The sequence below is a fragment of the Paenibacillus amylolyticus genome, assembly GCF_050990605.1.
In the GTDB taxonomy this organism is placed as follows: Bacteria; Bacillota; Bacilli; order Paenibacillales; family Paenibacillaceae; genus Paenibacillus; species Paenibacillus amylolyticus_H.
The window spans coordinates 5,532,217-5,762,902 of record NZ_CP158832.1 but is presented as its reverse complement, the minus strand read 5'-3'; the positions used below and the strand labels follow the sequence as shown (position 1 = coordinate 5,762,902).

Annotated in this window: 165 protein-coding genes, 14 tRNA genes, 7 rRNA genes, 1 pseudogene, 1 riboswitch and 1 other annotated feature (2 of these 189 running past the window's edge); of the genes and pseudogenes, 161 read left to right on the top strand and 26 right to left on the bottom strand. The window is 47.2% G+C overall.

All coding sequences use genetic code 11. The annotated features are described in order from the left end of the window. Both ABTV53_RS25360 and ABTV53_RS25355 read left to right on the top strand, forming a co-directional pair. Positions 1–811, top strand: the 3' portion of a protein-coding gene (locus ABTV53_RS25360; RefSeq protein ID WP_433747712.1) for an ABC transporter permease. 386 nt of this gene lie to the left of the window's left edge; 811 of the gene's 1,197 nt are visible here — the last part of the coding sequence; the start codon falls outside the window, past its left edge; it ends in the stop codon at positions 809–811. Then, positions 804–1,982, top strand: a complete 1,179-nt coding sequence (locus ABTV53_RS25355) for an ABC transporter permease (RefSeq protein ID WP_433747709.1) — start codon at positions 804–806, stop codon at positions 1,980–1,982. The genes ABTV53_RS25360 and ABTV53_RS25355 overlap by 8 nt, the downstream gene beginning before the upstream one ends. A gap of 153 nt (positions 1,983–2,135) precedes the next feature. Here the strand turns inward: ABTV53_RS25355 and ABTV53_RS25350 are convergent, their stop codons facing one another. Continuing rightward, a complete protein-coding gene (locus tag ABTV53_RS25350) occupies positions 2,136–2,978 on the bottom strand; it encodes a flagellar motor protein MotB (protein WP_433747706.1) in 843 nt (280 codons plus the stop codon). After that, entirely contained in the window at positions 2,962–3,759 is a 798-nt protein-coding gene (locus tag ABTV53_RS25345; protein WP_315937686.1) for a flagellar motor protein, read from the bottom strand. The genes ABTV53_RS25350 and ABTV53_RS25345 overlap by 17 nt, the downstream gene beginning before the upstream one ends. A 169-nt stretch (positions 3,760–3,928) precedes the next feature. On the opposite strand from ABTV53_RS25345, the gene uvrB reads away from it, so the two are divergent. The 8 genes from uvrB to galU all read left to right on the top strand — a co-directional run bounded on the left by uvrB (position 3,929) and on the right by galU (position 20,822). Beyond that, on the top strand, positions 3,929–5,920 hold the full coding sequence (gene uvrB / locus ABTV53_RS25340) for an excinuclease ABC subunit UvrB (RefSeq protein ID WP_091013102.1): 1,992 nt from the start codon (positions 3,929–3,931) through the stop codon (positions 5,918–5,920). A 489-nt stretch (positions 5,921–6,409) separates the two neighbouring features. Then, complete coding sequence (uvrA, locus tag ABTV53_RS25335; RefSeq protein WP_433747702.1) at positions 6,410–9,268, top strand: excinuclease ABC subunit UvrA; 2,859 nt, start codon at positions 6,410–6,412, stop codon at positions 9,266–9,268. 338 nt (positions 9,269–9,606) lie between these two features. After that, positions 9,607–9,819, top strand: a complete 213-nt coding sequence (locus tag ABTV53_RS25330) for a hypothetical protein (RefSeq protein WP_433747700.1) — start codon at positions 9,607–9,609, stop codon at positions 9,817–9,819. A 340-nt stretch (positions 9,820–10,159) separates the two neighbouring features. Then, positions 10,160–11,329: a S1C family serine protease gene (locus ABTV53_RS25325; RefSeq protein ID WP_433747699.1), complete on the top strand. Its 1,170-nt coding sequence runs from the start codon at positions 10,160–10,162 to the stop codon at positions 11,327–11,329. Positions 11,330–11,372: 43 nt separating this feature from the next. Further along, entirely contained in the window at positions 11,373–13,268 is a 1,896-nt protein-coding gene (locus ABTV53_RS25320) for a stalk domain-containing protein (RefSeq protein ID WP_433747696.1), read from the top strand. A 324-nt stretch (positions 13,269–13,592) separates the two neighbouring features. Beyond that, complete coding sequence (locus ABTV53_RS25315) at positions 13,593–16,106, top strand: U32 family peptidase (protein ID WP_017692029.1); 2,514 nt, start codon at positions 13,593–13,595, stop codon at positions 16,104–16,106. 111 nt (positions 16,107–16,217) lie between these two features. Continuing rightward, entirely contained in the window at positions 16,218–19,868 is a 3,651-nt protein-coding gene (locus tag ABTV53_RS25310; protein ID WP_433747693.1) for an SNF2 helicase associated domain-containing protein, read from the top strand. Between the two features lie 75 nt (positions 19,869–19,943). After that, the gene (gene galU / locus ABTV53_RS25305; protein WP_433747691.1) at positions 19,944–20,822 is read left to right on the top strand and encodes a UTP--glucose-1-phosphate uridylyltransferase GalU; all 879 of its coding nucleotides are present in this window, start codon (positions 19,944–19,946) and stop codon (positions 20,820–20,822) included. A 101-nt stretch (positions 20,823–20,923) separates the two neighbouring features. Here galU and ABTV53_RS25300 read toward each other — a convergent pair whose 3' ends face one another. Next, complete coding sequence (locus tag ABTV53_RS25300; protein ID WP_433747688.1) at positions 20,924–23,389, bottom strand: O-antigen ligase family protein; 2,466 nt, start codon at positions 23,387–23,389, stop codon at positions 20,924–20,926. Between the two features lie 140 nt (positions 23,390–23,529). Between ABTV53_RS25300 and ABTV53_RS25295 the strand changes: the two genes are divergently transcribed. From ABTV53_RS25295 to ligA, 21 genes are all read left to right on the top strand, one after another. Beyond that, a complete protein-coding gene (locus tag ABTV53_RS25295; protein WP_433747685.1) occupies positions 23,530–24,306 on the top strand; it encodes an ABC transporter permease in 777 nt (258 codons plus the stop codon). A 14-nt stretch (positions 24,307–24,320) separates the two neighbouring features. Beyond that, positions 24,321–25,985, top strand: a complete 1,665-nt coding sequence (locus ABTV53_RS25290; protein WP_433747682.1) for an ABC transporter ATP-binding protein — start codon at positions 24,321–24,323, stop codon at positions 25,983–25,985. 38 nt (positions 25,986–26,023) lie between these two features. After that, positions 26,024–31,069: a glycoside hydrolase family 99-like domain-containing protein gene (locus ABTV53_RS25285; RefSeq protein ID WP_433747679.1), complete on the top strand. Its 5,046-nt coding sequence runs from the start codon at positions 26,024–26,026 to the stop codon at positions 31,067–31,069. An 87-nt stretch (positions 31,070–31,156) separates the two neighbouring features. Beyond that, entirely contained in the window at positions 31,157–33,160 is a 2,004-nt protein-coding gene (locus ABTV53_RS25280) for a glucosyltransferase domain-containing protein (protein WP_433747676.1), read from the top strand. A 131-nt stretch (positions 33,161–33,291) separates the two neighbouring features. Further along, entirely contained in the window at positions 33,292–34,647 is a 1,356-nt protein-coding gene (locus ABTV53_RS25275; protein ID WP_433747674.1) for a hypothetical protein, read from the top strand. 92 nt (positions 34,648–34,739) lie between these two features. Continuing rightward, positions 34,740–35,147, top strand: coding sequence for a sugar 3,4-ketoisomerase (locus ABTV53_RS25270; RefSeq protein WP_433747671.1), 408 nt, complete (start codon positions 34,740–34,742; stop codon positions 35,145–35,147). After that, a complete protein-coding gene (locus ABTV53_RS25265) occupies positions 35,144–35,698 on the top strand; it encodes an acyltransferase (protein WP_433747668.1) in 555 nt (184 codons plus the stop codon). Before ABTV53_RS25270 ends, ABTV53_RS25265 begins: the two co-directional genes overlap by 4 nt. 27 nt (positions 35,699–35,725) lie before the next feature. Next, on the top strand, positions 35,726–36,823 hold the full coding sequence (locus ABTV53_RS25260) for a DegT/DnrJ/EryC1/StrS family aminotransferase (RefSeq protein WP_433747666.1): 1,098 nt from the start codon (positions 35,726–35,728) through the stop codon (positions 36,821–36,823). After that, positions 36,804–37,739 carry a glycosyltransferase family 2 protein gene (locus ABTV53_RS25255; RefSeq protein WP_433747663.1) on the top strand — a complete coding sequence of 312 codons (936 nt, stop codon included), beginning with the start codon at positions 36,804–36,806 and terminating at the stop codon, positions 37,737–37,739. Before ABTV53_RS25260 ends, ABTV53_RS25255 begins: the two co-directional genes overlap by 20 nt. After that, positions 37,690–38,094, top strand: a complete 405-nt coding sequence (locus ABTV53_RS25250) for a GtrA family protein (RefSeq protein WP_433747661.1) — start codon at positions 37,690–37,692, stop codon at positions 38,092–38,094. Before ABTV53_RS25255 ends, ABTV53_RS25250 begins: the two co-directional genes overlap by 50 nt. Positions 38,095–38,108: 14 nt before the next feature. Further along, positions 38,109–38,852, top strand: a complete 744-nt coding sequence (locus ABTV53_RS25245) for a sugar phosphate nucleotidyltransferase (RefSeq protein WP_433747658.1) — start codon at positions 38,109–38,111, stop codon at positions 38,850–38,852. A gap of 17 nt (positions 38,853–38,869) precedes the next feature. Next, positions 38,870–39,430 carry a dTDP-4-dehydrorhamnose 3,5-epimerase gene (rfbC, locus tag ABTV53_RS25240; RefSeq protein WP_433747656.1) on the top strand — a complete coding sequence of 187 codons (561 nt, stop codon included), beginning with the start codon at positions 38,870–38,872 and terminating at the stop codon, positions 39,428–39,430. 18 nt (positions 39,431–39,448) lie between these two features. Beyond that, positions 39,449–40,474: a dTDP-glucose 4,6-dehydratase gene (gene rfbB / locus ABTV53_RS25235; RefSeq protein ID WP_433747654.1), complete on the top strand. Its 1,026-nt coding sequence runs from the start codon at positions 39,449–39,451 to the stop codon at positions 40,472–40,474. Next, positions 40,471–41,343, top strand: coding sequence for a dTDP-4-dehydrorhamnose reductase (gene rfbD / locus ABTV53_RS25230; RefSeq protein ID WP_433747652.1), 873 nt, complete (start codon positions 40,471–40,473; stop codon positions 41,341–41,343). The genes rfbB and rfbD overlap by 4 nt, the downstream gene beginning before the upstream one ends. A 105-nt stretch (positions 41,344–41,448) precedes the next feature. Then, on the top strand, positions 41,449–42,387 hold the full coding sequence (locus ABTV53_RS25225; protein ID WP_433747650.1) for a glycosyltransferase family 2 protein: 939 nt from the start codon (positions 41,449–41,451) through the stop codon (positions 42,385–42,387). Between the two features lie 216 nt (positions 42,388–42,603). Next, complete coding sequence (locus ABTV53_RS25220) at positions 42,604–43,536, top strand: glycosyltransferase family 2 protein (protein ID WP_433754342.1); 933 nt, start codon at positions 42,604–42,606, stop codon at positions 43,534–43,536. Continuing rightward, on the top strand, positions 43,533–44,933 hold the full coding sequence (locus ABTV53_RS25215; protein WP_433747648.1) for an undecaprenyl-phosphate glucose phosphotransferase: 1,401 nt from the start codon (positions 43,533–43,535) through the stop codon (positions 44,931–44,933). Before ABTV53_RS25220 ends, ABTV53_RS25215 begins: the two co-directional genes overlap by 4 nt. A gap of 131 nt (positions 44,934–45,064) precedes the next feature. Beyond that, positions 45,065–45,940, top strand: coding sequence for a phosphatidylinositol-specific phospholipase C/glycerophosphodiester phosphodiesterase family protein (locus tag ABTV53_RS25210; protein ID WP_433747645.1), 876 nt, complete (start codon positions 45,065–45,067; stop codon positions 45,938–45,940). Positions 45,941–46,055: 115 nt separating this feature from the next. Then, positions 46,056–46,751 (top strand): heptaprenylglyceryl phosphate synthase, encoded by a 696-nt coding sequence (locus tag ABTV53_RS25205; protein ID WP_340964602.1) that lies wholly within the window; start codon positions 46,056–46,058, stop codon positions 46,749–46,751. 381 nt (positions 46,752–47,132) lie between these two features. Next, positions 47,133–49,487, top strand: a complete 2,355-nt coding sequence (gene pcrA, locus ABTV53_RS25200) for a DNA helicase PcrA (RefSeq protein ID WP_124116470.1) — start codon at positions 47,133–47,135, stop codon at positions 49,485–49,487. 417 nt (positions 49,488–49,904) lie between these two features. Then, complete coding sequence (ligA, locus tag ABTV53_RS25195) at positions 49,905–51,920, top strand: NAD-dependent DNA ligase LigA (protein WP_433747641.1); 2,016 nt, start codon at positions 49,905–49,907, stop codon at positions 51,918–51,920. A 128-nt stretch (positions 51,921–52,048) separates the two neighbouring features. Here ligA and ABTV53_RS25190 read toward each other — a convergent pair whose 3' ends face one another. Continuing rightward, positions 52,049–53,422, bottom strand: a complete 1,374-nt coding sequence (locus ABTV53_RS25190) for a molybdopterin-dependent oxidoreductase (RefSeq protein ID WP_433747638.1) — start codon at positions 53,420–53,422, stop codon at positions 52,049–52,051. A gap of 719 nt (positions 53,423–54,141) precedes the next feature. Between ABTV53_RS25190 and ABTV53_RS25185 the strand changes: the two genes are divergently transcribed. From ABTV53_RS25185 to pssA, 12 genes are all read left to right on the top strand, one after another. Then, a 16S ribosomal RNA gene (locus ABTV53_RS25185) occupies positions 54,142–55,694 on the top strand. A 108-nt stretch (positions 55,695–55,802) separates the two neighbouring features. Next, positions 55,803–55,878: transfer RNA gene (locus ABTV53_RS25180), tRNA-Ala, on the top strand. Positions 55,879–56,094: 216 nt separating this feature from the next. After that, a 23S ribosomal RNA gene (locus ABTV53_RS25175) occupies positions 56,095–59,145 on the top strand. A 71-nt stretch (positions 59,146–59,216) separates the two neighbouring features. After that, positions 59,217–59,333, top strand: a 5S ribosomal RNA gene (rrf, locus tag ABTV53_RS25170). The 16S, 23S and 5S rRNA genes sit together here with 1 tRNA gene alongside, the layout of an rRNA operon. 179 nt (positions 59,334–59,512) lie before the next feature. Next, positions 59,513–60,688: a GNAT family N-acetyltransferase gene (locus ABTV53_RS25165; protein WP_433747635.1), complete on the top strand. Its 1,176-nt coding sequence runs from the start codon at positions 59,513–59,515 to the stop codon at positions 60,686–60,688. A gap of 462 nt (positions 60,689–61,150) precedes the next feature. After that, a complete protein-coding gene (locus tag ABTV53_RS25160; RefSeq protein WP_215077832.1) occupies positions 61,151–61,612 on the top strand; it encodes a CtsR family transcriptional regulator in 462 nt (153 codons plus the stop codon). 31 nt (positions 61,613–61,643) lie between these two features. Next, positions 61,644–62,168, top strand: a complete 525-nt coding sequence (locus ABTV53_RS25155; RefSeq protein WP_413407088.1) for a UvrB/UvrC motif-containing protein — start codon at positions 61,644–61,646, stop codon at positions 62,166–62,168. 28 nt (positions 62,169–62,196) lie between these two features. Continuing rightward, positions 62,197–63,267, top strand: coding sequence for a protein arginine kinase (locus ABTV53_RS25150; RefSeq protein ID WP_340912547.1), 1,071 nt, complete (start codon positions 62,197–62,199; stop codon positions 63,265–63,267). A 183-nt stretch (positions 63,268–63,450) separates the two neighbouring features. Beyond that, complete coding sequence (locus ABTV53_RS25145; protein WP_433747630.1) at positions 63,451–65,913, top strand: ATP-dependent Clp protease ATP-binding subunit; 2,463 nt, start codon at positions 63,451–63,453, stop codon at positions 65,911–65,913. A 258-nt stretch (positions 65,914–66,171) separates the two neighbouring features. Then, the gene (radA, locus tag ABTV53_RS25140; RefSeq protein ID WP_036671578.1) at positions 66,172–67,539 is read left to right on the top strand and encodes a DNA repair protein RadA; all 1,368 of its coding nucleotides are present in this window, start codon (positions 66,172–66,174) and stop codon (positions 67,537–67,539) included. 13 nt (positions 67,540–67,552) lie between these two features. Continuing rightward, positions 67,553–68,629: a DNA integrity scanning diadenylate cyclase DisA gene (gene disA / locus ABTV53_RS25135; RefSeq protein ID WP_062836168.1), complete on the top strand. Its 1,077-nt coding sequence runs from the start codon at positions 67,553–67,555 to the stop codon at positions 68,627–68,629. 45 nt (positions 68,630–68,674) lie between these two features. Further along, the gene (gene pssA, locus ABTV53_RS25130; RefSeq protein ID WP_017692048.1) at positions 68,675–69,406 is read left to right on the top strand and encodes a CDP-diacylglycerol--serine O-phosphatidyltransferase; all 732 of its coding nucleotides are present in this window, start codon (positions 68,675–68,677) and stop codon (positions 69,404–69,406) included. A gap of 129 nt (positions 69,407–69,535) precedes the next feature. On the opposite strand, the gene ABTV53_RS25125 is transcribed toward pssA, so the two are convergent. Then, positions 69,536–69,931, bottom strand: a complete 396-nt coding sequence (locus ABTV53_RS25125) for a hypothetical protein (protein WP_017692049.1) — start codon at positions 69,929–69,931, stop codon at positions 69,536–69,538. Positions 69,932–70,105: 174 nt separating this feature from the next. Between ABTV53_RS25125 and ABTV53_RS25120 the strand changes: the two genes are divergently transcribed. The 63 genes and pseudogenes from ABTV53_RS25120 to ABTV53_RS24810 all read left to right on the top strand — a co-directional run bounded on the left by ABTV53_RS25120 (position 70,106) and on the right by ABTV53_RS24810 (position 118,098). Continuing rightward, positions 70,106–71,191, top strand: coding sequence for a PIN/TRAM domain-containing protein (locus ABTV53_RS25120; RefSeq protein WP_047841132.1), 1,086 nt, complete (start codon positions 70,106–70,108; stop codon positions 71,189–71,191). An 82-nt stretch (positions 71,192–71,273) separates the two neighbouring features. Continuing rightward, complete coding sequence (gene ispD / locus ABTV53_RS25115) at positions 71,274–71,969, top strand: 2-C-methyl-D-erythritol 4-phosphate cytidylyltransferase (RefSeq protein WP_433747626.1); 696 nt, start codon at positions 71,274–71,276, stop codon at positions 71,967–71,969. Further along, positions 71,966–72,442 carry a 2-C-methyl-D-erythritol 2,4-cyclodiphosphate synthase gene (gene ispF, locus ABTV53_RS25110; protein WP_076254730.1) on the top strand — a complete coding sequence of 159 codons (477 nt, stop codon included), beginning with the start codon at positions 71,966–71,968 and terminating at the stop codon, positions 72,440–72,442. Before ispD ends, ispF begins: the two co-directional genes overlap by 4 nt. Positions 72,443–72,475: 33 nt before the next feature. After that, on the top strand, positions 72,476–73,933 hold the full coding sequence (gene gltX / locus ABTV53_RS25105) for a glutamate--tRNA ligase (protein ID WP_433747623.1): 1,458 nt from the start codon (positions 72,476–72,478) through the stop codon (positions 73,931–73,933). Between the two features lie 528 nt (positions 73,934–74,461). Then, positions 74,462–75,121: a serine O-acetyltransferase gene (gene cysE, locus ABTV53_RS25100; protein ID WP_433747620.1), complete on the top strand. Its 660-nt coding sequence runs from the start codon at positions 74,462–74,464 to the stop codon at positions 75,119–75,121. Positions 75,122–75,163: 42 nt separating this feature from the next. Further along, on the top strand, positions 75,164–76,564 hold the full coding sequence (cysS, locus tag ABTV53_RS25095; protein ID WP_433747618.1) for a cysteine--tRNA ligase: 1,401 nt from the start codon (positions 75,164–75,166) through the stop codon (positions 76,562–76,564). Next, complete coding sequence (locus tag ABTV53_RS25090) at positions 76,561–77,040, top strand: Mini-ribonuclease 3 (RefSeq protein WP_433747616.1); 480 nt, start codon at positions 76,561–76,563, stop codon at positions 77,038–77,040. Before cysS ends, ABTV53_RS25090 begins: the two co-directional genes overlap by 4 nt. Before the next feature lie 43 nt (positions 77,041–77,083). After that, positions 77,084–77,830 carry a 23S rRNA (guanosine(2251)-2'-O)-methyltransferase RlmB gene (gene rlmB / locus ABTV53_RS25085; protein ID WP_433747613.1) on the top strand — a complete coding sequence of 249 codons (747 nt, stop codon included), beginning with the start codon at positions 77,084–77,086 and terminating at the stop codon, positions 77,828–77,830. A 5-nt stretch (positions 77,831–77,835) separates the two neighbouring features. Further along, entirely contained in the window at positions 77,836–78,357 is a 522-nt protein-coding gene (locus tag ABTV53_RS25080; protein WP_036607162.1) for an NYN domain-containing protein, read from the top strand. A 171-nt stretch (positions 78,358–78,528) separates the two neighbouring features. Continuing rightward, positions 78,529–79,173, top strand: a complete 645-nt coding sequence (gene sigH, locus ABTV53_RS25075; protein ID WP_017692059.1) for an RNA polymerase sporulation sigma factor SigH — start codon at positions 78,529–78,531, stop codon at positions 79,171–79,173. Between the two features lie 304 nt (positions 79,174–79,477). After that, positions 79,478–79,627: a 50S ribosomal protein L33 gene (gene rpmG / locus ABTV53_RS25070; protein ID WP_072735843.1), complete on the top strand. Its 150-nt coding sequence runs from the start codon at positions 79,478–79,480 to the stop codon at positions 79,625–79,627. 17 nt (positions 79,628–79,644) lie between these two features. Beyond that, positions 79,645–79,836 carry a preprotein translocase subunit SecE gene (gene secE, locus ABTV53_RS25065; protein WP_017692060.1) on the top strand — a complete coding sequence of 64 codons (192 nt, stop codon included), beginning with the start codon at positions 79,645–79,647 and terminating at the stop codon, positions 79,834–79,836. Between the two features lie 21 nt (positions 79,837–79,857). Further along, positions 79,858–80,391 carry a transcription termination/antitermination protein NusG gene (gene nusG, locus ABTV53_RS25060; RefSeq protein ID WP_024633599.1) on the top strand — a complete coding sequence of 178 codons (534 nt, stop codon included), beginning with the start codon at positions 79,858–79,860 and terminating at the stop codon, positions 80,389–80,391. A 68-nt stretch (positions 80,392–80,459) separates the two neighbouring features. Next, complete coding sequence (rplK, locus tag ABTV53_RS25055) at positions 80,460–80,885, top strand: 50S ribosomal protein L11 (RefSeq protein ID WP_017692062.1); 426 nt, start codon at positions 80,460–80,462, stop codon at positions 80,883–80,885. A gap of 94 nt (positions 80,886–80,979) precedes the next feature. Continuing rightward, a complete protein-coding gene (gene rplA / locus ABTV53_RS25050; protein ID WP_017692063.1) occupies positions 80,980–81,672 on the top strand; it encodes a 50S ribosomal protein L1 in 693 nt (230 codons plus the stop codon). A 68-nt stretch (positions 81,673–81,740) separates the two neighbouring features. Beyond that, positions 81,741–81,887 (top strand) — a sequence feature (ribosomal protein L10 leader region). 24 nt (positions 81,888–81,911) lie between these two features. Then, positions 81,912–82,415, top strand: coding sequence for a 50S ribosomal protein L10 (gene rplJ, locus ABTV53_RS25045; RefSeq protein ID WP_433747610.1), 504 nt, complete (start codon positions 81,912–81,914; stop codon positions 82,413–82,415). Positions 82,416–82,487: 72 nt separating this feature from the next. Beyond that, positions 82,488–82,850: a 50S ribosomal protein L7/L12 gene (gene rplL / locus ABTV53_RS25040; RefSeq protein WP_278298116.1), complete on the top strand. Its 363-nt coding sequence runs from the start codon at positions 82,488–82,490 to the stop codon at positions 82,848–82,850. A 96-nt stretch (positions 82,851–82,946) separates the two neighbouring features. Next, the gene (locus ABTV53_RS25035) at positions 82,947–83,567 is read left to right on the top strand and encodes a class I SAM-dependent methyltransferase (protein WP_124118844.1); all 621 of its coding nucleotides are present in this window, start codon (positions 82,947–82,949) and stop codon (positions 83,565–83,567) included. A gap of 394 nt (positions 83,568–83,961) precedes the next feature. Continuing rightward, the gene (rpoB, locus tag ABTV53_RS25030; protein ID WP_091039164.1) at positions 83,962–87,507 is read left to right on the top strand and encodes a DNA-directed RNA polymerase subunit beta; all 3,546 of its coding nucleotides are present in this window, start codon (positions 83,962–83,964) and stop codon (positions 87,505–87,507) included. A 113-nt stretch (positions 87,508–87,620) separates the two neighbouring features. Then, the gene (gene rpoC / locus ABTV53_RS25025; RefSeq protein WP_433747605.1) at positions 87,621–91,235 is read left to right on the top strand and encodes a DNA-directed RNA polymerase subunit beta'; all 3,615 of its coding nucleotides are present in this window, start codon (positions 87,621–87,623) and stop codon (positions 91,233–91,235) included. Between the two features lie 205 nt (positions 91,236–91,440). Then, a complete protein-coding gene (locus ABTV53_RS25020; protein ID WP_433747603.1) occupies positions 91,441–91,689 on the top strand; it encodes a ribosomal L7Ae/L30e/S12e/Gadd45 family protein in 249 nt (82 codons plus the stop codon). A gap of 153 nt (positions 91,690–91,842) precedes the next feature. After that, positions 91,843–92,265 (top strand): 30S ribosomal protein S12, encoded by a 423-nt coding sequence (gene rpsL, locus ABTV53_RS25015; RefSeq protein WP_017692070.1) that lies wholly within the window; start codon positions 91,843–91,845, stop codon positions 92,263–92,265. A gap of 87 nt (positions 92,266–92,352) precedes the next feature. After that, the gene (gene rpsG / locus ABTV53_RS25010) at positions 92,353–92,823 is read left to right on the top strand and encodes a 30S ribosomal protein S7 (protein ID WP_018753997.1); all 471 of its coding nucleotides are present in this window, start codon (positions 92,353–92,355) and stop codon (positions 92,821–92,823) included. A gap of 49 nt (positions 92,824–92,872) precedes the next feature. After that, complete coding sequence (gene fusA / locus ABTV53_RS25005) at positions 92,873–94,951, top strand: elongation factor G (protein WP_253441175.1); 2,079 nt, start codon at positions 92,873–92,875, stop codon at positions 94,949–94,951. Between the two features lie 95 nt (positions 94,952–95,046). Further along, entirely contained in the window at positions 95,047–96,237 is a 1,191-nt protein-coding gene (gene tuf, locus ABTV53_RS25000) for an elongation factor Tu (protein WP_062836181.1), read from the top strand. Between the two features lie 437 nt (positions 96,238–96,674). Continuing rightward, positions 96,675–96,983: a 30S ribosomal protein S10 gene (rpsJ, locus tag ABTV53_RS24995; RefSeq protein WP_017692074.1), complete on the top strand. Its 309-nt coding sequence runs from the start codon at positions 96,675–96,677 to the stop codon at positions 96,981–96,983. A 45-nt stretch (positions 96,984–97,028) separates the two neighbouring features. Then, positions 97,029–97,652, top strand: a complete 624-nt coding sequence (gene rplC / locus ABTV53_RS24990) for a 50S ribosomal protein L3 (RefSeq protein WP_053779208.1) — start codon at positions 97,029–97,031, stop codon at positions 97,650–97,652. A gap of 25 nt (positions 97,653–97,677) precedes the next feature. Further along, positions 97,678–98,301, top strand: coding sequence for a 50S ribosomal protein L4 (gene rplD, locus ABTV53_RS24985; RefSeq protein WP_017692076.1), 624 nt, complete (start codon positions 97,678–97,680; stop codon positions 98,299–98,301). Continuing rightward, the gene (rplW, locus tag ABTV53_RS24980) at positions 98,301–98,591 is read left to right on the top strand and encodes a 50S ribosomal protein L23 (RefSeq protein WP_017692077.1); all 291 of its coding nucleotides are present in this window, start codon (positions 98,301–98,303) and stop codon (positions 98,589–98,591) included. The genes rplD and rplW overlap by 1 nt, the downstream gene beginning before the upstream one ends. Before the next feature lie 30 nt (positions 98,592–98,621). After that, positions 98,622–99,452, top strand: coding sequence for a 50S ribosomal protein L2 (gene rplB, locus ABTV53_RS24975; RefSeq protein WP_017692078.1), 831 nt, complete (start codon positions 98,622–98,624; stop codon positions 99,450–99,452). 71 nt (positions 99,453–99,523) lie between these two features. Beyond that, the gene (gene rpsS, locus ABTV53_RS24970; RefSeq protein ID WP_062836183.1) at positions 99,524–99,802 is read left to right on the top strand and encodes a 30S ribosomal protein S19; all 279 of its coding nucleotides are present in this window, start codon (positions 99,524–99,526) and stop codon (positions 99,800–99,802) included. A gap of 35 nt (positions 99,803–99,837) precedes the next feature. Continuing rightward, entirely contained in the window at positions 99,838–100,170 is a 333-nt protein-coding gene (gene rplV, locus ABTV53_RS24965) for a 50S ribosomal protein L22 (protein WP_024633583.1), read from the top strand. 15 nt (positions 100,171–100,185) lie between these two features. After that, entirely contained in the window at positions 100,186–100,851 is a 666-nt protein-coding gene (gene rpsC, locus ABTV53_RS24960; protein WP_076334122.1) for a 30S ribosomal protein S3, read from the top strand. 2 nt (positions 100,852–100,853) lie between these two features. Beyond that, a complete protein-coding gene (rplP, locus tag ABTV53_RS24955) occupies positions 100,854–101,288 on the top strand; it encodes a 50S ribosomal protein L16 (RefSeq protein ID WP_017692082.1) in 435 nt (144 codons plus the stop codon). Further along, positions 101,278–101,475: a 50S ribosomal protein L29 gene (gene rpmC / locus ABTV53_RS24950; protein WP_017692083.1), complete on the top strand. Its 198-nt coding sequence runs from the start codon at positions 101,278–101,280 to the stop codon at positions 101,473–101,475. The genes rplP and rpmC overlap by 11 nt, the downstream gene beginning before the upstream one ends. Positions 101,476–101,522: 47 nt before the next feature. Next, positions 101,523–101,789: a 30S ribosomal protein S17 gene (gene rpsQ / locus ABTV53_RS24945; RefSeq protein WP_017692084.1), complete on the top strand. Its 267-nt coding sequence runs from the start codon at positions 101,523–101,525 to the stop codon at positions 101,787–101,789. A gap of 34 nt (positions 101,790–101,823) precedes the next feature. Then, positions 101,824–102,192 carry a 50S ribosomal protein L14 gene (rplN, locus tag ABTV53_RS24940; protein ID WP_017692085.1) on the top strand — a complete coding sequence of 123 codons (369 nt, stop codon included), beginning with the start codon at positions 101,824–101,826 and terminating at the stop codon, positions 102,190–102,192. Positions 102,193–102,231: 39 nt separating this feature from the next. Then, entirely contained in the window at positions 102,232–102,585 is a 354-nt protein-coding gene (gene rplX / locus ABTV53_RS24935) for a 50S ribosomal protein L24 (protein WP_017692086.1), read from the top strand. A 32-nt stretch (positions 102,586–102,617) separates the two neighbouring features. Then, entirely contained in the window at positions 102,618–103,160 is a 543-nt protein-coding gene (gene rplE / locus ABTV53_RS24930; protein WP_062836185.1) for a 50S ribosomal protein L5, read from the top strand. A gap of 73 nt (positions 103,161–103,233) precedes the next feature. Beyond that, on the top strand, positions 103,234–103,419 hold the full coding sequence (locus ABTV53_RS24925; protein ID WP_013312154.1) for a type Z 30S ribosomal protein S14: 186 nt from the start codon (positions 103,234–103,236) through the stop codon (positions 103,417–103,419). Between the two features lie 32 nt (positions 103,420–103,451). Next, positions 103,452–103,850: a 30S ribosomal protein S8 gene (gene rpsH, locus ABTV53_RS24920; protein ID WP_017692088.1), complete on the top strand. Its 399-nt coding sequence runs from the start codon at positions 103,452–103,454 to the stop codon at positions 103,848–103,850. A 30-nt stretch (positions 103,851–103,880) separates the two neighbouring features. Continuing rightward, positions 103,881–104,423, top strand: coding sequence for a 50S ribosomal protein L6 (gene rplF, locus ABTV53_RS24915; protein ID WP_017692089.1), 543 nt, complete (start codon positions 103,881–103,883; stop codon positions 104,421–104,423). Between the two features lie 117 nt (positions 104,424–104,540). Continuing rightward, positions 104,541–104,909, top strand: a complete 369-nt coding sequence (gene rplR, locus ABTV53_RS24910) for a 50S ribosomal protein L18 (RefSeq protein WP_017692090.1) — start codon at positions 104,541–104,543, stop codon at positions 104,907–104,909. A 27-nt stretch (positions 104,910–104,936) separates the two neighbouring features. After that, positions 104,937–105,434 (top strand): 30S ribosomal protein S5, encoded by a 498-nt coding sequence (rpsE, locus tag ABTV53_RS24905; RefSeq protein WP_017692091.1) that lies wholly within the window; start codon positions 104,937–104,939, stop codon positions 105,432–105,434. A gap of 13 nt (positions 105,435–105,447) precedes the next feature. Further along, on the top strand, positions 105,448–105,633 hold the full coding sequence (rpmD, locus tag ABTV53_RS24900; RefSeq protein WP_017692092.1) for a 50S ribosomal protein L30: 186 nt from the start codon (positions 105,448–105,450) through the stop codon (positions 105,631–105,633). Positions 105,634–105,676: 43 nt separating this feature from the next. Next, complete coding sequence (gene rplO, locus ABTV53_RS24895) at positions 105,677–106,117, top strand: 50S ribosomal protein L15 (protein WP_091020538.1); 441 nt, start codon at positions 105,677–105,679, stop codon at positions 106,115–106,117. After that, the gene (gene secY, locus ABTV53_RS24890; RefSeq protein ID WP_433747598.1) at positions 106,117–107,415 is read left to right on the top strand and encodes a preprotein translocase subunit SecY; all 1,299 of its coding nucleotides are present in this window, start codon (positions 106,117–106,119) and stop codon (positions 107,413–107,415) included. Before rplO ends, secY begins: the two co-directional genes overlap by 1 nt. A 90-nt stretch (positions 107,416–107,505) precedes the next feature. Further along, the gene (locus tag ABTV53_RS24885; protein ID WP_253441165.1) at positions 107,506–108,150 is read left to right on the top strand and encodes an adenylate kinase; all 645 of its coding nucleotides are present in this window, start codon (positions 107,506–107,508) and stop codon (positions 108,148–108,150) included. A gap of 3 nt (positions 108,151–108,153) precedes the next feature. Beyond that, on the top strand, positions 108,154–108,906 hold the full coding sequence (gene map / locus ABTV53_RS24880) for a type I methionyl aminopeptidase (RefSeq protein ID WP_036607191.1): 753 nt from the start codon (positions 108,154–108,156) through the stop codon (positions 108,904–108,906). Between the two features lie 10 nt (positions 108,907–108,916). Further along, on the top strand, positions 108,917–109,225 hold the full coding sequence (locus ABTV53_RS24875; RefSeq protein WP_433747594.1) for a hypothetical protein: 309 nt from the start codon (positions 108,917–108,919) through the stop codon (positions 109,223–109,225). Between the two features lie 3 nt (positions 109,226–109,228). Next, positions 109,229–109,444 (top strand): translation initiation factor IF-1, encoded by a 216-nt coding sequence (infA, locus tag ABTV53_RS24870; RefSeq protein ID WP_017692098.1) that lies wholly within the window; start codon positions 109,229–109,231, stop codon positions 109,442–109,444. Between the two features lie 152 nt (positions 109,445–109,596). After that, the gene (gene rpmJ / locus ABTV53_RS24865) at positions 109,597–109,710 is read left to right on the top strand and encodes a 50S ribosomal protein L36 (protein WP_003333770.1); all 114 of its coding nucleotides are present in this window, start codon (positions 109,597–109,599) and stop codon (positions 109,708–109,710) included. Positions 109,711–109,730: 20 nt separating this feature from the next. Beyond that, complete coding sequence (rpsM, locus tag ABTV53_RS24860) at positions 109,731–110,099, top strand: 30S ribosomal protein S13 (RefSeq protein ID WP_062329455.1); 369 nt, start codon at positions 109,731–109,733, stop codon at positions 110,097–110,099. Positions 110,100–110,118: 19 nt separating this feature from the next. Then, on the top strand, positions 110,119–110,514 hold the full coding sequence (gene rpsK, locus ABTV53_RS24855; protein ID WP_017692100.1) for a 30S ribosomal protein S11: 396 nt from the start codon (positions 110,119–110,121) through the stop codon (positions 110,512–110,514). A gap of 136 nt (positions 110,515–110,650) precedes the next feature. Beyond that, positions 110,651–111,595, top strand: a complete 945-nt coding sequence (locus ABTV53_RS24850) for a DNA-directed RNA polymerase subunit alpha (RefSeq protein WP_017692101.1) — start codon at positions 110,651–110,653, stop codon at positions 111,593–111,595. Positions 111,596–111,629: 34 nt separating this feature from the next. Beyond that, on the top strand, positions 111,630–111,995 hold the full coding sequence (gene rplQ, locus ABTV53_RS24845; protein WP_017692102.1) for a 50S ribosomal protein L17: 366 nt from the start codon (positions 111,630–111,632) through the stop codon (positions 111,993–111,995). 159 nt (positions 111,996–112,154) lie between these two features. Then, a complete protein-coding gene (gene truA, locus ABTV53_RS24840; protein ID WP_076216861.1) occupies positions 112,155–112,928 on the top strand; it encodes a tRNA pseudouridine(38-40) synthase TruA in 774 nt (257 codons plus the stop codon). A gap of 205 nt (positions 112,929–113,133) precedes the next feature. Next, positions 113,134–113,571: a 50S ribosomal protein L13 gene (gene rplM, locus ABTV53_RS24835; protein WP_024633564.1), complete on the top strand. Its 438-nt coding sequence runs from the start codon at positions 113,134–113,136 to the stop codon at positions 113,569–113,571. Positions 113,572–113,590: 19 nt separating this feature from the next. Further along, the gene (gene rpsI / locus ABTV53_RS24830; protein WP_017692105.1) at positions 113,591–113,983 is read left to right on the top strand and encodes a 30S ribosomal protein S9; all 393 of its coding nucleotides are present in this window, start codon (positions 113,591–113,593) and stop codon (positions 113,981–113,983) included. A gap of 805 nt (positions 113,984–114,788) precedes the next feature. After that, positions 114,789–115,481 (top strand): phosphoadenylyl-sulfate reductase, encoded by a 693-nt coding sequence (locus ABTV53_RS24825; RefSeq protein ID WP_124118836.1) that lies wholly within the window; start codon positions 114,789–114,791, stop codon positions 115,479–115,481. A 23-nt stretch (positions 115,482–115,504) separates the two neighbouring features. Further along, positions 115,505–116,093: pseudogene (locus tag ABTV53_RS24820) on the top strand (hypothetical protein). 68 nt (positions 116,094–116,161) lie between these two features. Beyond that, positions 116,162–116,917, top strand: coding sequence for an N-acetylmuramoyl-L-alanine amidase CwlD (gene cwlD / locus ABTV53_RS24815; protein WP_433747590.1), 756 nt, complete (start codon positions 116,162–116,164; stop codon positions 116,915–116,917). An 80-nt stretch (positions 116,918–116,997) separates the two neighbouring features. Next, a complete protein-coding gene (locus ABTV53_RS24810) occupies positions 116,998–118,098 on the top strand; it encodes a P-loop NTPase (RefSeq protein ID WP_433747588.1) in 1,101 nt (366 codons plus the stop codon). A gap of 88 nt (positions 118,099–118,186) precedes the next feature. Here the strand turns inward: ABTV53_RS24810 and gerD are convergent, their stop codons facing one another. Next, positions 118,187–118,945 carry a spore germination lipoprotein GerD gene (gerD, locus tag ABTV53_RS24805; RefSeq protein WP_433747585.1) on the bottom strand — a complete coding sequence of 253 codons (759 nt, stop codon included), beginning with the start codon at positions 118,943–118,945 and terminating at the stop codon, positions 118,187–118,189. A gap of 125 nt (positions 118,946–119,070) precedes the next feature. Between gerD and ABTV53_RS24800 the strand changes: the two genes are divergently transcribed. Further along, complete coding sequence (locus tag ABTV53_RS24800) at positions 119,071–119,697, top strand: KinB-signaling pathway activation protein (RefSeq protein ID WP_433747582.1); 627 nt, start codon at positions 119,071–119,073, stop codon at positions 119,695–119,697. A 106-nt stretch (positions 119,698–119,803) separates the two neighbouring features. On the opposite strand, the gene pdaB is transcribed toward ABTV53_RS24800, so the two are convergent. Continuing rightward, entirely contained in the window at positions 119,804–120,580 is a 777-nt protein-coding gene (gene pdaB / locus ABTV53_RS24795) for a polysaccharide deacetylase family sporulation protein PdaB (protein WP_433747580.1), read from the bottom strand. A gap of 121 nt (positions 120,581–120,701) precedes the next feature. Here pdaB and ABTV53_RS24790 point away from each other — a divergent pair, with 121 nt between their 5' ends. The 19 genes from ABTV53_RS24790 to ABTV53_RS24700 all read left to right on the top strand — a co-directional run bounded on the left by ABTV53_RS24790 (position 120,702) and on the right by ABTV53_RS24700 (position 128,667). Then, positions 120,702–121,319 carry a stage II sporulation protein M gene (locus ABTV53_RS24790; RefSeq protein WP_433747577.1) on the top strand — a complete coding sequence of 206 codons (618 nt, stop codon included), beginning with the start codon at positions 120,702–120,704 and terminating at the stop codon, positions 121,317–121,319. A 154-nt stretch (positions 121,320–121,473) separates the two neighbouring features. Then, complete coding sequence (locus tag ABTV53_RS24785; RefSeq protein WP_433747574.1) at positions 121,474–121,704, top strand: hypothetical protein; 231 nt, start codon at positions 121,474–121,476, stop codon at positions 121,702–121,704. A 477-nt stretch (positions 121,705–122,181) separates the two neighbouring features. Next, positions 122,182–123,734: ribosomal RNA gene (locus tag ABTV53_RS24780) — 16S ribosomal RNA — on the top strand. A 158-nt stretch (positions 123,735–123,892) separates the two neighbouring features. Beyond that, positions 123,893–124,009: ribosomal RNA gene (rrf, locus tag ABTV53_RS24775) — 5S ribosomal RNA — on the top strand. Positions 124,010–124,045: 36 nt separating this feature from the next. Beyond that, a tRNA-Ile gene (locus ABTV53_RS24770) sits at positions 124,046–124,122 on the top strand. 22 nt (positions 124,123–124,144) lie between these two features. Further along, positions 124,145–124,220 (top strand) — tRNA-Ala (locus ABTV53_RS24765). Between the two features lie 207 nt (positions 124,221–124,427). Next, positions 124,428–127,477 (top strand): 23S ribosomal RNA (locus ABTV53_RS24760). Positions 127,478–127,551: 74 nt separating this feature from the next. After that, positions 127,552–127,668: ribosomal RNA gene (rrf, locus tag ABTV53_RS24755) — 5S ribosomal RNA — on the top strand. A gap of 84 nt (positions 127,669–127,752) precedes the next feature. Next, positions 127,753–127,828 (top strand) — tRNA-Asn (locus ABTV53_RS24750). Between the two features lie 3 nt (positions 127,829–127,831). Next, positions 127,832–127,904 (top strand) — tRNA-Thr (locus ABTV53_RS24745). Positions 127,905–127,914: 10 nt separating this feature from the next. After that, positions 127,915–127,986 (top strand) — tRNA-Glu (locus ABTV53_RS24740). 7 nt (positions 127,987–127,993) lie between these two features. After that, positions 127,994–128,069 (top strand) — tRNA-Val (locus tag ABTV53_RS24735). Positions 128,070–128,079: 10 nt separating this feature from the next. Continuing rightward, positions 128,080–128,154 (top strand) — tRNA-Gln (locus ABTV53_RS24730). A gap of 9 nt (positions 128,155–128,163) precedes the next feature. Then, positions 128,164–128,239 (top strand) — tRNA-Lys (locus ABTV53_RS24725). Positions 128,240–128,245: 6 nt separating this feature from the next. After that, positions 128,246–128,326, top strand: a tRNA-Leu gene (locus ABTV53_RS24720). A gap of 10 nt (positions 128,327–128,336) precedes the next feature. After that, a tRNA-Gly gene (locus ABTV53_RS24715) sits at positions 128,337–128,411 on the top strand. A gap of 6 nt (positions 128,412–128,417) precedes the next feature. Continuing rightward, positions 128,418–128,494, top strand: a tRNA-Arg gene (locus tag ABTV53_RS24710). A gap of 15 nt (positions 128,495–128,509) precedes the next feature. Next, a tRNA-Pro gene (locus ABTV53_RS24705) sits at positions 128,510–128,583 on the top strand. Between the two features lie 13 nt (positions 128,584–128,596). After that, positions 128,597–128,667 (top strand) — tRNA-Gly (locus ABTV53_RS24700). A gap of 221 nt (positions 128,668–128,888) precedes the next feature. Here ABTV53_RS24700 and ABTV53_RS24695 read toward each other — a convergent pair. Next, positions 128,889–129,227, bottom strand: a complete 339-nt coding sequence (locus ABTV53_RS24695) for a WGxxGxxG family protein (protein WP_433747571.1) — start codon at positions 129,225–129,227, stop codon at positions 128,889–128,891. Between the two features lie 579 nt (positions 129,228–129,806). Here ABTV53_RS24695 and ppc point away from each other — a divergent pair. From ppc to ABTV53_RS24625, 14 genes are all read left to right on the top strand, one after another. Next, positions 129,807–132,599 (top strand): phosphoenolpyruvate carboxylase, encoded by a 2,793-nt coding sequence (ppc, locus tag ABTV53_RS24690; RefSeq protein WP_433747568.1) that lies wholly within the window; start codon positions 129,807–129,809, stop codon positions 132,597–132,599. Between the two features lie 260 nt (positions 132,600–132,859). Continuing rightward, a complete protein-coding gene (gene sigW / locus ABTV53_RS24685) occupies positions 132,860–133,426 on the top strand; it encodes an RNA polymerase sigma factor SigW (RefSeq protein WP_017692117.1) in 567 nt (188 codons plus the stop codon). Positions 133,427–133,561: 135 nt separating this feature from the next. After that, complete coding sequence (locus tag ABTV53_RS24680) at positions 133,562–134,176, top strand: zf-HC2 domain-containing protein (protein WP_017692118.1); 615 nt, start codon at positions 133,562–133,564, stop codon at positions 134,174–134,176. 314 nt (positions 134,177–134,490) lie between these two features. Beyond that, entirely contained in the window at positions 134,491–135,327 is an 837-nt protein-coding gene (gene cdaA, locus ABTV53_RS24675) for a diadenylate cyclase CdaA (RefSeq protein ID WP_433747565.1), read from the top strand. Beyond that, positions 135,320–136,813 (top strand): CdaR family protein, encoded by a 1,494-nt coding sequence (locus ABTV53_RS24670; RefSeq protein ID WP_433747562.1) that lies wholly within the window; start codon positions 135,320–135,322, stop codon positions 136,811–136,813. The genes cdaA and ABTV53_RS24670 overlap by 8 nt, the downstream gene beginning before the upstream one ends. Before the next feature lie 72 nt (positions 136,814–136,885). Next, on the top strand, positions 136,886–138,226 hold the full coding sequence (glmM, locus tag ABTV53_RS24665; RefSeq protein WP_433747560.1) for a phosphoglucosamine mutase: 1,341 nt from the start codon (positions 136,886–136,888) through the stop codon (positions 138,224–138,226). Between the two features lie 662 nt (positions 138,227–138,888). Next, complete coding sequence (gene glmS / locus ABTV53_RS24660; RefSeq protein ID WP_433747557.1) at positions 138,889–140,721, top strand: glutamine--fructose-6-phosphate transaminase (isomerizing); 1,833 nt, start codon at positions 138,889–138,891, stop codon at positions 140,719–140,721. Positions 140,722–142,161: 1,440 nt separating this feature from the next. After that, on the top strand, positions 142,162–143,445 hold the full coding sequence (gene ectB / locus ABTV53_RS24655; protein ID WP_433747555.1) for a diaminobutyrate--2-oxoglutarate transaminase: 1,284 nt from the start codon (positions 142,162–142,164) through the stop codon (positions 143,443–143,445). 388 nt (positions 143,446–143,833) lie between these two features. Continuing rightward, complete coding sequence (locus tag ABTV53_RS24650; protein WP_433747552.1) at positions 143,834–144,079, top strand: hypothetical protein; 246 nt, start codon at positions 143,834–143,836, stop codon at positions 144,077–144,079. 20 nt (positions 144,080–144,099) lie between these two features. Then, on the top strand, positions 144,100–159,048 hold the full coding sequence (locus tag ABTV53_RS24645; RefSeq protein ID WP_433747548.1) for an amino acid adenylation domain-containing protein: 14,949 nt from the start codon (positions 144,100–144,102) through the stop codon (positions 159,046–159,048). A 167-nt stretch (positions 159,049–159,215) separates the two neighbouring features. Beyond that, positions 159,216–162,524: a non-ribosomal peptide synthetase gene (locus ABTV53_RS24640; RefSeq protein WP_433747545.1), complete on the top strand. Its 3,309-nt coding sequence runs from the start codon at positions 159,216–159,218 to the stop codon at positions 162,522–162,524. Beyond that, positions 162,514–164,340: an ABC transporter ATP-binding protein gene (locus tag ABTV53_RS24635; protein ID WP_433747543.1), complete on the top strand. Its 1,827-nt coding sequence runs from the start codon at positions 162,514–162,516 to the stop codon at positions 164,338–164,340. The genes ABTV53_RS24640 and ABTV53_RS24635 overlap by 11 nt, the downstream gene beginning before the upstream one ends. After that, positions 164,337–166,070 (top strand): ABC transporter ATP-binding protein, encoded by a 1,734-nt coding sequence (locus tag ABTV53_RS24630; RefSeq protein WP_433747540.1) that lies wholly within the window; start codon positions 164,337–164,339, stop codon positions 166,068–166,070. The genes ABTV53_RS24635 and ABTV53_RS24630 overlap by 4 nt, the downstream gene beginning before the upstream one ends. A gap of 85 nt (positions 166,071–166,155) precedes the next feature. Beyond that, a complete protein-coding gene (locus tag ABTV53_RS24625) occupies positions 166,156–185,154 on the top strand; it encodes a non-ribosomal peptide synthase/polyketide synthase (protein WP_433747538.1) in 18,999 nt (6,332 codons plus the stop codon). A 157-nt stretch (positions 185,155–185,311) separates the two neighbouring features. On the opposite strand, the gene ABTV53_RS24620 is transcribed toward ABTV53_RS24625, so the two are convergent. Continuing rightward, complete coding sequence (locus ABTV53_RS24620) at positions 185,312–185,986, bottom strand: VOC family protein (protein ID WP_433747535.1); 675 nt, start codon at positions 185,984–185,986, stop codon at positions 185,312–185,314. A 21-nt stretch (positions 185,987–186,007) separates the two neighbouring features. Continuing rightward, entirely contained in the window at positions 186,008–186,874 is an 867-nt protein-coding gene (locus tag ABTV53_RS24615; protein ID WP_433747532.1) for a LysR family transcriptional regulator, read from the bottom strand. Between the two features lie 183 nt (positions 186,875–187,057). Between ABTV53_RS24615 and ABTV53_RS24610 the strand changes: the two genes are divergently transcribed. Continuing rightward, positions 187,058–188,242: a CynX/NimT family MFS transporter gene (locus tag ABTV53_RS24610; protein WP_433747529.1), complete on the top strand. Its 1,185-nt coding sequence runs from the start codon at positions 187,058–187,060 to the stop codon at positions 188,240–188,242. A 39-nt stretch (positions 188,243–188,281) separates the two neighbouring features. Here ABTV53_RS24610 and ABTV53_RS24605 read toward each other — a convergent pair whose 3' ends face one another. Then, the gene (locus ABTV53_RS24605) at positions 188,282–189,268 is read right to left on the bottom strand and encodes a helix-turn-helix transcriptional regulator (RefSeq protein ID WP_433747526.1); all 987 of its coding nucleotides are present in this window, start codon (positions 189,266–189,268) and stop codon (positions 188,282–188,284) included. A gap of 87 nt (positions 189,269–189,355) precedes the next feature. On the opposite strand from ABTV53_RS24605, the gene ABTV53_RS24600 reads away from it, so the two are divergent. Next, positions 189,356–189,799, top strand: coding sequence for a VOC family protein (locus ABTV53_RS24600; protein WP_339305479.1), 444 nt, complete (start codon positions 189,356–189,358; stop codon positions 189,797–189,799). A 189-nt stretch (positions 189,800–189,988) separates the two neighbouring features. Here ABTV53_RS24600 and ABTV53_RS24595 read toward each other — a convergent pair whose 3' ends face one another. Genes ABTV53_RS24595 through ABTV53_RS24580 form a run of 4 tightly spaced genes read right to left on the bottom strand, consistent with a single transcriptional unit; the run spans position 189,989 to position 194,420 of the window. Next, positions 189,989–190,768 carry a PHP domain-containing protein gene (locus tag ABTV53_RS24595; RefSeq protein ID WP_433747522.1) on the bottom strand — a complete coding sequence of 260 codons (780 nt, stop codon included), beginning with the start codon at positions 190,766–190,768 and terminating at the stop codon, positions 189,989–189,991. A 41-nt stretch (positions 190,769–190,809) separates the two neighbouring features. Beyond that, positions 190,810–191,637 carry an energy-coupling factor transporter transmembrane component T family protein gene (locus tag ABTV53_RS24590; RefSeq protein ID WP_339310927.1) on the bottom strand — a complete coding sequence of 276 codons (828 nt, stop codon included), beginning with the start codon at positions 191,635–191,637 and terminating at the stop codon, positions 190,810–190,812. Further along, entirely contained in the window at positions 191,612–193,540 is a 1,929-nt protein-coding gene (locus ABTV53_RS24585) for an ABC transporter ATP-binding protein (protein ID WP_433747519.1), read from the bottom strand. The genes ABTV53_RS24590 and ABTV53_RS24585 overlap by 26 nt, the downstream gene beginning before the upstream one ends. After that, positions 193,533–194,420, bottom strand: coding sequence for a cell division protein FtsQ (locus ABTV53_RS24580; RefSeq protein ID WP_433747516.1), 888 nt, complete (start codon positions 194,418–194,420; stop codon positions 193,533–193,535). Before ABTV53_RS24580 ends, ABTV53_RS24585 begins: the two co-directional genes overlap by 8 nt. 201 nt (positions 194,421–194,621) lie before the next feature. Here ABTV53_RS24580 and ABTV53_RS24575 point away from each other — a divergent pair, with 201 nt between their 5' ends. The 7 genes from ABTV53_RS24575 (at position 194,622) to mmuM (ending at position 203,731) form a co-directional block, all read left to right on the top strand. Continuing rightward, positions 194,622–195,455, top strand: a complete 834-nt coding sequence (locus tag ABTV53_RS24575) for a MurR/RpiR family transcriptional regulator (RefSeq protein WP_433747514.1) — start codon at positions 194,622–194,624, stop codon at positions 195,453–195,455. A gap of 433 nt (positions 195,456–195,888) precedes the next feature. Beyond that, positions 195,889–196,809, top strand: a complete 921-nt coding sequence (locus ABTV53_RS24570) for a methyl-accepting chemotaxis protein (protein ID WP_433747511.1) — start codon at positions 195,889–195,891, stop codon at positions 196,807–196,809. Positions 196,810–196,956: 147 nt separating this feature from the next. Beyond that, positions 196,957–198,669, top strand: a complete 1,713-nt coding sequence (locus ABTV53_RS24565; protein ID WP_433747508.1) for a spore germination protein — start codon at positions 196,957–196,959, stop codon at positions 198,667–198,669. A gap of 40 nt (positions 198,670–198,709) precedes the next feature. Then, on the top strand, positions 198,710–199,810 hold the full coding sequence (locus ABTV53_RS24560; RefSeq protein ID WP_433747506.1) for a spore germination protein: 1,101 nt from the start codon (positions 198,710–198,712) through the stop codon (positions 199,808–199,810). Next, positions 199,807–201,009, top strand: coding sequence for a Ger(x)C family spore germination protein (locus tag ABTV53_RS24555; RefSeq protein ID WP_433747504.1), 1,203 nt, complete (start codon positions 199,807–199,809; stop codon positions 201,007–201,009). Before ABTV53_RS24560 ends, ABTV53_RS24555 begins: the two co-directional genes overlap by 4 nt. Positions 201,010–201,082: 73 nt before the next feature. After that, positions 201,083–201,184: riboswitch (SAM riboswitch) on the top strand. Positions 201,185–201,276: 92 nt separating this feature from the next. Further along, the gene (gene mmuP, locus ABTV53_RS24550; RefSeq protein ID WP_433747501.1) at positions 201,277–202,689 is read left to right on the top strand and encodes an S-methylmethionine permease; all 1,413 of its coding nucleotides are present in this window, start codon (positions 201,277–201,279) and stop codon (positions 202,687–202,689) included. Then, entirely contained in the window at positions 202,667–203,731 is a 1,065-nt protein-coding gene (gene mmuM, locus ABTV53_RS24545; protein WP_433747498.1) for a homocysteine S-methyltransferase, read from the top strand. Before mmuP ends, mmuM begins: the two co-directional genes overlap by 23 nt. An 85-nt stretch (positions 203,732–203,816) precedes the next feature. Here the strand turns inward: mmuM and ABTV53_RS24540 are convergent, their stop codons facing one another. The 5 genes from ABTV53_RS24540 to ABTV53_RS24520 all read right to left on the bottom strand — a co-directional run bounded on the left by ABTV53_RS24540 (position 203,817) and on the right by ABTV53_RS24520 (position 210,314). After that, positions 203,817–206,219 (bottom strand): ABC transporter permease, encoded by a 2,403-nt coding sequence (locus ABTV53_RS24540; RefSeq protein ID WP_433747495.1) that lies wholly within the window; start codon positions 206,217–206,219, stop codon positions 203,817–203,819. Positions 206,220–206,221: 2 nt separating this feature from the next. Beyond that, on the bottom strand, positions 206,222–206,980 hold the full coding sequence (locus tag ABTV53_RS24535; protein WP_433747492.1) for an ABC transporter ATP-binding protein: 759 nt from the start codon (positions 206,978–206,980) through the stop codon (positions 206,222–206,224). Between the two features lie 103 nt (positions 206,981–207,083). Continuing rightward, a complete protein-coding gene (locus ABTV53_RS24530) occupies positions 207,084–208,529 on the bottom strand; it encodes a sensor histidine kinase (protein WP_433747489.1) in 1,446 nt (481 codons plus the stop codon). Positions 208,530–208,549: 20 nt separating this feature from the next. Next, positions 208,550–209,251, bottom strand: a complete 702-nt coding sequence (locus ABTV53_RS24525) for a response regulator transcription factor (RefSeq protein ID WP_433747487.1) — start codon at positions 209,249–209,251, stop codon at positions 208,550–208,552. Positions 209,252–209,483: 232 nt separating this feature from the next. Then, a complete protein-coding gene (locus ABTV53_RS24520) occupies positions 209,484–210,314 on the bottom strand; it encodes a helix-turn-helix domain-containing protein (protein WP_433747484.1) in 831 nt (276 codons plus the stop codon). Between the two features lie 413 nt (positions 210,315–210,727). Here ABTV53_RS24520 and ABTV53_RS24515 point away from each other — a divergent pair, with 413 nt between their 5' ends. Then, on the top strand, positions 210,728–211,504 hold the full coding sequence (locus ABTV53_RS24515) for a sugar phosphate isomerase/epimerase family protein (RefSeq protein ID WP_433747482.1): 777 nt from the start codon (positions 210,728–210,730) through the stop codon (positions 211,502–211,504). Between the two features lie 57 nt (positions 211,505–211,561). Further along, complete coding sequence (locus tag ABTV53_RS24510; RefSeq protein WP_433747480.1) at positions 211,562–212,581, top strand: Gfo/Idh/MocA family protein; 1,020 nt, start codon at positions 211,562–211,564, stop codon at positions 212,579–212,581. A 202-nt stretch (positions 212,582–212,783) separates the two neighbouring features. On the opposite strand, the gene ABTV53_RS24505 is transcribed toward ABTV53_RS24510, so the two are convergent. From ABTV53_RS24505 to ABTV53_RS24495, 3 genes are all read right to left on the bottom strand, one after another. Next, positions 212,784–216,290 (bottom strand): S-layer homology domain-containing protein, encoded by a 3,507-nt coding sequence (locus ABTV53_RS24505; protein WP_433747477.1) that lies wholly within the window; start codon positions 216,288–216,290, stop codon positions 212,784–212,786. 451 nt (positions 216,291–216,741) lie between these two features. After that, entirely contained in the window at positions 216,742–217,692 is a 951-nt protein-coding gene (locus ABTV53_RS24500; protein WP_433747474.1) for an aldo/keto reductase, read from the bottom strand. A gap of 20 nt (positions 217,693–217,712) precedes the next feature. Further along, entirely contained in the window at positions 217,713–218,717 is a 1,005-nt protein-coding gene (locus ABTV53_RS24495) for a Gfo/Idh/MocA family protein (protein WP_433747472.1), read from the bottom strand. A 118-nt stretch (positions 218,718–218,835) separates the two neighbouring features. Here ABTV53_RS24495 and ABTV53_RS24490 point away from each other — a divergent pair, with 118 nt between their 5' ends. From ABTV53_RS24490 to ABTV53_RS24480, 3 genes are all read left to right on the top strand, one after another. Beyond that, complete coding sequence (locus tag ABTV53_RS24490; protein WP_433747469.1) at positions 218,836–219,675, top strand: helix-turn-helix domain-containing protein; 840 nt, start codon at positions 218,836–218,838, stop codon at positions 219,673–219,675. A 106-nt stretch (positions 219,676–219,781) separates the two neighbouring features. Then, positions 219,782–220,192: an RrF2 family transcriptional regulator gene (locus ABTV53_RS24485; protein WP_433747466.1), complete on the top strand. Its 411-nt coding sequence runs from the start codon at positions 219,782–219,784 to the stop codon at positions 220,190–220,192. Between the two features lie 209 nt (positions 220,193–220,401). Continuing rightward, positions 220,402–220,851: a nuclear transport factor 2 family protein gene (locus ABTV53_RS24480; protein ID WP_433747463.1), complete on the top strand. Its 450-nt coding sequence runs from the start codon at positions 220,402–220,404 to the stop codon at positions 220,849–220,851. A 188-nt stretch (positions 220,852–221,039) separates the two neighbouring features. On the opposite strand, the gene ABTV53_RS24475 is transcribed toward ABTV53_RS24480, so the two are convergent. After that, positions 221,040–222,419, bottom strand: a complete 1,380-nt coding sequence (locus ABTV53_RS24475) for an MFS transporter (protein WP_433747460.1) — start codon at positions 222,417–222,419, stop codon at positions 221,040–221,042. Between the two features lie 205 nt (positions 222,420–222,624). On the opposite strand from ABTV53_RS24475, the gene ABTV53_RS24470 reads away from it, so the two are divergent. From ABTV53_RS24470 to ABTV53_RS24445, 6 genes are all read left to right on the top strand, one after another. Further along, positions 222,625–222,948, top strand: coding sequence for an ArsR/SmtB family transcription factor (locus ABTV53_RS24470; RefSeq protein ID WP_433747457.1), 324 nt, complete (start codon positions 222,625–222,627; stop codon positions 222,946–222,948). 147 nt (positions 222,949–223,095) lie between these two features. Further along, a complete protein-coding gene (locus ABTV53_RS24465; protein WP_076253532.1) occupies positions 223,096–223,284 on the top strand; it encodes a hypothetical protein in 189 nt (62 codons plus the stop codon). Positions 223,285–223,367: 83 nt separating this feature from the next. Continuing rightward, positions 223,368–224,273, top strand: coding sequence for a helix-turn-helix transcriptional regulator (locus ABTV53_RS24460; RefSeq protein WP_433747453.1), 906 nt, complete (start codon positions 223,368–223,370; stop codon positions 224,271–224,273). Positions 224,274–224,366: 93 nt separating this feature from the next. After that, complete coding sequence (locus ABTV53_RS24455) at positions 224,367–225,365, top strand: hypothetical protein (protein WP_433747450.1); 999 nt, start codon at positions 224,367–224,369, stop codon at positions 225,363–225,365. A 24-nt stretch (positions 225,366–225,389) separates the two neighbouring features. Then, on the top strand, positions 225,390–226,412 hold the full coding sequence (locus ABTV53_RS24450) for a hypothetical protein (RefSeq protein WP_433747447.1): 1,023 nt from the start codon (positions 225,390–225,392) through the stop codon (positions 226,410–226,412). 248 nt (positions 226,413–226,660) lie between these two features. Next, positions 226,661–226,852: a Spo0E family sporulation regulatory protein-aspartic acid phosphatase gene (locus tag ABTV53_RS24445; protein WP_433747445.1), complete on the top strand. Its 192-nt coding sequence runs from the start codon at positions 226,661–226,663 to the stop codon at positions 226,850–226,852. A gap of 67 nt (positions 226,853–226,919) precedes the next feature. Here the strand turns inward: ABTV53_RS24445 and ABTV53_RS24440 are convergent, their stop codons facing one another. Both ABTV53_RS24440 and ABTV53_RS24435 read right to left on the bottom strand, forming a co-directional pair. Then, positions 226,920–227,798 (bottom strand): carbohydrate ABC transporter permease, encoded by an 879-nt coding sequence (locus tag ABTV53_RS24440; protein ID WP_017692164.1) that lies wholly within the window; start codon positions 227,796–227,798, stop codon positions 226,920–226,922. 33 nt (positions 227,799–227,831) lie between these two features. After that, complete coding sequence (locus ABTV53_RS24435) at positions 227,832–228,752, bottom strand: ABC transporter permease (RefSeq protein WP_036668173.1); 921 nt, start codon at positions 228,750–228,752, stop codon at positions 227,832–227,834. Positions 228,753–229,070: 318 nt separating this feature from the next. Here ABTV53_RS24435 and ABTV53_RS24430 point away from each other — a divergent pair, with 318 nt between their 5' ends. Beyond that, positions 229,071–230,686, top strand: partial view of a sensor histidine kinase gene (locus ABTV53_RS24430; protein WP_433747442.1) — the 5' portion only. Its footprint extends 145 nt past the window's final position; 1,616 of the gene's 1,761 nt are visible here — the first part of the coding sequence; its start codon is at positions 229,071–229,073; the stop codon falls past the right edge of the window.

Below are 230,686 nucleotides of genomic sequence, written 5' to 3'. Positions count from 1 at the left end.
TCGGTTAAAATGGATACGTGGGAAGGACAGCACGCTTAATACCTTGGGCGAAACCGTGTTCACACGTTTTACGGATGAATGGAATCGACAGATGGCGATTACCAAAGTACTGGGTCCGGAAGTGACTGCTGCCATGACCTCTGGCCTGGATTCTAATGGAGCGGACTCGACTTTCGTTACTGTCAGTAATCCCGGAAAAACAGGTACGTCCTATAGCGCCTCCCAATACTATGCAGCATCCATGCTGGCGATGTTCATGTTGTACTCGGGTATGACAACAAGTACCAGCCTTTTTGGAGAGCGTGATAACCGAACGCTGATCCGCCTTCAGGCTGCGCCGATAGGTAACGGAGTGATCTTTGCTGGCAAAATTGCAGGAAATAGTCTGCTCGCTTTTTTACAAGCAACAACGATTATACTAATGACGTATTGGTTCTACGGTGTAGATTGGGGAACGCATCCTTGGTATATTGTGCTGACTTGTGTAGGAATCACATTGGCGTCCATGACCCTTGGTGTAATCGTGGCAATGGTATGCAAAAGTACGGCATCGGCCAGTGCAGCCCTTCAAGGTATCATCGTTGCCATGACATTTATCAGCGGAGGTTTCATGCCTATTCCGATTGATTTTGTACAACGACTTAGCCAATTTACGGTTAACCACTGGGCGCTCCAGAGTTTTCTGCGAATGATGCTGGATGCACCTGTAAGCGAGATTGTATATAGCATTCTGATGTTAGGCGTGGTATGTGCTGTATTACTGGCTATCTCAGGATTAATCTATAGAAAGGCAGGATACCGGTATGAATAGTCTACACATCGCCTGGTTGATGATTAGACGTACACTTGGCCGTAAAATGGGCTTCATTACGTTTCTACTTCTGCCTTGCCTGGTGGTCACAGGGGCGGTTGCTCTTTTTGGAAACGAGCAGAGTGCACGTACTATTATTCCCTATGTCAATGAAGATGGAGGGGCAGCAGGAGCATGGATGATTCAAGAACTTGCTGGCAAAGAGGAGTATCTGCTCAAGCCGATGACTAACGAAGCAGAAGTGAAGGAAGCCATCGCTCAGCAAAAAGGCACTTCAGGCATCATTATTCCGGAGGGCTATACGGAAGATCTGTTACAAGGCAAGGCAGCCGACATTCAACTGGTGGAGCTGCGGATCAGCGAAGCATCCTACACACTGCGAGCAGCAGTTGAAGGTTTGACGAGCGGATTGCATCAGTCTGCTTCAGCTGTTAAGGTGGCGGCAGGGCCTGTCTCAAGTGAGACTGATAAACTATCGAGTATACAGAAGCGATTTGAACAGCTTTTACAGGAAATAGGAAAGCATCAGGTAGCGGGTGAAGTCACCGCTCTGCAGATCTATCCCAAGACAGGCCTGAGCAATGTGACTGGATTTACGATCATGTTTATGATGGGTCTGCTGACCAGTGCAGTGGCGGTGATCATGGAAGATCGCAGGAAACGTACCATGGCCAGAGTATATACGGCACCTGTCCGTGCCTATGAGATTGCGCTTGGTAATTTCCTGGGCAGCTTTGTCATTGGTATGATTCAGATTGTAATCGTACTGGGAGTCAGCAGGTGGCTGATTCATTATGATGCCGGTATTCCTTTTGGTATTCATTTCATCATCTTGGCAGCATTCATGCTGGTCTCCATGGGGCTCGCAAGTACCGTGGCAGGGTTAATCCGTAATCCGAAAAATGCGAATATGCTCAATTCACTTGTCATTATGCCAACCTGCATGATAGGGGGTTGTTTCTGGCCGATCTCATTAATGCCTGATTATATGCAAAAGCTTGCCAACTTTGTTCCGCAGAAATGGGCGATTCAGGCGGTGGAGACAATCTCGGCTGGCGGTACGTTATCAGATATTACACTGCCATTATTAATTTTGTTTGGCATGGCTGCCATTTTGCTGACTGTAGGCTCTGCAATTCTGCGTCCTAGCCAGCCAGGAGTAGAGGCATAAGCTATAGATCAAGAGAAGTTTTGGAGTGCTAGTCTCACTCTAAAAGGGTAATAAAAAGCACGTACTACCTGAGTTTGATTCAGGAAGTACGTGCTTTTTGTTTAAAATGAAGAATGAAAAGTGTTAATGATGCATTACGCGAGATATTGCTGATTAGGGTTGGAGTTGACGCAGGACCGTTATTTCCACCCGACGGTTCTTTTGTCTTCCGGCTGCTGTGGTGTTGTCACCCGTTGGGCGAGTATCCGCATATCCGGCATACTGGAATCCGTCCGGGTTAAGCTTCTCTGTATCGAGAAAGAATCGCAATACAGACAGTGCACGTTCCCCGGAAAGCTGCCAGTTATCGGTATAGGCGGAGTTTGCTCCGACAGGAACGTTATCGGTATGACCCTCAATGCTGACAACGGTATTCAGATCACGGAACAGGCTGGCAAGTTTACTGAGTGTTGGCGCTGCACCGTCCTTTAGAGCGGCCTGTCCCTGATCAAACAGGAAGCGGTCACTAAGTGTAATGGATAGGCCTTGCGGCTTGTCCGCAACAAAAATCTGATTTTCCAGTTTATTATCCTCGATATATTGGGTAATCACATTGAACAGATTTTGCAATTCCTGTTCCTGTGATCTGAATTGTTCTTCCCGTTCCGTGAGGGGCTTGTCATCATCGTCTGGCGTTGCAGTTCCGGAATCGGAAGGGTTTCCTTCACCTTTTGAAGAATCTTCACCTTGAATTCCGGATGGCGGAGTCTCTGTAATCGTTTGACCAGGCTTCTCACCAAGTCCCTTACCCAGCTCAAGGATCGAGTCGGATGAATTAAATGTATTTTGTAACGATTGCGTAACGACGTCATATTTACCAGAATCCAGATTGCTCATGGCATACATGATGACAAAAAAGATCAGAAGCAAAGTGATGAGATCAGCATAAGTAATCATCCAGCGATCCCGATGATCGATCGTTTCACGTTTTCCGCGCCGTTTACTGCGCCGACTCATCCAATCCCTCCTTTGCTAGGGGGCGTATATGCTGACGATGCGTGAGGGTGAAAGATTCCAGCCTTTTGCGTACAAGCTGGGGATTCTCACCGTTCTGAATGGCAAGTACACCTTCGAGAAGCATCTCCATCGTCTGCACTTCATCAGCACCTCTGGATTTGATCTTGGAGGCAATGGGCAAAAAGATAAGATTGGCACTGGCGACCCCATACAGGGTTGCAGTAAAGGCAACAGCGATGGCAGGTCCGAGTCCGGTGGGATCGGTCAAACTGCCGAGGACCTGAATAAGTCCCATCACGGTCCCGATGATTCCCATGGTTGGGGCATAACCACCAGCAGATTCGAAAATTTTGGCATAGCCCTCATGTTTTTGTTCAATAGAGTCAATCTCCATCTCCAGGATCTGGCGAACCACATCCTGATCGGTACCATCAACAACCATCTGAATACCGTCTTGTAAAAATGGATGCGGATGATCCATAACTTTGCGTTCCAGTGCTAGCACACCTGAGCGGCGTGCGATCGAAGACATCTCGACCAATTCTTCAACCCACAAGCCTGATTCATTATTGTGACGTCCAAAAGCCATACGCAGGGCAGCTGGAATCGTACGAAGGCGATGCGCCGGGAAACTGGCAACCACAGCAGCAATTGTTCCACCGAATACAATTAAAGCAGCCGTTTTTTGCAGGAGACCGGACAATTGGCCGCCTTCCCACAAAAAACCGCTAATGACTGCGGCAATTCCGGCAATAATACCGATAAGTGTCGCAATATCCATAAATTAACCCACTCCTATCTTCATTTCACGTTTGCATCACTAAAACGAACGAGGTATAATTAAACGGGAACAAATATTCCTATTACTATAAGTTTTCCCATATGAAAATTCGGGGAACTTCGACAATATATAGTGACTATTATTTTAGACGATAGGGTGAGATACGGCAATGAGCGATATTATAATGAGCGACAAAACGTTCGAAATCGAATCAGAGTTTTCTCCCCAAGGTGATCAGCCTGCAGCCATTAAAGAATTGGTGAAGGGTGTTCAGGAGGGGAAGAGGTATCAGACACTGCTGGGTGCGACGGGTACGGGTAAGACGTTTACGATAGCCCAGACGATAGCCCAATTGCAACGTCCAACGCTGATTATTGCACACAACAAGACGTTGGCAGCGCAGCTTGCAAGTGAGTTCAAAGATTTTTTTCCTAATAACATGGTTGAGTATTTCGTCAGTTATTACGATTATTTTCAGCCAGAAGCATATATTCCGTCCTCCGATACGTATATCGAGAAGGATTCAAGTATTAATGAAGAGATCGACAAACTGCGGCACGCAGCGACAAGTTCGTTGTTTGAGCGCAGGGACGTCATTATTGTAGCGAGTGTATCCTGCATTTATGGTTTGGGTTCGCCACACTCGTATTCAAGCATGTTGCTGTCCCTTCGGGTAGGCATGGAGAAACCGCGCAATCAGATTTTGTCCCGTCTGGTAGAGATCCAGTATCAGCGGAACGATATTAACTTTGTGCGGGGGACGTTCCGTGTTCGCGGGGATGTTGTTGAGATTTTCCCTGCTTCCAAGGGCGAACATGCAATTCGGGTTGAATTGTTCGGTGATGAGATCGAGAAAATTACGGAGATTGATGTGTTAACCGGAGAACTGATTGGCGAACGTGAACATATTGCTATCTTCCCGGCATCTCACTTCGTAACGCAAGAAGAGACGATGAAGGTTGCGCTGGTGAACATTGAGCGTGAACTGGAGGAACGTCTTGAAGTGCTGCGTGAACAAGGGAAACTGCTGGAGGCTCAGCGACTGGAGCAGCGCACACGTTACGATATCGAGATGATGAAGGAAGTTGGATTCTGTTCGGGGATTGAGAACTATTCCGGTCCGTTGACTTTCCGCGAACGCGGTGATACCCCATACACACTGATGGATTACTTCCCGGATGACATGTTGATCGTGGTCGATGAATCTCACGTGACTTTGCCACAGATCCGTGCGATGTACAATGGTGACCAAGCGCGGAAGACGGTATTGGTTGAACATGGTTTCCGCCTGCCGTCAGCACTGGATAATCGTCCGCTCAAATTCGAAGAGTTCGAAGGCAAGATGGATCAGATTATCTATGTCTCAGCCACACCGGGTCCGTATGAGATTGAGCATACCGACACGATGGTGCAACAGATTATCCGTCCAACCGGTCTGCTTGATCCAATTATTGAACTGCGTCCAACGAAGGGACAGATCGATGACTTGATCGGTGAGATTAACGACCGGATTGCCAAAGATGAGCGTGTGTTGATTACAACATTAACGAAGAAGATGTCCGAGGACCTGACGGATTATCTGAAGGAAGTTGGAATTAAGGTTCGTTATCTGCACTCCGAGATCAAAACGTTGGAACGGATGGCGATTTTACGTGATCTAAGGTTGGGAGTTTTCCATGTGCTAATCGGAATCAACTTGCTCCGGGAAGGTCTCGATCTGCCCGAAGTATCCCTCGTAGCTATACTGGATGCCGATAAGGAAGGATTCCTGCGTTCCGAACGCTCACTGATCCAAACGATTGGTCGTGCAGCACGGAACAGTGAGGGTCGCGTTATTCTATATGGTGACAAAGTGACCGATTCGATGGATAAGGCGATAAAGGAAACCGAGCGTCGCCGTGCAATCCAGATCGAGTACAACGAGAAGCATGGAATTACACCACAGACGATTCGCAAAAAAGTGCGTGATGTAATTGAGGCAACCAAAGTTGCCGAATCCAAGAAAGACTATCTCACAGGCGCTGCCGAGAAGATGTCGAAGAAGGATCGCCAGGCGCTTATTCAGCGCCTAGAGGTAGAGATGAAAGATGCAGCGAAAAACCTGCAGTTTGAGCGTGCTGCCGAGCTTCGCGATGCGTTGTTGGAACTTCGCGCTGAATAAGATACAGCTCATTCATATGCTCCAGTTAAGATGGATCTGTAACAAGAGAACGGCCAATTGGCCGTTCTCTTGTTGAGTAAGGAAATCGTCCATATCTACCGATAATAAGTGATGTTGAAATCTTGAAATCAGGTCTACACTGATAGAAATGTTGAAATTGGTTAAAAGGTTTATAGGAAAGCAATTGGGAGTCGTGTCCCCAGGGAGCCAAGCGAAGGCAATGGCGACCTTGCCGCGAACGTGGCGAAGCCGAGAGCGTCACCTCGCATTAGAGCGGTCCCATAAGGTTCCGGCAATAGGCCGGAATCTTATGGGAAACAGCGGGCACACGACAACCCTTCACATAGCAAGACCCGACCCCTCACCGTTGCACCGCTTGTTTCGGGTGTCCAGAGGGCTGCGCCCTCTGGGGCCCTCCCTTGGAAGGGAGGGTTTGGGAGGGATCAAAAAGCAAGGTTTGGATTAGTAAATTTGAGAGGATGAATACTATTGGCGAGTGATAACATTGTCATTAAAGGCGCACGAGCGCATAACCTGAAAAATATCGACATTACCATCCCGCGTGACCGCTTTGTTGTATTGACCGGCCTGAGTGGCTCAGGCAAGTCCTCGCTGGCTTTTGACACCATCTATGCCGAAGGACAGCGACGGTATGTCGAATCATTGTCAGCTTACGCACGCCAGTTTCTGGGACAGATGGAGAAACCGGATGTTGATTCCATCGAAGGATTGTCTCCTGCCATTTCAATTGATCAGAAAACAACAAGCCGTAACCCGCGTTCCACAGTGGGAACCGTAACCGAAATTTATGATTACCTGCGTCTGTTATTTGCACGTGTGGGCCATCCACATTGTCCGGACCATGGCGTGGAGATCAGCTCCCAAACGGTAGAACAAATGGTTGACCGTATTATGCAATATCCGGAGCGGACCCGGTTGCAGATTTTGGCACCCATTATTTCGGGTCGTAAGGGTGAGCACAAAAGTGTGTTTTCCGATGTGTCCAAACAGGGTTTTGTCCGTGTACGGGTGAATGGGGAATTGCGTGACCTGTCAGAAGATATTCAATTGGAGAAAAACAAAAAGCATACCATTGAAGTCGTTGTTGACCGGATCGTCGTTAAAGATGATGTACAGGCGCGTCTGGCCGACTCTATTGAAACAGCACTTAATTTGTCCGGTGGACAACTCCTGGTGGACATTATGGGTGAAGAAGAACTGCGCTTCAGTTCCAACTTTGCCTGCCCGGTGTGTGGATTCAGTATTGAAGAGCTTGCACCACGGATGTTCTCATTTAACAGCCCTTTCGGGGCTTGCCCGGATTGTGATGGATTAGGTGTCAAGATGATCGTTGACCCTGACCTGCTCGTACCTGACCGGACTAAGACCATCGAAGATGGAGCTTTTGATGCCTGGACAGGTGGAACATCCACCTATTATCCGCAGTTCCTGAAGTCAGTATGTGAGCACTTCAACATTCCGCAAAATGTACCTGTCGAAGATCTGCCCGCCGAGCAGATGAACAAGTTGTTGCAGGGAACAGGTACGGAGAAAATCCGCTTCCGTTATGAGAATGATTTTGGACAACGGAAGGAAGCGCTGGTTACCTTTGAAGGTATCGTGAATAATCTGGAGCGTCGTTATCGTGATACAGCATCTGAAGGTATCCGTGAATTTATTGAGGGTTACATGAGTGCGAAGCCTTGTGGTACATGTAAAGGTCAGCGTCTGAAACGCGAGAGTCTTGCGGTTACGATTAATGATCACAACATGGCCTATGTGACTAGTTTGTCCATTGGTGAAGCTGGCCGATTCTTCGATACATTGGAATTGACGGAGAAAGAGCAGACGATTGCCAAACTGATTTTAAAAGAAATCAACAGCCGTCTCGGCTTCCTAGTGAACGTTGGTCTGGATTACCTTACACTGAGTCGTGCTGCCGGAACATTGTCCGGTGGGGAAGCTCAGCGGATCAGATTGGCTACACAGATCGGTTCCAGCCTGATGGGTGTGCTGTATATTCTGGATGAGCCGAGTATCGGTCTGCATCAACGGGATAATGACCGTCTGATCTCAACGCTTGCACATATGCGCGACATTGGTAATACGTTGATCGTGGTTGAACATGATGAGGATACGATGATGGCTGCCGACTATATTATCGATATTGGTCCTGGTGCAGGTATCCACGGAGGTACCATCATGTCACAAGGTACGCCGGAAGAGATCATGAACGATGAGAACTCCTTAACCGGTCAATATCTGAGTGGTCGCAAATTCATTCCAATTCGTACAGAGCGCCGTAGTGTAGGAGACCGCTGGTTGGAAGTGCGCGGAGCCAAAGAAAATAACCTTAAGAATCTGAACGTGAAGATTCCAGTGGGTGTATTTACTGCGGTAACGGGTGTATCTGGCTCAGGTAAATCCACATTGATCAATGAGATCCTGTACAAAACACTGGCACGTGATTTGAACCGTGCTAAGGTACGTCCGGGTCAGCATAAAGAGATTCGTGGTCTGGAGCATATTGATAAAGTTATCGATATTGACCAGTCGCCAATTGGGCGGACACCACGTTCCAACCCGGCTACGTATACAGGAGTCTTTGATGATATCCGGGATCTGTTTGCTCAGACGAATGAAGCCAAGGTACGTGGATACAAGAAAGGCCGATTCAGCTTTAATATCAAAGGCGGACGCTGTGAAGCCTGCCGTGGAGACGGCATTATCAAGATCGAGATGCACTTCTTGCCGGACGTTTATGTCCCTTGTGAAGTCTGCAAAGGCAAACGATACAATCGGGAAACGCTTGAAGTGAAATATAAAAACAGAAATATTTCCGATGTGCTGGAAATGACGGTTGAAGATGCAACCCAGTTCTTCGAGAACATTCCGAAGATCCATCGCAAAATGCAGACACTAATGGATGTGGGTCTGGGTTATATCAATCTGGGACAACCTGCAACAACTTTGTCTGGTGGCGAAGCGCAACGGGTGAAGCTGGCTTCCGAGCTGTATCGCCGCAGTACAGGGAAAACCATCTACATCCTCGATGAACCGACGACCGGTTTACATGTCGATGATATCGACCGTTTGCTGAACGTATTGCACCGTCTGGTTGATTCAGGGGAATCAGTCTTGGTGATTGAGCATAACCTGGATGTAATCAAAACGGCAGACTATGTTGTTGATCTGGGTCCGGAAGGCGGTAGCGGTGGAGGAACCATTGTTGCAACGGGAACCCCTGAGGATATCATTAAAGTGGAAGCTTCCTATACTGGAAAGTACTTGAAGCCGGTTCTGGAGCGGGATACCGAGCGGAGCAAGGCACTGCAATTGGTGGACTAAGGTCCTCTAACCCGTAGTTATATCAATATGAAGTGGCAGTATTGGCCCTTCTTTTCGAAAAGGTTGAGACGTTGGATTACGATCTGATGTGCGCTGCTTCCGAGAAGAAGGGCTTTTCCTTTTGAGTTATGCACAGTGTTTCCTTCGGACTAAGGTTGTTTCGTGAAAGTGTTTACATATGCATGATGACGAGCATTACAGGAATATTCAGCCAAATTGTCTTTTTTTCATTTTTATGGATGATAGGGCTTGCATTACAAGCAGGGTACAGATAACATAGAGGAAGATATTAGGGTATGCGTTAGCTATTCAACTATGGTAAGGAGGTCTGTCTATCCATGCTGTTTGCAGAAGCTGCCACGGCGAGTACATCGAATTTTAATGCATTTGATATTTTTGTCCTCCTATTTACGATCCTGATCTTCATCGGAGTCGTTCGGCTTCTTCGGGCACCGAAGAAGAATCTGTTTGCGATCGGATTTGCAGTAGTCAGCCTACTGGTATTTCTGATGACGGACTATGCGATGATAACCGGTTGGTTTGCTCAGTAGGAAGCGCTTATTTCGGCTGAATTCCAACTTCGATGCTGATGATGCCACTAGGCATGATTCGTAATCAAAAGCGGACTTTTTGAACAACCTCTAATAGAAGAGGTATGAAGGAACACTTTCCAGGGGAGACATGGAGGGTGTTTTTTCGTTTATATCGAACGATTGAACAAGATTCTACCTTCTCTACTAAAATAGGACTTAAAACAATTGTATATCCAGATTTTGTATGATACATTGAAGGATACCGGAATTGCAGATGAGAGAAAGAGAGAATAGATTCAGCGATGAATCCGATGTCGAGTCGCGCAAGAAGGATGTATAGAGAGGGTCAGGTGAGAATATGAGCGTGTTGGGTAAAAAGGGAATAGCCATACTGATGGCTGCTGTACTCTCGATTAGTGTAGCGGCAACGGCCGGTGCAGCTGAATCCAAAGCGGCGATGCAAGCGAAAGTGGTAGACGGTCAAGTCTATGTGAACACCAAGGATCTGCTCAAGGCGGTTGGTGGAAGTGGACAATATGATGCCAAATCTGGAACGTACACGTACAAGGGAAGTGAAGCCATCCCCAAAGTGATCGAAAAGGTATCTCCTTCGGTTGTAGGCATTATTGGGAAATCTACCGAACTGCAGGAAGGCGCATCATCAGACGACCGCTATAATCTTGCACATGGTACAGGTCTCATTATTCGGTCCAATGGATGGATCGTAACAAATGCTCACGTTGTGGATGGATTAATAAACCCGGTGGTCGTAACAACGGATGGAAATACATACAAAATTACGAAAACATACAGTGATGCACTCAGTGATCTGGCGTTAATCAAAATCAATGCCAAATCACTCAAACCGGCGAACTTCGCCAAAGCTTCACAAACCACTGTTGGAGAAACGGTGATTGCCTTGGGTACGCCGATTTCCTTTTCTTTGCGCAACTCGGCAACGGTAGGCGTAATTAGCGGATTGAATCGTGGTGTTGAGGCGACCTACCGGTTGATTCAGACCGACACGGCCATTAACCCAGGAAATAGCGGAGGACCGCTGGTCAACCTGAAGGGTGAAGTCGTTGGTATCAATTCTATGAAATTTTCTGCGGTTGGCATAGAGAGTTTGGGATTTTCGATTCCGGTGGATACCGTTCAATATATCATCGATCAGTTTTTTAAATATGGCAAAATAAAACGTGCAAGTCTGGGGCTGCAGCTGGAAGAAAGCTGGTCTGCGATTGTGGCCCTGCCTACAGATGATCCATTAACGATTACGGGCGTGCTATCTCCTGAAGCGAAGAAAGCCAAAATCAAAGAGGGCGACTTCATCTATAGTGTGGCAGGTACACGAGTCTCCTCCGTAGTAGATATCAATGAGCTGCTCAAAACGTATCTGCCTGGGCAAAAGGTAAAGCTGTTGATGCAAACGGATGGTGATATCGTCACCCGCACGTTAGTGCTTGCTGATCGCGCAGACATCGTAGACGAGGAAGATGAAGCGTTCTTTGCAGATGAAGAAAAATAAAGCCCGGCGATCAGCCCGGATGGAGAGAGGACGAAAGAGCGGAATGAAAAAGTCATGGATACGTGTGCTAAGTACAGGTGTATTAACTGGAATGCTGACCATTGGCGTGGCATTGCCTGTATGGGCATCTGATCTGACGACAAGTGAACTGCGTGTCAAAGCGGGTAGCACGAGCGCCTACATTAACGGCGATAAGCAGGCCATAGCCAAACCATACAAGGTCAAGGGTGTAACGATGGTACCTGTTGGTGTATTCAAGAAAGCATTTGGCAGTGAAATCCGGCTGGAGAAAAATGATGTTGTCAAAATCAAGGAAGGTCCGCACACGGTCACCCTAACGATTGGCAGTTCAATTGCCTGGGTGGACGGTGTGAAACATGAGATGGGTGCCGCTCCCAAGATGGTGAATGGCGTACTTATGGTTCCACTTCGTCCGGTTGCTGCCGGTATCGGAGCGACATTAGCTCCAACCAGCTCCGGAGAAATGGTCATTCGTCTGTTGCAAACCGATGATTTGGTAGACGATGAGGGTGGCCTTCATCCGGATGAAGGCAAAACCAGAATCGGCAACAGCTTTTACGGCTGGTCCATTAACTATCCGGCTGACCTTATGGTTTTCCAGACCGGTGAGCAGGAGCGCATGATGACCTTTGGCGCTGCGGACAACAGTTATTATCTCGAAGTATATGTCAGCGATCAGGATGTGGCTCTGGATGCGGATGATCTGTTGCAGCAACTTGTCCAGGAGGCCAAACAATCTGGAGATACCGTGCTGGATCGCGAAGCAGTGTCGAAAGGCAAAACGCCTTATGCCCGGATTATCGTGAAAGATGTCGACGGCATGTTGTGGGAGATGCGTCAGTATCTGAGCGAAGGTCGTCAATATGATGTGTACCTCGCGGATTACGAAGCTCTGAATTATAAGGATCTGGGCAAACGTGCGGCGCTGCTCAATTCATTCCAGCCAACCTTTGCGGAATCGGATCGAACGATCAAGGATCTGTCCACCGTAGATAATGGCATGCGCTCCGCATGGAATGATGATTATGGTATTGAATTGAAGATTCCTGCCGGCTGGTCAATGGACAACAATCAAATGATCTATGAAGCCAAGGATGGTGCCTATCTGCAATGGCGTGTCACGTCGGCGAAGGCAGGTACTACGGTAAAAGACTGGAGCGGCCAACTGGATAAATGGATGCGCGAGACATTTATACCAGAGAGTTACGAGCCCATTGGTTCATATACGATGGATATCTCGGGAGAGACTGCCGAGGTGAATGAATTCCGTTATAACTTTGGCGGGGGCTGGCAGACCGAGTTCGATGTTCTTTTGCAGAAGAATGGGTATCGATATTATGCAGAGTATACGTACCCTGAGGATCAGGTTGCAGATCGGGCATGGTTTGAACGGATCATGAAAAGTGTGGAGATTGATTTTGATACGGTTGCCGATAATTTCGGTCAGCTGGATGAAGATCCTTATTTGACAGACAAAACGAAGACACTTACACGTACGTCCAAACGTTATAAATACAGTGTAGATATTCCGCGTTACTGGACACCTTACAGTGATCGATTCGAATATTCACCTGTGGTGTACACCTTCACGGGCGGAGAATTCTCCATTGCGGCGAGCGAAGACAAGTCGATCGAGATGACGGTCAGTCAACTGAGAGAAGCTTATGCCGAAGCCACCAAAACGCGTAAAAACTTCCAGCTGCTGCGCAGTGAGGAGCTGACGTTTGCGGGTGTGCCTGCATTTTCCTTTACGTATCATGAACTGGACAAAGGCGTGCCATATGCGGGTCGGCAAATCGTCTTTGAAAAGGACGGAACAACCTATACGATTACAAGTGGCCTGAATGATGCCAACAAGACAGAAGTTCAGGCGGCAGCCTTGGAAAAAGCAGTGAACTCATTTACTTTTATTAAATAAAATTGTAGTGAAGCCGGAGGGTCTAGAGACCTTTCGGTTTTTCGTCGTGCTGGAAATGAAAATGGTAAACGGTTTTTTCAGGAAAACGTAGAAGAGTCGGTGCAGAAGTGGTACACTATACTAGTTCAGGAGTTATGACTGCTGATCGGATGATTATGAATGACTGTAAGCTTGGATTTCAGGCAATACAACATAATAAATAGATATGTAATACGTTGACAATGCAGGTGTACCCGATAAGGTGCAGTCTTAGGCTTGGTATGTTCAGGCGTTTAAGGATATAGGGATGAAATCCGGCGTAAGCCGGCTATGGGGAGGATCTACATGAAAACAGCAACAATACGAAGAGAAGACGTTGAACTTCTGGCACCCGCGGGTGACTGGGATTGTATGCGTTCGGCGGTAGCCAATGGCGCAGATGCAATTTTCTTCGGAGTCGAAAAGTTTAATGCGCGGGCACGGGCGAACAATTTCCGCATGGACGAGCTGCCGGAGATTATGGCGTTTTTGCACAGTTATGGCGTAAAAGGTTTTTTGACCTTTAATATATTGATTTTTGAAAATGAATTGACGGATGCCAAAGAACTCATTGATGCATGTGTCGATGCAGGTGTGGACGCTGTAATTGTTCAGGATTTGGGTCTGGTGAAGATGATCCGCGAGATCTCGCCAGATTTCCCAATTCACGGTTCCACACAGATGACGATTACATCACCGGAAGCGGTTGAGTTCACAAAGCCGTTTGATATGGAACGTGTCGTTCTGGGACGGGAGAACAACCTGAAGCAGATCCAGAAGATCGGTGAGCAGGCAAAACTTCCAATGGAAGTATTTGTTCACGGTGCATTGTGTGTATCCTACTCCGGGCAGTGTCTAACTTCCGAAATGTGGGGAGGACGTTCCGCGAACCGTGGGGAGTGTGCGCAAGCTTGTCGTCTGCCGTATGACTTGATGGTGGATGGGGTGCACAAGCCGATGGGTGATGTGGCTTATCTGTTGTCTCCGAAGGATCTGGCAGCGATTGATCTGATGCCTGAACTGATCGAAGCAGGGGTAACTTCTTTCAAAATTGAAGGACGTCTCAAAACGCCGGAATACGTAGCAAACGTAGTAAGCAAATATCGTAAAGCGATTGACCGTTATTTTGATGGAGATAACACACCGCCAAGCAAGGAAGAAGTTCGCGAATTGCAGCAAAGCTTCTCCCGTGGATTCACGCATGGTTTCCTGAGCGGTACAAACAACAAAGAACTGGTGGATGGAACGTTCCCGAAAAGCCGTGGTGTCTACCTCGGTCGTGTAGATCAAGTGTTGCGTGATGGTGTGGTCCTGAAGCTGGATGCACCCGTGAAACGGGGAGATGGAATTGTATTTGACGCTGGAGACCCGACTCAGAAGGAAGAGGGCGGACGGGTATACGATGTACGTCGCAAAGGCGTAAAACTCGAAGGCGAAGCCGAAGAGGGCTGGATCGTTGACGTTGTGCCAGGCCGCAGTGACGTAGATCTGCGCCGCGTAAAAGTTGGCGACAAAGTGTGGAAAACGAATGACCCGGCGCTGGACAAACGTCTGCGTCAAAGCTTCGAGACAGAGAAGCCGTACCGAGTATTCCCGGTAAAGGTGAAAGTCATCGGCAGCCCGGGGCAGCCGCTTAGCACATGGTGGACAGACGTGCAGAAAGGCACGACCGTTCGGATTGATTCCGAGATGGAACTGGACATTGCCCAGAAGCGTCCAATGACACATGAATTGCTCGAAGAGCAGTTCGGACGTCTGGGAGGCACCGTGTTCCAGCTTGAAGGAATGGACGTTAACTTGCACGGTGACGTCATCATCCCGATGCGCGAGTTGAATAACATTCGCCGTCAGGCGGTTGAGCAACTCGCGGGCGAGCGTCCGAAACCACCCGTCTACGTGAAACGGGCAGTGGATGTGTACGGCGATTCGGTTAAACCGGCATCGCCAGTCGCTCGCGGTCAAGCCGAACTGACCGCGCTCTGCCGCAGCCTGCCACAAGTGGAGGCAGCGATTGAAGCAGGTATCGGCATGATCTACGCCGACTTCGAGTTCATCAAGCAGTTCCCGGCAGCCGTGGAAGCTGTGCACGCCGCAGGTCGCAAGATCGCGCTGGCAACACCGCGTATTCACATGCCTGGGGAGAACGGATATCATAACAATATCTTGCGTCTGAAGCCAGATGCAGTATTGGTTCGTAATACAGGCGCACTGTACTTCTACCTGCGCCACCGGATGGAAAACCCGGATGCGAAGCACCCGGAACTGATCGGCGACTTCTCATTGAACATCGCCAATCACAAAGCCGTTGAATTGTTCCTGGAAGCCGGATGTGACTGGATTACCCCATCCTATGACCTGAACATTCAACAAATGGTTGATTTGCTGGGCCACTCCCGTACAAGTCAGACTGAAGTGGTTATCCATCAGCATCTGCCGATGTTCCACACGGAGCACTGTGTATATTGTACGTTTATGAGTGAAGGAACGGACTTCACGAACTGTGGCCGTCCTTGTGAGGAACAGCGTGCATCCCTGCAAGACCGGATCGGCATGTCTCACCCGGTACGTGTGGACGAAGGCTGCCGTAATACGGTATACAATGCAGTGGAGCAGTCAGGTGCCGAGTATCTGACCAACTTTATGGATCTGGGTGTATCCCGTTACCGTGTGGAATTCCTGGAAGAGACACCGGAGCAGGTACGTGAAGTTATTGATCTGTACAACCGTGCACTGCGCGGCGAAATCAGTGGTACACAAGTGTGGAAAACACTCAAAGCAACGAACCAACTGGGCGTTACACGTGGTCAATTGGTGAAATAAACGGATTGTATGTTACATCAACATTTACAAGCAAGCATGAAGCAACCCCAAACTCTGCTTTACGGAGCTCTTGGGGTTTTTTTTACATCATGACACAGGAGGCGAAGAAGCGTGGCGCCATTCACAATCATGGATATCAAATTGCTGTGCGGGGTCACGGCATTCAAGCGCGGAGAAGATTATAACCAATCTGGCAGGGTGACCAACTTGGTGGTCAGTAAGGATCGGCTTCACTATGAAGCACAGGTACGTGGAACGGAGCGCTATCAGGTGACGGTGGATGTGGATGGAACGGGCGAGATTGTGGCAGGCTGCAGTTGTCCGGGTGACGGCAGGCATTATGACTACTGCAAGCACGTCGCTGCTGTCCTGTTGGCTATTCATGAATGGGGTGAGCAGCAGGAGCGGAATGCCACAATTGCCTCTGGGAAGCCTGCTCAACCCGCTACAGGCCAAGGAGCCAATACCAGTTCTAACTTAGGTTCCAAGTCCAAGGTCGGGACGCTGGTCGAAGAGAGCGTGTGGGAGCGCCCACAGTCTGCTTCACAACGAGAGCAACGGAATGCTGCTCCAGAGCGTCCACCGGTTCATTCTGCTCAGGCAGGTCGTCCAAGCTCAGCTTCGGGGTGGGGGCGCTCGGCAGATAAACCTTCTTACCGTACGGCGGATCAGATTCTGTCCATGTTTGCCAAGGATCGGAGACCGTTGCATGGAAATGACCGTAAATACACTGCTCCTGTCAACCGATCCTCCCTGCGGGAAGAGTTGCAGGTCCAGTTTATATGTAAGCTGATACAGGTTCATAAGGGCGGAGGGAAACTCGCTCTTGAACTAAAAGTGGGTAACAAACGTCTGTATGTGGTGCAAAAAGTGAAGCAATTCCTGAACTGCATCGAGAAAGGCGAACCGATGTCATTCACCAAGTTGTTCCACTATGATCCACTGATACATGTGTTCACTCCGCAGGATCAGGCCATTCTCTCGATGCTTATCCGAATGAGACAGAGCGAAGAAGCATATCGCCAATCCATTTCCGGTTATCTGGGAGCTTCCGATGGAAGGGACATACTGATTGCTCCATTCGTATGGAAGCCATTGCTGGAATTGCTGCTACAGGCCAACAGTCGGATGGAGGGTACAGGATTTGCCAATGGACCACTCACGCTCGGTGAGGGTGTACTTCCTTTATTTTACCGGATCGCCCAGGGAGCGAATGAAGGATATCAGCTTGAAATTTCCGGACTGCGTGAGCTGATTCTTCTCCCTGCTTATGATGCCGCTGTGGTGGAAGGGCAGTTGCACATGTTGGAGCCGATGCAGATGCGAAGTCTGGAGGACTTGAGTGGTGCACTCACTTCATATGGAATCAAGGAAAGCATCGATATTTCGACTCAGCAGGTGGATGAGTTTGTGCAACATGTCGTGCCAGAACTGCGCACGCTCGGACATCTGTCCATTGATTCGCAAGTGCGTGAACAGATCGCGGAACCGGAACTTTCACCGAAGTTATACATTGACTTCTATCGTGAACGCATTACAGCACGTCTGGAATTCGACTATGAGGTCATGGTAATTAATCCGCTGGCGGAGTACTTGATCGATGAAGAAGAGAAAAAGGTTATTTTGGTGCGTGATCGATACAAAGAGCGGAATCTGATTGAACGGCTTGATCGATCTTTTCTCGAAAGGGATGGCAGTGTATGGGCGAGCGAACGGGAAGATGCCATCTATGATGTCATGTATCATCTGTTGCCTGAGCTTGAGAAACAGGCAGACATCTATATGCCAAACGCCGTGAAGGCAATGGTGCAATCCTATCCAACACCGCCGAAAGTACGAGCAGATTTGGGAAGAGGATTGGACTGGCTGGAGATTTCATTCGAGATGGAGGGTGTGGACGAGCAGGAGCTTCAGGAACTCATGCGCCGCATTGTGGAAAAGAAACCGTATTTCCGTCTCAAGAGCGGTGTCTTTCTCTCGCTTGAAAATGAAGGTGCAGACAGCTTCGCTCACATGGCCGATTCACTCGGACTGGGAGCAGATGACATCAAGAGCAGCCATATCCGGCTGCCAGCTGTTCGGGCGTTACAATTGCCGGGCAGGGATGAGGTTTCCGGTCATGTGAAGTGGGGAGGCTCCCTGAAACGTTTCCTTGATGATCTACGCGATCCTGAACGGATGGATTTTGCATTGCCGGGATCTCTGACCCCCATTCTGCGGGATTATCAGAACAGCGGATACCAGTGGCTGCGTACCCTTGCTTATTATCGTTTTGGCGGTATTCTGGCGGATGATATGGGACTTGGCAAAACGTTGCAAAGCATCGCCTATATCACAGCAGTGCTTCAGGAGAAACCTGAGTACAACATCGACCATACGGGCGTTGATAAGTACCGGGAGAGCGGATCATTACGGGGCGGTGAAACGCTGGTGACTTCCGACATCGATCCCGAAACTGGGCTCCCATTGGATAAGATGACTTCAGAGAATACGGATGGTTCATGGTCTACGATGCAGCAGGATGGATTGACGGTCCGAACGAAGGTCATACATCCTCCGGTACTTGTCGTGGCGCCTGCTTCGCTGACCTATAACTGGGCTAATGAGTTTGCGAGGTTTGCCCCGCACCTGAAAGTCCTGATCGCAGCCGGGCAAAAAGAAGAGCGAGCCAGCATGCTCTCAGGTATGGATGAGGCAGATGTGATTGTGACATCGTATCCTTTGTTGCGACGGGATTTGGATACCTACCTGGGCCGAACCTTCCATACGCTCATTCTGGATGAAGCTCAGGCGATTAAAAATGCTTCCTCCCAGACTGCACAGGCAGTGAAACAAATTCAGGCACCGCGCCGTTTTGCACTCACAGGTACACCTGTGGAGAACTCGCTGGATGAATTGTGGTCCATTTTTGAAGCCGTATTCCCTGGACTGTTTCCAAGCTACAGAAGATTCCGCGACCTTCCTCCGGAACGGATCTCGCGGATGGTACGTCCGTTTATTCTGCGTCGCCTGAAGAAGGATGTGCTGGAAGAATTGCCGGATCGAATTGAAACGGTACAGCGGTCAGAGCTTACGGTTGAACAGAAGAAACTGTACGCCGCATACCTTTCCCAGCTTCAGGATGAAGCAACGAAGGATATGGAGGATAACGGATTCCAGAAGAATCGTATCAAAATTTTGGCTGGCATCACGCGTTTGCGTCAGTTGTGCTGTCATCCGGCCCTCTTTGTCGAAGGCTATCAAGGCGATTCCGGAAAAATGGAACAGTTGCTTGAAACGGTCGAAGATTGTTTGGCGGCAGGCAAACGCATTCTCATCTTCTCCCAATTTGCGAGCATGTTGAACCTGATTCGCCAGACGCTCGCGGCACAGGGAAGAAACCTGTTTTACCTTGATGGTCAGACTCCTGCGCAGAGTCGTGTCGAGATGTGCCACAGATTTAACGAGGGTGAAGCTGAACTGTTCTTAATCTCCCTGAAGGCTGGAGGAACAGGGCTAAACTTAACTGGGGCAGATACCGTTATATTATATGATCTGTGGTGGAATCCCGCGGTGGAAGAACAGGCAATTGGCCGTGCCCATCGTATGGGACAGAAACAAGTGGTGCAAGTCATTCGTTTAGTTACCGAAGGTACAATCGAAGAGAAGATTTTGGAACTTCAGCAGCGGAAGAAGGACTTAATTGCCGAAGTGATCGAACCGGGAGACCGAGGATCAACGACTTTATCCGAACAGGATATCAGGGAATTGTTGATGGTATAATGAAGTCCAAGCATCCTAGCAATAAGAATCATTAAATATATTAAAATATGTATCTAGCAAAAGGAGTGGGTTCGTGTGCGTATTCGCAAAGCGATTATTCCAGCCGCAGGGCTGGGTACCCGGTTTCTGCCTGCCACCAAGGCGATGCCTAAGGAAATGCTGCCCATCGTGGACAAGCCAACGATCCAGTACATTATTGAAGAAGCCGTAGCTTCAGGCATTGAAGATATCATTATTGTGACGGGTAAAGGAAAACGGGCCATTGAAGATCACTTCGACTATTCGTTTGAGCTGGAGCAGAATCTGGCGGACAAACAGAAGTGGGACTTGCTGAACGAAGTACGCAAACCCTCCGAGATGGCAGATATCCATTATATCCGTCAAAAGGAACCGAAGGGACTTGGTCACGCCATCTGGTGCGCCCGCAAGTTTATCGGCAATGAACCTTTCGCCGTCCTGTTAGGGGACGACATTGTGGAAGCGGACCATCCCTGCCTGAAGCAGATGATCGAAGTCTACGATGAGCTGCAGTCTCCAATCGTTGGTGTACAGCCTGTTGATTGGAACGAGGTATCTCGCTATGGGATTGTAGACGGAGAGTTGCTGACCCCTACCGATGATCGTGTCTTTCGCGCCCGCCGCTTAATTGAGAAACCAAAGACCGAAGATTCTCCCTCTAACCTTGCTATTATGGGACGTTATATTCTTACTCCGGATATCTTTGAGATACTAGGTCAGCAATCTGCTGGCGTGGGGGGCGAAATCCAACTAACGGATGCCTTGTCCCGATTGAATGAGCAACGGCAGATTCTCGCCTATCACTTTGATGGATTGCGTCATGATGTCGGTGAGAAGTTGGGTTTTATTGAGACATCGATTCATTATGCGTTGCAGCGCCCGGATTTGCGGGAAGATTTGTTGGCGTACCTGAAGAAGATAGTGGCGTCGAACTAATATATTTCTAATGAATTAGATCACAAAAAAGGTTTGCCCTTTGATGAGGGCAAACCTTTTTTGTGTGTGGAATTGTTGAGGACCACTAGTGCATTTTGTTATTAGAAATTCAGTTCTGCTATCTGTTTAATCTCGTCTGCTTCATTAGGTGCGACAGCGATAAGTTTATCATATATAGCTTGATCTTGTTGCCCATCCTTCGTTAGAGCGGCAAGGTACCAACGAGCAATTTCACGGTTGGTAGCATCGGTCAGATCCTCTGCAATCCCACCCTTAAGGATAGTAGCTGCTCCAGCAGAATCGTTTAACATGTATTTTATTTTCCCCGCGTTCAGAATCATTGTTGGGGTCAGCTCGAACGGCTGTCCTTGAAGCTGTCCTTCAGGGAGAGTCTTTAGATGTTCTACTCCATCAACAACATGCTGATAGGCTTCCAGACCTGAAGTGAAATAAGATTCCTTCTTAGCTGTATCGCCTTGTCCAAGTGCTTGATATCCTAGATCGAACGAACGGCTGATCAGTGTCTCATACCAAGCCATATCCCAGACGTAATTGGAGGCATATTCTTTTTGGAGCGCATAAGCCTGGTCAAATTCACCCTTCAATTCGTCTAAACTTATGAGTTGCTTAACCATACCTTTATTAAAGGGCTCTGCTTCAAGACCACGCTGGAGCAACTGTGCTGAGGCTGTATAGAACTGATCATCTTTTGTTTGCTCATAGCCTTGTTGATACAGGGAAGCCAGCATCAGCAAGGAGTCTGAATGTGTGCTGCGAATCGAAAGATCTTTCTCCAGTGGAGCTTTGATCATCTGGAAGTCTTGGCTCGTTTGAGCTACCTCTTTAGCCTCGTAGGCATATTGATTCGCTTGCAGGAAACGAATAGACATAATGAGTAGAACGATTACAGCTACTCCCGAAATCGAACTGTAGATTCCGCGTGCGGTGGAGTCGCTCATCTTCAATCGATACATCGGCTTGGGGTCCATGGCAGCAATCATACCGCCGAGTCCAAGGAATACCAAGATTCCAATAAAGACATAACTCATATTGAAATCGAGAAGGCTCAATACCAGAATGGACATTGATAGAATGAAGTACACAAAATGCGATTCGCGTTCTTCCTCACTCCGTTTTAAATAAGCACGCACATATTGATAGAATACAAAGAGAATAAATGCCATAAATACAACAAAGCCTATGATCCCGACCTCAACCAGATATTGCATGAAGAAGTTGTGAGCCTGGGCGCTAATATAAGGATTGTTCTGGTACTTCTCATACAAGACGGTCCAAGCGCCACCGCCCGCACCAATGACTGGGTAGTCTGCAAATAATTTTGTAGCATCTTTATAAAATGTAATCCGCTCCAGCACACTGTGCTGTTGGAAATTGATATTCTCAAGCCGTGTGCTGATGCTATGCGGCAAAATGTTTCGTACACTCGTTCCCAACAGAAGCACGGCAACAATGACGGTAAGAACAACAGAACCTAGTGGAATCCACAAACTTGATCCTTTTCGAGTGGACCAGGATTGAAGCTTGCCCTGAATGCGAGGTGCAACCCAGCGCTGGATAACCCAACATAACAATGCAACAACGATGGACGCTGCAACCAGAACCATCCAACTCTTGGTTGCAAGAGAACCTGAAAATTGTTTCTGTAATTCAAGCCCAACTGTATTTATGGGGTTCAGAACAATCAGTGTACCTATCGCTGCAACTCCACTATAGATGAACCATAGAATTTGCTTGGCGGGTTTCAATAGCAATAACAGGATGACAAATACAATAGGCAGCATCACAAGTCCTGTCCGGGAGAGCGTCAGCAGCAGCGACAGGACGATCGGTACAAGCATGAATCCATGCAGTAGCTGTGTGTACACTCTTTTGGAACGAATCATGCTGAAAATGGAAATAAACAGAAATGCCATTAGGAATGCGGCGTATGTATTGGGATACTGAAACACCGATGCAAGCCGTGGACCGTTCGAATCATTCCATATCGCTTGATTATAGACTCCATTCACGACACCGGCTGAAAACCACCCAACAAGCTTGCCCGCGAAACTGAAGGCTCCCAGCCAGTTTAACAAACCAAATCCGACAATAACATATGCAATTCCTATTAAGGAGGATTGTATGATATGATTGGTTTTGTTGTTTTGCAGCAGGTACATAGCCATTACAAAGATCATGGCATATATGCATTGAATTAGGATCATGTTAACTGCCAAATATTCAGATGCTGCACTGATGAGTGACAGGACATAGGTGAGTGGTAGCAATATCGCCGCGATCTTAAGCCAATCTTGCTGAGTTTCTAACTTCATCTGTTTGAAGTAAACAGCAACCCACATCACGAACAGGAGGGTTGTTAGGGCTACCGCCCAATAAATGGGTCCTTCAAATTGAAGCAATTGTCCATTGAATAGCGCAACTTGGAAAGAGGACCAGAGTAGAAATAAGATGAGTCCTATGGTCAGGGTCCATAGTAGCGGAGAAGTTGAGCTAGTACTGTCTTTGCTCGACGCCTTCTTTTGTTTCCCGTATACTGGATTCGACAAGATATGAGTCTCCTTTGCTTGTAGATACGACAATATTTTAGCACAGAATTGAATTTGTTAAAACGTTGAGACTAGAGGCAGGATGGGAATGTTCGTATATATTCTTTAATTTAGAGATGATAGGGTGTGGGATTTGTATTATGTTAATGAAATTATTGGGGGTAGGTAACTACGGTTTTTTACTCTCTCAACTGGTGGAGCGTGACTTTAAAAATAAATATAGGAGATCGGCTTTGGGGGTTCTCTGGAGTTTATTTAATCCTCTTCTTATAATGTCTGTACAATTTATGGTGTTTTCTACGATATTCCGCTTTGATATACCAAATTATGCAGTTTATCTTTTAAGCGGAATCGTTATGTTTAACTATATGTCTGAAGCTACATCGCAATCCATGACTTGTATTATTCAGAACTCTTCTCTGATTAACAAAGTATATGTGCCCAAATATATTTATCCTTTTTCTCGCGTGTTGTCTAGCGGGGTTAATTTTCTGTTTTCGTTATTAGCCCTTTATATAGTAATTATTTTTAGTGGAATGGATATTACTTATCATCACGTGGCTCTTTTATATGGATTTGTTTGTATGTTTTTATTTACGTATGGTGTTTCCTTATTTCTTGCTTCTGTCATGGTCTTTTTTAGAGATACACAATTTTTGTATGGTGTAATTCTAACTGTCTGGACATATTTAACTCCCATTTTTTATCCAGAGAGTATTTTACCTTCGTATATTACATCAGTCATTGAATTTAATCCTATGTACCATTTTATAAGATTTGTTCGAGTAATTATTCTAAACAATGGTTTTCCGGATCCTAGAGCGTGGCTTTTGTGTGCAGTCTTTTCTGGTATAAGTCTTTTAATAGGTGCGTTTGTTTTCAGGAAAACACAGAACAAATTTATTCATTACTTATAAGGTGAGGGTTTATTTTGATAAAAGTTGAGAATGTAACTATGAAATTTCGAATGGCAAATGACAGGATTAATAGTCTTAAAGAATTTGTAGTGAAAAAAACATTAGGAAAGATAACATATAAAGAATTTACAGCACTGAAAAATGTTTCGTTCTCTATTCAAAAGGGTGAGGTAGTTGGAATAATAGGAAATAATGGCGCTGGTAAAAGTACGCTTCTAAAGGTCATATCGGGAATTATGGAACCAACAACAGGTTCTGTTAAGGTCCAAGGATCCATTGCTCCAATGTTGGAGTTAGGCGCTGGTTTTGATGTTGACTTAACAGCTAGAGAAAATATTTTTCTTAATGGGGCTGTACTGGGCTATTCTAAAAAATACCTAACAGAAAGATATGATGATATTGTTGAATTTTCAGAATTAGCTGATTTTATGGACGTGCCTATTCGGAATTTTTCTTCAGGGATGACCATGCGTCTTGCTTTTTCAATAGCAACACTTGTTGATCCTGATATTCTCATTGTAGATGAGATTTTATCCGTCGGAGATGGAAGTTTCCAGAAAAAAAGTGCGAAACGAATGAGAGAACTGATGAGCGGAGGAACAACAGTAATACTAGTTTCTCATAGTATTGAGCAAATTAGGGAAATGTGTTCAAAGGTTATATGGCTTGAGGATGGTTTAGTGCAGATGGTAGGAGATACACGGGATGTATGCAGGGCTTACAACGATAAAATGAAAAACGATTATCTAATAAATGAACAGAAAACTATGAGTAAAAAGGAAGATAACACAAACTGGAAAACGAAATTGTATACACCAACATCAATTGAAAAAATAGGTGAACTATATTTTATTGTGGACTGTTGGCATCATCGTGTTATATATAACAGTAATTTAACAGATCCTATTGAGAATTGGAAAACTCTATCGAATAATATAGGTGATCCGCATTCTATAGTTAGTGACGGAATATTCTATCTTGTTGAAGATGGACAACTTAATGAAGTCAAAGTGTTCAAGAAAGAAAACAATATTTTCAGGCAAATACAAATTATAGAACAATTGGGACGAAGACCAAACAGATTGATATATGATAGTGATAACAAGAAATATTATGGCATTTCTGCAATGTCACAACATGTATTTGTATTAAGTAATGAAGAAGATGAGACGATAATTTGTGAAAAAGTTATAAGGCTGGGCTATTTAAAAGAAGGCTCATATATAAGATCTATTAGTCTAATTGACAAAGAATTGTATTTCGTTTCGGGCCCGGGGAAAATAATAGTTGCTAACTATATGAATTCATCTTTTGATAAGCTACGTGAGTATAAAGTTCCATTTGAACTACAAGGTATGAATGATATCACTAAGATCGGCTCGTATTATTATATTAGCGTTTATCAAAATGGAGCAGGTGAGATTGCTCCTAGATTAGTAAGGGTAAAAGACTTGGATGATTTGGCTGAGTCCAAGTATGAAGACATTTATGCGGAATTAGGATTAGAAGGGGTACCATATAACTTTTCATTTATTGAAGATCGGGTTTTCTTAACTGAGATTGATTCTTATTCTAGCATAATCTCCTTCAAAGTGGATGGAGACAAAATAATAGATGTTTGTTCATATTACGAGGCCGGTCCTGCCACTGATTCTTCTTTATGGAGACGCAATTCCTAGTGATATCACGGTAGAGAAATCTAATCGAGGGAGAAAATATGGCTAATTTAAATATGGAATTTTATAAAGGTGAAAATGAATATACAGATGGGATTTCTGTTGAAAATGAAATTTTAGAAATTGTCCGTAATCAAGGTCATGTGAATCTTGAGGTGTTAAAAAATGTTAGTTGGCCGATTTTCTATCATCTTTCTCCTTTGAGGGAGAATATTTTGAACTGGTATCCTTTTAAAGAGGGCTGTTCCATCTTAGAAGTTGGATCCGGATGTGGTGCCCTTACTGGGTTACTATGTGAGAAAGCAGATTATGTTGCTTCAGTAGAACTCACCAAAACGAGAGCGACCATTAATTATGAGCGACATAAACATTTTGATAATCTGGATATTTTCGTTGGGAATTTAGAAAATATAACATTTGAAGATCGTTTCGACTATATCATTGTAAATGGAGTTTTGGAGTACGCGGGATCTTTTATTTCAGGTACCAGTCCCTATGAAACATTTCTTGGAAGATTATCAGCCTATTTAAATGATGATGGAAGTATTCTAGTGGGAATTGAGAATCGTTTAGGACTGAAATATTTTTCGGGCGCCAAGGAAGATCATACAGGAGAATTATTTGAGGGTTTAGACGGATACAAGACGGCGGACCGATCTGTAAAAACTTTTTCCAAGAATGAAATTATAAATTTGATGGATAGATCAGGGTTAAAAGTTGACCAATTTTACTATCCTTTTCCAGACTACAAATTTCCGGATTTTATTTATACGGATGATGGATTTGATAAAATTCCTTTATCTTATGATACTCATAGTTATGATGAAGATAGATATATGTTTTTTGAAGAAGTTCAAATGCAAAACCAACTTATAAATGAGAATGCAAAAGGTATATTCGCTAATTCGTTTTTAATTGCAGCAAGTAAGAGTTCGGCCGTAATGAAAGATGAAAACAATATACTTTTTGTTAAAGTCAATTCAAATAGAGACGATGCTTATAAAATTTGTACTGTACTGTATACTGATGGTGATACACTTAAAGTAAAGAAAAAGCCACTCACTATAGAAGCGATCACGCATCTCAAAAATATGGAAAGTCACCACAAACAAATGGATGGACTCAAAAACATGACTTTACTGCCTGTGGAGATCATTGATAAAGATTTGGTCTATGATTTTGTGCAGTTCCCTACGGTAGAAGTTGTCCTTCTGGAAAAGAAAGCTGTGAATGATGTTGCAGGCTTTAAAACATTGTTAACTCAATTTAATCAGATGATAGATTCCGCAACCCATAAGGAAATCAATGCTTACTCTAAGGAATTCCATTCAACCTTTGGTCTGCATAGAGTAGAAGAGGATTTGGAATTTACCAATTTCAAAAATATTGATGTGTTGTTTGATAATGTTTTTTATGATGAGCAGCAGCATTTTAAAATTTTCGATTATGAGTGGATCCTCGAATGTAAGTTGCCAGTAAAGTTTATATTTTGGCGCTCAGTTAAAGATTTTTTTGAGAAGTATGGTGAGCAAAAGTGGAGTGTAAGTGACATAGAAGTTTACGATTTTTTTGGAATTTCTAATGAAATGATTGACGTCTTTTACAAATGGGAGGCTCATTTTTCAGAGAATTATGTAAAGATGTTCAACAAAATCCCTTTCCAAAAAAATACAATAAAATTCCACAAAGAGACTGAAGTATTTAATGTTAATCATTGTAGTGCCAATTTATATTTGGATACTGGAAGTGGTTTTAATGATAATGAAAAAGAGCATGCGATTTATGATGCTACTTCTGAACGAGTAGTCCTGACATTTGATTTGGCTGCCTACTCTAATATAAAGAATATAAGATTCGATCCTGTAGAGGGAAAGTTAAGCGTTTGTGACATTATAAGTGCTAAAGTCAGTGGACAACCTGTTGAGGCAACAGCTTACAATAAGTATCCTTTTCATGCCAATGGGGATTTGTTCCTAACCACGGATCCGATGTATTTATTTACGTGCCCTCAATCAGAAAGCGTAGTTTTTGAGATCGAATTTGCAATTCGTTTTTTGGTTGCTAGTCAAATTAATGATGAAATTGAGAACAGCCTTGAAGTGGAAAAATCTTTGAACAATCAGTTAGAAATTTTCCAAGATGAAAATGAGAACTTGAAGCAAGTTAATCACAATCTAATAAACGAGACCGAGTCTCTGCATACCCAAGTTAGTGATCTTTTGACTCAACAGGTGGTAAAGGATTCAAAGTTTGAGGCCATAACACTTGAAAAAAATCAGTTGGCGGAGGAGTATCATACTCTAATTAATTCAACAACGTGGAAGATAACCAAACCAGTTAGGTTGACCATTGATAAACTAAAGAAGTTCAAAACTAAAACGATAAACCTTAATAGAGAAAGTCTAAAACTATTGAGGAAAACGAAACAAAATATCAAGAGTTATGGATGGAAGAAAACAGTGCACAAGATTCGAACAAAAGGACATGAGTCACTTTCTAATGTTAAAAAATCCAACGAAATAGCGGAGAATATATCCAATGATTCAACATGGAAAGTAATTGAAAAGTGGATTAATGAAACGCCGCATGAATTCATTGACATTTTCCATGTTCCGATGGGATGGAACACACCGTTGTTCCAGAGATTCCAACATTTGTCGATACAAGCTGGGAACGTAGGGGGGATCTCCTTTTACGGAGCACACCCTTTAGTGGACAAGGATATTGAAGTATTCAAATTTATATCGCCAACCTTATGTATAGTAAATCTTGATAACTACGAAATAAAGAAGGGCTTATTTGAATTGTTGGATAGACAGAACTGCATGAGAATAATAAGGCTCCAATCCATTGATTTAGCAACCACAATTGAGGAACTGGAAGTATATCTCAGTAAAGGTTATCACATCGTTTATGAGTACATCGACGAAATTACTCCTCAAATCACGGGTGATATACCTAAGTTTGTAATGGAACGACATCAATATGTTTTGGCGAATGAACAGATAACTGTAGTCGCGACCTCAGATAAATTATATGGTCAAATAGAGCCCTATCGTAATACCAACATGGAAATGATCACAAATGGGGTGGATTACGAGCATTGGAATATTGATGGGGGGGATATCCCTTGCCCTGCTGACATTCAGTATATTTTGGATAAGAAAAAAATCATTGTCGGCTATCACGGTGCACTTGCACAGTGGATAGATTATAAGTTGTTAAACAGGATAGCTGACGATAAAAGGTTTGAGTTATTACTAATAGGATATGAGCACGATGATTCACTTAAAGAAAGTAGAATACTTCTAAAAGATAACGTTCACTTTATAGGATCGAAACCCTATAGTGAACTTAGCAAATATAGTGCCTTTTATGATGTAGCCATTTTACCATTTGTGATGAATGATTTAACCAAATCCGTCTCACCAGTAAAAATATTTGAATATATGGCACAGAATAAACCGATCGTAACTTATGCGTTGCCAGAATGTCTAAAGTATAAATCTTGTATTATTTCGTATTCCGAGGATGAGTTTGTAAAAAATTTAAACAAGGCGTTATCTTTACGTTTTGATGAATCATATCTTTCCCTAATGAAAAATGAAGCCTTGGAAAATACTTGGAAATCAATCATGGAGAGAACTATAGCATTGGTTAATTCTAACCATGTCCCATTAGTTAATGTTGAACAAGACGTTGCAGTATATCAAAGTGCGCCTAACTATGTACAGGAGACTGAATGGTATCAGAACATGAAGAAAGTTTTCTGGAAGACACCTTTTATGTCTAATAGTCTGAAAAGCAAATTCATTTATCGAGTCAAGAGAAAATTCAAGCCTGAATTGTTAAACTATGAGGCGGCCAACAAAGATAGTACTGAGAAAATTGAAATAAGAATGACGGCAACACCTGAGAATGCATTCCAGTCAGATTATATTTCTCAGATTTTAGGTCTCCCTGAATCAGGAAAGGATTCATATGTTCCGATAACTGACGAATCCTATCAATTTAAAAAAGGTGATCCTAAAATTATTGCGTACTACCTGACACAGTTTCATCCGGATAAACATAATGAGGAATGGTGGGGGAAAGGGGTAACAGAATGGAATAATGTTTGTAGAGCTGTTCCTCAGTTTGTTGGACATTACCAACCTAGATTGCCAGGAGAACTTGGTTTCTATGATTTAAGGATAAAAGAGAATATGTTAAGACAGATTGAATTAGCGAAAATGTATGGTGTACACGGGTTTTCATTTTACTATTACTGGTTCGATGGCGAACGATTACTCGAAAAGCCAATTGAAATGTTCCTCTCGAATCGGAGTATGAATTTTCCTTTTTCCATTTGTTGGGCTAATGAAAATTGGACTAGGCGTTTTGATGGGACAAACACAGATATTCTTATGGAACAGCCGAAAACTGTAGAAAGTTATCAAGAAGTTATGCATGATATGATACGTTTTCTAAAAGATGACCGCTATATTACTGTAGAAAACAAAAAGGTTATTACAGTATATAGGCCTTCCCTTATACCTGAACCAAAAAAAGTCATTCAATACTGGAGAAAGTATTGTGCAGACAATGGTGCGGGAGAGCTATACATTATAGGAGTAAAAGAAAATATGGTTGAGATGGATCTTCTAGAAATAGGGTTTGATGCCATATCGGAATTCCATCCAGGAACAGTGTATCAGAACTCGAAAAATATTACGGAAGAGATAAATTATATAAGAAAAGATTTTTCAGGACAGGTGTTTGATTATAGGGACCTAGTAGAGAACCAGAGATACTTTGAGTACAATCTCCCTAAACTCTATCGGGCTGTTATGCCTATGTGGGACAATACTGCCAGGAGAAATAATAAAGGCATGATTTATCATGGCGCAACACCAGACTTATATAAAAGATGGCTCAAAGATGTTATAAATGAAGGCGCCAATAGAACTGACATCGAAGACCGAATGGTGTTCATCAACGCTTGGAATGAATGGGGAGAAGGGGCATACCTTGAGCCGGACAAAAAATATGGATACGCCTATTTACAGGCCACGAAGGAAGCGGTGGAGGAAACCAGAGGAGAATAAATCTCCTTTGGCTTCCTGTGTATCTACTAAATCCATCGGAATGTGAAAATATTTATAGAATTGAATTGACAACGTTAGGAGTATGCTATGTTTGACTTGAAAGAGTTTAAAGCAGAGTTTGCATTGGATCTTAAATGCTTCAAAGAATATGTTAAACAAAATTATTTTTTATTTATTATTGGCTTAATTCTAATTGGTATAGCGTATGGTATTCCTTTAACCCAATATACACTATCTATTGATGAAGAAAAGGCAATGTTCTCGACAACTGTAGATAAAGACTGGGGAGAACAAGGTAGATTTGGAATTGTACTGTTAAAGATGATATTTTTTAATTGGCACTCTAATTCAATAACAAGTACATTCCTTGCAATCGTATGTTTATTTTTTAGTAGTATTTTAGGTGCATTTATTTTTAGCTTTTTCTCTAATGAAACCCGAATTAATGGGAAAAATAGTTTGGGTTATATTTTTATATTTTTGTTTATAACGTTTCCGTTTCATTCTGAAAATATTGGCTTCGCAATGATGAGTTTTGAGCTGTATGTTGGATGGATCTTAGTTTTACTTTCTTTTTTCTTTATTTGTTCAACAATCCTATTGAGAAAGAGTAGTTTATATTTTGTCTTGGGTGTTGTGTTGTTGACTTTTTCCATTTCAATTTATCAGTCATTTTTGTTTGTTTATGTGGGCGGAGTTTTTAGTGCAACATTTTTGTTTTTACTGAGTAGTGAGATGAATGCAATTAAACAGACTAATTTATATTACGTATACTTGAAATATTTCTTTGGTGTAGTATTGGCGTATGGTCTTTACTTCTTTATAAATTTTATAGTGGAGTTATATTATCCTTCTACGGGTTATGTAGACAATTTTATGGTTTGGGGTAAGTCTGATTTCAAAGAGATCGTTGGAAATTTATTGGCATACTTTTCAGGGATTTTCCTTGGAAGATCGGCTCATGGTGGCATTATCATCACGATTTCGTATTGTATTGGTCTGATTTCTTGCATGTTACTTTTGATATCTTTATTACGCAAAAGATATATGATTCGTACTTTTATTACTTTTATCGGAGTCCTTTTTACACCACTTCTCATGCCTATACTTCTTGGAAGTGCAGTTCCAATACGTACAAGTTTAACGTGGGCATTAGTTATACCTGTGATATGGATGGGATTAAATATTCTCATAAAGAGCAAATACTTAAAAGTTATAGTTTTTCTGGTTTTGATTATATTTGCCGTATCTCAAGCGCTGGCACTTTCTAGGCTTTTTTATGGCGATTATATGCGTTATCAAAATGACGTTAGACTGGCGAATCAAATTGGAGCAGTAATATCCAATCTAAATCAAGGAGAAGACCCCTCGTTACCCGTGCTTTTTGTAGGTAAGTATCCGCAAAAACAAGATGAGAATGTTATTAAGCAGGAGGTTCTAGGATACTCATTTTATGAATGGGACGGTTCTGAAACAAAAAGAATCCGTTTGTTTATGAAATCCCTAGGCTATGATTATATTTCACCAACAGAACAACAGAGAAAGATTGGTAACGAAGCTGCTGTAAATATGCCTGCTTGGCCCTATAAAGGGTCTGTAGCCATAAAAAACGATATTATTATCGTAAACCTCTCAGAAAATCAAGAAAAATATAAATTAAGTATAATTCAAGAAAGTGACAAAGTTAGATCTGCAGTAGCTGGATCTCAAGTTAGTTATGATTTATTAAGGGATAGAAAAGAAGTTGGCGTATTTGATATGAATGTTTTACATGAGGATACCAATTCTGTAACTTACAAGGCGGGTTCATATGATCCTCAAGTATCGTTTGTTTTAAGCCAGCCAATGAAATCAAATGATTATAAATTTATAGAGATGGAATTTATAAGCGATGTTGATGGTGAGGGGTATCTATTCTTCGCACAAGAAAATGAACAATATTCAGGAAAATTTAGCACTAATATGATGGTTAAAAAAGGATTAAATAGAATTGTTGTAAAAAAACAAGTTTTAATGAATAACATTGGTTCTTTACGAATCGATCCACCTAACAATGCTAACTTTACTATTGAAAAAATTCATTTTTATTAATTGATTCTTTAGTGATGTGAATACACCCTTTCTTTTTTTCTCCGAATATTGAAGTAGAAAACTTGAAGATAGATACTAGTTTGTATTTTCATTTAATATAATAATTGAGTCGTGGAAAAGAGTTGAAAGTAATGTTTGTGAAACAGTGGAAAAATATAACGATATTCTTTTTATCGATATTAATGTTTTTTTATTACTTAAGGACAAATTACAATGTTTCTTATTATGATGAAGCTGGCTATATGAACTTGAGTAAAGCCATACTTGAAAATGGATTATTCAGTTTGATTAGTGATTTAAGGACTTATCTCTATCCTCTAGTTATCTCAATAATCAGTATTTTCACTGATGGAGACCCTTTTGTAATTAAAGTAGTTGTCAGTATTTTTCAGTATGTAATTTATTCATATACAATTCTTAAATTAGCGAAGTATTTCGGAAACTATCATAATAACAACTTAGCATACTACTCGGTTTTATGTTTTGGTTTATTAAATCCATATTTTATTCATGCAACTACGTTGCTCTTAACAGATATGCTTGCTTCATGCTTTATTTTATTAGCACTATCTTCGTTGATGTTTGGTGATTTCGGAAAGAAAATTACCTATTTTCAAATTTTTGGATACATTAATGCTAGTGTTATGATTCGGCCTTCATCATTAATTTTCATCCCAATAGTTTTATTATTGCTATTTGTTAGAAATTATATGTTTAAAGACGTCCGTATTTGGACAAGCATCTTAAGCTTTTTAGCCTTATCAGTGCTGTTTTTTCCTCAGCTATTTAACAATGTAAAATACTATAATGATTGGAATCCACTACTGCATGCAAATCTATATGAATTTCAAAGTAATCTTGCTGCTTCGAATTTAAAGTATGGAACTGTAGTTATTCCTGGGGAACATCCAAAACTTTTTTATGCTTCACCGTTCGTAGAAAGCATGGAAGCTGAAAGCATCTATAGTTTGATATTTACTGATTTCTTTGCTTTCTTGATTACGTATCTCTCACATTTATTCGGAGTTCTGGATTGGGGATACATTCAGATATATATATCGAATTTTTATCCACCTAGCAGAATATTAGGTTCATTGTTTTTATACGTTTTTTGGATAGTTAGTTTTTACGGTCTAGCTTCATTTTTGAAAAGCTGCAAAGAGAAAAAAGAGCAAAAGATTGGAGTATTCATTGCCTTAACCTTAAGTACCTCTTTTATACTCTACTGGGCCTTCCTGGGGACAACAATTATTGAATCCAGATTTGGCTACCCATTATACTTATTGATGTTGTTTTATTTCGCATATGGGGTCAAAAGAATAGTGGAATATATTCAGATTCACCAAAGAAACGCTACTATAAGTATGCTTAAATTATCAATATCGATACTATTTAGTATAGGGCTGGTCTTGGTTATATTCTATTTGTCGTTCCTAATGGACTATCAAACAGGAAGAATCAACTGGATCAACTGGCTTGGATTATAATTACCAAATGGATTTTTTCCTATGGCTGCTTTAGTTAACTTTAGTACCCGGTTGCGGTTTGTTCATTATAATAAAGTTCGGAGTGGATAAGTATGTTAGTTAGCAGTAGTAAAATTGTTGAAATAGGTGAACTAGGCGATGAGAGGGGGTATTTGGCTGTCCTGGAGCAGAATAAATTGTTACCTTTCGAAATTAATCGAGTTTTTTACATTTACAAAACCTCTCCAGGTGTCCGTAGAGGGTTTCACGCTCACTACAAGACAAGACAGGCATTGGTGTGTGTGTCTGGAGCATGTAAGGTGTATCTGGACAATACATTAAGAAAAACAGACGTATTGCTAGACTCTCCTACGAAAGTCCTTATTCTTGAACCGAGTGATTGGCATGAAATGTATGATTTTTCACCTGATTGCGTATTGCTGGTCCTTGCTTCACATTTATACGACCCGGAAGATTACATTCGTGATTATGATCAATTTTTGGAGGTGTATGGTGGGTGAAAAGTTATTTTGTGCATCCCCAAGCCATTGTCGAAACCAACGATATTGGTGACGATTCACGGATTTGGGCATTTGCTCACGTTCTGCCTAAAGCTAAGATTGGCTCAAATTGTAATATTAACGACCATACTTTTATTGAAAATGAAGTAATTATAGGAAATAATGTAACGGTAAAATCAGGAGTCTATATTTGGGATGGAGTCACTATACAGGACAACGTTTTTATAGGACCTAATGTAACTTTCACCAATGACCTTAGACCACGATCTAAACAGTACCCGCCCGAATTTCTTCAAACAATTCTAGAGGAATGGGCATCTATAGGAGCAAACTCTACTATAGTAGCTGGAAATACTGTTGGTAAGTATGCTATGGTTGGAGCCGGCTCTGTTGTTACCAAAAATATTCCTAATAATACTTTATGGTATGGAAATCCAGCGGAGTTCAGAAGTTATATTTGCAATTGTGGAGTAAAATTAAACGAAATGTTGCAATGTTCAGAATGCCACAAGCAGTACTTTTTGGAAGGCGGCTTCATTGTAGAAGATTAAAACTTCATGGAAAATAGGTGAGCAAAGGTGATTCCTTTTTTAGATCTTAAAAAAATTAATCTGCGCCATGAACAGGCTATTTTGGACGGAGTACATAAAGTCCTTCATTCAGGTTGGTACGTCTTGGGTAATAGCGTAAAAGTTTTTGAAAATGAATTTGCTGCATATTGTGGTACACACTATTGTGTGGGTGTTGCCAATGGCTTGGATGCTCTTGAACTTATTATTCATGCTTACAACATTGGACCAGGTGATGAGGTTATCGTGCCTTCTAATACCTACATCGCTTCGATATTGTCGATTTCTGCCAACGGTGCTACTCCCATTTTAGTGGAGCCTGACTTGCTATCATACAATCTGGATCCTTCTAAAATAGAAAAACATATCACTCCGAATACAAAAGCAATTTTAGTAGTTCATTTGTATGGACAATCCTGTGATATGAATCCTATTCGAGAAATTGCAAATCGTTATGATTTGAAGATTATAGAAGACTGCGCCCAGGCACACGGAGCAATGTATGGAGATCAAAGGGTTGGAAATCTTGGAGATGCAGCTGCCTTCAGTTTTTATCCAGGCAAAAATTTGGGCGCGCTTGGGGATGGCGGAGCAGTCACAACAAATGATGAGACTTTGTTTAATAAACTATGCGCTCTTCGAAATTATGGTTCTCATAAAAAGTATGAAAATTTATATAAGGGATACAACAGTAGACTGGATGAGATTCAAGCTCCCATCTTGAGTGAAAAATTAAAGTGGCTTGATCATGATAATGAACGTAGGAGAGAAATTTCTTTATATTACCTAAATAATATTACTAACTCAAGCGTTGCTCTACCTAATGTACAGTCTGGTCCTGAATCTCATGTGTGGCATCTTTTTGTAATTCGCGTAGAACATCGGAATCACTTTATAGAATACATGAACAGGAATAACGTACAGACTATGATTCATTATCCGATTCCTCCTCATAAGCAGGAAGCCTATAAGGAATGGAATGATCTTGTATTTCCTATATCTGAGAAAATACATGCTGAAGTGGTTAGTCTTCCCATCAGTCCAGTTATGGAAATAGAGGATATCAAGAGAGTTGTGGAGGTTGTAAATGAGTACAGAACGAATTAAATTCTCTATTGTTGTGCCCATTTACTACAATGAGTTAAATATTCCCCTCACTATACCGCGACTGCAAAAACTGCAAAATCTTATGCCTGAGTGTGATTTAGAATTTGTTTTTGTTGATGATGGGTCAAAAGATAAATCTTTGGAGTTACTGCTTGAAGCGAGGAATCAAGATTCAAGAATTAAAGTGATAAAACTTAGTCGTAACTTTGGCTCCATGTCCGCTATTCAAGCCGGACTAAAATATACAACTGGAGAATGTGTTGGGGTTATTGCGGCTGATTTGCAAGATCCACCTGAGATGTTTAGAGAGATGCTGGATTACTGGAAAACGGGTAAAAAGATTGTGCTTGGAACTAGAGCGGATCGGGAAGAATCGTTTTCCCAGAAGTTATTTTCAAATACGTACTATTACTTTCTGGAGAAACTTGCCTTAAAGGATTATCCGAAAGGTGGATTTGATTTTTTATTAATTGATCGGCAGGTTGTTCAGGAAATTCTTCACATTGAAGAGAAAAACACAAATGTGATGAGCCTGATTTTCTGGCTGGGGCATGATCAAGCTCAAATTCCCTATATTAGACAAGAGCGGAAATTAGGTAAATCAAGATGGACGCTTGCGAAAAAAGTGAAGTTATTTGTAGACTCATTTGTAAGCTTTTCATATGCGCCTATCCGCTTTATGTCCATGATAGGATTTTCTACGGCCATACTTAGCATATTATATGGTGTTTTTGTAGTAATAAGTACGTTTTTTGGAATCATTGAATTACAAGGATGGACCACAATTATTGCATTAATCACTTTTTTGCTAGGTATCATAATGGTAATGCTGGGGATTATTGGAGAATATCTTTGGAGGATTCTGGATGAGAGCAGGAAACGGCCTTCCTATGTTATTGACGAAACATTTGAATAAGGAATTTCTGAAATTTGTGATCAGTGGAGGAATAAATACGTTGGTCACATACCTGATGTATTTACTTTTGCTTCTGTTCTTTAATTATTCCTTATCTTACTCCGTATCTTATGTAATAGGCATATTTCTATCCTATTATCTGAACTCGGTATTTGTTTTTAAAGAAAAAGTATCATTTATTAAATTCCTTAAATTCCCAATTGTTTATTTGGTACAATACCTAGTCAATTTACTGCTTCTCTATATTTTAGTTGAGTACTTACAATTATATGTTCAAATCGTGCCTTTAGTTGCCATGATAATTACAGTTCCGATCACCTTTCTCTTAACCAAAACGATTATAAAAAGCAAATAATGGAGGCTATACTTATGAAAGGTATAATTCTAGCAGGAGGTACAGGCTCACGTTTGTATCCCTTGACTAAAGTTACCAATAAACATCTTCTCCCTGTAGGGAAGTATCCTATGATCTTCCATTCAGTATACAAGCTTAAGCGAGCAGGTATAAAAGATATCCTTATCGTAACAGGGAAAGAACATATGGGAGATGTAGTCAACTTGCTTGGAAGTGGAAGTGACATGGGTGTTACTTTCACATATAAGGTTCAGGACGAGGCGGGTGGGATCGCACAAGCTCTTGATCTTGCTGAACATTTTGTAGGTGACGATCAAATGGTGGTCATTTTGGGGGATAACGTATTTTCTGATGATATTGCCCCCTATGTTGAGAATTTTCGAATTCAAGGGACAGGGGCCAAAATACTAATTCAAAAAGTATCCGATCCCCAACGATTTGGAGTTCCCGAGATCGAAGGTTCAAGTATTATATCTATCGAAGAGAAGCCGCAACAGCCTAAAAGCAATTATGCTGTAACTGGCATATATATGTTTGATAGCCAGGTATTTGACATTATTAAAACATTGAGACCATCGGCACGAGGAGAACTTGAAATAACAGATGTGAACAATGCATATATTCAAAATGGGCAGCTGACTTTTGATATATTGCAAGGCTGGTGGACAGATGCAGGGACTCATGCTTCTCTCGCCAGAGCAAACGAGTTATCTCAAGAGATTCTTTTTGGAGAAGAGTTTGGAAAATTAAAACTATAATAAAGGGGAGCTCAGTGATGAAAGTGACTTCCTTAAAGTTACAGGGGGCTGTTCTGCTCGAACCGGTGGTTCACGGAGATCACCGGGGTTTTTTTATGGAAAGCTATAACGACCAGCTTATGAAGCAGCACGGACTCCATTATCATTTCATTCAGGATAACCAATCTTTGTCTGCGCAGCCTGGCGTATTGCGAGGATTGCATTATCAGCTCAGCCCTAAATCGCAAACGAAGCTGATTCGTGTCATATCCGGTGCAATCTACGATGTGATTGTGGACATTCGCCAAGGGTCGCCAACCTTTGGTCAGTGGGAAGGATTTATCCTGGGTGAGCAGAACCACCGTCAACTATTGGTACCCAAAGGATTTGCCCATGGCTTCTGTACCCTAGTGCCAAACACCCAAGTCTTGTACAAAGTAGACGAATACTATTCCCCGGAGAAGGACCGAGGCATACTATGGAGTGACCCGGCACTTGGAATTGATTGGCCCACATCAAATCCGACCTTATCAGATAAGGACAAAAGGCACCCATTGCTGAAGGACGCAGAAATCAATTTCAATTTCGAAGTGAAGTAATTAGGAGGTTTCAACCATATGAAACTGCTTGTTACCGGCGGTGCCGGATTTATTGGAAGTAACTTTGTCATGTATATGCTCCAACAATACCCAGACTATGAGATCATCAACGTAGATACACTCACATATGCGGGCAATCTGGAGAATTTGAAATCACTTGAAGGCAACAAGCGGCATACTTTCGTCAAAGCAGATATCACTGATGCCAAGGAGATGGACCACCTGATCGGTCAGGGCGTGGATGTGGTGGTTAACTTTGCTGCCGAATCTCATGTGGATCGCAGTATCTTAGAACCGGATGTGTTTGTAAGGACAAACGTAAATGGTACTCAGGTATTACTGGATGCCGCCAAAAAACACAATGTCACCAGGTTTGTCCAAGTTTCAACCGATGAAGTCTACGGTTCTCTCGGACCTACAGGATTGTTCACGGAAGAGACGCCACTTCAGCCCAATAGTCCATACTCTGCCTCCAAGGCTGGAGGAGATTTATTGGTACGTGCTTATCACGAGACCTTTGGTCTTCCTGTAAATATTACGCGCTGTTCCAACAACTACGGACCATTCCAGTTCCCTGAGAAACTCATTCCACTCATGATCTCGCGTGCGTTGAATGATGAAGCTCTTCCTGTCTACGGAGACGGGTTAAACATTCGAGACTGGCTGTACGTTGAGGATCACTGCAGTGCCATCGATCTAGTCATTCACCAGGGACGCAATGGTGAGGTATACAACATTGGTGGCAATAACGAGCGGACTAACGTGCACATCGTGAAAACCATTCTTGAGCAGCTTGGCAAGCCCGAGTCGCTAATCAAATATGTGCAGGATCGCCCTGGTCATGATCGCAGATATGGTATTGACCCGACCAAAACGATGAATGAACTCGGCTGGAAGCCAAAATATAATTTTGAGACAGGAATTAAAGAAACCATCCAGTGGTATCTCGATAACAAAGAATGGTGGACGCGTATTCAGTCTGGTGCCTATCAGGATTACTATGTGAAGCAGTACGGTTCTCGTTTGGGAGACGCCAAGGCATGAAGGTGCTTTTGACTGGAGCCAATGGACAATTGGGACAGGATATGGTGCTTCTTTTGGAAAAAGAGGGGCATGACGTTCTGGCTTGTGATCGCGAACAATTGGATATTACAGACCAGCTTCAATGCAACGATGTTATATCGACTTATCATCCAGAGGTGGTCATTCATTGTGCGGCTTATACTGCGGTGGATGCCGCCGAGACGGATGTAGATGGAGCCTATCTAGTCAACGCCACAGGAACCCGAAATATTGCGGTAGCTGCTGAGCGTATTGGAGCAAAGCTCATTTATATCAGTACGGATTATGTATTTGACGGTACCTCCGATGCGCCTTACCAAGAATATGATAACACGAATCCCCAGAGCGTCTACGGTAAGTCTAAGCGTGCTGGAGAGCTGTTGGTGCAATCCTTATCTTCCCGATGGTTTATTGTCCGCACTTCGTGGGTGTATGGCGTTTACGGAAATAATTTTGTGAAAACCATGTTGAAACTTGGTCAGGAGAAGCCGAAGCTTCAAGTCGTAAACGACCAAAAAGGATCACCCACGTATACGGTTGATCTAGCCTACTTCTTGCATGATTTAATGAGTACTGAAAAATACGGCCTCTACCACGCTTCCAACAGTGGGGCATGTACATGGTACGAATTCACTCAAGCAATTTTTGAGGAGGCTCAGTTATTATCTGGTTTCCACATTCAAGCTGAAGTTTATCCTTGTGGTACAGAGCAGTTTCCTCGTCCTGCCCCGCGCCCGCGAAATTCGGTGCTGGAGCATCTGTCGATTCGAACCAATGGTTTTAATGATCTTAGACCTTGGCGTGAAGGACTACGCGATTTTTTGAAAGAAATACACATAGAGCAGAATTGAGTCATTTAAACCTCCCGCCCAGTAACTTATGAGCGGGAGATTTCGTTTATAATAGAGTAATCTCTACAGGAGAATGTCTAACGTTATCTGATAATGAGGTGCGATGTGAAACAACCCAAGGTATTAATTATGATGTCCACCTACAATGGTGAGCGCTATATCAATGAACAGATGGATAGCCTGATGGCCCAAATAAATGTGGAGACTCAAATCTATATAAGAGACGATGGATCTACAGACAGTACAATAGAGAAGTTGAGACTATATGTTGAAGCATATCCGGATCGGATCCATTTTCGTTCAGAGGACAATCTGGGGGTTATTCGTAGTTTCTTCGAGTTAATGAGGTTTTCTCTACCTACGTTTGACTATTATGCTTTTTGTGATCAGGATGATGTATGGGAACAAGATAAGCTTATTCGAGCAGTTACATTGCTACAGACCAGGAGCGCAGCAATTCCTTTGCTCTATTGTTCTTCAACTCAGATGGTAGATCAGCACTTAAACGCTATTGGTGTATGGCCTAAGGTTCCCCAAAAGTCACTTGAACTACACAATGCATTAGTGGAAAATTCGTGTGTCGGGTGCACGATGGTTATGAATGATATTACATTTAATCAAGTTAGAAGCAACCTCCCTTCTGAATTAAGTAAAGTGATTATGCACGATTGGTGGATTTTTCTGTACGTCACTACTTTCGGGGAGGTGATTTTTGATGAGCAACCCAGTATACAGTATCGGCAGCATGAAGGTAATGTACTTGGTGGGGGGCGTGATGGATGGGTTCAGAAATGGCGCAAGCGTGTGAATCGATTTGTGAACGGGAACAACCATTATGTTTTAAGCAAACAGGCTAAATTATTTCTTGATATGTATAAAGATTCCCTAACCCATGCACAAATTGAAGAAATAAGAAACTTGCTTCACTGCTTAGAAAAAAATGTTATTGATAGAACTTGGTACGCGTTTAAGACACCTTTTTACAGACAGTCTTTTCTGGATAATATTGTTCTGAAATTAGTTATTATTGCAGGTAAACTCTAATAAATGTATGCATTGCTTTCTGCTTCTGCTATTCAAAATATGCTATACTCACGTTAAGTGTATAAAAGCCATGCTAGTATTGGGTTTACATCATAATCTATTTTATTTTCATGATCGTGTTTTTATATAAAGCACCACAAGTCAGGAGTTTTACAAATGACCCAAGTATCAGAAGCCGCCCATCCGGTCGGTTTACAATTAACAGAGGCATCTCAAATGTTCGACACCAGCATCATCATCGTCAACTACAACACCCGTCAGTTGACGCTGGATTGTCTGGACTCTGTCTATGCCTCCAATACCTCTTACAGCTACGAGGTCATCGTCGTGGACAATGCCTCGCGGGATGATTCTGTACAAGCGATCCGAGAGGCATATCCTCAAGTTCATCTTATAGCTAATCAGAACAACACAGGTTTCGCCGTAGCCAATAATCAAGGAATGGAAGTAGCCAAAGGACGCTATATCCTCCTCCTCAATTCTGACACGGTCGTTCAGCCAGACACGCTACATACCATGATCTATTTCATGGATCGTCATCCAGAGATAGGGGCTTCAGGCTGCAAAGTCATTCTGCCGGATGGCTCGTTGGACAAAGCATGCAAGCGTGGATTTCCTACACCATCGGCTTCATTTTATTATGCATTCGGTATTTCTCGTCTTTTCCCAGATCGGCCCAAGTTTAATCAATATCAACTGGGACATTTGAGCCCGGATGATGAATATCCGGTGGACTGTCTTGTCGGTGCGTTCATGCTAGTGCGGCGTGAGACGATTGACCAGGTTGGCGGGTTGGATGAGACGTTCTTTATGTATGGAGAAGATATTGACTGGTGTTATCGCATCAAAGAGGCGGGATGGGGCATTTTTTATTATCCGCGTACATATATTGTGCACTACAAGGGTGGTAGTGCCCGTCGCAAACCTTTGAAAATAACGTATGAGTTTCATAGAGCGATGTGGGTGTTCCACCGCAAACACTACGCGAAGAAGTACAATCTACTCACGAATACGGCAGTGTGTGTGGGCATCTCGCTCAAATTTACTTTGTCCCTGCTGCGCAGCAAATTGTCCCCTCCTTCTCGACAAGGGCAGACTGCAACCCGCATGAGAGCGGAGAATGAGACATCTTCCGAGGTGAACCCATGATTCGGCGTAATCAACGATTTCTAACCCAATTGTATATTGCGGCTGATTTTGGCGTGATTCAGCTTTCATTCTTGCTAGCCTGGTGGCTGAAATTTGAGAGTGACCTGTTAACGAACCAAAATCCACTACCTATAGAGAAATATATGATGTGGAGCTTGGTTTACGCAGTTCTTGCCATCATCACAGGACTGATGTCCTCTCTGTATATAGCCAAGCGAAAAAAACGATTTGTAGACGAACTTTGGAAAATCGTTCAGTCTCATGGCATAGCCTTCTTCATGTTGCTGAGCCTGATGTTCTTTTTCAAAGAAGTAAACATCTCACGTGCATATCTCGCCATGTATATGATAGGCAATGTATCATTCACACTGTTTTATCGCTATATAGTGAAAGTGCAACTGAAACGCTTGCGCAAAAAAGGCTTCAACCGTCAGTTTGTGCTCATCCTTGGTGCTGGATCACTAGGCAAGCGTTTCTATGACAACCTTAGAAATTATCCCGAACTTGGATATGAAGTGACTGGATTCCTGGATGATTATCGTCACTGGGATCAGAGTGAACAGAAAAGATACAAACCCATTCTTGGCCGAATCGATGAACTGGAAGAGTTCTTGTCTACGCATCTTGTTGATGAAGTCATTCTGGCATTACCTCTGGATGCTCATGATAAGTATTCGCATATTATCAATGTGTGTGAGAAGGCAGGAGTACGAACTCTAATCATTCCTGATTTCTTTGACTACTTGCCAGCACGACCGCATTTCGATAACTTTGCGGGTATGCCCATGATTAACGTTCGCGACATTCCACTGGATATTGCGGTGAACCGATTGATGAAGCGGGCATTTGACGTTGTGTTTTCTCTAACCGCAATCGTATTGACTTCTCCAGTTATGCTTGTTGTTGCTCTAGGTGTCCGACTGACATCATCTGGTCCGATCATCTTCAAACAAGAGCGAGTAGGACTTAACCGACGCAACTTCATGATGTTCAAATTCCGCTCGATGAAAGTCATTCCTGAGGGGACAATGGACACAGGGTGGTCCACCAAGAATGATCCGCGACGAACGGCTTTTGGCACTTTTATAAGACGCACAAGTCTAGATGAGTTACCTCAATTTTTCAACGTTTTGCTTGGTCATATGAGTGTAGTTGGCCCTAGGCCAGAACGTCCTTACTACGTGAATCAATTCCGAGATGAAATACCGAAATATATGATCAAACACCATGTCCGCCCAGGAATCACAGGGTTGGCACAGAGCAAGGGATTACGAGGAGATACCTCAATCGAGGATCGAATTGAACAAGATATCTTTTATATTGAAAACTGGTCTTTATTATTCGATATCAAAATCATATGGGAAACCATTCGAAATGGTCTCAAGAATGCATATTAGGATTACCTGAAGGTATTGATTTACAATTTCATCCCACCATTTAACAGCCGCCTCCGGGCGGCTGTTTTGTTTTGCACCTCCTCAATTCGGGTAGTTAGCTATCAAAAAGGTACTGAGGATGTGAATGCCATATGAAACGCATTGCCGCCGTGTTAATACTACTGATCGTCACCGTGGGCACACTCTTTTTCGCCTATGAAAGTGAGAGTGAGGAACAACGGGACGGATTTACCGCTTATAGATTAATCGCCCACGCCATGGGCAGCATTCGTGATCAACCATATACCAACGCCTATGAAGCGATGATCGCCAATTACGAGAAAGGCACACGTGTTTTTGAGATCGACTTTATGCTGACATCGGATCGCAAAGCCGTAGCCAGACATGAGTGGACCGCTAATATGAGTAAAATGCTAGGACAGGACCAAGAGCTTCCCGAGGAAAAACAGGCCGGAGCGTTGACACATGATGAATTCATGGATACGCCAATCTTGGGCATGTACCAACCCATGGATGCCGATGGCATTATAGATGTACTGGCTCAGTACCCGGATATGTATATCGTAACCGACACCAAGGAACAGAAGGATGAGGATATACAGCAGGTGTTAAGATCCCTCGTGGATGCAGCCAAAGAACATGATCCATCCGTGCTGGATCGAGTGGTTGTACAGATCTATAACGAACCGATGCTTGAAACGGTGAAAGAAGTCTATGCATTCCCTTCCATTATCTATACGTTATATGCCACACAGGATACAGAAGATCAGGTTGTTGATTTTGTACAAAAAAATGATATTGATGCCGTGACTATGCCGGAATATAAAGTAAACCAGAATTTCGTCGCCAAGCTGAATAGTGCAGGCTCAGTCACCTACGTGCATACTATCAATGACACTGAACAGGTGGCTAACTATGAGAAATGGGGCGTGTACGGGGTGTACTCGGACGTGCTGACGGAGCAGAAGTTGGATGAGATGAATACACGTTTTGCCTGGAAACCGTAAAAATTCATGTTTTTCTGTTCCCCTTTTTATACGAACATTGACACTCACTGTCTGCTGACTTAGACTTAGTTTACAAGCTTTCTAGGATGCAGAAGAACCTCTGGAGGAATGTTCGTTGATAGACATGATTAAGCAGTGGAGACATGTATTTAAGCTTGACCCGGACAGGGAGATTACGGACGAAGAACTTGATCTGGTCTGCATGTCGGGGACCGATGCGATTATCGTCGGCGGATCTTCCGGAATTACTTATGATAATACGGTAGACCTGATGTCCCGTGTGCGTCGTTATGAGTTGCCATGTGTGCTTGAAGTATCTGATCTGGAGGCTGTTGTTCCCGGCTTTGATGGATATTTGATCCCTATGGTCCTGAATGCAACGGACAGCAAATGGATGATTGGGCACCACCAGCAAGCCATAGAGCGTTATGGTTATCTTATCCCTTGGGATCTGCTGATTGCCGAGGGTTATATTGTGCTTAATGCAAACTCCACGGTAGCGCGGTTGACTGGTGCAGATACGGATCTGACGACAGGAGCTGCCGTGGCATATGCCCAGGCAGCGGAGCGTCTGCTCAATCTTCCAATCGTATACATGGAGTACAGTGGAACGTTCGGAGATATGGAGCTTGTTGGTGAGACACACAGACAATTGGAGCGGGCACACCTTATCTACGGCGGTGGAATTGATGATCCGGAGAAAGCCTCGCAAGCTGCCCAGGTGGCAGATACCATCGTGGTAGGCAACATTGTGTACAGCGATTTGAATAAGGCACTTGAGACGGTGTTGGCTGTAAAAGGTACCATTTAATCGGTTTAGTTTACCATTCCCCCATTTTCCCCTTATGATCTGTTAAAATAGAACTTTGCCCTTACCGATTAACGATTCGTACACAGGCTATTTTTACACGGAAACGGAGAGTGCAGAAGCAATCTGAAGAAACGAAGTGTTCTCTCTTGTATTTTTACTACCTTTAAATATAAGCTAAACTATTTTTTACACGATAACGTAGAGGACAGAAATAAGCTGGAGAAGCGGAGCGTTCGCCTTTATTACCGGATTTTTACCTTTGAAAAAGTAGATCGAAAAATCCGGGAATAACAGCGATCGGAAGATTATTCTGTCATCGGAGTGGCGAGTGTAACCTATTAATTTTGCTTTATAGACCACCAACGAAAGGAGCATGCATGCATGCAACCTGTAAATATACATGATGCCGTTGCACGACTTAACACCCCTCAACGGCAAGCCGTCGAGGCAACGGATGGCCCGCTGCTGATTATGGCCGGAGCGGGCTCCGGCAAAACCCGGGTGCTGACACACCGGATTGCCTACCTTATTGCAACACGGAAAGCACCCCCGTGGGGCATTTTAGCGATTACCTTTACGAATAAAGCCGCTCGTGAGATGCAGGACCGGGTTTCCCAACTCGTAGGTGGCTCCCAGGGCCGCGACATTTGGGTATCCACATTCCACTCCATGTGTGTGCGTATTTTGCGCCGAGATATTGAACGTATCGGTTTTACTTCCAACTTCAGTATTTTGGATTCATCCGACCAATTGTCTGTTATTCGCAGCTGTATGAAAGACCAGAATATCGATACGAAGAAATTCGAACCCAAAGCAGTTCAATCGATGATGAGCACGGCCAAGAATGAACTGATCAGTCCGGAGCAATATGAGAAGCAGGCAGGAGACTATTTCGAGGGTATTGTAGCGAAGATATATAAGATGTACCAGAAACGGTTAAGAGCCAACAATTCACTGGATTTCGACGATCTTATTATGCAGACTATTCAACTGTTCAAAGAAGTGCCGGAAGTCCTCGACTTTTACCAAAAGAAATTCCAGTACATTCACGTGGACGAGTATCAGGATACGAACCGTGCACAGTACATGCTGTGCCGAATGCTTGCTGACAGCCACCACCGCATCTGCGTTGTAGGGGATAGTGACCAATCAATCTATCGCTGGCGCGGGGCGGATATCAGCAATATCCTGAATTTTGAGAAAGACTACCCGGAAGCAAATACCATTTTGCTGGAGCAGAACTACCGTTCTACTTCCAATATCCTGAATGCAGCGAATGAAGTGATCGGCCTGAATACGGGGCGTAAACCGAAGAAACTGTGGACAGACAAAGAGGGTGGTTCGAAGATCAAGGTATACCGTGCGGATTCCGAACATGATGAAGGGTATTTTGTTACTTCCGAGATTAGTAAAAATGTGAAGAACGGCAAATCCTATCAGAACCATGCCATTTTGTACCGTACCAATGCCCAGTCCCGGGTTATAGAGGAAATTCTGATCAAGTCTGATATTCCGTATCAGATTGTCGGCGGCATCAAGTTCTATGATCGTAAAGAGATCAAGGACATTCTGGCGTATCTGCGCCTGTTATCCAACCCTGACGATGATATCAGTCTCACCCGGATCATTAATGTACCGAAGCGTAGCATCGGGGATACAACGGTAGCGAAGCTGGCGGCTGCGGCAGGAGAGCGTGGAATTTCCATTTTCCGAGTACTGCAGGTCGTGGATGATCTTGGTTTTGCTGGCCGTACGCGTAATGCGCTCGTGGAGTTCTATGACATGATCGCTGCGTTGCATCAGATGGTAGAATATCTGTCTGTAACTGAATTAACCGAGAAGATTCTGGAGATGAGCCAATATCGTCTTGAGATGCAAAATGAAAACACACTCGAATCTCGTGCACGGCTCGAGAACATCGATGAGTTCCTGTCCGTTACCATGGAATTTGAGAAAAATAATGAAGACAAAACGCTCGTATCGTTCCTCACCGATCTTGCATTGATTGCTGACATCGACAGCATGAACGATGATGAAGAGGATCAGAGCGACGCTGTTACCCTGATGACCATGCACAGTGCCAAAGGTCTGGAGTTCCCGGTTGTCTTTATCGTGGGTATGGAGGAAGGAGTTTTCCCGCACAGCCGTGCCTTTATGGATAATGAAGAGCTGGAGGAAGAACGCCGACTTGCTTATGTGGGGATTACTCGTGCAGAAGAGCAACTTTTCCTGTCGTGTGCCCAGATGCGTACCTTGTTTGGTCGTACCACAGCGAATCCACCTTCCCGCTTCCTGGACGAAATTCCGGATGAGCTGAAGGAAGACACTTCCATGGCTCGTGATCGTTACCGTCGTGGCAGTAGCGGAGGCGGCTCATATGGTGGACGTGGACTAGGTTCCAGTGGGGGAAGTAACTTCGGTGGTGGTACCAAGCTCTTTGATCACCAAAGCAAGAGCGGGTCATCTGCTACCTCATCCACGCCAACTTCGCGTGTGACCACAAGTACCTCACGTCCAACATACTCTACGCCATCTTCTGCTTCCAAGCCAGTAGCTTCTAATGGTGAAGCAGGATTCAAGGCAGGAGATAAAGTGCAGCATGGCAAGTGGGGGACAGGCACGATTGTTGCAGTTAAAGGGACAGGGAATGATACTGAACTGCAAATTGCCTTCCCTGCTCCGGTTGGCGTGAAACGTTTGCTTGCCGGTTTTGCCCCGATTACCAAAGTAGAATAAGAACGAAACTTCCTTTTGCACGATTACCGAGAGAACAGAAATAACTTTTCTAAGGAAAACTGCTTCTTAAGCATCTTCATCGTTTTTGTCACGTCATTTCTAAGCTTGACTGATATGATTAGAAATCTGTATAAATTCAATGTAACATCGGCACGGTAACGGAGAGAACAGAAATAACTTGAAGAAGCTAAGCGTTCGCCTTTATCCCCTGATTTCTACCTTTTAACATGAATTAAAATAAATCAGGGGATAACAGCGATCGGAAAGTTGTTCTGTTATCGGAGTGTCAGTGTGGATAATCATTAATTGAAATTATATAGTGATATCAGTGATTGAAAAGTTATTCTGTTATCGTCGTTCAAGTGCAATAGGAGTGTTCGTTCTACATAGATCAAATTAACGGAGGGATGGCCCTGTATGGACCCAATGCACCGGATGGAGCAACTCGTTACCGAGCTGAACCAGCATAATTATCAGTACTACACGATGGATCAGCCACAGATTAGCGATAAGGAGTATGATCTTCTGTACGATGAACTGGTTACGCTGGAACAGGAAAGCGGCATGGTTCTGCCTGATTCTCCAACCCAGCGTGTGGGCGGCGAATTGCTCAAGGGGTTTACGCCACATCGCCACTTATCCTCATTATGGAGTCTGGACAAAGCACAGAATATTGAGCAGCTGCGTAGCTGGAATACCCGTGTACTGAAACTGATTAATGACTATAACAGTAAAAATCCCGATACGCCTTTACCGGAACCAGGATATGTCATTGAGTTGAAGTTTGACGGATTGACGCTGAACTTGACGTACACCAACGGTGAGTTGGTGCAAGCCTCTACACGAGGGAACGGTACCGTAGGCGAAGGGATTTTGGCACAGGTGAAAACGATCCGATCCGTTCCACTCAAAATTCCATACACAACTGGTACGATTGAAGTACAGGGTGAAGGTATCATGAACTTGTCTGTCCTGGATCGATACAATGAGACCGCGGCAGAACCGCTCAAAAATGCGCGGAATGCAGCAGCGGGAGCACTGCGTAACCTTAATCCAAAGGCGACGGCTGAGCGTCGGCTGAATGCTTATTTTTATAACGTAGGTTATTCGGATGACATTCAGTTTACCAATCATCAGCAGATGATGGACTTCCTGCGTGAGAACCGCTTCAAAGTTAATCCATCGATTACTTATTTCCATGAGTTTGATGATGTGATGGAACAATTGGCTGCGATACAGGAGAACCGGGGTCAACTGGACTATCTGATCGATGGAGCTGTTATCAAAATTACGGACATGCGCACACGCGAGGTGCTAGGGTATACCGATAAGTTCCCTCGCTGGGCGGTAGCATATAAATTCGAGGCAGAAGAGACCACGACGGTTCTGAATGCTGTGGTATGGAATGTGGGTCGTACTGGCAAAGTAACTCCGCTGGCACGCGTAGAACCCGTTGAACTGGCCGGGGTAACGGTACAGAACTGTACGCTGAATAATGTCGGCGACATTGAGCGCAAAAATCTGAAGTTCGCTCTGGGTACACGGGTCTTTATCCGTCGCTCCAACGACGTCATTCCTGAAATTCTGGGCAAAGTGACGGAGGAGAGTGATGGTGAGGAGATCGTCTTTCCTGAGCAGTGTCCGGCATGCGGATTCCCGCTGGAGCAACGTGGAGCACACCTGTTCTGTAACAACAGACTGGCATGCAAACCGCAGACGGTGGCACGTATTTCCCATTTTGCTTCCCGTGATGCCATGGACATCGAGACGTTCAGTGAGAAAACAGCGATTCAGCTGTATGATGAATTGAACGTACGTGAGCCTGCCGACCTGTATACGTTACAGTTTGATGATCTGGTAAAGCTGGAGCGGTTTGGGGAAAAGAAAGCGAACAACCTTATCGCTGCGCTGGAGCACAGTAAGGATCGAGATCTGGCTTCGTTCCTATACTCACTGGGTATTCCGAACACAGGTAAATCCACCACGCGTATGCTTGCGGATCATTACCGAGATCTGCACGCCATTATGAATGCAACCGTAGAAGAATTGGTTGAACTACCTGACGTCGGTGGCATTGTGGCGGAGAGTATTGTAACTTTCTTTGCAGATCCGTTTACTCAGGCTGCAATTGAGAAAATGCTCAACTTGGGTGTGAAAGCTCAGGCACCTGAGGCATCAGAAGTTGTGGTTGTGGAAGATTCCTTCTTCAGTGGCAAAACCGTCGTCCTGACCGGAACGCTGCACCAACTGACGCGGGAAGAGGCAACGCAAAGACTGGAAGCGCTCGGAGCGAAGGTGACAGGCAGTGTGTCGAAAAAGACAGATCTGGTGATTGCCGGAGAGAAGGCAGGTAGCAAGTTGACCAAAGCTCATGATCTCGGTATTCCAACGATTGAGGATGAGGACGAACTTGTACGTCTTTTGAACCCATAGGGTTAGAGGATAAGTGTACAAAAGAGTTCATATTAGAAAGCCCCCGAAGACACGGATACGTGATCGGGGGCTTTTGCTGTTTATTGAATGATTAATACAACAAAGGAGCACTCACCAGTCTTAACTGATCATGATCCACTTATATTGTTAGGGATGCGCTGAGATGCGCCTGTAAGCCATGCATCCTTATCATATCCTCGTTCTTCCCAGTAACCGATATGTTCGCTGTCGATGAGTTCAATGCGATTCAACCATTTTACCGATTTATAGGCATACATCTGAGGAATGACGAGCCTTACAGGACCACCAAGATCAGCCGGGATGGGTTTGCCATCATGCATGACAGCGACCATGATATCCTCCATTTGTGCTTGATCCATCGTAATGGCATCTGTATACACACCATCACCGGAATAAAACTTCACACTATGAGCTTCTGGTTTGACCCCGGCTTGCTTCAAAAGCTGTGCAAGTGAAATGCCTTCCCAGGTATTCTTATATACAGACCATCCCGTTACACAGTGGAAATCACTAACCTGTACGGTGCGCGCGAGCTTCACGAACTGTTCCCAATTCCAAACCTGTGCTCGTTCAACCAGTCCGTCAATTCGGAAAGACCAGCTAGCATTGGAAAAGGACGGTATGGGCGTAACCGTATATACGCGGAAATGACCTTCAGCTCCGCCGCCAATGGGAGGAGAGGAAGCCGTCAGCGGTTGTGGCAAAGGAACCATACGGTTAGGGTCGTTTTCCAGCATACTATCAATACTGTTATCAATCTTGAGATTTCGTCCTACCCAGGATATAAATGTAGGTCCCAGCGTGACGGCGAGCCCAACACCTACAGCAGAACGGATGAAAGCTCGGCGTGTATACACAGGTTCAGGTCGCTCAGGCTGCTTGAGGGAATCTCTGTCGGATCTGCGATCAATATGGGAAGAAGATATAGCAACCGGAGTTTCATTTTCATCCGATATTGAATCAGATGGCTGAGCTGCATTTTGAGTTTGTGTTGAAGTTGTGGTGGTTTTAACCGCACGACGTGCAGGGTCCTTTAACCATTTGGTCCGAGTTATGGAGTGATAGATGATATAAGGTAAGCCCACCCAAGTCAGCAGGTCATGGATCAAAAGCGCAGCATTCGACCATCGAGGTCCAGCTAGCTTGAACTGCCATAATACAATACCCGAGAGTAACCATCCGACCAGCAGCGCAAGAACAAAGATGGTATTCACCCTTTGCCAAGGTCTATTACGAAGCTGCTTCCAGTGCTTTCCGGCCAAAATCAAGTAATATACCACGGGTGCCAGCATAGCTAGCCCCACGACGATATGTAGCCATTTTAACCAGACACGACCAATTCCGAGTATCTCTCGCCAAAAGCCGCCTACCAGCATAAGACCTGATATAGCAAGAATCACAACAATCCAGGCATTCCAAGCATGGATGGAAACCAACTTTTTGCCGTATCCTTTACGTACATTCTTTAACCATTGTTTCAAGTACGATCACCCCACATAAGTTGGTAATGAGTTTATTCAGAACTTTGATATGTAATAGCCAGTTGTGAATGGAGTGCGTGTTATCTGAGTATCGATTTAGGCAGGCGTAATGGTTAAACAATAGTTGATAGACTACTTATAAAAGTAGAACACTTGATTACTTAGCCTTATCCCTATATCTATATACCTTATTATAGAGTTTTTGGATCACTTTCTTCAAACCAACAGGAGGGCAAGGGTGTTATACCGATCGGGGCTCTAGCTAATCTTTATTTAGATCCTTATTATTTATGGTTATAGAAGTATACAATGTATATAGAAATGATCGTTTCATTGATATAGCGAAGCCTTTATAAGGTTTCCATCTTTGTTTCAGATATTGTGTTAATGTGTCGTATATAGGTTGAAGGCAAGGTACTGTTGATGAAGACTTATATGATATCAAATGGTTGATTAAAAATGCTTGCTAAATAAATCATGACATGTTATATTATTTCTTGTCGCTTCAAACGAATGATTGTCATAATCACTTGAAAGGTGACAAAAACAAACTGTTGACAGTAAGTTAGTTAACATGATATGATATTATTCCTGTCCGGTTGACAAACATCAACAAAAACGGACATGCAAGTTCCTTGAAAACTGAACAAATGGATAGTAACTTTTGATTCACAATGAATCGTCAGATTCAAAATGAGCTTATCGCTCTTTTCAATACTTTATTGGAGAGTTTGATCCTGGCTCAGGACGAACGCTGGCGGCATGCCTAATACATGCAAGTCGAGCGGAGTTGATAGGAAGCTTGCTTCCTTGATGCTTAGCGGCGGACGGGTGAGTAACACGTAGGCAACCTGCCCTCAAGTTTGGGACAACTACCGGAAACGGTAGCTAATACCGAATAATTGTTTTCTTCACCTGAAGGGAACTGGAAAGACGGAGCAATCTGTCACTTGGGGATGGGCCTGCGGCGCATTAGCTAGTTGGTGGGGTAACGGCTCACCAAGGCGACGATGCGTAGCCGACCTGAGAGGGTGATCGGCCACACTGGGACTGAGACACGGCCCAGACTCCTACGGGAGGCAGCAGTAGGGAATCTTCCGCAATGGGCGAAAGCCTGACGGAGCAATGCCGCGTGAGTGATGAAGGTTTTCGGATCGTAAAGCTCTGTTGCCAGGGAAGAACGCTTGGGAGAGTAACTGCTCTCAAGGTGACGGTACCTGAGAAGAAAGCCCCGGCTAACTACGTGCCAGCAGCCGCGGTAATACGTAGGGGGCAAGCGTTGTCCGGAATTATTGGGCGTAAAGCGCGCGCAGGCGGTCATTTAAGTCTGGTGTTTAATCCCGGGGCTCAACCCCGGATCGCACTGGAAACTGGGTGACTTGAGTGCAGAAGAGGAGAGTGGAATTCCACGTGTAGCGGTGAAATGCGTAGATATGTGGAGGAACACCAGTGGCGAAGGCGACTCTCTGGGCTGTAACTGACGCTGAGGCGCGAAAGCGTGGGGAGCAAACAGGATTAGATACCCTGGTAGTCCACGCCGTAAACGATGAGTGCTAGGTGTTAGGGGTTTCGATACCCTTGGTGCCGAAGTTAACACATTAAGCACTCCGCCTGGGGAGTACGGTCGCAAGACTGAAACTCAAAGGAATTGACGGGGACCCGCACAAGCAGTGGAGTATGTGGTTTAATTCGAAGCAACGCGAAGAACCTTACCAGGTCTTGACATCCCTCTGACCGATACAGAGATGTATCTTTCCTTCGGGACAGAGGAGACAGGTGGTGCATGGTTGTCGTCAGCTCGTGTCGTGAGATGTTGGGTTAAGTCCCGCAACGAGCGCAACCCTTATATTTAGTTGCCAGCACTTCGGGTGGGCACTCTAGATAGACTGCCGGTGACAAACCGGAGGAAGGTGGGGATGACGTCAAATCATCATGCCCCTTATGACCTGGGCTACACACGTACTACAATGGCCGGTACAACGGGCTGCGAAATCGCGAGATGGAGCCAATCCCAACAAAGCCGGTCTCAGTTCGGATTGCAGGCTGCAACTCGCCTGCATGAAGTCGGAATTGCTAGTAATCGCGGATCAGCATGCCGCGGTGAATACGTTCCCGGGTCTTGTACACACCGCCCGTCACACCACGAGAGTTTATAACACCCGAAGTCGGTGGGGTAACCGCAAGGAGCCAGCCGCCGAAGGTGGGATAGATGATTGGGGTGAAGTCGTAACAAGGTAGCCGTATCGGAAGGTGCGGCTGGATCACCTCCTTTCTATGGAGAATCGTTTCCCGTAGCGGAAACATTCAAATACACAGGTTCTTAGAACCTGCAACAGCAACACAGTTACTTATCCATTTGTTCAGTTTTGATGGAATTTGAGGGGCCATAGCTCAGCTGGGAGAGCGCCTGCCTTGCAAGCAGGAGGTCAGCGGTTCGATCCCGCTTGGCTCCACCAAACAATTTCATCTATTTGGCTTGTTCTTTGAAAACTAGATATCGAAACGAAACAAACGCGAATTAGAACATTCCTTTTTAGCTGAACTTGTGTTAAAACAAGTTTCAATAAAAACGGTAGTTAAATTGCTGTTGCGATGGTATCGGGTGGGAGCGACTTTTGGCTTTGGACGCAGTCCAAAACAAGGGAAGCGAGCGGTCGAAACCGGAGCAATTTGGTTAAGCTACTAAGAGCACACGGAGGATGCCTAGGCGCTAGGAGCCGATGAAGGACGTGGCGAACAACGAAACTGCCTCGGGGAGCTGTAAGCAAGCTTTGATCCGGGGGTGTCCGAATGGGGAAACCCAGCTGGGGTAATTTCCAGTTACACCTAACTGAATACATAGGTTAGTGTGAGGCATACCAGGGGAACTGAAACATCTAAGTACCCTGAGGAAGAGAAAACAATAGTGATTCCGTCAGTAGCGGCGAGCGAACGCGGAGAAGCCCAAACCAGAGAGCTTGCTCTTTGGGGTTGTGGGACGTCTCACATGGAGTTACAAAGGAACCGGTTAAGTGAAGAGGTCTGGAAAGGCCCGCCAAAGAAGGTAAAAGCCCTGTAGTTGAAAGTTGGTTCCCTCCGAGACGGATCCCGAGTAGTGCGGGGCACGTGAAACCCCGTATGAATCCGGCAGGACCATCTGCCAAGGCTAAATACTTCCTAGCGACCGATAGTGAAGCAGTACCGTGAGGGAAAGGTGAAAAGCACCCCGGAAGGGGAGTGAAATAGAACCTGAAACCGTGTGCTTACAAAAAGTCAGAGCCCGTTTTAGGGGTGATGGCGTGCCTTTTGTAGAATGAACCGGCGAGTTACGTTCCCGTGCAAGGTTAAGGTGAAGAGCCGGAGCCGCAGCGAAAGCGAGTCTGAATAGGGCGAGTTAGTACGTGGACGTAGACCCGAAACCGGGTGATCTACCCCTGTCCAGGGTGAAGGTGCGGTAACACGCACTGGAGGCCCGAACCCACGCATGTTGAAAAATGCGGGGATGAGGTGGGGGTAGCGGAGAAATTCCAATCGAACTCGGAGATAGCTGGTTCTCCCCGAAATAGCTTTAGGGCTAGCCTCGGAAAACAGAGTCGTGGAGGTAGAGCACTGATTGGGTGCGGGGCCCGCAAGGGTTACCAAGCTCAGTCAAACTCCGAATGCCATAGACTTACTTCCGGGAGTCAGACAGTGAGTGCTAAGATCCATTGTCAAAAGGGAAACAGCCCAGACCATCAGCTAAGGTCCCCAAGTGTGTGTTAAGTGGGAAAGGATGTGGAGTTGCACAGACAACCAGGATGTTGGCTTAGAAGCAGCCACCATTGAAAGAGTGCGTAATAGCTCACTGGTCGAGTGACTCTGCGCCGAAAATGTAACGGGGCTAAACACACCACCGAAGCTATGGCTTGGATCGACTTCACTGCTTCTTTGAGGCGTGTTGTCCACAAGGACATTTTTGTCTGACAAGAGATTCTATTCTTGGATGACCAAATGCTTCCCAGGGGATAAACACAGGGCTTCGAAGCTGGAGTGAAGTCGATCCAGGGGTAGGGGAGCGTTGTATAAGGGTTGAAGGTGTACCGTAAGGAGCGCTGGACATTATACAAGTGAGAATGCCGGTATGAGTAACGAAAAGATCAGTGAGAATCTGATCCGCCGAAAGCCTAAGGGTTCCTGAGGAAGGCTCGTCCGCTCAGGGTAAGTCGGGACCTAAGGCGAGGCCGAAAGGCGTAGTCGAAGGACAACAGGTCGAAATTCCTGTACCACCGTAAGCCGTTATGAGCAATGGGGGGACGCAGTAGGGTAGTGACGCGGACTGATGGATGTCCGTCTAAGCAGTGAGGCTGATGTGTAGGCAAATCCGCACATCATGAAGGCTGAGCTGTGATGGGGAGCGAAAATTATAGTAGCGAAGGTCATGATCTCACACTGCCAAGAAAAGCCTCTAGCCAGGTGAAGGTGCCCGTACCGCAAACCGACACAGGTAGGCGAGAAGAGTATTCTAAGGCGCGCGGAAGAACTCTCGTTAAGGAACTCGGCAAAATGACCCCGTAACTTCGGGAGAAGGGGTGCCCCGGTAGTGTGAATAGCACGAGGGGGCCGCAGTGAAAAGGCCCAAGCGACTGTTTAGCAAAAACACAGGTCTGTGCGAAGCCGTAAGGCGAAGTATACGGGCTGACGCCTGCCCGGTGCTGGAAGGTTAAGGGGAGTGGTTAGGGAGCAATCCCGAAGCTGTGAACCGAAGCCCCAGTAAACGGCGGCCGTAACTATAACGGTCCTAAGGTAGCGAAATTCCTTGTCAGGTAAATTCTGACCCGCACGAATGGCGTAACGACTTGGGCGCTGTCTCAACGAGAGATCCGGTGAAATTTTAATACCTGTGAAGATGCAGGTTACCCGCGACAAGACGGAAAGACCCCATGGAGCTTTACTGCAGCTTGATATTGAATTTGGGTACGATCTGTACAGGATAGGTGGGAGCCTGAGAGACATGAGCGCCAGCTTGTGTGGAGGCAACGTTGGGATACCACCCTGATCGTATCTAGGTTCTAACCTGGTACCGTAATCCGGTGCGGGGACAGTGTCAGGTGGGCAGTTTGACTGGGGCGGTCGCCTCCTAAAGAGTAACGGAGGCGCCCAAAGGTTCCCTCAGAATGGTTGGAAATCATTCGAAGAGTGCAAAGGCATAAGGGAGCTTGACTGCGAGACCTACAAGTCGAGCAGGGACGAAAGTCGGGCTTAGTGATCCGGTGGTACCGCATGGAAGGGCCATCGCTCAACGGATAAAAGCTACCCTGGGGATAACAGGCTTATCTCCCCCAAGAGTCCACATCGACGGGGAGGTTTGGCACCTCGATGTCGGCTCATCGCATCCTGGGGCTGAAGTAGGTCCCAAGGGTTGGGCTGTTCGCCCATTAAAGCGGTACGCGAGCTGGGTTCAGAACGTCGTGAGACAGTTCGGTCCCTATCTGTCGTGGGCGTAGGAAATTTGAGAGGAGCTGTCCTTAGTACGAGAGGACCGGGATGGACGTACCGCTGGTGTACCAGTTGTTCCGCCAGGAGCACCGCTGGGTAGCTATGTACGGACGGGATAAACGCTGAAAGCATCTAAGCGTGAAGCCCCCCTCAAGATGAGATTTCCCAGTATGTAAGACCCCTTGAAGACGACGAGGTAGATAGGCTGGGGGTGGAAGTGCAGCAATGCATGGAGCTGACCAGTACTAATCGGTCGAGGGCTTATCCAATAGCAAGTAATTCGCATGTTTCGTTTCGAATCTAGTTTTCAGAGAACGATCTCTGAGATGTAAGCACCGCGTTTGGTGGCGATGGCGGAGGGGTTCCACACGTACCCATCCCGAACACGACCGTTAAGCCCTCTAGCGCCGATGGTACTTGGACCGCAGGGTCCTGGGAGAGTAGGACGCCGCCAAGCGAAGAACCACTGCCGATGTTATTCGGTGGTGGTTTTTATTTGTTTATTTAAGGGGATGCGAAAGCATCTCTTATTTGACTTTGTAGGAATCCTCTGACACACTCTAAGGGGTACATATATCAGATATCAGGCCATGACCTGGATTGATAATAACTCTAGCGAATGGGGTGTAGGACGACATGGAAATTCAAAAATTGACGGTAGATGATTTTGAGCCTGCGATGGCACTCTCCGAATATGCTTTTCAAGTAGTAATGAGTGATGAACAAAAAGAAAAGCGACGGAGTCAATTTTCGTCACAGGATATATGGGGTGTATATGAGGACGGGCAGCTAGGAGCCAAGCTTCACATTATCCCTTTTCAAACCTATATTCATGGCAGATCGTTCGAGATGGGCGGTATTGCGGGTGTAGCGACCTGGCCAGAATATAGACGCAAAGGCTGGGTAGCGGGTCTGCTGAAGCATGCGTTGGAAGAAATGAATCGTAACAAACAAAGTATATCGTTCTTGCATCCATTTTCATTTGGCTTCTATCGGAAGTATGGATGGGAGACTTATGTTGAATTTAAACGTTATAAAGTGCCTACAGCTCATTTGCCTTCGAAAAAAGCGACACCTGGAACGATTCGGCGTGGGAATCCGGGCCTCAGCATATTAAAGGAAGTTTACAGTGCTTATGCTGAGCGTTATAACGGAACCTTGGTCCGGGATGATGCGAGATGGGAGAACTCCGTTCTTGTTCATGGGACCAGCCAGAAGGCGGTATATTACGATGAGGCTGATGCAGCACAAGGTTATCTTTTATATGAGGTTAAGGAAAATAAATTTACCATTAAAGAGATCATCCATCTTAATGAAGAGGCTAGGCAAGGGCTGTGGACCTTCATTGCTAACCACGATTCCATGATTCAGGAAGTTACTTTGCAGGCGCCTGCCAGTGATACGCTTGCTTTCCAGTTGGATAACCCACGCATTCAGCAGGAGATTGTACCTTATTTTATGGCACGCATCGTTAGTGTAGAGCAGTTTATATCCCAGTATCCATTTGCAAGCCAGGACTCACCGGTGCAGATTGTTCTAGAGGTAGAGGATACCCACGCTCCGTGGAATGAAGGGGTATGGCAATTAAACGTAGCAATGAACGGAACGGCATCCATATGGAAAACTTCGGAGCCAATTACTGGTGATCAGACCATTAAGGTAGATATTCAAGCTCTCACTGCGGTGCTGATGGGATATCGCAGACCAACGGAAATGGCACAAATCGGAAGAATTCACGGACCGAACACAGTAATCCAGGCTTTGGAACAAGCGATTCCTGAACGGGAAACCTATTTACTCGATTTCTTCTGATACCTATTCACCATTGCTCCATTTAACTGGATGAGCCTATATAGAAATACGACGTAATTGAAAGACAAATGGACTTCTCCAGCAATTTCGGAGAGGTTTTTTTGTGTCTGGGGAATATTTCGTGTAAAATCGTAAAAAATGAATAGTGAGCCCACTTGGCAAACCTACAAAATATGCTATAATGTATATAAAGTCAAAGAAAGTCAAAGTCAACTAAAGGTTTGATACTGAAGTAACTTTCTTTCTACAATCTGATGCATGATCGCCAATATACGGGATTCATCTCATCGGAGGATCAAGGGAATATTAAAGGACCTTCGTGCTTCCTTCGCTCTCCTTATGACACCTGTGGAAGCAAGATTCGCTGTTTCCCTGATTGGTTAAATGGGTAGAGAAGGTGTACTCTGTGGGGGCGTGTGGGTCCTTATTGACTTAACGTTTCAGACAGTGGAGGATGATTGGATGCGTAATATCTCTGATATTATCGAACGATATCTGAAGAGTATTTTGCATGAAAGTCCCGAAGGAATGGTTGAAATTCAGCGTAATGATCTGGCAGATCAATTCTCATGTGTACCTTCCCAGATCAATTATGTCATCAGCACACGTTTTACACTCGAGAAGGGATACCTGGTTGAGAGTAAACGTGGCGGTGGTGGTTATGTTCGCATACAGCGCATTGAATTACCGGCCCAATCGGCTCTGCATAACCATTTGCACCATAGTATTGGTGATGAGATTGGGCAGACAGCTGCCGAAGGTCTGATCTATCAACTGGAAGAAGCGCGTTTCTTGAGCAAACGTGAAGCCGGGTTGATGCGAGCTGCTGTATCTAGAGAGGTTATTATGGTCAAACTTCCTTACCGGGATCAAATTCGTGCCAGAATGTTAAAGGCGATGTTAATATCTTTGCTCGGTAAATGAAAACTATCGGGGTCAAAGGAGGTACATCAATATGCTGTGCCAAGAATGCAATAAACGTCCGGCGACACTTCATTTTACGAAGATTGTAAATGGAGAGAAGACGGAATTCCATATTTGTGAGTCATGTGCCCGTGAAAAAGGGGAAATGATCCCTGGAACAGCAGGCGGGTTTTCCATTCACAACTTGTTGTCAGGGCTACTTGATTTTGATCCAGCCGGCAAAAGTGGATCGGCAGGGACACCACCTGCAAAAGCACTTCAGTGTGAAGAGTGCGGTATGACGTACTCACAATTCAGCAAGATAGGCCGTTTTGGCTGCAGTTCATGTTATAAATATTTTGACAGCCGTCTGGATCCTTTGTTCAAGCGGGTTCATGGTAATACGTCCCATGTAGGCAAAGTGCCTGCACGAGCTGGTGGTCGCATCAAGGTGAAACGGCAAATCGCTGATCTGAAGCGTGAGCTCCAGGAGAGCATCGCCCAAGAGGAATTTGAAGAGGCGGCTCAGATCCGTGACCAGATCAGAGGGCTTGAAAAAGGAATAGCTCAGGAGTAAAGTTTGTCATGAGTAGGAGGAATGCGTAATGCCTAATCTGCGCTTTACAGAGAAGGCGCTCAGCGACTGGATGCGCAGTGATGCGGCTGATTCCGAAATTGTCATTAGCAGCCGTGTACGGATTGCGCGCAACCTTCAGCATGTTCCGTTTCCGATGCTGGCTTCCAATGAGCAATCGGAAGAGGTGCTGAATAAGCTGAGCGAAGTACTTCAATACGATGACGTTCATGCCTTTGGGGATTTCCACACGTTGGATTTAATCGATATTGACGAGCTCGACAAACGGGTGCTGGTGGAGAAACATCTCATCAGTCCAAGTCTTGCGAATGAATCCAGGAATGGTGCGGTTATTCTCAGTGAGGATGAGTCTGTCAGTATTATGATTAACGAAGAGGATCATCTTCGTATCCAGTGCCTCTATCCGGGGTTCCAGGTGAAAGAAGCCTGGGAGAAGGCTTCCGCAATAGATGATGCTTTTGAAGCGCACGTGGATTATGCTTTTGATGATCGCAGAGGATACTTAACCAGCTGTCCTACCAATGTAGGTACAGGTGTTAGAGCATCGGTTATGATGCACCTGCCTGCCCTGGTGATGACACAGCAGATTGGCCGTATTTTAACCGCAGTTTCCCAAGTGGGATTGACTGTAAGGGGGATATACGGTGAAGGCAGTGAGGCGATGGGGAACCTGTTTCAGATCTCGAACCAGATTACACTGGGACAGACCGAACAGGAAGTCATCGAGAACCTGCACGGTGTTGTGTTACAGATGATTGGTCATGAACGTACTGCCAGAGAACGGTTAATGAGCGACTCCAGACTTCGAATTACGGATCGTGTCATGCGTTCTTACGGCATATTGTCTCATGCAGCTATTGTGGATTCAAAGGAAGCTGCACAGCGCTTATCGGATGTACGTCTTGGCGTGGATCTCGGTTTGTTGGATGGACTGTCCATCACGGTAATGAATGAGTTGAATGTGATGACACAGCCGGGATTCCTGCAGAAAACATTCGGGGAAGATATGCGCACAGATGAGCGTGACATCTATCGTGCTCAGTTGATTCGTGATACGATCAATGCAGCGAAGCAGTCCTAGCTTAGCCTGATATTGTATTGAATTATGGTTTCATGCCGCATTGCGGCTTTTATATAATAAGGCATGTACAAATGCCAAATGACTTTATTCGCAGCACGGCTGCAAACAAAAATGATATGAAGAATACAACGGGGATTGTTTGAAACCCCTCGTTTTATCCAAAACCATGGAGGTGCAGGAGATATGATGTTTGGAAGATTTACGGAACGGGCCCAAAAGGTGCTCGCACTCGCGCAGGAAGAAGCTGTCCGTCTCGGTCATAATAACATCGGTACTGAACATATTTTGCTCGGCCTCATTCGTGAAGGTGAAGGCATCGCAGCCAAAGCACTGATCGGCCTGGGACTCGGATTGGAAAAAATTCAGGATGAAGTAGAAACGCTGATTGGCCGTGGCCAAGAGCAACCTACCAACATTGCATATACGCCACGTGCGAAAAAAGTAATTGAACTGTCTATGGATGAAGCTCGTAAATTGGGCCATACCTATGTAGGCACAGAGCATATCCTGCTCGGATTGATTCGTGAAGGCGAGGGTGTTGCAGCACGTGTGCTCAATAACCTGGGAATTAGCTTGAACAAAGCACGTCAACAAGTACTGCAGTTGCTTGGCAGCAGTGAAGCTGTATCCAGCCATAATGGGACACCTGCCAATGTCAGCACCCCAACGCTGGACAGTCTGGCACGCGACCTCACGGCTTACGCCAGAGAGAATAACCTTGACCCGGTCATTGGACGTAGCAAAGAAATTGAACGTGTCATTCAGGTGCTCAGCCGTCGTACCAAGAACAACCCGGTATTGATTGGTGAGCCAGGTGTAGGTAAAACAGCGATTGCTGAAGGACTTGCACAGAAAATCATTGCGAATGAGATTCCCGAAACATTGCGTGACAAACGTGTAATGACCCTGGATATGGGTTCAGTCGTTGCTGGAACCAAATATCGTGGTGAGTTCGAAGATCGTCTGAAAAAAATCATGGATGAGATTCGCCAAGCAGGTAACATTGTCCTGTTTATCGACGAATTGCATACCTTGATTGGTGCAGGCGGAGCTGAAGGTGCCATCGATGCTTCTAACATTTTGAAACCGGCTCTGGCCCGTGGAGAATTGCAATGTATCGGTGCGACAACACTGGATGAATATCGCAAATACATCGAGAAGGATGCAGCGCTTGAGCGTCGTTTCCAACCGATTACTGTAGATCAGCCTTCTCCGGAAGAAGCGATTCAAATCTTGCACGGCTTGCGTGACCGTTATGAAGCGCATCACCGCGTGAAAATTACGGATGAAGCGATTGTACAGGCGGTTAAACTGTCTGACCGTTACATCACAGACCGTTTCCTGCCAGACAAAGCGATCGACCTGATTGATGAAGCGGGTTCCAAAGTAAGATTGAACTCTTACACGATCCCACCAAACCTGAAACAACTGGAAAGCCGTCTGGAAGATATCCGCAAGGAAAAAGACGCTGCAGTTCAAAGCCAGGAGTTCGAAAAAGCAGCCGCTCTGCGTGATACGGAACAAAAAATCCGTGAAGAGCTGGATGTAACGAAGAATCAATGGAAAGAAAAACAAGGTCGCACGGATTCCGAAGTAACACCTGAGGATATCGCACAAGTGGTAGCCAACTGGACAGGAATTCCGGTGAACAAGCTGAAAGAAGAAGAGACACAGCGCCTGATGAATCTGGAATCGATTCTGCATGAACGTGTCATCGGCCAGGATGAGGCTGTGAAGTCCGTCAGCCGTGCGGTTCGTCGTGCTCGGGCTGGACTTAAAGATCCAAAACGTCCGATGGGTTCATTTATTTTCCTCGGTCCTACAGGGGTAGGTAAAACAGAACTTGCTCGTGCTCTGGCTGAAGCGATGTTTGGCGATGAAAATGCAGTGATCCGGATCGATATGTCCGAGTATGGTGAGAAGCATTCAACTTCCCGACTCGTCGGAGCGCCTCCAGGATATGTTGGATATGAAGAAGGCGGTCAGCTGACAGAGAAAGTTCGTCGCAAACCATATTCCGTTGTCCTGCTCGATGAAATCGAGAAAGCACATCCGGAAGTATTTAATATCTTGCTGCAAGTGCTTGAGGATGGTCGTCTGACGGATTCCAAAGGTCGCGTGGTTGACTTCCGGAATACGCTGATTATCCTGACATCCAACGTGGGTGCTGAAGCGATCAAACGTAACTCTACACTTGGCTTCACAGCAGTTGTGGATGCAGGTGCGGATTACGATAACATGAAGGGTAAAGTCATGGATGAGCTGAAGAAAAGCTTCCGTCCAGAGTTCCTTAACCGGATTGATGAAATTATCGTATTCCACTCTCTGGAACAGAAACACATTGCAGAGATTGTTACACTCATGAGTGAGGAGCTTCGCAAACGTCTGCGTGAATACGAGGTTGACTTCGAACTCACCGACAATGCCAAGGATTTCCTTGCCAAAGCCGGCTTTGATCCAGCTTACGGTGCACGTCCGCTTCGTCGGGCAATCCAGAAGCATATCGAGGACAAATTGTCTGAAGAGTTGCTTACAGGTAACGTAACCAAAGGGGATTCATTGCTTATCGACGAAGAGAACGGTGCACTGTCTGTGACGAAAAAAGACGTGATTATTCCTTCTAACGAGGAAATCGAAACCAAATAATATGTAACAAGCTATGGAGTTGAACTCCAGCTTGTATTGTTCTTAATCCTTCTCGGCTTCGGTCGGGGAGGTTTTTTTACATTTTGGACAGAAGACGGACATGATTATGTCAGGAACATGTGTAAAGTTTGCGATAATCCTTTACGAAAAATCTCAAACAATGGTAAACTTTTAGTAACCCTGCACGTCAGGGAGTTTGGGCAAAATTCGTCGAATAATGCAAAATGCTGTTATAAAACTAATTATAGGAGTGCTGAAGTGGCCAAAGTTAAAACCAAGTTTCAATGTACGGAATGCGGCTATGAAGCCCCCAAGTGGTACGGTAAGTGTCCGGGTTGTCAGTCATGGAATTCGATGGTGGAAGAGACAGAGACGGTGGTCAAAACACAAGGGAGAAATTCTCCTCTGTTTGACAGTAAAGATAAACCGCTTCCTATCATAGATATAGATAGCGGTCAGGAACCGCGCGTACAGACTGGAATCGGAGAGTTGAACCGGGTATTGGGTGGCGGAATCGTTCCGGGTTCACTCGTTCTGGTGGGCGGAGATCCGGGTATCGGTAAATCAACGTTGATGTTGCAGACGTCCCATGCGTTGACGCATTCGGGTCTACGTGTGTTATATGTTTCCGGTGAGGAATCAGTCAAGCAAACCAAATTGCGGGCAGATCGTCTCGGGGCACTCTCTGCCGAGTTGTATGTGCTGTGTGAAACCAATATGGAACGTGTAGAGGAAGCGGTGGATCAGATCCAGCCGCATTTTCTTGTCATCGACTCCATTCAGACGGTATATCTTCCCGAAGTTACCAGTGCGCCGGGTAGTGTAGCCCAGGTAAGGGAATGTACGTCAAGGTTCATGCGGATTGCGAAAGGCAGAGGCATTGCAACGGTTCTTGTGGGGCATGTTACCAAAGAAGGTGCCATTGCCGGTCCACGTATGTTAGAACATATGGTGGATTGCGTGCTTTATTTTGAAGGAGAACGCCATCATACGTATCGACTGCTGCGTGCGGTGAAGAACCGTTTTGGTTCAACCAATGAGATAGGCATTTTTGAAATGGGCGAGGATGGACTTCGTGAGGTGGGCAACCCGTCTGAACTGTTTCTATCGGAGCGACCACTGGGTGTAGCGGGTTCTACGGTAGTTGCCAGCATGGAGGGTACACGTCCTCTGCTCGTGGAATTGCAGGCGTTGATCTCGACCACCCATTTCCCTTCTCCCCGTCGCATGGCAACAGGGGTAGACCTGCATCGATTAAATCTGATCATTGCCGTGCTGGAGAAACGGATGGGCATGTTTTTACAAACCCAGGATGCATATCTTAACGTGGCTGGTGGAGTAAGGCTGGATGAACCCGCGGTAGATTTGGCGGTTGCGGTCAGCATTGCCTCCAGTTTGAGAGATGTACCGACCAAGCCGGATGACGTCATCTTTGGCGAGATCGGTCTCACAGGTGAGGTTCGAGCCGTATCACGAGCCGAACAACGAGTGAAGGAAGCCGCGAAGCTGGGCTTCAAGCGTGTCATTTTACCAGAAAAAAGCTTAAAGGGCTGGAAACATCCTCGCGGGATACAACTGATCGGTGTGAATACCGTGGCAGATGCACTAGCGGTTGCTTTAGATTAGGGGGCATAACAAGATGAAAGATTCGAGCCAACTGGATAATATGAATGAATTGTTAAGGCTGATCGCACCAGGTACACCTTTCCGCGAAGGTCTGGAAAATGTGCTGCGCGCCAAGACGGGCGCACTGCTTGTTGTAGGATACAGCCCTGAAGTCATGGAAGTGGTGGATGGGGGATTCTCGATTAACTGTGATTTCTCCCCGAACTATCTGTACGAACTCGCCAAGATGGATGGTGCCATCATTCTTAGCGAAGATTTGAAGCGTATTCTTTACGCCAATACCCAGTTAATACCTGACTCCTCCATCTCTTCATCAGAGACGGGGATTCGTCACCGGACGGCAGAGCGTGTAGCGAAGCAAACGGGTAAATTGGTCGTATCCATATCACAGCGCCGGAATATCATTACCTTGTATCAAGGAACACTTCGGTATTCCCTCAAGGAAATCGGGGTTATTTTGACCAAAGCGAATCAAGCGATTCAAACCTTGGAGAAATACAAAGCTGTATTAACACAGTCCCTTACGAATCTGAGTGCCTCTGAATTTGAGGAACTGGTGACGATTCCTGAAGTGGTTAATGTGATTCAGCGTACCGAAATGGTGATGCGGATCAAAACGGAGATCAAACGATACATTCATGAACTCGGGAATGAGGGACGACTCATTTCCATGCAAATGGAAGAGCTTGTGGGTACAACGGAAGAAGAAGCCTGGTTATTGTATAAGGACTATGCCCGTGATGACAGTGATGACAAAATCCGTGAAATTATCGTGGGACTGAAAAGATTGTCGGACGATGAATTGCTGGATGCACACCATATTGTCCGTCTGCTCGGCTATCCTTCATCAGCGGCTACTTCAGAGGATTCGGTTGCACCTCGTGGATTCAGGGTATTAAATAAGATCCCCCGCCTGCCCAATGTCATTATCCATAATCTGGTGGATCAATTCGAACAATTGCCTCATGTGATTATGGCTACAATTGAAGAGCTGGACGAAGTGGACGGTATCGGTGAAGTTCGTGCCCGAACCATTAAGGAAGGCCTCAAACGTTTGCAGGAGCAGATGTTTATCGACAGACAGATGTAAGGGTTTGCCTATATAAAGGCTTGAAATGGATGAGGTGAAACAACAATGCTAACCAGATTCATTCCGAATCTCTTTACCCTGGGTAATCTGTTTCTTGGAATGATGGCAATTTTGCTTGCGATTGATGGAAATTACAGTTTGGCTGCCATTATGGTCATTGTAGCGATGCTGCTGGATGGTCTGGATGGCCGAGTGGCACGTGCACTCAATGCGCAAAGCGAATTCGGCAAAGAACTGGATTCCTTGTCAGACATGGTTTCCTTTGGTGCAGCACCTGCCCTGATCATATTTATGGTGTCGTTTCAAGATTCGATGCCGATTCTCGCTTGGATCGCAACAGCGGCTTTTCCAATCTGTGGAGCCATTCGTCTTGCTCGGTTTAATGTTCGTCCGGGAATCCCCGGGTACTTCACAGGTTTGCCGATACCGGCAGCCGGCGGAGTGCTGGCTACATTGTCCTTGTTCAATAAGGATATTGGCCCGGTCAGCATGATGATCGCTACGTTGCTGTTATCATATCTGATGGTGAGCTCACTTAAATATCCCAATTTCAAAAAGGTGGGTTTGCCGCGTAAGGCAATCTGGATCGCACCATGGGTTGTGTTATTTGCTATAGCCGTAGCTGTTATTTTCCCGGAGCAGTTATCCAAATTGATCTTTATTCCGCTGGTGTTATACGCCTTGTATGGAATGAAGCATAATGTGCGAACAGCGGCCTCGCGTAGTCGGGCGAAAAAGCGCAAGGATGAAAAGTCTTCCCGTCCTTCTGATCGTTAAGTAGCCTGGGGGACGGACACGATACAAAGAAAGCACGTACTCTCCTGAACTGGAGAATGCGTGCTTTTTGTTTATTCAGATCTATTTACGGTAAAAGAAACCCTTGCGAACGACGACATACATATCTTCTTACGACAGATTAAACATCCCTAACGTTGAACACTTCTGTGATTCGTGATTTACGACCTCTTCCATGTTAATGTCCAGCAGATTGCAGAGAGCCGACATGTAGAACAGGTTTCGCCCTAGCTCAGAGCTGATGACCTCTCTGCAGTTCTCACACAACTCACCTTCCACATGCGTTTCCAGCAGGCCCTTGGTTTGAGCGATATCGCTCTCCGGGGCATATTTCTGCTTGGTGGCGTGCAGCTCGATGCAGCCGCATTCGGTAATGGCTTTGGACACGGCACGGTTAACAGACGCTCCGGCTTGTCCCGTTTTGGACAGTACATCAATCAGACTGCGATGACGCAGCAACAGTTCAGAAACTTGATCCTGGAAAGCCTGTAAACTTAGCGTACTCATTTTTGCCACTCACCTCGGGATATGAATTGAATTCATTATATGCCAATAATTTACCTACTTTCAACTGACGATTGCAACATTTCCAAAAAGTTCTTGCGGATGGGATTAGCAATTCAGGAATTGGATCATACTGGATATCAAGATCAAGATACATTGAAGGAGGTGCAGGGACTAATGTGGAAAAAAGGCATTTTAACTTTTACAGGATTGTGCGGTGCATGGTTCGGCTACACGGCATATCATCTGGCAGGAAAATCGGTCCCATGGATGGCTGAGTGGATTCAGTCAGCAGGATTACTGGGAGCTGGTATATCGACGCTGCTGGGAGCTGTAATGTTTATGGCTGTATGTAATATTGGTGGAACATTGATGGCAGACAGACTGCATAGTGGAATCGATTCATTGGCAAAAGTACCTATGAATGAACTGGCTGCAGGTGCCGCAGGTACCGTTGCTGGCTTACTGGTGGCTTTGTTGCTCTACCCTGTTGTGGGATGGATGGGAACGGCAGGAGAAGTGCTGCAAGTGGCGCTGACGGTGATAAGTGCTTATTCCGGCTACACCCTTGCCATGGCGAAGAAAGACGATCTGGGAGCCTTCTGGATGTCAGGGCGATGGGGTCATCCCGAGGTGGACGAGGATAGACGGATGGAAGAACATAAAATTCTGGATACCAGTGTTATTATCGATGGGCGTATCGCTGATATATGCAAAACCGGATTTATTGAAGGCACGATCGTCATTCCGGAATTTGTTCTGGAGGAGCTGCAGCATATTGCCGATTCATCGGATCTGCTCAAGCGGAACAGAGGACGGCGTGGACTGGACATTTTGAACAAAATCCAGAAGGAACTTGATGTAAAAGTCCTGATCTACGAGGGGGATTTCGAGGAAATTTCCGAAGTGGACAGCAAACTGGTTAAACTGGCTAAAGTGCTTCAGGGCAAAGTGGTTACCAATGACTTTAACCTGAACAAAGTGTGCGAACTCCAGGGGGTATCCGTGTTGAACATTAATGATCTCGCCAATGCGGTGAAGCCGGTTGTTCTGCCAGGTGAGGAGATCATGGTACAGATTATCAAGGATGGCAAGGAGCATGGTCAAGGTGTGGCCTATCTGGATGATGGCACAATGATCGTGGTGGAGGGCGGACGCGAGTATATCGGCATGATGATGGAAGTGCTGGTGACCAGTGTGTTGCAGACTTCAGCAGGACGAATGATTTTTGCCAAGCCGAAACTGTTGGAAAAAGCCCAATAAAGCGGTATGATGGGTAGTGTATCGTTGAATGATATTGTATATCTTTGGACGATAAACTGACAGACAAGGCAGGGATTGCGGCATGGATAAAGGGTGGGGCGTTGTCATTGTGGCAGCAGGTCGCGGAACCCGGATGGGGACGACCGAGAGCAAACAGTTTCTGTTGCTGCAGGACAAGCCCGTTTTCATACATACGCTTGAGGTATTTGCTGCGCTGGACGAGATCCGCGAGATGGTGCTGGTCACAGGAGCCGCAGATGTTGAACGCTGCCAGGATTGGGTAAAAGAATACCAACTGGATTCACGTGTCCGTGTTATCCCCGGAGGGAAAGAGAGACAACATTCTGTCCATAAAGGCCTGGAGGCACTTGAGACGGATTGGGTTCTCGTTCACGACGGGGTACGTCCTTTTGTGAACCATGAGCAGATCAAGGGATGCATGGCGGCTGCCACATCCGGTGGTGGAGCAGCTGTACTGGCAGTTCCCGTGAAGGATACGATCAAACAAGTGAATGCGGAAGGAGTCGTTACGGCGACGCCAGACCGCAGCAGTCTGTGGAGCATTCAAACCCCGCAGGCTTTTCGTCTTTCTTCCCTGCTCTCCGCCTACGCATCAGCCGAGCAGGACGGATTTCTGGGGACAGATGATGCCATGCTGGCTGAACGTCAGGGAATGTCGGTCAAGGTTGTGGAAGGCAATTATACCAATATCAAATTAACGACGCCGGAAGATTTGCAATACGCCGCGTTTTTGCTGGGGGGAGAGAAGAAGCGATGATACGTGTAGGACAGGGATTTGATGTACATCAGCTGGTAGAGGGACGCCCGTGCATTATTGGCGGAGTAACAATTCCTTATGAAAAAGGACTGCTGGGTCACTCGGACGCAGACGTGCTGTTGCACGCGATTAGTGATGCCATTTTGGGTGCGCTGGCACTTGGGGATATCGGCAAGCACTTCCCGGATACCGATCCGGAATTCAAGGATGCCGACAGCCTGAAATTGCTGGAGCATGTATGGCAGCTTGTGAAGGATCGCGGATATCGGTTAGGGAATATCGATTCAACGATTATTGCCCAGAAGCCGAAGATGGCTCCTTACATCCCGCAGATGGCTGAGGTTATTGCCAAAGCACTGGAAGCGGATGTAACACAGGTGAACGTGAAAGCAACAACGACAGAGCAACTGGGATTCCCGGGACGGGGAGAGGGTATTGCCGCTCAATCCGTTGTTTGCCTGGTTCGTGTGTGATATCATCAATTAATTCATGACGGAGGGGATCATATGAGCACGGAAATTCGTGTGCGTTACGCGCCGAGCCCAACAGGACATCTGCATATCGGGAATGCCCGTACGGCGCTGTTTAACTATCTATATGCCAAACATAATAACGGTAAATTCATTATTCGTATTGAAGATACGGACGTAAAACGGAATATTGCCGGTGGTGAAGAAAGCCAGCTGAAATACCTGAAATGGCTCGGAATCGAGTGGGATGAAAGTATTGATGTGGGCGGAGAATACGGACCATACCGTCAAACGGAACGTCTGGACCTCTATCGTAAATATACGCAGGAATTGCTGGATAAAGGTCTGGCTTACCGATGCTTCTGCACGGAAGAAGAATTGGAGCAAGAGCGTGAGGAGCAGTCAGCACGTGGAGAAACGCCGCGTTATTCAGGCAAACACCGTGACCTGACTCCAGAGCAGATTAGTGCATTTGAAGCGGAAGGTCGCGTAGCGAGTATTCGTTTCCGTGTGCCGGAAGAGCGCGTATACACGTTTGACGACATGGTTAAAGGTACAATCTCGTTCAACAGCAAGGAATCCGGTGACTTCGTCATTGTGAAAAAAGATGGCATTCCCACGTACAACTATGCCGTTGCTGTGGATGATCACTTGATGAAGATTTCCCACGTCCTGCGTGGGGAAGATCACATCTCGAACACGCCGCGTCAACTGATGATCTATGAAGCGCTCGGCTGGGAGCCGCCGCAATTCGGTCACATGACGCTGATCGTGAATGAAAATCACAAGAAGCTGAGTAAACGGGATGAGTCCGTCATTCAGTTTATTGAGCAGTATGATCAGCTCGGCTATTTACCTGAAGCGATGTTTAACTTCATTTCCCTGCTTGGCTGGTCGCCGGAAGGGGAGGAAGAGATCTTCTCGCAAGAGCAGCTGATCTCCATCTTTGATACGAAACGTCTGTCCAAGAGCCCGGCTGTATTTGATACACACAAGCTGGCTCACTTGAACAACCACTATATCAAACATGCTGACCCGGAACGTATTGCTGAGATGGCCATTCCGCATCTGCAAAAAGCAGGACGTCTTCCTGGGGATCTGTCCGCTGAGCAAAAAGAGTGGGCGCATACCCTCGTACATCTCTATCAGGAGCAGATGAACGCGGCATCCGATATCGTAGAATTGTCGGAAGTGTTCTTCCGTTCGGAGATTGAGCTGGAAAGTGAAGGTGCCGCGGTTCTCGCTGAAGAGCAAGTGCCGACCGTGCTGAAGGCATTTGCGGATAAAGTGCAGACAAGTGAAGAGTTCACACCAAGCAAAATGGCTGCATTAATCAAGGAAGTACAGAAAGAAACCGGCTTTAAGGGCAAACAGCTCTTTATGCCAATTCGTGTAGCCTTGACTGGACAGACGCATGGACGGGATCTGAACCAAACGATCGTGCTTCTGGGCCGTGATACGGTGATCGAACGCTTGCTTGCACAAGTAAAATAAGCTTATTCGATCATATTTGGGATCTGAACACAGTCATATGATGTACGGATTACGTAGTCGGCTGTTGTCAGTCTGGGGCCTTTTCGCTATAATAACAACACAACGAATAATTGATATGATTTATCTAATAGAACAGCAAAGATCGGGAGAAGTAGACTGACCCGGACAGATTCAGAGAGGATGGTCCCGCAGCAAAGAAAGATTTCTTTGATTGCGGTGGCTGTGAGCCATCCACTGTCCATCAGTCGAAATGCACCCGTGAGCTGCACAGCCGAATCCAGCCCCGCCTTTGTCGGTTATGACATGGGAAAACGCTAGGATAGGTTGTGACGATTGGTTTCCGTTACCAAACCGCTTGAGGGCTCATTCTATTTGAGAATGAACCGAGCAGAGTGGGACCGCGATAAACGCCTCTGCAGCTAAATGCTGCAGGGGCGTTTTTTGTTTAGGCGAGTGTGCAGTACACTACCAAGGAACGCGCCGTCCGGTAAGCCGGAGGACGGGAACCTGAACAAGAGGGGAACGAGCATGTTCAAGAAGATCAGATCAGATATCCAGGCGGTGTTTGAGAACGATCCGGCAGCCCGGGGATGGTTTGAAGTGGTATTTACCTACTCAGGGCTGCACGCGATATGGGCACACCGGATGGCACATTTTTTATACAAACGAAGATGGTTCTCGTTCGCCAGGTTCATTTCACAGGTAAGCCGATTCATGACAGGAATTGAGATACATCCTGGAGCTACGATCGGGAATCGGTTGTTTATTGACCATGGAATGGGCGTCGTTATTGGGGAAACATGTGAGATTGGCGATGATGTTGTTATCTATCAGGGGGTTACCCTCGGCGGAACAGGGAAAGAAAAAGGAAAGAGACATCCGACCATTGGCAATAATGTGGTTATCTCATCGGGAGCCAAAGTGCTGGGTTCATTTAGCGTGGGGGATCAATGCAACATTGGTGCAAATTCCGTTGTGCTTAAGGAGGTCCCTTCCAATAGTACTGTGGTAGGTATACCGGGCAGAATTGTTAAACAGGATGGCCGACGGGTAGATCGCCTCAGTCAACAATTGCCCGATCCGGTCGTTGACTCTTTGCGGAGTATGCAACAAGAACTCGAACGATTGCAGGAAGAAGTACGTACACTGCAGAATGCCCGTGAAAATGAGACTGTGCGTGATACGTGATACAATAACTAAAGGCAGTATAGGATGAAAGGATAAGTGACCATGACGCTTCAGATTTATAATACGATGAGTCGTACCAAAGAGGAGTTTGTTCCCCAAGAACCAGGGAAAGTAAAAATGTATGTCTGTGGACCAACGGTATATGACTACATTCACATTGGGAATGCACGTCCTGTTATCTTTTTCGACACGGTTCGTGGATACCTGGAACAGACAGGACATGATGTAAACTATGTGGTGAACTTCACGGATGTGGATGATAAGCTGATTCGCAAAGCAGAACAACTTGGAACAGATGTTCCTCATGTCGCGGAAAAGTTTATTGCGGCCTATTATGAAGACCTTGAGGGATTGGGTATTCCCAAGGCAAGCAGCAACCCGAGAGTAACGGAAAACATGCCGCTGATCATTGATTTTATCCGTGAGCTGGTTGAAAAAGGATTTGCGTATGAAAATGGCGGTGACGTTTATTATCGTACAGGCAAATTCAGCGAGTATGGCAAACTTTCGAAACAAAACTTGCAGGAGCTGCAATTCGGAATCCGTGTGGGTGTGGACGAGCGCAAAGAGCATCCCGAAGATTTTGTGCTCTGGAAGGCTGCTAAACCAGGTGAGATCTATTGGTCCAGTCCTTGGGGCGATGGCCGACCAGGCTGGCATATTGAGTGCTCCGCCATGGCTAGGGAGTACCTTGGGGATACACTGGATATTCACGGGGGTGGACAGGATCTGCAGTTCCCGCACCATGAGTGCGAATGCGCCCAATCCGAAGTATTAACAGGTAAACCACTTGCGAACTATTGGATGCATAATGGATTCATCCGGATTGATAATGAGAAGATGTCGAAATCACTCGGTAACGGTGTTCTTGTTAAAGATTTACGGAATCAATATAAACGCGAAGCGATTCGTTACTTTATGTTGTCTACCCACTATCGTAACCCGTTGAATTTCACGGATGATACGATGGAGCAGGCACAGAACAGTGTGGACCGGATTGCGAATGCGGTAGGTAACCTGAACCATCGTCTGAATGCGGTAACTGTTGATCAGGATATCACAGCAGCGTTTGCGGCAAGACTCGACCAAATTCGTCAGCAGTATCACGAGAAGATGCAGGATGATTTCAATACTCCTGATGCGATTACTGCTATGTTTGAGTGGGCAGGGGAAGCCAACCAACTGTTGCAGCAAGAAGTAGTTAATGCGGCAGATATTCGCGCGCTCCTCGAGTTGTTCAGTGAATTGAATGCTGTGCTGCGCATTTATACTGACGCAGAGCCAGAACTTCTGGATGAGGAAGTAGAACGTCTGATTGAAGAGCGTGTAGAAGCGCGCAAGTCCAAAAACTGGGCAAGAGCGGATGAAATTCGTGATGAATTGTCTGCACGTGGCATTCTGCTTGAAGATACGGCGCAGGGCATGAGATGGCGGCGCAAATGAGCGAAGGACATCCAAATACACCAAAACAACAAGAGCAGGTTACAGAGGGAGGATGGTTCCCGTATCCTTCTTCCAGACCTGCGAGGTTGATTCCACCTATTGCACTGGCCTATATTGGTGATGCGGTATATGAGGTGGCTGTTCGTCAATATCTGTTGTCGAAGGCCAACATGCGTCCCAACCATCTGCATCGTAGTGCAACCGGGTTGGTATCAGCGAAGGCACAGAGCCGCATACTTAAAACGATTGAGGCTGAACTGACAGAGGAAGAACGTGATATCGTCCGGCAAGGGCGGAATGCCAAGTCGGGTAGTGTACCCAAAAATGCAGATGTGTTGGAGTACAGACATGCCACGGCGTTTGAATGTCTCATTGGTTACCTCTACAGCAGTGGTCATCATGATCGCATGATTGAACTGATTGGTCTTGGCATTGAGCACGCGGAACAACAATCGCCATCACCGACAAAAAAATAGAAATTTCAACAAAACAACGCATTACAGAGAGGATCGAACAACGATGGAAGAAGAATGGATTGCCGGTAAACACTCCGTAACGGAGGCGCTGCGTTCAGGCCGGACCATTAATAAAATATGGATTGCCGATACAGCACAGAAACATTTGACTCAACCTATTATCACGGAAGCTAAAAAACTAGGTATTGTTATTCAACACGTGGACAAGCGTAAGCTGGATCAAACGGTACCAGGCATTCAGCATCAGGGGGTAGTGGCACAAGCTGCACCTTACGCTTATGTGGAGGTAGAAGACATTCTTGCCGCAGCAAAAGCGAAGAATGAGCATCCTTTCCTGATTTTGCTGGATGAGATCGAAGATCCTCATAACCTGGGGTCGATTTTGCGGACAGCAGACTGCACGGGTGCGCATGGCGTCATTGTACCCAAACGTCGCTCGGCAGCGGTAACGGTAACAGTGTCCAAAACGTCAGCAGGTGCCGTGGAGTATGTGCCAGTGGCTCGTGTAAGTAATCTTGCCCAGACCATCGATCGCCTTAAAGAGGAAGGTGTATGGGTTGTAGGGACAGATGTCACGGCTCATGAAGGTGTCTTTGGTAACGGCGTCTTTACTGGTCCTGTGGCATTGGTTATCGGCAATGAAAATAAAGGAATGGGACGACTCATTCGTGAGAAATGCGACGTACTGATCAAATTACCGATGCAAGGTCAGATTAACTCCTTGAATGCTTCCGTGGCAGCGGGTGTTGTCATGTATGAAGTGCTTCGCTCGCGTCAAGCGCAGGAATAGAAGGTATGGCTGATTCCCGTGATGTGCTTCTTGTAGACGGGTACAACATGATTGGCGACTGGCCGGAATTAACTAAACTGGCGGAAAGTGGGCTCGAGGAGGCGCGCAACAGGCTTCTCTTTCGTCTTGCCGACTATCAGGCTTTTTCCGGCCGGCGAGTCATTGTTGTGTTTGACGCCTACCTCGTGCCTGGACTCGGTAAATCCTTTACACAGAGCAAAGTGCAGATCTATTTTACAAAGGAAAAAGAGACGGCAGACGAATGCATTGAGAGACTCGTTCGGGAACTAAGCATGAGAAGACGCCAAATCTATGTGGCTACGAGCGATATGGTAGAGCAACATGTTATTTTTGGACAGGGAGCGCTACGCGTATCTGCAAGGGAATTGCTTATTGAAGTTGAGCAGAACGAAAAAGAATTAAAGAAACGACTGGAAGAAGATCAGGCGAAGACCACACGTAATACACTTGGGGGCAAGTTAAGTCCGGATGTATTGAAAGAGTTTGAGCGATGGCGCCGTGAATAACAGCGCGTTTTTACAAAATTTAGAATATTGTAACTCTTGACATTTATGTTATTGATGTTCTTTTTTAGGCAGAGCGTGGTTGACGGTGTAAGGTACCATCATATATACTGATCCTATATTTCATAGAGTAGAGTAACGGGGTACCTTGCGTTGCAGCCGGAGGGATTGTCTGTGAGTGTCGACCTCAAAGATATCATGTTATCCAAGTATGATTACCAAAGTGACGAAGACATTGTAGAAGCTTTCCGAGAAGGCGAAAGCGAAGCGTTAGAGTTTTTGATTAACAAATATCGTAACTTTGTACGCGCCAAGGCAAGATCTTATTTTCTGATTGGGGCAGACCGGGAAGATATTATTCAAGAAGGAATGATTGGCCTCTACAAATCCATTCGAGATTTCAAAGGGGACAAGCTGGCTTCGTTCAAGGCTTTTGCCGAACTGTGCATTACAAGACAGATCATCACGGCGATTAAGACAGCAACACGTCAGAAACATATTCCACTTAATTCTTATGTATCTCTGGACAAGCCTATTTATGACGAAGAGTCTGATCGTACGTTACTCGATGTGATTTGTGGAACCCAGGTCAGTGATCCGGAAGAATTGATCATTAATCAGGAAGAGTTTGTGGGCCTGGAAGATAAAATGTCCGAGATTCTGAGTGATCTGGAACGTAAAGTATTGATGTTGTATCTGGACGGGAGATCTTATCAAGAGATTGCAGTTGATTTGGACAGACATGTGAAGTCCATTGATAATGCACTTCAGCGCGTCAAGCGCAAACTTGAAAAGTACCTGGAAGTTCGAGATAATTAAACACATGTTGTCGTTGACGGAAAAGGCTCGGTGTTTGAGTCTTTTTTTAGTGTCTCAAGTTTATAAAATCTAAGAATGTTCATACTAGTAATCGCTCGGTCCATGCAGGAGAAGAGAAAAACAGAGATGAGAAACGAATGTGCGTTGTACGGAAGTAATACCCAATGAATGAAAGGCTATTCTTTCATTGACATGGTTATACCCTTGTGATAAAGTGTTTTAGGTAGGCCTAAATTTATGGCTTTTTTTCAGGATCAATTTAGAGACTCTGCTTGAATGTGGAAGTCTTCGGGAGGTGTACATCATGCGGGTAATTATTACTTTGGCTTGTACTAACTGCAAACAAAGAAATTACACTACGACAAAAAACAAGCGTAATCACCCCGACCGCATGGAGATGAAGAAATTTTGCAAGTTTTGTAACGAGCAGACTTCTCATCGCGAAACCAGATAGTTTTTGGAGGTGTCGGCGTGAAACGAAGTTTCAAATCTCTGATTTCCTTTTTCTCAGAAAGCTGGGCTGAACTTAAAAAAGTTCGCTGGCCTAATCGTAAAGAGCTGACCAACTACACATTGATCGTACTTGGTACTGTTGTGGTTATGACGCTGTTTTTTTGGGTCATTGACATTGGCATCTCCTTTGTGATCGAAGCGATTATTTAAGAAGGGTTCCGGTGGCTTGATATGGAAAAAAGATGGTACGTCGTTCATACCTATTCAGGGTATGAGAACAAGGTCAAGGCCAATTTGGAAAAACGCGTCGAGTCTATGGGCATGGAAGACAAGATATTCCGCGTTCTTGTTCCTATGGAAGAAGAAGTGGTAAACAAAGACGGTAAGAAAAAAACCGTTATGCGTAAAGTTTACCCTGGTTATGTCTTGGTGGAAATGGTACAGACGGATGACTCTTGGTACGTTGTGCGCAACACACCAGGTGTTACAGGATTTGTCGGTTCGACAGGTTCTGGGTCCAAACCAACTGCTTTGTTGCCTGAAGAAGTGGAACAAATTCTGAAGCACATGGGCATGGTTGAACCTAAGCCGAAAATTGAGTTCGATATTAAGGAATCCGTACGTATTAAAGTCGGCCCTTTTGCGAATTTCGTAGGCTCCGTGGAAGAAATTTTGGTAGACAAAAGCAAGTTGAAAGTGCACGTGAACATGTTTGGACGGGAAACACCGCTTGAGTTGGAATATACACAAGTGGAGAAGATATAGTTTCTTCAAGTTTCTTGTGGGAGGGCTGTAAGGCCCGTTAACCACTATTTTGCAAGGAGGTGTCAATCATGGCGAAAAAAGTTATTAAAATGGTAAAACTGCAGATTCCAGCAGGTAAAGCAAACCCAGCACCACCAGTAGGTCCAGCTTTGGGTCAAGCAGGTGTCAACATCATGGCATTCTGTAAAGAATTCAACGCTCGTACAGCTGATCAAGCGGGATTGATTATTCCAGTTGAAATTTCTGTATTCGAGGACCGTTCCTTTACTTTCATCACTAAAACTCCACCAGCAGCAGTTCTGTTGAAAGTGGCAGCTAAAGTTGAAAAAGGATCCGGCGAACCGAACAAGAAAAAAGTTGCTACTGTTAAACGTGATGCGGTTCGTCAAATCGCAGAAACAAAAATGCCTGACCTGAATGCAGCAGACGTTGAGTCCGCTATGCGTATGGTCGAAGGTACTGCCCGCAGCATGGGTATCACCATCGAAGACTAATTTTCATAAGAAACATGGCTTCGTAAAACCGGTCGATTCGCGACCGGTTGATGTGGGAGGTATATCCGCTAACACCACAAAGGAGGAATAAAACATGGCTAAACACGGTAAAAAGTACCTGGAAGCTGCTAAGCTGATTGACAGCGAAGCAACTTACGAGCCTTCAGAAGCTGTAGAGCTTGTGAAAAAGGCAGCTACTGCAAAATTCGATGAAACAATCGAAGCAGCAGTTCGTTTGGGTGTAGACCCTCGTAAGCAAGACCAGGCTGTACGTGGTGTTGTTGTCTTGCCACACGGCACAGGTAAAACACAACGCGTATTGGTATTTGCAAAAGGTGACAAAGCGAAAGAAGCGGAAGCGGCTGGCGCGGACTATGTTGGTGATGCAGACATGATCAACAAAATCCAACAAGGCTGGTTCGAATTCGACGTCTGCGTAGCGACACCAGATATGATGAGTGAAGTAGGTAAATTGGGCCGACTGCTCGGCGGTAAAGGTCTGATGCCTAACCCTAAAGCCGGAACGGTAACTTTCGATGTAACTAAGGCTGTTCAAGAAATTAAAGCCGGTAAAATCGAATATCGTCTGGATCGTGCAGGTCAAATTCATGCACCGATTGGTAAAGCTTCTTTCTCTTCTGAGCAACTTAATGAGAACTTCAAAGCTCTCATGGAAGCTCTGAATCGTGCTAAACCAGCGGCAGCAAAAGGTGTTTATCTGAAGAATGTTAGTCTTTCTTCCACGATGGGCCCTGGCGCACGCGTGAACGCAGCAGCTTTTAGATAATATCTCTTGACAGGCTGGTCCTGTCCTTGATAAGATATAAAAGTTGTGAGTCCGAGTGACTGACCGTTGACATTTGAATATGCTTGCCGTAGACAGTAGGTGCCATTTGGCTTAATTTCCTGCCGAGGTGTGATTATAGAACTTAGAACGATGTAAATCGATGATGAGTATATATCAAGCCTTCGTGATTCTACGGAGGCTTTTCTTAATGGGATAAATTTGATCAGGAGGTGTACAGATTGGCAAACGCAAAAGTGATTCAAGCAAAACAAGAGTCCGTTGATGCAGTAACAGCAAAATTGCGCGAGAGCGTGACAACTGTTGTTGTTGACTATCGCGGATTGAACGTTGCCCAAGTAACTGAGTTGCGTAAGCAACTTCGTGAAGCAGGGATCGAATTCCAAGTGCTGAAAAACTCGTTGCTTCGCCGTGCAGCTGCAGCAGCAGAACTGACAGAACTCGATAGTGTTCTCACAGGTCCTACTGCAATTGCATTCAGCGTAGATGACGTTGTGGCTCCAGCTAAAATTCTGAACGACTTCGCGAAAAAGAACGATGCTCTGGAATTGAAAGGTGCAGTCGTAGAAGGTCGCGTAATCGGAGTAGACGAAGTTAAGGCATTGGCAGAACTGCCATCCCGCGATGGACTCCTCTCCATGCTCCTCAGCGTGCTTCAAGCGCCAGTGCGCAACTTCGCGCTTGCGGTTAAAGCAGTTGCAGAAAAAGAAGAACAAGGCGCGTAAGCAACTTGATCTGAACGCTGCTTAGGCGGCAAATGAATTAAAAAAAATAATATTATATATGGAGGTTCACTCATGAGTAAAGAGCAAATCTTGGAAGCAATCAAAGGCATGACTGTACTGGAACTGAACGATCTTGTTAAAGCAATCGAAGAAGAATTCGGCGTAACTGCTGCAGCTCCAGTAGCTGCTGCAGGTGCGGGCGCTGCTTCTGCTGAAGCTGAGCAATCCGAGTTCGACGTAATCTTGACTAACGCTGGTGCTTCCAAAATCAACGTTATCAAAGCAGTTCGCGAAATCACAGGTCTTGGCCTGAAAGAAGCAAAAGAACTGGTTGACAACGCTCCAAAAGCATTGAAAGAAAAAGTTGCTAAAGAAGAAGCAGAAGCGGTTAAAGCTAAGCTTGAAGAAGCTGGCGCTACAATCGAAGTTAAATAATTTAGCTTTTATAAGCTAGATGAACAAAACAACAAACCCCTTGACTTATATCAAGGGGTTTGTTGCTGTAATTGTAAATGGAAAGTGAGTGAGGGCATGTCCAATCATTATTATTCGGACAAACCGCAAGTAGCGCATGATCGCAGAGCAACTGAAGCGGTTCTTCGCGGATTCAGTCTGCGATTCGTGACGGACGCCGGTGTGTTTTCCAAAAACGGAATCGATTATGGCAGCAGAGTATTGATTGATGCGATAGAGTTGCCATCAGGGGCTCATGTTCTCGATGTGGGTTGTGGATACGGACCGATGGGTCTTACAGCAGCCAAACTTGTACCGGATGGGCATGTCACCATGATCGATATCAACGAGAGAGCCGTTGAACTTTCCAGGGAGAATGCAAAAGCGAACGGAATTAACAATGTTACGGTATTGCAGAGTAATCTACTGGCTGAAGTAAAAAAGCAAGATTTTGACGTTATCTTAACCAATCCGCCTATACGGGCTGGGAAAGAGACGGTTCATACTATTTTCGAACAGGCACATCGTCATCTGAAGGTAGGCGGTTCGTTGTGGATTGTCATTCAGAAGAAACAAGGGGCTCCATCAGCAAAAGCGAAGTTGGAATCTTTGTTTGGAAGAGTGGAGGAAGTGACGAAGGATAAAGGCTACCGGATTTTCAAAGCGATGAAATCGGAAGAGGGTTCTACTAAAAGCTGAATCCGAGTTTGTAAAGTAAGCAGGGGATCATTTTTTTTGCAATAGGACTATTGACTTGAAATTCAGGCCGTGGTATTATTGTAAAATGTCAGTATTAAGATGCCCTACTTGGCTTTAGCTAACTAAAAATGTCAACCTTTTTTTACGCCGAACGGGCTTATTATGCCTACGTTTGGCGTATAATATGTACATTTTGGGCAAACTGGGGATAAGAATGTTTTGGAAAGACATCCGCCGATCAAAGTTGCTCTTTTTTCGAACGACATTTCGAGTAAGGGCTTTTCTTTATTTGTGGATGCATTGCTTTGCTCTGTATGTGTACCATTATAAGGTTACAAACAGAGGTTCGCAACGAAATTTTTAAAGTGAGTAGACATTGAGGGGTGAGTTTAAGTTGGCAGGACATCTTGTTCAATATGGTCGACGCACTCGGCGCAGTTATGCACGAATTAACGAGATACTCGAAGTTCCTAACCTGATTGAAATCCAACAAAAATCATATGATTGGTTTTTGGAGGAAGGGTTGCGCGAAATGTTCCAGGATATCTCGCCGATTCAGGATTTCACAGGCAACTTGATTTTGGAATTTATCGATTACAGTCTCGGTGAACCGAAGTATACAGTAGACGACGCGAAAGAGCGTGACGTTACTTATGCAGCACCGCTTCGGGTCAAAGTCCGGCTCATTAATAAGGAAACCGGCGAAGTCAAAGAGCAGGAAGTATTCATGGGAGATTTCCCGCTGATGACCAACACGGGCACATTTATTATTAATGGTGCGGAACGGGTTATTGTCAGCCAGTTGGTTCGCTCTCCTAGCGTTTACTTCAGTACCAAAGTAGATAAAAACGCCAAAAAAACGTATACCGCTACAGTTATTCCTAACCGCGGCGCTTGGTTGGAACTGGAGATGGACGCGAAGGATGTTGTTTACGTCCGGATCGACCGTACACGTAAAATACCGGTTACGGTTCTCCTGCGTTCACTTGGTTTTGGCACAGATGCTGAGATTCTGGATCTGCTCGGTAATGACGAATATATCCGCAACACACTGGACAAAGACAACACGGATTCCACGGAGAAAGCACTCATTGAGATCTATGAGCGTCTTCGTCCGGGTGAGCCTCCAACGTTGGATAATGCGAAAAGCTTGCTCGTAGCGCGTTTCTTTGATCCAAAACGTTATGACCTGGCTAATGTAGGTCGTTACAAAATGAATAAAAAACTTCATATCAAAAACCGTTTGTTTAACCAACGTTTGGCTGAGTCACTTGTTGACGCTGAAACAGGTGAAATCATTGCCGAAGCAGGTCAAATGGTTGATCGTCGTTTGTTGGATGAAATCATGCCGTATCTGGAGAAGAGCGTTGGATTCCGCACGTATCACGTGGGTAACGGTGTTCTGGATGCCAATGATATCCCTATGCAAACGATTGATGTGTTCTCGCCAACTGAAGATGGTAAAGTGGTCAAACTGATTGCCAATGCAAACATTGACAAGTCCGTTAAAAACGTGACTCCGGCGGATATCATTTCGTCCATCAGTTATTTCCTTAACCTTCTGCAGGGAATTGGTAGCACGGATGATATCGATCATCTGGGTAACCGTCGTTTGCGTTCAGTGGGTGAACTCCTGCAGAACCAGTTCCGTATCGGTTTGTCCCGTATGGAGCGTGTGGTTCGTGAGAGAATGTCCATTCAGGATGCTAACGTCATTACACCGCAGGCATTGATCAATATACGTCCTGTTATTGCATCTATTAAAGAGTTCTTTGGTAGCTCTCAGTTGTCACAGTTTATGGATCAAACGAACCCGTTGGGTGAGTTGACACATAAACGTCGTTTGTCCGCACTCGGACCCGGTGGTTTGACGCGTGAGCGTGCAGGTATGGAAGTGCGTGACGTCCATCCATCCCACTATGGCCGTATGTGTCCAATCGAGACTCCAGAGGGACCAAACATCGGTTTGATCAACTCCTTGTCAACGTTCGCCCGTGTGAATGAATATGGCTTCATTGAAGCTCCATATCGTTGGGTTGATCCGAAGACAGGTATTGTGACCGAGCAAATTGATTACCTGACAGCGGACGAAGAGGACAACTATGTCATCGCGCAAGCGAATGCGAAGTTGAACGAAGACGGTACATTTGAAGAAGAAGCGATCATTGTACGTTACAACAAACAGTCGGATAACATCCTTACGATGCCGAGTGAGCGAGTTGACTACATGGACGTATCTCCTAAACAAGTCGTATCCGTCGCTACAGCGCTGATCCCGTTCCTTGAGAACGATGACTCCAACCGTGCACTCATGGGATCTAACATGCAGCGGCAGGCGGTTCCACTCTTGATTCCTAAAGCACCACTTGTAGGAACAGGTATGGAGCACAAAGCTGCAAAAGACTCTGGTGTATGTATTGTCTCCGATTATGACGGAATTATTGAACGTTCTTCTGCGAACGAGATTTGGCTCCGTCGTGTTGAAGAAGTGGACGGTCAGGAAGTTAAAGGCGATATCGTTAAATATAAATTACACAAATTTATGCGTTCGAACCAAGGAACATGCATTAACCAGCGTCCGATTGTCAAAAGAGGTGCTGCTGTCAAAGCTGGCGATATCCTCGCTGACGGTCCTTCAACGGAAATGGGTGAATTGGCTCTGGGACGTAACGTTGTTGTTGCCTTCATGACTTGGGAAGGTTACAACTACGAGGATGCGATCTTGCTCAGTGAAAAACTCGTTAAGGAAGATGTATACACATCCATCCATATCGAGGAGTATGAGTCAGAAGCACGCGATACCAAGCTCGGACCTGAAGAGATCACACGTGACATCCCTAACGTTGGGGAAGAAGCGTTGCGTAACTTGGATGAGCGCGGTATTATCCGCATCGGTGCTGAGATTAGCGCTGGCGACATTCTGGTTGGTAAAGTAACACCTAAGGGTGTAACAGAGCTGACTGCAGAAGAACGTCTCTTGCATGCGATCTTTGGTGAGAAAGCACGTGAAGTACGTGATACTTCCTTGCGTGTACCACATGGTACCGACGGTATCGTAGTAGACGTGAAAGTATTTACCCGTGAAAACGGTGATGAGCTGCCTCCAGGTGTTAACCAACTCGTTCGTGTATATATCGCTCAAAAACGGAAAATTTCCGAGGGTGATAAAATGGCCGGACGTCACGGTAACAAAGGGGTCGTGGCCCGCATCTTGCCGGAAGAAGATATGCCTTTCCTGCCAGACGGTACACCGGTTCAGATCGTTCTTAACCCACTGGGCGTACCTTCCCGGATGAATATCGGTCAAGTACTCGAGGTTCACTTGGGTATGGCGGCGATGCAACTAGGTATTCACGTAGCAACTCCTGTATTCGACGGAGCGAAGGAGTATGACGTCTTCGATACGATGGAAGAGGCAGGCATGCAACGTAATGGTAAAACTGTCCTGTATGATGGTCGTACAGGTGAAGAGTTTGAACGTGAAGTTACCGTAGGTGTCATGCACATGATCAAATTGGCACACATGGTTGATGATAAAATCCATGCCCGTTCCACGGGTCCTTACTCACTTGTTACGCAACAGCCATTGGGTGGTAAAGCCCAATTTGGTGGACAGCGTTTCGGGGAGATGGAAGTATGGGCGCTTGAGGCATACGGTGCTGCTTATACACTGCAAGAAATCTTGACTGTTAAATCCGATGACGTTGTTGGTCGGGTTAAAACATATGAATCCATCGTCAAAGGCGAGAACGTTCCGGAACCAGGTGTTCCTGAATCATTCAAAGTATTGATCAAAGAGCTGCAAAGCTTGGGTATGGACGTAAAGATTTTGAGTGAAGATGAGCAAGAGATTGAAATGAGAGAAATGGACGATGAAGATGACGCTGCGAGCGATAAGCTCAGCCTCAACCTTGAGGGTACAGAGGTCGGAGCGGAATAAACCGCTTCGAGCGCATGATGACCGGCGTTTTTCATCAGGCTCGCGTCTTGCTCCGGCTTCGGCCGGAGAGGGCGTAACCTAGAATACAGGAATTGGTTAAGGAGGGTTGCTCCTTGTTGGACGTCAACAATTTCGAATACATGAAGATCGGGCTTGCTTCCCCAGAGAAAATTCGTTCTTGGTCCCGCGGAGAAGTGAAAAAACCGGAAACGATCAACTATCGTACGTTGAAACCGGAAAAAGAAGGGCTGTTCTGCGAAAAGATTTTTGGCCCTACAAAGGACTGGGAATGTCATTGCGGTAAATACAAACGCGTCCGTTATAAAGGCGTTGTCTGTGATCGTTGTGGCGTTGAAGTAACACGTGCGAAAGTACGCCGCGAACGGATGGGTCATATTGAGCTCGCTGCTCCGGTATCGCATATCTGGTACTTCAAAGGTATTCCGAGCCGTATGGGTCTTGCTCTGGATATGTCTCCAAGATCTCTTGAAGAGATTATTTATTTTGCATCTTATGTTGTAACGGATCCAGGAGAAACTCCACTGGAGAAAAAACAGCTGTTGTCCGAGAAAGAATACCGCAGCTATCGTGAGAAATACGGCTATGGTTTCCAGGCTGGCATGGGCGCAGAAGCCGTTAAAAAATTGCTTCAAGACCTTGACATAGATAAAGAGCTCGAGTTCCTGAAAGAAGAGCTCCGGACTGCGCAAGGACAACGTCGTAATCGTGCAATCAAACGTTTGGAAGTTATTGAAGCATTCCGCAACTCCGGCAACAAGCCAGAGTGGATGATCATGGATGTACTTCCTGTTATCCCGCCGGAACTTCGTCCAATGGTACAGTTGGATGGTGGACGTTTTGCAACGTCTGACCTGAATGACTTGTATCGCCGTGTAATCAACCGGAATAACCGTCTGAAACGTCTGCTTGATCTTGGCGCGCCAGATATTATTGTGCAAAATGAAAAACGGATGTTGCAGGAAGCTGTTGACGCATTGATTGATAATGGTCGTCGCGGACGCCCGGTAACGGGTCCTGGTAACCGTCCATTGAAATCCCTCAGCCACATGCTGAAAGGTAAACAAGGACGTTTCCGTCAGAACTTGCTCGGTAAACGTGTTGACTATTCTGGTCGTTCCGTTATCGTTGTCGGACCTTACCTGAAAATGTATCAGTGTGGTCTGCCAAAAGATATGGCACTTGAATTGTTCAAGCCTTTCGTTATGAAAGAGCTTGTAAATAAAGGGCTTGCCCACAACATCAAGAGCGCGAAACGTAAAGTTGAGCGTGTAAGTCCTGAAGTATGGGATGTTCTTGAAGAAGTAATCAAGGAGCATCCGGTTCTGTTGAACCGTGCCCCTACGCTTCACAGACTCGGTATTCAAGCGTTTGAACCGATTCTCGTTGAAGGTAAAGCAATTCGTCTTCACCCACTCGTATGTACGGCATACAATGCCGACTTTGACGGTGACCAAATGGCCGTGCACGTTCCGTTGTCCGCTGAAGCTCAAGCGGAAGCACGTATCCTGATGCTTGCATCAGGTAACATTTTGAACCCGAAAGACGGTAAACCGGTTGTTACTCCTTCCCAGGATATGGTGCTTGGTTCTTATTACCTCACTATGGATAACAAGGAAGAAAAGGGCACAGGTATGATCTTGCGTACAGTTAACGAAGCTGTATCGGCATATCAACGTGGTACTGCTGGTCTGCATGCGCGTGTAGCTATTCCGGTTAAGGCGCTTGGTAAAACAAGCTTCACGGAAGAACAGCAAGAAGGTATGTTGCTGACAACTATCGGTAAAATTATCTTTAATGAAATTTTCCCGGCAAGCTTCCCGTATATCAATGATGCGACTCGTGCGAACCTGTACCAAGGTACTGCAGATCACTCATTTGTATATGAAAAAGGTGCTGATCTCAGAGAAGCTATTATGAATGCTCCTCTGGCTGGCGGTGTCGGTAAAGAATACCTCGGTTCCATCATTGCACGTTGTTTTGAAATTTACCATACAACGGAAACAGCCGTTATTTTGGATAAAATCAAACAACTTGGATTCACATACTCTACTCGTGCCGGTATAACGGTTGCGGTATCTGATGTTATCGTTCCGCCTGAGAAGTTTGAAATTCTTAGACAATCTGAGGAAAAAGCACAAATCGTTACGAATCAGTACCGTCGTGGTCTGATTACGAATGAAGAGCGCTATGACCGTATCATTGATATCTGGTCAAAATCCAAAGATGACATCACTGAGATTCTGATGAAGTCCATGGATCGTTATAACTCGATCATGATGATGGTAGACTCCAAAGCACGGGGTAACAAATCGCAAATCACCCAATTGGGCGGTATGCGTGGTCTGATGGCCAACCCATCCGGTCGAATTATCGAACTCCCAATCAAATCGAACTTCCGTGAAGGTCTGACGGTACTCGAGTACTTCATCTCCACTCATGGAGCGCGTAAAGGTTTGGCGGATACAGCCCTGCGTACAGCCGATTCAGGTTACCTGACTCGTCGTCTCGTAGACGTAGCCCAAGACGTAATCGTGCGTGATGATGATTGTGGTACAGATAAAGGCTTTACGGTAAGTCGTATCCAGGATGGTAAAGAGGTTATTGAAGATCTCTACGACCGTATTGAAGGCAGATACTGCTTTGAGACAGTTCGTCATCCGGAAACAAAAGAAATCATTGCAGGTCGCAATGAATTGATTGACTCCGACAAAGCAGAAGCGATCATCAAAGCTGGCGTGACCAAATTGCAAATCCGCTCCGTACTCAGCTGCCGTGCAAGTCATGGTGTCTGCAAGAAGTGTTATGGTCGTAACCTTGCGACAGGTAAACACGTGGAGATTGGTGAAGCAGTTGGTATTATTGCCGCACAATCCATTGGTGAGCCAGGAACACAGCTTACAATGCGTACGTTCCATACCGGCGGTGTAGCCGGAGACGATATTACGCAAGGTTTGCCGCGTATCCAAGAGTTGTTTGAAGCTCGTAATCCTAAGGGTCAAGCAACGATCAGTGAGATTGATGGTGTAGTAAAAGAGATTCGCGAAGCGAAAGATCGTCGTGAAATCGAAATTCAAGGTGAAGCGGAATCCAAAGTATACTCCGTTACCTACGGTTCCCGTGTGCGCGTAAGCGAAGGCATGGAAATTGAAGCGGGTGACGAGTTGACAGACGGTTCAATCGATCCTAAAGAAATGCTGCGCATTAAAGGCGTACGTGGCGTACAAAACTACATTTTGCAGGAAGTGCAGCGCGTATACCGTAACCAAGGCGTAGAAATCAATGACAAGCACGTTGAAGTTATGATCCGTCAAATGTTGCGTAAAATCCGCATCGTAGATGCAGGTGATACAACGCTGTTGCCAGGATCGTTCGTAGATACGCATGAGTACGAAAGAGCTAACAAAATTGCGATTCTTAGTGATAAAGAGCCAGCGGTTGCTAAACCAATCCTGCTCGGTATTACGAAAGCATCCCTGGAAACAGACTCCTTCCTCTCGGCGGCTTCGTTCCAAGAAACTACACGTGTACTGACAGATGCAGCGATCAAAGGTAAAGTCGATCAGTTGCTCGGTCTGAAGGAAAATGTAATCATCGGTAAATTGATTCCTGCAGGTACAGGTATGCACCGTTACCGCAGCATCAAATTTGCTGAGCCAGAAGATGGCCAATCTTCAGTAGAAGAACTCGAGCCAGTTTCGGTTGATTAAATAGATTTCTCCTCATTTAGAGGGGAATGGAAGTTTTGTACGTCAGGAGGAGGACGCTTGTACAATGCAGGCGGACGAATCCTGATGTGCGTAAACTTTTAAAAAATGTTTTAGGATTAGCATTGACAATGCTTGCGCTAGATGCTAATATATCAAAGGTGCGTGGGCAGCTGATTGTACATGGTTCTATTCGGAGGAATGCACAATGTCTAATGAAAAAGCCTTGCAAGATGCTCATGTCAAAATAGGTACCAAACAGACCGTGCGGATGGTGCAGACAGGTATGGCTTCTGAAGTCTATGTCGCAGAAGATAGTGATCCGCAGCTCACTTCCAAAATCATTGCTTTGTGTGAACAACACAATGTGAAGTACACGAAAGTGGATACAATGAAAAATCTCGGCAAAGCTTGCGGGATTGGAGTGGGAGCAGCTATGGCTGCTGTCGTAAAATGATAGTGTAAGGAACGTTTTTGTCCGAGAACTTTTAGGGATTCTCTAAGGCAAAAACTTTTCATTTGTCTTTTTATGAACCGCCTGGGTCTGTGGACTTAGCGAAAAGAGGTTTATAAAGAAACATGAATATTTGAGGAAGGGGGTGGCAATCACATGCCAACTATTAATCAACTGGTTCGTAAAGGACGTCAAGCAAAAGTTGAGAAGTCAAAATCTCCAGCTTTGCAAAAAGGATTCAACGCTTTGAAACGTGAATCTACTAACATCAGTGCCCCACAAAAACGTGGTGTCTGCACTCGTGTAGGTACAATGACTCCACGTAAACCAAACTCTGCACTTCGTAAATATGCTCGTGTTCGTTTGACGAACCGTCTCGAGGTAACTGCTTATATCCCGGGAATCGGACATAACCTTCAAGAGCACAGTGTGGTATTGATCCGCGGAGGTAAAGTTAAAGACCTTGCAGGAGTTCGTTATCACATCGTTCGTGGAGCTCTCGATACTGCAGGCGTAAACAACCGTATGCAAGCTCGTTCGAAATACGGTGCAAAACGTCCAAAAGCTAAAAAAGCCTAAACCATTATAAGCAGAGAACCTGAAAGCCTTCTGGCTTAGGTCTGGAAGGTACAGGGTCTGCTGAACAAGAAAGAAAGGGGGATATCCATGCCACGCAAAGGTCCAGTTACGAAAAGAGACGTGTTGCCAGATCCGGTATACAACAGCAAGTTGGTTACTCGTTTGATCAATCGCATCATGCTCGACGGAAAACGCGGTGTTGCTCAAAGCATTCTGTATAATGCGTTCAAGTTGATTCAAGAACGTACGGGTAATGACCCGATGGAAGTATTTGAAGCAGCAATCAAGAATATCATGCCAGTCCTGGAAGTTAAAGCTCGCCGTGTCGGCGGTGCCAACTACCAAGTACCAATCGAGGTAAAACCAGAGAGACGTACTGCTCTGGGACTACGTTGGCTCGTGAACTACTCCCGCAACCGCGGTGAGAAAACAATGGAAGAGCGTTTGGCGGCTGAGATCATCGACGCTTCCAACAACACAGGCGCTTCCGTTAAAAAACGTGAAGATACGCACAAAATGGCTGAAGCGAACAAAGCGTTTGCTCACTACCGTTGGTAGGATTCAGTTCACAATAAAAAAACTTCAATTTTGAAGGGAGACCCATTTCATGGCTAGAGAGTTCTCCTTGAAAAATACACGTAATATCGGGATCATGGCTCATATTGATGCGGGTAAAACCACGACAACTGAGCGGATCTTGTTCTACACAGGACGTACGCACAAAATCGGTGAAGTACACGAAGGCGCTGCGACTATGGACTGGATGGAACAGGAACAGGAGCGCGGAATTACGATTACTTCCGCTGCAACTACCGCTGCTTGGAAAGGCCACCGCGTTAATATTATTGATACCCCGGGACACGTTGACTTCACTGTTGAAGTTGAACGTTCCCTTCGTGTATTGGACGGAGCAGTTGGTGTATTCAGTGCGAAAGAAGGCGTTGAGCCTCAGTCCGAAACCGTATGGAGACAGGCTGACAAGTACGGCGTACCTCGTATCGCATATGTAAACAAAATGGATATCATCGGTGCTGACTTCCTGAACGTTGTATCTGACATGCGTGATCGCCTTCAAGCGAACGCTGTTGCAATTCAACTTCCAATCGGCGCTGAAAATGACTTCATCGGTATTATCGATATTGTTGAACAAAAGGCTCATATGTACAAAGATGACCTTGGTCAAAATATCGAAGAAACAGAAATTCCTGCGGAATTCAAAGAGCAAGTTGAAGAACTCCGTAATGAATTGATTGAGCGTGTTGCAGAACTCGATGAAGAATTGACAATGAAATACCTGGAAGGCGAAGAGATCTCTATTGAAGAGATCAAAGGCGCTCTCCGTAAAGGTGTTGTAGATGTTAAGATCTTCCCGGTTATCTGTGGATCCTCATATCGTAACAAAGGTGTTCAACTGATGTTAGATGCTGTTATCGACTACTTGCCAGCTCCAACAGATGTACCATCAATCACTGGTCATCTTGAAGATGGAACTGAAGCAGTTCGTAAGTCCTCTGATGAAGAGCCATTCTCCGCATTGGCATTCAAAATCATGACTGACCCTTACGTTGGTAAATTGACATTCTTCCGCGTATATTCCGGTGTTCTTCAATCCGGTTCATATGTATTGAATGCCACTAAAAACAAACGTGAGCGTATCGGTCGTATCCTTCAAATGCATGCGAACAGCCGTCAAGAGATCACTGAAGTTTACTCCGGTGATATTGCAGCTGCCGTAGGTTTGAAAGATACGGGTACAGGTGATACACTATGTGATGAGAAAAATCCGGTTATCCTGGAGTCAATGAATTTCCCTGATCCGGTTATCGAAATCGCCGTTGAACCTAAAACCAAAGCTGACCAAGATAAAATGGGTGTTGCTCTCGGTAAGTTGACTGAAGAGGATCCAACTCTTCGTGCTCATACTGACGAAGAAACAGGTCAAACTATCTTGGCAGGTATGGGTGAGCTTCACCTTGATATCATCATCGACCGTATGCGTCGTGAGTTCAAGGTTGAAACTACTGTGGGTAAACCACAAGTAGCTTACCGTGAAACATTCCGTGCTCCAGCGCGCGTTGAAGGTAAATTCGTACGTCAATCCGGTGGTCGTGGTCAATACGGTCACGTATGGGTTGAATTCGAACCTCTCGAGCCGGGTACAGGCAGCCAGTTCGAAAGTAAGGTTGTCGGTGGTTCCGTTCCAAGAGAATACATTCAACCTGCACTGTCAGGGATTGAAGAGCAAATGAAAAACGGCGTTATTGCAGGCTTCCCGCTTGTTGACGTTAAGGCTACAATCGTAGACGGATCTTACCATGATGTCGATTCCAATGAGATGGCATTTAAAATTGCCGGATCTATGGCGCTTAAAGCGGCTAAAGACAAATGTAAACCAGTTCTGCTTGAGCCTATCATGAAAGTAGAAGTAACTGTTCCAGAAGAGTACATGGGTGACGTAATGGGTATGTTGAACTCCCGTCGTGGCCGCATCGAAGGTATGGATTCCCGTAGTGGAGCTCAAATCATCCGTGCTAAGGTACCTCTGTCTGAAATGTTTGGTTACTCTACAACTCTTCGTTCCGGTACTCAAGGACGCGGCGTATTCTCCATGGAACTCTCTCACTATGAAGAAGTTCCTAAGAGCATCGCTGAAGAAATCGTTGCCAAAACAAAAGGCACCGAGTAGTTTTCTCACACTGGATGCAAGTGCATAAGAATTCATTTCGGAGCACTTCATTCAGTGAAAACATAAAATTATAATTTTAAGGAGGCCACGTTCAAATGGCAAAGGCTAAATACGAACGTAATAAACCCCACGTTAACATCGGTACTATCGGTCACGTCGATCACGGTAAAACAACTCTGACTGCTGCAATCACAACTGTATTGTCCAAAACTTACGGTGGTGCTGCTGTAGCATTCGACCAAATCGACAAAGCGCCAGAAGAGCGCGAGCGCGGTATCACTATCTCCACAGCACACGTTGAGTACGAAACTGACACTCGTCACTATGCACACGTAGACTGCCCAGGTCACGCCGACTATGTTAAAAACATGATCACTGGCGCGGCACAAATGGACGGAGCTATCTTGGTAGTATCCGCAGCTGACGGCCCAATGCCACAAACTCGTGAGCACATCTTGCTCTCCCGTCAAGTAGGCGTACCTTACATTGTTGTATTCTTGAACAAATGTGACATGGTTGAAGACGAAGAGTTGTTGGAATTGGTAGAGATGGAAGTTCGCGACCTTCTTAACGAATATGAATTCCCAGGTGACGATACTCCAATCACTCGTGGATCCGCTCGTGAAGCACTGGCAAACCCAGATGGCGAATGGGCTCAAAAAATCGTTGAGATGTTCAAAGAAATCGACACTTACATCCCACTGCCTGAGCGTCAAACTGACAAGCCTTTCTTGATGCCTGTCGAGGACGTATTCTCCATCACTGGTCGTGGTACTGTTGCTACTGGCCGTGTAGAGCGTGGTACTGTTAAAGTCGGCGAAGAGATCGAAATCGTTGGTATCACTGAAGAAACTAAAAAATCTGTTGTAACAGGCGTTGAGATGTTCCGCAAATTGCTGGATTCCGCTCAAGCTGGTGACAACATCGGAGCACTTCTTCGTGGTGTTGACCGTAACAACATCGAGCGTGGCCAAGTTTTGGCTAAACCGGGTTCTGTTAAGCCTCACACAGAATTCACAGCTCAAATCTACGTTCTGACTAAAGAAGAGGGCGGACGTCACAAACCATTCTTCACTGGTTACCGTCCACAGTTCTACTTCCGTACAACTGACGTAACAGGCATCATCAACTTGCCTGAAGGTACTGAAATGGTAATGCCTGGTGATAACATCACTGTTACTGTTTCCTTGATCTCCCCAATCGCGATTGAAGAAGGAACTAAATTCTCCATTCGTGAAGGCGGACGTACAGTAGGTGCAGGTTCCGTAGCATCTATCCAAAAATAATTCGGCTTAACGCTGAATAAAGCATATGCAACAGTGTACTGGAACGAGTAACATTGTATTGTAACGAAGCTTCGGAAGAGTTCTTTATCCGACATCGGATAGGGAACTCTTTTATTATGTTTAAAGTTTCGGAACCTGCGTCATACGAAATGAACATCATTTACGAGTTTAGAAGGATTGGCAAGGCAGCCTGGATATTGAAGATAAACACTGCAATAAACGAAGTCATTTCATCAGAAAAGATAAGTTTAAATGTTTTTCTTAAATATGCTTGCAATACGCCTATCTTTTCTATATAATAATGAATGTTGTTCTGTGACGTTGCGATGATGTGAGAGGTTACTGGCACACCCGGCCCCTTTGCCATGGGAGAGTGGCTAGAAAATTTTCACGGAGTATGTCCGATAAAAAATTGGGCGATAGAAGGAGGGACTAAAATGGCAAAGCAAAAAATTCGTATTCGTTTGAAAGCTTACGACCACAGAATTCTTGATCAATCCGCGGAGAAAATTGTTGAAACAGCAAAACGTTCGGGTGCTGGTGTATCCGGTCCGATTCCGCTTCCTACTGAAAAACAAATCATTACTATTCTTCGTGCGGTGCACAAGTACAAGGATTCTCGGGAACAATTCGAACAACGTACACATAAACGTTTGATCGACATCGTTAACCCGACTCCACAAACTGTGGATGCCTTGATGCGCTTGGATCTGCCGTCCGGTGTAGATATCGAAATTAAATTGTAATATAGCTACAACAAAGACCATGTATAGAGGAAAAGAGGTGTCAACATGAAAGCAATCTTAGGAAAAAAACTCGGAATGACTCAAGTATTTACTCCTGAAGGTAACGTAGTTCCAGTAACGGTTATCGAAGCAGGCCCTTGTGTTGTTTTGCAAAAGAAAGACATTGAGAACGATGGCTACGAAGCAATTCAAATCGGTTACTCCGATAAGAAAGAGAAAAATGCTAACAAGCCAGAAGCAGGTCACGCTAAAAAAGCAAACACTGCCCCTAAGCGCTACGTTCGTGAAGTTCGCGGTATCAACATCGCAGAATATGAAGTTGGCCAAGAACTGAAAGCTGACATTTTCGCTGAAGGTGAATTCGTTGACGTAACAGGTGTGTCTAAAGGTAAAGGTTTTGCCGGCGTTATCAAACGTTGGGGACAAAGCACTGGACCTATGTCACACGGTTCGCGTTACCATCGTGGCCCTGGTTCGATGGGTTCGATCCAAGCTAACCGCGTTCCTAAAGGCAAACGCCTGCCAGGACACATGGGACATGATACTGTTACAATCCAACGTCTTGAAGTAGTTAAAGTAGACGCTGAGCGTAACGTGTTGCTCGTGAAAGGTTCCATTCCTGGACCGAAAAACAGTCTCATTAAAGTTAAAGAAACGGTGAAAAAATAACCACTGAAGAAAGGAGGAACACAAAATGCCAAAAGTATCAGTTTACAATGTAGATGGTAGCCAAGTAGGCGAAGTTGAATTGAACGATGCGGTTTTCGGAATTGAGCCGAACCAACACGTTCTGTACGATGCAGTTCTTATGCAACGCGCTTCCCTTCGTCAAGGTACCCACAAAGTAAAAGGACGTTCTGAAGTACGTGGCGGTGGACGTAAGCCTTGGAAACAAAAAGGTACAGGTCGCGCTCGTCAAGGATCAATTCGTTCACCACAATGGAAAGGCGGCGGTATCGTATTTGGTCCAACACCACGGAGCTATGCGTACAAACTGCCTAAGAAAGTTCGCCGCTTGGCGATCAAATCAGCCCTTTCATCCAAAGTGCTTGACAATGACATTATCGTTTTGGACGCTCTCACATTGAGCACGCCTAAAACTAAAGAATTCGCAGCCATCTTGAGTAACCTCAAAGTGGGACGTAAAGCTTTGATTGTAGCTCCTAGCTATGATGATAATGTAGCTCTTTCCGCACGGAATATTCCAGGCGTGAAATTCGTAGCTGCTGACGGCATTAATGTTCTTGACGTGCTTTCGCACGACAAATTGATCATTACGAAAGAAGCAGTTCAGAAGGTAGAGGAGGTGCTCGCGTAATGAAGGATCCTCGTGATATTGTAAAACGTCCGATTATTACGGAACGTACTGCTGACATGATGAACGACTTGAAATATGTATTTGAAGTCGATATCCGTGCAAACAAAACCGAGATCAAAAAGGCAGTAGAAGCTATTTTCAATGTAAAAGTGAAAAACGTGAACACGCTTCGTGTTCCAGCTAAGCCGAAACGGTACGGACGTTATTCCGGATATACTAGCGAATGGAAAAAAGCGTTTGTAACGCTGACAAAAGACAGCAAAACGCTTGAGTTCTTTGAAACTGTATAATTGAATTTTTGAAGTAAGGAGGGAAACCCAGTGCCAATCAAAAAGTATAAACCAACATCCCCGGCAAGACGGAACATGTCCGTTTCTACATTTGAGGAAATCACCACAAATCAGCCGGAGAAATCGTTGTTGGCCCCGTTGAGCAAACAAGCAGGCCGCAACAACCAAGGTAAAATTACAGTTCGTCACCATGGTGGTGGACACAAACGTAAATACCGTATCATTGACTTCAAACGTACTAAAGATGGAATACCGGGCCGCGTTGCTACGATTGAGTATGACCCGAACCGTACATCCAACATTGCTCTGATTCACTATGCTGATGGTGAGAAACGTTATATCATCGCTCCTAAAGGTTTGAAAGTTGGAGATCAAGTATTCTCCGGACCTGAATCAGACATCAAAATCGGTAACGCACTGCCACTCGAAAACATTCCAGTAGGTACCGTTATCCACAACATCGAGTTGAAACCAGGCAAAGGCGGACAATTGGTTCGTGCTGCTGGTACAGAAGCTCAATTGCTTGGTAAAGAAGAAAAATACGTTTCCGTTCGTCTCTCTTCCGGAGAAGTTCGTCGTATTTTGAAAGTTTGCCGCGCGACAATCGGATCTGTTGGTAACCAAGACCACGAGCTCATCAAAATCGGTAAAGCCGGTCGTAGCCGTTGGTTGGGTAAACGTCCTGAGGTTCGTGGTGTAGTAATGAACCCTAACGATCACCCACACGGTGGTGGTGAAGGTCGTGCTCCAATCGGACGTAAATCGCCAATGTCACCATGGGGTAAACCTACTCTTGGTTACAAAACGCGTAAGAAAAATAAAGCTTCTGATAAATACATCATTCGCCGCCGCACGAAGTAATACACACTGTGCATAACTTCGTGAGGCATCTGCGGATGCATAATAGCTACGTTTGAAGGGAGGATCTCCACATGGGTCGCAGTTTGAAAAAAGGGCCATTCATTGATGGCTACATGCTCAAAAAGGTAGAAGAGATGGAAGCTTCAGGTAAGAAGAACGTAATCAAAACCTGGTCCCGTCGTTCTACAATTTTCCCACAATTCATCGGACACACATTTGGCGTTTACGATGGTCGTAAACACGTGCCAGTGTATGTAACTGAGGACATGGTCGGACACAAACTGGGTGAGTTCGCTCCAACCCGTACGTACAAAGGCCATACTGATGATGATAAGAAAACAAGAAGATAAATGAACATCTTTAATGTTTGAGAGGAGGTTACACAATGGAAGCAAAAGCACATGCTAAGTTTATCCGGATTGCTCCTCGTAAAGTTCAACTCGTTGTTGACTTGATTCGCGGCAAGCAAGTAGGTGAGGCGGTTGCCATTCTCCGTCACACTCCGAAATCCGCTTCTCCTATCGTTGAGAAGTTGCTTAACTCCGCTATTGCGAATGCGGAACATAACTATTCTTTAGATGTTAATAACTTGGTTATCTCGCAGGCTTACGTGAACCAAGGACCGACAATGAAACGTTTCCGCCCTCGTGCAATGGGACGTGCAAGTCGTATTAACAAACGTACTAGCCACATTACTTTGGTGGTATCTGAGAAGTAGAAGGAGGGGAAATGTGTGGGCCAAAAGGTAAATCCAGTCGGACTCCGTGTCGGAATTATCCGTGACTGGGAATCTAAGTGGTATGCAGGCAAAGACTTCGGTGATCTTTTGATGGAAGACGTGAAAATTCGTGAATTCCTGAAAAATAAATTGAAAGACTCCGCTTTATCTCGTGTGGAAATTGAGAGAGCGGCTAACCGCGTAAACGTAACGATTCACACTGCTAAACCAGGTATGGTTATTGGTAAGGGTGGTTCGGAAGTTGAAAATCTTCGTAACCAAATTACGAAAATTGCTGGCGGTAAAAAAGTACACATCAACATTTCTGAAATTAAGAATCAAGACTTGGACGCTGTTCTTGTAGCTGAAAGCATTGCACAACAATTGGAACGTCGTGTTTCTTTCCGTCGTGCTCTGAAACAAGCAATTCAAAGAACTATGCGCTCCGGTGCTAAAGGTATCAAAACTCAAGTAGGCGGACGTCTTGGCGGTGCTGAGATCGCACGTTCTGAAGGCTACAGCGAAGGAACTGTTCCACTGCACACACTGCGTGCTGACATTGACTATGGTACAGCAGAGGCTCATACTACTTACGGACGTATCGGCGTAAAAGTATGGATCTATCGTGGAGAGGTTCTTCCTACGGCTAAGAAACAAGCTGCTAAGGAAGGAGGCAACTAATCATGTTGGTACCAAAACGTGTAAAACACCGTAAGCAACAACGTGGACATATGAAAGGCCAAGCTAAAGGCGGAACGACTCTGAACTTTGGCGAATACGGTCTGCAAGCTACGGAACCGGCTTGGATTACGAACCGTCAGATCGAAGCGGCTCGTATTGCGATGACTCGTTACATCAAACGTGGTGGTAAAGTTTGGATCAAAATTTTCCCAGACAAACCAATCACTCAAAAGCCTCTCGAGGTTCGGATGGGTAGCGGTAAAGGTAACGTAGAAAAATGGGTTGCAGTAGTGAAACCAGGTAAGATCATGTTTGAACTTGCTGGTGTACCGGAGGAAATTGCACGCGAAGCAATGCGTCTTGCCGCTCACAAACTGCCAATCAAAACGAAGTTCGTGAAACGTGAAGAATTGGGTGGTGAAGCAAATGAAAGCTAGTGAATTTCGCAACCTAACCTCTGCTGAAATCGAGCAAAAGATTGCCGGATTTAAAGAAGAACTCTTTAACCTCCGCTTTCAATTAGCTACCGGTCAGCTGGATAACCCGACTCGCATCCGTGATGTGCGGAAAGAAATAGCTCGTGCTAAAACCATTATCCGTGAGAGAGAATTGGGAATCGGTTAATTAGGGATAGGATGGACAATCCGTCCGAATCAGGAAGGAGGCCAACAATGAGCGAAGAACGTAACGCACGTAAAGTGCAAACTGGTAAAGTGGTCAGCGATAAAATGGACAAAACAATTGTTGTTGCTGTAGAAACTTACAAAAAACACAACTTGTACCATAAACGCATTAAGGTTACTAAAAAATTCAAAGCACATGACGAAGAAAACACTGCGAAAATCGGTGACACGGTGAAAATCATGGAGACTCGTCCGCTTTCGAAAGATAAACGCTGGAGACTTACTGAAATCGTAGAAAAAGCGGTTATCATCTAATGCTCAGCAGCACTGCTGAAAGGAGGAATACTAAATGATTCAACCATTTACACGTTTGACTGTGGCTGACAACTCCGGTGCGAAGGAACTGATGTGTATCCGCGTACTCGGCGGTACGGGACGTCGTACAGCTCAAATCGGTGATCTGATCGTTTGTTCTGTTAAACAAGCAACACCAGGCGGCGTTGTCAAAAAAGGTGATGTAGTTAGAGCGGTTGTCGTTCGTACGAAACGTTCTGTACGTCGTAAAGACGGTTCCTACATCGGTTTTGATGAAAATGCAGCGGTTGTTGTAAAAGACGACAGAAGCCCACGTGGAACACGTATTTTCGGACCAGTTGCTCGCGAACTTCGCGATAAAGACTTCATGAAAATCGTTTCCTTGGCTCCAGAAGTTATCTAAAGCTTAATCTCGTGATGTTAGAAACAGGAGGTGTACGAAATGCCAAGAGTGAAAAAAGTTCTGGAATCCCATAACAACAAACTTCACGTTAAAAAGGAAGATACGGTTATGGTGATCAGCGGTAAAGACAAAGGTAAAAAAGGCCGTGTCATCGCTGCTTATCCTCGTGAGAACCGCGTCCTTGTGGAAGGTGTTAACATGGTGAAAAAACACCAGAAGCCTAACCAGCAAAATCCGCAAGGCGGCATTATCGAGAAGGAAGCTCCGATTCACGTTTCCAACGTAATGCACATCGATCCGAAGAGCGGAAAAGTAACCCGTGTAGGTTACAAAGTTTTGGATAACGGAAAGAAAGTGCGCGTTGCTAAACGTTCCGGAGAAATTATCGACTAATTGAACCGAATGAGAAAGGAGGGCTATGATTCATGGCATCAAGAATGAAAGAACGTTACCTGCAAGAAATCGCTCCTGCTTTGATGCAGAAGTTTAACTATACAACGGTAATGCAAGTGCCGAAAATCGAGAAAATCGTTATCAACATGGGTGTGGGCGACGCTGTCCAAAACTCCAAAGTGTTGGATTCCGCAGTAAGCGATTTGCAATTGATCGCAGGTCAAAAACCTGTAATCACTCGTGCTAAAAAATCTATCGCAGGATTCAAACTGCGTGAGAATATGCCTATCGGTGTTAAAGTAACATTGCGCGGCGAGCGTATGTACTTCTTCCTCGATAAACTGTTCAACGTTACGCTTCCTCGTGTCCGCGACTTCCGCGGTGTATCGAGCAAAGCTTTCGACGGACGTGGTAACTACACGCTGGGTCTGAAAGAGCAATTGATCTTCCCAGAGATCGAGTATGATAAAGTTGATAAAGTCCGCGGTATGGATATTGTCATCGTAACAACGGCGAAAACAGACGAAGAGTCCCGCGAATTGCTTACGCAAATGGGAATGCCTTTCGTTAAGTAATGTTGGCATAACGTTTCCGGGTGTCTGGAAAGACTCCCTTTTCTCCGAAATTATTTAGGAGGTGTCAGGCTAAGTGGCAAAAACTTCGATGAAAGTTAAACAACAACGTACACCTAAGTTTAAAGTACGTGCATATACACGCTGTGAGCGTTGCGGACGTCCACATTCGGTCCTGCAAAAGTTCAAAATTTGCAGAATTTGTTTCCGTGAATTAGCTTATAAAGGCCAGATCCCTGGCGTGAAAAAAGCAAGCTGGTAAAAAGTCCTGAACGGGAAGGAGGTTAACTCACAATGACTATGTCTGATCCAATTGCAGATATGCTTACTCGTATTCGTAACGCGAACACTGTTCGTCACGAAACGGTAGAAATGCCTGCTTCGACAATGAAAAAACAAATCGCCGATATCCTGAAGCGTGAAGGTTTCATCCGTGACGCTGAAGTTATCGATGATAACAAACAAGGGATTATCCGTGTTTTCCTGAAATACGGTCAAAATAACGAGCGCGTTATCACTGGTCTGAAAAGAATCAGTAAACCTGGTCTTCGTGTTTACACGAAAAGCAACGAAGTACCTCGTGTACTCGGTGGCCTGGGAATCGCGATCATCTCGACATCTAAAGGTATCATGACGGACAAAGAAGCTCGTCAATCGAAATCCGGCGGAGAAGTCGTTTGCTACGTTTGGTAATATAACGTCACAAGATAGGAGGTGCAACATATGTCTCGTATTGGTCGCAAACCAATCACAGTACCAAGTGGTGTAGACATCACCCTGGACAACACCGTTATTACGGTAAAAGGACCAAAAGGAACTTTGACTCGTGAGCTTCATAAAGACATGAAGGTTACAGTTGAAAATAACGAAATCACAGTTGTGCGTCCTTCCGATAACAAAACTCACCGTTCTTTGCACGGCACAACGCGTAGCGTTGTAAACAATATGGTGAGCGGCGTTACTGAAGGATTCGCGAAATCTCTGGAATTGGTTGGGGTCGGATATCGTGCAAGCAAATCCGGAGATAAAATCGTTCTGAACGTTGGTTACTCTCACCCGGTTGAAATTACACCGGAAGCGGGAATCGAATTCGAAGTACCTTCGAATACAAAAATCATTGTTCGCGGAATTGACAAAGAGCGTGTAGGTGCCTACGCTGCTAAAATCCGTTCCGTACGTGAACCTGAGCCGTATAAAGGTAAAGGTATTAAATATGAAGGCGAGCGTATCATCCGTAAGGAAGGTAAAGCCGGTAAGAAGAAATAAGATTTCTCTTACCGCCTTTGCGCGGCTTTCGGCTTGCTTGCTTCGTGTGTTTCTAATATACCCCGTGGCTTCTGCTTTGAAGCCAGCGAGGTAACCTGAAAGGAGTGAATCTTTGAGATGATTACGAAACCAGATAAAAATAAGGCTCGTCTGAAAAGACACCTTCGTGTTCGTAAGAAAATCCAAGGAACGGCAGCACGTCCTCGTTTGAACGTATTCCGTTCTGGTAAACATATGTATGCTCAAATCATCGATGATGTTGCTGGTGTAACAATCGCTTCCGCGTCTACCGTAGACAAAGAGTTGAGCACTGACATCAAAAATGGTGCTTCTGTTGAATCAGCTCGTAAAGTTGGCGAACTCGTTGCTAAACGTGCTAAAGACAAAGGTGTTTCCAACATCGTATTTGACCGTAGTGGTTATCTGTACCATGGTCGTATCGCAGCATTGGCTGAAGCGGCTCGTGAAGCAGGACTTGAGTTTTAAGATATTTTTCAAAAGGAGGTTAACGACTTGCGTGTAGATCCGAATACTTTGGAACTGACTGAAAGAGTTGTAAATATTAATCGCGTAGCTAAAGTAGTAAAAGGCGGACGCCGTTTCAGCTTTAGCGCACTGGTTGTAGTCGGCGACGGCAACGGCTGGGTTGGAGCTGGTATCGGTAAAGCGGGCGAAGTACCTGATGCAATTCGCAAAGGTATTGAAGACGCTAAGAAAAACCTTGTACACGTTCCACTCGTAGGAACATCGATTCCTCACTTGGTAACAGGTAAGTTCGGCGCGGGACGCGTGCTGTTGAAACCAGCATCTGAAGGTACTGGTGTTATCGCTGGTGGTCCTGTACGTGCGGTTCTTGAACTTGCTGGTGTAGGTGACATTTTGACAAAATCTCTGGGTTCTTCGAATTCCATGAACATGGTCAATGCGACTTTGGAAGGTTTGTCCCGTTTGAAGCGTGCTGAAGACGTGGCTAAACTGCGCGGAAAATCCGTCGAAGAGCTTCTGGGTTAAGGAGGGAATTCTCATGGCTAAATTAGAAATTACCCTCGTCCGCAGCTTGATCGGACGTCCGGAGACGCAAAGAACAACTGTGAAAACATTGGGTTTGCGCAAAATCAATAGCAAAGTGGTACAAAACGATAATCCTGCCATCCGTGGTATGATTAACAAAGTAAGCCACTTGGTTGCTGTTAAAGAAGTAGAAGCTTAAAAACGGGTTAATCCCACAAATCTTTAAGGAGGTGCAACGAACGATGAAGTTACATGAGCTTTCACCATCTCCTGGATCCCGCAAAGAACGTAAACGTGTTGGTCGCGGTCCAAGTAGTGGTACAGGTAAAACATCAGGTCGCGGTCACAAAGGACAAAATTCTCGTTCTGGCGGTGGAGTTCGTCCAGGCTTCGAAGGTGGACAAAATCCATTGTATCGTCGCTTGCCAAAACGTGGTTTTGTAAACCCAACTCGCAAAGAATATGCAGTTGTGAATACTGAAGACCTGAACAGTTTTGCAGCGGGTACTGAAGTAACTCCAGAATTCTTGATGACGAATGGCGTAGTTAAAAACGCTAAATCCGGAATCAAAATCCTGGGTAACGGTGATGTCACTGTGAAGCTGACTGTTAAAGCTAACAAGTTTTCTCAATCTGCTATTGAGAAAATTGAAGCTGCTGGCGGTACAACTGAGGTGATTTAATGTTCAAGACCCTAAAGAATATCTGGCGGGTTGAAGATCTGCGCAAAAGGGTATTATTTACCCTTTTTGTACTGATCATTTACCGCATCGGCTCCTTTGTCCCTGTGCCGGGAGTTAACAAAGATGTGTTCGAAGCGACAAATTCTGCGGGTAAAGAAGTTTTTGGACTTCTCAATACGTTCTCGGGTGGAGCGCTCTTCCAGTTCTCGATATTTGCGCTCGGGATCGTGCCTTACATCACTGCGTCTATCATAGTACAGTTGCTTTCCATGGACGTTATTCCTAAATTAGCGGAGTGGGCAAAGCAAGGTGAACAAGGTAAGAAGAAATCTGCACAGTTGACCCGTTATTTAACCATCGGGCTGGCATTGATTCAAGCGTTTGGTACGTCGATCGGATTCAACCGCTTGTACAATACAGAGATGGTGCCTAACGCTACATTTGCAGATTATATCTTGATCGCGATTGTACTTACGGCCGGTACTTCATTCCTGATGTGGCTTGGTGAGCAAATCACCGAGAAGGGCATAGGAAACGGGATTTCGATCTTGATCTTTGCAGGTATCCTATCTACGGTGCCTAACATTATCAAACAAACGATCGAATCTGACTTCATCCAACCTGACCAACTGTTTATGAATATTCTTAAAGGTGTAATCATCGCAATTGTTATTGTGTTGATCATCATAGGGGTCATTTACATTCAGCAGGCGATTCGGAAAATTCCTGTACAGTACGCTAAACGTGTCGTAGGTAACAAAATGTACGGTGGACAGAATACACATATCCCGCTGAAAATTAATGCAGCAGGTGTTATCCCTGTCATCTTTGCATCATCGCTGTTGATGTTCCCAACGATCATCGCCAACTTCTGGGCAGATCAAGATTGGGCTCGGTGGGTCGGACAGAATCTGACTACACACAAACCTCTGGGTATGTTGCTGTATGTCGTGATGATCTTCGGTTTCACATTCTTCTATACTTTCGTACAGATGAATCCACAGCAGATGGCTGATAATATGAAAAAGAACGGCGGTTACATCCCAGGCATTCGCCCGGGTAAAGCAACCGAGAAATATCTGACCCGTGTCATGACTCGTTTGACAATGGCCGGAGCCATCTTCTTGGCAGTCATTTCCGTTCTGCCTGTATTCTTAGGGGCACTTTCTGGTTTGCCTCAATCTGCGCAAATTGGAGGAACATCCCTCCTGATCGTTATCGGTGTTGCGCTGGATACGATGAAGCAAATCGAAAGCCAATTGATCAAACGCCACTACAAAGGTTTTATCAATAAATAGGCAATAGGTACCGGTCGAGTGAAGATTTACTTGCCGGCACCTATTGTGCTGTTTGTTGATGTAGGGTAGTCTTGGAGGGAGTGACATAACGTGAACATCCTATTCATGGGCCCTCCGGGGGCAGGAAAAGGAACGCAAGCAGACGTCATCGTGAAAGAGTTCGGTATTCCCCATATTTCAACAGGCGATGCATTTCGTCTCGCGATCAAACAGGGAACTCCCATTGGCCTGAAAGCCAAGGAATATATGGATCAAGGATTGCTTGTACCAGATGATGTTACCATTGGCATCGTTGAAGAACGTTTGCAGCAGCCGGATTGCAGAGAAGGTTTCCTCTTGGACGGATTTCCAAGAACCCTTTCACAAGCAGAAGCGCTCGATGGCATTCTGGATCGATTGAACTCAGGTCTCGATCATGTAATCAACCTGAAAGTGGATCGCAACAAATTGCTCGCTCGTTTGACGGGTCGTCGAATTTGTAAAAACTGTGGTTCCACTTATCATGTGGTATTCAATCCGCCTAAGCAGGAAGGTATTTGTGATAAATGCGCTGGTGAGTTGTATCAACGCTCTGATGATAATGAAGAGAGTGTAGGTACGCGACTGGACGAGTATATCAACAAAACAGCACCACTCCTCACGTTCTATGAGACTAAAGGTCTTCTTCGTCAAATGAACGGAGAACAGGATATCGATCAAGTTTCTCAAGAAATCGTGTCCTTACTGAGAGGTTAATTGATGATCATTGGTAAGTCCGAAACGGAACTGGGCTTGATGAGGGAAGCAGGGAGAATTGTTGCGGAAACGCATCGTCTCTTGGCAGAGCATATCGCTCCCGGTATTACGACTGGAGAACTTGACCATATGGCCGATCAATATATCCGCAGTCAAGGAGCTGTGCCGTCTTTCAAAGGTTATAACGGTTTCCCTGCCAGTGTGTGCGCTTCAGTCAATGAAGAGTTGGTACATGGATTTCCCGGCAAACGCAAGTTGAACGAGGGCGATATCGTTACGTTTGACATTGGCGCGCAGTACCAGGGGTATCATGGAGATTCCGCCTGGACTTATCCGGTCGGCCGTATTTCCGAAGAAGCCCGTCGTCTTCTGGACGTTACCGAGGCTTCATTATACGCAGGTCTGGCGCTGGTAAAACCGGACGTTCGCTTGTTTACAATATCTCATGCGATTCAGAAATATATTGAAGATGAAGGGTTCTCCGTAGTTCGTGAATATGTCGGTCACGGCATAGGCGCAGATCTGCACGAAGAACCACAGATTCCGAACTATGGTCTTCCCGATCGGGGACCACGGCTTAAAGCGGGCATGGTGCTGGCCATAGAGCCGATGGTTAACGTAGGTAGACGGTATGTGAAAACGTTGGAAGATAACTGGACTGTCGTCACGGTTGATGGAAAGTTATGTGCCCACTTTGAACACACCGTAGCAGTTACACCAGATGGTATGGAAATTTTCACGAAACTGAATGCGTAGGTGATGAGGCATGAATAGTCAGTCTAATCCGCAGCTCGGTCAACTTGTGAAGATCCGTAAAGGCCGCAATGCGGACCAAGCCGCAGTAATTGTTGCTATAGCGGACAGTAAGTTCGTATATATTGCGGATGGAGACAAACGTAAGTTTGATCAACCAAAGAAGAAGAATCTTCTTCATCTTGAACTCCATCCCATGATTAGCAGCGAGGTTGTGAACAGTTTAAACGAGAGTGGTCGGGTGACAAATGGAAAGCTCCGTTACGCGGTTCATTCATTTCTGGAATCCACCAACATTCAAGCTGAAGAGAAAGGAGACTGACTAATGGCCAAGGAAGATGTCATTGAAGTGGAAGGTACGGTTCTCGAACCGCTACCGAATGCAACATTCAAGGTTGAGCTTGAGAACGGTCATCAAATTCTCGCTCACGTTTCCGGAAAACTACGGATGCACTTTATCCGTATCCTGACTGGAGACAAAGTAGTTGTTCAGTTGTCGCCTTATGATTTAACAAAAGGTCGCATAACTTACCGTAAATAGTAGTAGACAGTTGCAATGAACTGTGAAGCTTATGTAGCGGGTTTTGCCCGGCAAAACTTGCGAAAGCTTCGAAGCCGGTTTTACAATAGTAGAACAAGGTCAATGCTTACGAAGAGGGTTTTGCTTAGCAAAACTTTGAGGAGGTAATTCACATGAAGGTAAGACCTTCGGTCAAGCCGATTTGCGAAAAATGCAAAGTCATTCGCCGCAAAGGGAATGTTATGGTTATCTGTGAAAATCCGAAACACAAACAAAAACAAGGTTAAAGAAGGGGGTGTAGCGTAAAATGGCACGTATAGCTGGTGTGGATTTGCCACGTGATAAGCGCGTTGAGATCGCCTTGACTTATATTTTCGGAATCGGTAAAACGACTTCCCAGAAAATTCTGAGCACAACAGGCATCAATCCGGACACTCGTGTTCGTGATTTGACGGAAGATGAAGTCAGCAAATTGCGTGAAAGTATCGATAAAGAGGTCAAAGTAGAAGGTGACCTGCGTCGAGAAATCTCTTTGAATATTAAACGTTTGACGGAGATCGGTTGTTACCGTGGAGTTCGTCATCGTCGTGGTCTGCCTGTTCGTGGACAACGTACGAAAACGAATGCTCGTACTCGTAAAGGTCCTCGTCGTACAGTAGCGAACAAGAAGAAATAATAAGGGGGGATAAGAGAAAATGGCTAAACCGAAAAAAGTCGTACGTACTAAACGTCGTGACCGTAAGAATATTGAATCTGGCGTGGCGCATATCCGTTCCACTTTCAATAACACTATCGTTACTATTACGGATCCTCACGGAAATGCAATTTCGTGGGCAAGCTCCGGCGGTCTCGGATTCAGAGGTTCCCGTAAATCGACTCCGTTTGCTGCACAAATGGCTGCTGAGACTGCTGCCAAAGCTGCAATGGAACATGGGATGAAAGCCGTTGAGGTTATGGTTAAAGGACCAGGCGCAGGCCGTGAAGCAGCGATCCGCTCTTTGCAAGCTGCTGGTCTTGAAGTTAACCTGATCAAAGACGTAACTCCAGTCCCGCATAACGGATGCCGTCCTCCAAAACGTCGTCGTGTCTAATGAGATTTGCCCCTGCGTGTGGTATATTTCCGGCACAATCTGCTAATAATGGTTGTTTAGGCATACTACTACATGTTTTCGCAAGAGAAGGTAAATGTTTCATAGAGGACCGACGTTTTGAAGGAGGGGTATTGCAGTGATTGAAATCGAAAAGCCGAAAATTGAGACGGTAGACGTCAACGATGATGGCACCTATGGGAAATTCGTAGTAGAACCGCTTGAGCGGGGATACGGTACGACGCTTGGAAACTCGCTTCGCCGAATCTTGCTCTCGTCACTGCCGGGTGCGGCAGTGTCTTCGGTTCAAATCGATGGCGTTCTGCATGAATTTGCTACAGTTCCTGGCGTAATGGAAGATGTTACGGAAGTTATTCTTAACCTGAAAGCTTTGTCGCTTAAGATTCATTCGGATGAGGAGAAAGTGCTCGAGATTGATGCTGAAGGCGAAGGAGCAATTACGGCTGGAGATATCCGTGCTGACTCCGATGTGGAAATTCTTAACCCGGATTTGCACATTGCTACGCTCGGACCAGGTTCGAGACTTCACATGCGTATTTTTGCCAATCGCGGTCGCGGCTACGTCCAGGCAGATCGGAATAAACGCGATGACCAGCCGATCGGCGTCATCCCAGTCGATTCCATCTTCACCCCGATCAGTCGCGTTAACTACGCTGTGGAAAATACGCGTGTCGGTCAAGTGACCAACTATGACAAGCTCACGTTGGAAGTTTGGACTGATGGAAGTATTCGTCCTGAAGAGGCTGTAAGCCTCGGCGCTAAAATTTTGACTGAGCATTTGATGCTCTTCGTGGGTCTTACAGACGAAGCGAAAGATGCAGAGATCATGGTCGAAAAAGAAGAAGACAAAAAAGAAAAAGTACTCGAAATGACGATCGAAGAGCTGGATCTCTCTGTTCGTTCCTACAACTGCCTCAAACGTGCCGGTATTAATACCGTGCAAGAGCTGACTACGAAAACGGAAGAAGACATGATGAAAGTCCGTAACCTCGGACGCAAGTCTTTGGAAGAAGTTCAAGAGAAGCTTGAGGAACTTGGTTTGGGACTCCGTACAGAAGAATAGACAGCCGAGTGCTTGAAGTGAAGGAGGGAAAACAATGGCATACCAAAAGTTGGGCCGTAATTCCAGCGCACGTAAAGCTTTGTTCCGTGACCTGGTAACCGACCTGTTCTTATACGAACGCATTCAGACAACTGAAGCGAAAGCAAAAGAGGTTCGCTCTATTGCTGAAAAACTGATCACTAAAGCGAAAAAGGGAGATCTTCATGCCCGTCGCCAAGTGGCAGCTTATGTTCGCCGCGAAACTATCGATGGTGAGCAAGATGCAATCCAAAAACTGTTTAGCGAATTGTCCGGTCGTTACGCTGAGCGTCCAGGTGGATACACTCGTATCTTGAAACTGGGACCTCGTCGTGGTGACGCAGCGCCAATGGTTTACTTGGAACTGGTAGACCGCGCGTAAAACAGATGAGATGAGGAAAGGGGACAGAATCAACGATTCTGGATTAACCCTTTTTTTCTCTTCATTTCGGAATTCGTGCTGTAATAGAAGCTCCGTAAGGGGCTTCTTTTGCTGTTCGGGATAGGGATATGTATAGTATGGAACAAAGGTGTGGTATTAATGCGGAACTTATGTATGACGTTAACTTATGATGGCACTGCCTATTACGGTTTCCAAGTACAGCCGGGTGGGAATACCATTCAGGATCATCTTGAAGATGCGATTCGTGCTTTAACCGGTGAGAAGGTTAAAATTACAGGTTCAGGCCGAACAGATGCAGGTGTTCACGCTCGCAGACAGATCTTCAATTTTCCTACGGAGTCCCAGATCCCGATTGAACGTTGGTGTATTGCGCTCAACTCCAGACTACCCTCTGATATTGTCGTTATTGATGCGATTGAAGTTTCGGCTGATTTTCATTCTCGCTATGCAGCGAAAAAGAAAACGTATCGTTATACAGTCAATGCGAATCAATTTCCGGATGTATTCAACAGAAGACTGCAATATCATCATCATGCGAAGCTTGATATTATGGCAATGCAGGAGGGCTTACGACATTTCATAGGGACGTATGATTTTACCTCTTTTGCTTCACGCAAGTCTCAGAAAGAGAATCATGTCCGTTCGGTATACGAAGCATGGATGGAGGTGGACCGATCAATGTGCAGAGACCATCCACGCGATCAGGGTGTCATTCACATTTATGTGAGTGGTAACGGCTTTTTGCAGCATATGGTTCGTATCATTGTTGGGACACTGCTGGAGATCGGAGAGGGCAAACGGAAAGCCTCTGATGTACCGAATATGATTGCTGCGTGTAATCGATCTGCTGCAGGACCTACTGCAGTTAGCTGCGGTTTAATGCTCTGGGATCTTGAATACAAAAAAGATTAAATTTGGTGAGTGAAAAGCTTAATTAACACTTGCGATTTGATCGCCTATCATGTAATATAAAAGTTGTGTTTTCTTAATGGCTTTCCCACAGCCCCAATTAAGAGGTTCACATCAAATTTACAATCCATCAACACCTAAAGTTATAACTTAACGAACGAAGATAAATGAAAATGATGATTTTGAACATTTTAAGGAGGAACTTTTCATGCGTACTACGTACATGGCGAAGCCTAACGAAGTTGAGCGCCAATGGCACATCATTGATGCTGAAGGCAAAACCCTCGGACGTTTGGCGAGCGAAGCAGCTGCTTTGATTCGCGGCAAACATAAGCCACAATTCACTCCACATGTGGACACTGGCGATTTCGTTGTTATCATCAATGCTGAGAAAATCGTATTGACTGGTAAGAAAATGCAAGGTAAAAAATACTACCGTCACTCTATGCACCCAGGTGGTTTGAAAGTAACTACTGCTGAAGAGATGGTTAAAAACAAACCTGAGCGTATGTTGGAATTGGCTGTTCGCGGTATGCTTCCAAAAACTCGCATGGGCGAGAAAATGAAGTTGAGACTTAAAGCGTACAGAGGCACTGAGCATCCACATGCAGCACAAAAACCAGAAGTTTACGAACTTCGCGGTTAATTAAAAGGAGGACAGTTTCATGGCACAAGTACAATACTATGGGACAGGTCGTCGTAAACATTCGGTAGCACGTGTTCGCCTTGTACCGGGTGAAGGACGCATTGTCATCAATAAACGTGATATTAATGAATACTTCGGTTTGGAAACACTCAAACTGATCGTAAAACAACCACTGAACTTGACAGAAACGCTCAACAACTATGACGTTCTTGTTATTGCTCATGGTGGCGGAATCTCCGGTCAAGCCGGCGCAATCCGTCATGGTATCTCCCGCGCTCTGCTTAAAGCAGATCCAGAATACCGTGCATCCCTGAAAAAAGCAGGATTCCTGACTCGTGACCCACGTATGAAAGAGCGTAAAAAATACGGTCTTAAAGCGGCTCGTCGCGCACCTCAGTTCTCCAAACGTTAATATTAAAAGCCTTTGGCCTCGGTCAAAGGCTTTTTTTTATATTTATTACTATTTAGCCTTATACTGTATCTGTTTTTGTATTAGTTCTCGTATCTCTGATATCTCTCCTCATGTTTATGCATTTTTCCTTCATTGCTCCTTCATTGCTCTTTCAATGCTTTCTTAATATCCCTCAATACAGTCCTATAATATGTACGTTAATACATCTACATTTACTGAACCGCTCTAATCGTTTTGATCATTTGATTTGCTCTTATCCATCGCTTACCACGCGTTCCATAGTGCCTCCCTATAAAATCATCTATTATTACTCATGCCGGATTTCTTGAATGCATTTGGCTTAGTGTTTTTGCACTTAATTCTTTATTGCAAACCTTATCAGTATTTCTTATGGGAACGATAAAAGTCCCTTACATATCAACAGCTAAATTTCGCAACGCTGCTCCCCTTAAATCTTCTGCTTTTCGTCCTTCATTTTCAATCGACTAGTGATTTTTTGGTGATGCTCATGCCTGCAAGAACTGTCTAAACCCAGCAGCAGCAGAGCTTTCCAAGGCTAAGAGATGTATTATCATCTGCCCAATGAATTGGACCAACATCATTGTTTTTATCTCATTAACAGAAAAATGGATAAATTGAACCAAAATATTGTGTGAGAGCGACGATCAAAAATGGGCAAAAACTGATTTATTTTACCATATGGAAGGCATTGACATCCCCAATGAAAGATTTATACTAAACATAATTCATATTAGATTAGTCGGCTTTAAGATGTATTGAAATGCAGAATGGGGGAAATTCACAGATGAACTTGTTGGAGAAAGAAGAATTGGCACGGACGAAGGCAGAGGAACTGGAACACGCCAGTCCAGAGGATATTATTCGATATGCTATAGAAACATTTCCTAATATCACTTTTGCATGTAGCTTTGGTGCAGAAGATGTTGTACTTGTAGATATGTTGCAGAAGATCAGCCCATCCACAGATATTTTTTATCTGGATACAGATTTTCACTTTAAAGAAACATACGAAACACGAGATAAGATGCAGGAGAACTACAATCTTGAATTTGTACGCGTCTCGCCTAAGATTACTCCGGAAGAGCAGGCAGCACAACACGGTGAAGAGTTGTGGAAGTCTGATCCCAATGGGTGTTGTAACATTCGCAAAGTCGAACCTTTAACACGTATTCTTTCTCAGTATGATGCTTGGATTACAGGTATTCGTAGAGATCAGGCACCAACTCGTGCAAACTCGAAAAAAGTTGAATATGATTCAAAATTTGGCCTGATGAAGTTTAATCCAATTGCACATTGGACGACTGAGGATGTATGGCAATATATTCGTGACAATAACGTTGTATATAATCCTCTACATGATCAGAACTACCCGAGTATCGGTTGTGAGCATTGCACACGTCAGGTCATGCCTGGCGAGGACCCTCGTGCTGGACGCTGGTCTGGTAATGATAAAACGGAATGTGGCCTTCATAAATAATAGATATACAAGGAGCTGACATAATGACATCGATTCTGCCTCATTGAGGTACGTGGTTCAGCGTATCGTACGTACAAGGAGAAGAACGGGAGCAATTGTTGCAAGACAGTTAAAACTTAACCTCTTTGCTTATTAATACCTGGACAATATCAGATTTGGATCTGATTGGTGTGGGTGCCTTCTCACCACTTCAAGGTTTCTTGAATGAGGAAGATTACCTTTCAGTGGTGTCTCGCATGCGTCTGGCAGATGGAACGGTCTGGAGTATACCGATTACACTTACTGTTGACGACAAGCAAGCCACATCGCTCCAGATTGGTGAACGTGTGAAACTTGTTGGTGATCATGATGGAGTCACTTATGGATTGCTGGAAGGAAGTCCAAAATATATGGATCATACCGCTGTTTTTCGAACATAGTTTCTTCTGTACCAAATGTGGAAACATGGCATCCAGCAAAACTTGTCCACATGATAAAGAACACCATATGGCGCTTTCCGGCACCAAAGTACGCGGGTTGCTCCGTGACGGTCAGTGTCCTCCTCCTGAATTTACACGTCCTGAAGTAGCTGAGGTCCTGATTGGAGGAATGGCGGAGCAAGTCCGGTCCTAGCGGTATATTTGTCCATCTTGTCCCATATAGATGATTAGAGTCATTTATAGGGACGAGGTGGTTTTTTTATGCGTAAAAATATGGGGAAACACTTTGTAGTCTGGATTAGGTTAAAAACAATCAAAAGGGTCATGCTGAGCCTCTGTCTGCTTGCCATGTTAGTGGTGGTAATGTCCTATGAACTGCCTTCTGCAAAGACGTCAGGTTATTGGAGTTTGCCGATGGCAGGTAAAGTCATTGCCATTGATGCAGGACACGGAGGTCCAGATGGAGGAGCGGTAAGTAAACAAGGGGTTATTGAAAAAGATATCAACCTGTCTATCGCCCTGTATGTGAGAGATTATTTGCAACAGGCAGGGGCCTTAGTGGTGATGACACGAGAAATAGACACCGATCTGGCGGAAGCGGACACCAAGGGGTACTCTAAACGCAAGACGGAAGATCTGAAACAAAGAGTACGTCGGATAGAGGATAAGCAAGCAGATCTCTTTATTAGCATTCACATGAACAGTGTCCCATCCAACCGATGGAGTGGAGCGCAGGTTTTCTATACAACTAACCATCCAGATAACGAAGGTTTGGCTAATCTGCTTCAACAAGAGATGGTTCGTAATCTGGAGAATACAGATCGAATCGCGAAAACGGTGAATACAGTTTATCTGTTACAGGCTCTGAAGATCCCTTCAGCGCTGGTAGAAGTCGGTTTCCTTTCTCATCCGGAAGAGGCACGTATGCTTGCCGACGAAGCTTATCAACGCAAGGTAGCTGCATCGATCTATAATGGGATTCTCAGATATTCCTCAGGAGAACGGCCTAAAAGTTAGTCAGAACAAGAAAGGTAATGATATAATTGGATCAGCATACCTAAATTACATGCCAATAGATAAAGCTGAGGTGCTGTCTGATGTTATCAAAAGAACAGATACTTGAACTATTACAGCCATTACAAGAACCGCAATTGGGAGTAAGTCTGACCGAACTGGAATGGGTTCGAGATATTATGGTGAAAGAAAATCATGTGGCTCTGACCATAGTGACACTGGAAAATCTACCTGAGGATACAACGGCATTGAGTGATGCAGCGCGTAATCTGTTGTCCCAGCACGGACTGAAGGATGTACATATTCGTGTGCGTGCAGCTTCTGAGCATGATCGTGAGAGCCTGAATATGGGACAACCCGATGATGAGCCAGATCGGGACGAAGTGCTCGTAAAAGGTCACGCAGCGGGTTTAGATGGACATGAGCTGTTAAGTCCTGAATCAGGTGTTCGTTTTATTGCTGTGGCCAGTGGTAAAGGTGGCGTTGGTAAATCAACGGTAACCGTTAATCTCGCTGCAGCCTTGGCACGTCAAGGCAGGAAAGTGGGCTTAATTGATGCGGATATCTATGGCTTCAGTGTACCCGACATGATGGGGATTGAAGAATATCCGGTCGTTGAAGATGGCGTTATTCAACCGGTTGAACGTTTTGGCGTCAAAGTCATGTCGATGGGCTTCTTTATTCGGGAGAACAACCCGGTAATCTGGCGTGGACCCATGCTAGGTCGGATGCTGCGTCAATTCTTTACGGATGTCCAGTGGGGCGAATTGGATTATGTATTACTGGATTTGCCACCAGGTACGGGAGATGTTGCTTTGGATGTGCATCAGATGTTGCCACAGAGCAAGGAAATCATCGTTACCACGCCGCATGCAACAGCAGCTTTTGTCGCAGCACGTGCGGGTGCGATGGCGATTCAAACCGATCATGAGTTACTTGGTGTGGTTGAGAATATGGCTTACTATGAGTGTGGCAGTTGCGGAGAAAAGGATTATGTCTTTGGTCGTGGAGGAGGGGGAAGACTTGCGGAAAGTCTGCATACAAGCTTGCTTGCCCAGATTCCATTAGGCACGCCGGATAATCATCCTTCCGAGCCTGATTTCTCACCTTCTGTTTACAAAGCAGATTCCCGTATAGGGGCTATCTATGATGAAGTTGCCCGGTCCATTGAATCCAAATTCTAATGGTATGAGTGTAATAAATACAAATAAAGCCTGCGTCCACTTGGATGCAGGCTTTTCAGTATCTTTGGTGCGTATTAACACCTGCTGTTTATGATCCTCCGCCGCCTGAATCTCCACTGCTTCCACCATCTCCGCCATCACCACCACCTTCGCCCTGACCCTCTTGCTGTCCACCTTGCTCTTTCCCCTGTTGTCCGCCACTCTCTACTTTGGGTTGCAATTCCTCCTGCACTACCTTCTTGAGCAAAGTGAGTACTTCCATGCGGAACAACGGGTTTTGCATCACTTCCTGCATGACAGTCATCGTCTGTTTGCGATAATCCGGAGTTTTCGTCATATCCATGAACATCTTGGATACCTCAGGTGACTTCATGATTTCTCCAACAGACTTTTGATATGTGGGATCTTTAATCAATTGCATATGAAGTTGTTTACTTTGTGCGTTGATCACCTTGGCAAATTCACCCGCAAACTGTGGATCTGTCATGATCTTCTCGAATTCCTTTTGGTATTCAGGAGCTGTGATGGTATCTTTTACTGCAATACGTATTTGTTCCGAAGATTGCACAGGCATTAACATTTTCATACCAATGGTTCCCGAACCACCACCCGATCCGCCGCCACCTTCTTCTGAACCGCCGCCTTCACCGCTGGATGAGCTTTGACCTGTAAGAGCTTCTTCCACTGCTTTCTTGCCTTCGTCACTTTTCAAAATATCTACAACCATTGTTTTCATCTCTTTATAACTGCCCTGAGGAGGCGAAGAACTCTGATCTGAACCGCAGCCGGCAAGCATGACGGATAGCCCCAGTACGACACAGCATAGCTGCCACAAAGGCCGTTTCATGTGTACAATCCCTCCTTGATTAGATACTGGATGTAGTATGTGATGGGAATGGGGGAAATATGTTGAGCAATGATGGTTTTTTACTGAGAAGGTTGGTAAAATAAACACTCGGGGGTGGAAAACACTTGAATTTACGTAAATGGTTTTTCCTGTTTTGGACAGCCTTGCTTATTGGGGCCGCGGGAGCATTGGGTACAGGATTGATTATGATGCTGGTGAACGGGGAGAAAACAAATGGATTGAATGATTTTCTTCTGTATCTTTTGATCTTGTTTGGATCAGGGGTTATGATCAGCGTGTATTCACAAATGGGTTTCTTTGCATATCTAATATTAAATTATATGGGTAAAGGTGTATTTCCAAAGCGCGGTTGGCAGATCGTGCAGATTGTACTAACGGTGTTAGCCCTGCTTGACGTGATGTTTTTACGCCTGTTTGTTGGGGGAGACCGGGAGCGCATATCGGATATTGTGTTAGGTATCATTATTTTGGCAGCTGCAATTGTTACCGCTTACGTTAAAGTAAAGCTGACTCATATCTCGGCGCTTGTACCTACACTCTTTTTCATGATTGCCGTCACCATAGTGGAGACGATCGGCGTATTACGTATTGATGTGAATGCTGCAACCATATTTATTGTGGTTCCCTTGCTCCTGTGTAATGCATACCAAATGCTGATATTGCACAGGCTGGTGGATGTATCTACGAACCGGAGTGTAAGTGGAAAGGCAGAACAGTTGAAAGAAAGCTGAGCATAGAATTCGTTTCGCATAAAAAACATACCAAAAAGAGCTAACCTGGTTAGCTCTTTTCAACTTTTACACTCGTATTCGAGCTGTAGCTCCAGCAATCTACCAATTATTGACCGCTGGCTTGATCACGAACTTCCTTACCTTCCACACTGGAATGGTTAAGCAACTCAGACACAGTTACGAATTCATAGCCCTGGTTTTTTAATTTGTCGATAATGACAGGCAGTGCCTCATGAGTTTGTTTGGAGGAATCGCTTGCATGCAGCAGTACGATGTCCCCTGGATGTGCTTTACTTACTACGCGATCAACAATTGTCTGTACACCAGGGTTTTTCCAATCAAGGGAGTCGGTATCCCACTGCACAACCTGATAATTAAGACTATTGGCTACCTGAAGCACACGCTTGTCAAAGTCCCCGTTGGGCAGACGTATTAATTTCGGTTCTTTTCCCGTTAAATCGGTTAAAATGCTATGAGCTGTCGAAATTTCTTTGCGAATTTCTTCCTCGGTCAGGCTGCTGTAGTTCTCATGTCTGTGACCATGGCTGCCAATCTCATATCCCGCATCTTTGATAGCTGTGACAATCTCCGGGTGTGTCTTGCTCCAGGGGGAGGAAAGGAAAAAGGTGGCCTTCTGCACTTTATTCTCCTGAAGAACTTTCAGAATCGGTTCTGTCCGTTTATCTCCCCAGCTAATGTCAAAGGTAAGTGCAAGGACCTTCTTCTCGGTTGGAACGCTGTAGACGGCTGATGGTGCTTCCTCCGAGAATACGGAGACATTGCCACTCTCCAGATAAATAATACCGATCGCAAAGACGGCAGCAACCAGGACAATCAGGTACCGTTTAATCTTTTTGCCGCTAAATACATAGAACGAGTTCATTTCAATAAGCGCCCCTCTCCCATAAGAAATGCTTGTTTACTCTCCAATGTATGCTCGTACTGCCCAGTTATTCGTAACGAACCTTGTTTGTCCATCATTTTAGATTCTACAGGAGGTTATTATGTTAAAATTCAGTACATTTCTTAGAGATCTTGGTTCCATCCGCAGTGCATTAATCTGGGCTGTGGTATTGTTTATCGTTGGAATAGGGGCAGGATGGGTGAGTACAGGACCGCTAGAAGAATTATTGTTGAATCAAATTGGAGGATTACGTGAAGTCAGTGAACGGCTGGAGCAGGGTGGCAATGTGCAATGGAACTTCTTCCTGTTTATCTTTTTCAATAATGCGATCAAAAGTGTTCTTGTCATTTATGCCGGTATATTCTTCGGTATTCTGCCAGTCATCTTCCTGCTGATCAATGGAATGGTCCTTGGATTTGTAGTGCACACCACGATGAATTATGGAGCGAGCTTCTATGATATTGTAGTTAAAGGCTTGCTTCCGCATGGCATTATTGAGATTCCCGTCATTATTATTGCTTGCGCATTTGGATTGAAGTTTGGTGGTCTGGTTATTAAAAGTCTTGTACAACTTGGAAGTGACAAACGAAATACGATGGGCAGCCGGTGGAGAGCTTTTATGAACAGGACGCTAACAGCATCCTTCTGGGTTGTCATCTTGCTTCTTGTTGCAGCAATCATCGAAAGCACACTTACGTATACTCTGGTGAGAGGATAAAATTTTGTGATGGTTGGCATTCATAAATTTTCAGAAAGTTGACCATAACAATAAAACGGGTTCCAGCAGCACCCGCAAAAAGCGAATGCACGGGGTGTTGCATGAAACTTGTGTAAGTGTGATAAAGAGGCTATGCACAAAAAGGAGAACTCTAATGCTGGGTATGTTGTTTAACGAGAAGGAATGCAAGGAACTAGACTATGTGCTGCGTAAAGAATTAGATGAGATGCTGTTCGATCTAAATGATAATCGTCTTGACCAAGAGATCAAATATGCTATTGCTAGCCGATATAAGACTGTGTTCCGCATGTATGCACGCTTTGCCCCGCCAAAAGAGTTGTCCAAGTATGCAAGAGGTGGGAAGCTGAAAAAGTCGAAGCCGTAATGCAGAAGCTGGTCATATATTCGATGTACATTAGTGGAAGTGAGGTGCGGCTCTTAATACCGGGTGCTGTACCTCTGAACCATGATCATGTGAAATTGTTGAGGGGTACATACTTTTTGTCGAAAAAGGGTTGACCTTTCTAAATTCATATGGTAAATTAATTTTCGTTCCTTTTTTAGGAGCGGTTCACGGAAACAAGCATGAAAATAGAGCGATTGAAAAGAATCGGAAAAATAATGCTTGCAAAGAGAACTTCAACATGATATATTATAAAAGTCGCCGCAGAAACGACGACAATATGCAAAACAGTAACAAAACGAGTTTGATCTTTGAAAACTGAACAACGAGTGAGTAAACATTCTGCTTGCAGAATGAACGCGAAAGTTTGAAACAAGCCTTGGCTTGAATTGGCTGGAGCACAAATGAGATGTTTAATCTCGTCAGATTCAAAATGAGCTTATCGCTCTTTTCAATACTTTATTGGAGAGTTTGATCCTGGCTCAGGACGAACGCTGGCGGCATGCCTAATACATGCAAGTCGAGCGGAGTTGATAGGAAGCTTGCTTCCTTGATACTTAGCGGCGGACGGGTGAGTAACACGTAGGCAACCTGCCCTCAAGTTTGGGACAACTACCGGAAACGGTAGCTAATACCGAATAGTTGTTTTCTTCGCCTGAAGAGAACTGGAAAGACGGAGCAATCTGTCACTTGGGGATGGGCCTGCGGCGCATTAGCTAGTTGGTGGGGTAACGGCTCACCAAGGCGACGATGCGTAGCCGACCTGAGAGGGTGATCGGCCACACTGGGACTGAGACACGGCCCAGACTCCTACGGGAGGCAGCAGTAGGGAATCTTCCGCAATGGGCGAAAGCCTGACGGAGCAATGCCGCGTGAGTGATGAAGGTTTTCGGATCGTAAAGCTCTGTTGCCAGGGAAGAACGCTTGGGAGAGTAACTGCTCTCAAGGTGACGGTACCTGAGAAGAAAGCCCCGGCTAACTACGTGCCAGCAGCCGCGGTAATACGTAGGGGGCAAGCGTTGTCCGGAATTATTGGGCGTAAAGCGCGCGCAGGCGGTCATTTAAGTCTGGTGTTTAATCCCGGGGCTCAACCCCGGATCGCACTGGAAACTGGGTGACTTGAGTGCAGAAGAGGAGAGTGGAATTCCACGTGTAGCGGTGAAATGCGTAGATATGTGGAGGAACACCAGTGGCGAAGGCGACTCTCTGGGCTGTAACTGACGCTGAGGCGCGAAAGCGTGGGGAGCAAACAGGATTAGATACCCTGGTAGTCCACGCCGTAAACGATGAGTGCTAGGTGTTAGGGGTTTCGATACCCTTGGTGCCGAAGTTAACACATTAAGCACTCCGCCTGGGGAGTACGGTCGCAAGACTGAAACTCAAAGGAATTGACGGGGACCCGCACAAGCAGTGGAGTATGTGGTTTAATTCGAAGCAACGCGAAGAACCTTACCAGGTCTTGACATCCCTCTGACCGGTACAGAGATGTACCTTTCCTTCGGGACAGAGGAGACAGGTGGTGCATGGTTGTCGTCAGCTCGTGTCGTGAGATGTTGGGTTAAGTCCCGCAACGAGCGCAACCCTTATATTTAGTTGCCAGCACTTCGGGTGGGCACTCTAGATAGACTGCCGGTGACAAACCGGAGGAAGGTGGGGATGACGTCAAATCATCATGCCCCTTATGACCTGGGCTACACACGTACTACAATGGCCGGTACAACGGGCTGCGAAATCGCGAGATGGAGCCAATCCCAACAAAGCCGGTCTCAGTTCGGATTGCAGGCTGCAACTCGCCTGCATGAAGTCGGAATTGCTAGTAATCGCGGATCAGCATGCCGCGGTGAATACGTTCCCGGGTCTTGTACACACCGCCCGTCACACCACGAGAGTTTATAACACCCGAAGTCGGTGGGGTAACCGCAAGGAGCCAGCCGCCGAAGGTGGGATAGATGATTGGGGTGAAGTCGTAACAAGGTAGCCGTATCGGAAGGTGCGGCTGGATCACCTCCTTTCTATGGAGAATCGTTTCCCGTAGCGGAAACATTCAAATACGCAGGTTCTTAGAGCCTGCGACAGCTCTTCATTTTGGTCCATCACTTCGGTGTGGATGAAATGAAGAGCACAAACTACTCACTCGTTGGTCAGTTTTGAGAGCTCAAACTCTCAAACGTTTGGTGGCGATAGCGAAGGGGTTCCACACGTTCCCATCCCGAACACGACCGTTAAGCCCTTCAGCGTCGATGGTACTTGGACCGCAGGGTCCTGGGAGAGTAGAACGCCGCCAAGCGTAACCCATTTTGGGTTCAAATAGTATATATAATGTGGGCCCTTAGCTCAGTTGGTTAGAGCGCACCTCTGATAAGGGTGAGGCCGGTGGTTCGAGTCCACCAGGGCCCACCATCTATACCTTTAAACTTTATATGGGGCCATAGCTCAGCTGGGAGAGCGCCTGCCTTGCAAGCAGGAGGTCAGCGGTTCGATCCCGCTTGGCTCCACCAAAAAAATGTTTTACAAGTTTGTTCTTTGAAAACTAGATATCGAAACGAAACAAACGCGAATTAGAACATTCCTTTTTAGCTGAACTTGTGCAAACAAGTTTCAATAAAAACGTAGTTAATTGCTTTTGCGATGGTATTGAATGGGAGCAACTTTTGGCTTTGCGCAAGCAAAACAAGGGAAGCGAGCAGTCAAAACCGGAGCAATATGGTTAAGCTACTAAGAGCACACGGAGGATGCCTAGGCGCTAGGAGCCGATGAAGGACGTGGCGAACAACGAAACTGCCTCGGGGAGCTGTAAGCAAGCTTTGATCCGGGGGTGTCCGAATGGGGAAACCCAGCTGGGGTAATTTCCAGTTACACCTAACTGAATACATAGGTTAGTGTGAGGCATACCAGGGGAACTGAAACATCTAAGTACCCTGAGGAAGAGAAAACAATAGTGATTCCGTCAGTAGCGGCGAGCGAACGCGGAGAAGCCCAAACCAGAGAGCTTGCTCTTTGGGGTTGTGGGACGTCTCACATGGAGTTACAAAGGAACCGGTTAAGCGAAGAGGTCTGGAAAGGCCCGCCAAAGAAGGTAAAAGCCCTGTAGTTGAAAGTCTGTTCCCTCCGAGACGGATCCCGAGTAGTGCGGGGCACGTGAAACCCCGTATGAATCCGGCAGGACCATCTGCCAAGGCTAAATACTTCCTAGCGACCGATAGTGAAGCAGTACCGTGAGGGAAAGGTGAAAAGCACCCCGGAAGGGGAGTGAAATAGAACCTGAAACCGTGTGCTTACAAAAAGTCAGAGCCCGTTTTAGGGGTGATGGCGTGCCTTTTGTAGAATGAACCGGCGAGTTACGTTCCCGTGCAAGGTTAAGGTGAAGAGCCGGAGCCGCAGCGAAAGCGAGTCTGAATAGGGCGAATGAGTACGTGGACGTAGACCCGAAACCGGGTGATCTACCCCTGTCCAGGGTGAAGGTGCGGTAACACGCACTGGAGGCCCGAACCCACGCACGTTGAAAAGTGCGGGGATGAGGTGGGGGTAGCGGAGAAATTCCAATCGAACTCGGAGATAGCTGGTTCTCCCCGAAATAGCTTTAGGGCTAGCCTCGGAAAACAGAGTCGTGGAGGTAGAGCACTGATTGGGTGCGGGGCCCGCAAGGGTTACCAAGCTCAGTCAAACTCCGAATGCCATAGACTTACTTCCGGGAGTCAGACAGTGAGTGCTAAGATCCATTGTCAAAAGGGAAACAGCCCAGACCATCAGCTAAGGTCCCCAAGTGTGTGTTAAGTGGGAAAGGATGTGGAGTTGCACAGACAACCAGGATGTTGGCTTAGAAGCAGCCACCATTGAAAGAGTGCGTAATAGCTCACTGGTCGAGTGACTCTGCGCCGAAAATGTAACGGGGCTAAACACACCACCGAAGCTATGGCTTGGATCGACTTCACTGCTTCTTTGAGGCGTGTTGTCCACAAGGACATTTTTGTCTGACAAGAGATTCTATTCTTGGATGACCAAATGCTTCCCAGGGGATAAACACAGGGCTTCGAAGCTGGAGTGAAGTCGATCCAGGGGTAGGGGAGCGTTGTATAAGGGTTGAAGGTGTACCGTAAGGAGCGCTGGACATTATACAAGTGAGAATGCCGGTATGAGTAACGAAAAGATCAGTGAGAATCTGATCCGCCGAAAGCCTAAGGGTTCCTGAGGAAGGCTCGTCCGCTCAGGGTAAGTCGGGACCTAAGGCGAGGCCGAAAGGCGTAGTCGAAGGACAACAGGTCGAAATTCCTGTACCACCGTAAGCCGTTATGAGCAATGGGGGGACGCAGTAGGGTAGTGACGCGGACTGATGGATGTCCGTCTAAGCAGTGAGGCTGATGTGTAGGCAAATCCGCACATCGTAAGGCTGAGCTGTGATGGGGAGCGAAAATTATAGTAGCGAAGGTCATGATCTCACACTGCCAAGAAAAGCCTCTAGCCAGGTGAAGGTGCCCGTACCGCAAACCGACACAGGTAGGCGAGAAGAGTATTCTAAGGCGCGCGGAAGAACTCTCGTTAAGGAACTCGGCAAAATGACCCCGTAACTTCGGGAGAAGGGGTGCCCCGGTAGTGTGAATAGCACGAGGGGGCCGCAGTGAAAAGGCCCAAGCGACTGTTTAGCAAAAACACAGGTCTGTGCGAAGCCGTAAGGCGAAGTATACGGGCTGACGCCTGCCCGGTGCTGGAAGGTTAAGGGGAGTGGTTAGGGAGTAATCCCGAAGCTGTGAACCGAAGCCCCAGTAAACGGCGGCCGTAACTATAACGGTCCTAAGGTAGCGAAATTCCTTGTCAGGTAAATTCTGACCCGCACGAATGGCGTAACGACTTGGGCGCTGTCTCAACGAGAGATCCGGTGAAATTTTAATACCTGTGAAGATGCAGGTTACCCGCGACAAGACGGAAAGACCCCATGGAGCTTTACTGCAGCTTGATATTGAATTTGGGTACGATCTGTACAGGATAGGTGGGAGCCTTTGAAGCAGGAGCGCCAGCTTCTGTGGAGGCAACGTTGGGATACCACCCTGATCGTATCTAGGTTCTAACCTGGTACCGTAATCCGGTGCGGGGACAGTGTCAGGTGGGCAGTTTGACTGGGGCGGTCGCCTCCTAAAGAGTAACGGAGGCGCCCAAAGGTTCCCTCAGAATGGTTGGAAATCATTCGAAGAGTGCAAAGGCATAAGGGAGCTTGACTGCGAGACCTACAAGTCGAGCAGGGACGAAAGTCGGGCTTAGTGATCCGGTGGTACCGCATGGAAGGGCCATCGCTCAACGGATAAAAGCTACCCTGGGGATAACAGGCTTATCTCCCCCAAGAGTCCACATCGACGGGGAGGTTTGGCACCTCGATGTCGGCTCATCGCATCCTGGGGCTGAAGTAGGTCCCAAGGGTTGGGCTGTTCGCCCATTAAAGCGGTACGCGAGCTGGGTTCAGAACGTCGTGAGACAGTTCGGTCCCTATCTGTCGTGGGCGTAGGAAATTTGAGAGGAGCTGTCCTTAGTACGAGAGGACCGGGATGGACGTACCGCTGGTGTACCAGTTGTTCCGCCAGGAGCACCGCTGGGTAGCTATGTACGGACGGGATAAACGCTGAAAGCATCTAAGCGTGAAGCCCCCCTCAAGATGAGATTTCCCAGTATGTAAGACCCCTTGAAGACGACGAGGTAGATAGGCTGGGGGTGGAAGTGCAGCAATGCATGGAGCTGACCAGTACTAATCGGTCGAGGGCTTATCCAATAGCAAGTTTAATTCGCATGTTTCGTTTCGAATCTAGTTTTCAGAGAACAACACTCTGAAATGTAAGCTACGCGTTTGGTGGCGATGGCGGAGGGGTTCCACACGTACCCATCCCGAACACGACCGTTAAGCCCTCTAGCGCCGATGGTACTTGGACCGCAGGGTCCTGGGAGAGTAGGACGCCGCCAAGCGAACTCTTTCATCATACATAGAAAACAGGCTCTGCATGTGGACGTTGTACGATGAATTGCATTTGCCCTGCAAATGCATATTATTCCCTGATAGCTCAGTTGGTAGAGCACTCGACTGTTAATCGAGTTGTCACAGGTTCGAGCCCTGTTCGGGGAGCCATTTGCTCTCATAGCTCAGTAGGTAGAGTGCATCCATGGTAAGGATGAGGTCACCGGTTCGATCCCGGTTGAGAGCTTTGGAAATGGGGCCCGTTGGTCAAGGGGTTAAGACACCTCCCTTTCACGGAGGTAACAGGGGTTCGAATCCCCTACGGGTCATATAGTTGGAGGCTTAGCTCAGCTGGGAGAGCATCTGCCTTACAAGCAGAGGGTCGGGGGTTCGATCCCCTCAGCCTCCACCATATTTTTTATTGGGGATTAGCCAAGCGGTAAGGCAACGGACTTTGACTCCGTCATGCATAGGTTCAAATCCTATATCCCCAGCCATTTTAGTATGAGTCATTAGCTCAGTTGGTAGAGCACCTGACTTTTAATCAGGGTGTCGAAGGTTCGAGCCCTTCATGACTCACCATTATATGCGCGTGTGGCGGAATTGGCAGACGCACTAGACTTAGGATCTAGCGTCTTTGACGTGGGGGTTCAAGTCCCTCCACGCGCATCCTTTATTTGCGGAAGTGGCTCAGCGGTAGAGCATCGCCTTGCCAAGGCGAGGGTCGCGGGTTCGATTCCCGTCTTCCGCTCCAATATTTGCGCCCTTAGCTCAGCTGGATAGAGCGTTTGACTACGAATCAAAAGGCCGGGAGTTCGAATCTCTCAGGGCGCGCCATTATTTTTTTAGTATCGGGATGTAGCTCAGCTTGGTAGAGCACCTGGTTTGGGACCAGGGGGTCGCATGTTCAAATCGTGTCATCCCGATTTTTTTGTTTATGCGGGTGTAGTTCAATGGTAGAACTTTAGCCTTCCAAGCTAATAGCGTGGGTTCGATTCCCATCACCCGCTTACAGGACATAATGAAAGAGCCTTTGCAGATGCAAAGGTTTTTTTATTTTCATTAAAGCAAGTATCAACAGTTATTTTATGTAAAGTACAGTACAGGTTTATTTAAAAAGAGCCAAGACTCCTTTACTATTGAAATAAGGATGTCTTGGCTCTTCAGTTTATCTCTGTAGATGAGCTGCTTCTAAAACGTAGAGGCTATTGTAACGTGACGAGAGCACAATTTAACGTTCGTTATGATCCGTCACTCTTTTACGCATGCCAGCTAAACCAAGCAGACCCAACAAACCGAGCCAGCCCCAATCCATGCCGTTGTCACGGTTGGTCGTGGCGTTAGCGCGAACACTGTTGGTACGATAGTCATTATTGTTGCGGTAGTTTCCATCCATATTCAGGTTGGTGTTTGTGCGATCCATGTAGTTGGTGTCCTGATAAGACCGGACACGTGATCCGTTGGTGTTAGTATCCATTCCTTTAGACATTTGACCATCAGCAGCAGCAGGGCCAGCCATTGCGGCTACCAGAAGCACGGAAGCAATAATTGTAGTACCTTTCTTCATCATTTGGATTCCTCCTTTTTTGTTAGAGCTATAGATTAATCTGCCCAAAAAGCTAAGAACATTATGTAGAAATGGTTTGTTAAGATATACCTTTGAGTCCAATTGATTAATACGATACATAAGGAACTCGCCTGGTAAGCAGACTGTAGTGGGAAGAAAATTATAAATTACATCTTTAATTTATTGCGTCACTGTGGTAAAGTATACAAAAGCTTGCTTTGCCGGTCATGTTTCTTTGTATATCATCTGTTCTCAAACAATGAAATTATGCGGTTTAACCTTACGATCAGGTACATGACATTATATCTAAATTGACTGTATATTTATGAATTTTTAGGCATAGGTATGAGATATTTGATTTATCTAAAGTACGTGAAAAAGGTATCATGCGACGGCATATGACCATTAATTGAAGCAGAACAAGAAAATGAATAAAAAAGCGTGTTTTTGTGCTGTAAATCGGGGATAATCCCCATTTTTTCTAGTAGAAAAATAAAGATTTTCGTACCATTTTATTGTATGATGTTATGAAGGTGTCAAATTTTACGTGTACGAATGGAACGATCAGATGGGAGGATAAGCATGACTGAAACTATGGTAACCGCCAGCAAAAGCCAATCCAACAACCTGCTTCGTAGAGACGTGCGGTTCCTGGGCAATATACTCGGAGAAGTTCTTGTCCATCAAGGCGGCACGGAGCTTCTAGATATCGTTGAGAAGATTCGGGAAACGAGCAAATCGTTGCGTGCAGAATTTCTGCCAGAACTCTATGCAGAGTTCAAAACGATGATCCAGGAATTAGACTCGGACAATCGTCACCAGGTTATTCGGGCTTTCGCTATTTATTTTCAATTAGTTAATATTGCTGAACAAAACCATCGGATCCGGCGTAAACGGGATTATGAACGTTCTGCAGGGGACGCCGTGCAGCCAGGATCGATTGAGAAAGCAGTACAGGATCTGAAGGAACGTGGATTGTCTCATACAGAGGTGGAAGAGATTCTCGACGATTTGTCGTTGGAACTCGTTATGACAGCTCACCCAACTGAAGCCATGCGCCGAGTTATTCTGGACATCCATAAACGGATATCCGAAGATGTCATGCTACTTGATAATCCTACGCTGACGTTGCGTGAACGTGAACAGTTGCGTGAGAAACTGCTGAATGAGGTTATTACGCTCTGGCAGACAGATGAACTTCGCGACCGCAAACCGACTGTACTTGATGAAGTGCGGAACGGAATGTACTACTTTCATGAAACGTTGTTCCACGTACTTCCGGATGTATACCAGGAGCTGGAACGCTGCCTGAACAAATTTTATCCTGACCATGACTGGCATGTGCCGACGTATTTGCGGTTCGGTTCCTGGATCGGTGGAGACCGGGATGGAAATCCTTCGGTAACTTCAGATGTAACATGGCAGACGTTGTTGATGCAACGCAAGCTCGCTTTGCGTGAATACCAACGGATTATGATTGAACTTATGGGACATCTCAGCTTCAGCACGAACATCATCCACGTATCGGATGAGCTGGTGCAGTCGATTGAACAGGACCGTAGTTATGTAACGTTGAAAAAAGTGGATATGTGGCGGAATGAAAAAGAGCCATACCGCATCAAATTGGCCTATATGATTGCCAAGTTGAACAATGTACTGGATGAGAACAAATTAGGTCAGGCTGACCGTTATCATAGCGCTCAGGATTTGATTGATGATCTGATGATTATTGATCGAAGTCTGCGCCATCATTTTGCCGATTACGTAGCGGATACGACTATTCGCAAAATGATTCGTCAAGTCGAGTTGTTTGGTTTCCACACTGCAGCATTGGATGTACGTCAGCACAGTCAGGAACATGAAAATGCGATGTCGGAGATTTTGGCGAAAATGAACATTGTAGAAGATTATGCGCGTCTAACTGAAGACGGTAAAATCGATCTGCTTGCTCGTTTGCTGGATGATCCGCGTCCGCTTACTTCTCCTTATCACCAATACACGGAGGGAACCAAAGAGTGTCTGGATGTTTTCCGTACCATTAAGCGTGCCCAGAACGAATTTGGGACCGGCTGTATCACAAGTTACCTGATCAGTATGACGCAGGGCGCAAGTGACTTGCTGGAGGTTATGGTATTTGCCAAGGAAGTAGGGTTATTCACCAAAGGAAACAATGGTGAGGTTATAGCTACACTTCAAGCGGTACCGCTGTTTGAAACGATTGATGATCTTCATGCGGCTTCGGACATAATGCAGAAGCTGTTCAACCTTCCTGTATACCGCGCAAGCGTAAAAGGACGGAATGAACTACATGAAATCATGCTAGGTTATTCCGACAGTAACAAGGATGGCGGAGTGGTTACAGCCAACTGGGAACTGCGTGTAGCAATGAATGCGATCACGGCTGTAGGTAATGAACACGGCGTTAAGCTGAAGTTCTTCCATGGACGTGGCGGAGCTCTTGGACGTGGCGGCATGCCACTCAATCGCAGTATTCTTGCTCAACCACCGCATACCATTGGCGGAGGCATCAAGATTACAGAGCAGGGAGAGGTTATTTCTTCTCGTTACTCCCTTCAGGGGATTGCCTACCGTAGTCTGGAGCAGGCAACTTCTGCTTTGATTACAGCAGCACTGAATGGTCTTGAGCCGCAAGAATCTGCATCCGAGCGTCATTGGGATAGCATCATCAAAGAGATTTCGGAAGTATCCCTGATGAAATATCAGGATTTGATTTTCCGTGATCCGGACTTCTTTACCTTCTTCAAGGAATCCACACCGCTTCCAGAGGTGGGTGAACTGAATATTGGTTCACGTCCGTCCAAGCGGAAAGGTAGCGACAAGTTCGAAGATCTGAGAGCGATACCTTGGGTATTTGCATGGACGCAAAGTCGTTATCTGCTTCCGGCATGGTATGCGGCAGGAACAGGGCTACAAAGTTTCTATCAGGATAAAGAGGAAAATCTGGTTGTCCTAAAAGAAATGTATGCAAGTTTCCCATTCTTCCGCACGCTGATTGATACGGTTCAGATGGCTGTAGCCAAAGCTGATCTGGTGATTGCCAAAGAGTACTCAGCCATGACTTCCAACAAGGAAGCACGGGATCGCATATATGGACAAATTGAATCTGAATTCAAGCTTACAAAAGAGCTTATTCTGAAAATTACCGGAGAAGCTGAAATTCTGGATGATGTACCGGTTATTCAAGAATCCATTCGTCTTCGTAACCCTTATGTGGATCCGTTATCCTATATGCAAGTTCAACTTCTGAGCGAGCTTAGAGATATGCGTGAACGTGGTGAGGATGATACGGAATTGCTCAGAGAAGTGTTGTTGACAATCAACGGCATTGCTGCAGGACTGCGTAATACAGGTTGATTATCAATCTGTTGTAAATGAATGATTATATGTAACAAAGTAGCCATTACTTTGTTGAATAAAAGCTCTATTCTCTCCTCTAAGGAGTGAGAGATGAAACGGGACTCCTGCGGGAGTTCCCGTTTTTACTGTTTTTGGCGGATATTTGTCATACAGTCTTGATTTTTGACCAAAGTTGATTTACGATTTGATTGGTGAATTACAAGTGTGGACGGGTATCAGAAGACGGAAGACCCATCAGCATGTCTGGGGGAATAAGGGTGGACAATTTGGAGAATAGGCTTGTGAAACTGGTGCTCAAGGGCGACCAGAGAGCCTTTGCAGAAATCGTTGAACTATATAAGGACAAGTTATTTCATTTGGCATATCGGATGCTGAACAATCGTCATGAAGCTGAAGACGTTGTGCAGGAGACGTTTTTGCGTGTGTTTCGCAATATGGAGAAGTATGATCCGAACCAGAAGTTTTCAACCTGGATCTACCGGATCGCGACCAATCTGTGTATTGACCGACTGCGCAGAAAGAAACCTTCGTACTCTTTGGATGCTGAACTGAATGATCAGGAAGGATCTGATGGTTATGCGATGCTCCCGAGTGATGATCGTACACCGGAGAGTGAAGCACTCCTGTCAGAGACGCAGACACTCATTCGTGAGGCTATTGACAGTTTGCCAGCCAAGTATAAGTCCGTTATGATCCTAAGATATTTACAGGACTTGTCGCTACAGGAAATCAGTGATGTGACAGGTATGCCCGTAACAACGATCAAGACACGCGTTCATCGGGGCCGTGATTTTCTACGTAAAAAATTGGAGTATAAGTTATAAATGTTAAACGCCTTGAAATATGGGCGAAATATTTGAAACATATCCGAAACGGATGCGTATGTAATGTATGCAAGTCTTATGCGTGCTTTTTAAGTGCTCATGGACTAAGTGATTTAAGAAAGGATTGGCTCTCATATGGATTGCAACTCGGCCGTCTCTTTAATGCATGAATGTTTGGATGAGTCGTTGTCCCCGGCCCAGAAGGTTGAATTGAAAAGTCACCTTGTGATCTGTCCGGATTGTCGCATGCGCTTTAAAGAGTTGGAACAGACGGAAATGCTACTCTTTGCCATGAAACACTATTCACCGTCTGCCTCTGATGAGCTGACCAATCGAATTATGAATGCTCTGCCCCAGCCCAAGAGACAGCAAGTATGGCTCAAATGGGTCAAAGGACATCCCGCGCTGACGGCGGCAGCCTTCTTTTTGGTCGTGATGCTCTTTAGCGCCTTGAATTTCTGGAATCAGAATAACGAAATGGTCGTTAAGGGAAATAATCTGGACCAGATCGTGATTCAGGGTAACACGGTTATTGTTCCTGAAGGTAAGTCAATTGCTGGCGATCTTACGATAGAAAATGGAACCGCACAAGTATATGGTGATGTGAACGGCAATCTGACGGTTATCGACGGACAACTGTTTCAGGCTTCAACGGCGCATATTTCAGGTCAGGTGAAAAGTATTGATCAGGCGCTGGACTGGTTCTGGTACAAAATAACCAATATGGTAAATGAAGTGGCTTATCGCTAGAACAGGGTAAAATCTTCAATGGTATATACCAAGCAGGGTACCTCCAGATTGCATGGGGTACTCTTTTTTTATACGCAAACTTTGTAATTCATGGTAAATGTGATGTTTATGTGCAGTTTGAGACTGCCGTAACTTGCAACCTGAACGTTAACGTTATAACCTAGATACTAAAGAGAACATACTACTACATATAGATACGCATTTTACACAAATCGAATGATGTAAAAATGCGGAGACAAAGGATTATATAAAATCCTAATGGGTTAATATGAGATCAGGGTTTACTCATCAATGGGGATAGCGGGGGCTGGCTTATGAATTATTTTGCTGACTTAACGTGGACAGAGTCCATTAAGGACGTTATCGATATATTGATCGTTACCTATATTATGTACAAACTGATTTTGCTTGTGCGGGGGACGCGTGCGGTCCAGCTCCTGAAAGGAATTCTGTTCCTGGTGCTGATCTGGGCATTAAGTACGTGGCTAAACCTGTATACGCTCAAATGGTTAATGAACCAAATGTTTACGTTTGGTGTCGTTGCGGTGTTTATTATCTTTCAGCCTGAACTGCGTCGTGGTCTGGAGCAATTGGGACGCGGTAAGCTGTTTGGACGTTCAGCGGCAGCAAGTGATGAAGAATTAACGGTGTTAATTGGTGAGATTATTAAGTCAGTTAATTATCTGTCACGGCGTAAAATTGGAGCTTTGGTCGTATTTGAACGTGAAACGGGTCTGAACGATTACACGGAATCGGGCATTAAGATGCACTCTCTGGTCAGCTCGGAGCTGATGATTAACATCTTTATTCCAAATACACCGCTCCATGATGGAGCCGTCATTATACAAGGAAAACAGATATCGGCGGCAGCCTGTTATTTGCCATTATCAGAGAATCCGTTTATCAGTAAGGAATTGGGAACACGTCATCGTGCAGCCATCGGGATTACCGAAGTTGCAGATGCGATCTGTTTGGTTGTCTCCGAGGAGACAGGACAAGTGTCGCTGGCAATGAATGGACAGGTCGTTCGTGATATTAAGGAAGAATCACTGATTGCGAAACTGTATGAGGAGTTGCGCCCTACATCCAATTTGAAAAAGAATGGCTGGAAGACCTTCTGGAAACGGAAGGGAGGACGTAACAATGGATAAGTGGTTTAACAATAATAACTTTGCCAAAATACTTGCACTTGCGGTGAGCCTGCTGCTCTGGTTCATGATTCATCTGGATGAAGTACCAACCACCCCTACGATCACAACAGGGACAACCAATAAGGTTGTGGAACGTACGGTACCTGTTCAACCTTATGGATTAGACAGCAACAGCTATGTGCTTACTTCATTAAGTACGGATGAGGTCCGGTTGGAGATCAAAGGGCAACGCTCGATGCTAACATCGATTTTTACCAATGACGATTACAAGGTACTGGTTGATCTAAGTCAGGTGAAAGATGGGTCCAATACACTGCCGCTGGTACCTGATTTGCCTTCCGGGGTAGAAGTGGTCAGTATGGAGCCTTCCATGGTTACCGTGAATGTAGAAAAATTGGGCACCAAATCCTTCAATGTGAATATTGTAGCCGAAGGGGAACCATCCGCCGGATACAGCGCTGGAACGCCCGTAATTGAACCTTCGACGCCGGTTAAGGTAACTCTGCCCGAAGGGCAACTCGAGGCTGTAGCGAAGATCCAGGGCAGTGTGAGCATGAAAGATGCCAAGGAAGATGTCATACAGAAAAAAGTGAAACTTCAAGCATACGATGCTGAGGGCAAGGTCCTTGAAAATGCGATTATAACGCCTCAAACGGTTGAAGTCCGTGTTCCGGTCAATCAGCCCTATACATCTATACCCTTAAGAATCAAATATTCGGGACAGCTTCCAGAAGGTCTGGTTCTCTCCACAGTAGAGCCTAACGTGAAAGAAGTCTCGGTTTATGGATCAGAGGATGCACTTGCGGGTATACAGTCCTACGACCAAGTAACCCTTGATCTGACGCAGTTTGATCAATCGGGTACATCAACAGTTAACGTGGACTTGACGCCGCCTTCCGGTTTTGAGAAAATCGAGCCTAGTTCGATTCAGATTAAGGTCACCATATCCCCATTTGACGAGTCAGAGGAGACAACAAAAGTTTTTCCAAACGTCCCCATTACGCTTACAGGTGCGGGGAATGGACTGGAAGGGACGCTGGTTACGCCCAGAAGCGGCGGTCTGAACCTCACACTCACAGGCTCAGCTAGTATGCTTGAGGGTCTAAGTAGTGATGATCTCACGTTGACCGGGGATCTCGCTGGACTTACGGTCGGAACGCATGAGATCAAGCTTGAAGCCGACCTGCCCCGTTATGCCAAACTGGATGAATCATCTACTGCTCTGAGTGCAACGGTCAAAATTAGCGAAAAGGCTGAAGATACCACAACTACTCCTGGCGAAGATCCGACTGACGAGGGAACGGTAGCACCTGACCCTTCACCAGCCGAGGTCGAAAACGGGGAAACAGAGCCTGTTCCTGATGAAGAAGAAACGGAATCGAATACGGATACTCAGGATCAGAGCCAACAGGGGAGCACAAGCAGTCGAGGTAATTTAAATAATAATAACAGCGGTACAGGCAGTAAAAGTGGCGCGAATCCGTAAACGTTCTAATTTCTAAAATTCTTAAAAATAATAATAGTGCTCGTATATGATGCGAATAGAAGGAGTTAAATCATGGGGAAATATTTTGGTACAGACGGTGTAAGAGGGGTTGCCAATAAAGAGTTAACGGCAGAGCTGGCTTACAGCATTGGACGTTGTGGTGGATATGTGCTTGCAGGTGGTGTGGAAAGACCAAAAGTGGTTATCGGCATGGATACTCGTATCTCGGGATTGATGTTGGAATCCGCACTCGTTGCAGGTCTGTTGTCCATTGGCGCTGATGTGATCCGTCTGGGCGTTGTATCCACTCCGGGAGTGGCGTATATTGCACGTTTGTTGAAAGCTGACGCGGGCGTGATGATTTCGGCTTCCCACAATCCGGTTGAGGATAACGGAATCAAGTTCTTTGGCGGAGATGGCTTCAAGCTGTCTGATGAAACAGAGAACCGGATTGAAGAGCTGATGGATGCGGAGACAGATCAATTGCCACGGCCAGTTGGTGGCGGTCTGGGTACCGTAACGACAGATGAAGAATCCCGTTATCGTTACCTTGATTTCCTGAAAACGACTGTCAATGAGTCGTTCTCTGGTCTTAAAATTGTTTTGGACTGTGCAAATGGAGCAGCTTATGAGCTGGCACCGAAACTATTCAGTGAACTTGGTGCAGAAGTCATTGCCATTGGCGCTGAGCCTAACGGTTTGAATATCAATGAGCAATGTGGATCAACTCATCCAGAGAATCTGAAACAAGAAGTGCTCAAACATAAAGCGGATCTGGGTCTTGCTTTTGACGGGGATGCGGATCGTCTGATTGCTATTGATGAGACAGGCGCTGAAGTGGATGGAGACTTCATTCTGTGTATCTGCGGTGATGCGATGAATCGTGCAGGCAAGTTGAAAGACAGTACCGTTGTCTCAACGGTTATGAGTAACATCGGATTCTACAAAGCAACGGAGAAACTTGCACTGAAAACAGCTAAAACGGCAGTAGGTGACCGTTATGTGATGGAAGAAATGCGTCGCGGAGGTTACAACTTGGGTGGAGAACAGTCTGGCCATGTTATTTTCCTGGATTACAATACAACCGGAGACGGTATGTTAACTGCGATTCAACTTGTGGATACACTTAAGGCTTCCGGTAAAAAACTGAGTGAACTAAAAGCGCTAATGACCCAGTACCCACAAGTATTGGTGAATGTGCGTGTTGAAGATAAGAGTAAATACGAGGGTAATGCTGCAATCGAGCAAGCTATTACTACAGTAGAACAACAACTCGGCGATAATGGACGTGTACTCGTTCGTGCTTCAGGTACTGAATCTCTAATCCGTGTTATGGCGGAAGGACCAGATAAAGACGAACTTGAACAATTTGTGTCTCAAATCGCAGATGTAGTGCAAAAAGAACTGGTATAGGACTTAATCATGAATATTCCTGCGTCCCGGCCTGATGAGACCATAGGTCCGTTTATCCGGTCGGGATTGTAGGTAAATATGCTAAAATTGTCACAGGTACTTTGCTCCATTGCAAAATGGACCTGACGTGCATATAATGAGTGGAGTCGTCATTCAGACACAGAAAGTGAGGAACGTAAGGTTATAGTTACACAAGCGCCAGAGCTTGGAGTTGCGCGGGATGATGTTGATCAGGATTTCTTCTGGGTTGAAGAACGGCTGATTAAGATCAACGGCAATCAAGCTGACGAGGTGGAGGTGTTCGGATTGTTCGGCGGGGACCTCCCGGTGAAGCACCAGAGCCGTAAACCGGATTGCGGAAAATGGATAGGTGACTGTCCACACAACGCGCCGGTGCAGGTGCAAGAGTTAAACTAAAATTCAAATGAATGTGCGTGAAGAGCGTAAACAGTACGCGGACGGGAAAATGATGTACATTCATGATTGCATTCATTACAGCTTATGATGACAGCGGGGCGACACGAGGTCGCTCTGATCATTGATAATTGAATAAGTACCAAGTATTCATGAAACGCTAGGCAATCACTCATTTTTCCGAGGTGCCGCCTCTGCCTGTTTCTCTTCGTGACACAGTATTCATATACAAACGGAGGAAATAAATTATGTGCGGTATTGTTGGATATATTGGTAATAAGAACACTCAATCGGTATTGGTCGAAGGATTGAAGAAACTCGAGTATCGTGGTTATGATTCTGCAGGTATCGCCGTATTCACACCGAATGGTCTGCAAATAACGAAAGCTCTGGGTCGTCTTGCGAACCTTGAAGCCAAGCTGGATGGTGCACCACTGGTAGGTAATGCCGGAATCGGACACACACGTTGGGCAACTCATGGTAAACCATCAGATGAGAACTCTCATCCACACACGGATGGAAGCCAGAAATTCTCTGTTGTGCATAACGGTATTATTGAGAACTACCTGGAGCTGAAGGACGAATTGATGGCTCAAGGTCACACGTTCACTTCCGAGACAGATACTGAGGTTATCTCTCACCTGATCGCACGTGAATACAATGGTGATATCGTTAAAACAGTACAAAAAGTGATCACGTTGTTGCGTGGCGCATTTGCACTGGGTGTATTGACAGAGCATGAGCCTGAGAAACTCGTAGCTGTGCGTCAAGCAAGCCCATTGATTATTGGTATTGGTGAAGGCGAGAACTTCATTGGTTCCGACATCCCGGCAATTCTGGAACATACACGTAACGTGTACATTCTGAATGATGGTGAAATGGCTGTATTGACACATGATGCTGTCGAATTGATGACGATTGAAGGCAACTTTATTTCTCGGGAAATGATTCGTGTCGATTGGGATGCTGTTACCGCAGAAAAAGGCGGATTTGAGCACTTCATGCTGAAAGAAATTCATGAGCAACCAAAAGCATATCGTGATACAATGCTGGGTCGCATCGATAATGAAAGCAAAAAAGTTCAACTTCCTGAGTTGAAAATGACTGAAGAACAAATTAAAAATATCCGTAACGTTCAAATCATTGCATGTGGTACAGCGTACCATGCAGGTCTGGTTGGACGTACAGTGATTGAGCAATTGGTTCGTATTCCGGTTGAAACAGATGTGGCTTCCGAATACCGTTACCGTTCCCCAATCGTGCACAAAGATACACTCGTAATCGTAGTTAGCCAATCCGGTGAAACTGCCGATACGCTTGCTGCATTGCGTGAAGCACAATCCCATGGCGCACATGTACTTGCAATCACAAACGTAGTGGGCAGCTCCATTGCACGTGATGCAGATGATGTTATCGCAACATTGGCAGGTCCTGAGATTGCTGTAGCTTCTACCAAAGCGTATACTTCACAGTTGATCGCGTTCAACTTGCTTGGTCTGTATCTTGCTCAAGTTCGTGGTACACAATCTGCTGAAGAGATTGCACACACACTTGCAGCGATGCAAGCATTGCCTGAGCAAGTGGAATCCATGTTGGAGCAAGCAGATAGCATCAAAGGATATGCAGAGCAAATCTCCAAACATGAACATCTCTTCTTCATCGGCCGTGGTCTTGACTATGCAGTAGCTCAAGAAGGGTCTTTGAAACTGAAAGAGATCTCTTATATTCACTCCGAGGCTTATGCTGCGGGTGAGTTGAAACACGGTACCCTTGCATTGATCGAAGACGGTATCCCTGTTATTGCCCTGGCAACGCAGGAGAACGTACTTGAGAAAACAGTGAGCAACATTAAAGAAGTGAAAGCACGTGGCGCGGATGTACTGGCAATTACGTATGAAGAGCACGTAGCACCATTGCTGAAATCCGTAGACCAAGCGTTTGCCATTCCTAAGACGCTGCCACTGCTTAGCCCTGCTTTGTCTGTTGTTGCACTGCAATTGCTGGCATACTACGCTTCCCTGGCACTGGGTCACGATGTGGATAAACCACGTAACCTTGCGAAAAGCGTAACGGTTGAGTAAGGTAAGGAATTCTGTACAAAATTACTTTATTGTCTAGTGATAAATAAGTGTAGAACCATTAACGGAAGTATGGAACTACATGAACTGTTGTCCGATGACATGGATAACGGATTGATCAATAGATTCGTAATCTAATAAAGTATAACAAAATAATGGTCCTGATGACTCTAAGTCATCAGGGCTTTTTTGATGTTTTAGGAGGGGGGAAATGATCTAAGTTGTTGGAGAGAGAATAAGACGCAATTTGGATACGACATAAACAAAATTGAATTTGAGAAAATTATAGACGTATCGCAAGGTGATTGGGCGAATTAGAGCAAAATAAATATAAGATGATTCATATAATAGGTCCAGAAGTAAAAATAGGTGGTTCTGAATATTAGAATCACCTTATTTGTGTTTGTGCATTGTAAATTGCGATTCATTCAACGAAAATCCATGAGACTATAGAGTGCCTTAGGAAGAGTCTCTTTTTTAAAACACTCTCATTTGTAATATTCTTCGTGCACGATTGTAATCAACTTAGAGGGTCATTAACATTCGCAACTCGAAAGTGCCAATATAACTCCAAGAAAGGATGCGGATCGACATAAAAGATCATTTGAATATTAAAAAATAAAGAAAAATAAAGGAAGATGGCTATACGTGACTGGTCCATCCTTCGGCGACTCACAATGTATGCCAAGAAGAAACAATGCGCTCCATGGAGGAGCTTAGTACACGAAGTGAAATCATTGTCCGTTTAATTCGAACTCAAAACGCTATTGTAATCTGCATACACATGAATAGGACATCTGAGAGCGTGCCAGGGAAAATCTCACGTACGGTTTGATGAGGAGCAGTGAAGAAGGCGTGATACAAAACTATGCGGCTGCCATCCGTGCAGACGATGCGGCCAGCTTCCAGCCAGGCTTTCAGAAATTGGTCAGGTAATCATGTTAAGTTATTGCAAAGTGAAAGGATTCGGAACACCGGGAAAGAATATTTATAGGGGATATATGTGAAATTATCCTATTTTATGTCTGAATGTCAACACGCGTCGAATTCCTCGAATGATGTCAAACCATTCCCAACGTTTCTTCTCCATTCACTCTTTTTAGCGAAGAATGTTAACACATTATGTTTTATGAACCAAATTTAACAATAGATTGACTATATTTAACAAAAATTTTACTATACATTCTTGTATATTTTGATATAATTCTACCTAGGTCTTATTCCCTATTATTCTATAAACTGGAATTGTAGGATTTTTTATACCCGTCCAAGCTGTGTGCGAGAGACTAGTCTACTGGCTACCCACAAGCCGGCATGCGGGGACCAACAATTGTGGAAAATGACAGCCGAGAATATGTTGCTCCATGACGTCAGAAGGTTCAGAAAGGAAGGTTCAGAAAGATGGAGCCAACCTTATCCCAATTCCGATGGAGGATGAAGTGAGTGAGCATTTTTGAAAAGCTGGAATCCAACGTAAGATCTTACTGCAGAAGCTTTCCGGTGGTATTTGACCGGGCGAAGGGAGACCTTTTATATTCTGAGGACGGAAAAGCATATATTGATTTCTTTGCAGGTGCCGGGGCACTGAATTATGGTCATAACAACGATTATATTAAAGACCGGGTTCTCGATTACTTGACCTCCGACCGGATTATGCACGGTCTGGATATGTATACAATGGCCAAGCGTGAATTCATTCAGAGCTTCTCGGAGAGGATCCTGGAGCCGAAGAAGCTGAATTACAAGCTTCAATTCTGTGGTCCAACAGGGACGAATGCGGTGGAAGCGGCCCTGAAGCTTGCACGCAAGGCGAAGAAGAGAAGCGGAGTATTCGCCTTCATGGGTGGCTTCCACGGCATGTCGCTCGGCAGTCTGTCGGCGACAAGCTCCAAGTCCATGAGAGAAGGGGCGGGGCTTCCTTTGGACGGAGTTACGTTCATGCCGCACCCCAGCGGGGCTTTCGCAGAAATGGATACGCTCGGTTATATCGAGAATATCTTGACTGATTCGCACTCTGGAATCGACAAGCCGGCTGCGATCCTGCTTGAAACTGTACAAGCTGAAGGCGGAATTCACGTCGTCGACGCGCAGTGGTTACGCGGGCTGCAACAGATTTGCCGTAGGCACGATATTCTGCTCATTACAGACGAGATTCAAGTAGGGTGCGGCCGGACAGGCGAATTCTTCTCCTTCGAACGTGCGGGGATCGAGCCGGATCTCATTACCCTGTCGAAGTCGATCAGCGGGTACGGCCTGCCAATGTCCCTCCTGCTGCTGAAGCCCGAACTGGATATATGGACGCCGGGCGAGCACAACGGTACCTTCCGCGGCAACCAGCTGGCTTTTGTGGCCGCGAAGGCTGCTCTCGAGTTCCGGGATAGAACCGAACTGGAAGCTCAGGTGAAGCAGAAGGAAGAGTTTGTGCGCTCGTTCCTTGATCAAGAAATCAAGACTCTGCATCCGTCCATCGTCATCCGCGGACTCGGCCTGATCTGGGGCATTGACGTCTCAGGGTTCATGGATGAAGCCGGGGCGAAGCGGGTGACGGATATCAGCTTCGAGAACGGGCTCATCATTGAAAGAGCCGGCAGAGGAGACTGTGTGCTGAAGATTATGCCTCCGCTGACCGTTTCGATGGAGCATCTGGCCGCCGGTTGCGACATTATCAAGTCCAGTATGCAGCAGGTGATCTCTCAGGAGACCAAGGATTTGCTAGTAACGACCTAAGCTTAGCCAAGCCGATGGCCGCCCCGACAATCGGCACGAAAGTGCCTTCCGGAGGGCGTGCGGACTTGATGTTAAGATAACGCTTTCACTTCAGTGGAAGATTTTCTCCTCATGCTACCTGCGGTAACGCCAATCAGCATGGAATTCTTCGCCAATCCAAGGGCAGTCCCGTTTATGCCGTAAGGAAAAGCTCACTACCCCGCAGCCGAATACTTACCCACACCAGGGCTGTGGGGGAATAAGCAAATCGTACATAGAGTGTATCAATGCCCCTTAAACATAGGCTTCGACTAAGGCAGCTCCGGTGCCAAATCCGGAGGTACGGTCGACTTTCTGCTGGACGGCCGGAACTCTGCGGCAAGCCATACATCGACGGGAGGAACATTCCTTGTCTAACCCCAATACCAATACCAATACCAATTCCAATTCCGAATCCTATGTTAAACCAAAGCACGTCTTCGGGCGGCTCGTCCGAAGCAGCCGCATCTCTTGCGTAGAGCGATGCTTGTTGTTTTCCTTTACGGATGGGAGCCGAGCGGAACAGCTGCTAGGCAGAGGATTGCCGCATGCGATCAACCGGGCAATCGAAGTGGTGACGTGGCGCAAGCCATTGATATTGTTGTCAGATGTTTGAAAAGGAGGGGAACGATCCAGATGGCTTTTGAAAAAGAAATATTGTTTTGGAACGAAAAATTCGGTAGTGACGATTATACCTTGACGCGGTTGCCTTACAGCAAAACTCCAAACTCCCTGGTGCCCAATGTGAAAACCGTCGGTGGTTCGCTTTCGGAGGAAGCGGCGCAGCGCGTCCTTCAAATGAGCAAGGGTGCTCCGCTGGCTGCTTTTATGATTTTGCTCGCCGGTGTTCAGGCACTCTTGCATAAATATACAGGCGCTTCAGACATTCTGGTTGGCATGCCGGTTGTGCGGAAAAAGGCGGAGATGCGTCGATCCGTTAATCATACGGTCATTTTGAGAAACTCGTTTTCGGCGGACACAACTTTTAAAACGCTACTGAGCGAACTGAGGACTTCCTTGCCGGAAGCGATTCAGCATCAACATATCCCGTTCTTGAAAATGACGGAGAAGCTGGATCTGCAATATGCAGAAGGGATACCCTTCGTCCATACGCTAGTATCCCTTAAGGAGCTGCATCTGGACGAAATTGGGCAAAACGTGGTCACGGACTGTTCGTTTGAATTCAGTTTAACCGGCGGGACGATACAGCTAGCGCTGTCATATAACGAGCACTTATATGACTCCGAGTTCATGACTCGGGTCGTCGGTCATCTGAATCGCCTGCTGTCCGTGGGGCTTCATGAGTTGGAGCTGGACATCGTGCGAACGGACATGCTGTCAGAGAACGAAAAATTTCAATTGCTGCAAAGCTTTAACGATACCGAGAAGGACTATCCTCGTGATCGGACGATTCATCAGCTTGTCGAGGAGCAAGCGAAGCGTGTGCCTGAGGCGACGGCGGTTGTCTTTGAGGGGCAGCGGCTTTCATATGCAGAGCTGAACGAACGGGCGAACCGATTGGCGCGTACGTTACGATCGGTAGGCGTGCTGCCCAATCAGTTGGTAGGCTTGATGGTCAGGAGATCGCTGGAGACGGTCATTGGCATTCTGGCGGTTCTGAAAGCTGGCGGTGCCTACGTGCCGATCGACCCGGAGTACCCGGAAGAACGTATTCGCTACATTCTGGAGAACTCGAACGCGCAGCTGCTGCTGACTCAAAAAGAGCTATTACAGCAAGTCACATTCGAAGGGAACGTATTGGCGCTAGATGATAAACAAGCCTATAGCGACGATGGCTCGAACCTGGAGGCGTCCAGTGGTCCACACGATCTTGCTTATGTCATTTATACGTCAGGTACAACGGGCAAACCCAAAGGGGTCATGCTGGAGCATCGTGGTTTGGTCAGCTTGAAGCTGATGTTCGCAGACAGGCTGGGCATCACGGAGCATGACCGGATCGTTCAATTTGCGAGCTTGTCCTTCGACGCATCCTGCTGGGAAGTGTTCAAAGCACTCTATTTTGGCGCAGCTTTGTACATCCCGACGGCCGAGACAATTCTTGACACTCGTCTGTTCGAGAGTTATATGAACGAGCATGCGATTACGGCGGCGATTTTGCCTCCGACGTACAGCGCTCATTTGAACCCGGACCGTCTTCCCAGCTTAACAAAGCTTATAACGGGAGGTTCAGCGGTATCAGCCGAATTCGTGCAGCAGTGGAAAGCGAAGGTTCACTATTTCAATGCTTACGGCCCTACCGAAGCTTCGATTGTTACGACGCTTTGGGATGCGGATGAGCAGCAGCCGGAGCACAGAGTCATTCCGATCGGGCGCCCGCTGGCTAATCATCAGATTTTTATTTTGGATGCCCATCTGCAACTTGTGCCTCCGGGAGTGGACGGCGAGCTGTGCGTGGCAGGCGTGGGGCTTGCGAGAGGTTACCTGAACCAACCGGAGCTGACGGCCGAGAAGTTTGTTGAACATCCGTTTGCGCCGGGAGAACGTCTTTACCGGACAGGAGATCTGGCCCGCTGGCTACCGGACGGAAATATGGAGTACTTGGGCCGGATCGACCATCAGGTGAAAATCCGCGGATTCCGAATCGAGGTCGGTGAGATTGAAGAGCAACTTCTGAAGATCGACTCCGTGCAGGAGACGATTGTAATCGCACGGGAAGGCAAAAGCGGGCAAGAACTGTGCGCTTACCTGGTCGCTAGTCTCCCTCTTACGCTGGGCGAGCTGAGAAGCGCGTTGGCGCAAAAATTGCCGAATTACATGATTCCTGCACATTTTGTTCAGCTTTCGCGGATGCCGCTCACGCCGAACGACAAAATCGACCGTAAGGCTTTGCCTGCCCCGGAAGGAAACGCACTGACCGGTGGTGCGTACGTAGCTCCCCGCAATGAAGCTGAGCGAACGCTTGCTGATGTATGGCAGGCGGTATTGAACGCCGATCGTGTTGGGGTAACGGATCATTTCTTTGAGCTGGGCGGAGACTCGATCAAGTCCATTCAAGTATCTTCTCGGCTTCATCAAGCCGGGTACAAGCTGGAAATCCGGGATTTGTTCAAATATCCGACGATTTCACAGCTCAGCCTGCATGTGAAACCGATCAGACGTACCATCGATCAAGGCGAAATAACGGGTGAAACGGCATTGACGCCGATTCAGCATTGGTTTTTCGAGAGTTCCTTTGCGGACCCGCATCATTTCAACCAGTCGGTGATGCTGTACCGGAAGGAACGCTTCAACGAAGAGACAGTGTATCAGGTGTTGCAAAAGCTGGCCGAGCATCATGACGCCTTGCGCATGGTGTTCTGCAAGACGGAACAAGGGTTTAGTGCGTTAACCCGAGCGATTCAGGATGGTGGGCTGTTCACACTGGACGTGTTCGACTTCAAGGATGCGGAGAATCCCACGCAGGCTGTGGAGGCGAAGGCAACGGACATTCAAGCGGGCATCGATCTGGAGAACGGGCCCCTCATGAAGGCAGGACTGTTCCGGTGCGCGGACGGTGATCATTTGCTGCTCGCGGTTCATCATGCCGTGGTAGACGGCGTGTCTTGGCGCATTTTGATGGAGGATTTCGCTCTAGGTTACGAGCAGACCGGCAAAAGCGAAGAAATTCGTTTCCCAGCGAAAACAGATGCGTACCGCACTTGGTCCGAGCAGCTGGCTGCTTACGCGCAAAGCCCGGAGATGGCGAAGGAACGGGCCTATTGGCAGGCCGTGGATCAAATGGAGGTTCCGGCCGTGCCGAAGGATATGGAGGCGGACGTTACGACGCAGCATGACAGCGAATCGCTGTTTGTCCGTTTGACTCCCGAAGAAACGGAACTGCTACTGAAGCGGGTTCACCGTGCCTACAACACCGAAATGAATGATATTTTGGTAACGGCGCTCGGAATAGCCTTACGCAAATGGATGGGGCACGAACGGGTGCGGATCAATCTCGAGGGACACGGACGTGAATCGATCGGAACGGATATCGACATCACGCGTACAGTTGGCTGGTTTACGACCAAGTTTCCGGTCGTCTTGGAGCCGGAAACCGACCGAGATTTGGCCTATCAGATTAAACAGGTCAAGGAAAACTTGCGCCGCATTCCGAACAAGGGGCTTGGGTACGGCATATGCCGCTATCTCTCGAAACCGGAGGATGGCTTGGTTTGGGGCGTTGAGCCGGAAATTAATTTTAACTACCTCGGCCAGTTCGACAATGATGTCAACCAGGACGAGATCGGCATATCTTCCTATTCCAGTGGCAGCCCGGCTAGCGACCGGCAGGCCCGCAGCTTTGTGCTGGATATCAACGGTATGGTGCTGGCCGGCGCTTTATCGCTCGATCTTAGCTACAGCCGGAAGCAGTATCGCAAGGAAACGATGGAGGCCCTCGCTCAGCGACTTGAGCAAAGTCTCCGAGACCTCATTATCCACTGTGCAGGTAAAGAAAACACTGAACTGACGCCAAGCGACGTGCAATTTAAGGGCTTGACTATTGCAGAATTGGAGCAAATCGCCCAGCGCTCGGGCCATCTCGGGGAAATCGAAAATATTTACTCACTTACGCCGATGCAGAAGGGTATGTGGTTCCACAGCGCGCTTGACCGGCAAACGGCAGCTTACTTTGAGCAGACGCGGTTTACGATGCGGGGAGCGCTCGACGTCCAGCTTTTTGAGAGGAGTTGGATGGAGCTTGCGAAACGTCATCTGGTGCTGCGGGCGAATTTTGTGAAAGAACCGGCGGGCGAGCCGCTGCAAATCATATACCGCGACAAGCCGGTCGGTTTTGAATATGAAGAGCTGCTTCATTTGCAGGTGGACGAGAAACAAGCATACTTGGATAAAAAGGCTGAGGAGGACAAGCTTCGCGGCTTCGACATGGAACATGACGCGCTCGTTCGGTTCACGATCCTGCGCACCGGAGAGCAAAGTTATCATGTACTGTGGAGTTTCCAACATATTTTGATGGACGGCTGGTGCCTGGCTCAGCTGACGCAGGAGCTGTTTGAGATATACTCGGCCTTGGCATCCGGCGAGCAGTCAGCGGGAAATAAGGGATCGGATTATGGCGCATATATCGAATGGTTGGAGAAACAGGACGATCAGGCGGCATCAGGCTATTGGATGGCATTCCTGGCAGGTTATGAAGGGCAAACCGTACTCCCTGGACAAAAGGAAGTGGCGCCCAACGGCAGATTTACGGCTGATCACGTCACCGCCGAGCTGGGCAAGGACTTGAGCGAGCGGATGGACCGGGTGGCGAAACAGCGCCTGGTTACGGTCAATACATTGCTGCAAGCTATTTGGGGCGTAATGCTGCAAAAATATAACGGAACAAACGATGCTGTATTCGGCAGCGTCGTGGCAGGAAGACCGGCGGAAATCCCGGGCATTGAGTCTATGATCGGGTTGTTCATCAATACGGTGCCGGTCCGGGTCACGAGTGAAGCGGACACTGTGTTCGCCGACCTGATGGCGAAGCTTCAAGAGCGGGCGCTGGAGTCCGGGCGTTACGATTACTATCCGCTGTATGAAATTCAGGCTCGCAGCGTGCAAAAGCAGAACCTGATCAACCATATCATCGCTTTCGAGAATTATCCGGTGGACGAGCAGATGGAGCAGGCGGGCGATCAGCAGCACGGCGACCTGACAATTGCTGACGTTCAGATGGAGGAGCAGACAAACTATAACTTCAACGTTACCGTGGTGCCGGGAGACGAGATTGAAATTCGGTTCGACTTTAACGCCGAAGTGTTTGATAAAAATAGCATTGAGCGGCTCAAGGGGCATCTCGTTCATTTGCTGGAGCAGGTGGCGGAAAACCCGGAAATTACCGTGGGTGAGCTGGAACTTGTGACGGAGGCGGAAAAGGCTGACCTTCTCGGACGTTTTAACGACACCACAACTGAATTTCCACGCGGGAAAACGCTCATTCAATTGTTCGAAGAGCAGGCGGAGCGCATCCCGGATGCAACTGCCATCTCCTTGAATGGGCAAGAGCTGACCTACCGCGAGTTGAACGAACGTGTTAACCGCCTTGCTCATACCTTGCGTAGCCACTGGATATCCAAAGACCGTCTGGTCGCCATTATGGCTGAGCGTTCCATCGAAATGGTGGTGGGTATGCTGGCGGCACACAAAGCCGGTTCGGCTTACGTACCGATTGACCCGGAATATCCCGAGGAGCGTATCCGTTTCCTGATCGAGGATTCGGGTGCACAGGTCATGCTGACGCAAAGCCGATTGCGCGAGCGCCTGGCGGGTTCGGACTCCGTGATTTTACTGGATGACGAGTCCTTCTATCACGAGGACCGCACAAATCTAAATCCGGGCAACGAAGCAACAGATCTGGCTTGCATCATCTATACGTCAGGCACGACGGGTAAGCCCAAAGGCAACCTTGTTTCGCACCGCAACATTGTCCGGATCGTGCGAAATACGAATTATATCGACATCACTGAACGGGATCATGTCCTCCAGCTTTCGAGCTATTCGTTCGACGGAGCGATTTTCGATATTTTCGGCGCTTTGACCAACGGGGCACGGCTGGTGCTGGTTCCCCGCGAGACTTTGCTGGAAATCGGCCAGCTGGCGGAACTCATCCAGCGCGAGCGCATCTCGGTCATGCTGATTACGACGGCTTTCTTCAACGTCCTTGTAGATGTGAACGTCGACTGCCTGCGGGATGTTCGGGCGATTTTGTTCGGAGGAGAGCGCGTGTCGGTCGGCCATGTGCGTAAAGCGCTCGCCCATATCGGACCGGGCAGGCTCAACCACCTGTACGGCCCGTCGGAAAGCACGGTTTATACGACGTACCTTCCAGTCGACTTTGTCGATGAATCGGCGGTTACCGTACCCATCGGACGGCCAATCAGTAATACGACGGTGTATATCGTCGACAGCCAGAATAAACTTCTGCCGATCGGCGTGGCTGGGGAGCTGTGCGTCGGCGGAGAAGGTCTGGTACGGGGTTACAATAATCGGCCGGAGCTGACGGCGGAGAAATTTGTGGACCATCCGTTTGTGCCGGGAGAGCGCATGTACCGGACGGGGGATTTGGCGAAATGGTTACCGGACGGCACGATTGAATACGTGGGACGGACGGATGACCAAGTGAAAGTCCGCGGCTTCCGTATTGAGCTGGGCGAGATCGAGGCTCAGCTTCAGAAAGTGGAGGGAATTCGGAAAACGACGGTATTCGCGCGGGAAAATGCCTCCGGCGAGAAGCAGCTTTGCGCCTATTATGAAGCGGACCGTGAGCTCCCGGCGGCCGAGCTGAAGAGTGTGCTTTCCCAGGAACTGCCGGCCTATATGATCCCGGCTTACCTGATCCAGTTGGAGCGGCTCCCGCTGACGACGAACGGCAAGGTCGACCGCCGCTCTCTCCCGGCGCCGGAGGAGAGCTTGCAGCCGGGCGAAGGTACTCCGCCTCGAACTCCGTTGGAAGCCAGCTTGGCTGAGATATGGAAAAGCGTGCTCGGATTGGAGCATATCGGGGTTCATGACAATTTCTTTGACTTGGGCGGCCATTCCCTGCGGGCAACGACACTGGTGAGCAAGGTGCATCAGGAGTTGAACGTCGAGCTGCCTCTGCGCGACGTATTCCGCTACTCAACGATCGAAGAGATGGCTCTCGCCCTCTCCCGGATTGAAGAGCATTCGTTCTCGTCGATTCCGTTGGCAGACGAAAGAGCATATTATCCACTTTCCTCAGCTCAGAAGCGGCTGTTTATCCTGAATCAGCTGGAAGGAGCCGATCAGAGCTACAACATGCCGGGTGTGCTGCTGCTCGAAGGATCGATTTACCACAGCCTGCTGGAGAAAGCTTTCCGCGGACTGATCGAACGCCATGAAACGTTGCGAACCGGATTTGAGATCGTACAAGGTGAAGCGGTACAGCGTATTTACGAGAGCGTTGATTTTGCCGTCGTGTGTCGACATGCGAACGAGGAAGAAGCGTCTGCAGTCGTGGAGGCTTTTATCCGACCTTTCGACTTGGCGAAGCCACCGTTGCTGCGTGCCGAGCTCGTAGAACTTGCAGCCGATCGTTATTTACTGATGTTTGACATGCACCATATCATCTCCGACGGGGTTTCAATGGACGTGTTCGTTGAGGAACTCGTTCGTCTGTACGGCGGTGAGTCATTAGAGCCTTTGCACATTCAGTACAAGGACTATGCGGTATGGCAGCAATCGGACGAGCAAAAAGTGCAATTGAAACGCGAGGAAGCTTACTGGCTGGACCGTTACCAGGGCGAGCTGCCGGTTCTGGAAATGCCAACGGACTATCCGCGCCCTGCTGTACAGAGCTATGTGGGACATACGCTGACGTCCTTCGTGGACGAGGCAACAAACGAAGGCTTGAAGCAGCTGGCCACTCAAAGGGGAACAACACTGTATATGGTGCTGCTTGCCGCATATACCGTGCTTTTGCATAAATACACAGGTCAGGATGATTTGATCGTTGGAACGTCGATTGCAGGCAGAACACATGGCGACATGCAGCCTTTGATCGGAATGTTCGTCAACACGCTGGCGATCCGCAATTATCCGGCTTCGGAGAAAACCTTCCTGTCGTATTTGGAAGAAGTAAAAGAAACGACATTAGGCGCTTACGAGCATCAGAATTATCCGTTCGAAGAACTCGTCGATAAAGTACAGGTTAGCCGGGATTTGAGCCGCAACCCGCTGTTTGACACGATGTTCTCCCTGCAAAACCTGGAGGAGTCAGCGTTTGAGCTGGGAGGGCTGAAATTGTCCCCGTACCCTAGCGAATATGGTATGGCCAAGTTCGACCTGAGTGTAGATGTTACGGAAGAAAATGGCGGACTGGAGTGCAACTTTGAATTCGCAACGGCTCTTTATAAAGAAAGCACGATCCGGCGGCTTTCGATTCATTTTGGACATTTGCTTGCGGCGATCGTAAGCCGTCCGAATGCAAAGATCGCTGAGCTGAACTTGTTGACGGCAGATGAAAAAGAGCAAATTCTACGCGCGTTCCACCCGACGCAACCGGAAGTGGCTCCTGTGGCCGCGTTCCACCGACTGTTCGAGGAACAGGCGGAGAGCACTCCGGAAGCTGAAGCTGTCGTGTACGAAAACGATCGGCTGACGTATGCGGAGCTAAACGAGCGGGCGAACCGCCTGTCGGCGACGCTGCGCGCAAGTGGAATCGGCCGGGAGGAGATTGTTGGCATTCTCGCCGAGCGTTCGGTCGATTTGCTGGTGGCCGTGCTGGCCGTCTGGAAAGCTGGCGGGGCGTATGTACCGCTTGACCCGGATTATCCGGCAGACCGCGTGCGGTTCATGCTGGAAGACAGCGGAGCGAAGGTGCTGCTGACGCAAACGCCGCTGCGAGAGCGTGCCGACTCCTGGCTCAGCGAAGAGGAACTGGCACTGGCGACGGTGCTGTATCTCGACGACGAAACGTCATACAACGAGGATCGAAGCAATGCGCCAATGGGCTCGGGTACAGTTTCCGATCCAGTTGCCGGCAAGCTAACGGGGGCTGTGAACGGTGGTGGCGAGAGTCATCCAACTGATGTTGATGTTGTCGGTATGGACAGCTTCCATGAAGCCCGCCCAGAGGATTTGGCGTATGTCATCTACACGTCGGGAACGACGGGCAAGCCGAAGGGTGTAATGATTGAGCACCGCAGTCTGGTGAACACGGCAGCGGGCTACCGAAGGGAGTATCGGTTGGATCAGTTCCCAGTGCGACTGCTGCAGCTCGCAAGCTTCTCGTTTGACGTGTTCGTGGGCGATATCGCGCGGACGCTGTACAACGGCGGTACCATGGTCATTGTACCGAAGGATGACCGGATCGATCCGTCTCGTCTGCACCACTGGATAGAGCGGGAGCAAGTGACCATCTTTGAATCAACGCCGGCGCTGATCGTGCCGTTCATGGAGCATGTACATGAGCAGGGACTGAAGTTGAGCGGGATGGAACTGCTCATCACAAGCTCGGATAGCTGCAGTGTGGCAGATTACCGTACCTTGCAGGAACGGTTCGGCCCGTCGTTCCGCATCATCAACGCCTACGGCGTGACGGAAGCGGCAATTGACTCCAGTTTCTATGATGAGGAACTGGCGAAGCTGCCGCAGACAGGCCATGTGCCGATTGGCAAAGCGTGGTTAAATGCGAAGTTTTACATCGTGGATGCGCACCTGAACCCGGTGCCGGTCGGTGTGCTGGGCGAATTGGTTATCGGTGGAGTCGGTGTGGCACGTGGGTACTTGAACCGTCCAGAGCTGACGGAGGAGAAGTTCGTAGACAGCCCTTTCACCGCGGGCGAGCGGTTGTATCGCACGGGAGACTTGGCACGGTGGATGGAAGACGGCAACGTGGACTTCATCGGCCGGATCGACAACCAGGCGAAAATCCGGGGCTACCGCATTGAGACGGGGGAGATCGAGTCGCAGTTGCTGCGGGTGGAAGGTGTGCGCGAAGCGGTGGTGCTGGTTCGAATTGACGCGAACGGGCAGAAGGCGCTGTGTGCTTATTACACGCCGGATACCGGTGCGGAGCTGTTGGTGAACGATCTGCGTAGCGCGCTGGCACAGGAGTTGCCGGGTTACATGATCCCGTCGTACTTCGTGGAACTGGAGCGCCTGCCTCTGACGCCGAACGGAAAGGTGAACCGGAAGGCGTTGCCAGCGCCGGAAGGGGAAGCAGGGAGCGGAACGGAGTATGTCGCACCGCGCAATGAGCTGGAAACGAAGCTGGCGGTAATTTGGCAGGAGGTGCTGGGGCTTGCGAAGGAGATTGGCGTTTACGACAACTTCTTCGACATCGGCGGCCATTCCCTGCGGGCGACGACACTGGTCAGCAAGATTCATAAAGAGTTGAACGTGGATCTGCCGCTGCGCGACGTGTTCCGCCATTCCACGATTGAGAGCATGGCGGCGGCTATTTCCCGGCTGGATAAACAGACATTCGTTGCCATTCCTGTGGCGGATGGCCGAGAGGTGTACCCGCAATCTTTTGCTCAAAAACGCCTTTTTATCCTGAATCAGCTGGAAGGTGCGGAGCTTAGCTACAACATGCCGGAAGCGATGCTGCTGGAGGTTGCTTTGGACCGGGCAAGGTTCGAAGAAACGTTCCGTAAGCTCGTGAGGCGACATGAAATGTTGCGCACCGGGTTTGAAATGGTGGATGGCGAAGCATCACAGCGGATTTATCAGGATGTGAATTTTGCGGTGGAGTTCTATCAAGCTGATGAGCAAGAGGTCGAAGCGGTGGTTCACGGTTTCGTCCGTCCGTTTGACTTGGCTAAGCCCCCGCTGTTGCGAGTAGGCCTTGTCGAGCTGGCTCCGGAACGCCATATTCTGATGTACGACATGCATCATATTATTTCTGACGGCGTTTCGATGGAAATCTTTGTTGAAGAATTCGTGCGTTTGTATGGTGGAGAGCAATTGGAGCCGCTGCGCATTCAGTATAAAGACTACACCGTTTGGCAGCATTCGCAGGAGCAGCAGGAACAGCTTCAGCGTCAGGAGGCGTACTGGCTGGATATGTTCCAAGGCGAACTTCCGGTGCTGGAAATGCCGACTGACTATCCACGTCCGGCTGTACAGAGCTATGAGGGTCAAACGCTGGAGTTTTTCTTCGACGCTTCTAAAACCGACGCCCTGAAACAGCTGGCTTCGGAAACGGGCACGACGCTGTTTATGGTGCTGCTTGCGGCGTATAACGTGCTTCTGCATAAATATTCAGGTCAGGAAGACGTGATCGTTGGTACGCCGATTGCCGGAAGGAATCATGGAGATGTGCAGCCGTTAATCGGGATTTTCTTAAACACGTTGGCGATCCGCAGTTTTCCGGCTTCGGAGAAGACATTCCTGTCATACCTGAACGAAGTCAAAGAAACAACTCTGCACGCCTTTGAGCATCAAAACTATCCGTTCGAACAATTGGTGGACAAGGTGCAAGTCACCCGTGATTTAAGCCGCAATCCACTCTTCGATACGATGTTTACGATGCAGAATACGGAGAACGAGGAGTTTGAGCTGGAAGGGCTTCGTCTGATTCCTTATCCAAGCGTGCTGGATACTGCGAAGTTTGATATCAGCTTGGATGTGGGCGAGGAGAACGGCGGCTTGGATTACAGCTTCGAATATGCGACGGCTCTTTACAAGAGGGAGACGATTGAACGGCTGGCAAAACATTACGAGCAGTTGCTCGTGACAATTGTAAACCGTCCAGATGCGAAGATTGCCGAGCTGAACTTGCTGACGGCAGAGGAAAAAGAACAAGTTCTCAGTGCGTTTAATCCAGCGCAGCTAGAATCGGCTCCTGCGGTGGCGTTCCATCGGCTGTTTGAGGAACAGGCTGAACGCACACCGGAAGCGGAAGCCGTCGTGTATGAAAATAACAGCCTAACGTATGCGGAGCTGAACGTGCGAGCGAACCGCCTGTCGGCCACGCTGCGCACAAGCGGCATTGGCCGGGAGACGACCGTTGGCATTCTCGCCGAGCGTTCGGTCGATTTGCTGGTGGCCGTGCTGGCCGTCTGGAAAGCTGGCGGGGCGTATGTACCGCTTGACCCGGATTATCCGGCAGACCGCGTGCGGTTCATGCTGGAAGACAGCGGAGCGAAGGTGCTGCTGACGCAAACGCCGCTGCGAGAGCGTGCCGACTCCTGGCTCAGCGAAGAGGAACTGGCACTGGCGACGGTGCTGTATCTCGACGACGAAACGTCATACAACGAGGATCGAAGCAATGCGCCAATGGGCTCGGGTACAGTTTCCGATCCAGTTGCCGGCAAGCTAACGGGGGCTGTGAACGGTGGTGGCGAGAGTCATCCAACTGATGTTGATGTTGTCGGTATGGACAGCTTCCATGAAGCCCGCCCAGAGGATTTGGCGTATGTCATCTACACGTCGGGAACGACGGGCAAGCCGAAGGGTGTGATGATTGAGCACCGCAGCTTGGTGAACACGGCAGCGGGCTACCGACGGGAATATCGGTTGGATCAGTTCCCAGTGCGACTGCTGCAGCTCGCAAGCTTCTCGTTTGACGTGTTCGTGGGCGATATCGCGCGGACGCTGTACAACGGAGGCACGATGGTCATTGTACCGAAGGATGACCGGATCGATCCGTCTCGTCTGCACTATTGGATAGAGCGGGAGCAAGTGACAATCTTTGAATCAACACCGGCACTGATCGTGCCGTTCATGGAGCATGTACATGAGCAGGGACTGAAGTTGAGCGGGATGGAGCTGCTCATCACAAGCTCGGATAGCTGCAGTGTGGCAGATTACCGTACCTTGCAGGAACGGTTCGGCCCGTCGTTCCGCATTATTAACGCCTATGGTGTGACGGAAGCGGCAATTGACACCAGTTTCTATGATGAGGAACTGGCGAAGCTGCCGCAGACAGGCCATGTGCCGATTGGCAAAGCGTGGTTAAATGCGAAGTTTTACATCGTGGATGCGCACCTGAACCCGGTGCCGGTCGGTGTGCTGGGCGAATTGGTTATCGGTGGAGTCGGTGTGGCGCGCGGGTACTTGAACCGTCCAGAGTTGACGGAAGAGAAGTTTGTAGATAGTCCGTTCACCGCGGGTGAGCGGTTGTATCGCACGGGAGATTTGGCGCGGTGGATGGAAGACGGCAACGTGGACTTTATCGGTCGGATCGACAACCAGGCGAAAATCCGGGGCTACCGCATTGAGACGGGGGAGATCGAGTCGCAGTTGCTGCGGGTGGAAGGTGTGCGCGAAGCGGTGGTGCTGGTTCGAATTGACGCGAACGGGCAGAAGGCGCTGTGTGCTTATTACACGCCGGATACCGGTGCGGAGCTGTTGGTGAACGATCTGCGTCGCGCGCTGGCACAGGAGTTGCCGGGTTACATGATCCCGTCGTACTTCGTGGAGCTGGAGCGCCTGCCTCTGACGCCGAACGGAAAGATGAACCGGAAGGCGTTGCCAGCGCCGGAAGGGGAAGCAGGAAGCGGAACGGAGTACGTCGCACCGCGCAATGAGCTGGAAACGAAGCTGGCGGTAATTTGGCAGGAGGTGTTGGGGCTTGCGAAGGAGATTGGCGTTTACGACAACTTCTTCGACATCGGCGGTCACTCCCTGCGAGCGACGACACTAGCAGGCAAGGTATTCAAGGAACTTAACGTCAACCTCCCGCTGCGCGACGTATTCCGTCACTCCACGATTGCGGCGATGGCCGAAGCGATCGCCTTGATGGAACGGCGGGAGCATGAGGCTATTCCTCAAGCGGAAGAGAGAGAGTATTACCCTCTGTCCTCCGCGCAGAAACGGTTGTTCATTCAGCACACGCTGGATGGAGCGGATCAGCTTTACAACATGCCGGAACTGGTGCAGGTGGAAGGCAAGTTAGATTTAGAGCGGTTGGAAGCCGCATTGCGGAAATTGATAACACGGCATGAATCGCTGCGCACCGGTTTTGAAATGGTGAGGGGCGAAGCGGTTCAGCGGATTTACCCGCAGGTCGATTTTGCTATCGAGCATCATCAAGCGGATACAGAGGATGCAGCTCAAATCGAGCAGATCGTCCGCAACTTCGTTCGTCCGTTTGATCTCGGCAAGCCGCCGCTGCTGCGCGCCGGAGTCGTCGAACTGGAGCCGAACCGGTATATTCTCCTTTTCGATATGCACCATATTGTGTCGGACGGTGTATCGATGGCGATTGTGATGGATGAATTCTCGAGTTTATACGCCGGGGAAGAACTGCCACCACTACGCATTCAATATAAGGATTATGCGGTTTGGCAGCAGTCGGAGGTTCACCGAGAGCGGATCGGGCGGCAGGAAGCGTACTGGCTGCAAACCTTCGAAGGCGAGCTGCCGAGTGGGGATCTGCCGATGGATTACGAACGTTCTACAGTTCGCAACTACGAAGGCACGCATCTGGAGTTCGATGTAGAAGCTTCTCTCTCTGCGCGGCTGCGTGAATTGGCGGCCGAGCGTGAAAGCACGCTGTACATGGTACTACTTGCGGCTTATACCGTGCTGCTGTCCAAGTACAGCGGGCAGGACGACTTAATCGTGGGCACCCCGGTGGCGGGAAGAACTAACGCAGATTTGGAGCCGGTCATCGGCATGTTTGTTAATACGCTGGCGCTCCGCAATCGCCCGTCAGGCGAAAAAACGTTCCTGTCCTACCTTGATGAAGTCAAGGAAACGGCTTTGGGAGCTTTTGAGAATCAGGATTATCCATTCGAGGAGCTCGTGGAGCGTTTGAATGTGAAGCGGGAGCCGGGCCGCTTCCCGCTGTTCGATGCCGTTTTCGACCTGCAAAATATCGAAGAACGAGACGCCGCACTGGAAGGGGTTATTCTGAAGAATTATGAACTTGACCATTTGGAGGAAGCGAAGTTTGATCTGACGTTGTTTATGTATGAAAACGAAGGGGCGCTGAGCGGGGGCTTTTTCTACGCCACCAAGCTGTTCAAAGAAACGATGATTCGCACCTTAACCGAGGATTACCTGCGGGTACTTTCTCAAATTGCGGAAAATCCACAACTTGAGCTAAGCCGGATTGAATGTCATAAACCGGTGGCAGGCACAAAGAGTGCTGTCGATACGATCGAATTCGCGTTCTAATATTACAAGCGTGCTCTGCCGTCAAGCGAAAGTGGCGCGTATCCCAAGAAAGACAGCGAACAACTTTCAAGTCCGTAAAATCAAGCCCGTAAAGGCGCAGGCCGAAAGTAAGTTTTTTCGGACCTGCGCCGGGGCATGCGGTCACTTCATTTTTAGGGGAGGTACGAATGGAATCTTTATTTGAAAAGGAAGAACGGTACTGGAGCAGAAAGTTTGACGACGATGACAGCCTGAGCTTCCTTCCCTACAGTCAATCCTCCAAATTATCTGCGGGCGGCGAAGCTGCGGCAGAGCCGGCCTTGCTTCACCGTACCCTGCCGAGTGAACTTTCGGAGAGAATTATTCGCCTCGCCATTGGTTCGGATCTGGCTATGTACATGATTGTTTTGGCAGGAGTAAAAAGCCTGCTGTTCAAATATACCGGGCAGGATCAAGTACTGGTCGGCATGCCTTCTTATAGCCCGGACCCGGACGTGACTCAGCCGCCGCATGATATCCTGGTGATCAAAACGTCCGTAAGCAGCCAGACTACGCTGAAAACGCTGCTTGGTGGCATCAAAGCCTCCATCGGCGAGGCGCTGGAGCATCAGCACTTGCCTTTTCGGAAAATGGTGGAGCCGCTCCATCTGGACTATACAGGGGAAGGCCTTCCGGTCGTCAACACCGTCGTATCCTTCGCACCGATCCATCCTGAACCGCTGGGTAACCGGGTGGCGGCCGATACGGTTTTTCGATTCGACCGCCGAAACGACTCTATCGAACTGGAAATAAGCTTTGACGGGAATCGATACGAGCGGGCGTTTGTGGAACAGACAGCCGACCATCTTGTTCGGCTTCTGTCCGTGCTTGTATTACAGCCGGATCTGGAGCTTGGACAAGCCGATGTGCTTTCCCCGGAAGAGAGGGAGACGTTACTGAATCGATTTAATGACACCGAAACCGGGTTCGAGCGGGGGAAAACGATTCACGGTTTGTTTGAAGGACAGGCGGAGCTTTACCCGGACAACGTGGCCGTTGTCATGAACGAACGGCAGCTGACCTACCGCGAGCTGAACGAGCGATCCAATCGGCTTGCGCGCAAGCTGAGGGAGACGGGAGTCGAAGCGGACCAGCTGGTAGCGATTCTGGCCGAACGCTCACTCGATATGGTTGTCGGCATACTGGCGATTCTCAAAGCGGGCGGAGCCTACGTGCCTGTCGATCCCGACTACCCGGAGGAACGCATCCGCTTCATGATCGAGGATTCGGGTGCGCCGTTATTGCTGATTCAACAGCATTTGCACAGTAAGACCAACTTCGCAGGAACGCGCCTTGATATAGATGATTTCGTTTGGGGTGACAGCGGGGCGGACTCGGAAGGTGCACTGGATACTTCGAATCTGGAGCCAATTTCCGGGTCGGCTAACTTAGCTTATGTCATCTACACGTCGGGAACGACCGGCAGACCGAAAGGAACGCTGATCGAGCATAAAAACGTTGTGCGCCTCCTGTTCAACGACAAGAACCTGTTCGACTTTGGACCGTCCGACACGTGGACGTTGTTCCACTCGTTCTGCTTCGATTTCTCCGTATGGGAAATGTACGGAGCGCTGCTATACGGAGGCCAGCTGATTATCGTACCGCCGTACACAGCGAAAAATCCGGCCGAATTTCTGGCACTGCTGGGTCGCGAACAGGTCACGATTTTGAACCAGACGCCAACATACTTCTATCAGCTGCTGCGTAAGGTTTTAGCGGATCATCCATACGATCTGCGGATTCGCAACGTCATTTTCGGCGGCGAAGCGCTCAGCCCGCTGTTGCTCAAGGGCTTCAAGAAGAAGTACCCGGAGACCAAGCTGATCAATATGTATGGCATTACCGAGACGACGGTTCACGTGACGTATAAGGAAATTACGTGGGTCGAAATGGAGGCGGCGAAGAGTAATATTGGCAAGCCAATCCCTACGCTAAGGGTGTATGTCCTGGATGAAAACCGCCGCCCTGTGCCGATCGGTGTAGCGGGCGAAATGTACGTGGCCGGGGAAGGGCTGGCGAGAGGATACCTGAACCGTCCGGATCTGACGGCGGACAAGTTCGTTAATTCCCCATTTGCGGAGGGGGAAAAACTGTATCGTTCAGGCGACTTGGCGACCTGGCTGCCGGACGGCAACATCGAATACCTGGGCCGGATCGACCACCAGGTCAAAGTCCGCGGGTACCGGATCGAGCTGGACGAAATCGAGACGCAGCTTCTGAACGCCCGGGGCGTGGAAGAAGCGGTGGTACTCGCCCGGGACGACGCGAACGGCCATAAGCAACTTGTTGCTTATTACGTCGCGGAAACAAAGCTGGCGGCGAATGAACTCAAGAAGCAGCTCGCCAAGCAGCTTCCGGGGTATATGATTCCTGCGCATCTTGTGCAGCTTTCGCAGATGCCGCTGACCGCGAACGGAAAAATCGACCGCAAAGCGCTGCCGGTGCCGGAGGAAGCCGCGGCCGGAGGAGCGGAATATGTTGCGCCGAGAACGCTGCTCGAGATGAAGATCGCCCGTGTCTGGCAGGATACACTTGGCATTCCACAGGTCGGCGTAAAAGATAACTTTTTTGAGCTGGGCGGCAATTCCTTAAGTCTGATGAGGCTCGTTCAAGCCGTTTACGATGAAACGGGCATCGAGATACCGCTGAATCGCCAATTCCATAATGTAACCGTTGAAGCCATGGCTTTTGGAGAGGAGGATCTGGGCCTGGATAAAGGGGGAGACTCCTTTATTAAGCTGAATAAAACAGGGGATCTGAACGTGTTCTGCTTCCCTCCAGGCAGCGGCTTCGGCATTGGTTACCGAGAGCTTGCAAGCAGGCTAGACGGCCGGTTCGTGCTTTACGGCATTGATTTTATCGATGATGTCATCGATTACGAGGCCATGCTGAACCGTTATGTGGATGAGATTGTTAGCATCCAGCCGGAAGGACCTTACGTGCTGCTCGGCTACTGCTTCGGAGGCAACTTGACGTTCGAGGTAGCAAAAACGATGGAAAGAAGAGGGTATTCCGTAACGGACGTGCTCATGGTGGACTCGTGGATTAAGGACACACTCACGCCTTATGAAACGTCTGAGAAAGAGCTTGAAGAAATGCTTGCGGATTTCGACGAAGAAGAGAAGGAATTAATGAGCAATCCGCTCGTGCGGGAGCGTGTTCATCGGAAGATCGAAGCGACCTTGACGTACGAAGCGCAGCTTATTAATTCAGGCACGATAACTGCCCGGATTTACGAACTGATTGCGAAGGACAGCGAAGCGTTTCGCCTGGAGCACCAGTTGCCGTCCTGGCAGAGGGCAACGACGCACGCTTATGCCGATTACCGGTTGGAGGGCGCACACGAGGAATTGCTGGAACTCGCGCGCGTGGACGAAACGGCTGTTGTCATCCGTGACATCTTAGTGCAAATCAAGCAGCAGATCGAAGCGGAGGCCGGGGTCCTGCATGGGAGCTGATCGGCAGACATCTGTTCAAGAACAAGGCACAGCGGCGCCTTCCAAGCGCCGAACCGCTTATGCCACCTGGAAAGCGTTTCGCTGGCTGATGTCTTATGTAAGCCGTCACAAAGGCTGGATGATCGTCGGTATCCTGTCAGCAATTGCTGCCGCGGTTATTGAGATATGGACGGGACGTTTGGTCGAGCAGCTGACCACACAGGCCGAGAATGGGTCGGGGCCAATCGTTCTGCAAATCGTGTACACGGTCTTTGTGGTCATCTTGATCGGTGTGCCGGCGAAGTTTTTCATGAGCTTTGGTGTGGAGCGAAGCAGTGCCTCTGCGGTGCAGGATATCCGCAACCATGTCATGCGTCATATCGGCAAACTCCCGGTTCCCTATTTGGAAAAGCAGCACTCCGGCGACGTGTTGTCGCGGATCAACAACGATCTGCAGCTCATCCAGCAATTTATGATTCGGGACCTCGCCCAGTGGTTTTATCATCCGCTATTGTTTATCGGCTGTTTCGCTTATTTGATCTACCTCCAATGGGAGCTGATGTTGTACAGCCTGCTGTTATTTCCCGTAGCACTGCTGGTTTCCCAATGGATCGGCAAGCAGTTGGAACAGTTGACGGAGGAAGCCCAGGCGAACATGGGCCGAATGAACGTCAACCTCCAGGATACGCTTGGAGGGATGCCTATTGTAAAAAGTTACCTGCTATCCGGTATGTTATCTCGCTCCTACCAAGTGCTTCTACAATTGACGGCTCAAAAAAAGCTTGCCGTGAAAAAGCGGGAAGCCTGGGTCAACCCGCTGCTTTCTACGCTGATGATCAGCCCGATCATTTTCGCTGTCAGTTACGGAAGCTATTTGATCTACAACGGGCAGCTAGGCGCGGGAGAACTGATCGCCTTCCTGTACTTGCTTAATCTGTGTCTGGAACCGCTGGAGCATATTCCCGAGCTCATCACGCGCACGTTCGAAATGAGCGGTGCCCTGAGAAGGGTCTCCGAAATCGTCGAGCAACCGACGGAAACAGAAAATGGCCGTTTGCTTCCAAAAGCAAGCGCTGTACCCATCCAGTTTCAGAACGTAACCTTCGGGTATGAAGAGAATTCCCCGATTCTGCGGAATGTTAGCTTCTCGGTGCCGGAAGGCAAGACAATTGCACTTGTCGGAGCGAGCGGCGGAGGGAAGAGTACGGTGTTTAAGCTGGTATGCGGCTTTTATCCGCTTCCGGAGGATCAGGGCGAGATCCGCGTGTTCGGAAGCCTGACTCACGGCGCAGATCCGGAGCAGCTTCGGTCACATTTTTCCGTGGTAACCCAAGATTCATATTTGTTTAGCGGTACGATCGCCGAAAATATCGGCTATGGGCGGGAAGAAGCGTCGATGGACGAAATTATCGAAGCCGCCAAAGCTGCTCAGGCTCATTCTTTCATTATGCAGCTTGAGGGCGGCTACCAGACGTATGTCGGAGAGCGCGGGGGCTTTTTGTCCGGGGGGCAACGCCAGCGCATAGCAATGGCCCGGGCTTTTCTAAAGGATGCTCCCGTTCTGCTGCTTGACGAGCCCACATCGGCTCTTGATCCGGAGTCGGAAAGCGCGGTTCAGGAAGCGCTGGACGTATTGATGAAGCAGAGAACGACCATGGTTATTGCCCACCGGCTTTCTACGGTACAAAACGCCGATGAGATTTGGGTTATGGAACAAGGAAATATTGTCGAAAAGGGCACTCATGAACAATTGCTCGAGAGGAAGGGACTGTACGCCCAGTCGTACTACCAGGAATTTACCGAGTCTGCCGAACGCAGGGAGGTGTCGTACACATGAAAAAGGGCGGAAGGCTCTCGCAAGTGAAAGAACTCGGCTACTTGCTGACGTTTATGAACCGCAAGCGCAAAACCCAGTACGCGATTGGCCTTGCCGTAACGGCGCTCACCCAGACATTGTTTCTGATCGCCTTCAGCTTGGTCGTACATAACTTGGTTGATTTCGCCGTGTCCCGAGATACGTCCCTGATGGTGGAAGCCTTTATTATTTTGGGCGCGGCCCTGTTCCTGGAAAATATAATTTCTCCCTGGTTCATTTACTTATACCAGCGCAGTGTCGAGCTGACTGTGCTGAATATCCGCAAACGTCTGTATGACAAGCTGTGCCGGGTGCGGCCGAGATTCCTGGAGCAGACGCACCATGGGGACTTGCTGTCTCGGGTGAACAACGACGTAACGACCGTTGAGTTTACATTCTCGCAGGTTTACTTCGTTTTGTTGCTTCAAGTTGTCTTCTGCATCGGCTCCATTGTCTCCATGGTGGTGATCGATTGGCGGTTTGCCGGCGTATCCTTTGTCATTCTGCTGCTGTCCTCCCTGGTCAGCCTGAAATTTGCACGGGATATTCGTGCCTTGTCCGAACAAGGCTTGCAAACGCTCGGTAAAATGACCGAAAAATTCAAAGATTTTATGGGTGGCATTCAAATTGTGAAGCTGTTCCGTATCCGCACGATTTATGGCCAGTACGAGGCGTTGAACGAACAAATGACGCAAACGCTTCGGCAAACGGCAAAGAAGAACGGTATGCAGGCTGCGGTGAACCATTTTATCAGCTACGTCACGTTCTGCGGCATCATCGTCATCGGCAGTCTTCTTTATGCACACGGATTAATGGGAATGGGAAGCGTCGCTGCTCTGGCAGTTTTGCAAGTGAATCTGACACACGCCTTGTTGAACTTGGGAATGGTTCTGTCGATGACCCAAAATTCGCTCGCGGGTGCTCACCGGATTCAAGAGGTACTAAATGAGGAGGAGGAACCAGAGCGTCTGGGATCTTCTCGTAGCGAGCTTGTATCGGAGGCTGTGGTAGAGTTTCGCGATGTGGAATTTTCCTATCAGGCGGATAAAAAGGTACTTGTCGACATGACCATGCAGGTGTTTCCTGGTCAGGTCGCTGCGATCGTAGGAGCCAGCGGCAGCGGCAAAAGTACGCTGATCAAGCTGCTGCTCGGCTTTTATCCTGTGGACAGCGGAGATATCCTGCTCCAGGGCAAACCGTTCGGCCATTACACACTGGACGAAATCCGCAGGCAGATTGCATACGTTCCGCAGGAGCCGTTTTTGTTTACCGGCACGATTGAGGAAAACATCCGCTATGGCAACCCGGAGGCAACGGATGAAGAAGTGGTTGAAGCGGCCAAAGCGGCGTACGCTCACCATTTCATTCAGGAACTTCCTGAACAGTATAAAACGGCGGTGGGAGAGAGAGGAGCGTCGTTGTCAGGCGGACAAAGGCAGCGAATTGCGATCGCCCGGGCGATTCTCAAAAACGCCCCGATTCTGCTGCTGGACGAAGCGACTTCTGCATTGGATAACGAATCCCAGCATTGGGTACAGCAAGCTCTGAATGTATTGATGAAGGGGCGCACCACCATTCTGATTGCGCACCGTCTCAGCACCGTGGAACATGCGGATTTGATTACGGTCATGAACCAAGGAACGGTCGTCGAACGGGGCCGCCATCAGGATCTGCTGGCGCTCGGAGGTTATTACGCGCGGCTGTACGGATAGACCCGCTTTACGACGGGCGGCTTCCTGCTGATATCTAGGTACAAAGCCTTTCTACAAACAATCTCTAATACGGGAGTGTGTCGATGTGAGAGAGAATACGAACAAGCAATATGGATTAACGCAAGCCCAGCGCCGGATATGGTTCATGGAAATTATGAATCCGGGCACATCCATCACGATGCTTTCCGCGACCTACCAGATTACGGGCGAGATCGACACAAAGCTGTTGGAGCAAGCGGCGGCAGAGATTGTCAAAACCTATGACGCTTTCCGAATTCGCATTGGCGGGGATTTGCAAAATCCAACGCAGTGGTTCGAAGAGCCGAAGAATGTTCAAGCCAGGATAAGCCACCTCGAAATAGGCACAACCGAACAATTCTATGCTTGGGTGAAAGAAGTAACCGAAAGACCGGCCAGTGTGTTTGACGAACACCTCTATCAATTTACGGTGATCCATTTTGCGAACGGCCAAGTATGGCTCAATTTGACGGTAAATCATATTATTGCCGACGGCTTATCCGTCAATGCTTTGCTGCATGCAGTAATGGAAAAATATTTGGAACTGCGTAAAGGCATCTCCAGCAGTTACCAGGCCCCTTCCTATCTGGATTATATTTCCGCAGAGTGTGAATATGAGCAATCGCAGCGTTATCAAAAAGGCAAGGAATACTGGCTGACGAAGTACAACACTTTGCCTGAAACGATCGGTATTAAATCCTATCCACCACTCTCGATCGGCAGCGAATCCAATAAACTGGCTATCACTTTGGATGGTTCCCGGTATGACCGCATTCTGGCTTTTAGCGAACAATATCAGGTCAGTTTATATACGTTATTTTTGTCCGCCATGTACGTCTTGTTGTACAAGTTGACGGACAGTACTGATGTGCCGGTCGGCACTGTTTTTGCCAATCGCACCAGCAAGAAGGAAAAAGAAACGATCGGTATGTTCGTCAGCACCGTGGCTACGCGAATTAGTCTGAATCCAGATGAGTCCGTTCTTTCCTTGATCCAAACGGTTTCCAAGGAAAATATGGCAGATCTGCGGCATCAGAAATATCCGTATAACCAATTGATTCAGGATTTACGCGAACAACACGGCCGCAACGATCTTTCGGAGCTGTTCCGCACGTCTCTGGAATATCTGCCTTTGAAAATCGTGGAGTACGAAGAAATCAAGGTACGTCTGGAGGCTCACTTTGCCAGGCACGAGATGGACGATCTACTGCTGCGCTTCGACCATATGCTGAATGAAGGCCATGTCATTCTCCATGCTTCCTATCGTACCGGCCTGTTCGAGATAGCCGAGATTGATCGTATTATGGAACAGTATGTAACCGTTTTGGACCAGTTTCTTAAGACTCCCGAACTGCGGGTACGCGAGATTTCTCTACTGAGCGATGAGGAGAGACACCGCATTCTGGGCGTGTTTAACCCACCGGTGGCAGCGCTGAGCGAGGGAATAGCGTTTCATCAATATGTCGAAAAGTTTGCCCGAGATATTCCGGATCACCCGGCAGTCGTTTACATGGACAAAAAGCTGACCTACGGCGAATTGAACAAACGCGCCGAGCGGCTGGCTGTGCTCCTTCGTGAACAAGGCGTGGGAAGGGAGACGATTACGGGGATCTGGGCGGAACGCTCGGTGGAACTGCTGGTCGGTGTGCTCGCAGTATGGAAAGCCGGCGGAGCTTATGTACCGCTGGACCCCGATTATCCGGCGGAGCGGATTGAGTACATGCTCAGCGATAGCGAAGCGTCGGTGTTGCTTACGCAGCGTCATTTGTTGGAGGGGGCCAGAGGTTGGTTGGCCGATGACCGGTTGAAGCTTCAAGCTGTCTATGCGCTGGACGATGAACAGATGTATAACGTGGATACCTCAGCCGTGGAATTTGAATCTGCGGACAGTGCTCCGCAAGACTTGGCTTATGTGATTTACACCTCGGGCACCACGGGACGCCCAAAAGGCGTTATGATCGAGCATGGCAGTCTCATGAATACGGCGGATGCGTACCGCCGCGAGTACAGGTTGGATCAGTTCCCTGTGCGGCTGCTGCAACTGGCGAGCTTTTCGTTTGACGTGTTCGTTGGAGACATCGCGCGAACGCTGTATAACGGAGGCACAATGGTAATTGTGCCAAAGGATGACCGGATTGATCCGAACCGCTTATACGGCTGGATTCGGGAGCAAAAGATTACGGTTTTCGAATCGACACCTGCGCTTATCCTGCCGTTCATGCAGCATATTTATGAAGAAGGGCTGGACGTAAGCTCCATGCAGTTGCTGATTACAAGCTCCGATGCTTGCAGTGTCACCGATTACCGATTGCTGCAGGAAAGATTCGGTGGACAATTTCGCATCATCAATAGTTATGGCGTTACCGAAGCGGCCATTGACAGCAGCTTTTACGATGAGCCGCTGGACAAGCTGCCATTGTCGGGTCATGTGCCGATCGGCAAAGCTTGGCTGAACGCCCGGTTTTACATTGTCGATGCCGCGTTAAAGCCGGTTCCTGTAGGGGTTCCGGGTGAGCTTGTCATCGGCGGCGCCGGGGTGGCGCGCGGGTATTGGAACCGTCCGGACCTAACCGCTGAGAAGTTTGCAGACAGTCCGTTTGTGCCTGGCGAACGTCTGTATCGGACAGGAGATTTGGCCCGCTGGCTGGAAGACGGCAACGTTGACTTCATCGGCCGGATCGACTATCAGGTGAAAATTCGCGGGTTCCGGATCGAACTCGGCGAAATCGAAACGGCCCTGTTGCGTTTCCCGGGTGTCAAGCAGGCTGTGGTGACCGACCGTACGGATGAGCAGGGGCAAAAGTATTTGTGCGGTTACGTGGCGGGGGATGCTTCCTTGCAGCTGAGCGATCTGTTATCCCAATTGAAGCAAGAGCTGCCTGCGCATATGGTTCCGGCCCGGCTGGTGTCTCTTGATCAGCTTCCGCTCACACCGAATGGCAAGATTGACCGTAAAGCGCTGCCTGAACCGAGCGGAGAGGTAGAAGTGGGCCGTGAGCATGTGTCTCCTCGTACAACGCTGGAAACAAGACTTGCTCTTATTTGGCAGCAGGTGCTGGGTATTGCGCGAGTTGGAGTCCATGACGATTTCTTTGACCTTGGTGGTCACTCCTTGCGGGCCTCCGCGCTTGTTTCCAAGATTCGAAAAGAGCTGCAAGTCGAGGTTCCACTGCGGGACGTTTTCCGCTACACCACGATCGAACAGCTGGCCCAAAGAATCGGCGGTTTAAAGCAGCAGGAAACGTATGAGATTACAAAGGCGGCAGAGACCGAGTATTATCCGGTTTCATCCGAGCAAAAGCGTCTGTACGTCCTGCGTCAGCTTGACGCAGCCGAGCGTAGCTACAATATGTCGGCGGCGCTTCTTCTCAAAGGCAAGCTGGACCGCACGCGCGTAGAGTACGCGTTCCGGGCGCTGATTCAGCGCCATGAGACGCTGCGTACCGGGATCGAGCAGGTTCAAGGCGAGCTTGTGCAGCGCATCTATGACGAGGTGGATTTTGCTGTAGACTATTTCCAGGCGAGCGAGCGAGAAGTGGACCAAGTGGTGGAAGCATACTATCACCCGTTTGATCTGACCAAGCCGCCACTTCTTCGCATCGGCCTGATCGAAGTCGCCGAGGATCGTCAAATTCTGCTGTTCGATATGCACCATATCGTCTCGGATGGCATCTCGACAGCGTTGCTTTTCGACGAGTTCAGCCGCCTGTATCGGGGCGAGGAGTTGGCTCCGTTACAAATTCAATACAAAGATTATGCCGTTTGGCAGCATTCCGAAGCCTACGGGCAGTTGATCCAGCCGCAGAAGGAGTACTGGCTGGAACAGCTGTCGGGCGAGCTGCCTGTATTGGAACTTCCAACGGACTTCCCGCGGCCTGCGGTGCAAAGTTTTGACGGCCGGACCTTGAAGTTTGATATTGGGAAAGAACGGACGGAGAAGCTGAAAGAACTGGCCGCACGGACAGGGACGACCCTGTACATGGTGCTGTTGTCTGCTTACTCGATCCTTATGCATAAATATTCGGGTCAGGAAGATCTGATCGTGGGAACGCCGATTGCCGGAAGAACGCAGGAAGAAGTGCAGCCGATCGTAGGTATGTTTATCAACACGCTTGCCATTCGCAGCCAGCCAGAGCGTTCCAAGCCGTACCTTAAGTATCTGGAAGAAATGAAGGAAATCACACTTGGGGCTTTTGAACACCAAAATTATTTGTTCGAAGACTTGGTGGAAAGTCTTCACATTCCGCGCGCGACCGGCCGAAATCCGCTCTTTGACACGTTCTTCTCCCTGCAAAATACGGAGAATGAGCAAATTGTCATCGAGGGGCTGGAGCAATCGTTTTATCCGTTGGAAAACCGAACGTCCAAGTTCGAGCTGCTTCTGGACATTTCGGAGCTGGATGGTCAGCTCGAATGCAGGTTGGAGTACGCTACGGCTTTGTATAAACAGGAGACTGCGGAGCGGTTCGCCAAACATTATGACAAGCTACTCGAAACTATCGTAACAGCGCCGGATGGGGATATTGCTTCGCTGGAAATGCTAACGGAGCAGGAAATGCGTGAACTGGTGCGCGGTTTCAATGATTCGGAGGCAGACTACCCGCGGCAGCAGACGATTCATGGCTTGTTCGAAGAGCAGGCGAAGCTTTACCCGAATAATGTGGCCGCCGTCATGAATGAGCGGCAGTTGACCTACCACGAACTGAACGAGCGATCCAACCGCCTTGCACGTAAGCTGCGAGAGACAGGAGTTGAAGCGGATCAGTTGGTAGCGATTCTGGCCGAACGTTCCCTCGATATGGTCGTCGGCATTCTGGCGATTCTCAAAGCCGGTGGAGCCTACGTGCCGGTCGATCCCGACTACCCGGAGGAACGCATCCGCTTCATGATTGAGGATTCGGGCGCATCGTTATTGCTGATTCAAAAGCATTTGCATGAGAAGACGGACTTTGCAGGAGCACGCCTCGAATTGGACGATTTCGTTTGGGTTGACAAAGGGACGGACTCCGCCGTTGCGCTGGAAGCTTTGAATCTAGAACCGATTTCCGGGCCGGGTAACTTGGCTTATGTCATCTACACATCGGGAACGACCGGCAAACCCAAAGGCACGTTGATCGAGCATAAAAATGTTGTGCGCCTTTTGTTCAACGACAAGAACCTGTTCGACTTTGGGCCGTCCGACACGTGGACGTTATTCCACTCGTTCTGCTTCGATTTCTCCGTCTGGGAGATGTACGGAGCACTTCTGAATGGAGGAAAGCTGGTTATCGTACCGCCACTTACGGCGAAAAATCCGGCCGAGTTCCTGGCACTGCTGAGCCGCGAACGGGTCACGATCTTGAACCAGACGCCAACATATTTCTACCAACTGCTGCGTGAGGTTTTAGTGGACCATCCGTACGATCTGCGGATTCGCAACGTCATCTTCGGCGGCGAAGCGCTCAGCCCGCTGTTGCTCAAGGGTTTTAAGACGAAGTACCCGGAGACAAAGCTGGTCAATATGTACGGTATTACCGAAACGACGGTTCACGTGACGTATAAGGAAATTACATGGATCGAGATGGAGGCGGCGAAAAGTAATATCGGCAAGCCGATCCCAACGCTGAGTGTGTACGTTCTGGATGAAAACCGTCGTCCTGTTCCAATCGGCGTAGCAGGCGAAATGTATGTAGCCGGTGATGGCCTGGCAAGAGGATACCTGAATCGACCGGATTTGACGGCGGAAAAATTCGTTGATTCGCCGTTTGCGGATGGAGTGAAACTGTACCGTTCGGGTGACTTGGCGGCCTGGCTGCCGGACGGCAACATTGAATACCTCGGCCGGATCGACCATCAGGTCAAAATCCGCGGGTACCGGATCGAGCTGGACGAAATTGAGACGCAGCTTCTGAACGTGGAGGGCGTGGAAGAAGCGGTGGTGCTCGCTCGTCAGGACAACGGGGGCGAAAAGGCGCTTGTTGCCTACTATGTGGCGGACCGGACGCTGACGGTTAGCGAAATGAGAACCTCGCTGGCCCAGGGAATGCCCGGATACATGATCCCGTCGTACTTCGTGCAGCTGGAACGCATGCCGCTGACGTCCAACGGCAAAGTGGACCGCAAAGCACTGCCAGAGCCGCAAGGCGGCTTGCAAACAGGCGTCGAATACGTAGCGCCGCGTAACCTTACGGAGTCCCTGCTTGTGAAAATCTGGGAGGAAGTGCTGGGTTACTCCGGCATTGGAGTCCTGGACAATTTCTTCGAGCTCGGAGGGCATTCCTTGCGGGCGACAAACCTTGTCAGCAAAATTCGGAAGGAAATGAACGTTGAACTTCCGCTGCGTGATGTGTTCCGTTATATGACGGTAGAATCGATGGCCGGGGCTATTACCAGCTTAGAAGAATCGCAGCACAGCTCGATTCCAAAAGTGGAAGAGAAAGCGTACTATCCGGTTTCCTCTGCACAAAAAAGGCTGTACGTCCTGCACCAGCTGGATAGCTTGGAGCTGAATTATAACCTCCCAAGCGCCTTGCAATTAGAAGGGGCTTTGAACGAGAACAAAGTGGAACAGGCACTGACTACTTTGATGGCCCGGCACGATATGCTGCGCACCGGTTATGAAATCGTGAATGGGGAGCCGGTTCAGCGTATTCATCCGCTCGTTGCTTTCAAGGTCGAGAAGCTTCAAGCAAGCGAAGATCAGGTTGCAGCCATTCTTGAAGGCTTCATTCAGCCTTTTGACTTGACCCAGCCGCCTTTGCTGCGCGCTCTGCTGATCGAACTGGAGAAAGAAAAATTCCTGCTCGCGCTGGATATGCATCACATTGCTTCCGACGGTCTTTCCATGGATGTACTGCTGCGCGAATTCGTGCGGCTTTACAATGGGGAAGAATTACCGGAACTGCGGATTCAATACAAGGATTACGCCGTTTGGCAGCAATCCGAGGAACAGCGTCAACGCATCAAACGACAGGAGGAATACTGGCGCGGGGTATTCAGCTCCGAGCTTCCGGTTCTTGAGCTGCCTCTTGACTTCTCACGTCCAGCCGTTCAGCAGTTTGAAGGTCAAACGCTCACGTTTACGCTAGATGCGGAGAAAGGCAAAGCTCTCAAACAGCTTGCCAGTGATTCGGGGGCGACGCTGTACATGCTTCTGCTGGCTGCGTACTCCGTAGTGCTTCATAAATACGCGGGACAGGAAGATATAGTAGTTGGCACTCCGATTGCCGCTCGTTCTCACGCCGACTTGCAACCGATTATCGGCATGTTTGTCAATACGCTGGCCCTTCGCTTGGGTCCGACGGCAGAGCGGACGTTCATGGAATACTTGCTTGAAGTGAAGGAAACGACGCTTGGAGCCTACGAGCACCAGGACTATCCGTTCGAGGAGTTGGTGGAAGCTCTTCAGGTGAGCCGGGATTTAAGCCGGAATCCGCTGTTTGACACCATGTTTTCTTTGCAAAAGCACGAAAGCCTGGATTTAACCCTGGAAGGCTTGCAGTGGTCGCTGTTTGACATCGAGGAAAAGACAGCAAAGTTTGATCTTAGCTTGGATATCGTGGAAGAGGGTAACGAGTTGATTTGCAAGATCGAGTACGCTACCTCGTTGTTTAGACAGGACACGATGGTACGGCTGGCGGGTCATTACGAGCAGCTTTTGGCGTCGATCCTGGCTCAGCCGGGTGCGCGGATTTCGGATTTGGATATGTTGACCGACAGCGAAAAAGATAATTTATTGGTCGGGTTTGACGTGTCGTCTTCGGCTGTTGCGAAGCAATCTGCCACAGAAGGTACAGGTCTGGAAGCGAATGAGTCGTGGAAAGGGAGAACATTCCACGAGCTGTTCGAGGAGCAGGCGGAGCGTACTCCAGGAGCGCTGGCGGTTGTCTACGAAGACAGCAAGCTGACGTATGCGGAGCTGAACGCCAAAGCGAATCGTTTGGCGTATGTACTGCGGGCACGCGGGGTGAAGCCGGAACAGGTGGTCGGCATTCTGGCCGGCCGTTCGGCCGAGCTGTTGATCGGGGTGCTCGCCGTATGGAAAGCTGGCGGCGCTTATGTACCGCTTGACCCGGATTATCCAGCGGAACGGATCGAATATATGCTCGCGGATAGCGGGGCGTCGGTGCTTCTTACGCAGACCTGCCTGTTGGAACAGGCGGAAACTTGGCGCAGCAACGGAGCTTTAACGCTGCAAACGGTGCTTGCACTTGATGACGCCACGACGTACAGCCTCAGCGCGGCAGAAACGGCTGTGGGCCTACAAGCTTTAGGCGAAGCGGGTGCGGAGGCGGAGGCTTTGGCGCAAGTGGCAACGGCTGCTGTCGAAACATCTGCCACGGCAGAAGCTGAGCAGAACGTACAAGTGGCGGATCTCGCATCAAATCCGGCAAATGTGAACAAGCCAGGCGATCTGGCTTACGTCATCTACACTTCCGGTACGACGGGCCGTCCGAAGGGCGTGGCAGTGGAACACCGCAGCTTAGTGAACACGGCGGCGGGCTATCGGCGGGACTACCACCTGGATCAGTTCCCGATCCGGCTGCTGCAACTTGCCAGTTTCTCGTTTGACGTATTCGTTGGTGACATTGCACGGACGCTGCATAACGGTGGAACTATGGTCATCGTGCCGAAGGAAGACCGGATTGATCCAACCCGCCTCTATGGCTGGATTCGCGACTACGCGGTGACGGTGTTCGAATCAACTCCGGCGCTGATCATGCCGTTCATGGAGCATGTGTATGCCGAGGGTCTGGACCTCAGCTCGATGCAGCTGCTGATCACAAGTTCGGATGCTTGCAACGTAGCGGATTACCGCACCTTGCAGGAGCGCTTTGGCTCGCAGTTCCGTATTATTAACAGCTACGGTGTAACGGAAGCGGCGATTGACTCCAGCTTCTATGAGGAGCCGCTGGAGAAGCTGCCGAACACGGGCAGCGTGCCGATCGGGAAAGCGTGGCTGAACGCCAAGTTTTACATCGTGGATGCAAATCTGAAGCCGGTGCCGATCGGGGTGCTCGGCGAGCTGGTTATCGGAGGAGCGGGTGTGGCCCGCGGTTACTTGAACCGCCCGGATTTGACGGCGGAGAAATTCGTAGATAGCCCGTTCACCGCTGGGGAGCGGTTGTACCGGACGGGTGATCTGGCACGCTGGATGCCTGACGGCAACGTAGATTTCATCGGCCGAATCGATAATCAGGTGAAGATTCGCGGTTATCGGATCGAGCTTGGTGAGATTGAAGCGGCTATGAAAAATGTTGCCGAGGTGCGTCAAGCACTTGTCATCGACCGGACGGACGAGCGGGGGCAGAAATATTTGTGCGGGTATGTCGTAGTGGATTCCAGCTTCGACCTGAAAGGGCTTGTGGCCCATCTGGACGCCGTACTGCCTACTCATATGGTGCCTTCGCGCATCATGCGCTTGGATCAACTGCCGCTCACACCTAACGGCAAGATCGACCGTAAAGCGTTGCCTTTGCCGGAAGGAAGCATTCGTGCCGAGGCTGCATACACGGCGCCGCGTACACCTGCCGAGCAAGCACTCGCCTTGGTCTGGCAGTCAGTGTTAGGCGTGGATCAGGTTGGCACCATGGATAATTTCTTTGCGCTTGGTGGGGATTCAATTAAAGCTTTACAGGTATCTTCTCGTCTTTTGCAAACGGGGTACAAGCTGGTTATGAAAGATTTGTTCCATTACCCGACGATTGCCGCCCTTAGTTTGCGGTTGCAAACAGCGGAGAGAACGGCAAGCCAATCCGAAGTGACGGGAGAGGTTATCCTGACCCCGATTCAGCGCTGGTTCTTTGAACAAAATCCGGCCGACGTTCATCACAGCAATCAGGCGATCATGCAGTTCTCCAAGAAAAGGTTTGATGAAAAAGCTTTACGCCAAGCGGTGCGTCAGCTTATCGTGCATCATGATGCTCTTCGAACGGTTTATCGCCAAACGGAGAACGGTTATACTGCCTTGAACCGCAGCGCCGGGGAGAACGAGGTGCTGTTCGATCTGGAAGTTGTCGATTTCAAGGGAGCCCGCGACGTGAAAGAAGCGGTAGAGGCTAAGGCAAATGACATTCAAGCGAGCATCGATCTGGAAAACGGTCCGCTGGTGAAGCTCGGCTTGTTCCGCTGCGAAGACGGCGACCATCTGCTCATCGCAATCCATCACTTGGTCGTAGACGGCGTATCCTGGCGGATTCTGCTTGAGGATTTTGCTGCCGGCTATGAGCAGGCGCTGCAAGGGCAGCCGATCCGTCTGCCGCTCAAAACGGATTCATTCCAAACGTGGGTGAAACAGCTCGCTGATTATGCGAACGGGCCGGCGATGGAAAGTGAGAGAGTGTACTGGCAACATATCGAGCAATTGACCTATGAGCCGCTTCGGAAAGATTTTGAACAAGGTAGATCCAAGCTGAAGGACAGCGGGCTCGTGACCGTTCGATGGACGGCTGACGAAACTGAACAGCTGCTGAAGCAGGCTCACCGTGCTTACCATACGGAAATGAACGATTTGCTGCTTGCCGCGCTGGGCCTTGCGGTACAAGCTTGGAGCGGTCAGGAACGCGTACTGGTGAACCTCGAAGGGCATGGCCGGGAAGAACTTTTGCCGGATATGGACATTACACGCACGGTAGGCTGGTTTACAAGCCAATTTCCTGTCGTTCTGGAGTCGGGTCACGCTCAGTCACTCGGTCATCAGGTGAAACAGGTGAAAGAAAACTTGCGCCGCACTCCGAACAAAGGAATCGGCTACGGCATCCTGCGTTATTTGTCGGCGCCGCGTGACGGCGAGTGCTTCACTCTGGAGCCGGAGATCAGCTTTAACTATTTGGGTCAGTTCGACCAGGATTACGAAAGCAGCGGCTCGCAGCCTTCTCCGTTCAGCCCGGGCTCCGATTCAAGCCCGAATGCATTGATGGATTTTGTCCTCGATATCAACGGTATGGTGTCAGAAGGAGCGCTGGAACTCACGATCCGTTACGGGGAAACTCAGTATAAACGGGAAACGGTAGAGCGTCTGGGAACCCTGCTTCAATCGAGCTTGCGTGAAGTCATCAGCCATTGCATATCGAAAGAGCGGCCGGAGCTTACGCCTAGCGACGTACTGCTTCAAGATGTGACGGTGGAGGAACTGGAACGGCTGTCCGAACATACGGCGGCACTCGGCGAACTGGAGAATGTATACACCCTGACTCCACTGCAAAAAGGGATGTTGTTCCACAGCCTGCTGGATGCCGATTCGGAAGCTTACTTCGAACAGGTGACCTTCGATCTGTACGGAAGCCTGAATGTGGAAGCCTTCACCCGAGGATTGGATACGCTGGTGCAGCGGAATGAGGCGCTGCGGACCAACTTTATTACCGGCTGGAGAGACGAGCCGATTCAAGTGGTATTCCGCGAGCGGAAGTGTGAAGTCTACTTTGAAGATATTCGCTCTGCAAGAGATGAACACCCGGAGAAGACGATAGCCGATTTTGTCAGCGCGGATAAAGCGAACAAGTTCGATTTGGCCCAGGACGCTCTTATGCGTGTGACCGTTTTGCGCACAGGCGATGAGTCCTACCATGTGATCTGGAGTCACCATCACATTTTGATGGATGGCTGGTGTATGTCCTTCATGATCAAGGAAGTGTTCGACACTTACTTTGCGTTTCAGGAGAAGCTAATGCTAGAGCTTCCTCCGGTTACCTCGTACTCCAGATATATCGAATGGCTGGAAGCTCAAGATGTAACGAAAGCTTCGGATTACTGGTCTGAGTATTTGGCGGGTTACGATCAGCAGACTAAGCTGCCGCAGGAGAGAACGCAGCTGAAACAGCATGCTTTTGAAATGGCTGAAATCGATGTGGAACTCAGCAAAGGACTGACTCGGCAAATTGAGCATGTGGCGCGCCAGCAGCAGGTGACACTCAATACGTTTATGCAGACTGTATGGGGACTGGTCCTGCAGATATACAACAACAGCGAGGATGTCGTATTCGGCTCCGTTGTATCCGGGCGTCCGGCTGAAATTCCGGGCATCGAAAGCATGATTGGCCTGTTTATTAATACGATCCCTGTCCGTATTCAAGGTAAAGCCGAGGAGACGGTAGCCGATATCTTGAGAAAAACCCAGGATCAAGCGCTGGCATCCGGAGCATATGAAACGTTCCCACTGTTCGAAATTCAGTCGCTGAGCGAGCAAAAGAGCGACTTGATCAACCATATCATGGTCTTTGAAAATTATCCGATGGAAGAACAGATTGAGCAGGTTGTCGGCGGAGGACAAGAAGCGCTGAAAATCGCCAATATCCAATCGCCGGAACAAACGAACTACGACCTGGACATTACCGTCATTCCGGAAGAGCATATTTTGCTGCGGTTTACGTACAATGCACTGACATTCAGAGAGCAAGACATCAGGCAGATCCACGGTCATTTTGCCCGTGCATTGGAGCAGGTTGCGGTTAATCCGAATATTCGTGTACATGAGTTGGAGCTTTTGACTGCGGTGGAAAAAGAAGAAATTGTCGGCGCGTTTAATCCGGTGCAGCCGGAAGTGGCTCCTGTGGCCGCCTTCCATCGCCTGTTCGAGCAACAGGTGGACCGCACACCGGCTGCGGAAGCCGTCGTGTACGAGAACGATCGGCTGACGTATGCGGAGCTGAACGAGCGGGCGAATCGCTTGGCAGCAACGCTGCGTGCAAGCGGCATCGGCCGGGAGACAATCGTTGGCATTCTCGCCGAGCGTTCGGTCGATTTGCTAGTGGCCGTAATGGCCGTCTGGAAAGCAGGAGGGGCGTATGTACCACTTGACCCGGATTATCCGGCGGACCGTGTGCGGTTTATGCTGGAAGACAGCGGAGCGAAGGTGCTGCTGACACAAAACCGGCTGCAAGAGCGTGCTGAAGCCTGGCTCGGCGAAGAGGAACTGGCACTGGCGACGGTGCTGTATCTCGATGACGAAACGTCATACAGCGAAGACCGGGAGAATGCACCGATGAGCTCCAGCATGATTGCTGGTACAGTCTCGGGCAAACTGACGGGTGCTGTGAACGATGGCGATGCGAGTTATCCAGATGTTGTTGATGTTACTGACGTGGACAGCTTCCATGAAGCCCGTTCTGAGGATTTGGCGTATGTGATCTACACGTCGGGGACGACAGGCAAGCCGAAGGGTGTAATGATCGAGCACCGCAGCCTGGTGAACACGGCAGCGGGCTACCGGCGGGAATACCGATTGGATCAGTTCCCGGTGCGGCTGCTGCAGCTCGCCAGCTTCTCGTTTGACGTATTTGTGGGCGACATTGCGCGGACGCTGTACAACGGAGGCAGCATGGTCATTGTACCGAAGGACGACCGGATCGATCCGTCTCGTCTGCACTACTGGATAGAGCGGGAGCAAGTGACGATTTTTGAATCAACACCAGCACTGATCGTACCTTTTATGGAATACGTGCATGAGCAGGGGCTGGAGTTGAGCGGGATGGAGCTGTTGATCACAAGCTCGGACAGCTGCAGTGTGGCAGATTATCGTACCTTGCAGGAGCGGTTTGGCCCGTCGTTCCGCATCATTAACGCCTATGGTGTGACGGAAGCGGCAATTGACACCAGTTTCTATGATGAGGAACTGGCGAATTTGCCGCAGACAGGCCATGTGCCGATTGGCAAAGCCTGGCTGAATGCGAAGTTTTACATCGTGGATGCTCATCTGAATCCGGTTCCAGTTGGCGTGCTGGGCGAATTGGTTATCGGCGGAGTCGGTGTGGCGCGTGGATACTTGAACCGTCCAGAGCTGACGGAAGAGAAGTTTGTAGATAGTCCGTTCGCCGCGGGTGAGCGACTGTATCGCACAGGAGATTTGGCGCGGTGGATGGAGGACGGCAACGTGGACTTCATCGGCCGGATTGATAACCAAGCGAAAATCCGGGGGTACCGGATCGAGACGGGCGAAGTCGAAGCGAAGCTGCTGAGTGTAGGTGGCGTGAAGGAAGCGGTCGTTGTTGTCAGGGAAGATCAAGAAGGGCAGAAAGCGTTGTGTGCTTATTATACAGTGGATGAAGGCTTGACGGCGGCAGATTTGAAACGGGCGATCTCAAGCGAGCTACCGGGATACATGATTCCGTCGTATTTCGTCGAACTGGAGCAATTGCCTCTAACGCCAAATGGGAAAATGGATCGGAAGGCGCTGCCAGCACCGGAAGGAGGAGCAGGCGGAGGCCGTGAATACGTGGCGCCGCGCACCGAACTGGAGGCGAAACTAGCCAGCATTTGGCAGGAAGTGCTTGTTCGGGAGAAGGCGGTAGGCGTAACGGAAAACTTCTTCGATCTCGGAGGACACTCCCTGCGGGCGACAACACTTGTCAGCAAAATGCATAAGGAGCTGGGCGCTCAATTCCCGCTTCGCGACGTATTTCGTTACTCGACGGTTGAGGAAATGGCCTCGGCTATGGAGCGGTTGGAGTTCGGCTCGTTTACGGCTATTCCGGCTGCGGAACCTAGCGAGTATTATCCGCTCTCTTCTGCTCAGAAACGTCTCTATATCTTGAACCAGCTGGAAGGAGGAGAGCTCAGCTACAACATACCGGGAGCTATGCTGCTCGAAGGGCAGCTCGACCGACAACGGTTTGAAGAAGCGTTCCGTGGGCTTGTAGCTCGTCATGAAACGCTGCGTACCGGCTTTGAGATGGTTGAAGGCGAAGCGGTTCAGCGGATTTACGAAGAAGTTGTCTTCCAGGTGGAATATGTGCAGATCAGCGGGGAACATGCAGAAGAAACGGTGCGCCAATTCGTTCGTGGGTTTAATCTGGCGAAGCCGCCACTTCTGCGGGTGGGCATTGCCGAACTTGCGCCGGACCGGCACATTCTGATGTTCGATACACATCATATCGTATCTGACGGCGTATCGATGGACGTACTGATCGAAGAGTTCGTGCACTTGTACAGCGGAGAGCCGCTCAAGCCACTCCGCATTCAGTACAAAGATTATGCAGTATGGCAGCAATCGGACAACCAGAAAGCTCAGCTTGCCAAGCAGGAAGTCTACTGGCTAGACATGTTCCGCGGAGAACTGCCAGTTCTGGAAATGCCGATGGACTATCCGCGCCCTGCTATGCAGAGCTACGAGGGCCGCACGCTGCAATTGTTTATGAATATTGAGAAAAGCGAAGGTCTGAAACGGCTTGCAGTTGAGAACGGCGCAACGCTGTACATGGTTCTGCTTGCGGCGTATAACGTGCTTCTGCATAAATATTCAGGTCAGGAAGACGTGGTGGTAGGTACGCCGATTGCGGGCAGAAATCACAGCGATGTTCAACCGCTGATCGGGATGTTCGTTAATACCCTGGCTATCCGCAGTTATCCGGCTGCCGGGAAGACGTTCCTTGACTACTTGAAGGAAATCAAGGAGACAACGCTGGGTGCTTTTGAACATCAGAATTATCCGTTTGAGGAACTGGTGGATAAGGTAAACGTGGCTCGTGATTTAAGCCGAAATCCGCTGTTTGATACGATGTTTGCTTTGCAGAATACAGAAAATGTGGAAATCCAGCTTCCGGGACTTCATTTGTCGACGTATGCCAGCGAAGAAATTGTTTCTAAATTCGATCTCAGCCTGGACGTCACGGAGATTGAGGACGGCTTGGAATATCTGTTTGAATACGCCACGGCTCTATATAAAACCGAAACGGTGGAGAAGTTGGCTGCCCACTACTTGCAGTTGCTTGAATCCATTCTCTGCAACCCGTCAGCGACGATTGCCGAGCTAGATATTTTGACGGCGGCGGAAAAAGAAGAAATTGTCGGCGCGTTTAACCCGGCGCAGCCGGAAGTGGCTCCTGGGGCAGCGTTCCATCGACTGTTCGAGGAACAGGCGGAACACACGCCGGAAGCGGAAGCCGTCGTATACGAGAACGATCGGCTGACGTATGCGGAGCTGAACGAGAGGGCGAACCGCCTGTCGACAACGCTGCGTGCAAGCGGCATCGGCCGGGATGAGATTGTGGGCATTCTCGCCGAGCGTTCGGTCGATTTGCTGGTGGCCGTGCTGGCCGTCTGGAAAGCGGGCGGGGCGTATGTACCGCTCGACCCGGATTATCCGGCGGACCGCGTGCGGTTTATGCTCGAAGACAGCGGAGCGAAGGTGCTGCTGACGCAAACGCCGCTGCGAGAGCGTGCAGAAGCCTGGCTCGGTGAAGAGGAACTGGCACTGGCGACGGTGCTGTACCTCGACGATGAAGCGTCGTACAACGAGGAACGAAGCAATGCGCCAATGGGCTTCGGCCAAGGCTCCAGCAGTGCTCCCGATCCAGTCAACGGCAAGCTAACAGGGGCTGTGAACAGTGGTGGCGAGAGTCATCCAAATGATGTTGATGGTGTTGGTATGGACAGCTTCCATGAAGCCCGCCCAGAGGATTTGGCGTATGTGATCTACACGTCGGGAACGACGGGCAAGCCCAAGGGTGTGATGATTGAGCACCGCAGCCTGGTGAACACGGCAGCGGGTTACCGACGGGAATATCGGTTGGATCAGTTTCCGGTAAGGCTGTTGCAGCTCGCAAGCTTTTCGTTCGACGTGTTCGTGGGCGATATCGCGCGGACGTTGTACAACGGCGGTACCATGGTCATTGTACCGAAGGACGACCGGATCGATCCGTCTCGTCTTCACTACTGGATAGAGCGGGAGCGGGTCACCATATTTGAATCAACGCCGGCGCTGATCGTGCCGTTTATGGAATACGTGCATGAGCAAGGGCTGGAGTTGAGCGGGATGGAGCTGCTCATCACAAGCTCGGACAGTTGCAGCGTGGCAGATTACCGGACCTTGCAGGAACGGTTCGGCCCGTCGTTCCGCATTATTAACGCCTACGGCGTGACGGAAGCGGCAATTGACTCCAGTTTCTATGACGAGGAGTTGTCGAGACTTCCGCAGACAGGGCATGTGCCGATTGGCAAAGCGTGGTTAAATGCGAAGTTTTACATCGTGGATGCACATCTAAATCCGGTTCCAGTCGGTGTGCTGGGCGAACTGGTCATCGGCGGCGCTGGCGTAGCACGTGGGTACTTGAACCGTCCAGAGCTAACGGAAGAGAAGTTTGTAGACAGTCCGTTCACCGCAGGTGAGCGGTTGTATCGCACGGGAGACTTGGCACGGTGGATGGAGGACGGCAACGTGGACTTCATCGGCCGGATCGACAACCAGGCGAAAATTCGGGGGTACCGGATCGAAACGGGTGAGATTGAGTCGCAGCTGCTGCGGGTGGTAGGTATACGCGAAGCGGTCGTGCTGGTTCGAAGTGATGCGAACGGGCAAAAGGCGCTGTGCGCGTACTACACAACGGAAAGCGAACTGACGGCGGCCGACCTGAAACGAGCGATCTCCAGCGAACTGCCGGGTTACATGATCCCATCGTACTTTGTGGAGCTGGAGCATTTACCTCTGACACCAAACGGGAAAATCGACCGGAAAGCACTGCCGGCGCCGGAAGAGGGAGCAAGTGCAGGGCGCGAATACGTGGCACCGCGCACCGATCTGGAGGCGAAACTGGTCTCCATCTGGCAGGACGTGCTCGGGTCAGTTACGATTGGTGTGACGGACAACTTCTTCGACCTCGGCGGTCACTCGCTGCGGGCGACGACGCTGGTCAGCAAGGTGCACAAGGAGCTGCGCGTGGACCTGCCACTGCGCGATGTATTCCGGTACTCGACTATTGAAGCGATGGCTGAAGTGATTAGCCGATTGGAGCAGCAGGAATTCCTCTCCATTCCGGTTCTGGATAAAAGGGAGTATTATCCGCTTTCCTCCGTGCAAAAACGGCTGTACATCCAGCAGCAGATGGAAGGCGCCGAGCTTAGCTACAACATGTCCGGCATGACGGTTCTCGTCGGGCGCTTGGAGCGAAATCAATTCGAGGCGGCGCTCCAAGGATTAATCGCACGTCACGAAGTTTTGCGAACTGGCTTCGAAATGGTCGACGGCGAACCGGTACAACGGATTTATTCGGACTTGGAGTTTGCCGTAGAGTATACACAAGCGACGGAAAGTGACACAAAACGCATTGCGGATGTCTTTGTACGTGTCTTTGATTTGGAGCGGCCACCGCTGCTGCGTGTGGGCTTGGTTGAATGGGAAGCGGAACGTCATCTGCTTATGCTTGACATTCATCATATCGTCACGGATGGCATGTCAATGGGTATCTTTGTCGAAGAGTTGCTGCGCCTGTATAACGGTGAGAAGCTGGAACCGCTTCGGATTCAATACAAGGAATACGCCGCTTGGCAGCAGTCCGAACCTGTAAAAGAACGGCTGAAACGCCAGGAAGCCTACTGGCTGGACATGCTGGAAGGTGAACTGCCGACGCTTGAGCTGCCTACGGACTTTGTCAGACCTGCCGCTCGCAGCTTTGAGGGAGATGTGCTGCCTTTCAGTATCGACAAACAGATGACCGACAGTTTGCAGCGCATTGCCGATGAGAACGGTGCTACTCTTTATATGGTGTTATCGGCGGCCTATTCAATCCTGCTCAGCAAGTACTCGGGACAAGAAGACTTCATTGTAGGCACGCCGGTTTCGGGCCGTACCCATGCCGACCTGGAGCCGCTCATCGGAATGTTTGTCAATACGTTGGCGATTCGCCATTATCCATCCGGGGAGAAGACGTTCCTTGCTTACTTGAACGAAGTCAAAGAAACGATGCTGGGGGCATACGACCACCAGGATTATCCGTTCGAAGAGCTTGTTAAAAAGCTGCAGGTGCCGCGAGATCAAAGCCGCAATCCTGTATTCGATGTCATGTTTGCACTGGAAACAAAGGAAGATAACGTTCAAAGCTTTGGGGATATCCAGATCGAATCTTATCCGGAAACGCATACGGTTTCCCAATTTGACCTTACCTTGGTCATTTCGTTACTGGATGAGGGAATGAACGGACAGTTTGAATATGCGACGAAGTTGTTTACGCGCAATCTGATCGACAATTTCGCTCAGGACCTGCTTGTGATCATCAAGCAAATTGGCGAACAGCCTTCGGTGCTGCTCAAAGATATTTCCCTGAACGGGCAATCCGAACAGGAGCAAGATGAGCTAGAGGCTATTGATATTATTTTCTAATCCTTTACCCGGCTTGGGTGTATGCCGTATTATTTTTGGTCCATTTGAGTATACGGTTAGTATGAAATGAATTGAATTGAATAAAGTCTAGTCATGGAAGCCGAGTGAGATCAGGATCATATTCCTGAGTTTACTCGGCTTTTGTAGTTGTTCTCCTTTAATTAGATACAATGGAGTACAAGCCGTCCTGTAAATGTAGACTACCGGGCTGCCCAGTTTCCACCTTCACCTCTGTAGCGAAAACACCAGGCATACGCCCGTCTGGGAACCAGGGCATCTGTTTATCAATGACAATAAACATGCCTTCTGCATCACCTGTGGGGGAGAATTTCTTTCCGTCTCCGGCAAAGGGGTCAAGTTGATAATGCCCATTCAATGTGTTCATCGTCTCAGGAACATCATCAACAGGCAGGCCGATTTCACTAATACATAACAGATGCTTCGCTTCGAAAGCTTCATCAACTGCATTATCGAGTGAATGGTGAGCGATAAATTCCATCAAGTTGCCGCTTGGATCATAGAAATAGAAGGCGGTTGCATCCCAGTAGGGGAAATAGAATTCATCTTGTCCATCTTTGGAGAGCAATGGAATGTTACGGTCTTGAGCCCACTTTTTTGCAACAGCAAGTGTATTCGTTGGAATCGTAAATGCTACATGATAGTAGGGCTTCTCTTGTTCTGGCGCTTTCTTAAAAGATAGGACCGAGTTCCCCGTACGGAATGAAACGCATGTTGTACCATCCTCCACAAGTTCCAATTCCAGTAGTGTACCGTAAAACTCCTTTATGGCCTCGATTTGATGTGTCAACAAACCAACTTCTCTTATTTTCATTTCAATATCCTCCTTTTAAACTCACCTTTGATTGAAATACTCAATTGTCTTCTCAATAAATGCCTTGGCCGATTGCGTCAGGTAACGGTCGGAGCGATGGATGATCTCAAAGTGTCGGTATGGCGGATCGTCTGTAATTCGGATGCAACGCAGCGTGGGCTCATTCATGGCTTGGATCAGAGGATAAGGCAGCAGTGTTCCTCCGACGTTGGCTTTGACCAGGCTAATGATGGAGGTTGCCGAACTGGTCTCCATGATGGTATTTAGGCTGAATCCATATTTACGACAATAGCCGTCGACCAATTCTCTGCCTGTAAATCCTTCGGGAAACATCACCGTTTGGATATCACGTAGCTCCTGAATTTCAATTGTGCTTCGTTCAGCCCAATCATGATTCTCGGAAACGACAAGTACGTATTCTTCACTGCACAAAGGAATGCGTACAAGCCGATCATCAGGAGCAGACGTGATCTCGATGCCGATGTCGACTTCATTTTCCAACACTTGATTGACAACATAGATCGAAGAAATAACCTTCAATTGCACCTTGGGGAATCGTGCATGAAAATCAACGAGCAATGGAGTGATGCGGTAATCCAAATCGGATGGAAGAACACCAATAACCAATCGTCCCCGCTGATCATTCCGGAATTCTGCTAGCGCATCCTGAGTATTCTGTAAATGCCGGATCATCTGTACACAGTGCTCCAGAAACAGAGTACCTGCCTGGGTCATCACAATCTTTTTGCCGACACGGTCAAACAAAGGAACACCAAGTTCATCCTCCAATCCACGTATTTGTTGACTCAACGTAGGTTGGGATATGCCAAGTTTCTCAGCTGCCCGCGTAAAATGAAGCTCCTCACACACGGTAATAAAGTTTTCCATCTGACGAATCTCCATGAGTTCACCTCTAATCATTGGTTTTAGTAATCATTTTAATAGAAATAATAGTATTGTTCAATCATTCTAATGATCCTATACTTAATCTTGCACCACCCGAAGATCTTCTCATTAAAGAATAGGATCTTTGGTGAAGGCAACGAGACTACTACCATGAGGTGATCTATAATGAAACTTTTTTATATTGTATTGGCGCTTATTCTGGCTTCACTGAACTTAAGACCACCGATTACTTCCATTTCTCCTCTGATGAGTACCATACAGAATGATCTGGGATTGAGCGGCATGACCGCCAGTCTGTTAACAACACTACCGGTATTATGTATGGGCATATTCGCTCCATTCTCTGTAAGACTAAGTAGAAGGTGGGGGAACGAAGGTGCCATTGTGCTGGCTTTAATCCTTATTGGAATTGGTACGGGATTACGATTGTTCGTAGGTGCAACTCCGTTGATGATGTTCACTTCTTTTCTGTCAGGTGTAGGGATTGCTTTAGCAGGTCCGCTGCTGTCCAGCTTTATTAAGCAGTATTTCCCTAACCGAGTAGCAGCGATGGTCGGCATCTACTCTACAGCAATGGTGATGGGGGCCAGCATTAGTGTGGGATTATCGGTTCCGCTTCAGCATACGTTGGGTGGATCTTGGAGAGGTTCTTTGGCTACCTGGGCATTACTCGCAGCCATTGCATTGCCGATCTGGTTAAAATTAGCCTGGTCTGCGCGTACAGAGCGACAATCCGGACAAACCTCGGCTGTCATTCATGCACCACTTCCGGTGAAGAACAGTCGTGCATGGGTACTGACATTGTTCTTCGGACTGATGGCCGCGATCTTCTATTCATTAACCGCTTGGCTTGCGCCAGCCATTCAAAGCCATGGGTATAGCCAAGAGACTGCTGGCAACATCCAAACGTTATTTACATTGATATCACTGCCCTCAACGTTATTCATTCCCATGCTTGTACACCGGTACCAAAGACGTGTCTTCTGGCTTGTCGGCTGTGCGATGTTGGAGTTAACAGGTGTCCTGATGCTGAATCTCTCTGTCAGTCCTTGGCTCGCGGCGATTCCGCTCGGTATTGGTGCAGGCGGACTGTTCCCGATTGCACTCATGTTGCCAATTGATGAGACAAACAATGCTCAGGAAGCCAGCAGCTGGTCGGCGATGACTCAATCTGGTGGCTACATTCTTGGAGCACTGGGGCCGCTGGCGATTGGTTGGCTCCACGACCTGACAGGCAGCTTTGTGCAAGCATTCTATGGTTTGGCTATTATCATTGTGCTGCAGATCATCGTGCAAATAGCTATTGGCAATAAGAATAGCACGGAAGTTGTTGGCCAGAAGCGGAGCTAAAAGTCATGTGAAGTAAAATGGGTGTAGAAAATATAGTCTTTATATATGATCTAACAAGTCCATATAATACTGTCGCAATGATTCCTTTAACATTTCTGGTTCCATGATCTTAATGGATTTGCCGAATCCTGCGAGGTACCGAACAATGAAATCAAGCTCATAAGTTTCATACGAACCAACAAGAAGCATTTGTGCCGGCTCATTTTCCGATTCGTTGACGTGTATGATCTGCATGGATGGAAAATGTTCTTGCTGGAAAAGTTCAACTCCGGCTTCATCAATCTGACATTGAAATGGAATAGCATGTGGTGATGGTTCCCATAACGAATGGGTATCCTTAGCATGAAGTTTAATAACATGAGCCAAAGGTTCAATGTCGGACACTTCGGCTGAAATGATGCGGTCGCAGCGGAATACACGATACGCTTGTTTTTGCAGATCATAGGCCTGGCAATACCAATAGCCTTTCATGGCATAGAGCGTGATGGGTTGAATCGTGCGGATATTGGTGTGTGCAGAAGATGGCCTTTGATCAGTAGTTCTCCGCTGATTAGCGTACGTAATCTGGATCACTATATTCTGCACAGCAGCCATCAACAGAAACTCCAAATGTGCACTATCGCGGATCTGCTCCGTATGTCTGAAGGATACCCGGTGTTGAATGTTCTCAATATCCTGGCGTTGCTTGTCGGATAACGCGCTCATAAATTTCTCATGTATGGTCCGGAAAGAGACTTGAAAGGGTAAGCTGGAGAAACTGCGGAGAGCCTGCATCGCAACATAAAGGGCATGAAGCTCACCTGTATTAAACGAAATGGGAGGCAGCTGCATCTGCTGCAGCAGTCGATATCCGCCGTAGCGTCCATATTCGACATAGATGGGCGCACCCAACTCTTCCAATGAAGCGATATCTCTTATCGCGGTTCGTTTGGAGATCTGAAACTCCTGCATAAGATCTTGCAGGGTGAACTGTTGTTTTTGATTAATATAGCGCAGCATCTGATTCATGCGTTCTGATTTTTTCATATCGAAACCTCTTAATGGTGCCATAGATTGGCACCTTTCGTTGTTATAGTGATAAGTGTAATCCATTAGGAACTAGGAGGCAATATAATGAATTTTGAAGTGATACCATTTTTGTCGATGAACGGGGATGCGGCCGCAGCCATTGCTTTTTATGAGGAATTTCTGGGCGCCAAGGTGATATTCAAGAAAAGTTATAAAGAGATGAAGGAGATGAACCCGGGCTTCGAGTACCCTGCCGGTCAAGATGAGTATATTACACATTCGGTGCTGGAGATTGGGGTTAACAAAGTCATGATTGCGGAAGAAGCAATGGACACGGAGAGAGCATGGCAGCTGGGGAACAGCACATCACTATGTATTCAATCCAAGGATAAACATACAATCGATCAACTGTATCATTCTCTGATGCAACATGAGGGCGTGAAGGTATTGGTACCGTACGAGCAAAATGAATTTAGCCCAGGTTATGGCATTGTGCGGGACCCATTTGGCATTGCGATTCAGCTGTGTGTCACTGTGCACGATTTTTAATCAAGGTGAGGAGTCCAATCATTCCTTCATGTCTCAAGTGAATATTCGTCACTAAAGCGCACTTCAGTAGTCTGATAGGCTACGAATAATGCTGGAATACAAAAGGGACATGCTCTTGGTGAGCATGTCTCTTTTGAGCTTGATAACTTTCATTCAGCCATTTAGTGAGTCTAAATGTGGCTCCTCGTTCTAAACCTCCTGCAGACTGGCGGCCTCCAGCTTGGCAAGACGTTTCATTACTTTCTTAAGCATCACAGAGGCTTTGACGCGTAAGGGAAGATCGGCGGAGATTTCGATGGTGTACGCTCTGGTGAGAATCTGCTCTTTGAGTTCAGCGACCGATGCACATGGACGATCCAACACGTTGCTTACACTGCCGTATTGCAGACATTGGTGTGTATCACTTCCAGCAGTAACCGGCTTGCCAAGGGATTGGGCAAATGGTTCGACCTGACTGCGGCAGGTCTGGATACCGACTTTGTACATGTCCTTGGCATTCAGGTCGAATGCATCCAGACGCCCAAGCAGGTTACGGTCCAACTGATGCAGCGGAGTGGATTCGCGGTAAGGGTGTGCACCGATTTTGAGTAAAGGCCATGCTTCGGTCAGATCCAGGAGGTCCGCAAAGGGAATGAAAGACCCCTTGGCTGTATAATTTTCCAAGCTGGCACGGACGGCGAGGATATGTTCTTTTTGACCAATCAGCAAAATGTGCCCCGTCTCCTGAATATCCACTTCCATCCCGGGGAAAATGCGAAGTCCCCCTGCATCGTAGTACTCTCCGTTATAGGGGTAAAGACGATCCAGCGTCTCATAGACATCGTAGAAGTGACGGGTGTTAAAATGCTCTGTAAGCGCGAGGGCATTCAGCCCGCTGGCTTTCGCTTCCGTGACCATTTCGGTGAAATACTCGATCGAGAAATCAGAGTTTTTGGATAATTTGCCGTGAGTATGAAGATCAATGCGCATAATGACACTCCTTTTATTCCATGAATGGTTAAGTATATGAATTACAAAATTTCAAAATGTGCGCCGAACCAAAACAGTAGAGCCACATAAAGCGCCGATCCAGCGAGAAACCCGATGTCACGTGGGGTAATTGTTAGATGGGCCAGCTTCAGACGTTTGGATTCTGGATGCTTCATGCCGTAAGAGAAGCCACGTGTCTCCAGTGCTTCAACGGTTGTGCGTGAGCGTTTGGCTGTAGCCAGCATGAGCGGGAAGAAGGACACGACGAACAGTTTCATATAATAAACGACAAGCCGCCAGTAGAGCCATCCATGCCGGGAAGGAACAAGACCCCGCAATCGGTAGGACAACATGATATTCCGGAACTCACCGAACAGCACTGGCAAGATCCGATAAGCGTAAGAAAGGCTGAACGAGAATGTTGCAGGCATGCCGAGAGCTAGTAATCCATCGCCAATCCGTTCCGGGTCCATACCCGAGAATACGGTGATACTCGCCAGCGAGACGATGGACAGCTTGAGGGTGAGCAGCAACAGGGGGAATGCAGATTCCCAATTGCCTCCGAAGAACAGCGAGATGATAAACATCCAGCCCACCTGACCAATTAACCCCAGGCAGAGAATGATGATAATAAAGGGAGCAGCCCGAGATAAAATCGTGGTGGTGACCATGAGTAGGAACATGCCGAGCAGCACGGTGCCGTTATGAATAAACCAGGGTACAATGGCAAAAAAGAGATACCAAATCAGCATGGCACGCGGGTCAATCCGTGACAGGCTGGCATGACCACTGCCATAAACGGTATTCATTAGCTCCAGCTGTATGCGTTCAATCGATAGTTTGTCAAACCAGTTGCGGACAAGCTGCATGACGGGCCTCCTCCTTGATGAATGATTGCTTTAACAGACCTGCAACAAAGTCATCGGTTGTAGGGCAGAGTGCAGGCAATCCGATACGATGCGAGAGCTCCATGATCTGCGTAAGGGCAAGCCCTGATCGCCGCAGAAGGGGTTCGTCGGCGAATACCTCGGCAGGGGTGCCGTCAGCTTCTACCCGGCCATTGTGGAGTACGATGACCCGACTGGCCCACTGGGTAACCAGTTGCATGTCATGCGTGGCAATGACGGTTGTACGCACATACTGATCGAGTTCATTCAGTACACCAATCAACTCTTCCCTTGTAGCAAGATCCAGATTGGCAGTAGGTTCATCGAGCAACATGAGAGAAGGTTTCATGGCTGCACCGATGGCGAGGGTAACCCGCCGTTGTTGTCCACCGCTCAGGAGTCGGGCATCCCGCTCTTGTAGTGGCGTCAGCCGGAAGCGATCCAGCACATGAGCGATCTGCTTGTCAGCGTCCTGAATGCGACGGGTTTTCAGGAAATACGCCACTTCTTTGCGCACACTATCTTCGATGAACATCTCGGAGGAGTTCTGAAAAATATACGCGACTCTGCCTGCAAGCTGTTCCAAAGAAGATCGATGGGTAACCTCGCCCAAAACGCTGACACTGCCTTCCTGAGGCAAGCTGATTCCAGCCATGAGTCTGAGCAGTGAAGATTTGCCGGCTCCGTTGTTGCCAACCAAGGCAATCCGTTCTCCTTCATGCAGTGAAAAGTTAATGCCACGAATAACCTCATGCTCTTTTTTTCCCAGTCCTCTGTACCGTAGCCGCGTATTTTGAAATTCGACAATGGGAACAGGCGCCGCAGTAGAATCTGTCAGTATGCCCCTCGATATCCGCGAAACAGCTGAATCGTTCTGCTCCATGGCAGACTGGATCGTATTCATAGTTTTCATCTGCAACACATGTTCTGCAGCATCCCTCGGTTTGTCTGAAGCATGTAAGTCCTGCTGGTAGTGTCGTTGTACAAAGTAAACCACGGCTTCCTCCACCGTAATGGGGAACCAATATCGAGTAGCAGAAACCTGGGTATTGCTGGGTAATTCATCTTCCCTGTAATGCTCAACCGCTTGAATAGCTGCACGAGTCACCTCGGGTGGCTGAATGCCAAGCCGCTCCAGATCGGCAATTCGATTCAAGCCTTCCTTGACGGGAAGATTCCAGAGCACACGGCCTTTATCCATCAGCACCACGTCTTCGCAGAAGTCGGCGATAAATTCGGTATGGTGCTCAATGACGATAATCGTCTTGCCATATTCCGTATTTAATCGGGACAGACATTCGTAGATCAGTCTCGCATGCTGCGGATCGAGCTGGGAAACCGGCTCGTCGACGATCAGAATATCCGGGTCGAGTGACAGCGCACCGGCAAGAGCGAGCAGATGTTTCTGCCCACCACTCAATTCCCAGATGTATCGGTTGTGAATGGTATCCAGTCCGCACATGGCAAGCGCCTGTTCACCCAACTCCCGGTAATTGGATAACCCGTAGTTCAGAGGTGCAAAGCAGGCTTCATCCAGAACAGTTGGACGGACCAGTTGATTATCAAAGTCCTGGTATACATAACCGATTTTTTTGGACAGGTCTGCAACACTTCGGTCTTCGGCAGGTACACCAAGTACATATACTTCACCAGAGAAGTCACCCGTGTAGAATTGGGGGATGAGACCATTGAACAATTTGCACATCGTTGATTTGCCACAACCGTTGCTCCCGATGATTGCAGTGAAACTGCCCTGTGGAAGTTCAAGTGAAGCCCCGTTCAGAACAGGCTCCTTCGAGCCGGGATAGGTAAAGGTCACATTTTGAATGGAGATAGCGGACTCCGGTGTGGAAATAGAAACAGGTTGGGACATCACATTATGCATAAGGACCGCTCTCCGAATCTGCAATGGAGTTGTTCTTGTTGCGTCTGACCCGCATGAAGATGAGTGTCACCACAGCGACGAATGCCGCAGTACCAATACTGATCCAGATGGAGGCAGAGCCGTATTGATCCGCATAATCCGTCTCCCACACCGCGAAGTTAATATCCAGCTCGGAGAGGGATTCGGCGCCGAAAGCCACCGCGAGCAGTAACACACCGATCAGGATGAGCTTTGGACGGAAGAAGCCAACGCCTTCATACTTCATGCCAGGATTACGAGGTTTGATTCCGAGCAGTGGTTCAATTTTGCCATAGAGCAGGGGAACCAGATACAGCGTTGGCAGTAGAGCGAAGAGGATGCCCGAGAACAGTACGTCATTAAGGAAACCAACCCCTTCGATCAGAACTACACTTTCAGCGAGTCCCGGAACTGCTTCAAGCTGTTCCACACCGATCCATACTTTGCCGATATCGACCAGCGAACTGAGAAATTGATGAATAATGACTCCAGTCATGGCTGCAATACCGACCTGCCGGCGATTACGGGGATCACGTACCATACGCCCAGCGACGTACATGGCGAAGGAAAAAGTAATGAATTTCTCCAGCTCGCCAAGTCCGCCAAATTGCCCCAGCATCAGCTCACCGAAAATGACTTCGCCAAGGGCAGCACCAAGCGCGGCAATCATGGGATGAAACAGAATACAGAGGGTCAGCGGAATAAAAGCAAAATATTCAACGGACAATTCAATGGGTCCAAGCTGTAACTTGGGAATAAGCTCTGTGAACATGTTGGACAAGCCATACAGTGACATGGAAAGCACAAATACCATCATTTTCTGTGAAGACGTCAGCGTATAACGCTCAGTCATCTTCTTCATCGATACATACCTCCCTGAAAGTTGGTGATCATAGCCACAGTCTAGGGGCAGAGTATTAACGGGAAAGAAGACATTTGTAAACCGATTGTAATTTTTATTACATAAATTTATTTTTATGAAAAAAATATTACATAGATAACCCCCTTCTTTCCCAGACCACTGATATACTAATTGGAGAGCGAGAAAGGGAGTGTGTCCTGAATGAATTTGTTTACGCAAAAAGAGCAGCTATCGCCAGGCCATCTGAAAATTGCCGACTTTGTTGAACGTAATCCCGAAGAGATTCTATTCCTGACGGAACAGGAGATTGCCGACAGGCTGGGGGTCAGCATTGCGACGGTATCCCGTTTCTGGCGTGCAGTTGGATATGACAATGCCAAGGCATTCAAAATCCGGCTCCGCACGTCTGAAGACACAACACCCGCGTTGAAGTTAAATAAAACCATGTCCCGTATGGATACGGCGAGCTTGCCCATTCAATTATTGGAAGCCTCCGTCAGCCATTTGCAGGAGACGTTATCTCATATGAAGCAAGGGGATCTGGAGCAGGCAGCAGCCATCCTGGCTGAAGCGCGAAGAGTATACATCTATGCACCTGGACCATCTGCCGGTCTGGCTGAGCTGTTATCATTTCGCTTGTCCAGATTTGGATTGACCGTTATTCACCTTGCAGGAGGTGGACATGAGTTATTGGAATCGCTGATGCATATGCAGCAAGAGGATATGGTCATGCTCATGTGTTTCACCCGCTTGTTGCCTGAAGCAGAGGTCATTCTGGATTATGCCCGTGATACGGGAAGCAAAGCCATACTTGTAACAGATCGGGAAGACTTGTTATATGGACTGGCAACGGAGTTGTCTTTTTACGTCAGCAGAGGAGAACTGGGAGAATTTCATTCCATGGTGACTCCACTGCTGTTAATGGAGCAGATGGTGCTGGCTGTGGGATTAAATCAGAAAGAGCGTGCGCTGTCCAAGTTGGAGCGGCTTGCTGAACTTCGCAGTCGGTATGGAGACAAGCTGCCGCGAGGCTGATGAATGGGAAGACTGTAGAAAAGCTAGAACGATTAATAGATGTCGATAAAGAAACAGGGCGATGATCATGACGAATCGGCCTGTTTTCTTGTGTCACATAGTACAGCTGGTGACTAGAAACAGACGAAATGCGAGTCATGTATAAAACATGCTCCGAAAGCACGATGATGAATGCCATGGCTTCAATTGAATTCTGATCCTTCTGGACGATGTTGCGGACACCTTAAAGTTCATGAGTTACTAAAAAAATGTACACGCATTCACAAATGAAATGACATATAAAAAAAATAAACGGTAACAGGTGATCCAAAATGCTGCAAATTGGGTATCAATAGTAGAGTCATTAGAACCTGATGGATACATATGTTGTTGTAATCGTTGTTTTACTAGTTAAAAGGCTGTCTATTATGGAATGAACTGTGGGGGTTATCAAGTGCCTATATTAGATATGGTAAAGAAAGATGTTGTCACCGATGCACTGGTCATCAAGGCGATGGAGAAAAGTCTGGCTATCATTCGATTCGATCTGGATCGACGGGTAACCTATGTGAATGAAGTCTTTGCCCAGACGATGGGATACACGGTAGATGAGATGTACGGCATGAAGCATCAGCAACTGTGCTTCGGTCATTTTGCGAATACCCCGGACTATGAAGTTTTTTGGAATAGCATATATAATGGTGTCAGCTTCCAGGACAAGGTTGAACGTAAGGATGCAAAGGGAAATTCCGTATGGCTTGAGGCGACATATATGCCGGTGTACGATGAGACGAATCAGAAGATACTGGGTGTCTCCAAAATCGCCACCAACATTACCAACCGTCAGAACAATATTTCGGTCGTAGTGAACGAACTGAAAACGATGTCCCATGAGCTAAATGGACAAGCAGATGTAGGTATTGAACGCAGCCAGGAATTAATGTCCAGTATCTCCTATATCTCAGAGGTATCGGCAACGAACCGTGCAACATTGACTCATTTGCAGGAACAGGCCGGATCGATTCAAGGCGTGGTACGAACGATACGCGAAATTTCGTCTCAGACGCAATTGCTCGCGTTGAATGCTGCCATTGAGGCTGCACATGCAGGAGAATATGGACGAGGATTCGATATCGTGGCCAAGGAAGTTAAGAAACTATCCGCAATGGTGGAGAGCTCGATTAACGAGATTCGTGATAGCGTGACTGGAATAACCAAGGAAATTGGTAATATTACAGGCGGCACAAAAAAAGTAGAGGAATACGTTGAGCGGAGCCAGAAGCAGATTGAGATCGCTTTGCATGATTTTATGGCAATTGCTGCATCGGCTCATTTGCTGGATGCAAAGGCGGAGCATGTAACCAGAATCGTATAAGAATATATAGTAATAGCGGTTCCGTGCACAGGAACCGTTTTTTTGTCGTTCAGTACACAAAAAACGGGAATTATTGTGATCAAACGGGGACACAATACTTGGGAATACCTGCAGCTTTGTCATGCAGAGAAATGTTGGGGTGGGAACATGTGGTCAACAATTGTATCCTACGTGCCGGGAGGGTCCATATGGATTCAGGCATTTTTGGTCTTCGTCATTCCGATTGTCATTACCATGACCACGCGCTGGATCAATGCTGCCATTAAGCGTGGAAGCTTCTCTCGTTCGAAGCGACCATTGATATCCTCGAAGGATATCTCGCCAGCAACTTCAGGACAGGGCCAGGGAACCGAGACTGGCCAATATGCCAATATTAAATTAACGGAGAAGTACAATACAAATCTGACGAGTGTAAAAGAAAGCTTTGGATTAAATGCAGATGTGCATATTCGGGAATTCACCATTAGGGGAACCAATACACAGGCTGCGGTCATTTATACGGAGGGCTTGGTAGATCAAGACTTAATTGATGACCACCTGATTACACCATTAATGTTGGAAGGCGTTCCAGAGCTTAAGCGGGAGGGTTTCCTTCATCCGGATAATGCACATTTACTGTCGGCATACCTGCAAGATCAATTGCTTCCTGTCAGTCTGGTCGAGGAAACCAAATCTCTACAGGAGCTTGCAGTTGGCGTACTCTTTGGGAAAAATGCGCTGTTGGTTGATGGTTTGCCAGGTGCTTTGTTAATCGGAGCACATAAGGTCAAATCACGCGGTGTGAATGAACCACTGTCTGAGGGATTGATCCGTGGACCCCGGATTGGTTTTACAGAGCAACTAAGTGATAACACAGGCATTTTACGTCGGTATGGCAGTAATCAAAGCCTATTCATTAAAAAGTATGAAGTCGGTTCACGGATCAAAAAAGATTTGGCTGTTGCCTATATTCAGGATATTGCTGATCCTAATCTCGTGGCTGAAGTCCACAAGCGAATTGAAGAGATGGATATGGATTCCATGTTGGAATCAGGATATGTGGAGCAGCTTATTGAAGACAATACCCTGAGTCCTTTTCAACAGGTACTGAATACGGAAAGACCTGACAGGGTTATGGGTGCCTTGCTGGAAGGACGGGTGGCTATTTTATTGGATGGGACACCGTTTGTACTGGTTGTGCCGGTAACCTTTAGCATGTTGCTCCAATCTCCCGAAGATTACTATGAACGTTGGATTGCCGGAACCTTTCTGCGGATGATGCGTTTTATGGCGGCCATGCTGGCTCTGCTTGCACCCGCGCTCTATATCTCCTTTATCTCATTCCATCCGGGACTTATCCCAACCAAGCTGGTTTTGACAATTATTGAAACGCGTACAGGTGTGCCATTCCCTTCAATCATTGAAGTACTCATCATGGAACTTTCAATTGAGATTTTGAGGGAGGCGGGTATTCGTCTGCCTAAACCAATCGCACCCGCGATGGGTATCGTAGGCGGTTTGATTATTGGTCAAGCAGCGGTGCAGGCGGGGATCATAAGTCAATTTCTCGTCATTGTTGTTGCGGTTACCGCCATATCTTCCTTTACAATCCCTATGTATAGTGCAGGGCTAACACTTCGGATTCTGCGGTTTGCTGCCATGTTTAGTGCAGCAGTGCTTGGTCTGTATGGCGTGGTTATGTTCTTCCTGCTCGTGTGCACACATCTGGCACGGCTCTCAAGCTTTGGCGTACCTTATGTAGCTCCAGCCGTTCCTTATCACATCAATGAATGGAAGGATTTCGTTATCCGTGCTCCGTTGAACATGATGAGAATGCGTCCCAAAATGTCAAATCCGATAGATGAGGATCGCAAAAAGTAATCGAATTTTCCATCTACAGAAGCTCTGGAGGTGAACTATAGTGGACGACTCCCAACGAAAGCTTACCACGACACAGGCCGTTGTAATTATTGTTAATTACATGCTTGGTGCCGGGATATTGACGCTACCTCGAACAACCAGCAAGGCTGTCGGAACACCGGATGTATGGATATCCATTATTATGTCTGGACTGATTATCACAGGTGTTGGCATTATTCTGGTTACCCTGTGTCGCAGATTTCCAGAGAAAACCGTTTTCCAGTTCACACGTGAAATTACGGGGAGCTGGATTGCTTACATATTGGGATGTGCCATGATTATGTATTTTATAATCATCGCTGCTTTTGAAATTAGAGTCTTGGCGGATGTCACAGGAATGTACCTGCTCGAACGCACCCCGACCTGGGCCATTGTGATGGTCTTCATGTGGATCGGAATTTATCTGATCTCAGGTGGACTTAGCGTTGTTGTCCGTGTATTTGAGATCATTCTGCCAATAACGATCATTATATTTGTTATTGAGATTTTGCTGAGTAACCAGCTATTCGAGATTGGTAATCTGAGACCTGTACTCGGAGATGGGATTATGCCCGTTTTCAAAGGACTGAAGCCTGCACTATTGTCTTATACGGGATATGAGGTGATGTTAGTCATGACTGCCTATATGAAAAATCCGAAGAAAAGCAATAAGGCAATCAGTTGGGGAATACTCATATCCACCGCGATCTACTTGATCACGGTTGTAATGGTTGTAGGCAGTTTATCGCTCGATGGGATCAAAACTCGAACCTGGCCAACGTTGGACCTGGTAAGAAGCTTCGAAATTCAAGGTCTGATATTCGAGCGATTCGAATCCTTATTACTGGTCATCTGGATCATGCAGATTTTCTCGACTACAGCGATTACACATTACTGCGCTTCGGTGGGCATTCGTGATTTGTTTCGTACCCCAAAAATCAAAGGCATTATGTACGGTTTGCTACCGTTCATTTATTTGACGGCCATGATGCCCAAAACCGTGGAAGATACCTTTGCATTGGGAGATATGCTGGGCAATGCATCCGTGTTTCTATTCGCCATTTTACCTCTGGTTCTGTTGTTAATGAGTCTGATTCGCAAAAAAGGAGGCAAGCATGCATGATTCCATTTCGTATGCTCTTACGTGTAGTCTCTGCCTTGTGTATTCTGTTGACGCTATCCGGATGCTGGAGCAGCCGAGAAATAGAGGATCTAAGTCTTTATGTTGGTCTTGGGATCGATGTCGGTAAAGAGACTCAATTTGAGAAAGACATCGCTGCTCAGGGAGGCTCATATCCAAAGAAGAACTATATGACAGCTACGGTGCAGATTGCTCCAGGCTCCTCCAATACTCAAACGAGTCAGCAATCCGGTTCGCCTTCTTCCGGCAAAACATCCTACTCCAATGAACAGCTTTCCGGAGATTCCTTGTTGCAAATCTTCCGTCAGTTTGCGTTAAGACGGGATCGGCCTCTCATTGGACATCATCTGAAGGTGATCGTTGTTTCCAAGGATATTGCCAAAAAATATGGTTTGGACCAACTGCTTGATTTTGTTCTTCGAGATAATGATATTCGGCCCAACTGTCTGGTGTTAATTAGTCATCATCGTGCGATAGATGTGCTGACATCACAGGATCCTTCTCGTATACCAGCATTTTATCTCACAGGCATTACGAACAATTCGTATATATCTAATAAAATACTTGATCCAGTTATGCTATCCAAGTTAGACGCTCAAATGCAGTCCGGATCGAGCTTCCTGCTCCAGAATGTATTAAACTCCGATGGAGAGGACAAGTTCTCGGGAGGCAGCATCTTTGATGGAAAAACAACCAAGTTCATCGGGGAACTCAGTCAAACGGATCTGGAAGGCTTATCGTGGCTCAGTCCCAAAAAAAAGGGGGGCGTCTTGAAGACACACAACAAACAAGGGTTTACCGTGTTATACGAAATGAAGAAGAGAAAAGTCAAAATCATACCCAAGGTGGTTGGTGATGATATTTCATTCCATGTGAAGATTGAATCTGAAGGTTGGCTAATGGAGGATTGGCGTGCTCCCGAGAAAGAGGAAAAAGGTGCTTACCTCGAAGAGTTGGAAAAAGATTTTGCTGAACTGGCCGAACAACAGATTCGACAGGTGTTATACAAACTTCAGAAAACCTATAAAGTAGATGTTGCGGATTTTCGGGATAGCTTGCGGATCAAAGAACCCAAAACATGGAAGAAAGTCAAAAATGATTGGGACAAAATTTTTAGCACTGTGCCGATTACGTATGATGTGAAGGTAACCATTACCAATCCGGGGTCTTCTACCGAATAGCATGGAAAGGGGGGCTTTTTTATTTAAATGTTGACACACTCATGATCAATCGCTATATTAGTAAAAAATCATTTTCTTATCCAGAGAGGTGGAGGGACTGGCCCTTGGAAACCTCAGCAACAGATCTGAAGGATACTGTGCTAATTCCAGCGGGTGAAAGCCTGATAGATAGGAGCGTTTGTTTTTATTTGTCAGTAACGGCGCACTCTTTAGGAAGAGTGGGTCTTTTTTTGTTTTTTCTGGATGAAGAAGTAGGGGAGCAGCAGTATGGAGAACAACAACGACAAAGGGCATTTTCAGCGGAAAATGCAGGCACGGCATGTGGTCATGCTCTCTCTCGGTGGAGTGATTGGAACGGGATTATTCCTCAGCTCGGGTTACACGATTCAGCAGGCGGGACCACTGGGAACCATTCTGTCCTATCTGATCGGAGCCATCGTTGTATATCTGGTGATGCTCTGTCTTGGTGAACTGTCTGTTCATATGCCAGAGACGGGAGCATTTCATAGTTATGCAGCCAAATATATCGGACCAGCAACAGGCTACACGGTGGCTTGGTTATACTGGTTAACCTGGACTGTTGCGCTTGGTTCCGAATTCACAGCCGCCGGATTGTTGATGCAGCGCTGGTTCCCATCGGTAAACGTATGGATATGGAGCGCGGTTTTTGCACTGATGATCTTTCTGTTCAATGCATTAACGGTGAAATTATTTGCGGAATCCGAGTTTTGGTTCTCATCTGTAAAAGTAGTTACTATCGTAATCTTCATTATTATCGGTGGTGCGGCCATGTTTGGTATCATTCCCATGGCGGATTCTGAACCGACTCCATTTTTATCGAATATTACTGCATCCGGGTGGTTCCCTCATGGGGCTACAGCGATATTGATGACCATGCTTGCTGTAAACTTTGCATTCTCAGGCACCGAGTTAATCGGTATTGCCGCCGGGGAGACGGAGAATCCGGAAAAGACGATACCGAAGGCTATTCATACGACATTGTGGCGCCTGGTTATTTTCTTCATCGGAACGATTATTATCTTGTCGGCTTTGCTGCCCATGTCGGATGCCAGTGTACTGGAAAGTCCGTTTGTAGCGGTAATGGAGCGGGTGGGTGTACCCTATGCAGCAGACATTATGAACTTTGTCATTCTGACGGCGATTCTCTCAGCTGCCAATTCAGGTCTGTATGCATCTTCACGGATGCTCTGGTCTCTGGCTGACAAAAAAACGATCTCTCCGTGGTTTGCCAAATTGACCAAAAGCGGGGTACCGCTGAATGCACTTCTGATCAGTATGGTCGGTGGTGCGCTGGCTTTGCTGTCCAGCATCATTGCGCCAGGTACCGTGTATATTACACTGGTTTCCATCTCGGGTCTGGCTGTCGTTGCGGTATGGATGAGTATCAGTGCCTCCCAATACATGTTCCGCAGACAATATATCCGGGAAGGACATGCGGTCAAAGATCTGGTCTACCGCACACCACTGTATCCGGTGGTACCGATTGTTTCATTTATATTATGCCTGGCTTCATGCATAGGTATTGCCTTTGACCCGACACAGCGGATTGCGCTGTATTGTGGGGTTCCATTTATCGCAGTGTGTTACGCTGCTTATTATCTGACAGAACGTGTGAATAAGAAAAGAGGACAAGTACATGACGCAAGCACAACAGACTAACCCCATAGAACAGATCCTGCGTGAACATCCGGTCATGATTCTGGATGGAGCCTTGGCAACGGAACTCGAACAGCATGGTTGTGATCTGGATGATCCGCTATGGTCTGCTCGTGTGTTGCTTGAGAACCCGGATGTTATCGTTCAGGTCCATGCGGATTATTTTCGAGCAGGAGCCGATTGTGCGATTACATCCAGTTATCAGGCGACGGTGGATGGCTTCAGCAAGAGAGGAATCGATGAACAGGCAGCACTTGAGCTGATCCGCAAGACGGTGGAGTTGGCTGCACAGGCGAGAGATGACGTATGGGCAGAAGTGCAGAGTAGTTTAGGAGGGAGAGAACGCTCGACAGGTCAGCTAGTAGAAGCTCCTTCGGTACGTTCCGAGACCGTGCAGAATGAGGAGCATATAACAGATCGTACAGTAGCTCGCGCAGGAGACAATTTTCGTCCACGTCCAATGATTGCCGGGTCCATTGGACCTTACGGCGCCTATCTGGCGGATGGTTCAGAGTATGTTGGACATTACGGTGTGTCGGATGAAACCTTGGTTGAATTCCATCGTCCGCGCATGGCAGCATTGCTTGAAGCAGGTGCAGATATTCTGGCGTTTGAGACTATTCCATCCTTGCAGGAAGCCCAGGTGCTGGTTGATTTACTGAAGGAGTTTCCTCATGCGTATGCCTGGTTATCTTTTTCTTTAAAAGACGGGACAAGCATCAGCGAGGGCACACCGCTTGAGGTATGTGCACAGACGTTTGGTTCCGAGCCGCAGATTGCTGCGATTGGCCTGAACTGTGCTCCGATGGAAGTGGTAACGGAAGCAGTAGGTATTCTGAGTCGTGCCAGCGCCAAACCCGTCATTGTCTACCCGAACTCGGGTGAGACATATGATGCTGTAACGAAGACGTGGAGCGGGCAGGGTACATGTGGCAGCATGAGCGATGCTTCGGAACAGTGGGTTGCGGCGGGCGCGCAAATTATTGGCGGATGTTGCCGCACTACGCCACATCAGATTAGTGAACTTGCCAAGAAGTGGCGATAGCAGATCACATGTATCATAAACAGCCCTTCCACCTTTTATAAAGGCATGGAAGGGCTGTTTATTGCGTTATAGAATCCTGGCTACCTTATTCGATAACCAACATACGCGGTGATGCCTCACGAATAATTCGCGAAGAGAACCATGAACCAAGACCCGCTGCAATGATACTTAGACAAGCGAACAGTATCATTCCACCCCAATTCAGGATCAGTGGAAGTTCTACGACACCATAACCGGAAAGGACCAGTTCGAGCAGAAGAGGCAGTACATATACGCCGACGAGTATACCCAGTATCGCTCCCATGGAGGACAGCATGATCATTCCCATCGTGACCGAGAATCGGATCTGGCGGGATGTCATTCCCAGTGATTTGTATATCCCGTAGTTTCTGCTCTCTTTACGGATACTGATCCGACAGGTGCTGAAAATAATGATGAACGTCACTACGATGAACAGCAATCCAATCAGGCTCATGGGATAGATCAGGATATTAGCAGCTTCTGCATAGACCGAATCAAGCAATGTCTTCTGAGTGACTATTGATGCAAAATCTTTAAATTGTTCGTTCAATTCCCCGGCAACCAGATCCGCCTGTGTAATATCCTTCACATTGATGAAAATGGCATCGAATTCACCATAAGACGGGTTCACACTTTTCATGGCATCGATCGTGATTCGGCCTGAAACAGACATGTTGGCGATCGCCTGATAGATTCCTGTGATGAGGAATGTACGCTTTTCTCCTTCAATATAGATATCGATAAGATCACCGAGATCTTTATTTGATGTTTTGGCTACACTTACACCAATGGCAATTTCATTCGCATGTTGTGGGTTAACCCCTTTTAACGTTTCGAATCCAAGTTCCCGATAACTCCCGTCCAGTACACTCAAGTTGAGACTGATGGATTGGCCCTTCACTGTTGCAGAAGACTCCGGGCTAATGACACCCGTTGTGCTCCCTTGCCAGCCCACATTGCTGATCCTTGAATCCTGTTCTAACACGTGCTTCAGCTCAGCCTTGGGGAAGGTGCTTTTGTTTACTACAACTGCTGCGATGTTGGCGTTATCATAGCCCCAATGGGCTGCTGTCTGATAAATTCCGGTTATGCTGGTTAGCAGAACATACCCTAGAACCAATACAGAGGAAGCCATCGTGGTCAGCAGTAGGGTTAGAATTGAACTTTTGGTGTTTTTGAACAAATGTCGAAGTCCAAGGGCCATAGTCACAGGCAGTCGTGTGAACCCGATCCATTGTGCCCAGGACGAATTCATTTTGCCCGCCATCCGGCTATTATCTGTCTCCGACATACCATAACGAATGGCCTGCACAGGCTGTATGCTGCGTGCTTTTTTGGCATATAACACAACGAACAGAATCACTATAGCAAATAAAAGCACACCAGCCATTACGGCAGCGTCCAGTCCTTGGACTGGAATATTCTGATGATCCACTCGAAGAGAGGACACGGATATATTAATGATCCACTTGGAGATCCATACGCTAAGTACAATTCCGGGGATAATGGCAGCGATGGATAGCATCGCATATTGAATAACATAGGTGCCTATTGTTCTCCGAGAAGTTAGCCCAAGTGACTTGAGAATACCTATCGTTCTGTAATTGGCCAAGATGGCATCCGAAATTGTAAACCCGATGGTCATTAAGGCGATAGAGAGCATGACAACACCCATAAATATCATGATAAATCCAATAACCTGATTGATGATCAGATAGAAAGAGGCAATGGCCTCGAACTCCATTTTGGATTCCAGAAACGGAATACCTGTCTCACGATTGTATCGTTCCCAATACACCGAATTCATGCTGTAATCGTTAAAATGGATGCCCATCATACGATTCTCGTTGCCAGAAAGTGTCGCGAGATCATGTTGATAATCGATAGGATTCATCCAGACCCGTGCTGTATTGGAGAAGGGTGCCCCGTATGGTACATCAATAACAATACCCGATACATTCAATTCGAGTGTGCTTGAGCCGGTTTTGAAGCCAATGGTATCACCTACCGAAATATGATAGGCATTTGCCATGGACGTTGGAATCCAAACGGAGCCCGGCTTGGGAGTTATGCTGGGTGTCCCACTTGAGAAAATTAGTTCATCTACACCCCATGGCGGCGGCGGAGTATTAAACATGTACAGGTAGATGTTAGGGATGTGAGTTTCATTCAAAATGATGCCTGACAGTGTGCGATACGATAGTAACGGGGACACCTGAGCTCCATCCTGAGAAGCCCACCAGTCGTGCACAGCGTCAGGGTCATTGAACCCCTTTTCAATTGTCAGGATCTGATGAGATCCATGGGTTCGGGTATGCATTTCATAAAACTGATTGCCTGTGTTCGCCAGAATGACAATAGCTGTAGATACAAGAAGTGTCGAAAGTAGCAGGAGCAGCGCAATAAGCGCATTTTGTATTTTGTTCCTACTCAGATACGACAAGCAAAGTTTAAACATAACCGCCATCGTTATTCCTTCCCCGTAACCAAAGCGAAGATAATCGCTTCACGATCCTGAATTTGATGTTTGTCATAGGTGTCAAACTCAAGGATTCCGCCAATCTTGCCGTCCAAAATGTAGATCAGGCGATCTGCCCGACAGGCGGCCTTTATATCATGCGTCACCATAACTACGGACTGTCCTTTTCGATGGATATCCGTAAGGATATCGAGAACAGCTGTGCCATGTTCCATGTTCAGGCTTCCGGTCGGTTCATCCGCAAAAATGATATCCGGCGAATTGATCAAAGCCCGTGCAATGGCAGCTCGCTGCTGCTGTCCTCCGGAAGTTTGGGAGGGGAGGCGGTCACGCTGTCCATCGATATCCATGGCATTCATCAGCTCAGCAGCGCGGGATAGGATGTCCTTCTTTTTGTTTCCTGCGATATATCCCGGTAAAGCAATGTTCTCTTTGATGGAAAGGTCAGGGACCAGATTGATGCTCTGATAGATATAACCGATCCGGCGGGTGCGGAAGTCGGCCATTTCCCTTTCACTGTAAGCGTCAATCTGCTGGTCTCGAAAATAAACCTCACCTGCTGTGATCTGATCCAGTCCGCTTAGCAGATATAGGAGGGTTGATTTGCCAGAGCCGGAGTTACCCATGATGACCGTGAATTCCCCTTCATAGATATCGAGATCAACATTACGGATGGCATGATATTGTTCACTTCCGCTGTTATACGTTTTGCACAGATTCTGTGCACGGATAATCACCTTTTTGGACAAGTTGAATCACTCCCGAGTGCAGTATAGGATTCATTCTAGAGGAGGGATGTTGAGGAAGCCTTATCAAATTATGAATAAAGTATTACAGCTGTGGAGTGTGGGCTCAGCAGATCGGCAGATAGAACCGGAAGGTTGTACCTTGTCCTTCTTCACTAGTAAAGGAAATATGACCTCCGTGTGTTTCAATAATGTTTTGGCAGATGGAAAGACCCAGCCCTGTACCTCCCTGAACATGTTGTTCTGCATGACTCGCTTGGCCTCTGAAATAACGTTGGAATACAAACGGCATGTCCTGTACACGTATTCCCTGACCCGAGTCGGTAATGGTTACTTTCAAATGCCCAGATTCCAGTTCCGTGTCTATACGTATCGTATCTCCCTGAGCTGTATGTTTGAGGGCATTCGCGGCAAGATTGGAGATCACCTGTTCAATTCGGGTGGGGTCGATGGCGATTAACACATTGGGGATGCAGTTGGGCCCTTTATAGATAAGCCCCTTTGTTAGGACAACATGTTCAATAGGTTTCAACATAGCTTCCAGGACAGGCCCACTGTACATTTCACGGGTTTCCACCGAAATTTGCCCCAATTCCTGAAGTGCATGAACCAGCAGATCCTCCACAAGGCGGGCTGTTTTATCCGTATGGGTCCGCATGACTTCCATATATTCCATCAGCGTTTCCTGATCGTTGCATAGTCCTTCCTCAATAGCTTCTATGTATGCTTTTATCGTGGTAATTGGTGTTTTAATATCATGAGATATATTGGTGATGAGTTCTTTTTGTGCTTGTTCCTGCTGGATACGCAGGTCGTTCATATGCTTGATTTCTGTGCGCATCAGGTCAAACATGGCAAACACTTCGCCCAATTCATTGATCTGGTTGTACTGAATCTTTTCTTCATAATTACCTTTGAGAATGGATTCCGCATGAAGCTTCAATTGATGGATTGGAGAGAGCAGGTGTTTATTCAGTTTTCGTTTCATCCAGACTAGAAATAAACTCAGGATCAGTGACAGGAGCAAGAGTACGCTAATCAATATAACTTGAAAAGTTATTGGTCTCTGAGCCGTAACCATGGCTTGGGGGAAGGAAAAGATGGCATTGCCGATCTGACTTCCCACGGGTCCGTCCATCACGGGAAACGCAATATCAAGGGATTCGTTACCATCCGCAGTCTGCCCGGCGGCATGATGTAGATCATAATGAAGCGATGAACGCAGATTAACTTGGGTTTCTTCGGAGGTAGGGTCGGAGGACAGAATGACATTTCCATCCAAGTTTAGATAAGTAAGCAGAACCCCGGTCTCTCTGGCGGCGGAACGTATGTCTTCACGAATGGTTTGTTCATTGAGATGCTGATGATTTTGCTCCAAAGCGAGTAAGATCGGATTGACCTTGAGGCGAACCTGATTCAGGGACAGGTTGGATTCGCCTGAATTTCGATCTTGTAACAGCATCATCGACAGTGCAAGGATACTTGAAACGATAATAATGAGAAGCCCAAGTGTTGTTAACAACCAGCGTTTGGACCACCTGTTCAATGACATGTGGGTGCCTCCAATCTCACTTATTCGTAATTGAATTTGTAACCGACACCCCATACCGTCTTCAGAACGGTCGGACGCGAGGCATCTGCCTCGATTTTTTCGCGAAGTCTGCGAATGTATACGGTTACGGTATTTTCATCGCCGTAGGTTGCATATCCCCAGATGGCGTCGAGCAACTGGGCTTTGGAGAATACCTGATTCTTATGGCTTGCCAAGTAATAAAGTAATTCGAATTCCTTGGCAGACAGAGAAACTTCCGATCCGTTTAATGTAACTTTATAGGCTTTTTTATCAATCACCAGGTTTCCAAGATGCAGCAGATCTGTTCTGTCTCCAACGGATGTCAGGCTGTCATAACGCCTGAAGTGGGCATTAATTCGTGCTAACAATTCGCTCAGCGAGAAGGGTTTGGTCATATAGTCGTCTGCTCCAAAGCCAAGACCAAGTACCTTATCTGTATCACTGCCTCTGGCACTCAGAATGAGGATGGGGATATTGTTGCGCCTTCTGATCTCTCGACACACCTCGATCCCGTCCATGTCCGGAAGCATAATGTCCAGAATGATGTAATCTGGTTGAATAAGCTCCATGATCTGAAGCCCATCTTGCCCAGTGGCTGCAACGGCAGCTTCATACTGGTTTTTGGTCAGATAATCTCGCAGAATGCGCGAAATATCTGATTCATCCTCGATGATGAGAACTTTGCGCTGGTGGGTTAGCATATGTATCGCTCCAGTATTTTTAATGGGAATCCAATGAGATATATGGATGGGTAAGATGACAGTCTCTATAATTGTACAGTCTTGTTCTATTGGAGTCACATGAAATATTGAAGTGAACATCATTCTTATAAAAAACGTTCTGACTTCCAGTCGTACTGAGAGTTGATCGCAGTTCAATGTATCAAAATAACCCATGATCCTCTTTAAGGTCATGGGTTTCTGATAATGAACATCATACATGCTCCAGATCATCGATAGGCTCATACTGTCTGGATTTGAGATACTCCGCCGGAGACACACCGAAGTGCGCCCGGAATACCCGGTGGAAATAGGAGTAGCTTGCAAAACCGCAGGATTCCGCAATATGCTCCAGTGTCATTTCACTGTATTTCATGCGTTCCAGCGCGGCATTCAGACGGATCTCAATCGCGTATTGAATCATGGTCTGATTGTAGTGCTCCTTGAATAAACGGACTGCACGTGACAGACTGAGCCCTGCATAACGTGCCGCTTCCTCAAGTTTAAACGTAACCGTGGCATGCTCCTCAATGAAACGTTTTAACTTCAGCGCAGAGGAAACTGCCCGATCAGTCTGAATATTTTCTTTAATTGCCCGGTCGATATACAGACATAACCCGCGCAGTAACGCATCCTTTAGCTCCGCATTTTCCTCGAGAGGTCCGCGACGTTTCTCAAGTAACATGTTTCGCCACAGGCTGATGAGTTTATCATCAAGTCCAATTCGGCTCACGGTAGATCGATGCTGCCGTTTCCACCAGTTCTCAATCCAGCTGCCCTCGCAGAACAGATAATAATCTCCGCTGGACAAACGTCCTTCCTTATGTGGTTCATCTACAACGAGATGATAGTCGTCACCAGGTTTGAGCAGCAATAAATCTCCGCTAGTCATCCTGAATTCTTCTTCCTGTACATACACTTTGCACGAGCCTTCGGTCTGCAGACGGAACAGATAGGTTTGCAGCTCACCCCTCATATTATGAGTGAACGCCTTATAGTGATATGAGTAGTCACAGATCAGTACAGATGTCTCTAACGTATCCAAAGATAAAATCCCCCAATATGTACATCCTTTTACATCATAAGTTTAACTTAACATTTACACGAAAACGGAGAGGACAGAAAGAACCTGAAGAAACGAAGTTAAAAGCTTTCTGAAAGAAAGCTGCATCGGAAGCATAAGCTCGCCTTTATCTCCGGATTTTATCCTTTTAAAAAGGAAATTGAAAAAATCTGGGGATAACAGCGATCGGAAGGTTGTTCTGTCATCGGAGTGCCAGTGTAAATATCTTCAGTTGAAATTAGCCACATTCAATTGATGCAAAATGATGGAAATAAAATTTGACCAGATAGTTCATGTTCTGACTATATTGTATATGTTCATTCTAGCCTGTTTTGCGGTAGGATGATACCAGATAGAGCAATGAAAGCAAATTTGAGAACAGAGGTGTATCCTACATGAAAAAACTTAATATTGGTTTGCAATTGTTTACACTCCGTGATGAAACTGCAGCAGATTTTCGTGGTACGTTGCGTAAGGTAGCGGCCCTTGGATATGAAGGTGTGGAGTTTGCCGGATATGGCGATATTCCAGCTGAGGAAATGAAAGCGCTACTAGATGAACTTGGACTGAAAGGATTCAGCAGCCACGTTTCACTACATGCGATGCGCGAGGACTTGCAAAAACAAATCGATTACCTGAAAACGATTGGTGCACAATATATCATTTGTCCGTACCTGATGCCTGAGGATCGTCCCGAGAATGCAGAAGGCTGGACCAAGCTGTTCGAAGAATTGCAACAATATGGAGCTGAAGCAGCGAAACAAGGATTAATCTTCGGATACCATAACCATGACTTTGAATTCCATGGCCAGGTTGGCGATGCCAATGCCTTTGATGCTATGTTCGCTCAAACATCACCGGAAGCGGTGAAAGTGGAAATGGACGTATGTTGGGTTCAATTTGCGGGACAAAATCCGATCGAGTATATTAAACAATATGCGGGCCGCTTGCCGCTGCTTCATCTGAAGGACTTCAGCAAAGACGAACATGGCCAGATGAAAACGCTGGAATTGGGACAAGGTTCGGTTGACCTGCCAGCTGTTATTGAAGGCGCTACGAATGCAGGCGTGGAATGGCTGATCGTGGAACAAGACGTATGTCAGAACCCACCGCTTGAGAGCGTATCCAATAGCTACAACTGGCTGAAACAGAACTATTTGAACCAATTTTAATAGAACCATTGAACGCTGCTAAAATGCTAATCTATTTGTCAAAGGAGACTTATGTACATGAGTAAAATTAAAGTTGCTGTATTCGGCTGTGGAGCCATTGCCGAGCGCAGACATATTCCAGAGTACGCTGCCAATGAGAACGTAGAACTTGTCGCTTTTGCCGATCCGATTGTGGAGCGTGCGGAGAAGATGGCCGAGACTTACGGTGGTAAAGCGTATTCCAGTTACGAAGAATTGCTTGCAAACGAAACAGTGGATGCCGTTAGTGTGTGTACACCAAACTATCTGCATGCGCCAATGGCGATTGCTGCTGCAAATGCAGGCAAGCATGTATTGGTTGAGAAACCAATGGCAGTATCCACTGAAGAAGGCGAGCAAATGATCGAAGCTGCCAAGAAAAATGGCGTGTATCTGATGGTTGGACACAACCAGCGTCTGATGCCTCCTCACGTAAAAGCAAAAGAAATTCTCGACTCCGGCAAACTCGGTAAAGTCCTGAATTTCCGTACATCATTTGGCCACCCGGGTCCGGAAGGATGGAGTGTGGACGGAGCTGAAAGCTGGTTCTTCCGTAAAGAAGAAGCGATTATGGGCGCTATGGGCGACCTGGGCGTGCACAAATCAGACTTCATCCGTTATTTGCTGAATGATGAAGTATCTGAAGTGGCTGGTTTCATCAGCACACTGCACAAGGAAGGCACTAAAGTTGACGATAACGCAACTTGTTTGCTGCGAATGAAGAGTGGAGCGATCGGAACGCTCGTAGCAAGCTGGACACAATACAGAGCTGGAGACAACAGTACAGTGCTGTGGTGCGAGAATGGTGTTATGAAGATTGGAACAGTGGAAGGCGATGAAGTTATTGTTGAGCTGACCAATGGTACAGTTGAGACGTACAAAGTTGGTGCCATGGCTACCAACGAGAAACAAGTGCCGAGTGGTGTAATTGACGCCTTTGTAGAGTCGATTGTAACCCAAACACCTCCTGCGATTTCTGGGGAAGAGGGCTTACGTTCTCTGCAAGTGATCCTGGCAGCATTCGAATCCGAAAAAACAGGTCAGATCATTAAGCTGTAATAGAGTAGCTGCAGGCAAAAGCAAAATGAAACAAAGGACATCCTCCAGTATGATATGCTGGAGGATGTCCTTTGTAGTGACGAATTTAGTAGAACTGCTGAGCAGAATGAGCTAACATTTCGATGAATCTTTTTTTTACAATTAGACTCAGTATGCCAACCTTGATTAATCCATAACCGCCATTAGAAATAATCTTTCCATACTAAATCAAATCTGATTTTTGAAGCAAGCGTCTGACGATTACTGCAGCTTCAGCTCTGGTCATATGATCATTCGGAGAAAGAATTGTACTGCTCTTTCCCATAATGATGCCAGCTTGTATATTGTCAGCGATGCCGTTCAACGCCCAGTGTGATGCTTTTGCCGCATCTGTATACGGATGTAGCACCTTGTCGATGGACGGGTCAGATGGAATGCTCAATCCAGTAATTTTCATCGCCTTAGCGGTTATAACCATCGCTTCTTCACGGGTAATTCTAGCATTTGGATGAAAGCAACCATCCTGTAAACCATTGACTAATTGATACGAGTAGGCCGTATGAATTGCATCATTATACCAGTCAGAAGCTTTTACGTCCGAGAAGGGAGAAACTTCGTTACCTAGCTTAATTCCCAATCCTCGAATGAGGATATCCACAAATTCAGCACGAGTGATCTCTGAATCAGGACGGAAAGAACCGTCTCCTAAACCGTCCACGACCATGCGTGAACCCAAATCGTTGACAGCCTCTCTAGCCCAATGATTCTTACTATCACTAAATTCTATTGGATGCCATATGAGCAGGTATGAGCTATTAGTCAAACTATTTATTTTTGCGTAATATTTTCCGTCAATTAAGACGACTTTGGTAGGAACGTGACGAACGGAGCCGTCAGGTTCGACAACAACGCTTGTTGTAATCTTCTTAGGATCAACATCGTTTGGTATTGTAATCATGCGTTCGATATAGGTGCTAAACTTTGATACAACAATCGTTCTGCCTTCATGTAGGGCTCTAACTGTAAATTCAATCGGTGGAACGACCGTAGTGAAAGCTTCCTTATCCGCTATATTCGCCAACACTTTTGCTGCATCTTCAGTTAGTTTGGCGATTTCAATTTGAAGCTTTATATCTTGAAGAGCGATCGATTTTCCGATTTGGTCGGAGATCGAACTAGTGTTGATTTGTTGCATGGGAAGTGTGTACACAGCTTCATTCGTTCTCATTTCCAGAGTTGCCTGCATCTGTTCCATGGCTTGGATCATTTGCCCGTTTAGTTCAACTACGACGACATCGGACTCGATGTTCACAGGAATGACGACAGTTGCGCCCGGCTTTTCTGTCGCGAGCTTGTCCTCCAGCTTTTTCTGGTCAATCGTTACTGTTAATAACTGTTGCCCATCACGTTTGGAAGTGGCTATTGTTCCTGCGCGCTCTACTTTGCCATTAACGATAATATCTACATCGGCAGTTGGGGTTGGAATTGAATTTCCGTTCGTTGCTGGCGATGTAGGGGCTGTAGGGATTGTAGGTACGGTGACTGACGATGCCGTGACAGCCGAGGTGAATCCACTCTCGACTGCCAATCCTGTAATCTTACCTGTCTGAGCGATAGGGGTCACTTCGAAGCTAATGTACTTTCCGATATCGGCAGCTTGTAATGTATAGGAAAGTGTTGCTGCATTTGGAATGGCGGTCTTGTTAGTCCCAAGTGCATCGACGGAGCGGTACCACTGGAATGTGCTCTTACCCTCCGCATCCGAGTCCTTATCCTGGTAGGTATAGCTTCCGTTTAAAGTTGAACCAACCTGGGCTGTTCCTGTTATGCTTACATTGAGTGCTTGTGGTGCAGCCTGTCCGAAAATAATACCGGACGTGCTCCCTACGTTGTTAAGTCTCAGATCCGCTTGAATGCCATAACCATCCTTACTTATTAAAGTTCCTCCATTGGAAAGCAAGGAGCTTCCTACGGTCATGATATCGGCATCCAGATCAGACGCCTGTACCACATATTTGAATGTCAGTGTATCAGTACGTGAACCACTGTCATATATGGCATTAACGGTGTTGCTCCCAATGGTAACCGGTAAAATTGCACGATTGGTGTACGCTCGTACCGCTTCCGAGAAATGCATCTTAAACAGTAATTCATCGCCTTCATAATACGATTTTGGCTCAGGCATCTCTACTGACGTAATCGTTGGAGTGGCAGCATTTAGAACCATTCGGACACTCGCATAACTGCCCACGCTGGCTTGGCTGGTATTGCCTCCATAATCAACGATCGATCCGTTGGTGCTGTCAAGCAGTCCTAATGCGTCAATAAAAACATCGTTATCGGAAGATTGAACGGTGTAGCGAAATACGAGATCTGTCGATTGTGAGACTGGTGCGTCGGGCACATATACAGCCTGAGCTACCGAACGGCCACCAGCCATTAATGACAAACTTGGGGTCCCGTTAACCTTCACAGGTTCAGAGAAGCGAACCATGAACTCGAAGCTTTCTCCAGTAGTGTAATTCCGATTCATAGGAGTACGAGAGAAAAACTGAACATTAGGGAGGACGGCATCGACGACTACATCCGAAAGGGCCAGTTTATGGATCATGTTTGATACGGGTGTCTGTTGGATTGAGTCGTTGATGCTCCCACCGTTCAATTGAATGGCGTTGCCAATCCTTATACCGTTCAAAGCTTCCTCCCCACTCTGAACAATATACTGGAATATCACTTTGTTTCCGGATACTTCTGCAAACTTTGCTTGATGTTCTGTCGGTGTTTCCGTCGTGCCGAAGAATAATGGGAGATACGGCTCGCCGGTTACGCTCACATCCGTTGGATATAGAAGTGCGAAATTCAAAATATCGCCTTCCTTATAGTATCCGTCAGCAGGGATCTCCGTTATGAACGAAGATCCGCCAGTACTAACTTGTACACCAGAAAGATATGTATTTGTTCCTTCAGGAAAACCGGGAATGATCAAATTAGTAGCGGTATCCCTAATCGTACCTCCATACATTTTCACTTCACTGTCAAGTGTGATTCCGTCGAGGTCTTCAAGTCCAGGTTCTACGATGTATTGAAATATAATCTGATTGGACCCAATGGAGTAAAAAAATTCTGCGCGTACTTCTGTTCCACCGATATTGAGACTGAGATAGGGCGTGCCATACCGCGTATTAACGACGATATTTTCAGAGAATGCGACTGTGAATAAGAGAGATTCGCCCGTAGTATATGTTTTGTCAGCAGGATAACTGACTGAAAGAATAGTCGGAATGACCGTATCTATCTTTATGCCTGTATCCATCACCGATGCACCGTTTGGCCCAAAACCGCTGCCGAGATCAGCGTCCTCCGCAGCACTATTCGTAATGGAGGCACCATTTAATTGGATGGAACCTAGGATTTGAATGCCATCCGCATCATCATCTCCTGATTGAACTGTATAAGAAAATTGCACATACTTCGAGAAGCCGGACACATAGATCGCTTCCCTCACCGTTCCACCAATATCAAGCTTCAGGCTGGGTATTCCGCCGGTCACTGTTACATCTTCATTGAATACTGCAGTGAAGTTGAGCACCTCGCCTGCTTTATATGTTTTGACTACAGGCAAATTCAGCCCCGTAGTTGTTGGTGAAGCTGCACTAGTCTGAATTGCGCCAAGCGAGGTTGTTAAGAGCAGAAACACTAGTAAAGCGGCGGTGAGCTTTTTCAGAACCATGATGACAATACCTCCTCGTTTTTTTGTAATTATATCGACAAAATATCATTGTTCTTTGATAGTAAATCAAAAATTAAAATAGAAGGAGCAAATGATTTTCAATATGCAGAAACTCTGCTGGCGGGTACGCAACCAGATGAGGTTAGTAAAGCTTTTGATAAACCCCCGCAAAAACAAAGGAACCCAAGCAAACATTTTCTGCTTGAGTCCCTTTGCTTTTTGTATTTGTTGTTTATCAGGTTGCATAGCGCGTGAGTCATGTTGAGCAACATTACTATATTTTTGATCATAGCTATCGTTTGCAGACATTAAAAATACTGAGAAAATATTTAAAGACTCACAATCGAATCAAATTCATAACTCAGTTTTATGTAACTAGATATAGACAAATTGAATCGTTTTGATCTATATCTAGCCTTGATTTAAGTAGCTAAAGGTATTATGAGATTGATTATACGCCTGTCGGTCTAGTTTTACTTTCCAGATCAATCCAGGCGATCTCTTCTGAAGTTAATGTGATGCGGGACCCTTCGTCACAGGACAGCAGTTCCGCCTGATTCTGGGCACCGATCAGGGCACAGGTCGGGAAGGACTGATTCAATACGTAGGCCAAGGCGATCTGAATCGCCGTTGTATTTTTGGATTCAGCCAATTCACCGGCACGGCGCAACCGTTCCCAGTTGCCATCACTGTAGAATACACGCACCAGGTCTTCGTTATCCCGAACTTCAGGTGTGAATCGTCCAGTGAAGAAACCACGCGCTTGGGAAGACCAGGATAGCAATGGCAGCTTGGTTTGCTCGTGCCATGCGAGCGTCTCTGCATCTGCAGACACACAGCCTGCCCAGAAAGGTTCGTTTGCTTTGGCGAGACTGAGGTTCGGACTGCTGAATGTGAAACCCTTCAAGCCGTTTGCCGCAGCGTACACATTGGCTTCCTCAAGCCGTTGCCAAGTCCAGTTGGAGGCGCCAATTGCGCCGATTTTGCCGGATTCAATATGTTCGTTCAATGCTTCAAGAATAACACTAACAGGGGTATTGGGGTCATCTCGGTGCAAGGCATACATCTCTACGTGATCTGTCTGAAGACGCTCCAGACTTTCCATCAGGTCGCTGCGGATGGCATCAGCGTTCACGCGTGGCCCATTCTGGTCATGATGTGCGCCTTTGGTGAGAATGACGATCTGGTCGCGGTTACCGCGTTCTTTCATATAACGACCAAGGACTTCTTCACTCTGTCCACCACAATAGATATGTGCTGTATCGACGGTGTTACCGCCAATCGACAGAAAAGCATCCATATTCGTAGCTGCTTTATCGTAGGCATCATGCACGAAATAATCGGTTCCTTTAATCAATCTGGAGACACGTTTACCTGCACCAGCAATTTCGATATATTCCATAAATCGGTTCATCCTCTCAATTATAGTGTAATTCGTGTGCGTTCTTCCGCTGAACGAAGGCAAGCTTCCAGCACTTTCATATTAGCTACCGCATCGGAAGGAGCGAAGCGCAGATCTTTGCCCTGAAGTACAGCACGTGCCATATCATCTCCTTGTAGAGCGTAGTGGTTCACTTGCTGGACTTCAATCTCTCTGCGTTCACCACCTGCTGTGACATAGAAGTTGGAACTGCGATCCTGACGACCGATAAAGGCCGAAGGCACCTCAATGATGCCATCAGAACCTAGAACCTCCAGCGTGTTTCGGAAGGCTGCCCACATGCTGCTGTCAAACGTCACACCAACGTGATTATCGAATTCCAATAGTCCGGAAGCCATCATATCGACCTGATCATGCTGTGGGGAGAACATGCCAATAACGGTAACTGCACTTGGTTCCTGACCAAGCAGCAGACGTGCTACGCTGATGGAATAACATCCGATATCATAAAGTGCACCGCCACCCCATTCTTTACGAAAGCGAACGTTGCCGGAGGAAGCGGAATTGTTGAACGAAAATGTGCTGTGCATACCGCGGATCTCACCGATCTCACCGCTGGCAATGATATCTCGGATCTGCTCATAACGTGGATGATGGCGGTACATGAATGCTTCCGCGAGATGCACACCTGCATCTGCGCAAGCTTGAACCATTTCCTGAGCTTCCTGCTCTGTCAGAGCCAGTGGTTTTTCGCACAAAATATGTTTGCCTGCTTCAGCAGCCCGGATCGTCCATTCCCGATGCAGATGATTAGGCAGCGGGATATATACGGCATCAATGGAATCATCAGCGAGCAAAGCTTCATAACTGCCATAGGCCTTGTCGATCCCGAGTTGTTCGGCCGTCTGCTTGGCTTTATCTTCGTCTCGACTGGCAATCGCGGTTACTTCATTCAACTCGGATTGCTGCAAGCCAGGAATGACGGATTCCACAGCAATGCTAGCGCTACCAAGAATGCCCCAACGCAATTTTTGAACTGAATTCATGTGTTGTATCCTCCTGTGTATAAATGTATATTGTGATTATAATGAATAGACCAACGAATTAAAATGATAATATATTGAAGTTAGTTAACACAATATTGTTGATCAAGGAGAACTGGCTATGATGAGACAAACCGTATTGCTTACCCTGCAGGATATTCCATATTTTTGTTATCCTGAATCCGTTGGACATTATATGGATCACGTCCAGCATTCCGTGTTGCGGGAGGCAGGTGTACTGAACAACTTTAATATTCACTACGTCGCTTCAGGCAAGGGATTTGTGGAGGTGGATGGGGTGGTGCATGAGCTTCGCGCAGGTCAGGCTGTACTCTATTTCCCGCAGCAGCGACAGCATTATTATAGTAGTGAAGATGATCCGTGGGATGTACGATGGGTTCATTTTTACGGTGAACGTCTGCATGATTATATGATCGAGCGGGGGTTACATCGCAATCTATTGTGGACACTGCGACAACGCAGCTCTTGGGAAGAGGCTCATCTGGCCTTGCTGACTGAAGCGGAACAGAACACCATGCTGCGTCCGGCTCAGCTATCCACACTGACCTATGCTGTACTCGCCGAGTTCGTGCAGCATGCAGTACCTTTAAAGAGCACACGTACTACAAGTAAGGCGGAGAGTCGGGTTCTTGCACTTCTTCCACAGATGCAGCAAGAGGCATGTCAACCTTTCCTGTTACAGGACTGGGCGGATCTTGCAGGTGTGAGTTCGTATTACTTTTGCAAAATGTTCAAGAGTGCTGTGGAGATGACGCCCATGGAGTTTATCACTCGTTCACGACTACAGATGGCGAAGCAATGGTTACTCGAACGGCCTACGGCGAATATTGGACAGATTGCGGAGGAAGCAGGGTATCCTAATGCCAGTTATTTTAACCGTCAATTCATGGCTCACGAGGGGATGACACCTACAGATTATCGTGGATTGTATCACAATTAACCCAGATCCTTGCGATGTTTCCAGCGCTTAAATTGCAGTAGTTTGACAGAGAGCTTAATCAAGTCTATTATGGATAAATTAAATCCGTGTATAATGAGGTGCCCTCATGAAATATTCAAAAGCGACAAATTATGCTTTGCATACGATGCTTCATCTTGTAAGTACTGCCCCCGAACAGCTGGTTAGTGTACACCAACTTGCAGAATTGCAGAAGGTATCACCAACCTATCTGTCCAAAATTTTGACCAAATTGGTTAAGGCGGGCATGATTGAATCCACTTCTGGTGCCAATGGTGGCTACCGGCTTAGTCGTAAAAATCCCGACCCTTCTTTTCTGGAGATCATTCATGCGATTGAAGGTCAGGCGTCCCTGTTCGAATGTACCCAGAATCATAACGCAGGCTGTTTGATCCAGCAGGTGATGGTGCAGGCGGAAGAAGAGATGGAGAGTTTCTTGCACAATAAGAAAATGTCAGAACTGGCCTCCCAGATGAAAAGTTGGAGTGCACAGCAGTAACTTTGGGTTAGAAGTGAGGCTTTAATTGATGGGATTAACTCGTCTAGCATAGGTATATTCAGATCTTTCCTCAACCTCGCGAGAGGTAAGGAAAGATTTTTTGTATCGTTGTGCCTAATAGAAGTCGGATGGTACAATAAGGAAGGTATAGGTCCATACATACTTGATCCAATCTTACATCACATTTTACATCTCTGGAGGGACAACACATGAGCCAATCAACGATCACAGGACTGGAACAATTGCTCGCACTGGAAAACATTCGAAACACCAAAGCGCGCTATTGCCGCTATATTGATACGAAACAATGGGACATCTTGGGTGATGTGTTTGCTCCGGATGCAGTGGCCGATTTCAGCACAGAAGGCAATCCAATTCCGGTATTAACGGGCCGCGATACCATCGTACAAGTATTCCGTGATCTGGTGGATGTTGCCGTAACCGTGCATCATGTTCATAGCGCCGAAGTTGAATTTGTATCCGAGAATGAAGCGAAGGTCATCTCCCCAATGGAAGATTGGGTAACGTTCCCGGAGGGCAATGAGAACAAATCCTTCCACGGATTTGGGCACTACCACGAAACTTTTGTCAAAATCGACGGCCAGTGGTACATCAAACATACAACTCTGAAACGTCTTCGTCTGGACCTGTTTGAATAGTAGAATCCGTGTAGAAGAATAGAGAAGTTGGTCAACCCTAAAATAACGGCCCCGAGGGCGTCCTTGGGTTTTTTTTATATTTGTGGGAGAGATGCAGCAGCTGACACATGCATAGAAAATAGGTAGAAAAAAAGTCAGGTTCAGAACCCGTGGGTCCTTTCCTGACTTCTTTTAGTTAAGATGAAATTTTAGATCCGAATACTTGTTTTCGTGACTTCCCGTGACTGCATTCTCAGATACACCTGAGAGAATATAACGGATGCCAGTGCGACCACGGTCATACCCCAGAAAATATTGGTGTACGCCGAGGACAACGGCATGTTTTGCATCGCAGTCAACGCTACACCAGTGACAGCAACACTGAAAGCACCGCTGAAGAACTGACTAAGTTGGAACAGTCCCATACCTGCGCCCACCTGATCCATGGTCAGATTACCAGACAATTCATTGGACACGCTGGTGGTCAGGGATGAGAAACCAACGCTGAGCAGGACATACACGGCCATGATGGCGTAGGTGTTATTGTCTGCAAATAAAGCGAACAATCCCGCAGCGGCTAGTAGCAGCCATGGTGCAAACTTCAGTAGCAACGTATTGCCATGTCGGTCAATCATACGGCCGATCCGGTTGGACAGCAGCATGGACACGACTGCACCCGGGAAGATGACGAGCCCGGATTGAGCAGGGGTCAGTCCATACAGATGCGCCAAAATTTGCGGCAGCAGGAACAGCGTTGAGAAGTTATTGATGTACGATACAATCCCCAGCGAGCTGAGGATCATATATTTTTTGTTTTTAAACAGAGCAGGTTGAACAAAAGGATCTGCCGCGCGCCGAATTCGGAGCCAGAACAGGAGCAGTGCCGCAGCACCGATGACAAGTGTGAACCACTGACGGGAAGTCAGGAATAACAGCACACCGGTCGTACCGATGGCGAGAAGCACGGCACCCAGCAGGTCAAATGAACCTTTTTGCGGTGTTTCCCGCGGAAGCAGTTTGAAGAATACAGGAATCAGGAATAAAGTTAATCCCGTAACGATAAACAGATCATGCCATCCCAGAAATTGAGTAATGCTTCCGCCGATGACGGGACCAAGCCCAAGCCCCAGTGAACTCGCGGACATGATGACAGCCATCGATTTACCCCGGCGATCATTGGGAATGTATCGTGTAATCAGCACAATGGCGAGACCCGGAACCGAAGCAGCACCTGCAGCCTGGATCAGACGTGCAATGAGCAAAATGATGAAATGATTACTGAAGAACCCAAGAACGGATGCTGCACCAAGTAACGTAAGCCCGGTCGTGAATAATGTACGAATAGGTATGAAATCCGATAGACGTGAGAACGTAATCGAGGAAATGGCAAATACAATGGAATACCCTGTAACAATCCATGAGGAAGCGACGGAAGTAAGCATGAATTCAGCTGCAATTTTGGGCAGCGCCAGATTAAACATCATTGTATTCATAACAACGAGTACAACGGTGAAGCCAAGCAAGCCTACAATTAATCCTTCCTGTATTCCGGTCCGTTCCCCTGATGATGCGGTTGCGGTGTTGTTCATAAAAACCTCCTAAAGTGATGTGTATTTCGCAACATTTCAGAAACGGTGTGTAACATTTGCAAAATGTAGTATGATGTCAATCCCGTGCCTGACAGCAGGGGTTACATAACGAAATCATTAAAGTTCGATTGGTATCGAACATTAGAAATATATCATGGATCTGTGTTAGAATACAATGCATAGTCTGAAAAAAGGAGACTACCGTATGAAAATTTTACATCATCCACAGGTGTCAGATATTGAGCTTTCCTCCGTGTTATATGCGTTAAGCGACCCAACCCGTCTTGGGATTGTTGCGGAAGCAGCCAGAAGCGGGGAGCAACCGTGCAGTCATTTTCATGCACCTGTTGTGAAGTCAACGATGTCGCACCACATTCGCACGCTTCGGGAAGCCGGAGTTATCCGGGTCAGAGTGCAGGGCACACAGCATTTTCTCACCCTGCGATCCGAAGATTTGGAAATGCGCTTTCCAGGTCTCTTGCAACCGTTATTGCAGGCCGCAGCTCAGTCGAGCACAGATCTTTCCTAAATGTTGTCCTTTCTTCAGGTTGAAGAGAGGACATTTTTATTTTCTGAAACTGAACAACCTCTAATACTGATGCGACATTCTGTGTCGTACCATGCCCTCTATAATAACGGTGAACACAAAAACATATCGAAAAGAGGTTCACAACCATTGGCAAAAACCAAAAGAGGACGCGTCTTGTGGAGTCTTCCTTCCAGGGGCCGGGGAACATGCCCGGTGTGTAGCAGTACCCGAATAAAATTGTTGTATACGCAAACAAAAACAGACGGTACAAGTCTGAAAGTATGCAAGAAGTGCTCCAAAGCAGTGCAATCCAGAGTGGATAAGGCACACGTCTGACATATCAGGCCTGTTCTTCGGAACGGGCCATGTCTTTTGATATAATGGAATATATTAGGGTTGGCTGAGATGGGGGCGGGAAGATGAGTAACATGCATCGGATTCACTGGTTTGACGAACAGATTCGGGGTGGGCGTTTTCCGAATAGCAGCTGGCTTGCCCGTGAATTTGAGATTTCTCGTCGTCAGGCTCAGCGTGATATTGAATATATGGCAAGTTCCCTGCGAGCCCCTTTGGTGTATATGGCGAAATATCGGGGCTATTGTTACGAGGATCAGACCTTTCGATTGCCCCATTTGTATATGACAGAAGAAGAGCAACGTGTGCTGAAATATCTGGCGTATCGATATCGACATTGCGATTATGATCAAGCAGACACGGTGAAACGTGTAGCACATTTGCTGGAGCGTTTTACGTTGGAGGAACAACAGATGGGAAGTAGCGAGCTTCCGGTGTTTTCGGCGCAGCCGAAGCAACTGCAATTTTTTGAATTATTGTCCCATGCCATAACTGACTTGCGCAGAGTACATATTCATTATAGGGATCATGATGGAGAACGGCAGTTTTCCTTGTGTCCATTAAAGATGATATCCCAGTATAACGCCGATTACGTGGTGGGTTATGAAGCAGATCCCGTGCAGCAAGTGGCGATTCGCTTGGAGGGTATTGTCCATGTATCGATCACGGAAGATAGATTTGAGTACAGGTTAGATACCCTCCTAGGTGGATGGGAAGAACCACTGCCTGTGCGTAAACCGTTTGTTGCTGAGATTCGCCTGAAAGAATTGCATCAAATGAACCAATGGCAAGGGTATCGTATTCGGGCTAGGCAAGATCAGATTTATTCAATTGAATTTTATGACACGGACGCTTTCTTGCAGCATTTGTTTGTTAGCGAATGGGAGGAACTTTTGTCTCCTGGGTGGCTTAGACGCAAGCTTCAGCAAAACGCAGAAGGGTTGATCCACAGGCTTGGAACAGTAGAGTAAGTCAGTAAACAGGTAACAAACGAGCAGATGCAGAGCAAGCTACTGTTTCTCGTAAATACATGAGGAAAACCACCATGGAGAGGAGCTTTTTCTTTGGCTGAGAATATTTTAGATAACCTCATCATGAAGCGGGAGTCCAAATCGTACGTGGATAGTCTGCATGCGATACTAACCCATTCGGGCCAGTTTCAAGGTTCCAAGGTTGTACTTGCCGGATTTACGGGCATGGCTTTCAAGCTGTCGGTGCATCGCAGACTACTTCCCATGTCGGTTACAGCGTATGGACAATGGGGGGAAGCACATCGTCCCGGAGTCGATAACCTGGGGATATTCACGATCTGGGATGGGGGACGTACACGTCATTCCACGTTCGGTTATTACCAGCAGGATGCAGTGAACTGGGTGAGACGTAGTATTGAAGAAGGTACTGGTGTGATTTACTGGATTCCTGAGTTCGGTGTTATTCATGGATATGATGACAGTGACCGCATCTTTTATGTGCAAGATGGATGGAGCAAGGAACCGCAGATTTTGTTGTATGATAATTTCGGCCTGAACTTTACCGGATTTTGGTATTGTCAGGTGTTTGGTGATCAGACCCACATCCCTGAACAACAGATGTTGCTGGAATCCCTGCGACTGGCGATTGAGGATTGGGATATTCCCTATCGTCTGTTACCTGATCAGAATATTGCTTCAGGTAGGAAGGCATATGATGTGTGGGTGGAGGCCCTGCGGAGTGGGGATTTCGATGAATCCGGTGCAGCTTATATTTTGGAATCCTTCTGCCATTCGCGAACCGAAATAAGGATGTATTTGCAGGGTGTTCGAGGGATATGGAACGAACTGGACCAGGCTTGTGCATGTTATGAACAGCTTGGTACCTTAATTGACCAAATGAAAGGATACATAATTCAGCAGGAGAATAGACATGTCTTGGGACCACATACCACAGAAGATCTAGCACAGGTACTAGTGAAGGCGAAAGCACTGGAAGAGCAGGCTATTGATTATTTTCGAGTGATATCCAGGAAGCATTCTGACCGTAAACGGTCCACTATACCACGGTGGGGAGCACATTCCGCACGATAGGATTAGAGAGGAAGAGAGTGAAGGATGATGGCGACAAAAGTAGTATTGCAGAACTGGATTCAATCCCCGCAAGCTGTGAATTTAGCTGATGAATACAGATCATGGAGCGGTGTGAGCGCGTATACAGATGCGTTGTATCGCATTTTATTACATAAACAGTGGACGGATTTCCCACGCTACACGATTGCAGGCATGACAGCAAGTGCATTCCGATTAGTGGTGGATCGGCGTCTGACGTCAGAATCAATTTCGGCATACAACTGGATGGCAGAGAACTTTGTCGCAGCTGACTTCATTGGTGTGACGGCGAGCCAGGCAGCGGGCTTTTCGTTCGAACCAACCTTTCCCCTGTATCAGAAGCAGGCTCTGCTGGACATTAAAGCTTCCATTGACCGGGGCGTAGGTGTGATTCTCTGGCACGATCAATTTGTCATTGTTACTGGATATGATGATGTGGAACGGGTGCTATTCATCTGTGAAAGTAAAGGCAATGAAATCATTCGTCTTTCTTATGATTCATTTGGCAGGAACAGTACGCCTTACTGGTACTATCAGGTGTTGGAATCTCATGAATCTGTGGATCTATGGGAAGTTTGCAAGGAATCATTAATTCAGGCCGTATACAAATGGGAAACCCATGACTACATGCTGCCCCCCCAGGATTATGCCTGTGGAGCGGCTGCGTATACGGTTATGGCTACTACTTTGCAGGCTGGAGCATATGATACAGAACAAGCGGCGACTGTACTGCGCTATTATGCCAGATCAAGACTGGACATCGCCTCTTATGTTGCAGGGCTGGCGTACCTATCAGATCGGATGGTTCATGTCATGCATGAGTATGCATTGCTCGCAGAACTGTATTCGCAGATTGTTGATGTAGTTAATGATTCAATCTCATGGAATACGAAGGAACCGAAATGTGTGCAAAACGTGATTGAGCTTATCCGAAAGGCAGGAGTGACCGAACAACGTGCCATTGATGCCATTAAACGTGCCTTTCCAGAGACGATACACAATCGCTTTGATGACGTAGGTTTAAGATGAATGAAGCATGATAGCTAACATATTGAAAAGCTCAGCTGAATAAAACCGGAGAGGCGACAGCCGATCCGGTTTATTTGCATTGAACATATATGCACATCAATTCATGTGATCCACGCTAATAATAATTTCACAAGAAAAAATAACCAAAATTTTAATTTTGGGGTAATCCAAACCCCCTCTTGTTCCGAATATTATATTAGATGGTCTTTTTTGGATGATGATATTCAAGGACAACAGGGGGCGGGAGTATGGTACATAATCCGGAAACCATTCAGGAGTGTATCGAACATGCACGGCAAAGGCTCTATCAGATTGCAGCTCAATACCCGGAACTGTGGCATCCGGAGGTTATTCGCCAATCCATGATACTGGATGAGTTAATTAATGAATATAACAACGCGACTCGCGGGAGAACGAATTCGAATCAACTGAAATCATGATAATGAACTTATTGAATACTCTTATAGAATGAAGAAGAATCCCATGAAGGGATTCCGTGTGTTTGCCTTACTCTTTTACCGCCCCGAGCACAATTCCCTTTACGAAGAAACGCTGCAAGAACGGATATACGAGCAGAATCGGTAGGGCGCCAATAAAGATCTGAGCCGCGTTCACCGTACGCTGAGACATGTTTTGAAGCTGTGTGGCATCCACGTTCATATTAGAGAAATCCTGCTGTACGATAATGGTCTGCATTAACGTGGCAAGTGGATATTTGGAAGCATCATTCATATAGATCAACCCGTCGAACCAGGAATTCCACTGACCTACCATGGTGAATAAAGAGATCGTGGCAATGGCGGGCATGGATACTGGCAGATAGATTTTGAACAGTGTCGTGATATGATTGGCCCCATCAATGAATGCAGCTTCTTCCAGTTCCTTCGGTACGTTGCGGAAAAAGTTCATCATCAGAATCAGGTTCCAAACAGCGACCGCTCCTGGCAAAATCAATGCCCACATCGTATTAATCAGTCCCAGCTTCTGAATCAAAATATAGGACGGAATCAATCCCCCGCTAAACAGCATCGTAAAGATGAAAAACCACGCATATAACGAGCGCCCCTTGAAATGCAGACTCTCCTTGGATAACGGATAAGCCGTCAGAAAGACAAGTGTCATACTGAGCAGTGTGCCCAGAACCGTACGCTGGACTGAGATCCAGAGTGCACTGAGAAAGTTACTGTTACCAAATGTTTTGGTGTAGGCGTCCACCGTAAAATCAATCGGCCAAAGTGTCACCAGATTGGCGGATGCGGCCGCTTTGCCACTGAAGGAAACGGCCAGAATATGGACCAGCGGCAGGATGCACAGGATCGAGACGGCCGCGATGAATATCAGGTTAAAACCATTGAATATACGGTACCCGGTTGTTTTGTGATACACCTTGATTCCCCCTTAATGCATTATGCTAACCCTTTAGAAAATACGATAATTGGCGATTTTGTAAGCCATCCGGTACGCAGAGATGACCAGGAACATCGCGACAAATGATTTGAATAGGCCAACGGCGGTCGCAAAGCTCATTTTGCCATTCAAAATCCCCATCCGATAGACAAAGGTATCGATAATATCGCCTTTCTCATACACCAGCGGATTGTACAGGTTAAAGATCTGGTCAAAACCTGCATTCAGGATATTGCCCAGCGATAACGTACCTACCACGATAATCATCGGCACAAGTGCAGGCAGGGTAATATGTAATGTCTGTCTGAGCCGAGTTGCCCCGTCCACCTCGGAAGCCTCATACAATGCAGGATTAATGCCCGCAAGTGCTGCCAGAAATACAATTGTACCGAATCCAAATTCCTTCCATACATCACTGACAACCACGGTTACACGGAACCAGTCGCCATCCCCCAGAAAGAAGATTGGTTCAACACCAGCCGCCGCCAGCACCTGGTTTACCAGTCCACCTTCCGGTGATAACATATCGAGCAGAATACCGCCCAGGACAACCCAGGACAGGAAATGGGGCAGATACACCAAGGTCTGTGAGAAACGTTTAAACGTGGAGTTCCGTACCTCATTCAGCAAAATGGCGAACACTACGGGGGCCACCAGTCCGGCCACAATCTTCATCGATGCGATCAGCACCGTGTTCCAGATGACCTGAACGCTGTCGGGATATTCGAACATGAACCGGAAGTTGTCCCAGCCCACCCATTTGGAGCCAGTGAACCCCAGCCACGGTTTGAAGTCTTGAAAAGCAATAATAATGCCGCCCATGGGCACATAGGCAAACAGTAAAGTGAGCAGTACAGCAGGCAGCAGCATCAGATGCAGCGGCCACGTGCGTTTGAAATTCCAGCGAGTACGTTTGCGTGGATGGGGTGTCATTTTTCGTACCGGCGTATTGGTTGTTAGCGGTTGTTCCATAGCCATCAGGGTCCCTCCTTTATCTCGTCCACCCCCGGCAACATGAGGCGAGCAAGCCTCTGCACAGAGTGGAGCAACTGAATTATAGCAATGGAAAAGGGCGGACTATAGAACAACATTTCAATGCGGATGTTGAAATATTAACTTGTTGATGGAAACAGGGGATTTCAAGTCACAGGAAAGCGGGAGAACAAAAAATCATATAGAATTGTAAGGGCTTTCAATATAAAATAAGACTTCGGTGTAGAACGACTTCAAATTCAGGGACAGGGTGAAACGATGAAATTCACAGTATTTGCGAAGACGGTCATTCTCTTAATCTGCCTGCTCGTACCCATTCTGCTGCTCTATACATACGCGAACCAGGCAAATGTCGATATGGTCGTTGAAGAGAAACAACAGTCGAGTCTGAACCAGTTCAATTACTTCAGTTCCCAGGTGGATAAAAATATCGAGCAGCTCTCGCTGTATGGCCTGACATTGCTGCGAGATCCAAGTATCCTGCATTACCGTTACATGACGGACTCAACCAGCCAATATGAGAAGAACAGTATCTATCTGGATATTCTCGACAAATTATCGTTGTACCAGTCCACCAGCCGTTGGAAGAACGATATTACCATTGTGCTGCCCCAAGCGGAACTTGTGTTGTCCACCATGTCCAGCCGGACGGTCTACGATGAGAAGATGTTGACGTTTCCGCAACCAGGCCAATGGCAGCTGGAGCAGGGGAGTTTCACCTACTTTTTCACGGATAACTACGAGTGGAATGAAAAACCGGTGAATACAGGCGTGCGAACGGTGATGGAGATTAATTTTGACCCGATGAACGTGGTTGCCATGTTGGATGATTTCAAAGAAACGCAGGGCGGAGATCCCTTTTTGCTCGTACCAGGTAACGATCCGTTGCTGAACCGTACGGCAGACCCTGAACTGGTCGATGCAATCTTGCGTGATATCCCCTTTAACGGACCGGAGAGGGAAGGAAATCATCAGCTGGAGGTAGGTGACAAGCAATATCTGGTCAGTTACGTGCACTCCAAACAACTGCAAGCCGTTTATGTGAACCCGGTGGTATTGGACGATCTGTTGAACCCAATGGACAAGAGCCGAAATATGTTTATTACCTCCATTCTGTTACTGCTCGTGCTGAGTATCGGGGCTGCACTGCTTTTGTATCGAAAAGTTCAGGTGCCTATCCATCGCTTGATGAGAGGCCTGCAACAGATTCGCAAAGGACAGTTGTCCACGCGGATTCCAGTCGATCACTCCCGTGATGAATTCGCGTATCTGACCCAGAGCTTCAACCATATGGCAGAGCAGATTCAGGAGCTGATCGAGAAGGTATACGAGGAACGTATTCGCTCACGGGAAGCAACACTGAAACATCTGCAATCACAGATCAATCCCCATTTCCTGTACAACTGCCTGTTTTATATCAAAAATATGACCCAGCTCGGCAACCGGGAAGCGGTGATTGCCATGTCGCTAAGTCTGGGAGACTACTATCGCTACATTACGCGAGGCGAGAATGACATGACGACAGTGGAAGAAGAAATCCGTCTGCTGGACCATTATCTGTCCATTCAACAGATGCGGACCAACCGGCTGACCTACGAGATCGCCGTACCGGAGCAACTGATGCAGCTCCATATTCCGCGGCTTCTCATTCAACCCATCGTAGAAAATGCGGTGATCCACGGCATTGAACCGATGGAAGGCAGTGGGCATATCGTCGTAACGGGGATGGCGGTACCCGAACATATGGAGGGAAGGAAATATACAAGATATAGCCTGTTTGTAGACAATGACGGTGTCACGCTGACAGCGGAAGAGATTGCCGAATTGGAGCAGGAGATCAATGAACCGATGGGCGAGGAGATTGGAACAGGCAC

What these genes read in the sequence shown, in the direction of transcription:
- ABTV53_RS25355 (WP_433747709.1), top strand. Translation starts at nt 804, where the DNA reads ATGAATAGTCTACACATCGCCTGGTTGATGATTAGACGTACACTTGGC.
- ABTV53_RS25350 (WP_433747706.1), bottom strand. Translation starts at nt 2,978, where the DNA reads ATGAGTCGGCGCAGTAAACGGCGCGGAAAACGTGAAACGATCGATCAT.
- ABTV53_RS25345 (WP_315937686.1), bottom strand. Translation starts at nt 3,759, where the DNA reads ATGGATATTGCGACACTTATCGGTATTATTGCCGGAATTGCCGCAGTC.
- uvrB (WP_091013102.1), top strand. Translation starts at nt 3,929, where the DNA reads ATGAGCGATATTATAATGAGCGACAAAACGTTCGAAATCGAATCAGAG.
- ABTV53_RS25330 (WP_433747700.1), top strand. Translation starts at nt 9,607, where the DNA reads ATGCTGTTTGCAGAAGCTGCCACGGCGAGTACATCGAATTTTAATGCA.
- ABTV53_RS25325 (WP_433747699.1), top strand. Translation starts at nt 10,160, where the DNA reads ATGAGCGTGTTGGGTAAAAAGGGAATAGCCATACTGATGGCTGCTGTA.
- ABTV53_RS25320 (WP_433747696.1), top strand. Translation starts at nt 11,373, where the DNA reads ATGAAAAAGTCATGGATACGTGTGCTAAGTACAGGTGTATTAACTGGA.
- ABTV53_RS25315 (WP_017692029.1), top strand. Translation starts at nt 13,593, where the DNA reads ATGAAAACAGCAACAATACGAAGAGAAGACGTTGAACTTCTGGCACCC.
- ABTV53_RS25295 (WP_433747685.1), top strand. Translation starts at nt 23,530, where the DNA reads ATGTTAATGAAATTATTGGGGGTAGGTAACTACGGTTTTTTACTCTCT.
- ABTV53_RS25285 (WP_433747679.1), top strand. Translation starts at nt 26,024, where the DNA reads ATGGCTAATTTAAATATGGAATTTTATAAAGGTGAAAATGAATATACA.
- ABTV53_RS25280 (WP_433747676.1), top strand. Translation starts at nt 31,157, where the DNA reads ATGTTTGACTTGAAAGAGTTTAAAGCAGAGTTTGCATTGGATCTTAAA.
- ABTV53_RS25275 (WP_433747674.1), top strand. Translation starts at nt 33,292, where the DNA reads ATGTTTGTGAAACAGTGGAAAAATATAACGATATTCTTTTTATCGATA.
- ABTV53_RS25270 (WP_433747671.1), top strand. Translation starts at nt 34,740, where the DNA reads ATGTTAGTTAGCAGTAGTAAAATTGTTGAAATAGGTGAACTAGGCGAT.
- ABTV53_RS25255 (WP_433747663.1), top strand. Translation starts at nt 36,804, where the DNA reads ATGAGTACAGAACGAATTAAATTCTCTATTGTTGTGCCCATTTACTAC.
- ABTV53_RS25250 (WP_433747661.1), top strand. Translation starts at nt 37,690, where the DNA reads ATGAGAGCAGGAAACGGCCTTCCTATGTTATTGACGAAACATTTGAAT.
- ABTV53_RS25245 (WP_433747658.1), top strand. Translation starts at nt 38,109, where the DNA reads ATGAAAGGTATAATTCTAGCAGGAGGTACAGGCTCACGTTTGTATCCC.
- rfbC (WP_433747656.1), top strand. Translation starts at nt 38,870, where the DNA reads ATGAAAGTGACTTCCTTAAAGTTACAGGGGGCTGTTCTGCTCGAACCG.
- rfbB (WP_433747654.1), top strand. Translation starts at nt 39,449, where the DNA reads ATGAAACTGCTTGTTACCGGCGGTGCCGGATTTATTGGAAGTAACTTT.
- rfbD (WP_433747652.1), top strand. Translation starts at nt 40,471, where the DNA reads ATGAAGGTGCTTTTGACTGGAGCCAATGGACAATTGGGACAGGATATG.
- ABTV53_RS25220 (WP_433754342.1), top strand. Translation starts at nt 42,604, where the DNA reads ATGTTCGACACCAGCATCATCATCGTCAACTACAACACCCGTCAGTTG.
- ABTV53_RS25215 (WP_433747648.1), top strand. Translation starts at nt 43,533, where the DNA reads ATGATTCGGCGTAATCAACGATTTCTAACCCAATTGTATATTGCGGCT.
- ABTV53_RS25210 (WP_433747645.1), top strand. Translation starts at nt 45,065, where the DNA reads ATGAAACGCATTGCCGCCGTGTTAATACTACTGATCGTCACCGTGGGC.
- pcrA (WP_124116470.1), top strand. Translation starts at nt 47,133, where the DNA reads ATGCAACCTGTAAATATACATGATGCCGTTGCACGACTTAACACCCCT.
- ligA (WP_433747641.1), top strand. Translation starts at nt 49,905, where the DNA reads ATGGACCCAATGCACCGGATGGAGCAACTCGTTACCGAGCTGAACCAG.
- ABTV53_RS25165 (WP_433747635.1), top strand. Translation starts at nt 59,513, where the DNA reads ATGGAAATTCAAAAATTGACGGTAGATGATTTTGAGCCTGCGATGGCA.
- ABTV53_RS25160 (WP_215077832.1), top strand. Translation starts at nt 61,151, where the DNA reads ATGCGTAATATCTCTGATATTATCGAACGATATCTGAAGAGTATTTTG.
- ABTV53_RS25155 (WP_413407088.1), top strand. Translation starts at nt 61,644, where the DNA reads ATGCTGTGCCAAGAATGCAATAAACGTCCGGCGACACTTCATTTTACG.
- ABTV53_RS25150 (WP_340912547.1), top strand. Translation starts at nt 62,197, where the DNA reads ATGCCTAATCTGCGCTTTACAGAGAAGGCGCTCAGCGACTGGATGCGC.
- ABTV53_RS25145 (WP_433747630.1), top strand. Translation starts at nt 63,451, where the DNA reads ATGATGTTTGGAAGATTTACGGAACGGGCCCAAAAGGTGCTCGCACTC.
- disA (WP_062836168.1), top strand. Translation starts at nt 67,553, where the DNA reads ATGAAAGATTCGAGCCAACTGGATAATATGAATGAATTGTTAAGGCTG.
- pssA (WP_017692048.1), top strand. Translation starts at nt 68,675, where the DNA reads ATGCTAACCAGATTCATTCCGAATCTCTTTACCCTGGGTAATCTGTTT.
- ABTV53_RS25125 (WP_017692049.1), bottom strand. Translation starts at nt 69,931, where the DNA reads ATGAGTACGCTAAGTTTACAGGCTTTCCAGGATCAAGTTTCTGAACTG.
- ABTV53_RS25120 (WP_047841132.1), top strand. Translation starts at nt 70,106, where the DNA reads ATGTGGAAAAAAGGCATTTTAACTTTTACAGGATTGTGCGGTGCATGG.
- ispD (WP_433747626.1), top strand. Translation starts at nt 71,274, where the DNA reads ATGGATAAAGGGTGGGGCGTTGTCATTGTGGCAGCAGGTCGCGGAACC.
- ispF (WP_076254730.1), top strand. Translation starts at nt 71,966, where the DNA reads ATGATACGTGTAGGACAGGGATTTGATGTACATCAGCTGGTAGAGGGA.
- gltX (WP_433747623.1), top strand. Translation starts at nt 72,476, where the DNA reads ATGAGCACGGAAATTCGTGTGCGTTACGCGCCGAGCCCAACAGGACAT.
- cysE (WP_433747620.1), top strand. Translation starts at nt 74,462, where the DNA reads ATGTTCAAGAAGATCAGATCAGATATCCAGGCGGTGTTTGAGAACGAT.
- cysS (WP_433747618.1), top strand. Translation starts at nt 75,164, where the DNA reads ATGACGCTTCAGATTTATAATACGATGAGTCGTACCAAAGAGGAGTTT.
- ABTV53_RS25090 (WP_433747616.1), top strand. Translation starts at nt 76,561, where the DNA reads ATGAGCGAAGGACATCCAAATACACCAAAACAACAAGAGCAGGTTACA.
- rlmB (WP_433747613.1), top strand. Translation starts at nt 77,084, where the DNA reads ATGGAAGAAGAATGGATTGCCGGTAAACACTCCGTAACGGAGGCGCTG.
- ABTV53_RS25080 (WP_036607162.1), top strand. Translation starts at nt 77,836, where the DNA reads ATGGCTGATTCCCGTGATGTGCTTCTTGTAGACGGGTACAACATGATT.
- rpmG (WP_072735843.1), top strand. Translation starts at nt 79,478, where the DNA reads ATGCGGGTAATTATTACTTTGGCTTGTACTAACTGCAAACAAAGAAAT.
- nusG (WP_024633599.1), top strand. Translation starts at nt 79,858, where the DNA reads ATGGAAAAAAGATGGTACGTCGTTCATACCTATTCAGGGTATGAGAAC.
- rplK (WP_017692062.1), top strand. Translation starts at nt 80,460, where the DNA reads ATGGCGAAAAAAGTTATTAAAATGGTAAAACTGCAGATTCCAGCAGGT.
- rplA (WP_017692063.1), top strand. Translation starts at nt 80,980, where the DNA reads ATGGCTAAACACGGTAAAAAGTACCTGGAAGCTGCTAAGCTGATTGAC.
- rplL (WP_278298116.1), top strand. Translation starts at nt 82,488, where the DNA reads ATGAGTAAAGAGCAAATCTTGGAAGCAATCAAAGGCATGACTGTACTG.
- ABTV53_RS25035 (WP_124118844.1), top strand. Translation starts at nt 82,947, where the DNA reads ATGTCCAATCATTATTATTCGGACAAACCGCAAGTAGCGCATGATCGC.
- ABTV53_RS25020 (WP_433747603.1), top strand. Translation starts at nt 91,441, where the DNA reads ATGTCTAATGAAAAAGCCTTGCAAGATGCTCATGTCAAAATAGGTACC.
- rpsL (WP_017692070.1), top strand. Translation starts at nt 91,843, where the DNA reads ATGCCAACTATTAATCAACTGGTTCGTAAAGGACGTCAAGCAAAAGTT.
- rpsG (WP_018753997.1), top strand. Translation starts at nt 92,353, where the DNA reads ATGCCACGCAAAGGTCCAGTTACGAAAAGAGACGTGTTGCCAGATCCG.
- fusA (WP_253441175.1), top strand. Translation starts at nt 92,873, where the DNA reads ATGGCTAGAGAGTTCTCCTTGAAAAATACACGTAATATCGGGATCATG.
- tuf (WP_062836181.1), top strand. Translation starts at nt 95,047, where the DNA reads ATGGCAAAGGCTAAATACGAACGTAATAAACCCCACGTTAACATCGGT.
- rpsJ (WP_017692074.1), top strand. Translation starts at nt 96,675, where the DNA reads ATGGCAAAGCAAAAAATTCGTATTCGTTTGAAAGCTTACGACCACAGA.
- rplC (WP_053779208.1), top strand. Translation starts at nt 97,029, where the DNA reads ATGAAAGCAATCTTAGGAAAAAAACTCGGAATGACTCAAGTATTTACT.
- rplD (WP_017692076.1), top strand. Translation starts at nt 97,678, where the DNA reads ATGCCAAAAGTATCAGTTTACAATGTAGATGGTAGCCAAGTAGGCGAA.
- rplW (WP_017692077.1), top strand. Translation starts at nt 98,301, where the DNA reads ATGAAGGATCCTCGTGATATTGTAAAACGTCCGATTATTACGGAACGT.
- rpsS (WP_062836183.1), top strand. Translation starts at nt 99,524, where the DNA reads ATGGGTCGCAGTTTGAAAAAAGGGCCATTCATTGATGGCTACATGCTC.
- rplV (WP_024633583.1), top strand. Translation starts at nt 99,838, where the DNA reads ATGGAAGCAAAAGCACATGCTAAGTTTATCCGGATTGCTCCTCGTAAA.
- rplP (WP_017692082.1), top strand. Translation starts at nt 100,854, where the DNA reads ATGTTGGTACCAAAACGTGTAAAACACCGTAAGCAACAACGTGGACAT.
- rpmC (WP_017692083.1), top strand. Translation starts at nt 101,278, where the DNA reads ATGAAAGCTAGTGAATTTCGCAACCTAACCTCTGCTGAAATCGAGCAA.
- rpsQ (WP_017692084.1), top strand. Translation starts at nt 101,523, where the DNA reads ATGAGCGAAGAACGTAACGCACGTAAAGTGCAAACTGGTAAAGTGGTC.
- rplN (WP_017692085.1), top strand. Translation starts at nt 101,824, where the DNA reads ATGATTCAACCATTTACACGTTTGACTGTGGCTGACAACTCCGGTGCG.
- rplX (WP_017692086.1), top strand. Translation starts at nt 102,232, where the DNA reads ATGCCAAGAGTGAAAAAAGTTCTGGAATCCCATAACAACAAACTTCAC.
- rplE (WP_062836185.1), top strand. Translation starts at nt 102,618, where the DNA reads ATGGCATCAAGAATGAAAGAACGTTACCTGCAAGAAATCGCTCCTGCT.
- rpsH (WP_017692088.1), top strand. Translation starts at nt 103,452, where the DNA reads ATGACTATGTCTGATCCAATTGCAGATATGCTTACTCGTATTCGTAAC.
- rplF (WP_017692089.1), top strand. Translation starts at nt 103,881, where the DNA reads ATGTCTCGTATTGGTCGCAAACCAATCACAGTACCAAGTGGTGTAGAC.
- rplR (WP_017692090.1), top strand. Translation starts at nt 104,541, where the DNA reads ATGATTACGAAACCAGATAAAAATAAGGCTCGTCTGAAAAGACACCTT.
- rpmD (WP_017692092.1), top strand. Translation starts at nt 105,448, where the DNA reads ATGGCTAAATTAGAAATTACCCTCGTCCGCAGCTTGATCGGACGTCCG.
- rplO (WP_091020538.1), top strand. Translation starts at nt 105,677, where the DNA reads ATGAAGTTACATGAGCTTTCACCATCTCCTGGATCCCGCAAAGAACGT.
- secY (WP_433747598.1), top strand. Translation starts at nt 106,117, where the DNA reads ATGTTCAAGACCCTAAAGAATATCTGGCGGGTTGAAGATCTGCGCAAA.
- map (WP_036607191.1), top strand. Translation starts at nt 108,154, where the DNA reads ATGATCATTGGTAAGTCCGAAACGGAACTGGGCTTGATGAGGGAAGCA.
- ABTV53_RS24875 (WP_433747594.1), top strand. Translation starts at nt 108,917, where the DNA reads ATGAATAGTCAGTCTAATCCGCAGCTCGGTCAACTTGTGAAGATCCGT.
- infA (WP_017692098.1), top strand. Translation starts at nt 109,229, where the DNA reads ATGGCCAAGGAAGATGTCATTGAAGTGGAAGGTACGGTTCTCGAACCG.
- rpmJ (WP_003333770.1), top strand. Translation starts at nt 109,597, where the DNA reads ATGAAGGTAAGACCTTCGGTCAAGCCGATTTGCGAAAAATGCAAAGTC.
- rpsM (WP_062329455.1), top strand. Translation starts at nt 109,731, where the DNA reads ATGGCACGTATAGCTGGTGTGGATTTGCCACGTGATAAGCGCGTTGAG.
- rpsK (WP_017692100.1), top strand. Translation starts at nt 110,119, where the DNA reads ATGGCTAAACCGAAAAAAGTCGTACGTACTAAACGTCGTGACCGTAAG.
- rplQ (WP_017692102.1), top strand. Translation starts at nt 111,630, where the DNA reads ATGGCATACCAAAAGTTGGGCCGTAATTCCAGCGCACGTAAAGCTTTG.
- truA (WP_076216861.1), top strand. Translation starts at nt 112,155, where the DNA reads ATGCGGAACTTATGTATGACGTTAACTTATGATGGCACTGCCTATTAC.
- rplM (WP_024633564.1), top strand. Translation starts at nt 113,134, where the DNA reads ATGCGTACTACGTACATGGCGAAGCCTAACGAAGTTGAGCGCCAATGG.
- rpsI (WP_017692105.1), top strand. Translation starts at nt 113,591, where the DNA reads ATGGCACAAGTACAATACTATGGGACAGGTCGTCGTAAACATTCGGTA.
- ABTV53_RS24825 (WP_124118836.1), top strand. Translation starts at nt 114,789, where the DNA reads ATGAACTTGTTGGAGAAAGAAGAATTGGCACGGACGAAGGCAGAGGAA.
- cwlD (WP_433747590.1), top strand. Translation starts at nt 116,162, where the DNA reads ATGCGTAAAAATATGGGGAAACACTTTGTAGTCTGGATTAGGTTAAAA.
- ABTV53_RS24810 (WP_433747588.1), top strand. Translation starts at nt 116,998, where the DNA reads ATGTTATCAAAAGAACAGATACTTGAACTATTACAGCCATTACAAGAA.
- gerD (WP_433747585.1), bottom strand. Translation starts at nt 118,945, where the DNA reads ATGAAACGGCCTTTGTGGCAGCTATGCTGTGTCGTACTGGGGCTATCC.
- pdaB (WP_433747580.1), bottom strand. Translation starts at nt 120,580, where the DNA reads ATGAACTCGTTCTATGTATTTAGCGGCAAAAAGATTAAACGGTACCTG.
- ABTV53_RS24790 (WP_433747577.1), top strand. Translation starts at nt 120,702, where the DNA reads ATGTTAAAATTCAGTACATTTCTTAGAGATCTTGGTTCCATCCGCAGT.
- ABTV53_RS24785 (WP_433747574.1), top strand. Translation starts at nt 121,474, where the DNA reads ATGCTGGGTATGTTGTTTAACGAGAAGGAATGCAAGGAACTAGACTAT.
- ABTV53_RS24695 (WP_433747571.1), bottom strand. Translation starts at nt 129,227, where the DNA reads ATGATGAAGAAAGGTACTACAATTATTGCTTCCGTGCTTCTGGTAGCC.
- ppc (WP_433747568.1), top strand. Translation starts at nt 129,807, where the DNA reads ATGACTGAAACTATGGTAACCGCCAGCAAAAGCCAATCCAACAACCTG.
- ABTV53_RS24680 (WP_017692118.1), top strand. Translation starts at nt 133,562, where the DNA reads ATGGATTGCAACTCGGCCGTCTCTTTAATGCATGAATGTTTGGATGAG.
- cdaA (WP_433747565.1), top strand. Translation starts at nt 134,491, where the DNA reads ATGAATTATTTTGCTGACTTAACGTGGACAGAGTCCATTAAGGACGTT.
- ABTV53_RS24670 (WP_433747562.1), top strand. Translation starts at nt 135,320, where the DNA reads ATGGATAAGTGGTTTAACAATAATAACTTTGCCAAAATACTTGCACTT.
- glmM (WP_433747560.1), top strand. Translation starts at nt 136,886, where the DNA reads ATGGGGAAATATTTTGGTACAGACGGTGTAAGAGGGGTTGCCAATAAA.
- glmS (WP_433747557.1), top strand. Translation starts at nt 138,889, where the DNA reads ATGTGCGGTATTGTTGGATATATTGGTAATAAGAACACTCAATCGGTA.
- ABTV53_RS24645 (WP_433747548.1), top strand. Translation starts at nt 144,100, where the DNA reads ATGGCTTTTGAAAAAGAAATATTGTTTTGGAACGAAAAATTCGGTAGT.
- ABTV53_RS24640 (WP_433747545.1), top strand. Translation starts at nt 159,216, where the DNA reads ATGGAATCTTTATTTGAAAAGGAAGAACGGTACTGGAGCAGAAAGTTT.
- ABTV53_RS24635 (WP_433747543.1), top strand. Translation starts at nt 162,514, where the DNA reads ATGGGAGCTGATCGGCAGACATCTGTTCAAGAACAAGGCACAGCGGCG.
- ABTV53_RS24630 (WP_433747540.1), top strand. Translation starts at nt 164,337, where the DNA reads ATGAAAAAGGGCGGAAGGCTCTCGCAAGTGAAAGAACTCGGCTACTTG.
- ABTV53_RS24620 (WP_433747535.1), bottom strand. Translation starts at nt 185,986, where the DNA reads ATGAAAATAAGAGAAGTTGGTTTGTTGACACATCAAATCGAGGCCATA.
- ABTV53_RS24615 (WP_433747532.1), bottom strand. Translation starts at nt 186,874, where the DNA reads ATGGAAAACTTTATTACCGTGTGTGAGGAGCTTCATTTTACGCGGGCA.
- ABTV53_RS24610 (WP_433747529.1), top strand. Translation starts at nt 187,058, where the DNA reads ATGAAACTTTTTTATATTGTATTGGCGCTTATTCTGGCTTCACTGAAC.
- ABTV53_RS24605 (WP_433747526.1), bottom strand. Translation starts at nt 189,268, where the DNA reads ATGAAAAAATCAGAACGCATGAATCAGATGCTGCGCTATATTAATCAA.
- ABTV53_RS24600 (WP_339305479.1), top strand. Translation starts at nt 189,356, where the DNA reads ATGAATTTTGAAGTGATACCATTTTTGTCGATGAACGGGGATGCGGCC.
- ABTV53_RS24595 (WP_433747522.1), bottom strand. Translation starts at nt 190,768, where the DNA reads ATGCGCATTGATCTTCATACTCACGGCAAATTATCCAAAAACTCTGAT.
- ABTV53_RS24590 (WP_339310927.1), bottom strand. Translation starts at nt 191,637, where the DNA reads ATGCAGCTTGTCCGCAACTGGTTTGACAAACTATCGATTGAACGCATA.
- ABTV53_RS24585 (WP_433747519.1), bottom strand. Translation starts at nt 193,540, where the DNA reads ATGCATAATGTGATGTCCCAACCTGTTTCTATTTCCACACCGGAGTCC.
- ABTV53_RS24580 (WP_433747516.1), bottom strand. Translation starts at nt 194,420, where the DNA reads ATGAAGAAGATGACTGAGCGTTATACGCTGACGTCTTCACAGAAAATG.
- ABTV53_RS24575 (WP_433747514.1), top strand. Translation starts at nt 194,622, where the DNA reads ATGAATTTGTTTACGCAAAAAGAGCAGCTATCGCCAGGCCATCTGAAA.
- ABTV53_RS24565 (WP_433747508.1), top strand. Translation starts at nt 196,957, where the DNA reads ATGTGGTCAACAATTGTATCCTACGTGCCGGGAGGGTCCATATGGATT.
- ABTV53_RS24555 (WP_433747504.1), top strand. Translation starts at nt 199,807, where the DNA reads ATGATTCCATTTCGTATGCTCTTACGTGTAGTCTCTGCCTTGTGTATT.
- mmuP (WP_433747501.1), top strand. Translation starts at nt 201,277, where the DNA reads ATGGAGAACAACAACGACAAAGGGCATTTTCAGCGGAAAATGCAGGCA.
- mmuM (WP_433747498.1), top strand. Translation starts at nt 202,667, where the DNA reads ATGACGCAAGCACAACAGACTAACCCCATAGAACAGATCCTGCGTGAA.
- ABTV53_RS24540 (WP_433747495.1), bottom strand. Translation starts at nt 206,219, where the DNA reads ATGGCGGTTATGTTTAAACTTTGCTTGTCGTATCTGAGTAGGAACAAA.
- ABTV53_RS24530 (WP_433747489.1), bottom strand. Translation starts at nt 208,529, where the DNA reads ATGTCATTGAACAGGTGGTCCAAACGCTGGTTGTTAACAACACTTGGG.
- ABTV53_RS24525 (WP_433747487.1), bottom strand. Translation starts at nt 209,251, where the DNA reads ATGCTAACCCACCAGCGCAAAGTTCTCATCATCGAGGATGAATCAGAT.
- ABTV53_RS24515 (WP_433747482.1), top strand. Translation starts at nt 210,728, where the DNA reads ATGAAAAAACTTAATATTGGTTTGCAATTGTTTACACTCCGTGATGAA.
- ABTV53_RS24510 (WP_433747480.1), top strand. Translation starts at nt 211,562, where the DNA reads ATGAGTAAAATTAAAGTTGCTGTATTCGGCTGTGGAGCCATTGCCGAG.
- ABTV53_RS24505 (WP_433747477.1), bottom strand. Translation starts at nt 216,290, where the DNA reads ATGGTTCTGAAAAAGCTCACCGCCGCTTTACTAGTGTTTCTGCTCTTA.
- ABTV53_RS24500 (WP_433747474.1), bottom strand. Translation starts at nt 217,692, where the DNA reads ATGGAATATATCGAAATTGCTGGTGCAGGTAAACGTGTCTCCAGATTG.
- ABTV53_RS24495 (WP_433747472.1), bottom strand. Translation starts at nt 218,717, where the DNA reads ATGAATTCAGTTCAAAAATTGCGTTGGGGCATTCTTGGTAGCGCTAGC.
- ABTV53_RS24490 (WP_433747469.1), top strand. Translation starts at nt 218,836, where the DNA reads ATGATGAGACAAACCGTATTGCTTACCCTGCAGGATATTCCATATTTT.
- ABTV53_RS24485 (WP_433747466.1), top strand. Translation starts at nt 219,782, where the DNA reads ATGAAATATTCAAAAGCGACAAATTATGCTTTGCATACGATGCTTCAT.
- ABTV53_RS24480 (WP_433747463.1), top strand. Translation starts at nt 220,402, where the DNA reads ATGAGCCAATCAACGATCACAGGACTGGAACAATTGCTCGCACTGGAA.
- ABTV53_RS24475 (WP_433747460.1), bottom strand. Translation starts at nt 222,419, where the DNA reads ATGAACAACACCGCAACCGCATCATCAGGGGAACGGACCGGAATACAG.
- ABTV53_RS24470 (WP_433747457.1), top strand. Translation starts at nt 222,625, where the DNA reads ATGAAAATTTTACATCATCCACAGGTGTCAGATATTGAGCTTTCCTCC.
- ABTV53_RS24460 (WP_433747453.1), top strand. Translation starts at nt 223,368, where the DNA reads ATGAGTAACATGCATCGGATTCACTGGTTTGACGAACAGATTCGGGGT.
- ABTV53_RS24450 (WP_433747447.1), top strand. Translation starts at nt 225,390, where the DNA reads ATGATGGCGACAAAAGTAGTATTGCAGAACTGGATTCAATCCCCGCAA.
- ABTV53_RS24445 (WP_433747445.1), top strand. Translation starts at nt 226,661, where the DNA reads ATGGTACATAATCCGGAAACCATTCAGGAGTGTATCGAACATGCACGG.
- ABTV53_RS24435 (WP_036668173.1), bottom strand. Translation starts at nt 228,752, where the DNA reads ATGACACCCCATCCACGCAAACGTACTCGCTGGAATTTCAAACGCACG.